The sequence below is a fragment of the Salinibacter ruber DSM 13855 genome (assembly GCF_000013045.1).
GTDB classification, from domain to species: domain Bacteria; phylum Bacteroidota; class Rhodothermia; order Rhodothermales; family Salinibacteraceae; genus Salinibacter; species Salinibacter ruber.
In genome coordinates this window covers 1722459-1953144 of record NC_007677.1, presented here as the reverse complement: position 1 = coordinate 1953144, position 230686 = coordinate 1722459, and the positions used below count along the sequence as shown (strand labels likewise).

Below are 230686 nucleotides of genomic sequence, written 5' to 3'. Positions count from 1 at the left end.
GAGGCCCGCCAGGGTGTAAAAGACGAGCTGCGCCCCGTGGGTGAGGAAGGCGTAGGTGAGGGCCTCCGCCGACGGGACCCCGTAGAGGTGGACCAGTGCCTGTTCGGTGATGTAGTGGTACGACCCGATGCCGCCGGGGGAGGGCACCAGGATGCCGATCGCGCCGATCGCCATGAGCGCCCACGCGTCCAAAATCCCAATGCCGTAGGGCTCGGCGAGGTGGAGCATCCGGAAGGGGAGATAGGCCATCAACAGGTATCCGGCCCACATGCCGACCGTGGAGAGGACAATGGCCCCGCGGCGGGGGGAGGCCACCAGTGTGGCCATCCCTTTCTGGAACGACATCGCGGCGGGCTTGAGGGTGGTCCTCCAGACGCGACCGAGCCACGAGTCTTCGCGCTGAAGGAGCCAACGGGCCCCCCCGATGGCGAGGACGAGCAGCAGGAGCAGGCCGAGCGTGCCCCCGGCAAGCCAGTCGAGCGAGATGGACTGGAGGCGGGCCCACGCCGGGGCCACGAACTGCTCGCGCAGCACGTCGAGGCGATTGAAGAGCAGCCCGACGGCACTCAGCAGGGCCGCCCCCAGCACGGCCGTATCGAAGATGCGCTCGGAGACGACGGTCCCGAAAATGCTGCTAAACCGGTAGGGGGTGCGGGCCGAAAGGTTTGCGGTCCGCGCCACCTCGCCCATCCGAGGGGCGACGTAGTTCACCATGTAGCCGATCATAACGGAGGAGAAAGAGGCCTCCAGCATTCGGGGGCGGGCCGTGTGGTCGGCCCGCTCCTCGGGGGGCGGCAGCGCCTCCACCAGGATCTGCCAGCGCCAGGCGCGAAACAGGTTGCTCCCCAGGACGAGCACGACCAGGGGGAGCAGCCACCGGTAGTCGGCCTCCCGGAAGGCCGTCCAGATGTTGCCCATGTCCACGCCGTACACGGCGAGGGCCAGAAGGCCGCCCGCCAGGACGAAGCTTCCGATTTGAAACCACCGCCGTCGATTCAGCACGCGTCGTGGGATTCGTTCCAGAGCCGTTCAGTTCCCCCGAAGTGCCCTGTGTGGTTCGCTAGTCGGTGGGGCGAAGATCCACCACCTCCGCGTTCGCGGGGGGCGAGAACGAGAAGGGATTCCCGTTGATGGGCGGGTCGACCCGGATGTCGCGCAGCCGTAGGTCCAGAATCGACCCGTTGCGGTCGACGGCCCGGAGGCGCGTGACGATGCGGTCGGGGCGCCGGACCCACAGCGTCGCCTCCTCGAACCGGGCCGACGAATCCGCCGCGGTCAGGGACAGCATTTCGTGTGCCGTTCCGGCTCGGGTCACGGTACGGCGGGCCGTGCGGTCGTATTTGTCCGCCGCGGTCGTGAGGAAGGCCTGGGGGGTCAGGGTGGAGGCCTCCGCGTCGGCCGTATTCACCACGACCTGACTGTCGGCAGGGGAGTAAATCCACGTCGTCGCGCCGTCCGTCACGACCGTCTGCGCGGGGGTCTCGACCCGGTATCGGTTCCCGGCGAGAAGCACCGTCCCGTCAATCCGGGTGGAGTCGTCCGCAAACTCGGAGGCGGTCACCTGCGTGAAGGCGGCCCGGAGGCCCTGCAGGGCACTGTAGCGCGACTGGAGGGCTTGAAGGGTCGGGCCGCCGTCCTGGGCGCCCGCCGGGAGGGCGACTGCGCACAACAGGACGCCGAGCAGTAGGAGGCGTCGTAACATGGTTGGGGAGAGAAACGCAAAACAGCATGCGGGTTCAACCTAACGACCGATCGTCCCAATTATCGTGGGCCCGCCGCCCGATCACGAAAAATTGATGGCCGGGACGCGGGCCTATCCGTTGAGCGGGTAAATCGCTCGTGGATCGTAAACGGCCCCGTCCGAGGTGAGGGTACTTTCGTATAGCACAAACCGGTCGGCCTGGAAGGCCGGAAAAGAGGGCACGTCCGCGGTTCGCAGAAACGCGTGCACCGTCTCCGGGGCGGTGTCCCCCACCCGGGCGAGCGTGACGTGAGGGGTGTAGTCGCGATCGTCTGGCGACAGGCCTTCCCGTTCGAGGGCATCGCCGACGGCCGTGTGGAGGGCCAGGAGGGACTCGGTGCGTTCCAGGCCGAGCACCAGGACGCGAGGAGAGCGCCGGGACGGCAACACGTCCAGGCCGTAGGGCTCGCAGCGGGCGGCCGGGGCGGTCAGGTCCGCGAGGGCCTGCTCGTAGCGCGCCGCCCGCTCGGGGCTGGCATCGCCAATGAAGCGGAGCGTCACGTGAAACTGGGCCGGATCGGTCCAGCGGGTGTCCAGCGCGGACGGTGCCTGCAGGTCGGCCACTTCGTTTCGGAATCCGTCGGGGAGATCAATCGCCGTGAAGAGTCGCATGCGAGGGCGGATTTGGGCGGGTGGCAATGCGCTTCGAAGCAAAGGCCCCTGACGAAACCGGATGACGGGCGGAGGGTTCGGGTGCCCAAGATCCTCTCTGACAAGCTCCCGCGGCCGCGTGCAGTTTCGCAAAATCATATCCGGTGGACAGACCGGCGTTGACCGGGCGGCGCTGGACGCGGCGCGGACCCACGACGTGGCGGTTGGGGGGTGGTGCCCACAGGGGCGACGGGCGGAGGACGGGCCGATTGCCCCGCGCTACCCGCTCCGGGAGACGCCGACGGACGCGTATGCGGAGCGGACGGCGTGGAACGTGCGGGACAGCGACGGGACCCTCATCGTTGCGCCCGGCCCCTTGGAGGGCGGGACGGCGCTCACGCAACGGGAGGCTGAGGCGCGCAAGAAACCGCTTCTCCATGTTCGCCTGACGGATCCCGCGCCGGTGCCAATGATCCATGCGTGGGCGGCAGAACACGATGTGCGGGTCCTGAACGTGGCGGGGCCGCGGGCGAGCGAGGGGGACGGCATCTACCGCCAGGCCCGGTCCATTCTCGAGGCCCTGCTGGCATCGGCGTAGCGGCTACTCCGACTCCGGCGGGGGCGGCGGGTCGGAGCGGCGGCGACGGTGGCGCTGTGCGAAGAGGTCCTCGCCGTCCTCGACGCGCCCGGCCGCGATCCAGAGAAGCCGGACCCCCACGGCCGTGGCGGCGAGCACGAACAGGGTAAAGGCGGGCCAGAGCGGGGCCTCGAACCCGAACTGGCTCGCGCGGGCCTCGGGGTAGCGCACCCACTTGTCGACGCCCCAGGCCGCCATCCCGCCCCCGAGCATGGAAAACACAAGGGCCGCTCCTTTCAGCAGGCGAGCGGCCGTGGTGGGGGAGGAGGAATCAGTCCGTTGGGGCATATCGGTCGGTCCAGTTGTTCAGGGCAGGCCGAACCGGCAGGCCGGCGTCGCGGAGATGGTCTTTGGCCTCCTCCACGGTGTGCTCGCGAAAGTGAAAGATCGAGGCGGCCAGCACCGCGCTGGCCCCGCCGTCGACGAGGCCCTCCCGCAGGTGCTCGAGGGTGCCGGCCCCGCCGGAGGCGATGACCGGAATCTGGGTCCGCTCCGTGACGGCGCGGAGGAGGGCCAGGTCGTACCCGTCCTTCGTGCCGTCCCGGTCCATCGAGGTGAGCAGAATCTCGCCGGCCCCGCGGGCCTCCGCCTCGGCGGCCCACTCCACGGCGTCCCGCCCGGTCGGCTTGCGGCCGCCGTGGACGACCACCTCCCATGCGGGCCCGTCGCCGTCCCGCCGCTTCGCGTCGATGGCCACCACGATGCACTGGTCCCCGAACGCGTCGGCGCCGCGGGCGATCAGGTCCGGGTCCTTCACGGCCGCGGAGTTGATGGCCACCTTGTCGGCCCCGGCCTGGAGCATCGCCCGCATGTCGTCGACCGAGCGGAGCCCGCCGCCCACGGTCAGGGGAATGAACACCTGATCGGCGGTGCGCCGCACCACGTCGTGCATGATGTCGCGGTCCTCGTGCGTGGCGGTGATATCGAGAAACACCAGCTCGTCGGCCCCGGCGGCGTCGTAGGTGCGGGCCTGTTCCACCGGGTCGCCGGCGTCACGGATGTCGACGAAGTTGATGCCCTTCACGACGCGGCCTTCGTCCACGTCGAGGCAGGGAATGATGCGTTTCGCGAGGGGCATACAGGGGCGAAAGGAGACGAGGGGACAAACGAAGAGGGGCTTATCGGAGGGACGCCGTCGAGAACGTGTCCAGGTCCACCGCGTCCTTGTCCTGCCAGGCCCAAAATTGCTGACACGGAAAGCGGTTTTCGTAGAGCGCCGTGCCCACGATCACCGAATCGACGCCGTAGGGCTGGAGCGTTTGAATGTCGAGCAGGTCGTCGTGCTCGCCCACGCCGCCGGACGCCGTAACCTTGGCGTGGGCGAGCTGGCGGCCGAGCGTGCGGTACGCCTGAATGTTGGGGCCGTCCATCGTTCCGTCCCGGCTGATGTCGGTGTAGACGAGACGGCGCACGCCCCGCTGCTCCATGTCCTTCGCGAACGCGACGGCGTCGAGCCCGGATCCCTCCGTCCAGCCCTGCACGCGCACCTCCCCGTCGCGGGCGTCGATGCTCACGACCACCCGCCGGGCCGAAAACTGCTCCACGGCCCGCTCCACGAAGTCGGGATTGCGGACGGCCGCGGTGCCCAGGATGACGCGGTACACGCCCCGGTCCAGGGCGGCCTCAATCTGATCCATGGAGCGGATGCCGCCCCCGAGCTGGATCGGGATGTCGAGCGCGTCGCACATCTTCCCGATCACGTCCCGGTTGTGTTCCCCCTCCCCCCGGGCGGCATCGAGGTCGACCACGTGGAGCGTCTGCGCATTCTGCACGCGCCACAGCTTGGCCATCTTGACGGGGTCCTCGAAGTACACGGTCTCGTTGTCGTAGTCGCCCTGGTGCAGGCGCACACACCGGCCGTCGCGGATGTCGATGGCGGGAATGACGAGGGGCATGAACTGGGAGACGTGAGGAGGAGACTCGCGCGAGAACCGTTACTTCCATTCACGAGGCGACGCAATGTTCGTGGGGCCCCCCATTCTTCCGCCGCCCAGTCCGGCCCGGAAAACGGGAACTGGGTGAAGAAAGCGCCCAGGCGGGACCGATCCGGAACTGTGAAGACGACCGCGAATGGGACCTACAACTCAATATTACATTTGCGTCTCCTTCGCTGCCTCGCCGTCCCGAGCACCCCGGATGCGTGCGTTGCACCGGCGGAGCGCACCAACAAACACAACGACGGTTACAGTATGCAACGCGGAACGATTAAGTGGTTTGACACCGAGAAGGGATTTGGCTTCATCGAGCCCGAGGAGGGCGGTGAGGACGTCTTCCTGCACGTAAGCAACATCACCGGTTCGACGGGCGGCGACGACCTGCGCGAAGGCCAGACCGTTGCGTTCGAGACCGAGCGAACGGAGAAGGGGCTGAGCGCCCTCAACGCCTCGCCGGTCGGATAACGACGGCGCACCCGATGCGAGAAGACCCGAGCCCGTCCCTTCCGGGGCGGGCTTTTTTTGTTGGGGGCCGCAAGAACGCCTCCGCGACGGACCGGCGGCTCGTAAGAGTTACGAGCCTGACTCCCTGAACGGCTGCTGAGAATCCTGAATGGGGGCGGATCCGCGCACTGTGCGCGTTGGCACCCTTTTTGGGCATTCGTCACCCCCACGAAGCATTGGGTGCACCGAACGTCCCGCGTTGGTGAATTCAGCCTCATGGAGAATTCCGTCGACACCGCAATCCGATTTCTGACCGTCGCTGCGGGCGGGGTGGGCTTTCTCGTCCTCCTGTTGATTCAGCTGCTTTAGGCCCGGACAGGATGGAGTAGCGTGCAGGGCGGTCTCGTCCTACGTAGAGACTGTCCGGCCGGCCTCCTCGGTCGTCGGAAGCGCGGCAAAATTGTCGAGCAGCCCGAGGCCGGCGGCCTGCGACTTTTCGGGGTGGAACTGCACGCCGAACACGTTGTCGCGCTGCACCACGGAGGGGAAGGTGTGCCCGTAGGACGTGGTGGTGAGCACGTCGTCGGCGTCTTCCGCCACGGGGTGGTAGGAGTGCACGAAATACACGTACGGCGTGGCCCCCAGTTCGTCGAGCAGCGGGTGGTCGCGGGTCGGCTCGATTGCGTTCCATCCCATGTGCGGAACCGTCAGCTCGTCGGGCATGCCCGCATCGGTCTCCCGAAAATGGGCGACATGCCCGGGCAGGACGCCGAGCCCCTCGTGTTCACCCTTCTCGTAGCCGGTCTCGAAGAGCAGCTGCATGCCCACGCAGACCCCCAGAAACGGGACCCCGCGGCCGATGGCGTCGTGGATCGGCCCCTCCAGGTCGCGCCGTCGAATCTCGTCGATGCAGGCCCGAAACGCCCCCACCCCCGGCAGCACGAGCCGCTCGGCCTCCGCGATGGCCGCCGGGTCGTCGGTGCGGTGCACCGTCGCCCCCACGGTCTCGAAGGCCTTCTCGATCGAGCGAAGGTTGCCGATGCCGTAGTCGATGATGGTCGTCATGGGGAGGAAGGGGCAGAACAATCAGTTCAGGCGGGAGGGACGGGGCGCTGACCCCTGGTGGGCGCCGAGGCTGGGGGGGACTGCTATTCGTCGTTGAGCTCCTCGGAGCGCTGGGTGGCGGTGCCGACGGCGTTGATCAGCATGGTGCGGAGCCCGTGCTCTTCGAGCGACGACACCGCGGCGATGGCGGTCCCGCCGGGAGTGGTGACCTCATCGCGCAGGATCGCAGGGTGCTTGTCCGTGTCGATGGCCAGCTTGGCGGCGCCGTACACCGTTTGCCGGGCCAGCGTCGAGGCGTCTTCGCGGGACATGCCCTGCTTCACGCCCGCATCGGTCAGCGCCTCGATGAACATGTATACGTACGCCGGGCCGCTCCCCGACAGCCCCGTGACGGCGTCCATGTGGTCCTCGGGTACGACCACGGCGTTTCCCACGGCCTCGAAAATCGCCCGGGCCTTCTCCAGGTGGGCGTCGGTCGCGTACGTGCCGGGGGAGAGCGCCGTCGCGCCGGCGTCCACGAGGGCCGGTGTGTTCGGCATGGCACGGATTACGGGCTGGTCCTGCCCAAACCCGAGCTGGAGCCGCTCGCTGGTGATGCCGGCCAGCACGCTGATGACGAGCACGTCGCGGTCCACGTGGTCGCGGATGTTGGTAATGACTTCGGCCCGGCTCTGGGGCTTGATGGTCAGCAGAATGATGGAGGCGTCCTGGACGGCCTCCACGTTGTCGGTCGTGGTGCGCAGGCCGGGAAACTCTTCGGCCAGCGCGTCGAGGGCCGAGCCGGTCCGGCGGGTCGCGATCACGTCCTCGGTCTCGATCAGGTTGCCGCCGATCATGCCGCCGATGAGGGAGTGGCCGATGTTGCCGGCGCCGATGACCGCGACCGTATCGTTTGAGAGCATGGGGGAGCGGGCGTATTTCGTAGAAGGGCTCGCGTCGAGAATGGGACCGTGCACAGGCGTGAGGACCGAGCGAAGGGCGCAGAACAGCCCCTAGACCGGCTCGCTCCCAGCCCGCCGTCGTTTGGGTTAGGCCAGGGTCCCCTTCGTGGAGGCCACCTCGGCGTGGTCGGCCCGGCGGCGCACGGCCGTGCGAAGGGCACGGGCGGCGGCCTTGAAGAGGGCCTCAATCTTGTGGTGGGCGTTGTGCCCGCGGAGGACGGTCAGGTGCAGGTTGCAGCGGGCGTGATCGGCCACGGAGCGCCACACGTGTTCGACCAGTTCCGTCGACAGGCCGCCGACCTGGTTCCGCTCGAAGGAGGCCTCCAGGTGGCAGTAGCTTCGCCCCGAGAGGTCCACCACGGCCCGGGCCAGTGCGTCGTCCATCGGCACGTAGGCGTGGCCGTAGCGGGCGATGTGGGCCTTGTCCCCGAGGGCGTCGTCGAGGGCGCGGCCGAGGCCGATGGCCACGTCCTCGACCGTGTGGTGGTCGTCCACCTCCAGATCGCCGTCGCACCGGACCTCGAGGTCGAGCGCGCCGTGCTTGGCGAAGAGGGACAGCATGTGGTCGAAGAACCCGACGCCGGTGTCGACGTCGTAGCTCCCGTCGCCGTCGAGGGTGAGGGCGACGGACACATCCGTCTCGGCGGTGGTGCGCTCGACGGTCGCCGTGCGGGGGGAGAAGCTGGGGGTGGACATGAGGCGGCCGGAGTGTGAGCGAAGAAACGAGTCGTCCCTGTTTTCACGAGGGGCTCACGCGTCGTGAACACGCAGAAGCACCCGCTGATTCATATACTTGGATCTGGTGGAAGTGCCCACCGGTTGGTATGACTGCTCCAATCTCCCGCGAAGAATCGCAACGACCCGTGGCAACCTACAGCGAGGCCGACTTCGAGGACAGCCGATTCGACTACGGCGAGCGGGTTCGCATCCTGCTGCGCCACCCCAAGCTGGGGGGCGTGTACGGCGAGGCCGAGGGAACGTGTGCCGCCCGGGAAGAAGACATCGAGTTCGAGGCGAAAGACGGCACGATGCGGACCAAGACGCTCGTCTGGCTCAAAGACATCGAGGGCTACGAAAAGCCCCACGAGGACCTTCCGGACACGACCCAGGAGGTGGAGGAGGCCTGGTTCGCGGAGGAGGCCCTCCGAAAGAAGGAGGGAGACCCGCTCGACGGGGTGAGCTTTAACTGAGACGTCCCGCTGTTTCCCGGAACGGGCCAGGCCCTTCGGGACAGATCGCCCGTTTCCGATTCGTATTGCGTGATGCGGATTGCGTACTTCTCCCCGAGCTGTGGGCTCACGCAATATGAAATACGCAATCCCAGGCATGCCGTAACGATTACGTACTTGCGACTTTGGTTTGATGGCCGATCCGACTTCTTCCGAGCGTCTCCTCGTCACCGCGGCCCTTCCGTACGCCAACGGCCCCATCCACATCGGCCACCTGGCGGGGGCGTACCTCCCGGCGGACCTCTTTGTGCGCTACCAGCGGCTGAAGGGGGAAGACGTGGCTTTTATTTGCGGCTCCGACGAAATGGGCGTTGCCATCCTCATGCGGGCCATTCGGGAGGACCGAACCCCGGAGGACATCATCGACACCTATCACCCCCAAATCCGCGACAACTTCGAGCGGTTTGGGATGAGCTTCGACTACTACGGGCGCACCTCCAGCGAGACCCACACGGAGACGACGCAGGACTTCTTCCGGGTGCTCGACGAGAACGGGGGCTTCGACCTCAAAACCGACGAGCAGCTCTATGACCCGGAGGCCGAGATGTTTTTGGCCGACCGGTTCGTGATCGGGACGTGTCCGGTCTGCGGCTTCGAGGAGGCCTACGGCGACCAGTGCGAGCAGTGCGGCTCGTCTCTCAGCCCGACGGAGTTGGAGAACCCGCAGAGCACGCTCACCGACGCGACGCCGGAGTTCAAAGAGACCACCCACTGGTACCTGCCCCTCGGGGAGCTCCAGCCCCAACTCGAAGAATGGATTGGCTCGCATCCGGAGTGGAAAAACAATGTCGTCGGGCAGATACAGAGCTGGTTCGACGAGGGGCTCAAGGGCCGCGCCATCACCCGCGACGTGCTCTGGGGCGTGCCGGTTCCCGACGACGTGGCGGAGCGGCACGGGCTGGAGGCAGAAGGCAAAGTCATCTACGTGTGGTTCGACGCCCCGATCGGCTACATCTCGGCCACGAAGGAGTGGGCCGCGGAGCAGGGCGAGCCCGACGCGTGGACCGACTACTGGCAGGATGAAGACACCCGCCTCGTCCACTTCATCGGCAAGGACAACATTGTCTTCCACTGCCTCATGTTTCCGTCCATGCTCATGGAGCATGGCGACTACGTCCTGCCGGACAACGTGCCCGCCAACGAGTTCTTGAACCTGGAGGGGGAGAAGCTGTCCACGAGCCGCGGCTGGGCGGTCTGGCTCCACGAGTACCTCGACGACTTTGCGGACGAGCGGCACGCGCCCGATCTGCTCCGCTACGCCCTCGCCACGACCCTTCCCGAGACGAAGGACGCGGATTTCAGCTGGGAGGGATTTCAGCAGCGCGTGAACGGGGAGCTCGCCAACGTCTTCGGCAACTTCGTGCACCGGACGCTCACCTTTGCGCAGCGCTACTTCGACGGCACGGTCCCGCCGCTGGAGGATCCCTCCGAGGCCGACCGGGTCATGCTCGACCGGATGGCCGAGGTGCCCGATACTGTGGGCGCGGCCTACGAGGAGCACCGCACGCGGGACGCGGTCTTCGAGACGATGGCGCTGGCGCGTCGCGGCAACAAATACTTCAACGACACGGAGCCGTGGCACACCCACGAGAGCGACCCGCAGGCCTGCGCCAACACAATCCACGTCAGCCTGCAGGTGTGCGCCGCGCTGTCCATTCTGTTCGAGCCGGTGCTGCCCAGTGCCGCGGCGACGCTTCGGGAGCGCATCGGGCTCGAGAATGTGCGGACCAGCACCCCCGACGACGATCCCGCCGGCGCCGTAGGCTGGGAAGACGCCGGGGCGCCCCTTCTGCCCGCCGGACACCCGATCCCGAGCGGCCCCGACCCGGAGCCGCTCTTCCAGAAAATCGACGACGACACCATCGAAGCCCAGATCGAGAAGCTCCGCGATCGGGCCGCTGAACGAGATACGGACCCATCATCCACCACCGACATGGACTACGAAGCCCTCAGCGACAACATTTCGTTCGACGACTTTACGCAGCTCGACCTGCGCGCCGGGACCGTAACGACCGCCGAGCCGGTGCCCGACGCCGACAAGCTGCTTCGATTGGAGGTCGACCTCGGCTTCGAGGAGCGGCAGATCCTCGCGGGGGTGGCCGAGCAAATGGCCCCCGACGACGTGGTGGGGCTGGAGGTGGTCGTCGTCGCCAACATGGCGCCGAAGGAGATGTTTGGGTTCGAGAGCCAGGGCATGGTGCTCATGGCCGAGGAGCCGGATGGTACGTTCGTGCCGGTCACCACGGAGGCGGAGGACGGGTCGGTCGTGCGGTAGGCCTGATCCGCTGGGAGACTTCGAGTGTTACTTGAAGGGTGATCCAGGCGGCCCAGTGGGGCGAAGCGGACTGGAGCACAACGCCCCTCTCTGATGCGCTGTTGCTGCTATTGTCTCCTTCTCGTCCTCTTGGTCCCAACTCTGACCGGCTGTGCGGGTAGCTCTGAGATTGCCCAGCCCCCCACCAGACTTTCTGAAATCAATCGGGTCCTCGAATCGTCCGACGCGACCATCGTCTGGGATTCAGGGAATCGGGACAAGGATGCCGAATACGTTCGCCTGTCCCGAGACTCCATTCGCTATCGGCTCCACACGGATCCGGGCGGGGCGAGTCGTTGGGAATCATCCCGTCTGCCAGAATCCGAGAAGACGCGCTCTCGCCCAATTGAGGACGTACAGCAGATTGAGGCACTCGTAGGCGGTGGTGGTGTTGTATCTGAATCTGCCATCAGTGCAATTCCTGGCGGCATTGTCATTGGCACTTCGCTTGTGTCGGGAAGTGAACTAGGCGTGCGCTATGGCACCATCATCGCCCTCGCATGTGGTGCCATTGGGGCGGTATTCGGGCTGGTCGCCGACATGGAACGTCGCGTCGTCTACCGTCGCCCTGTAAGCCGGTATTTAAAGTAATAGTTGAGGTGTGCGTCCGTATGCCGTTGGCCATCATGTCTGCGATGGACGTCGAAATGGAGCTGTATCTCGACCGCTGCGAGATCCTGCGCTCGACGCAGCGGGCGGGACTTGCCTTTCATGAGGCGTCGTGGCACGGGCACGATCTTGTCCTTGTCCGGGCGGGCGTTGGGAAGGTGAATGCCGCCCTCTGCACACAAATTCTGATCGATACGTTCGACGCCGAGGCCGTGATCTGTACCGGCTCGGCCGGGGCGGTGAATCCGGCGCTCGATATCGGTGACGTCGTCGTGGCGACCGACTGTGTGCAGCACGACGTGGTGGTCAAGTTCCTCGGGCTGCCGCGCGGACAGGTTCCGTTCACCGACTTTCGCTTCTTTAAGACGGATGCTGCATTGCGTCGCCGTGCACTGGCGGTTGACCTGCCCGATCACCGGATTACCCCTGGGCGCGTGCTGACGGGGGATCGGTTCATTGAGGACGAAGCCGACCGTCATCAGCTCCGCGAGGAGCTTGAAGGGGACTGTGTGGAAATGGAGGGCGCCGCCGTGGGGCAGGTCTGCGCGATGAACGACGTGCCGTACCTCGTGGTGCGGGCCATCTCGGACCATGCGGACGGCACGTCCGACGTCGACTTCGAGGCGTTCATGCAGGAGGCCGCCCGGTCCTCCTCCGAAATCGTCTTGTCCCTCCTCACTGCCCCGGATGGGGACGGCCCCCTGTCCGCATCCGGGCGTTGACGCCTTATTCAACCCTGGTTGCGAACAGCGCCCCTTGCCTCGTGTAACAGGTTTGCATCGAACGCTTGTGTCTTTCAACGGGCTCTATGAGGTTCTACGCAGTCGGGCTTAATCACGAGTGCACCTCGCTGGAGCAGACCGAAACGTTCGCGCTTAGTGCAGAAGAACAAGAGGCCCTGTACGCAAACCTGAGCCTGAGTGCCGACGCGGAGGTCGTGGTCCTGTCGACCTGCAACCGCACGGAGGCCTACCTCTACGGCACCGAGGCGGACTTGCGCCAGGTGAAGGCCCTGATCGGGCAGGGGGGCGGCACCCGGTGGCCCGAAGAAACGGCCTTTCAGGAGCGGGACGAGGCCGCGGTCCGGCACCTGCTGCAGGTAACGAGTGGCCTCCGCTCCGTGGTGCTCGGCGAGCGCCAAATCTTCGCTCAGGTCAAGGCGGCCTACGAGCGGGCGGTGGACGCTGGCGGGATTCACTCGGTGATGCACCGGCTCTTCCACACCGCATTCCGGGCCGCCAAGCGCGTCTCCTCGGAGACGGGACTGGGCCGCGGGGCCGCGTCGGTCTCGACCGCGGCCGTGGAGATGGCACGCCAAGACCTTTCGGAGGCCGGCGGCGAAGGGCTTCGAAACACGGAGATTGTGCTCGTGGGGGCGGGCAAGATGGGACGTCTCGCCCTGGAAGCCCTCGCGGACGAATCCCTTGCGTCGCTGACCGTCGTGAACCGGTCGCCCGACCGGGCCCGTGAAGTGGCCTCGCCGTTCGGGGGCGACACCGAGCCGTGGGCCGACCGCCACCGGGCCGTGGCCACCGCGGATCTCGCGCTGGTTGCTACGGGCGCGTCCGACCCCGTCCTGCACGCCCCCGCGCTGCCGGCCCCCGACGAGGCGACCCTCGTCGTGGACGTGGCGATGCCCCGCAACGTGGATCCGGCGGTGGACGAGCGCCCCGGGTACCGCCTCTACGACCTGGACGACCTGGAGGCCTGGACCGCGGAGGTCCGCGAGCGGCGGGCCGACGCCGTTCCCGAGGCGGAGTCCATCTGTGAGGAGCTCCTTGAGGACTTTGTGACCTGGGTGTTCCACCAGCAGGCCCTCCAGCCCGCCATCCAGGCCATCCGCAGCACGTTCGACACGATTCGGGAACAGGAGGTCGACCGCCACGCCCACCGCACGGGCATGGACCGCGAAGAGGTCGACCGCCTCACGGAGTCGATCATGCAGAAGCTGCTGGCGGTCCCCATCGTGCGGCTCAAAAACGTCGACCCGGAGAGCATCGACTTCGTCCAGGGCATTGAGCTGCTCCACGCGCTGTTTGCACCGTCCGACGAGAGCGATGCCGGCCGGTCCCTGGCGGAGGCGCCCGACGCCGATACGCCCGATTTGGGCGAGGCCCCGTCCCGCTGTCCCTACATGACCCACGACCCTGGAGGCGACGGAACGGAAACGGAGGAGGTGCAAAAGGCCCTTCGCCTGTCGGCCGCGCATCAGGCCGCGTCTCATTCCGAAGAGGTCCGCGGCGGGTAGGAGGGCCCGTTGGCCGTCGTCTCAACCGTGCCCCGCACGGCTGGAGGGGAACTGTGCCGTAGACGTGCGGAGTGCCGATCGCATTCTCTTTGAGTTTCCCTGGACTGGGCATGTCGATTTCCGACCCGCTTGTTCTCGGCACCCGAGGTAGTGAACTTGCCCTTCGGCAGGCCAACGTCGTGCGGTCGAGACTCGAAGCGGCTGGGCACCGCGTCGAGCTGGAGACCATCACGACGCGCGGCGACGAGGCGACGGACACGCCCATCTCGGAGATCGGGGACGAGGCGGTCTTCACCAAGGAGCTGGACCGTGCCTTGCTCCAGGGAGGTGTAGATCTGGCCGTCCACTCCCTCAAAGACATCCCGTCGACGGTCCCGTCGGGGCTCGCACTAGCCGCGATCGGGGAGCGCGAAGACCCGCGGGATGCGTTCGTCGCGCACCCGTCCTTCGACGGGCACCTCCACGACCTGCCGGAGGGGGCCACGGTGGCGACCGCCTCGCTCCGCCGCACGGCCCAGCTGCTCACCTGGCGGTCCGACCTTGAGGTCGTGCCGGTTCGGGGCAACGTGGACACCCGCCTCGAGAAACTGGGCGAGAGCGACTGGACGGGAATGGTGCTGGCGGTGGCGGGCCTCGTGCGGCTCGGGCTGTCGCTTCACATTCGCGACCGGATCGATCCGTCGCTCATTGTGCCGGCGGTGGGGCAGGGGGCGCTCGGCATCGCGTGCCGGGAGGATCAGGATGCGCTCCGCGACCTGCTTCGGGAGACCCTCCACCACGCCCCCAGTGGGCATGCCGCGAACGCGGAGCGGGCCTTTTTGAAAAAGGTGGGCGGGGGGTGTCAGGTGCCGCTCGGGGCGTGGGCCCACATCGACGACGGCACGCTGGTGCTGGACGCCTGCATTGCCGCCCTCGACGGCAGCGAGCACTACCGCGACGAGCGGCGCTGCGCGCCGGAGGACGGGGCGGCCGTCGGGCGGAAGCTGGCTGCCGACCTGCTGGCGATGGGGGGCGACCACATCCTCGACGACGTGCTCGGCGAAAGCCGGGAGGGGACGTCGAACTCTCCCTTCCGGCCCTGATTGAGACCCCGTCTCGCGTGGCCCTGCGGGCATCTGGCATCGACCATGAGCGCCGCTCCCGACGTCATCCTTCTCCGGTCGGCGGACGATGAAGCCCCGGACCGGTACCGGGCCGCCTTGCGCGAGGCGGGGCTGCGGGCGGTCTGCGAGCCTGTACTCGCCTTCACGTTCCCCCGACAGGCACAGCTCCGCGACCGGCTGGCCGCACCCGACCCGTACGCGGGGCTCCTCGCCACCAGTCCGCGGGCCACTGTCGCCCTCGAACAGGTGTTTGCGTCCCACGAAGCACTCGCGGACGGATGGGCGGACCGCCTGGCGTACGCGGTGGGGCCGAAAACCGCGGCCCGCCTGCGGGCGCTGGGACTCCGTGCCCGCGGGGACGATACAGGCACTGCGGACGCCCTGGCCGCGCGCATCGTCAAGGACGATCCGGACGCGCCCCTGCTCTTCCTGTCCGGGAATCGACGGCGTGAGACGTTGCCGGAGGCCCTGCGGGCCGCGGAGGTCCGTTTCGACGAGCTGGTGGTGTACGAGACGCACGCCCGCACTGATCTCGACGTGCCGGCGCGGGGGAGGGCGTCCTGGCTCGTCTTTTTCAGCCCGTCCGGCTTGGAAGCGGTGACCCGCGCGGAGGGGGTAGACGTGCAGGCCCATCGGCTCGCGGCCATCGGGCCGACCACGGCGGAGGCCCTAGAGGGCGACGGGCACGCCGTGGAGGCGGTGGCGGACGAGCCGTCTCCGGATGGGCTCGTGGCGGCCCTTCAGCGGGCAGGCGCGCGTTCCTCCTGAGTCACGAGTCCGCCTCGCGAAGCACGCCGTCGATGGCGGCCCGGAAGCGGGCGGTCGCCTGCTCGGGGTTGCGGGCCGTGTCGACAGCGGACAAGACGGCGACGCCGTGGGCGCCCGCCTCCAGAACGCTCCGCACCCGATCGTGGGTGATGCCCCCGATTGCGATGACCGGGATGGGAACGGCCTCACACGCGTCGGCCAGGCCGTCGGGGCCCTTCACGGACTTTGGGTTGCGCTTCGAGGTCGTGGGAAAGACCGGCCCGAAGCCGATGTAGTCGGCCCCTTGTTCGTAGGCCTCCGCTGCCTCGTGGGGCTTGCTGGCCGTGCCGCCGATGATGGGGGAGGGGCCCAGCACCGAGCGGGCCGCGTCGATCGGAAAGTCGTCCTGCCCAAGGTGCACCCCGTCGGCATCGGTGGCCTGCGCGATGTCGAGATGGTCGTCGATCAGGAGCGGCGTGGAGGCGTCGGCACACACCGTGGCGACCTTGCGCGCCTCCAGGAGCTTGTTCTGGATGCCGCCGTGCTTCTGCCGAAACTGAATGGTGTCGGCCCCGCCCCGAATGGCGAGGCGGGCCAGCTCGGCGTGGGAGCGATCCTGCTGAAGGTGGAAGTCGGTCAGCACGTGCAGGCGGCCGATCGATTTTTCGGCGCGGGCGGGCTCCCCGTTGGTGGACGTATTCTCCATGACTGAGGTGGGTGCATCTCGACGATAACGTACGGCGCCTTCACTTCTTAGCTTCGCCGCAGTTCCGGACGGCACCGGACGCCCGTTCCCTGCGAGGCGATGAGCGGGAGGCGCTAGGCCGAGTGCCCCCCGTGCCGGTAGCGAGCATAGAGTTCAAAGGCTCCATGCACGAGAAGAAGAACGGCCGCGAATGCCACCGCTACGATAACCCCACCAGGTCCGCTCCCAGAGTAGGCGTCCGGATACGCCCAGAGCAGCCATTCGGCGTATCCTGCGAGGCCCACAATTGACACCGGAGCGGCCTCAGTGTATCCCCATGCCAATCCGAGGCTTCCCTTGATTCCGTTCCACACGCTTGCCCCAAAGCATCCGTACGTAAGAACACCCGGATAGACGAAGAGAAGCGCCTGGGATCCCCAATCGAACGCAGTCGAGAGTCGAGCCCCGAGCGCTCCGTGGTGCACGAGGAGTTCGAGGATGCAGTCGGCACACTGGTAGAGGATGACCGCGTGGGCGGTGGCGTACGTCCCGACGGCGAAGGCTTCGGCCGGAACGTTCGTGTCTCGGCGAAACAAAGCCCAGTAAAGGAGCCCAACGAGCCCCGCGATCAGCACGAGCGCCAGAGCAGGATACGCGCCGAGCTGCTCGAGATCCTGAACGGCCGCGCCCCACGCGGTTCCTTCGAGAGAGGCGGCCGCTGCTTCCCCTGAATCCTCGGCCGCGCCCTTCGTAAAGCCCTGTGCGACGTGTACAGCGAATCGTCCAATGTTGTGGTCTGGGGCACCAATTCCCTGCAACGCTGCAGAAGCGACTGTAGTGACGATGGCGCCGACCAGCAGGTAGCGCCCCGGGTTCGTGAACGGTTGTCGTGCCCCCGCCAGGTAGGCCCGCACGGCCGTACCGGGGTGGAGCGTGAGGTCCCTGAAGGTTCGCCAGAGCCCGCGTTCCGTGTCAATAAGCTCGCGGACGAACCCGCCGAGAATGCTGATGATGGAAAGCTCCGGCTCCGCCCGCTGTCCACAGGCCGGACAGTAGTCTCCCACGAAGGTCTGCCCGCAGTTGGCGCAGGTCTCGGGCACCGCGGGCGGCTGCGCCGCGCCTGAGGGGGCTGAGCTGCTTGTGCCGGTGCTGGCGTCGCCATCCGGAATTGAGGACATGAGAGACCCTCTCCAGTCGATCCAGTGCACGCTGCGCCAACGCCGCGCGTGAGGCCTGACTTGATGCTCTGTACCCCAGAGCCGCGATTGAGATTCCTGTGCGCGATGTGGTCCGGATCGAACCGTGGAGCGGGCCCCAACCCACGGCCGATCTTTCGCCGCCGGGACCCGTGCGGGACACTTCCCGGCGACAACGACGTGTACGAAATTGCGATCTTCCTCCTCAAAGCGAGCAGTCGACCGTGTCAACCCCGGATCTTCTCGACACCACCGCCGCGGACGCGAAGGCCATTTTCCGTGCGGCCGTCCGCCGCGTACAGGCCGACCGCCTGCTCAATTCGACCGACCCGGACGCGTGGGCGCCGCAACCGTTAGGCCACTACGAGGGAATCCGCGTCGTCGGGCTCGGAAAGGCCGCCATGGCGATGATGGGGACCGTCGAGCAGGTGCTCGGCGATGCCATGACCGACGGGTACGCCATCGTGCCGGAGGGGTACCCGGAGCACCTTCCGGCGTCGTGTCCGGCCCCCACGATGGGGACCGTGGTGGAAGGCGGCCACCCCCTCCCGACGGAGGCGGGGGTGCGTGGGGCCCGACGCATCGTGGAGCAGGCCGAAGCCGCGGGGGCCGACGAGCTGCTTCTCGTGTTGGTGTCGGGGGGCGGGACGGCCCTCGGCACGCTGCCGGCCGACGGCATGGCCCTCGCGGACCTGAAGCGCACCTACCACCTTCTGCTGCGCAGCGGGGTGAACATCCAGCAGATGAACGCGGTGCGCAAGCACCTGACGCAGACGGGCGGGGGCCAGCTTGCCCGGGCGGCGGCCCCGGCGGACGTGGGCAGCCTCATCGTCTCCGACGTCGTCGGGAACGATATGTCTGTTATTGCAAGTGGGCCTACCGTTCCCGATCCCACCACGTACGAGGATGCTATGCGCGTGCTCTACACGCGGGACCTGTGGACCGAGGTGTCGGGCCCAGTGCGCACGCGTCTCAGTACGGGTGCACGCGGGCGTCGTCCAGAGACGCCCGGCCCGGAGGCGGACTGTTTCGAGCGCACGTCGAACACGCTGGTGGGAACCAACCGGACGGCCCTCGCGGCGGCCCGGGAGGCGGCCGAGGCGCGTGGGTATGCGGTGCGACAGGAGGCGGAAGAGGTAGAAGGGGAGGCGCGGTCGGTGGGCAAGGCACACGTTCAGGCCATGCTCCAGGCAGCCCCCGATTCCCCGACCTGCTGGCTGTGGGGGGGAGAGACAACGGTCACGGTGACGGGCGATGGCAAGGGAGGGCGCAACCAGGAGGTGGCTCTGGGCGCTGCCCTGGCGATGGAGGATGCGTCCCGGCCGACGGTGCTCTTGAGTGGGGGTACCGACGGCATCGACGGCCCGACGGACGCGGCGGGGGCCTGGGCGACCCCCATGACGACCGAAAAGGCCCGCGCCGTCGATTGCGATCCCAAAGATCACCTTCGGCAGAACGATGCGTACCCGTTCTTTGACGCCATCGATCACCTCCTGCGCCCGGGGCCGACCCATACAAATGTGATGGACGTGCACGTGGGGCTCAGCCTCCCCGAAGACCCTCAGCCCTGAGTGCATTCCCGAGCGCGGCTCTCTTTTCACGAGGCTGTCATTTCACCTGCCGTAGTGAATCGGTATACTACATCTGTCTTCAGCTTCCTTCGTTCTGCCTTCGCATTCGACGCACCCTGCGCACTCATGTCTCCTCGATCGTCTCTCCGGCGCCTCGCGGCTCTCGGGGCAATTCTCGTCGGCCTCTGTCTCACAGCGGCGCCGGCGTCCGGCCAGGACCTCCCGCTCGCCATGGACACCCCGCTCCCGGGGACCGACAGCTATGACGACGCCATCCCCACCCCCACGGAGGTCATCGGCCACGAGATCGGCACGCGCCACACCCGTCCGGCCCAGGTCGTGCGCTACTTTGAGGCGGTGGCGGCGGCCAGCGACCGGGTGCAACTTCGGGAGCACGGCCGCACCTACGAGGGGCGGCGGCTCATCCACGCCGTCGTGACGAGCACGGACAATCAGGAAAACCTCGACCAGATCCAACGCGCCAACCGGCGCGCCGCCACCGCGCCGACCCAGGTGTCGGACGAGGACCTGCAGGACCGCCCGGCCGTCGTCCTCATGGGGTACAGCATCCACGGCGACGAGGCGAGCGGCACGGAGGCCGCGATTCTGCTCCTGTACCACCTGGCGGCCGGCAGCGGGCCGGACGTCGAGGCGGCCCTCGAAAACGCGGTCACCCTCATCGACCCGATGTTCAATCCCGACGGGCGCGACCGCTTCGTGGACTGGGTCAATGGCAACCGGGGGGGCACGCCCACGGCCGACCCGCAGGACCGCGAGCACAACCAGCCGTGGCCGGGAGGGCGCACCAACCACTACTGGTTTGACCTGAACCGGGACTGGCTGCCCGCACAGCACCCGTCCTCGCAGGGACGGCTCGACTACTTCCACAACTGGAAGCCGCAGGTGCTCACGGACTTCCACGAGATGGGATCGGAGGCGACCTACTTCTTCCAGCCGGGCGTGCAGAGCCGCACCAACCCCAACACCCCGGAGATGAATCAGGAGCTGACCGGCCGCATCGCGGAGCGCCACGGCGAGTACCTCGACCAGATCGGGTCCCTCTACTACACCCGGGAGACGTTCGACGACTTCTACTACGGAAAGGGATCGACGTACCCGGACATCAACGGCTCGATTGGGATTCTCTTCGAGCAGGCCTCCTCGCGGGCGCTGCGGAAGGAGACGAGCAAGGGCGAGCTGACTTATCCCTTCACGGTGCGCAATCAGTTCATGACCTCGCTCTCGACGATGCGGGCCGTCGTGGAACTGCGGACCGATCTGCTGGAGTATCAGCGCGACTTCTTTGCCAACCGGGACGAGGCGCTGCAGGACACCGAGACCGAGGCCTTCCTCGTCGACCGGTCGGCGCAGCCCACCCGGGCCCGCGCCCTGGCGCAGGTGCTCGACCGTCACGAGGTCCGGATGTTTGACCTCGACGAGTCGGTTCAGGCCAACGGAACCACCTTTCGGCCGGGCGACGCCTACATGGTTCCGCTCGACCAGCCGCAGGGCCGCTTCGTGAAGGCGGCGATGGAGCGCACCTCCACGTACCCCGATTCGATCTTCTACGACGTGTCGACCTGGAGCCTCCCGCTGGCCTTCGGGGTCGAGCACGCGGCCGTCTCCGACGCGCCGGCGCAGGGGCAGCGGCTTCAGGATCCGAGCTACGAAAGTGGCGAGGTCGTCGGGGGACGCTCCGAATACACCTACGTGCTGCCCTGGGGCAAGTACTACGCCCCGCGGGCCGTACAGCGCCTCCACAACAACGACATCCGTCCCCGCGTGATGACCGAGCCGTTCACGGCGCGCGTCAACGGATCGTCCCAGTCCTTCGACCGGGGCGCCATCGTCGTGCAGGTCCAACAGCGCGGCGTGGCCGCCGACAGCATCCACCAGGTCGTCCAACGCATCGCCGAGGACGACTACGTGGACGTCTACGCCGTGGACCAGGGGATGACCCCGCAGGGCCCGGATCTCGGCAGCGCGGGCTCCGACATTCTCGACCCGCCGAAGGTCGCGATCATTACGGGGACCGGCGGCGGCTCCCGCTACAGCGGCACGAGCGCCTACAACGCGGGAGAGGTGTGGCACCTCCTGAGCGAGCGCATGAACGTGCCGGTGTCGCTGGTCGACCTGTCCGACGTGCAGTACGCGGACCTCGACCGCTACAACACCATGGTGCTGGCCGGCGGCAGCTTCAACGACCTGCCCACCGACGACATCGAGAACTGGGTCCGGAACGGCGGCACGCTCATTGGCGTGGAGGACGCCGTGGAGTGGCCGATCGAACAGGGCATGGTGGACCTGGAGGAGCGCGAGCTGGACGTGGACTCGCTGGTTCAGGACCAGTCGTACGCGGACCTTGACAATGCCTATGGGGCACAGGGCATTGGCGGCTCCATCTTCGAAACGAACCTCGACCCCACCCACCCGGTCGCCTACGGCTACGACGAGAGCGTGCCCGTTTTCCGTGTGGGGACGGGCTTCTACGACCCGAGCGATGAGCCGGGGGCGAGCGTGGGCACCTACGACGCCACGCCGCGCCTGAGCGGCTACCTCTCCGACGAGCAGACCGAACAAGCCCGGGGCGCCGCGTCCATTGAGGCCCACGAGGTGGGCGGTGGGCAGGTCATCCTCTTCATGGACAACCCCAACTTCCGGGCCTTCTGGTACGGCACCAACGGCCTCTTCCTGAACGCCGTCCACTTCGGCCAAATCCTGTAGGGCCCAGGGAGCGTGTCCGCGTGCTCAGGTTCACCAACACACTGACGACGCCATGCCCAATCGCCTCGCCGACGAGCAAAGCCCGTACCTGCGCCAGCACAAGGACAACCCCGTCGACTGGCGCCCGTGGGGCGACGCGGCGTTCGCGAAAGCGCGCGAGGAGGACAAGCCCATCTTCTTGTCCATCGGGTACTCGACGTGCCACTGGTGCCACGTCATGGAGCGGGAGTCCTTCGAGGACGACGACGTGGCCGCGCTCCTCAACGACGGCTTCGTGCCGATCAAGGTGGACCGCGAGGAGCGCCCCGATGTCGACAGCATCTACATGGACGTCTGCCAGATGATGCGGGGGCAGGGCGGGTGGCCGTTGACCGTGCTCCTCACCCCGGACCGGAAGCCCTTTTTCGCGGCGACGTACCTGCCGAAAGAAGGGCGGTTTCAGCAGACGGGCCTCATGGACCTGCTGCCGCGGGTCAAGCAGCTCTGGAACAGCGACGACCGGGCGAAGCTTCTCGACGACGCCGAGCAGGTCACCGACCGGCTCCAACGCATCGGGGACGACCAGACGGACGGGGACGCGCCCGGGCCGACGCTCCTCGACGACGCGGCGCGGCAGCTCGCCCAGCAGTTCGATCGGACGCACGGGGGGTTCGGGTCGGCCCCGAAGTTTCCGGCGCCGCACAACCTGCTCTTTCTGCTGCGCCACTGGCACCGTACGGGCGAGCAGGCGGCCCTCAACCAGGTTACCACGACGCTCGACCGGATGCGGTGGGGCGGCCTCTTCGATCAGGTGGGATACGGCTTCCACCGGTATTCGACCGATCAGCAGTGGAAGCTTCCCCACTTCGAAAAGATGCTGTACGACCAGGCCATGCATGTCCTGGCGTACACGGAGGCGTACCAGGCGACCGGCACCGACCGGTACGAGCGCACGGCCCGCGAGGTGCTTACGTACGTCCGCCGCGACCTTCAGGCCCCGGACGGCGGGTTCTTCTCCGCCGAGGACGCCGATAGTTTGAACGCGGAAGGGGACATGGAAGAGGGGGCGTTTTACGTCTGGTCGATCGAGGACATTCGAGAGCACCTGGAGCCCGCCCTGGCGGACCTCGTGATTGACGTCTACAACATGTCGCCGGCGGGGAACTATCAGGAGGAGCGCACGGGCGAGCGGACCGGCAAAAACGTGCTGCACCGCGACCAGTCCCTCGCCGCGGCGGCCGAGCAGCGAGGAATGGAGGTAGATGTGCTCCGAGACCATCTCGAAACGGCCCGCCGTGTCCTGCTCGACGCGCGGTCCGAGCGTCCGCGTCCCGGCCTCGACGACAAGGTGTTGACGGACTGGAACGGCCTTATGACGGCGGCGCTCGCGAAGGCCGCCCGCGTTTTTGACGATGCCCAGTTCGAGGAGGCCGCCGTCCAGACGGGCCGGTTTGTGCTCGACACGATGCACGACGCGGACGGGCGCCTGCTCCACCGGTACCGGGAGGGCGAGGCCGGCATCCAGGCCACCCTCGACGACTACGCGTTTCTGATCTGGGGACTCCTCGAACTGTACGAGACGACGTTCGACGCCGACTGGCTCCGGGCGGCGGTCGAGCACATGGAGGCGGCCCTGGATCGCTTCTGGGACGCCGAGGGCGGCGGCTTCTACATGACCCCCGAGGATGGAGAGGCCCTCATCGTGCGCCCGAAGGAGGCGAACGACGGTGCCCTGCCGTCCGGCAACTCGGTGCAGCTGATGAACCTGTTGCGGCTGGCCCGCTTCACCGGTCGCACCGAGTTTGAGGAGCGGGCGGCGGCGTTGAGCCGGTGGGCCGGGGCGACCGCCCGGCGCCGCCCGACCGGGTTTACGGCGATGCTCTCGGGGCTGCACTGGGCGCTGGGCACCCCGCGGGAGGTCGTGGTGGCGGGCGAGCCCGATTCGGACGACACCAATGCCCTGATCGACGTGCTTCGGGACGACTACACCCCGACCACGGTGACGCTGCAACGTCCTCCGGGCGACGCGGACATCACGGCCCTCGCCCCGTTTACGGAATCGCAAACGCCCGTGGACGGCCGGGCCGCCGCGTACGTCTGCGAGGCGTTCCGGTGTGAGGCGCCGGTCACGGACCCGGCCGCGCTCCGGGAGCAACTCCGGACCGATCGGGAGGACTGACGCGCCCGTTTCTCTGTCACCCCGTTTCTGCTTTCTCACCAACTCCCCTGCTTCGCTATGCGTGATGTTTATATTGCCGCGGCTGCCCGAACCCCGATGGGGCGCCTCGGCGGGGCCCTCAAAACCCACTCACCTGTCGACCTCGCCGCGCCGGTCATGCGGGCGGCGCTCGACCGTGCCGAGGTCGATGGCGGCGGGCTCGACCTCTACATCTTCGGCAATGTGCTTCGGGCAGGGCAGGGGCAGTTGGTGCCGCGTCAGGCGGCGCTCCAGGCGGGCATCCCCGAGAGCGTCGACGGGTACGCCGTAGACATGGTGTGTGCCTCCAGCATGATGTCGATTATGAACGGGGCGACGATGATCAAGGCCGGGGAGGCCGATCTCATTCTAGCGGGGGGCACCGAGGCGATGTCCGACGCGGGCTTCTACCTGGATTCCGGGGCACGATGGGGCTACACGTTTTCGCCCGGGGGCGAGCAGTTGCAGGACATCATGCACCGCGACGGCCTGAGTGACCCGGAGACCGGCACCGCCATGGGCGAGCAGACCGAACGGCTCTGTGCGGAGCACGACATCGGGCGGGCGGCGCTCGACGAGGTTGCGGCCGCCTCCCAGCAACGGGCCGCCGAGGCCACAGACGAAGGCCGGTTCGATGATGAGATTGCCCCGGTGGAGTACGACACGCGCTCGGGGCCCGAGACGCTGGAGACGGACGAGGGCATCCGCCCGGACACGACGGCGGAGGGGCTCGCGAACTTGGGGCCGGCCTTCGCGGAGGACGGCGTGTTGACGGCGGGCAACAGCAGCCAAATCTCTGACGGGGCCGCGGCGGTGCTTCTCGCCAGCGCCGACGCGGTGGATGCGCACGGCCTCACGCCGCTCGCGAAGGTGCACCGCGGGGGGTGGTCGGCGCGCGAGTCGTGGCGCTTTCCGGAGGCCCCCATTCCGGCGGTCCACAACGTGCTCGACGCGACCAACACGACGCTGGACGACTACGACCTCTTTGAAAACAACGAGGCCTTTGCGATCAACAACATCCTCTTCCACCGCGAACTCGATGTGCCGTACGACCGGTTGAACGTGCACGGCGGCGCGATTGCGCTCGGCCACCCCATCGGGGCGTCGGGGACGCGGATTACGGTGACGCTCCTCCACGCCCTCCGGCAGCACGACGGCACGATGGGCATGGCCTCCATCTGCCACGGGACGGGCGGCGGCGTGGCGCTGGCGATCGAGCGGACCACTTGAGGGAGAAGGCCCGCGCCCAACTACGCCCCGGACAATGCGCGGCACTGCGCCGCTCCCTGAACGGCCCGCCCCTCGAACGCGACTCCGCCCCCGTTGAGCCGGCCCTCGATGCGGTGGGCCGTTCGTTCCCCCTCGAACGCAAAGTCGTCGCCGAGGGCCACCTGCGAGCCTGTAAGAAGCAGGCCCGCGGCGTGGTCGTGCGGAAGGTGCGTGTGGAGGGCGCCGCCGACCGCCCGAAGGATGGTATTCTCAGTGGGGGCGCCCCGGTAGGTGAGCGCCCCGCCCCGGACCTGGGCCTTGCAGGGGCCGGTCAGGTGCCAGAGGGTCAGCGCCGCGCCGTGGACGGACAGGTCGGCGGATCCGTTCAGGTCCTCAACGGTGGTGGGACTGGACCGTGCCTGCAGGGTGACGGACGTGTTCTGGAGGCGTTCGAGGCGGACGGTGCCCGCCGCCCACTGGGCGGTAAGGGCGGCATCGGTGCTGTCCTGGACCGTGAGGTCGCCGCCGCTTCCCCGAACCCGGAGCGGCCCCGTCAGCCCGGTGGCGCACACCGAGCCGCCCGGGGCAGTCAGGTCGACACTGCCGGCCAGGTTGGAGGACTCGACCGTCCCACCGAAGGCGTGGGCAGTGACGTCCAGGCTGGGAGGGAGGAAGACGTCGAGCCGAACGGCGGTGGGGCGGCTTAGGCGCTTGCGCCAATCCGATATGCCCTCGGAGACGCGACGCCCGAAGACGTGCAACCGGTCGCCCGACTGATGTGTGGAAATCTCCTTCCGGTCGAACAATCGGCGGGCGGTGTCCGCATCGGCGCCGGGCACCGCGCCACGGACCTGGATGCGATCGGCCTCGTCGTGGGGCTGAAGGCGGAGGTGCGCCTCGGGGACGTCGAGGAGGAGCGTCTCCAACGCGCCGGCTTTGAACGCCGCGTCCATGACGGTCGCCGTCGAGGAGGGAGGGGGCATAACACCAATCGGGCAACAAGTGCGCAGATACCTGTGCCGCCCGGATCTACCGACCACCCTGCCAACTGTTCACCCTGACATGGAGCCTCTTCCCGCATCCTTCTTCAACCGGCCTACGGTCTCCGTTGCCCGGGACCTGCTGGGCGCCCGTCTCGTCCACGAGGCCCCGACGGGCACCCGCCTCGTCGGGCGGATCGTGGAGACGGAGGCCTATACGGAGGACGACCCGGCCTGCCACGCCTCGCACCTCTCGCGTGATCCGGAGACCGGTGAGGTGGTCGGTCAGGGGCGGGGCCAAGACCTGTTCGCCGCGCCGGGCACCGCGTACGTGTACCTCATCTACGGCGTCCACTGGCTCCTCAACGTGGTGACGGAACCGGAGGGGACGGCGGGCGCGGTGCTGGTCCGGGCGGTGGAGCCCGAGGAGGGCCTCCAGGACATGCGGACGGAGCGGGGCGTCGACCGCAGGGTGGATTTGACGAACGGGCCCGGGAAGCTGGCCGAGGCGTTCGGCATTGACGGCGAGTTTCACCAGACGCGCCTGACGGCCCGTCCGCTGTTTTTTGCCGACGGGGACTCCGTGGACGACGAACAGGTGGCCCGGTCCTCACGCATCGGCATCTCCAAGGGGGTGGAGCGCTCCTGGCGGTGGTACGTGGCGGCGAACCGGTTTGTCTCACCGGCCAGCCCGAGTGGATAAGCCCACTTGTGCATCCGAGAGGGACGATCTCAATCGGGAATCCTCGGCGACTTCAGCCGTACATACGGGCCCCTGAGATTCACACTCATGCGCGCTCTCGAAACTCGCCCCCCACAGGCGTCCGTGACGGTGTGTGACCGTCGCTCCACGCGAGTGTTGCGAGTTTCAACACCGGCTTTAACTTCGACAATCACTTGAAGTGCTCGAGCATACGTCGCTGACCCCGACTTCTGTACGACTCTTCCACTCAGCCAAGACCGAATGTCCCACGACCCGATGAATCCGCACCTCCAGTCGTCCGCCGACCCGTCCCGCTCCTCCGAAGAGATCCGCCAGGACTTTCTGCAGTTCTTTCAGGCGAAGGGTCACGAGGTTGTCCCCAGTGCGTCCCTCGTACCGGACGGGGATGGGACCCTGCTCTTCACGAACGCCGGCATGAATCAATTCAAGGATGTCTTTCTGGGGACCGGTCAGCGGCCGTACTCCCGGGCCGTCGACACGCAGAAGTGCCTGCGGGTCTCCGGCAAGCACAACGACCTGGAGGAGGTGGGGCACGACACGTACCACCACACCTTCTTCGAGATGCTGGGCAACTGGAGCTTCGGCGACTACTTCAAGGCCGAGGCCATCCGGTGGGCGTGGGAGCTCCTCGTGGAGCGGTGGGGGCTGGCGCCGGACCGACTGTACGCCACGGTGCACGAGGGCGACGATGACTTTGGCCTGTCGGCCGACGCGGAGGCGTACGACCTGTGGCTTTCGGAGACGCCCCTCCCGGAAGAGCGGGTCCTCTACGAACCGTCCAAGGAAAACTTCTGGATGATGGGCGACACTGGCCCCTGCGGTCCGTGCTCGGAACTTCACGTGGACCTCCGCCCCCCCGAGGCCCGACAAGAGACGCCGGGGCGGGAGCTGGTGAACGTCGACCACCCACAGGTGATGGAGCTGTGGAATCTCGTCTTTATCCAGTACAACGCACAGACCGACGGCAGCCTGGAGCCGCTCGACGACCAGCACGTGGATACGGGGATGGGCTTTGAGCGGATGGTGGCCGTGCTGCAGGGCAAGGAATCGACGTACGACACGGACCTCTTCGCGCCGCTCCTGCAGGCCATGGCCGACCGTTCCCCGCGCGAGGAGATTCGGGGCTACGACGATCTGCACATCGAAGACGATGACGAGCACGAGCAGGTGCGAATTGCCCTCCGCGTGGTGGCCGATCACATCCGCGCCATCGCCTTCGCCATCTCCGACGGCGTCATGCCGAGCAACGAGGGGCGGGGATACGTCATCCGCCGCATCCTGCGCCGCGCCGTCCGCTACGGCTACCAGACCCTCGAGCTGGAGGAGCCGTTCCTGCATCGCCTCGTCGACCCGCTGATTGAGAAAATGGGCGGCCCGTTCGACGGGCTCGCCGAGCAGCAGGAGTTCATCGAGCAGGCGATCCGGTCCGAAGAGGAGAGCTTCCTGGAGACCCTGGGCACGGGCATCGAATTCTTCGAGCGCGTGGTGCCCCACGTCACTGGTTTCCAAGACACGGACGGGGAGGAGAGCGATCGTCTTCTCGGCGCGCTTCGAGAGGACGCCCAGGCGATGGATCTGCTGGAGAAGGCCTACGTCGACACCGACGACGAGAACGACATCCTGCACAGCTTCGCCCGTACGGCCCGCGGGGGGACGCTGCCGGGACAGATCGCGTTTCTCCTCCACGACACGTACGGATTCCCGATTGACCTCACGCGGCTCATGGCCCGCGAGCGCGACCTGGACGTGGACATGGAGGGGTACGAAACGCTGATGGACCGGCAGCAGGAGCGTGCACGCGCCGCCTCCGACTTTGCGGTCGATCAGAGCGACGTACAGGCCTGGCAGTCGGTGTCGCCGGGAGAGGCGTCTGTCTTCGTCGGGTACGATCGGGCCGTCGTCCCTGACGCCGAGGTGCGTGCGGTGCGGGTGGTGGAGACCGGTGACACACAGCAGTACGAGGTCGAGCTGAGCCGCACGCCCTTTTACGCCGAGGCGGGGGGACAGGTCGGGGATACCGGCACGCTTCGATTTGGGGACGAGTCGGTGCAGGTGCTCGACACCCAGCGCGAGGGCGAGCGCATCGCGCACACGGTGGACACCCTGCCGGAGCCTCTGGACGGGCCGGTGGAGGCGGCAGTAGATGCGGAGCGCCGCAATCACATTCGTGCCCACCACACGGCCACTCACCTGATGCACGCCGTCCTGCGCGAGACACTGGGGGATCACGTGCAGCAGAAAGGGTCGCTCGTGGCCCCGGACCGACTCCGATTCGACTTTAGCCACTTCGATGCGGTCGACGAGGATACCCTGCGTCACATCGAGCGTCGGGTGAACACCGCGATCCAACAAAACATCCCGAAGCAGGAGGCGCGCGACGTGCCCATCGACGAGGCGCTGGACCGCGGCGCGACGGCCCTGTTCGACGAGCAGTACGGGGACCGGGTGCGCGTCATCACCTTCGACCCGGACTTCTCCATGGAGTTGTGCGGGGGGACCCACGTCGACGCCACCGGTGAGATTGGGCTCTTCCGCTTTCTGTCTGAGGGATCGGTGGCGTCGGGCGTGCGTCGCGTGGAGGCCGTGGCCGGGAAGGCGGCGCTGGAGCACGTGGAGTCTGAGCTGGAGACGCTGACGCGGGCGCGTCGGCAGTTTCGGTCGCTGCATACGTCCCTGCCGGAGGCCATCGCGGAGGTGCAGGAGGAGCGCGACCGCCTGGCGGGCGAGGTCGACCAGCTGCGCCGCGGCCAGCTCTCGGACCAGTTGGACACCTTTATCGCCGAGAACGCAGCCTCAGTGGACGGGATCACGGTGGTCACCGGCCGGCTCGACCGGGCAAGCATGGACGACCTACAGGAACTGGGCCAGCAGTTCCGCGACAAGCTGGGGGAGGGGGCTGTTGGGGTTCTCGGCAGTGTGGGGGAGGACGGAGAGAAGGCGTACGTGGTGGCCACGGTGGCCGATGACCTCGTCGACGACGGGGCGTTGCGGGCCGGAGATCTCGTCGGGACGCTGGGCGACCGACTCGGTGGCGGCGGCGGCGGGCGCCCGTCCCTGGCGTCGGCCGGCGGGCGCGACCCTGAGGCCCTCGACACGGTGCTGGATGGCGTTCCGGCCCTCGTCCGCGATCGCTTGGAGTAGCTTCCGTTTTGGCGCTGTGGGGCGGCCCCCCGGTCCGGTTCACAGTGATTTAGCTGCGAGCGGCGCACGACCAGCGGAACGTGGCCCACGGCACGATGTACGGCATTATCGACATTCACGGTGGGGTGGCAGAGCCTGGTTGAATGCACCGGTCTCGAAAACCGGAGGGCCCTCACGGGTCCCGGGGGTTCAAATCCCTCCCCCACCGCCGACCTACACTTCGAACATCGCCCTTCAGCGTCGCCTGAGGGGCTTTTTAGTTGTGGGGGGCTCGGCCGTCAGGGGACCCCTTTGAACCGGGAAGGACTGCTCCAATGTGATCTATAGTTGAGCAGTCGCCCCATTCTAATGGTTGTTCGCATCCTCCAGTGCGGGCATGACTGTGTGCAGTTCTACGATAAGACCGATCCCCGACCTGCAAAAAGGACCCTGAAAACGAAGAAAAAGCGTGTGGCGTCTCCTGAGCCGAGCGGATCATGTATCACGGGGCCCGTACTGTCCTGTGGGTCGACCTCAGAGCAAATGAGCTCTTCGTGTGGGAGGCCGAGCCGTAGCGGGATGTGCCCACCCCCTCGATGGTGGAGAAAGCGTTTTTAAAATACCGTTCCATCTGCGGTCGAGAAGCCTTCAAGCGTGCGACGAGGTCGTGCGGCTCTTCGTGGACATCCTCAAAGGAAAGGTCCTCAACACCGTACCCGGGCTTGTGTGTCGCGCTTCGATGGGTCACGAATTGGCCCGTTGCGACAGGCACGGTGACTGGGTGTTTTGGCAGGGACGTTAGGCCTGCAGAGCTGACGTGTCTCCGTACATCCCGAGCCCCTCTCGGGCCTTGCCTCAGAAGGACGCTTGGTGTTCGGGTCGGATCTGCCATGCCCTGTGCCATCACGATCTCCAAGCCCATGACCTACACGTCCGCTTCCCACCCTGCAGTCCGTGACGCGAAAACTGCAGCGAGCATCTCTGTACTGCTTGTTGCCGCCCTCTGTCTCGTCCTTGGCGCCTGCAACCCGCAGGAAATGGCCCTTCTCGGGAGTGAGGGCACAAACGAGGTGACAGCCTTCGAGCCTGGTACAGGTACCATCAAAGGAAATGTTGCTATCCCGAACGTAAGTGGGGGGGTTAGTGAAATTCTACTTCGCCGAGATGGTCAGATGGGGTACGTGCGAGGCGAGGTTACGCAGGGACAGACCACCATCCACGTGGTAGACATTGAGTCGCCGCCTGTACTGGAGGGAACGCCCACAACGGTCTCCTACATTGCCACCGACATGGCGGAGGTGAATGCCCTGACGATTGTGAGTGCAGGCCGGGACGCATTAGGATCAAGTGACATCCTGGTCTCGAGCGCAGTGCCTGCGGCTCAGTCGGAGGAGGATGTGCTCAATCTCGGACCGGGGTCTGACGCGACAGTGGACGTGTGCGACGATGAGTCAACGGTGCTTGTCGCGATGAACGGCACAGGAAGCCAGCGGGCAGTGCGCAAGCTCAAGATTGACGACCAGCAGCAGCTCACCGACACGGGGGACTCGTTCCAGACATCTGCTCCCCCTCAAAACGTTCATTGTGCCCCGGGGAGTCAAGCCGGGATCGTTGTCAATGCGCTCGCGAAGGCACAGACGTTCACCACGGCAAACATGAACGTCGTGGACACGCAGAACCTCGCGGCACATGGCGGAGGGACGGCTTCTCTGGGCCATTCTGCCGACTTCAGCTCCGGCGGCAGCGCTGTGTACGTGGTGAGCAGCGTCGGGGACTTTACGGGGAGGGGCCATCTGGAGCGGTTTTCGTTTAATCCGTCGACCGGCGCGCTCGGATCAAGCACGCAAACGATGATCGAACCGGTCACCCGGACGACGGTAGGTCTTGAATTGGTGGGCGTTGGCCCGAACGACAAAACGGTGTACGTGACCGAATGGCCCGACGACCGTGTCCTCGTTCTGGACGCAACCACCCTGTCTCAGCAGAACGTCATCTCCGGTTCTGCCATCAATGCGCCCTTGTCGGTCAACGTCGTAGGCAAGTAGGACGCCTCAGGCATCTGCGACCTGACCAATCAGTAATCGACTCGGAGCATCTCTTCGGCGGCGATTGGTAGGTGACAGAATCGCTCGCGCGCCCTTCCCGAAGTGACGACCGCCGTTGTCGACGATGTTCGAGGCGCCGCACTCTCTGCACCTGCGGGCCCCCTGGGTCATCGGACAGTCCGGACCGGCCGGGCGTGACGCAGTTCAGACAGAGACTGTCACTGCTCTTGAATCGCTGCTGAGAAGAGACTAGATCTTCTGGTACTCCACGCCGGGAGCGATGCAGCTCGTTGTTTGGATTCAGGGGGCCCTCCTCGCCCTTGGCTTAGTGTGAGGGTGGGAACGGAAGATCGGGTGGGGGGGAGCGGTGCACATCGTACGATGAGACGCATGTTAATGACCCCCCCGCTGTAGCGTTTGGCAAGTACGTTCGCCTTCCGTTGGTTAACTGCGCGCACTACGGTCACCACCCTGCATCGTCCCCTTCCAGTCCGGTTGAGAAGGGCCCGGACGGCCTTCTTGTCGTCATGCGGCTTGAAGAACGAGGCGGTGTCCACCTTCACGAAGTACGTCTCAACCTCGTAATCTACTGAATCAGACCCCGTCGCCAGCGTGTCGAGCACCTGCGCCTCGGCGGCCAGTGGCAGGAGCGCCACGGTGAGCACCACGACCGCGGTGCGTGCGCACGTCGGGGGGGCATTCAGTGGGAAGAGTGCAGGAAGCAGCACAGGGGAAAAATGGGCGGGTCTTTTGCTCGAGAGACGGTTTGGCAGTGAGCAACGTGCCTCTTCTGACTGGTCGAGGGAACAGCAAGCCCGTGAGCAACACGACGACTGACCAGTCGTGTCGCCTCCTTGAGGGCCACCCATCACACCGGGAGCTCGATGCTCTCGATGAGCCGGAGTGGGACGTCCCTCTTTTCGCCGGTGGAACCAATCACACGCACCGTCGGCACGGAGGCGGAGCGGTCGTCAACGCGCTGAATCGTCTTCGCGGCGATGACAGTCTCTGGGAGAACCAAAAGGCAGGGACGGGCCTGCCGTTCGAGCTCAAGAAGCTGCTGATACACCTTTGCGTTGGGCTTATTCACGGCGCCTACGGGCTCCGGATGCTTTGACCGACCGACTGTAGATGGACCGACTGTAGATGGCATGCACGCCCCGAGGCGAGTGATCCCGGGTGTTTCTTCTGACGTGTATTCTGTTCACTGGGGGGCACCATTGCGGCAATCGTGTGGCGTGCACTGGACTCGTCGCTACCAGGGGATGACGAGAGTGCCCCCGATTCGGCTCACGACAGCACGTGTGTGACGACGTTTTCCGAACCGGGGTGCCGTTATTGCAAAGTGTAGTTTGGTACTGTAGTTTTTTTCTAAATACACCCCGAGGGCCAGATAAACCTATGTTCGTTATGGGCGCGCCGCCCCCTCTAAGCGCCCGGGTAAAACACAGGGGCCGTTGTTTCTTGTGACTCCGAAATCCGTGGCTTCTTTTCGCGTATGACAACTGGCCCGGGTAGCCGATCACGAAGGGAGTGGCCGTCCCCGGTGGGCCTGTGAAGCTCAATCGACTGTGTCGTCGCCTGCGCACGCACCTGTGTCCAGGTGAACCATCGACCTTCGCTTTCAGCCCACGGAATGCTTCCTGCCCGTTCCCCCGATGAGAACCAAGGGACTGAACGAGAAGTGAATGGGACGGATTCTTGACGGGGCCATTTGCCTGCCGTTGCATTTAACCGCCTGATCTGCTCGCCTCCCATGGATGACGCTCGTCCAAAGACTGTCCAGATCTTTCTTCCCGACGGGAATGCCCAAAGCCTCCGGGTTGCCGAAATCACCAGTCGAACCGTCCAGGCGGTGCAGATTCCCCGCCAGAAGCTCGACGCGGCCGAACGACGCGACGAGGTGCATCGGGTTGGGGTGTACTTTCTGTTTGGGGAGGTGGGGGACGATGCGAGCAAGCCCCCAGCGTACATTGGAGAGGCGGAGAACTGCCTACAGCGGGTCGCTGGGCATCACCGGCGCAAAGACTTCTGGACGACGGCCGTCACCATCACGTCGAAGACCCGCAGTTTCACAAAGGCCCACGCCCGGCGCCTGGAATACGACTGCATCCGGACGGCGCAGAAGGCCCAGCGCTTCCGGCTCCAAAACAGCCAGACGCCCGCGGAGCCGCACATTCCCGAGGCGATGCTCGCAGAGCTTCGGGACAACTTCGGCACCATCGAGACGCTTCTTTCGATGCTTGGCTTTCCGATTCTCAACCCGCTTCCGACCGAGAAGGATACCGGTAGCGGACAGCCCAAATTGTACTGTCAAGGGAACGGCGCGAAGGCCACGGGGGAGTACACCGAAGACGGCCTCGTGGTCTTTGAAGGATCGGCGGCCCGTTTGGAAACGACTCCGTCGGCGCCGGAGGCGATCGAGCAACGGCGAAAGAACCTCCGGGCAGATGGGGTTCTGCAACGCCAGGACGACCGGCTCGTCTTTCGGGAGAATCATGCCTTTAACTCCCCGAGCGCCGCCTCTGGCGTCGTCCTCGGCCGCTCGAGCAATGGATGGAGCGAGTGGACGGACGACGCCGGACGCACGCTCGACCAGCTGGAACGGTAGTCAGAATCGCGGCTCCCGTCGGGCACAGACGGACTCTCAAAGGGGAGACCGTGATAAATGGAAGACCGTGAGGGCGTCACGCTGCGATGGAAGGCGTTCTCAGACCCGTGAGCCACGGACGAATTTGAGGGCCCCCGAAATGACCTACAGGATGCGATCCGTCGTAAGAACCGGCAGTGTCTAAGATAAATCAATTTATCACGCATCAACGGATCGCTTCGTGGATGAAAGGCATCGGTCCGCCGCAGCACTCCCCGCCGTCTCGTTGCAAAAAACGTCTCAGTGGTCCTGAAACGAGGCACGCGTGGTGGAGTGAGAAACCAGGGACAGAGACAGACCAAGCCCCCATTCGCTGGCCCAAGCGAGGGGGCTGAATCCATCGGTCCCGTGATGGACGACCCGTCGGAGAGGTGAGACCCCCGCCGAGCCAGAAGCGGAGCCCGCCGTACATGGCGTCAAACACAGTCCCACCCGAGAGCGCCTTCGGCTGCGCACCCTCCCTCGCTTCCGAATTGATCAACGATGAGCGGCTACGACCCCGACGGCACGTCTGGCAATGACACGGAGAAAGACGCCCGTCGAATCGTCCACGTGGACATGGACGCGTTCTACGCCCAGATCGAGCAACGCGACTTTCCCGACCGGTACGCCGGAAAACCGATTGCGGTCGGGGGCGACCCTCCGAGAGGTGTCGTCCAGACGGCGAGCTACGAGGCCCGGCCCTACGGCGTGCACTCGGCGCAGCCGGCGGTGGAGGCCGACCGGAAGTGCCCCGACCTTATTTTCGTGTCCCCCCGCATGGACGTGTACCAGGAGGAGTCGAAGCGCATTCGAAAGATCCTTCGGCGGTATACCGATCTGGTCGAGCCGCTTTCGCTGGACGAGGCGTACCTGGACGTGACGGAGCCCAAGACGGGGCGCCCGTCGGGCACCTTGATTGCTCGCCGCCTCCGGGCCGAAATCTACGAGGAGACGGGGCTCACCGCCTCTGCGGGGGTGGGGCCCGGCAAGTTTGTCGCGAAAGTAGCCTCCGACCTGGACAAACCGGACGGGCTCACCGTGGTTCGTCCCGACGAGCAGATGGAGTTCATTGCCCAACTGCCGATTGAGAAGTTTCACGGGATCGGGCCGGTCACCGCGGCGAAGATGCAGGAGCTGGGCATTCAGACCGGGGCCGACCTGCAAGAGACCCCGGAGCGAACACTCATCCATCACTTTGGCAAGCGGGGGCGCCACTTTAAGACGCTCGCGGTGGGAACCGATGACCGGCCCGTTCAGCCCGATCGGGACCGCAAGTCCGTGGGGGCCGAACGAACCTTCCCGGAAGACATTGCCCGGGCGGAAACGATGCTGGACCGGCTGTCTCCAATCGCCGAGAGGGTGGCCCAACGTCTTCGACAAGCGAACCGGAAGGGACGAACCGTGACCCTCAAGCTCAAGAGCCACGACCACCAGGTGTCTACCCGACAGACGACGGTAGACCGCCCCCTTCGTGCGGAGGACGCGCTCATGACCATCACGGAACGTCTTCTGCGTCGCCCCCACCCTCCGGACGAGCCGGTTCGGCTTCTGGGGATTAGCGTTTCCTCGCTCACCGACGAGGAGAGGGCGGGCGGGCAGCTGGAATTTGACTTCCGTCCGTAAGGGACAGCCCGGTTCAGTTGGATGTCTGGAGGTCGTAGGTGGCGGCCGCCTGGCTGGCAAGGGCGGTTTCGTCGGTAGAGATCACGTCGACCCCCCGATCAAACAGGCGGTGGTACACGATGAGTCCCTGGCTGCGTGCCTGCTGGTCGGTTTCCCCGAAGGTCCCGACGGAGATTGGAACCTCGTTCTTCGAAAACACCTCGGCGGGGCCGTCGGCAACCGCTCCGATCCCAACCCACCCGAGCAGGCGCGAGGGGTCGACTGCCCGAACCAGGGCGTTGGCCTCCTCGCTGGTTTCCGCCGAGACCGAGAGGATGAGGTTCGGCAGACGCTGGTGATACCACCGGGCGTCCTCCAACGTATAGGTGATGACCAGCGCCTGATCGAGGGCATCGTGTTGTCGGAGGGACGCTGCAACCCGAGAACGGGGCACGTTGTCTTTCACGTCCAGCTGGAGAGCAGTTCGTCCGTCCGCCCAGGCCAGCGCCTCCGGGAGCGTTGGAATCTCGAAATGAGTTGGGGTGCCGCTGTTGGTAACCAGTTGGAGGGAGCGGAGCTCCTCCAGCGTGTGAGCCCGGACGGAGTCCCGTCCCGTCGTTGTCCGGTCGAGGGTCGCGTCGTGCATCAACACGAGCACGCTATCCCTGGTCATCCGCACGTCGGTCTCCAGGAGAGCCGGCCCGTGGGTTAACGCGTGACGGAAGGTTGAGAGCGCATTCTCGGGGAAGCCCGTGTCCGGCCCGCCCCGGTGGGCACTCACCAGGGGATCCGGAGAAGAACGGAGGTGGGCCGCCAGGCTGTCGGCGTGTTGAAAGTCCCGGTAGTTCTCTGGTGCGGGCTCGGCGACCGTTCGTCCGGCTGTCTCCTGCCCAGAGCTTTGGCATCCGCCGAGGGCAAAGGCGCCGAGGAAGCACGTGCAAAGGAGGAGCCACGCCGAGGGGCGTGGCCGAGGAGAATCTCTCACGGTGTAGAGTGGAGTCGCATTTGCGGTACAGAGCCCCCCATTTTCTCAAAAACATGCGTGGTCGCGGCCTCCAACGCGAATCGTGGTGGCATCGGTGCGCGCCAGGACCGGATGGCCGATGGGGCTTGCCCCTTTCACTTCTAGCACTGCGTAGGGACACAGGTCCCTCCCAGAGGCTGTCGTCAACGATTCTTCGGAGAACCGACAGACGGTGTGCGTGGGGGGCTTTGCTTTGTAGGAAGCTCCGCAGTGGAGTTGCCCCTAGGAGCCCGTTCTGATTTTGAACCGACCCGCGAGGACGAGCCCCGATGGGCCGAAAATCGGGCCACGGTCGAGGTGCAGCCTCGGGGCACGAATTACGACAGGTTCTACGCCTCTCGATGGGCCGGATCGCCCACTCTGCCTCGGGTGCGCCCCACGCAGTGGGGGTGGGGCAGGTGGCCCCCCTGTAGAGGAGGGCGATCCCCCGGCGTTCCGAAGAAGGATGCCCGGCTAGTTGCGGGGAATTTGGACACCGGAGGCGGGGCGTGTCGTAACGGAGGGGCGCTGCTGCAGCCAGCGTACGTACCCAAACGACTGGTTGGGGGCAAGGGCGACCGGCAGCGTCTCGTCCAATACGGCGGGGCCGGCCGCCGTGAGCGTGTCCACGAGGCTTGCCACAGGCCCCTCAGCCTCTAGGCAGAAGGTCCAGGCGGTGTCCGTGGCGGCCTCCACGGTCGTCAGTTCGGCGTCAAGGGTCGCTGCGGGGGTGGTGGGCAGGCGTTCCGAGAGGGCAGACTGCTCCTCCGGGGCAAACGACAGTTGGTGGCGCGTCTTCTCCACGGCCACCCACAGGTCTGTGGGATCGTCGTCCCAAACAGCGACCGGCGGGTCGGCCAGATCCAAGGTCCACTTTCCCCACTGTTCGCAGCGTCCACTCGCCGCGTCGCTGAAGGCAGTACTGAGGGGGCCGGCGAGCCGGCGCTTGATCTGGAGCTGTCCGTCTCGCATCTTCAGGTTGAACGCAGGATCCTCTGCGGGGAGGTACAGGTCGGTCTGGGTAGAGGTCTCCACCGCCCCCAGTGCGGCGAACCATTGTCGGAGGGCATCGGGGAGGGGGGCGGAGCCGAACCAGCGGGCTTCGAGGGTGAATGTCATTGGTCAGAACGGACACTGAGTAGAGCGGGAGTGCGGCCGTAGCCGGGGGGGCATTGCAGAGAAGGCCCGAGAGGCACCCATTTTGGTGCCTCGTTTTCGAGTCGGGACAACGCCCTCCGCGCACTGGGGTTCAGACGTCCGAGGGCCGACAATCGATGGATCCCGAATGCATCGTCTTGTCTGGTTCTGGACCGTTGGGTCTTCGACGGCATCTCTCTGGTGGGCCCTCACGGGAGCATCGTTGTGCGGCGTCTGTCTGGCATCGGGCGCGCGTCCCGCGGCGGCGCAATTCGTGGCGAACGGTCCCGGCGACGCGTAAGTGGGGGCAACCGGCCCGAACGAACTTGTGCGGGGTGGGGACGTTCGGGCTACTCCATTGGCTGTTCATCAGTCTACTCCGCCTGTATGGAAACGCTCCGCTGCAAGACGTGTGGATGTGAAAGTCTGCGTCCAATGCAGGTCGTCTTTGAAGAGGAGGATCAGTTCGACAACCCGCTTGGCGAGGAGCAAGAGTCTCGCTTTTATAGCTGCCAGGTTTGTGGTGACAACTGGCTGTCAGTGAAGGAAAAGACGGCCGACGGCGAGTGCACCATTACGTTTGTTCACCAGATGGAGACCGCTCCCGTTCTCAAGCGTGTGGCTCACATGTCGAACGCGGTCGTCATCTCCGACGAGAGCGTCGACGAGTGGGAGTACTTCAAGGGAGACAAGCCGGTCGACGAAGCCGAGTGGGAGGCCCTGCTCTCGGACCGACGCGATACGCTCAAGGCCACGTGCGTGAATTAGAACTGTCGACGCTCATCGGGATGTATGTTCGGGCCGCCCAGTCGAGCCCAGGGCTTCTGGCCCTGGGCTTTTTCTGTACCCCGGATGAGAACTACGCCGGATTTAGGGTGCTTTCGATCGCTTCCGTAAGGTCGTCTCGGGTGAAGGGCTTGCTGACGTACTCGTCGAAGCCTTTTTCGAGAAAGTCCTCGCGGTCGCCCGGCATGGCGTAGGCCGTAAGCGCGATTGCGGGAACCTGGCCCATGCCGTCACGCTCCCGGATGAGGTGAAGCAGATCCGTCCCGGTCTGGTCCTCACTGAGGTTGATGTCGAGGAGCAGGACCTCAAAGGGCGTTTCTTCTACGGCAGCAAGGGCCGCCTCGACGCCGGCTACTACTTCGGTTTCGTAGGATCCCTTGAGCAGGTGCTCCAACAAGAGTTGGGTCTCTGAGTTGTCCTCTACGGCCAGAATGCGGGGAGTCTCCGATGAAGTCATAGATCGAAGGGTGGGGGGTGAGAACTGAGAAAAACGACGAGGGCTTGGGGACGCCGTCTGCGGGCTCAAGCCGATACTGATACGGGCGAGGTGGTTGCCAAAATCACGAAGCAAATGCGTGCGTAGGGGCATTGGATCCATGCAATTCCCTTCCACATCAATCACCATGCCAGGCTTCAAACAAGTTTCGGTAATTCCCGACGCGTTACGGGGTCCAATGAACTTGAAGTCGGACTTCGCGACGCCGGGATCCCTCGGTCTGGTTCAGGCCAGAGCCAATCGTCGTTCGATTGTCGTAGCGGGTAACCCCGTATTTCGCCTCAAGGGCCAATGAGGAGAACGGTTCGTACCGCACGAGGGCGTAGGCCCGTCGGCCTCGGTCAAAGAAAACGGGGGCCGAAAAGCTGTATCTCAGATCATGTTCGTAGGCGTAAATGCGAGCCGGAAACCCGTCCGTATCGAAGAATGCGATTCGCACATCGGCGGTGAGGGTGGGATGGGGGCTCCAACGAAGGCCCTGAGACAAAAAGAACCCGTTCGAACGTGCGTCCGGGGTTGTGTGCAGGGACAGCTCGAGGCGTGTCCGGACGGTCAGGGCGTCGCTGAACAGGTATTCGGTATGCCACCGTGTCGAGTACCGGCGTTTTCGCTGCAGGCCTTCGAGGGACCGACCGGCACGGCGGTACTCCGTCCCCTCGTCCTCGTCTTGTACGCGAACCTGAACGTAACTGGAAAGCCAGGGACGGGGGGCATAGTCAAGAACCACACGCGCCTCCCATCCGGTGGAGGGACGGGGCACATTGAACTGGAGCCAGGGAGCACGGTACTGATCGAGGTACGCCCCGACGCTCCACTTTGGGGCCAGCTGGAGTTGCAGGCCCGTGTAGACGCCCATTTCGTTCTGGGGCCGGCTTCCGTCCCCGAAGGCGTTGCCGTAGAACGACGCAAAGTCGGGCGGGTACCGACGCCCCACCACGACCGCCTCGGCGTAGTCCCCGTCCAGTGCGGCGCCCAGCAGGCCGCCGAACGAGCCGCGGGGCGAACGCGCAACGTCCCCGAACACGGTGTAGTCCCCGAGGAAAACAGTGCCGTACCCCCCAAGCATCGACGTTCCGTCGCCCGTCACTCGGAACCGCCGATAGGGCCGGTCCCCGGGCCGGAGCGGTCGTGAAAAGCGGGCCCGATAGCCCGTGACCCCGAGGTGGAGCCCGGCCCGTCGGTACGCCAGTGCGCCGCCGAGGGTCGTTTCGCCGAAGGTGCCCTTGCGCGCAAGCTCACTGGGGGTGCGGTGTTGCCCGCCGCCGGACACGGTGCGGACCGGAAGCGGGCCGGTGCCCCCGGCAGAGGAGGAGTCGACCGACGCGTCCCGGCGTCGACGAGAGGCGAACGCAGTGAGGGACAGTTCGCCGGGCAGCCCGATGGTGGCCGCCGCGCCACGAAAGAACGAGGTCTCCGAGGCCGAGTGGTAGGGGCGGACGCCGCGGCCGCGCTTGTGGGCCGGAGCGATTGGGTCGCGTCCCTTTCCGAACCGAAGCCCCTGCCAGAGGGCGACGCCCTGCCCAAACTGGGCCGTGAAGTCGCCGAGAACGAGCGTTTCGAGGCGGCCGAGGTCGCGGAGGGCAAGACTTCCGGTGATGTGGTCGAACCCATAGGTTTGGGTCTGGGGGGACCACCGGAGCGGCTCACCGGGATCCTTGTCGAGCGTCAGTGCAAGCTGAAGGCGACGCTCGTGGGCCAGCTGGAGACGGGTCGTAAGACGCCCAGGCGGTCCGAGAAATCGATCCTCACGAAACCCGCGTCCCAGATCGAGGCGCCGCGTATATCGCTGGGTGAGACGGACGCGAAGATTTGACGTGATTGTGCGGATCGGAGGAAAGATCGACCGGGAGGCCGTCTCCTCGAGTTGCAGGAAGGGCCGAACGGACTGAACCGCTGCGGGTCCGATGCCGTCGACGGCCCGCAGGTCTTCCACCGCGGTGAAGGGGCCGTTGTCGGTTCGGTACTGCACGATGCGGTGGGCGTCTCTCGACGTTAGGCGGGGCAGCATCGAGAGATCGGCGACGGAGGCCCGGTTCAGTGCGAGGGGCTGTGCCTTCAGATTGGCGAGTTGCTCGGCCGCCAGGGTGGCCGTGCGGTCCGTGGTGCTGAGTGCGTCCAGGATGGGCTCCAGGCGTGGGCCGAGGTTCGTGGTGTCGGTGTGTAGTGTGTCCGGGCGCGTCTGGGCGGTTGTAGGGAGCGGCCCCGTAAAGACGGCGAGCAGACCGATCAGGACGGGCAGGGCACGTTGAGGGACGAGGCGTATCGGAGACATGGAAACACCGCTACCAATGAACGTCGAGCGACGCGGAGGGCGTCCAGCCGAGCTCGGCGTGCTGCTCGGCGGCAACGTGTGCCTGCAGCCAGCCGAGGTGGAGTCCAATGCCTCCGGTAAATCGGGTGGGAGCGGTCGTGACGCCCGCGCGAAGTGCGATCAACGAGAGGGGGCGAACTTCGAGGCCGCCCCGGAGGGCGGCGGGAAAGGCGCGGTCCTTAAATACGTCCACGAGGACCCGAAGAGCGTCGCCCGCACGATACTGAAGGCCCACCGATAGGGTCTGGGGCAGGGGTTCTCCCTCCACCAGCGAGGGGCCGTTGACGTTCGTGGCGTGGGCCCCCAGGTCCAGCGACGACAAGAGAGGGAGGAGAAGGCCGAGGTGCAGCCCCACGGCGCCGGTGCTCCCGTATCCGTCGATGCGTGTATGGTAGTACCGCCCCGTGAGCCCAAGGTGCACGTGCCGACTGGTCCCGAATGAGAGCCCACGCGCATACCCCAGGCTGTAATGAACCTCCCGATAGCCGTCGCCCCCGAAGGTGCTGGCGCCGCCGGACACGCTCCCCCACGCGGCGGGCCAGGTGCCCGCCACCGACCCGTACCGAAGTGCCGAAAGCCCAAAGGCTTCCCGGGCGAAAAACGAGACCACCCGGTGAGAGCGCCGGGCGGCCGCGGCCGGATTGCCGTGCACGCCGGAGGCCGTCGTGAGGGCGGTCGAGGCGTATCCGAGGGCCGATGCCCGGGCCCCGCCGAACAAGTCGTACGTGGATTGCCCGTGCGCCGGGGACGAGCCGGCCATCAAGCACCCAGCGACAAGAAGCCCCAAGAGATGACGCATGGCAGAGGGCGACCGGTGCCATGACTTTCGATACTAATCGTATCCAATCATTTGAAAAGAATCAAATATTAAAAATTAAAGGTGAGAGCGAGGAGTGGGACGAGTGGACCGTACGAACGCCCGAGAGAACCGAGTCAGAAACCTCACGGCGAGGGGAGAGGTAGCACCATTCCGCTGCCAATTGGTCATTCGCCTCCTCCGAAGCTGTGGTTCGAATTCCGGCGGCTGTGTGGGGACTTGCCGTCCTGGGGACGCTTCTGCTCGCGTCTCCGGCTGACGGACAGGAATTGCGCTGCCGCGTCCAGATTGACGACTCGCAGATTAGCGGGGCCGAATCGGAGTTTGACTTTCTCGACGATCTTGAACGCCAAATCCGGGAGTACATGAACCAACGCTCCTGGACCGACGATGCGTTTCTGCCCCACGAGCGCATTTCCTGCTCGATGCAAATTGTCCTTCAAGAGTCGATTAGTCTGTCCGAGTTTCGGGCCCGGCTCGTCGTCACGACCCGGCGCCCCATTTACGGGACCTCGCAGTCTTCGGTCGTCGCCCGTGTGAACGACCCAGAGTGGCGCTTCGAGTACAGTCGGGGCTCGTCCCTCAACCACGATCTCGACCGGTACGACCCGCTGACGTCGGTGCTCGACTTCTACGCCTATCTGATCCTCGGGTACGACTACGATACGTTCAGTCCGCTCGGCGGAACGCCCTTCTTCGACCGGGCACAGACCGTGGCCGATCAGGCCGAGGGAAGTGGAGACCCGGGCTGGTCCTCGGTGGGGACCCAACAGACCCGTGTGCAGCTTCTTTCGAACCTGCGCGCCCAGCGCCACGAGCCCCTGCGTCGGGTGTACTACAAGTACCACCGAAAGGGCCTGGATCGGTTCGTGCAGGAGACCGAAGCGGCCCGAAAAACCCTGATGGAGGTGCTCCGGACGCTCCGGACGCTCCGCGACCGTCTGTCGCAATCCTATGCCCTGAACCTCTTTTTTGCGACGAAAAACCAGGAGTTAACCGCAATCTTCGAGGAGAGTGATCTTGAAGGGCAGGCGCAGGGGCTACTCGTCCAAATGGACCCCTCCCACTCCTCGCAGTACAACCGTCTTGCGGAGTGAACCGCCCCGTTTCCGTCGGGTGCTGCGGAATATGTTCGAATCATGTGTTCAGATTTTTGGGCCGGGGACCATCCGGTGGGCTGCTTCGTTCATACCCGTTGAGTCTATACCCCCCAGGCACGTTAGATCTGTGTCGTCCTCGTGTCTACGAAGCCACGAATCGGTCGGGGGCGCCTTGCACCGAAACCCGCTCTTTTGATCGAGTCGCGTCAGGTACGATATGTCAGACAAGGACGGAGAAGCAAAAGAAAAGGCCCTCGACCTCGCCGTTGAGCAAATTCAACGGGACCACGGCGAGGGGGCAATCATGCGTCTCAGCGACGATCCCAACCAGGAGGTGGAGGCGATTCCGACGGGCTCCCTCGCGCTCGACGACGCGTTGGGGATCGGGGGGGTCCCCCGTGGGCGCATCACCGAAATCTTCGGGCCCGAGTCCTCCGGCAAGACGACCCTCGCAGCCCACGTTGTTGCGGAGGCCCAGAAGCTTGGCGGGACGTGCGCGTTCGTGGACGCCGAGCACGCGTTCGATCCGAACTACGCCGAGCAGCTCGGGGTGGACACGGACGAGCTTCTGATTTCGCAGCCGGACACCGGCGAGCAGGCCCTCAACATCACGGACACGCTGGTGCGCAGTGGGGCGCTCGACGTGATTGTCATCGACTCTGTGTCGGCGCTCGTGCCGCAGGCAGAACTGGAGGGGGACATGGGCGACACCCATGTCGGCCTGCAGGCCCGCCTCATGAGCCAAGCCCTCCGCAAGCTGGCGGGCACCATCAACCGCACGAAGACGGCCTTGATTTTCATCAACCAGATCCGAATGAAGATCGGGGTGATGTTCGGGAACCCGGAGACGACCTCCGGCGGCCGCGCGCTGAAGTTCTACTCGTCGGTCCGCATGGACATTCGCCGGATTGGGGCCGTCAAGGACGGGCAGGATGTCGTGGGCAATCGCACGCGCGTGAAGGTGAAGAAGAATAAGGTGGCGCCTCCGTTCAAGGAGGCGGAGTTTGACCTGATCTACGGGGAGGGCATCTCGTCGCTCGGAGAGATTATTGACCTGGGCACGGAGTACGACATTCTCCAGAAGCGTGGGTCCTGGTACTCGTACCAGGACGAAACCATCGCCCAGGGACGTGAAAACACGAAAGAGTGGCTGGAGGAAAACGACGAGCAGCGTGACGAGATCAAGTCGGCTCTGCGTGGGGAAATTGGGCTTGCAACGGTCGACGAGGACTCCGAGGAGGACGAAGAAGAGGCCGAAGCCGCCGCCGAGGAAGCGTAGAGGCTCATGGCCGTCCGACGGTGCCTGCACGGATCGATCTGGCCGCTGCTCGTCATCCTGATGCACGTGGGGGGGCACGAGGCGGCCCGGGCACAGCCCTCGCACCCCTCGCCGGAATCTGCTAGCGCCCGCTTCTGTGGGGCGGCTCCCGACCGCCCCCTCGATGTACGCGGCCTTGCGCTTCTCTACTGCACGACGCAGCCGGCGCTCACGGGCGGGTTGTGGGGGGCGCACCGATCGGCCCGTCCCGTGTTCTACGGGGCCGTCCCGTTTGCCTGGGGGGGCGCGGTGCTCACTGAATCCCCCGCCGCGCGGGCTGCCGCCTACCGGTTGACCCTCACCCAAGGGCTCACGTATGGGGTTGTGGTTGGGGCCAAGCACGTGGTGGGGCGCCCCCGCCCGTACGTCCATCGGCCGTTGAAGGCGCGCGCCGATCGTCACCGACCGCCGGCCCCCGGAGATGCATACCTCTCGTTCCCGTCCGGGCATGCGTCCCTCTCGGCGGCCCTCGTGACCTCCTGGGGGCTGTCGTATCCGCGATGGTACGTCGTGGGCCCCGGTGCGCTCTGGGCGGCGGGCGTGGCGCTAAGCCGGGTGCATCTTGGGGTGCACTATCCCAGCGACGTACTGGTCGGAACTGTTTTGGGGACGGGAATTGCCCTGCTCGTTCATCAACTCCGCCGCGCGGTGACACCTGCCCCGCTCCGGGCCTCTTCCGACTTGTCGTTCGGCCCTCCTCTGGTCCTGCGGGTCACCTTTTGAGTGATGCGAAATGTCAGGAGGGGCCTCGGCCGAGGGCTGACACCCGTGCCCCGCGCCGACCACTGAGCTCTGTTCCGGCGCTCGGTACTCGGGGGCAGAACGGCGCGTGCTGTCTTCGGGCGTGCCCAGTGGGCTGAAGGCAATCTGTGCTGATGGCCCCCACACGGAGGAGGCGGGACCGGTCGCAGTCCAGGCGGGCGGGGCGACACGGGCCGGCTGCGCCACCCGCGCAAGTGCCGCCGCGGTTCGGGGGGCGGGTCGGGCAGACGCGCGCCGCCGTTCGTCCTCCATGCGCCCCTGCGCTTGGGCACCCGGACGGCCGCCAGGGCATTGGCCCGTGCGCGAGCCCCCTTGCATCGGGGGAGAACCCATGCTCCCATCGGCGAGCGGCCGTAGATTCTGTAATGAAAACCCCTTCTGAAAAAACGAGGGACAGGTATGCGTCTTCACACGCTGGCCTGTATACTGGCATCGTGTTCGTCCATCTCCCTCATCAAGGTCGCAATGTCCATGGCCACTGTGCATCCGTTTCGGGCCGTGCGCCCCCGTCCTCAACACTTCGAAGAAATTGCGTCGGTGCCGTACGACGTCGTCGATACGTCCGAGGCGCGCGACCGGGCCGAAGGGAAGCCGCGGAGCTTTCTGCACGTGGCCCGGCCCGAGATTGACCTGGCCCCGGAGCGGGATCTCTACGATGACGCCGTGTACGAACAGGGGGCCGTCAATTTGCGCCGGTTTGTGGAGGCGGACTACACGGTGCGGGAGGAGGCCCCCACCGTCTACGTGTACCGCCTCGTGATGGACGGCCGCGAGCAGACGGGCGTGTTCGGGGGCGTGTCGGTCGCCGAATACGACGAGGGCACCATCGTGAAGCATGAAGAGACGCGCCCCGCCAAAGAAGATGACCGGACCCGGCACATCCTCGCGCAGCAGGCCCACGCCGAGCCCGTCATGCTGACGTACCGCGACGACGAGACGATTCATTCGCTCGTGTCGGACGTGCAGGCACAGGACCCGCTGTACGATTTTGAGGCGGAGGATGGCGTACGGCACACGGTGTGGAAGGCCCCGGCGCCGAGCCCGCTCGTCGAGGCGTTTCAGAACGTCGAGCACCTCTACATCGCAGACGGACACCATCGGTGCAAGGCGGCCAGCCGGGCCGCGGCGACACTGCGCCAATCAGAGGAGGCCGAGGCGGACGTCCCCGGGTACGAGATGTTCACCGCGGTCCTCTTTCCCATGAGTCACATGCACATCATGGCCTACAACCGGATCGTCCACGAGCTGCCCACTTCTCCCCGTGACTTTTTGGAGCAGCTGGCCCGCGACTTCGAGGTGACCCGCAACGTGGACGACCCGGTGCCGGCCCAGAAGGGGCTCGTGTGCCTGTATCTGGACGGGGCCTGGCACCGATTGGCCCTGCCGGAGCCGGAAGGCGACCGGGTGGTCGACCGGCTGGACGTGTCGCGCCTGAGCGAGCACCTGCTGGAGCCTCGGCTCGGCATCAGCGATCAGCGGCGGGACCCCAACATCGACTTCGTCGGCGGCATTCGGGGGACGGATGCGCTGGAGGCCCGGGTGGAGAGTGGGGCGGCCCAGCTGGCCATCAGCATGTACCCGACCCACATTGAGGAGTTGGTGGCGGTCTCGGACGAGGGGAGCTTGATGCCCCCGAAGTCCACCTGGTTCGAGCCCAAGCTTCGGAGCGGGCTGCTGGTGCACGACTTCGCCGAAGACGTGCCCGACGACGCGTCGGGGGCGCCCGCGGCCTAGGCGGGGGCGCGGCCCGGAGCACCGGTCGACGGTCCCCCGGGTGATGCCCACAAGGCGGGGCGGCCCTACTCCACGAACAGGAGGTCGATCTCGCGGTCCTCGACGCTGGCGCTCGCCACCTCCACACGGACCGAATCGCCGGGCCGGTAGGAGGTGCCGTTGTTTTCGCCCCGAAGCGTGTACGTCGACTCGTCGTACACGTAGTAGTCGTTCATTTCGCGGACGTGGACCAGTCCCTCCACGAGCAGGTCGGTGATCTCGACGAAGACCCCAAACTTCGTCACGCCGCTGACGACCCCGTCGAATTCTTCGCCGACGTGGTTTTTCACGTACTCGACCTGCTTGAGCTTCACGGACTCCCGCTCGGCCTCCTCCGCATTTCGCTCCTGTTCGGAGCAGTGCTCGCACCGAGCCGCGAGGTCTTCGATGTCGGCGGGGGAGCCGCCCTTGGCGTACCGCTTTAGGAGCCGGTGTACCATGAGGTCGGGGTACCGCCGGATGGGGCTCGTGAAGTGGGAGTAGTAGTCGAAGCCGAGGCCGTAGTGGCCGATGTTGCCGACGGCGTACTCGGCCTTCGACATGGCGCGGAGCGCCGCCCGCACGATGACCTGCTCCTCGGGCTGGCCCTGGACCTCGTCGATGAGGGCCCCGAGGTCCGAGGAACGTGCGTTGCCGTCGGTCAGGGGCAGTTCGTGGTCGAAGACGCGAACGTATTCGGCGAGCTGCTGAATCTCTTCGCTGTCTGGGCTGTCGTGCACCCGGTACACGAACGGAAGCGGCTCGTCGGTGCCGTTCGAGCGGTGGCGGTCCACGTGCTCCGGCGCGGCGATGTGCTTCGCAACGGTCCGGTTGGCGAGCAGCATGAACTCTTCAATGAGGCGGTTGGCCTGGAGCCGTTCCTTCCGCACAATGTTCGTGGGGGTGCCGTCGTCGTCCAGGATCACGTTTACCTCGTCGGAGCCGAAGTCGATGGCGCCCTCCTGCATCCGGCGCCGGGTGATGGTTTTGGCAAGCCGGTTGGCCTGCACCACGTCCGCCGCCATCTTGTCGTCGGGGTAGCCGCCCTCGATGTAGTCTTGAGCACGGTCGTAGGTGAGGCGCTCCTTCGAGTGGATGACCGTTTCGCAAATCTCGTAGTCCACCACGTCGCCCTCCGTCGTCAGCTCCATCAAGATGGAGAAGGCGAGCTTGTCCTCGTGGGGCCGCAGGGAGCAGACCTTGTTCGAGAGCTTCTCGGGAAGCATGGGGATGGTGCGGTCCACGAGGTACACGCTCGTGCCGCGCTCCAGCGCCTCCGCGTCGATGGCCGTGTCGGGCTCGACGTAGTGGCTCACGTCCGCGATGTGGACGCCCACCTCGTAGTTGCCGTTGTCGAGCTCCTCGACGTGGACGGCGTCGTCGAAGTCCTTGGCGTCGACCGGGTCGATCGTAAAGACCGGCTTGTCGCGCAGGTCGCGACGGCGCTCAATCTCATCCTCGGGAATCTTCACGGGAATGCTCTCGGCCTCGGCCTCCACCTCGTCGGGGAAGTCGGCCTTCACGTCCATGCTCATGGCGAGGGACAGAACCCGCACGTTCGGGTCGTCCGACGGGCCGATGACCCGGAGAATGCGCCCTTCGGGGGAGGCCTTCCGGTCGTCGAACCGGTCGATGGACACCATGACCTTTTCGCCGTCCTTCGCGCCGCTGAACGCATCCGGCGCGACGTAGACGTCCTGCAGGATGCGCTGGTCGTCCGGCTCCACGAAGGCGAAGTCGCTGCGGTGGTGAAAGGTGCCGACCACCTCGGTGCAGCGCCGCTCGACCACCTCAAGGACTTCACACTCGCGCTTTTTGTCTTCCGGCGCCCGGGCGGCCACGGCCACGCGAACGAGATCCCCGTGGAGGGCTTCTCCCATGTTCGCCTCCCGGATGAAGAACTCTTCGTCCTGATCCGTGGCCTGGACGAAGCCAAAGCCCTTGTCGTGACACTGGAGGACACCGGTGTGCTGGCGCGTGGTGGCCTTGGTCTTGTATTTTCGGCCGTCGCGCTCCACGAGCTGCTGGGCGGTCATCTCTGCGAGCACGTCGCAGAACTGGAGGTAGGTTTCATTGTCCTCAATGCCGAGCCCGTTCGCGATCTCGTGGGAGCGGTGGGCGTCGTTGGGATGTTCTTGCAGAAAGGCGAGGATGTCCTGTCGAAGGCTGTCAACTTGCGTCTCCGTAATGGCAGTAGGGTTCTGTGCTGAAAAAAGGAATCAGTATGAATCTCGTGTATCGCAACGACCGCCTGCCCGTCGGCGTTCGAACCGCACGAAAAAGTCATACGGGGTCGTTCTGTTCGAAGGGGGGCTGCGCCTCGGGGGAGGCCGTCGAATCGGACGGGGGACGGGCGCTTTGCGCGACCGGATCGGGGGCGGGGTTGTCCTCGTCGTCCGGTGCAGGGTCGGTCGGCAACATCCAGCCAAAGATGCTGTGGAAGAGCGTTCGCCAGGTCGAGAACTGGGTCTGATACGAGACGCCGGCCCCGCGGCTGCTTGTAAGGGCGCGGCTCGGGGTCAGCTCGTCCCCGGTGCGCCGGTAGAAGACCTTCGCACTGACGCTGGGGCTGAGCCGCACCTCCACCACGAATTCCCCCTGCGGCCCGCCGGCGCGCTGGGCGTCCGAGTCGGCCGGGTCGTCGTTGGTATAGACCCCTTCGCCCCGGATGATGAGGCGTTCGTTGAGCAGGCGCAGGGCCACGCCATAGATCAGGTCCAGGTTGCTTGGGTCTTCGCCCTGCACGCCAAAGTTGAGGTCTACGTTCGGGAGGGCCTCCCCGAGATACCGATTGAGCTGGCTCGACACGAGCTGGGACACGCTGTTGAACGCCAGCTGGTTGCCCGCCGTCGTCAACTGATTGCCTTCGCCGTCGGACCGGGCCGTACCGCTTTGGGTGATCGACTCGGTGGTGAGGAGAAATGTGTTCGTCAGCAGCACGCTCGTGGCGTACTCCGTGGTCCGGGCGGGCTGGTTGAGAACAGCGTCGAGGGTCTCGGAGCCAATCAGGTTTCGCTCTTCACTCCGCGTCATGGACAGGCTCAGGTCCACCTGGGGCGAGGCCACCCGGCCACTGATGGCCAGTTGAACCGTGACGGGGATGCGTCCGCTGTAGCCGTCAAAGCCCGGCAGCCCGGAGGGGGAGGCCCGGGTACGGTACTCGGCATCCAGGTCCAGCTGGGCGTTGGTGGGGCTTCCGTCCCAGGTAATCGTCCCCTGGCTGATGGCGAAGCGCCGCACGAAGACCTCTCCGGCCGTGAACAAATAGGTGCCGCTGGTCGCGTCGAAGCTCCCGTAGACCGAAAAATCGCCCTCTTCCCGCTGCAACTGGACCCGGCCGGAGCCGACGACCGTCACCACGTCCCCCACCAGTGGATCGAAGACGAGGTTGACCGTCGACTCGTCCGGGGCGATGACGTTGAGGTCCAGGTTGAGGCCCTCAACGAAGGAGGGCACACCGGCGGGGCGGTCGGCCAGAATATTGGGCCGGCGCGTCAACTGCGACACGGAGGGCGTCCGGCCCGTGGAGTCGGCAAAGACGATGAAGCCCGCGTCCTCCTCCACCGTCCGTCCGGAGACGGGGATGTACAGTTCACTGTCCGGCGTCGTCCGGGCCGCGTTTGATTCGAGGGTGGCGTCGGGAAGCGGGCCGTTGAGGTGGAGGGGGCCCGACCCCCGAATGCGGCCGTAGAAGGGAAGGTCCTCGGCCTGCGATACGTCGATCACCGTGATGCCGTCCAGCGAGGCCGATAGGTCGAAAGAGAAGTACTGGTAGTCGTTGAACAGGATGCTCCCGTCCACGGTGGCCGTGCCCTCCTCGTCCTGAACCCGGAGCGTGCGGGCGTGGATGCCGCGCTTGTCCACCTCCACGGGGCCCTCCACCTCGTAGGCCAGGCCGAAGACGGGCAGCCGGACGGCCCCGTTCACGATGTCGAAGTCCGCCTCAAACCGAGGATCTAGGACCCGGCCCCCGATATGAAGCGGGCCGCTCACGAACCCACGCACCCCGGCCACGCGCTCCTCGAAGATGTACCGAAAGAAAAAGAGGTCCGCGCGCTCGACATCCACCGAAAGGTCGAGGGTTTCTCCCGGCGGCAGGGCCGACGCCCGTTCGGGGGGCGCTGCGCGTGCCCATTCCGGGAGGCGCACCCGGCCCGACACGGAAATGTCATTGGGCTCCACGGTTCGTGCGCCCGATGGAACCAGCGCCGGGCCCGTCAGCTGTTTCATGGTCTGGGCCTTTGAGCGGAGCCGCCCCTCCACACGGAGATCGGGGGACCGGGCGGCGTAGGTCATACGGAGGCGGGCAGAGCCCAGGACGCGGCGGTCGAAGGACAGGCGTTGCACGGCCAGGTCACTGGCCAGCTCGGGTTGGCCCAGCGCGCTCCGCAGACGAACCGTGCCGTCCAGGTTGCCACCGATGAGCTGCGGCAGTCCCAGTGCTCGCGAGAGGGGAGGAAGGTAGACGTTCCGGGCCTTCACGGCCAACGTATCTGAGGGGCGTGCCGAGACGGTGCCGCCAATCCGGATCGTCTGTAGGGACGGGGTGTCGGGATGGGGCTGTTGAATCGTAAGGGGGGCGACGACGAAGGCATCCGAGTAGGCCCGTAGAGACGCAGGTGCGGCATTGGTCCACTCGTTGCCGCCGATGCTCGCCGATACCTTCCGGAGGCGCAACTCATTGGCCCGTGGCGTAACGCGAAGCCCCCCGGACAGGCGAACCGAATCGGCGATCCCGACGCTGTCCGCCCGTGCCTGAATTCGTCCGGTGCGGCCCCCGTAGGCGAGCGAAACAGCGGTGTTCTTGAGGGCGGGCCCCCCCAGCGTCGCCCGTCCGGCCGAGACGGTTGCCGTCGCCAGGGTCGACTGCGCGAGAGGGGCATCGACGTGGCTGGACACGTCGTACTCGGCCCGCAGGTCCGTTACGGTATTCGGGCCGGCCCGAACCAAATCGGCCGAAACGTGCCCGGCAGTGTAGAGGCTATCGGGGCCGACAGAGAGCCGAGCCTCGGCGGTGAGGTTTTCGGTCCCCTCCGGAAAGGTGGGCCACCAGGCACTCACGATTTTCGGCTGGAGAATCCGCATCTCAGCCCGAGCCTCAAGGGGACCCCGAGACTGGAGGGAGGCTCGCGATGAGGCATCTATTGGCAGGTAGAGGGAGGGCTGGGCGGAGGACTGTTGGCGGGAGGGCACAGGCTTGTCGCGCTCGCGCCGAACTGCGTTTCGGAGCTTCGTGCCCCAGGTTTGGGCGGCCGTCCAGAGGGGCGGGCCGAGCGAGGTGCCGTCGGCGGTGAGACGAAGCACGGAGCCGCTCAACTCCACACGCGGGCGCCCGGCGGTGCGGTCGGCCAGCCGGAGGGCGACGGAGTGCGGGGGCAAGGTCATCGTGCTGTCCCCGCGATTCACCCGAGAACTGTCCACCTGTAGTACGGCCGTCCCGGCGAGGGAGCGCCACTGGACCCCGCGCCCCCCGACCGTCAGGCGCGCATTCAACTGGGTGGAGGGGGCGGTCGGGCCCACGATGGATCCCAGATCGAGGTCGGAGCCGGTCACGGTGGCCGTATAGGACGGCCGGCGATCGAGGTCCTGGGCCGCCCCGTTCACGTAAAGCCGTCCGCCGTTGTCCTGCCGAACACTGAGGGTGCCATTCGTGCTGTCCCCGTCGATCGAGAGCGTGCCGTCGGCGGAGGCAAAGGAGCGCCCGGCAACCCGAGAGCCTGCGAGGGACACCTCGACTGAGCCCTGCAGGCTGCCGAGTTGGATGCCCGTTCCGCTGCCCTCGACTCGGCCCGACAGTTGACTCGTCAGGGCCGGGCGGCCGGTCAGGGGCGCAAGGTTGAGGCTGTCCGCTTCGAGCGTGCCGTTGTACGAGAGGCCGGAAGCCGACGACCGGGCCACTGCCAGCGACCCCCGGACCGCTCCGTGCGGGCTTTCCATGGCGAGACGGGTCGTGAGGTCGAACGTGCGGGGGCCGGCCGGAGCGTCGGCGGTGGTGCCCTGCAGCGAGCCAGTGAGGTTGAACGGAGTGCCATCGACGGAGGGCACGGGAGGGGCGGACGGCCACACGTCGCGAACATCCTTCGGGACGAGCCGGCCCTCCGTGAGGCGAAGATCCATCGCAAGCCCCCCGCGGGCCTGGCGGAGGGTTCCGCTCAGGGTCGCGACGGAAGCATCGTGGGTAATCGTAACGTCGTCCGCGCGGAGTCGGCGTGCGGTCCCTTCCAGCGTGCCTTCGAGCGTCACCACGTCCGCGAGCGGAAGCCGGGGAACGATGCGTCGGAGCTCGCCCTGATCGATTCGACTCCGGTCCAGGCGCACCGAGACCTGGGGCGACGCTCCGTCGGCCCCGCCGGTTTGAATCGAGGCTTTCCCCCGAATGCGGGTCGTATCCAGGGACAAATCCAGCCCTCTAATCGACCAGCCATCCGGTGTCTGTTGGATCTGGCCCTCAAGGAAGGAGACACGGAGGTCCTCGCCCGGCATGGAAAACGACCCGTTGCTGAGGTCGACGAAGCGCCTGGTTCCCGTCCGTTGGGCAACGGCGCTGAACGAGAGGTCTCGGACGGTCGTTCGCGTGTAGTCGAACAGCCAGCCCTGCCGGACCAGGTTGGGGGCGGAGCCGCCGCGGGTCGTGGTCACACGCCCCCGTTGGACCTCAATGTCCGCAAATGTTAAATCCAGGGCGCTTCCCGACGTGGAGGGAGACACCCGCCGAACGGCGTTCGCGGCGTTCCAGCCCCCTGAAGAGTCGCGCCGAAGTACGAGGTGGGGCCGAATCAGGGCAAGAGACTGGATGGACAGTTCTGCGGTCAAGAGGTTGGCCCACTGGGGGGTTGCCTGGATCTCGTCAACCGTCCCAACAAGCGTGCCCGAGGGAGCTCGCAGCTGCACTCCGCTTGCTTCGATGTCGGTGAGAAGGGACCCACTCAGAGAGTCGATCGAGAGGGTCCCCTGGAATTGCTGATTGAATTGCGCCTCGACGTGTCGTCGGATCCGATCGCGGCCCACCTCCGTCCGTGTGAGCCCGACGAAGAAGACGACCCCGACCATCACCGCTGCGAATGCGACGCGGAAGGCCCGCCACAGCGGTTGGGTGAGGGACCGGCGATTGGACGAGTCGGGCACGATTGCGGGCCGAAGGCGGAGGGGGATGGAGGGCGTTATCGAGGCAACCGCCTCCTATCGGCGTGTTGACACGACTGAAGGAGGGGCGGCGTTTCAGTTCGAACACGCAAACTGCCAGGCATGACGGGCGTCGGCCTCCGTGACATCGCCGGTCACGTACGCCTGGCCCAACTGTTCGAGGAGCACGAAGCGGATGGTGCCCCCCTCATTTTTCTTGTCCGCCGCCATCGCTGCGTAGAGGTCGGGAAAGGGCACCTCGGCGGGGTCGGATTCAATCGGCACGGCACGGATCACATGATCGAGTCGCTCGCGAGGCACCGCCTCGGGATGGCGCTGATGGGAAAGGTAGAGCCCCGCCCGCATTCCGATGGCGACGGCCTCGCCGTGGGTAAACGCCCCGTACCCCGCCACGCGTTCGAGGGCGTGGGCGAAGGTGTGACCGAAGTTAAGAATGGCGCGCCGGCCCTCCTCCCGTTCGTCGGCACTGACGACGTCGGCCTTCACGCCCACGGCGTCCTCAATCACCGACGAGACAATCTCCCGATCTTTGCGGGCCATGACGGGGACCAGGTGGTCTTCCAAGGCCTCGAAGAGATCGGGGGCGCGGATGAGGGCGTGTTTAATCACCTCCGCCATGCCGCTTGTGTACTCCCGCATCGGCAGGGTATCGAGCGTCTGCGGGTCGGCGCAGACGAGCTCCGGCTGGTAGAAGGCGCCGATCAGGTTCTTGCCGGTGTCATGGTTGATGGCCGTTTTGCCCCCCACCGACGCGTCGACCTGGGCGAGAAGGGAGGTTGGCAGTTGCACGAGGGGCAGCCCGCGCAGGAGGGTGGCCGCGGCGAACCCGGCCAGGTCGCCGACGACGCCGCCCCCGAGGGCGAGCACCGGGGTCTGCCGATCGATGCCCCAGGCGAGGGCGTCGTCGTAGATGCGGTGAAGGCACGAGGCCGATTTGGTCTGCTCGCCAGGGGGGAGGACGAGGGAACGCACCGTCCAGCCTGCGTTGGAAAGGCCCTCGATGAGTGGTGTCTTGTAGTGGCGGGCCACGTTCTCGTCGGTGACGAGGAGACACCGTCCGGCCGCGAGCCCAACGTCTTCTAGCAGAGACGGGACCGTGGCGAGGGAATCGAAATGAACGGTGTAACTTCGCTCGTCAAGGTCAACGAAAACGGCCATGGGGGCGAGTGGGCTCGGCATAAGTCTTTCTCTGCCTCACGGACTGGCGGGGCGTGAGATTCCTCGCCCTTTCGGAATTTGAGGAGTTTGGTCGCGCGTTTCCGGAGCGTCCTCGCCCCCTGATCAACCGCACACGCTGCCCCGCAACAGCCCTGATCCCGTCCACATGGTGATTCCGTCGATCCTGGAGCAGGCGCACGCCCTCGCCGGCCGGGCGGTCGGAGAGGGCGGGATTGCGGTCGACGCCACGGTCGGCAACGGACACGACACCGCGTTCCTGGCCCAAGCGGTCGGGGCGGGCGGGGCCGTCGTGGGATTCGACGTGCAGGAGGAGGCCCTGGTCGAGACGCGACACCGCCTCGAGCGGGAAGCCCTCAGTGCCCCCGTTCGGCTGGTGCATGCGGGGCATCAGACCCTCGCCCGGCACCTAGAAGAGGCGGAGCGGGGGCGGGTCGGCGCCATCATGTTTAACCTGGGCTACCTGCCCGGCGGAGATCACTCGGTTGTGACTCGCCCCGAGACGACCCGTCAGGCCCTCGATGCCGGTACGGAGGCGCTCCGCCCGGGCGGCGTCATCACGGTGGTCGCCTATACGGGCCATGAGGGGGGAGACGAAGAGGCCGACGCCGTGGAGGCCTGGGCGTCGGCCCTCCCGCAGGCGCAGTTTCGGGCCTTGTCCTATCGGTTTCCGAATTGGAGCAACGACCCGCCGCGCCTGTTTGCAGTCGAGAAGCGTGACGCCTAAGCGCGGGCCGAGCCCGCCGTGTTGGGGCCTGTCCCTCTCTCCTTGCTCATATCCTGGACGCGCCATGTGTCTGATTCTTTTCGCAAAGGACGTGCATCCGGAGTATCCCCTCATTTTTGCGGGGAACCGGGATGAATTTTACGACCGGCCGACGGCTCCTGCCGCCTTCTGGGACGACGCACCGCATGTGCTGGGCGGGCGCGACCTGAAAGCAGGAGGGACGTGGCTCGGCATCACTCGGAAGGGGCACTGGGCGACGGTGACCAACGTGCGTGACGAGCGCCCCCGTCGGGACGACGCGCCGTCGCGGGGGCGTCTCGTGGCGGACTACTTGCGGGAGGAGCTCGCGCCGGAGGCGTATCTCGACGGCCTGGAAACGGAGGCGGATCAGTACAACGGGTTCAATGTGCTCGTCGGAACGCCCGAGAAGACGTTCTACTACTCGAACCGAGACGGCACCCCGCGGCCCGTACGGTCCGGGATCCACGGCATGAGCAACGCGCAGCTCGACGATTCGTGGCCCAAAGTGGAGCGGGGCACCTCCGGGTTGGATGCACTCTGCGAAGACAAGGACCTGTCCATTGAGGCCCTTTTCGATATCCTCGACGACCGCCAGCCGGCCCCGGACGGTCAACTTCCCCAGACGGGGGTGGGGCGCGAGACCGAACGAATGCTCTCGCCGCCGTTCATCGACGGCGACGAGGCGTACGGGACCCGTGCCTCCACCGTGTTTCTCGTTCATCGCAGTGGGCGGGTCACGTTTGCCGAGCGGAGTTTCGACGGCGGCACCGCCACGGAGACCCGCGACTTTTCGTTCAATTTGGCGTCCCCTGTGGCGTCCTAACTCTCATCTCTGACGCTCATTCGAAGACAACCCCTTGTCTATGCCCGAAAAAATCCGATTCGAGAACGCCGACGGAAACGCCCTGGCCGCTCGGCTTGACCGTCCCGACGGCGAATCGCCCTGTGCGTTTGCGCTCTTCGCGCACTGCTTCACGTGCTCCAAGGATTTGCGGGCCGCGGGGGCCATCAGCCGAGCACTAACCCGTCACGGGATTGCCGTACTCCGGTTCGACTTTACCGGGCTTGGGGAAAGCGAGGGCGAGTTCGCGGACACCAACTTCTCGTCCAACGTCGAGGATCTGATCGCGGCGGCCGATTATCTCAGTGAGCACCACGAGGCGCCCCGCATTCTGGTGGGCCACTCGCTGGGGGGCGCCGCGGTGCTGCAAGCCGCGCAGCGGCTCGATTCCGTACAGGCGGTGTCCACCATCGGGGCGCCGTACGACCCGGAGCACGTCACCCAGCACCTCCAAGACGCGGTCGAAGACATCGAAGAAAAGGGGGAAGCGCGCGTCCAACTGGCCGGACGCACCTTCACGATCCGGAAGCAATTCCTCGATGACCTTGCGGCGACGAAGATGGAAACCACCATCCGGACGCTCGGCCGGGCGCTCTTGATCTTCCATTCGCCGGTGGATCAGACCGTCGGGGCAAACAACGCCGCCAAGATCTTCCAGGCCGCCAAGCACCCGAAGAGCTTCGTTTCGCTCGACGACGCCGACCACCTCCTTACGGATCGGTCAGACGCCGAATACCTGGGGGTGGTCCTGGGGGCCTGGGCCGAAAAGTACGTTGACCGGTCGGTCTCGGTGCCCGACACGCCCGACGAAGACGTGGTGACGCGTACCGAAGGCACATACCGCACGGCGATTCAGGCGGGGCAGCACGCACTGGTTGGGGACGAGCCCGAGAGCGTGGGGGGCGACGACGACGGGCCTACGCCATACGGCTTTTTGCTGTCGGCACTCGGCAGTTGTACGGGAATGACCCTCCGCATGTACGCGGATCGCAAAGAGTGGCCCCTCGACGAAACCATCGTCCGCCTGTCCCACGAAAAAGTGCACGCGGAGGACTGCGAAAATTGCGACACGGAGCAGGGCCAGGTGGACCGGATTACCCGGGAAATTGAAATCCGGGGCCGCCTCAGCGACGACCAACGCGAGCGGCTCTTTGAGATCGCCAACAAGTGCCCCGTCCACCGCACCCTGCTCGGTGACGTCGACGTCCGTTCGTCTCTCCGATCCCGAGACGACGCGCAGTAGGCATCCCCGCACTGCCGCCGACAGTGGGGCTTCGTCGAGAACTCACAGGGATCGAGCCCGGATTGGGCCCTGCCACTCCGAACCCGCGGTGGTTTGCGTCATATGAGCCGATGCATTCAAAAACGGGACGTGGCGCAGCTCGGTAGCGCACATGTATGGGGTACATGAGGTCGCCGGTTCAAATCCGGCCGTCCCGACTTCCAGGTATCTGAGGCCGTTCCCCCGGATTTTGCCGGCGGAACGGCCTTTTCTTTTGCAGGTTTGCCGACTGGCCCTGCCGGTGGGCCTCGGTTTGTTGAGCGCACCGCCGGGCTCGGGATCTCCCACCGACTTCTCTCGTCGCCATGCCCGATGATTTGGACACTCCCGCCCTGCGGCGGTTCGCGCGTGACCTGCGCCGGATCCGCGAGGATCGAAGCGTGTCCCGCACGGCCATCCAGGAGGAAACCCAAGTCCATGCCTCGCACCTGAAGTCCTTCGAGGCGGGCGTCCTCCACGAAGAGGAGAGAATGAACGGCGTTTACCTGAAGGCATTCGTCCGCGCCTACGCCGAAGCGATCGGGCTTTCTGCGGAGACGGTCGTGGAGCACCTGGAGTCTGCGCTCTCCGGCACCTACGACGATCAGCTCGCCGTCACATTTCTGAACGCCCCGTCAACGGAGGCGGAGGCGGATGTTTCAGAGGCTGCCGCGGCATCCCCATCCGCGGAAGGAGAACAGGACGCGGCCGACTCGCCGTCGGGTCCGAGCGATAAGCCCGAAGAGAAGACGTCCGAAGATAAGTTGGGCCCCGCAGAGGAGTCCCCTCAAGAGACGAAGACGGATCCGACCCAGGCCGTCTCCTCCGACGCTCAGTCCTCAGCGGGGCAGTCCCCGTCCTCCCCCCGTTCGGGGGCGTCTGCGTCCGAAGCAGCCGGCGAGCGTCCGTCCCCGGACGTGCAGGAGGAGCCGCACTTCTCGGATTTGTCCGGGGAGGAGGAACGGGCGGGGCGTGCTCCGTCCTCGGCGCATGGGCGGGCGCCGCGTCAGGGCACTCCTCAGGGAGACTCATTTTCCAGCACCGTCCAGGGGATTCTCGCGGCCCACCGCGACAAAGTCCTGACCACCATCGGGATTGCCCTCCTGGTTGGACTGGTCGGGGGACTGGGATTCTACCTTACGAGGGGCGGCGCGACGTCTGAGCCCCCGTCGGGGGGGGAGACGCTGGGCGCTTCCCCCGCTGCCGATGCCGGCCCCTCGGCCGCAGAAGCCACCGGCGACACCAGTGCACCGGCGCCGCGGTCCGCCCGGCGGCCTCCGGCCGACATCACGCTCGGCGATACCCTCCACGTTACGGTCCGGGCAACCGAAGACGTGCGGGAGCTTCGGGTTCAGCAGGACGACAACCTCCGGCGGCCCTACTGGATCGAGGCGGGCGAGGCCCGGGTTTTCCCGTTCGTCGAACGCGTGACGCTCCAGAATCAGCTCGAGAACCTAGAGCTTCTTCTCGAAGGGTACCGGTATCCCATCACCTCGACCGACGAGCAGGGGCGTGTCATCATTCGTCGGGACACGGCCGAGCAGTTTGCCGATACGCTTCGGGGGGCTCCGGCCTCCATCTCAGAATCTCCGGATACCATCCGGGGCCAGGGCTCGTTTCCAGACCCGGATACCACGTCTTCAGAATCGCCTGACTCGGAATCCTAAGCGGTTAGGAAAACACACGGAAGGATCCTCTCCCTCCCTGTATGCATTCAGGCTGTCCTTGGCATCACGTCACGGGCCGTCTCTCCGAGCCGCGAGGGAGGACGGTCCCCGTCATTGGTTGCATGGTCCACTATGGGACTTCTTGAGTTGCTCGGTTGGAGCCGGCGGTCGCCTCAACCCGTGGGGCATGATCTCGAAACTAACGACGAGTCCGAGGCCCCCGAGGCGTGGAAGCAGTGGGCCCTGCGCGGCGGTCTTTTTCTGGGCCTTGTGGCCCTTACCGTCGGGGCGTTCCCGCGGGGGGACTTCTACGAGTATACAGTAGAGGTGGGCGACACGTGGCGCCAGTCCACGCTCAGTGCCCCATTCAATTTTCCCGTATACCTCGACCAGGAGCGTGTAGAGGCCCGGCGCGACACGGTCCGAGCGAATACATCTCCCTATTTTCGAGAGGTGCAAGGGGCGTCGCAGAAGCTGACGGAAAACCGGGACACTCTGCGTCGCCAACTGAACCGCATCCTGGAGGCCTACGCGAGCTACCGCTACCATCGACAGCAGGGGGAACGGGAGGCCGCGCGCCAAGACTCGCTCGACTACGTTCGGCGCCGCCGGAATGCCCAGGTCACGCTCAGTGCGTCACAGTGGGAGTACCTAGCGTCCGAGTATGCGGAGGAGGTACAGGACCTTCGTTCCCCCTCCCGCCAGTCCGCGGGCCAGATGTCGTCCCGTCTGCATGGCCGCCTGCTTGAGGCGGCCTTTGAGGTGGGCGGACAGCTTCTCAGTCTCGGGGTCATGAACCGGCCGCGCGATTCGGTAGTGACCGACGAGATCATCGTCCGGAATCAGCAGGACCAGACCCAGCGCAGGGTCGAAAAGGACAACCTTTACGGGCTCAACGAGTCGTTCGAGTACGCCGAGCGCCAACTCCGTGAGCGATTTTCGGAAAACCGGGAGCACTCCCGCATTGCGGCCTCCTTCTTCCGGGCGATCTTCGTGCCTTCGCTCCAGTATCTCCGCGAAGACACGATGGAGGAGCGCGATCAGCGTGCCCAGAAAGTGACCGCCATTCAGGGCGGGGTGGAAGAAGGGGAGCCCATCGTACGGACGGGGCAACGGGTCACCCGAGAAATCAAACGCAAGCTCACGTCTCTCGAACGGGCGAAGAGTGATCGGCTTGGGTCCAACATTGTAGCGAAACAGCTGAGCGGAGAGGTCCTCTTTACCCTGCTCGGCTTTGGGTTCTTCTTCTTCTACCTCTATCTCCTCCGGCCCGAGATCTGGTCCAAGAACCGGGATCTTGTACTGGTATCGGTGGTCCTCGCGTTCATTATTCTCCTCTACGGGATTGCCATTCGGGCGCCTTGGTCCCTGTACGTCGTGCCCGTGCCGCTCGCGTCGGTACTGCTCACCATCGTTTTCAACTCCCGCATTGCCCTCATCGGGACGCTGGTGCTGGCCCTGACCGGGGGACAAATGCTGGGCCTCGAGCTCGAGTATACCGTCGCCACCTTTTTTGCCGGTGCCTTCGGGATTTTTAGCGTCCGGGACATAAAAAATCGCGGGCAGTTTTTTGTGAGTGGGGGGCTGGCGTTCGCGGGGTACGCGCTCGTGCTCTTCGCCACCTGGCTGTATCTCGACCTTCCCTTCGGACGGGTGGCCCCCGACCTGGCCTACGCGGCGATCGCCTCCGCCATCACGATCACGTCGTCGCTGTTTCTGTGGGCCCTGGAGCGCATTTTCGACATCACCACGGACCTGACCCTGCTGGAGCTCTCGGACACGAACCGTCCGTTGCTGAAAGAGCTGAGCCTACGGGCGCCCGGCTCGTTCAACCACACGCTCCAGGTTGCCAATCTTGCCGAGGCGGCCGCCGACCGGATTGGGGCCCACGCGCTGCTGACCCGGGTCGGCGCCCTCTATCACGACATCGGCAAAATGAAGAAGCCGGAGTACTTCGTCGAGAATCAGCGTACGATGTCGAACCCCCACGATGAACTGAAGCCCCGGATGAGTGCGCTCATCATTGCGAGCCACGTCAAAGAGGGCCTCGAAATGGGGAAGGACGACGGACTCCCGGAGCAGGTGCACAAGTTCATTCCCATGCACCACGGGACGGCCCGGATCGAGTACTTCTACCAAAAGGCCCTCAGCCGGACCGAGAATACGGACCGATCCGTGCCGGAGTCGGAGTTTCGCTACCCGGGGCCCAAGCCCGACTCGAAGGAAACCGGCATTCTGATGCTGGCCGATTCGGTGGAGGCCGCGAGTCGGAGTCTCGATGAACCGTCGCCCCGCCGCCTGGAGAACCTCATCGATCTGCTCTTCAGCGAGCGGATTGACGATGGGCAACTCGACAACACGAACCTCACGTTCCGCGACCTCCGGCTAATCAAGGACACGTTCCTGAAGATGCTGCTTGGCATCTACCACGTGCGGGTCAAGTACCCGGATCAGGAGGAAGAATCCGCCGAGCCAGACTTTGAGGTGGTGTCGCTCCGGGCGGACCGGCCGTACGTCAACGTGTCCGTGGCGTACGGCCAGGACGCGTGGGGGGCCTGGGTGGAGCCCGAACCGGCCTCGCCGGCACGGTCGCGGAAGGAGCCGCGGCCCCAGCTTGCAGACGCGTCCCCTCACTCCTCCGCCTACCCGGACGCGGAGGAGATCCGGGCCGACCAGAATGGAAGGGAGGAGGCCCCGGCGACGGAGAGCGCGTCCGGGTCGGAGTCCGGGGGCGAGGAGGCGTCGCCACAAGGGCGGTAGGGGACAGTCAAGCCGGCACGGCATTCGCGATGGCCTCAATTGAATCCTTGCCGACCAGCAGCTTCAGCTCTTCGACATCGTGGAGGGAGTCGTCCAGGTAGGGCCGGAGGCGACGCTGACTCGCCGGGGTGGCGAGCAACAGGTCCGTCTCCTGGACGAAGCTCTGAAGGTGGTCTGCCTCACGATCAATTGACGCGGCAATGACCTGTCCATCGTAGGCTGTTTGGGACCGAAGCTCTTCAGACAGAGGGGGGATGGTGTCCTGGTAGCGTGTCACCAGCCCGAGTGTCTCACGGTCGCGGAGCCGGGCCACCGTTTCGAGGACGGCGGGAGGAAGGTGGGTCGAAAATCCCATGGTGTCGGTTCGGGAGAGCGTCTCCAGCACCTGCGCAAGGTACGGATACGGTGAGAATGCGTAGTCCGCGTCCTTGTGACGCTCGATTCGGGAGAGGGAGACCGGTAGCACGGTTTTTTGGAGGGCGGTGCTCAGTTGGTCCGCACATAGGCGGTTCAATTCGTCGTGGGGGCCGAGGACGATGAGCTTGCGCTCCAGTCCCGCGTGGTCGAGCAGGGTGGCCTGCTCCTGAAAGAGGGATTCGATCTCTGCGTCGCTGAGCCCCAGCCCGACCAGCTGCTGCAGCGTGTCGTTGACCACTTTCGCCCCGCGCTCCATCCGCTCGCTTTTGGCCAGGGGACTCCGCTCTTTGACGGTGTATCCACTTCCAACCTGAGAGCTGAGAAGCCCCTCGTCTTCCAGTTCCTGATACGCCTTTCGGACCGTGTGGAAGGAAACGTCGAGCTGGTCGCCCAGCGTTCGGGTGGACGGAAGCGTGTCGTTGACATTGTAGTGCCCAGACGCGATGAGGTAGCGGAGCTGGTTGACGAGCTGCTCCCGCACGGACACGTTCGCGTCAGGATCGATGTCCAAGGTGGACATGGCCGCTAATTCCGTTATTGCAAATGGAGTGATAAGACCAACACATGACACCAGGTAGGAGAGCGAGCACTGCCCTTCTACGCACGAGACGATGCTTCTTGGGGCCGGAACGACTCGCGTGCAGCGTCGCGAAGCGCCCCAAACCTTGGCCACTGGGTCGGTTGCAGGAGGTACGTTGTCCGCCCCACCGCGAGTTCGACGTCGAACGATGTCGTGCGCACATTAAAGATGGGCTTCCAGTCTCGGGGGCGATCGAGGAGCACGTCGTAGACGCTCCGGACGGCCGCCTGGCCGGGGCGAAAGCTGATTTCAGCAGGGGTCCGGCTCAAGGAAAAGTGCGTCCACACCGTCGCCAGGATGAGGGCGACGGGGAGCCCCCAGACGAGGTATGCCCAAATGGGCTGCTTGAGGAGGGCCGAGGTGGTGGCGCCCACCATCAACGGGACGGTACACACCCCGAGGGGACGGCCCAGAAACCGTGTATAGACCAGTCCCCATGCGTCTTCGTCGGGATGGTGAGTGCTCTCGAAAACGGTGGGCACGTCCATCGGGGCGGTACCATGAGGGATGAATCGTCGGTCCCTGGTTTTCCCGTCAATCTGCTGGCTCCGTCACGACGCGACCGCACCGTCCCCGGCCTCCTGGGGCGCGTCCGTCGCCTTCGTGGCGTCGGGTTGATTCCAGGCGTACCCGTGGTGGGTCGGCGGGTTCAGGTTTTCCTTGATGGCACGAGGAGAGACCCAGCGCATGAGGTTGTAGGCAGACCCCGCCTTGTCGTTGGTTCCCGACCGCCGGGCCCCGCCGAAGGGCTGTTCCCCAACCACCGCGCCGGTGGGCTTGTCATTGATGTAGAAGTTCCCCGCGGCCTGTTCGAGAACATCGCTCGCCAGCTTGATCGCCGCACGGTCGCGCGCGAAAATCGACCCGGTGAGGCCGTACGGGGAGGTTTCGTCGACGAGGGGGAGGGTGGATGCAAATTCCTCGTCGGGATACACGTAGACCGTCGTCACGGGCCCGAAGATCTCCTCGCACATGGTCGTTTCCTTCGGGGCGTGGGCGCGGATGATCGTGGGTTCGATGAAGTACCCGGTGGAGTCGTCGTAGTCTCCGCCGTACACAATCTCGGCGTCGTCGGCTTCACGGGCCCGCTCGATGTAGCCCACAATTTTGTCGAACGCCCGCTGGTCGATGACTGCATTTAGGAAGTTGGTAAAGTCCTCTGGCGGCCCGACGGTGACCTCGTCCAGCTGACTTGTGATTTCGCGCCGAACGTCCGGCCAGATTGACTCGGGCATGTAGAGCCGGGAGGCGGCGGAGCACTTCTGCCCCTGGTATTCGAACGAGCCGCGCACAACAGCGGTCGCCAATTGCTCGACGTGGGCCGACGGGTGCGCAACGATGAAGTCTTTGCCTCCCGTCTCTCCGACAATGGTCGGGTAGGTGCGGTAGGTGTCCAGGTTGTCGCCGATCGTGGACCAGAGGTGGTCAAACGTCCCGACCGACCCTGTGAAGTGGAGGCCCGCGAAATGTTCGGACTGCAGCGCAGGCGTGCCCACGGCTGCGCCGTCGTCGGCGGGCAGCATATTAATGACGCCGGGGGGAAGGCCCGCCTCTTCCAGAATCTTGTAGAAGAAAAACGCGGAGTACACGGATCGAGAGGCCGGCTTCCACAACACCGTATTGCCCATCAGGGCCGGGGCCGTCGGGAGATTGCCCTGGATGGCGGTGAAGTTGAAGGGCGTGACGGCCAGCACAAAGCCTTCGAGCGGCCGGTACTGCATCTGATTCCAGATCCCCTGCGAGTCGTTCGGTTGGTCGCGGTAAATCTGCTCCGCGTAATGGACGTTGAACCGGAGGAAGTCGATGAGCTCGCAGGCCGCGTCGATCTCGGCCTGGTGGATACTCTTCCCTTGTCCCAGCATGGTCGCCGCGTTGAGGGTGTCCCGGTACGGCCCAGCAATCAGGTCGGCGGCACGGAGAAAGATGGCGGCCCGATCCGAAAAGTCCATCGCGGCCCACTCGGCCTTGGCCTCCATCGCCGCGTCGATTGCGTCGTCCACGGTGGCCTTCCCGGACTGGTGTACCTCCCCGAGCGTGTGCTGGTGGTCGTGGGGCGGGACAACCTCGGAGGTTGAGCCCGGGTACACGGGGGTGCCCCCCACGAAGGCTGGGATTTCAACGGTCTGGTTTCTCAGTTCCCTGAGTCGCTCCTGAACGGACCGACGGTCTTCGGACCCGGGGGCGTAGGCACGAACCGGTTCGTTCTCGGGAGGAGGGGTCTCGGGATATGCGTTGTTCATGGGAGGGGGCGTCGAAGCGACGGATTGTGCGGAAAATGTAATCTGCTTCTAGGTACGGGAAGGAGACTGGGCATGTTCGACCGAAGGATGCGGTCGGATCTTCTTCCTGGCAGTCTTGTAGCGGAAACGGATTTCAATTTGCGCTTCGTCCTTGCTGCCCACACCGCTTTCTCCTGGTCCGTGCCCGTTCGCTTCGAGCGCTTTATGTCCTTTCGGTACCTCTGGGGGGCCGAGGGACGAGAACAAGGCCGGAGCTTCCTGCGCTTCATTATTTACGTAGCCGTGGGGGGCGTAACGCTAGGGGTCGCTGCGCTGCTCCTCGCCCTCGCGATCGTTCGGGGCTTTAGCGAAGAGATCGAAGAAAAAATCGTGGGGTTCGGGGCACACATTCAAGTGTCCAGTTACGTTCAGGACGAGCCGCTGGATCGGGGCGCGTCGCTCCGACGCCAGCTTCATGAAATGAAGGGCGTCTCCGGCGTTTCTCCGGTGGTCGAGCAGCCGGTGCTGCTTCGCTACTCGGAGGACGCGATCGACGGGGTGGTGTTGCTGGGCATGGACCGGCTTCCCTCGTACCTGGGGAAACGGGTGGAGGCCGGCGGGGGTGCCGTGGACGGCGAGAAGGGAGGAGAGCCGGGCCTCGTCGTGGGGCGGGAGATGGCCACTCGGCTCGGCCTGGCGGTTGGGGACCGTGTAACTGCGTTTGCCCTACAGCAGGGAGAATCCGGGATGTCGATGGGGGGACAGCGGCCTCGTGTCGAGCAGTTTCGGATCCACGGCATTTACGATACGTCGCTCCAGGACATCGACGATGTGTATGTCTTCAGTAGCACCGCAGTCGCCCGGGAACTGGGATCCCTGGCTGCTCCGTCCGTGAGTCGGTTCAACGTGACGGTGTCGGACCCATCCCGGATTGATTCGTTGGCGGCGCAGATCGAGAACCGGTTCGGGTTTCCGGTATCCGCCCGTACCGTCTACCAGCAGTACGCAGGGCTCTTTGCCTGGGTGGACCTGCAACAGAGCATCATTCCGCTCGTGATAGGGGTCATTGTCATCGTCGCCGCCTTCAACATCATCGGGACGCTCCTGATGCTGATTCTCGAAAAAACCCGTGAGATTGGCATTCTCAAGGGGCTGGGCACCTCGGGCCGCACACTGAAGCGACTATTTCTCGTCCTGGGGGTCCTGATCGGCGTCGTCGGGACGAGCCTCGGGGCGGCCCTGGCGCTCACCTTTGCGCTCCTGCAGCAGCAGTTCGGATTGGTCTCACTCCCCGCAGAGGCCTACTACATGACCACGGCCCCGATTGCACTGAACCCGCTCGACTTCTTGCTCGTGGCGGTCGTGACCGTTTTCCTGTGTGGGGCGGCCGCCTACATCCCTGCCCGAGTGGCGGCGCGGGTTGAACCCGTGAAGGCCATCCGATTCGAATAACCAACCGCAACTGGACTTCTCTCCACTCCTACACTACGACCCCATCCTCCTCATGAGTACGACCCATTCGCTTTCAAAAGGAGACCGCGCCCCCCGTTTCACGCTCTACACGGACGAGGCACAGCCCTGGGCGCTGTCCGATCATCTCGATCAGCCCGTCGTCCTTCTGTTCTTCCCCGGCGCGTTTACCAGCGTGTGCACGACGGAGCTGAATGCCGTGAACAACGACCTCGGTTCGTTCGAGCCCGCCCACGTCGTCGGCATCTCAACGGACGCCCCGGCCGTTCTGTCAGAGTTCCGATCCACGCAGCAGTTTGAGTTTCCGCTCCTGAGCGATCACGACGCGACCGTCTGCGCGGAGTACGGGGCAAAATACGACCAGAACTTCACCGCCATGGGCCTGGACCGCATTGCCAAACGGGCGGCCTTCGTCGTCGACCCGGCGGGCACGATTCAGTACGCCGAGGTCCTCGACGACGCGGGTCAACAGCCGGACTTCGATGCTTTGAAAGAAACGGTGCAGCAGCTAAAGGGGGACCGGCACGAGCACTGAGCATCTGTTGTTGCAATTTGCCTTGTTAACCATCCGGCCGCTTCGGGCCTTGATCTCGCCTGCCTGATCCCCTACACTAAGCATTATCCGTTCTCTCCTCACTGCTCATGAGGGAGCCGGAACGTCGGTGTCCATCCGCGGCCTGCGCCGTCGAAACGGGCTGGAGGGTCCATGGCGCAGGCCCGATGGGGCATCGGTCCGAATGTCCCCACGCTCCAGTGTTGAGTGCCCGTGAGAGCTGCCTATCTCCAGTTTGCCCCCGCGTACCTTGAGGTCGATCAAAACCTCGCCGCGGTCGAATCGCTTCTTCGTTCCGTTGAGGCGGACCTGATCGTCCTGCCCGAGCTGTTTACGTCCGGGTACTTTTTTCAGTCGAAGGACGATCTGGAACGCGTCGCCGAACCGATCCCCAACGGCAAATCCGTGGCGGCACTGCGGGGCTGGGCCGACTCGCTGGGGGCGACACTCGTAGCGGGGCTGGCCGAGCGGGATGGGGATCACTTCTACAACAGCGCGGTGGTGGTGCGGCCCGACGGCCGGGTGGACACGTACCGCAAGGTTCACCTCTTCTACGAGGAGACGATCCTGTTTGAGGCGGGCGACCTGGGCTTTCGGGTCTTTGAGGAGCACACCGCGGCAGGGACCTCGTACCGCCTCGGGGTCATGGTGTGCTTCGACTGGTATTTTCCCGAGGCAGCCCGCACGCTTGCGTTGAGAGGGGCGGACGTGATCGCTCATCCCTCCAACCTTGTCCTCCCACACTGCCCTGATTCCATGCCGGTCCGTGCTCGTGAGAATCACGTCTTCACCATCACGGCCAACCGGCACGGACGAGAGGAGAAGGAGGGGGAATCCCTGCGATTCATCGGGATGAGTGAGGTGTGCGCCCCCTCGGGGACCATCTTGACGCGGGCCGACGAGTCGGCGGACGTGGTGGAGGTCGTTGAGCTCAATCCGCGTGAGGCGCGCGACCGCAACATCAATGCCCACAACGATGTCCTGCGAGACCGACGTCCCGCCACGTACGCCGCGACGTCGGAAGAGGGGACGGCCCTGGAGTCGGGCTCCTAGTGCGACTCCTGAACGACGTAATCGCCTAGGGCCGAGTGGATACGGGCTTCAGGGTTGGGGTGCGTATCCGGTTCGAACGTTTGTCCCGTCACTTTTTCGAAGAGCTCCACGTAGCGCTTCGTAACTTTTGCTCGGAACGCATCCGGAAGCGTGGGCATCTCGTCGCCGGCTCGTCCTTGGAAGCCATGGTCCATGAGCCACTCCCGAACGAACTCCTTCGAGAGCTGCCTCTGGGGACGGCCCTCGGCAAGGCGATCCTCGTACCCGTCTGCGTAGTAGTACCGCGATGAGTCGGGGGTGTGCACCTCATCGATTAACACGAGATCCCCGTCGGGCGTGCGGCCAAATTCATACTTCGTATCGACGAGGAGGAGGCCCTGCTCCGTTGCCATCTTGTGGCCGCGTCGGTACAACGCGAGGGCCCACTCTGCGAGTTGGTCGTAGGTGGCGGGGGCCAGGCCGGTATTTGCAAGCGCCTCCTTTCGGCTCACGTCCTGGTCGTGCCCCTCTTCGGCCTTGGTGGTAGGAGTGAGGATCGGCTCGGGCAGCTGCTCGCTCTCTCGGAGTCCGTCCGGTAGGCTCTTCCCGCAGAGGGTCCGTGTCCCCCGGTCGTATTCCCGCCAGGCGTGCCCGGCCAAATAGCCCCGCACCACAAACTCGATGGGAATGGGGGTGCACTCCTTCGCGATAGTCACATTGGGGTCCGGAACGGAGAGGACGTGGTTCGGGACAAGATCTTCTGTGGCGTCGAAGAAGTAGGCGGCCGTCTGATTCAGAATTTGTCCCTTGAATGGAATGGTCTGTGGGAGGACGTGGTCAAAGGCAGAGATCCGATCGGTCGTGACCAGAATGCGCCGATCGCCTTGTCGGTAATTGTCGCGAACCTTTCCATGGTAGATCTCTCCCAGGTCGTCAAAACCGGTCTGCTCGATGGTGTGGTCCAGCTGGTCTTCAATGAGTTGCTTGTCCATAAAACGGGGCTCCGCCGCAGTTGAGGGGTGAAAGGGAGGCGAGGACTGAAGGGGCGTGCTCCGTCCCGAAATTGGGGTGGGCGCGTCGACAGGTGAGGCGCCTGGAGGGACTCAGGGACGTTGGCTCGATTTTCGAATGTGGAGTTCCGGCTCCACCAAGCGGGAGGTGTACTTCTCGGGTCCCCGCTTCTCCAATCGGTCCAGGAGAAGATCGGTGCCTTCGTTCCCGACGTTGTGCATGTTCTGGGCCACGCTGCTCAGTCCAATGAAGCGACTTACCTTAATGTCGTCGTACCCAACAAAGGCAAAGTCGTCGGGCACCTCAAATCCTTCTTCCCGGAGTGCCTGCCAGGCCCCGATGGCCTGTACGTCGCTGCTCGCAAAGGCGGCCTCTACAGGGTCGTCGAGGGCCAGGAGGTCCTGCATCGCCTCGTACCCGGACTCTTCGCTGAACCCATCGTGCTTGCTAGTGTGGCCGTGCACCACGAGGTCGGAATTGAACTCAATGCCCGCGTCTTCCAGCGCCTGGCGATACCCCGCGATCCGCTCGTTGCGGACACGGTTGTCGTGGGGCGTCGTGATGGCCCCGATCCGGGTGTAGTCCTGGTCGATGAGGTGATTGACTGCGAGTTCCGCACCGGGCTGGTCCTCCCAGTAGAATGAATCGAAGCCGGCCAGCTCGGCCCCGACGAGCACGACCGGCCCCCCGAGCATCCGCAGTTCGTCGGCGAGGTCCTCGTCCGGGGTCACGCCCACGAGCAGGAGCCCGTCCATGGCGCCGCCCTCCAGAAAGCTGCGGAGGGAGTGCTTCGGCGCTTCCCATTCCAGGTCGCAGAGCAACAGATCCACGTCCTCGTCGTCGAGCCGGTCACGCACCCCCTTCAACAGTTCGTTGTGAAAGGGCGTCGTGAACGTGGGAAGCGCCACGGCAATGGTCCGCGTGGAGCGTTGAGCGAGCGACTTTGCGGTCCGGTTCGGGCGGAACTGGAGTTCCTGAATGGCCCGCACTACCTTGTCTCGGGTTTGGTCGGCCACGTCCTCCGAATCGTTCAGCACCCGCGAGACGGTCGAAATAGCAACGCCTGCGTGATCGGCCACATCGTAGATGGTGGCCTTGGACTGGTTCGAGTTCTCCTTCGCATCGTTGGGCATGAGGCAACACGTATTTGAGAGGGGGAAGAGGCTGGGAGCGGCTACTCTTGAACCTCAGCCATGGTCGGTTCCTCTTCGAGGGTCTCGAAGAAGGTAGCGTCTGGATTGTCTCCCTCGTCCTGTTGAAGGGCCCGGAGGGCTTCGGAGACCCGGCCCTTGGCCTTTTGGAGTGCGGGTTCGAGTTCCATCCCGGTCTGGAGGTGATGGAGCAAGGGAAGCAAAAGGCCACTCGATGCGCCATGGTGCGACTGGAGGCCGTCAAGATGTGGGGCCTCGAAGAGGGCAAAGTCGTCCCCGTCGAAAAAGAGATCCAGGGCGTAATCCGGTGGAGACCCTTCCTGGTCGTAGAAGTGAGTTGGAAGCTTTCCGCAACGGATCAGAACGTGCTCGGCCCCCTGCTGGGCAATCCGTTGGGCGGCCACCTGGGCATCGTCCAGACTGGGGATTTCCATGCCGGCTACCAGGGCGGCATCTGTGCGCCGGATTGTGACGAGGTCCGGCTCACTGAGGCGTTCGACAATCGCCTCCAATCCTTCCTGTTCGACAACGTCCTCGCCACTCGGACCGCTCACGGTGAGGTCGTAGACGACGGGGCCGTCCAGCGAGTGAAGGTGGTCGAACACTCGGTCCACGGTTGGTGTGGCCCCGATGATGCCCACTTTGGCACTGGTCGGGGTCCGGGTCTCAAACAAATGTTCGAGCTGCGCGGCCACGGTGTCCGTCGGGACATTGAGGACGTCCGTCACGACGCCGTCTCCGGCAACGACGTGAGAGGTGCAAACTGGATACCCCGTCCCCGAAAGAGCCTGGGTGGCGAGAAGGTCGGCACTTAGGCCGCGTGTGATGCCGGGGTACAAGGCCCCAACAACAATTGGACGAAAGCGCATGGGAGCTGCGTCTGAAGGTGCGACTCAGGGCGGTATTCTATCACAAAGAGGATACTCTCTCTACCACTACGGGGCCTGAACGTTTGCTAGTTCGGTGGTGGAATACGAAAAGCTCCTCGTAAGGACGATGCCTTCTACTATAATTCAAGGGACGGACTGGAGGAGTATCTGTAACTTCTGTTATTGCAAAGTAAGCAATCGTGTGGTGGCTTTCTTCGAGTCGGCTCCGTAACAGTTTTCCCAAAACCCTACGCAACGGAACTGGTTGATCCAAAGTCGAATTTGATTGGCCCTTGTAAGCAGCCATACGCTGGCCGTCCAACGGCCGGTGGTGGTTCCTTTTATTCCGATCTCGGCTCATGAACCCTGATATGGAGATTCCCTCCGTCGAACGGTTGACGAGTGCTCGAATTCCCACTGTAGACGGCGAGTTCTCGCTCTCTCTGTACGAAAACAGCAAGGACGACAAGGATCACCTGGCACTCGCGTGTGGGGATGTCGCGGATGGGGAGGATGTGCTGGTACGCGTTCACTCTGAGTGCTTTACCGGTGATGTCCTTGGGTCTTTGCGTTGTGACTGTGGGGAGCAACTCGACGCTTCGATGCGACGGATTGCAAAAAACGGCCGGGGGATCCTTCTTTATCTGCGTCAGGAGGGGCGTGGGATCGGCCTTCTCAGTAAGCTCCGTGCCTACAACCTCCAAGACGACGGGTACGACACCGTCGAGGCCAACCGGATTCTTGGGCACGGAGCCGACGAGCGAGACTACGCCATCGCTGCACGAATCCTCGATGACCTGGGTGTGTCGTCCGCTCGCCTCCTGACCAACAACCCACAGAAGATTGAGAGCCTCGCCGAACATGGGGTTGAAATTACCGAGCGGATTTCGCTTGAGCCCCACGTGAACCGGCACAATGCGGAGTACCTCCGGACGAAGGTAAACCGGATGCGTCACATCTTGGATTTGGGACCCGCGAACGGGCACGCTCAGGGCAACGCCCATGGGACATCACTCCGTGACCTGAAGCAGCGGATTGACCGCTATTTTGCAGAGAAGGGACGGCCGTTCGTAACACTGACGTACGCCCAGAGCCTAGACGGCTCGATCGCTTCGACGTCGGGCACACCACTCCCCATCAGCAGTGAACAGGCCCTTCGGTTCACCCACCAACTCCGTGCGCTCCATGACGGCATTCTCGTCGGCATCGGAACCGTGTTGGCCGACGACCCGCGTCTCACGGTCCGACACAACGATGGAACGCACCCGGTCCCAATCGTGCTGGATTCGTCGCTGCGGTTCCCCTCCGACGCACAACTTCTTGCGGGGGACGGCCCGGATCCGCTCATCGTCACGAGCCCCAACGCGGACCCGGACCGCAAAGAGCGACTTGAAGCGCACGGGGGCACGGTCATTGAACTGTCTTGCGGGCCGGAGGGGGGAATTTGTGTCAAGACTCTCCTACGCACCCTCGGGGAGCGAGACTTTTCCAGCGTGATGGTGGAGGGGGGAACGAGCATTCTCACCTCTTTCCTGCGACGTCAGTGTGCCCAGCGTGTGATCGTCACTGTCGCCCCCATGTTCGTAGGCGGAACGGCGGCGCTCTCTTCGCTCGCCCCTGAAGATCAGGACACGCACGCTCGGTCAGACTTTCCCCGGTTGGACAACATCCAGCAGCGGTGGTACGGAGAAGACCTGGTCCTGGAAGGAGATCCTGTATGGCCCGTCGCCTCCGAGTGAGGCCGTCCTCGATGCTTTCCACACGCAGTTCGAACGAGACCCAACCCACATGACAAGTGCGTCTCGCCGGCGGGTACAGTTTACGGGGCCTGGTGAAGTGGAAGTGGTGACCGAGCCGGTGCCGGACCCGGCCCCAGACGAGGTGGTGGTCCAGACGGAATGCTCGGCCGTAAGTCCGGGCACGGAGCGGCTCGTGTACGAGGGGCACGTTCCCGAAACCCTGGCGGCCGATACCACGATCGAGGCCCTCGAGGACGACGATTTTTCTTACCCCATCTCTTACGGCTACGCATGCGTGGGAACGGTCGAGACGACGGGCAGCAATGTCGACGCTGAGTGGGAGGGACGCACCGTCTTTTCGTTTCAGCCTCACGTGTCCCGGTTTGTGACGTCGCCGTCCGCTCTTGTTCGCGTGCCCCCCGCCGTGTCTGCTGTAGACGCCGCCCTGATCCCGTCCGTAGAGACGGCCGTAAACTTCGTTATGGACGGACGCCCCATGGTTGGGGAGCAGGTCGTTGTGCTCGGGCAGGGCGTTGTGGGGCTGCTCACGACTCAGCTCTTGTCTCGGCATCCGCTTCGTGGGCTTTGGACCGTCGAGCCGTCGCCCCACCGGCGGGCCATGTCGGAATCGCTGGGGGGAACGGCCGTGGCCTCTTCGTCCGACCTGGAGCTGGGCACGGGGCATGACGCCTCTGGGCCCGACGCTTCACGCGCCGATCTCGTGTTCGAGCTGACGGGGAAGCCGTCCGTACTCAACGACGCGGTGCAGCGTACGGCTTTCAGTGGACGGGTCGTGGTGGGATCCTGGTACGGCACGAAATCTGCCCCCATCGACCTCGGGCGTCACTTTCACCGCTCTCGAATGGAGATCATTTCCAGTCAGGTCAGTACCATCGATCCATCGCTTCGGGGCCGGTGGACAAAGGACCGGCGCATGTCCGTGGTGCTCGACCTGTTGCCCACGCTCACCCCGAGCGACCTCGTCTCCCAGACATTTTCCCTCGACGATGCTCCTGCAGCGTACGAACAGCTTTCGACCGATCCTTCGATGCTGCAGCCCGTATTCCAGCACAACTGAACCGGTACGACTGAACCGTTTTCTTCTCACCCCTACGGCACTGCCATGTACGAACTGATGGTTCGCCGCGACTTCGTGGCGCAGCACTATCTTACAGTCCCCGACTGTGGCCCTGAGAACGAGTGGCATTCGCACCACTTCGACGTCGAGGTCGCGTTGAAGGGAGACGAGCTCAACGAACACGGGTACCTCGTCGACATCGTGGAGGTGGAGGGGGCCCTTGAGGCCCTCGTGGACCGGTACGAAGACGCCACCCTGAACGACCTGCCCGAATTTGAGGGGCTGAATCCCAGTATCGAGCACTTCTCCCGAATCTTCTGCACGGCCCTGACGGAGCAGCTGAATACGGCACAGCTGGAGACCGTTACCGTCAAGATCTGGGAGGACGATACCGCCTGGGCCTCCTATACGGCGTAATTTTTCTATCCGACCCGCCCTCTTGTCTGTGAATGCTCCGGACGCGTACCGCCTGTCCCGGTACCTAACGGCCAAAAAGTCTATTGACGGCCGCGCCCTCAATCATCGGGTGTGGTCCCGTTTCGTCGAAGAGCTCGGTGGCGTTTCGTCGCTCCGCATCTTAGAGGTTGGGGCCGGCGTTGGCGCGACTGTGGAGCGCATCGTCACTGCCCTGGACGTTCGAACGGGCCCGTCGCTCCGGTATACGCTCGTAGACCGGAATCCGGCGGTGCTCGATACCGCGTCGTCCGAACTACGGACGTGGGCGGAGCAACAGGGGTTCGAGGTGACCGGCCGATCCCCGCAGGTCTGGTCGGCGGACGGCGAGTCCGTTGCCCTCGAGTTCGTGACGGCAGACCTGTACGACTTCGCCGCGGCGCACGATGGGGGCCGATTCGACGCAATTGTCGGACAAGCGCTGTTTGATCTGCTGCGGATCCCCGACGCGATTCAGGCGCTCCGGCCGCTGCTCCGTGACCGGGGCCTGTGGTACCTGCCGATTCATTTCGACGGCGTGACGGCCTTCGAGCCGCCGCACGACTCGGGGTTGGATGGGCGCGTCGAAACGTTGTACCACGAGAGCATGACGACCGACCACGACGACGGTCGGGCCGGTGACCAATCGGGGCGACGTCTCTTGACGCATCTCCGAGACGCGGGGAGTACCCTTCTCGAGGCCGGCGGATCGGACTGGATCGTCTGGCCACAGGACGGGGACTACCCGGCGGACGAGGCGTACTTTCTCTACCACATTCTGCACTTCATTGAAAACGAGCTTCGCGGCCACCCGGCCCTCGACGATGACGCGTTTGCGGACTGGCTGTCGGATCGCCGCCGCCAGATTCACGAAGGCCGGCTTACCTACATCGCCCATCAATTGGACGTGCTGGCCCGAACGGACTGAGCGCTTCTATCCGTTGAAGTCCGGCGCCTCGTCCACGTAGTAGGAAGAGGACTTTCCGGGTTGGGCGTGGAGGTAGGTCTTTGTCGTTTCGATGCTCTCGTGGCCCAGGGTTTCGCGGACGAGTTCCAGGTCGGCCCCCTTCTGCAGGGCATGAGACGCGTGGGCGTGCCGAAACCAATGCGGCGATACCTCGGATGTCATAATTGGTTCGCCCTCTTCGTCGCGTTTCACTGCGCCCTCCGAGCCGGTCTTCTCGGTGAGCTTGACCCCGGCCCGCACGGCCGCCTTCTTCACAACGCGCCAGATCTGGGATCGCGAGAGGCATCCGCCTTTCTGGGATCGAAAGACGGGATCGTCGGCGGCTCCGTGGCCTTCGGACTCTTCGTTCTCCCGCAGGCGGATAATCAGGCTCCACACCTTGCTGTACAGGGTAACGGCGCGGGTCTTGCCGCCCTTTCCGAAGAAGGTGACCTGGCCGCCGGGCCGCCCGTCCGGGCCGTTCAGGTCCGGGCGGTCCTTCAGGTCGCGCCAGCGAAGATCTTCGACGTCCGAGATCCGCCCGCCGGAGGCGTAGAACAGGCGGAGCAGCACGTGGTTGCGCAGGTCGCGCTCGTCGCGCAGGAGGGCCCACAGGTCCGCCTCCGACAAAATCCGCTCGGCGCGATCGTTGCGGACGGATGGGGTGGAGAGGGCCGCGCCGACGTTGTGGGCGAAGTATCGGAGCTTCGTCCCGAACGTGAACAGGCTCTTTACGGCCGACAGTTTTCGCTTTTGCGAAGACCGCGCGTACCCGTCTTTCAGGTGCTCGCGGTATTCCTGTAGGTGGCCGAGCGTGACGTACCGGAGCGGAAGGTCCACGAACTCAACGAATTGTTCGAAGTCGCGGGCGTACTCCTCCTGCGTCCGCGCGCTCTTCTCGGCGAGCCAGCGCCGCACGAGCACCTCGTCGGACTCGATTGAGCATTGGCCGTCGGAGGGGGCGTTGTACGGCCGATTCTCGTCGCCGCGTTGGGAGACATTCCGGAGCGACTGCTCCGCATTCGTGTCATGCATGGGCTGAGGGTCTGAGCTCGGGCTCGAATTGGACATGTTTCAGTCGGTGGGTCACAGAGGTAGGGATCGGGGGCGGCCGGTCATGCCTGAGAATTAGGAACTCGGGCCTAAATCCAGATCAGTGAACCGAGGCAGAAGCATCCGCCGAGAATGGTGAGCATGAGTCCGGAGACAAGATCCGGGACGGATGTCATCCGGACGCCTTCTTCGCTGGTTCTCGAGTCTCCAGTGAGCGCCTTTCTTAGCAGGTCGATCCCGAAGAAAAGCCAGACTCCGCCGATTTCGTTCATACATAGAAAGACGATTGGATGCTCCACGAATTCATCAACGCTGTCTTGACCGATGGACGCCCCGAAGCGAATAACGTACCGAATAACGTAGGGGGACGCAGTCGCATTTGCAGACTGCACCTTCGGCAACGCCTACAGGGCCCACATCATCCGCCAGCGCGACACAGGCAGCCGGCATGAGTGCGCGATTCTAAAAACGCAACATAACGCTTATTAGATCCCGTTCCTACGGAGGGCGAATTTAGGCGCTTCAGGGGCCGGTTACACGCCTCGCAGGACTTCCGAAACATCAAAATCGATATGCACGGCCGCACTGTCTTGGAGATTGCCCCCGGTCGTTTCGGGATCATGAACCTGTGCTGCCGCAGCAGAATTGCCGAACCGTCCATGGGCCTGAATCTGTGAGAGGCTCGCGCCGCCGTCGGCCGCAAGGCGCAGCCCGGTGCGGCGCAGCGTATCGATCGTAATTGAGCCCACCCCGGCGGCGGTCCCGGCCCGACGGACGATCGTATATATTGCGTCCGCCGAAAGGGGCTCGCCGCGATTTCGATTGCTCATCGAGCGCCATAGCGGCCCGGCGGTGAGCCCGAACTGATCTTTTACGTTGTCAATTACACTGACGACCTGATCGGGAATACGAACGTATTCCTCGCCTGTGCCCTCCGGATTCACCTCAAGAATCCAATACCGCCCGAGAGGCCGGACGTCTTCGACCGCCACGGCTGCGATTTCGCTCCGCCGCAGGGCCGCGTGGATCGTCGTCAGGATGATTGCCTGATCGCGAAGCCCAGTCTCGTCTGACGCGCCGGCCGCCTCTAGCGTGTCGCGCACCTCTAGCTTCGTAAGTGAGCGCACGGACGAAGATGCGTCGGCCGGAGGCATCGGCTTTACGTCAGGATGGCGCGCCGGGTTGCGGTCGTAAATGCGTTCCGTCATTGCCCAATCGAAAAATGAGCGGAGGGCCGCAAGGCGTCGGCGCTGGGTCCCCGCTGCCAAGTCGAGATCATGCATAGTCTCCACAAAGGCACGAATGTCCTCATGCGTGATTGCCTGCACGAGGTCAGCGGTTATGTCCTCCGCCTGCGAAAAAAACGCCTGCAGATCAGTCCGGTACGCCCGGCGCGTCTGGGACGAAGAGAGACTGCGTAGGAACGAGTCGAGAAGCTTCATGCGCCTGATTCGTATCTGCGATAAGTCATTTTATCACAGGTGCTTTTGTGCACAATAATTTTATTTATCATGTACACAGGTGGGTACGGCCCCTGTGGTGCAGGAGCCGCGTTGAGGGCTGATTCAGAGCGGGGTCAGTCGGTCTCGGTCGCGGTAACGTCCGCCTCGTACCGAAAGATGGCCGCGACGCTGCGGCCGCCCGGCATCTCCTCCGGCGACAGAACATGTACGGCGGCACCGCTCAAATAAGATTTGAGGGCGGCGTAGTTCAGAAGATCACCGTCTCCTGGCTCTTGCGAATCGTGCACCCTGACCGTGTTGCTGTCGGGGTCAAATCGTCCCCAGCGATACTGTCCCTGCGGAACGAAGAGGGTGTCGACGCGGCCGTACGCGCAGGCGGGGACAATTTCGTGGAAATCGCCCGAGGCGAGCTCGGCGTTTTCGTGATACAGGTCCTCGAAGCGGTCAAGCTCCTGCTGTTGCACCGTCTGCAGTACCGACTCGACGACCGACCATGCCTCTCGGTGGAGCTCTTTCAGTTCCAGCTGCTCAGGATTTCCTGCGATGATGTTGTCGTCTACGAGGTGGGGAAAGTTATTGACGCTCTTGTAGAGCGGCAGGTACTCGGACACCCCAGCCAGAACCAACGGCGCCTCCTCCCCGCCGATAAAGTCCGTCACACTCTCGTCGATGCGACGAAAGAAGCGTTTAAGCTGATCTTTGGGCTCGCGGCTCTGGTCTTCGGACGACCCGTGGCCGTGGCGCACCTGACCCGCCTCGCCCCCATCTGGCGAGGACGGGGCCGCCTGCGCATGCGACTGAAGGCCCTGCTCGGGGGGCTCCTCGTACTGCTGAATGGCCGTCACGATATCGGAGGGAATCTCGGCGGCCTCCACCTCACTGATGGCCTGATGCGTGCCCTGGTAGAGGCGGACATCATTTTGGCTCAGGGCGAGCAGGTAGTAGCGGTTGTTTGACGCAATCAGTGGGAAGAGCGGCTTCAGGTGGAACCGATCCTCCACAATTGCCACCTCGTCGAACGGAAGCGGGAGGCGATAGAACTCGGACGTGTCGGTCGTCAAAAATGCCGCGAGTCCTTCACTGAGACCGCGCCAGAAGCCGGGTCGGTCGAGGAGCTGGCGGGCCTCTCCCAGAATATCGTCGATGTCGGACTCCCGGTATTCCTGTTCGCGAAGCTGATCCCGGACGTCACGGAGAAGGTTTTTGAACCGGGTCGTGTTCTGGGACCAATCGGACCGAAACCGATGCGTGGGCATGTAGATCGAAATGCAGAGACCGTCGTCCGACTGGGCCAGACGCTTCAGCTCATCGCGGTTAAAGAGGTCCATAGGAGGAGACAGAAATGGTGAGTAGTAAATGAGGAGGACGAAGCTGTTTGGCGGGCGGTCAACAGCCTGTGACTTCGCGGGCCTTCACGGCCGGGGAACGACTCGGCCGCTGCGTTCCGGGCGCAGAACGAATTTAGAAGTCGCCCAGGAGTTCACCAGAGGCATGTGCCCTCGTTTCTGCGTGCCCCCGCTACAGGGCCCGCTCGGGCCATCCTCGTGAACGTTGCCCGCTGTGTCTTAGCTGAGCATCTGCTCACCAAACAACTTCCGAAGGGGTTCGCGGAGGCGCCCAGAGGCTACGGATCGGGGGCGTCTCGAAGCACAGCCCGGACGGGAGCCGCATCGCCCCCCACAATCTTCAGCGGGAGCGCAATCAACTCGTAGCGCCCCGGTGGGACGTTTGTCAAGACAAGTCCTTCGAGATTCACGATGCCAGTGTCCAGCAGCGCGTGATGGGCGGGCAGGTCTGTGCTATCGAGCGGATCAACGGACGGGGCGTCCGTCCCCACGAGACTGACGCCGGCGTCCGCGAGGGCATGGATGGTATCCGGTTGAATCGGGACCACGGCGTCCGGCCACTCGTCGTCCGGAGAGACCCCGCTAGACGTTTTGAACAGAACTCGTTCCGCACTGGCCCCGTCTAACTGACCGATGTGTTCCGGGCGGACCGATGGGGCGTTGGCATTCACGTCCACGACGCGGGCGGGCCCAACAAAAGAATCGAGCGGCAGATCGTCGGTCGCTTGCCCCTGCCGCTTAACGTGAAGGGGCGCGTCCACGTGAGTGCCGGTGTGGGTGCTCAGTCGGAGGGAGCCCAGGTTGACAGACGATTCGTCCTCGTTGCGGCGAGCCGTCCAGGTCCATTGCACCTCCTGGTCGCCGGGCCACACGGCCGTTGCTGGAGAGACGCTTCGGGAGATGTCGATGAGGGCCATTCGGCGGAGTGGGGTTACGCAGATTCGCGCTCCGGAAGATCAGGGGTCCGAACCGGCCGGTCGTGCTGGGGACGGCGGTCCCCGGAAAATGAGGGCGGCGGCGGCGCCGGATGCCAGCGCGGCCCCCCGGGCGGCCCGCCCGACGACCCGGAGTCGTCGCTCCAGATGAAGTGCCACAGGAGCGTCCCGAGGATAATCGGGCCGAAGGCAACAAAGAAACTGAGAACCTGGTAAATCCAGTTCATGGCCGGCGAGAGAACAGGTGCGGGGACAGAGCCGTGAGCGGGCGCCAGTCGTCACGTGGTATAAGAACTTCACTACGCCTTAATGTTCACGGATAAACGACACAACGGTTTCGGAAACTATCTTCTCGCACCGTGAAAATGACGTGTTTGATCGTTCTCTTGTAGTGCGGTTTCATTCTCCTTAGTGCGGCCATCTTTATGTCCACTGACTACGACTTGATTACCATTGGCGCGGGGCACAATGGGCTGATTGCGAGCGCCTACGTCGCCCAGGCAGGCTACCGGGTTGCGGTGTTTGAAGAGCGGGAGATGGTTGGGGGGGCGGTGTCCACCAAAGAGCTTTTTCCGGGATACCAGATCGACCTGGGGGGGAGCGCGCACATCCTGATACGGCAAACCCCCATCGTCGAAGAGCTTGAGCTGGAGCAGTATGGGCTCACGTACATTGAGCTCGACCCGATGTTCGTCGCGCCGTTCCCCGACGGCGACGTAATCTACTTCTACCGCGACCTAGACCGTACCGTTGACCACCTCGAACGGCTCTTTCCCGGAGAGGGCAAGGCCTACCGCGAGTTTGTGACGGACTGGATAGGATTTGCCCGCACCATGCGGGACATCTTTCTCACCTCCCCGAGTCCCTTGGAGTTGGGCAAGCAGTTGATTCGTGGGGCCAGCTCTCCACTTCCCTGGCAGGAGGAGCTTCGTCACATCCTCCGTCCGTATCAGGAGGTTCTGGGGTCCTATTTCGAGGAAGAGAAGCTGCGAACGGCCATTGCCTGGATGGCCGCTCAGTCGGGCCCCCCGCCGACCGATCCCCTCACTGGGCCTTTTGCGCTGTGGCACCCATTGTACCACGAAGGGGGCGTGGCGCGTCCCAAGGGCGGATCCGGCGAGCTCACGCAGGCACTCAAGCGCCACATTGAGGCACATGGAGGCGACATCTACACCGACGCGCCCGTCGAGAACATTCTGGTCAACCACGAACACGCCGAGGGCATTCGGGTCAACGGAACCTCTTACACGAGTCGAGCCGTGTGTTCGGCCACACACGCGAAGGAAACGTTCGACCACCTCCTCCCTGCTCGGCACCGGCCGGACGGGGCCGACGGGTTGCGGATTGGAAATGGGTTCGGGGCGATGATGCGCCTCGCGCTGGACGAGCCCGTCTCGTACACGGCGACCGCCGACGACCAAAAGGCCCGAACAGGCCTGCAGCTGCTGTGCCGGGACATGACGCAACTACGGGCGGCCTACGGAGACCACCTGGCCGGCCGGCCGGCACAGGACCCGCCCCTAATCGCAATGACATTCTCCGCGGCGGACGATACACTTGCTCCCCCCGGCGGAGAAGTGCTTTGGCTTTGGGGGCAGTACTTTCCCTACGAGCTGGCCAGCGGACGCACGTGGCCGGACATCGCTGAGGAGGTGGCCGACACGCTGCTCGCCCAATTTGAGCAGTATGCACCCGGAACGCGGCAGTCAATTGTCGGCCAGCTCTTCCAGCACCCCGAGTGGTTGGAGGAACACCTAGGGCTGTATCGGGGAAATGTGATGCATCTTGAGATGAGCATCGACCAAATGTTCTCGGCACGACCTCTTTTTGGGGCCTCGGATTACGAGGGGCCGGTAGACGACCTTTTCCTGACGGGGGCGAGCACACATCCAGGGGGAGGAATCATGGGGGCGTCCGGGCGAAATGCTGCCCGTGTGGTGCTGAAAAACGTGGCGTGATATTCCACTCAATAATAGCTGATAATGCCACTGAATGAGCTATCTATCTTTCCATCTGATCTTCCTAGTCCCTCCAATCCTCCTCATGGTGGCGTTTCACCGACGCCCGAGACGGATGGACGACGACATGCGGGTTGATTTGGCGATTCCGATTGTCTGCTTGATCGCATTTACGTACACGACTCCGTGGGACAATTACCTCGTCGCCCAGGAGGTGTGGTGGTACGGCGCCAATCGAGTCGTCGGGACCATCGGGTATGTGCCCGTCGAGGAATATATGTTCTTCGTGCTGCAGCCCATCCTGACTGGGCTCTTCCTTTATCAGTATCTGTACCGGGTTTCCCCAACCCCAAACACATACGCGTCGGCGGCGTCTTGGAGCGGAGCAGCACTGTTTGCCGGAATCACCGGGCTAGGGGCGTTTCTGCTAATGGACGGCCGTGCCTCAACGCTTTATTTGGCCCTCATTCTGGTGTGGGCCCCGCCCATCCTGGCGGGGATGTGGCTCTACGATGGGGAGACGCTCTGGGCCTTTCGGGACAGCGTCCTCGTGACAACGGCCCTCCCAACGGCGTACCTTTGGGCGGCCGATGCAGTGGCCATCCACTCCCGCATCTGGACGATCTCGCCCGAGTACACCGTCGGGGCATCGGTCCTCGGGTTGCCCCTGGAAGAAGCGTTGTTCTTCCTGTTCACAAACCTTCTGGTAGTGCAAGGCATTCTCCTGCTCCTGTACGGATCGCACAGGGCAGTTACACCGGACCAGGCGACGCGCCTGTCCGCGACCTAATATATAACTTTTCCCTCACAATTTGGGAAGACGCGCCGGATTTTCCCGTTGGCAGTCGCACGTCCTCGCAGTTATACTACCACAAGTGATTCCCAGTTTTTTACTCACTGCGAGGAGCATTCGCGACTTGAGTCTCGTCAGCAAACACAACTGGGACGGTTCCGAATCGGCCCTAGCGGCCCGACCGGACCTGCTCACACTATCACCCAAACAACCCGAACCTATCCATGCTACAAGAACTTCCCACCCTGACGCCGGGCCAGTATAGCCTGGTGTTCAACATGTTCTCTTTCACCGTTGCGACCATGACGGCTTCCTTTGTGTTCTTCGTCCTGGCGCGCAACAACGTAGCGCCGAAGTACCGGATTTCGATGATGGTCTCGGCGCTGGTGGTCTTCATTGCCGGCTACCACTACTTCCGCATTACCAGCAGTTGGGAAGCCGCGTATGCCCTGCAGAATGGGATGTACCAGCCCACCGGTGAGCTATTTAACGACGCATACCGCTATGTGGACTGGCTCCTTACGGTGCCGCTGCTGACCGTAGAGTTGGTGCTCGTCATGGGCCTTCCGAAGAACGAGCGCGGTCCGTTGGCCGCGAAGCTTGGATTCCTGGCGGCCCTCATGATCGTGCTCGGGTACCCCGGTGAGGTCAGTGAGAACGCGGCCCTCTTCGGAACCCGCGGTCTCTGGGGCTTCCTGAGCACCATTCCGTTCGTTTGGATCCTGTACATCCTCTTCACCCAGTTGGGTGATACGATTCAGCGGCAGAGCAGTCGCGTGTCGACGCTTCTCGGCAACGCCCGGCTGCTGCTGCTGGCCACCTGGGGCTTCTACCCGATTGCGTACATGATCCCGATGGCATTCCCTGAGGCGTTCCCGAGCAACACCCCGGGAACCATCGTGGCCCTTCAGGTCGGATACACGATCGCGGACGTTCTCGCGAAGGCCGGATACGGCGTGCTTATCTACAACATCGCCAAGGCCAAGTCCGAAGAGGAAGGCTTCAACGTCAGTGAGATGGTGGAGCCGGCCACGGCCAGTGCGTAAGGCACTAGCCTCCCCTTCTAGACTCCATTGAAGGGGGCTGGAACGACTCGCCCGCCGTCGGAATTCTCCGACGGCGGGTTTTTTATATGTGTCCCCTACGCACCTCCTCGGAAACCATCTATGAGAATCAGTAATTGGGAGAGCCCTTCCGTTGCCTATGGACCCGAACAACGACACCATGGAGCCTTTATCTGAGCCCGATGCGTCCGATCCCATCCTCACCATTACGGGCCCCACGGCGGTCGGCAAAACAGCGGTAAGCCTTGAGGCGGCCGAGCAGCTCAACGCCGAAATTGTCTCCGTCGACAGCCGACAGGTGTACGAGGAGCTGACGATCGGGACCGCGAAGCCATCCCCGAGCGAGCAGCGACGGGCTCCTCATCACTTCATCGGGGAGCGGTCCCTTCACGAGCCGTTCTCGGCCGGGGCGTACGCAAAGGCGGCCAACGACCGGATCCGAGCGGTCCTCGAGCGGGGACGCCGTCCGCTCGTCGTGGGGGGAGCGACACTGTACCTCCACGCCCTGCAGTACGGCCTGGCGGACATACCGGACGTGGACGATGAGGTGCGGGATGAGCTGAACCAACGGCTGGAGTCTGAGGGCCAGGACGCCCTCTACGAGGAGCTTCAGCAGGTGGACCCCAGGCAGGCCGCCGAAACCGACCCGACAAAGACCCAGAAGGTCATTCGGGCCCTTGAGGTGTACCACGGCACCGGAAAGCCCCTGTCCTACTACTACGAAAACCAACCGGAACCGCCATTTGACTACGTCACCGTGGTCCTCAACCGGGACCGAGAAAAGCTCTACGACCGCATCAACCAACGCGTCGACCGGATGCTCGACGCGGGCCTTCTAGACGAGGTTCGCGACGTCATGGACATCGACGGCGTGCAGCTGGACGAGCCGCCCCTCAGCACGATCGGCTATCGGGAACCGATCCAACACCTCAAGGGCGACATTGACTACGACGAAATGGTGCGACTCGTAAAGCGCAATACGCGCCGGTACGCCAAACGGCAGCTTACGTGGTTTCGGCGCTACGATGAGTACCACTGGCGGGCCGCTCCGGAGACCCGTGCAGAGGACCTAATCGAGGTGCTGAAGAACGCGTTAGACCCCACTCACTCCGCAGCGGAAGGCTCTGCTCGGTAGTCTCCCAGCACGTATCGTCGAAGGCCCGGGGCGTAGAGACGGAAGAGGGCAATTACCGTGGCCCCGCCCCACCCCGTCCAGATCCAGACCCAATACGGCCCGTCGACGTAGAAGAGATACGTCCCAATCGAGCAGAGGCCCAGCCACAACCAGGGCCATGACGGCCGCGGACCCGCGACCCCGAGCGCGATCACGGGCACCAAGTACCACGGGTGTACAGTTGTGCTAAGGACGAACAGCGTACCGATGAGCACGAGGCATGCGCGCCGAAACGACCACTTGTACCATGCATCCAGGCCGTACAGGACAGGAAGCGATGCCAGGAAAAGCCCCCGGAAGAGTGGACCGATCGTTTTGCTCCAGTCCGCTCCGGTCCAGACCCAAAGGACGTGCTTGACCGCGTAGTACGGGCCTGCGTTAAACTCAAACAGCTTGGCAAACAAATCGACCGATGCTTTGATGTGGGGCACAGCATACGGAGCCGCGTACGGAAGGCTGAGCCCCGCCACGAGCAGTGCCCCCGGCCACACGGCGCGCCATCCGAAGCGGCGAAGCAAGAATGGGCCCAGTGCGAACGGATAGATTTTGACGAGCCCCGCCCCGGCAATTGCCAACGACGCACAGGCCCCATATCGGCGTCGAACTGCCCAGACTGCAGTCAACAGCAAGAGTGCCAATAGGGCTTCCGTATGGCCCTGGCCGGCCGTCTCGATCAGCACCAGTGGATTCCACGCGTAGAGCAGAACGTTTCGGGTGCTTGTGAGGCGCGTGAGGACGACGACCCCGATACACTCAACCCCAACGAATAGCGTTTTGAGAACGTAGTACGACGTTGCCCAGTGTCCGTCGTAGGCCAGCCCCCCAAGGGCAAAGAAGAGCTGCGAGAGCGGGGGATAGATGCTATAGTACTCCTGTGAGTTGAGACTCTCGTAGAGCGATGTGTCCTGGTAAGACACAAGAGCGGAATCCGACGGGACAAATCGGTACGGGTTGATGCCCTCCCATTGAAGCCATCCGTCCCAGATGTACCGGTATAAATCGTCGGTCAGTCCTGGACCAACCGGCAAATACGCAATTCGAAGGAGCAGCGCGCCCCACAACACCGCCCGCACCGATAGAACATCACGACGCCAAAGGAGCAACAGGCCCGCGCCTCCCAGAAACGATGCCCCAACCAATACCGGCCACGTGGCCCGAAACGCAGCCCAGAGGGGCCCTGAGAGCAACACGATGCCGGTACAGACCAGAAGGGTCTGCGTGGAAAAACGGACCTGGCGACTGCCCGGCATGGTACTCGAAGCGAATCACAGAACAGGGGGAGAGGCCAACGCAATCAGTTAAGGAGACACTTGCCAGCAGATGTTACGGACCACGAGTTGCGTCGGCCGCAGTTCTCCATGTTTATTCAAAAATCGACAATGCAATAACAGAAGTAAAGTTGGCAGTTTATAAGACCATCAGCTCTTTCGGGCTGCGGGTCAGGTTCTCACACCCGTCTTCTCGGAGCACGATAATGTCTTCAATGCGAACCCCGTACTGCTTTTCTGGAAGGTACACCCCAGGCTCAATCGTTACACAGGCCCCCTCTGGCAGCTCGTCGTCGGCCGTGTGCGAGACCCGGGGCCATTCGTGCACCTGAAGCCCAAGCCCGTGACCCAGCCCGTGCGTGAAGTGCTCCGCCAGTCCAGCAGCCTCAAGCGACCCTCGGGCCACAGCATCCAACTCTCTCCCCGTCATGCCGGCCCGTGCGGCATCGAGCGCGGCGTGCTGGGCCTCCAGTACTGCTTCGTAGCCCCGCCGGGCCGTATCTTCGGGCTCGCCCAGCGCCACCGTCCTCGTCATATCGGACGCGTACCCGTCCCGAAAGCACCCCATGTCGATCACGATCATATCCCCGGCGTGCAGGGACCGATCTGTGGGACGGGCGTGGGGACGCGCGCCATTGGGGCCTGAGGCAACGATGGGGTCGAACGCCATCGACTCGGCCCCCTTCTTCAAGTGACGATACACAATTTCCGCCCCGATTTCCCGCTCCGTCATGCCCGGCTCGATGAGGTCGGTAATCTCGCGGAACACGTTTTCGGTAATCGACTGGGCCCTGCGAATCCGAGAGACCTCATCTTCGGTTTTGGATCCGGCAAGCTGGGTTAGCAGGCCGGTCTTCGGAATCCACTCTACCTCCCCGTGCTCGTCCACAAGAGCATCGCGGCGAGCGACGCTGACGTGGTCGGCCTGAAACGCCACTCGCGAGAACGACTCCAAGAGACCCACCTCCTTCACGCACGCCGAGAGTCCATCTCGGGCAATGTGGACGTCCGCCCCGTCTACTTCCGACCGGGCTTGGTCCGTGTAGCGCCCATCGGTGACGAAGGACGCCGAGTCGGGACCGACAATCAGGAGTCCACTGGATCCTGTAAAGCCACAGGCCCACCGGATCTTCGGCATCGAAGTGAGAAAAATGGCGTCGGCCTCGAGGTCGTTCAGGCGACCTCGAACACGGGACATGCGATCTGACATACGACAAGAAATCCGGGAAGCGACCAGCGACATGACCGAGGGTTCGCCTAGTCGCTGCGCTTGGACGGCCCCGAGTAGTAGTTCGGGGATTCCTTTGTAATCTCAACGTCGTGGGGGTGGCTTTCTCGGAGGCCCGCGGCGGTGGTGCGAACGAACTGGGCCGACTCGTAGAGGTCCCGAACCTCCTCGCTGCCGCAGTACCCCATCGCGGCCTGGAGCCCGCCCTTCATCTGGTGGATCACCTCGCTCAGGGTGCCACTATACGGCACACGTCCTTCAACCCCCTCCGGCACCAGTTTGCGAAGCTCGTCCTCCGCGTCCTGGAAGTACCGGTCCTTGCTTCCGTCCTGCATGGCCTCGACCGAGCCCATGCCCCGGTAGCTTTTGTACTTTCGCCCCTCGTAGATGATCGTCTCGCCGGGGCTTTCTTCGACGCTTGCGAAGAGGCTTCCGATCATGACCGCACTGGCACCGGCCGCCAGTGCCTTGGGGATGTCGCCGGTCTGTTTGATGCCGCCGTCGGCAATGACGGGGACGCCGTCGGGGCGGGCCTCCTCGGCACACTCCATGATGGCGGTCAACTGCGGGACCCCAACCCCGGCCACCACGCGTGTCGTGCAGATCGACCCGGGACCGATCCCGACCTTTATGCAGTCCACCCCAGCATCGATCAGCGCGCGGGCCCCGTCGGCCGTGCCTACATTCCCGGCTACAATTTCGACCTCGCTCTCAAATCGAGCGGCGACCTGCCGGACCGTTTCCAGTACGCCCTCGGCGTGGCCGTGAGCCGTATCGACGACCACGAAATCGACCCCCACTTCGACCAGGGCCGCCACCCGATCCATGACGTCGGGCGTCACGCCCACAGCCGCCCCGACACGGAGCCGCCCGTGTTCGTCCTTGCAGGCATTGGGGTGCTTGCGGCGCTTGCGTATGTCTTTGAAGGTGATAAGGCCCTTCAGGTAGCCCTCCTCGTCCACGACGGGAAGCTTTTCCACCTTATGCGCCTGCAGGATCTCGATGGCCTCGTCCAGGGTCGTGCCCACCGGCACTGTCACCAGATCGTCGGCGGTCATCATCTCCCGAATGGGCGTGTCGCCATCAAGCTCAAACCGGACGTCCCGGTTCGTCACGATCCCTACGAGCTTGTCCGACTCGTCCACCACCGGAATGCCCCCGATGGAGTAGTGCGCCATCATGTTTCGGGCATCGGCCACCGTGTCGTGGGGCGAAATCGTGATCGGGTCGAGAATCATCCCGTTCTCCGACCGCTTCACGCGTCGCACCTCGGCGGCCTGGTCTTCAATCGACATGCTTTTGTGGAGCACCCCGGCGCCCCCCTGGCGAGCCAGCGCAATGGCCATGTCCGCCTCCGTGACCGTATCCATGGCCGCGGACAGGACCGGAACGTTGAGCTTGATGTTTTGGGTCAACCAAGCGGAGGTATCCGTCTCGCGGGGCATCACCTCGGAATGGCCCGGCACGAGAAGAACATCATCGTAGGTCAGGCCTTCCGTCTTGATTTTGTCGTTGGCTGCGGTGTCGGGGGTGCCGTTCGTAACCGGTTGGGACATCGGTAGAAGGGATTATTGAAGATCAACACGTTGATAGAGCTCGCGAACTTCCTCCGGTTCTAGCCGGCGCCACTCGCCACGCTGGAGGCGGCCGGTGGTGAGCGTGGCGTACTTGGCCCGCTCCAGCTGCACGATGGTGTGCCCGAGCGCCTCCATCATGCGACGGATTTGCCGGTTGCGGCCCTCGTGCAGCTCGAGCGCAATGTCGGTTTTGCGTTGCGGGTCGAGGTACGCGACCTGATCGGCCGCCGCCGCCCCGTCGGACAGCTCCACGCCCCGCTTCAGCTGGTCGAGCTGATGGGGCTTGACGTCGTCCTGCACCCGGACGTAGTAGATCTTGGGAATCTCGTATCGGGGATGCATGAGGCGATGGGCGAGGTCCCCATCATTGCTGACCAGAAGCACCCCGGTCGTATTTCGATCGAGACGCCCCACCGGAAAGAGGCCGGACGGGTTGTCCTCCGGAACGCCGATCGCGTCAAGAACCGTTCGGCGGTCCTTCGGGTCGTCGGTGGTACTTATCGTGTCCTTCGGCTTGTTGAGAAGGAGATACTCAAATTCGAGCGGGTACACCTCCTCCCCGTCCACCGTCACGGTCTGTCCCTCCCGCACACAGGTGCCGTGCTGGTCCACCCGCTCCCCATCAATGTGCACCCGTCCCTGCTCCACCAGATCGTCCGCATCCCGACGCGAGCAGACCCCCGCGTGCGCAATGTATTTGTTGATCCGCATGCCTTCTCGGTCGGAGGACTCGGTGGCCATAGGGAACAGGCTGATTCGTACGGGGTGAAGGGACGGGCGTCGCGTCTACTCGGTCGGGCGTTGGTTTGGGGAGTCGCCATTTGGGGAATCGCCAGTTTCGGCGTCCAGCATGTCGACTGAAATGCCCTCCTCCCGATCGAGTTGGAGGAGTTTGGCCCGCTCGTCGTCGAAGGCCGGGTCGTCGAGCAGGTCTTCCACCTCTCGTAGGGTCGGCAGGTCGTCCAGGGCGTCCAGGCCGAACTGCTCGAGAAAGCGGTCGGTGGTGCCGTAGAGCAGGGGGCGCCCGACTGACTCCGCCCGGCCCTCGACGCTCGCCAGGTCCATCTCCAGCAGCTTCCGAATCGCGTAGTCCGAGTTGACGCCGCGCACAAAGTCGACCTCCGGCCGGGTGACCGGCTGACGGTAGGCAATCACCGCCAGGGTTTCCATCAAGGAACGCGAGAGGGTGGTCTCCTGCTCCTCGACGTAGAAGGTCTTGGCGTAGGGCGAGAGAGGCGCCCGGGTGACCATCCGATATCCACCCGCCCAGGATTTCACCTCAAAGGCCCGATCGTGCTCCTCGTACGTGGTGTTGAGCCGGTCGAGGGCCGCGGCGACGTCGTCCTCGGACGGCTCAGAGCGCCCCGTCACGTCGCCCACGATCGTCGCGATGCGGGAGGCCGACACGGGCTCATCGGCGGCGAACAGGATCGCCTCCGCGGCCTCCACGAGCGTATGATCGTTCGCCTTGGCCGGGCGGTCGGGGCTGTGCGCCGGGGCCTCCGGTGATTCTGGAGACGCATCGTCGGGCATAAGCTACGGCAAGTCGACCAGACAGAATGCGTTCTCGGTTCTCCCCAACCCGTATTTCCTACGTGATGGACTGAAAGGTAGACGGAAGTCCTTCTCCCGAACTTGAGGGGTCGGGACGCGAGGGGGCATCGGCAGGGGGCTCCTCATCGCCACAGTACGCCTCAAATGCCTCCACGAGATCCCGAGCGATCACGTCGGCATTCCGCCCCTCAATGTGCTTCCGTTCCACCACGTACACGGGCTGGCCGTCTCGGAAGAGGGCGAAGAAGGGCGAAGAAGGCGGGATGCCGGCAAGATACTCTCGGGTCCGCTCCGTGGCCTCGAGGTCCTGCCCGGCGAACACCGTGAGGTAACGGTCCGGATGGTGATCGGTCGCGTCTTTCGCCTTGGCTACGGCCGGGCGTGCATTGCCCGCGGCGCAGCCGCAAACCGAGTTGATCACGAGCAGCATCGTTTCGTCTTCCGCCTGATCGAAGGCGGCATCGACCTCGTCGGGCGTACGCAATTCCTCGACACCGAGCTGGGTCAATTCCTTGCGCATCGGCTCAACCATCTGCTTGGGGTACGGCATGGGGGAGCACTCATTCCTTGAAGAAGACACACGAGGCCTCCAGCGGTGGCCTGGAGGATATAGTGCTAACGTGCTACGACGAGTCCAGCTGGTTGATCCCTCCAGCCTCCTATACCAGCAGGCTTGACCCTGACTTAGTAGGCCAGCGGGACGACACAAAATGGAGCGCCCACGCGCACCCCGGCCTCGCCCTCCACACGACGCCCTTCACACCTGGACGTGCCCCCCACGCGTATCGCTAGGATATCTTCCCCGGTGATCCCGTAAGAGATCCCTGATGCCATTGCAGTTTCATTCACGCAGCCTCCCGATGACGTTGATCATCACGCACGCCCTTCCAGAAACCGGCTCCGGGTTCCACAAGCAGACGCTGTACCACGTCCCGGAAGAAACCGCCCGCCAGATCGCGAACGACTTTGAGTCGTTCGCGAACGCGTCGACCCCGGAAGCCGCCGAGGAGGCCGTCCCCTGCACAACCTACGAGTACGCTCTAAGCGACTCCTCGTCTGAGACCGCCGACCGAACAGACGGCGACGCTCAGGACCAACAGGCACGGGGCGCGGCGAACGACGCGCCCCCTCAACCCGAAGGCTTTGTTGCGGTCGACTTTCGATCGGTCGTCGCGGTTCAGGGATATGACGACCTCTCGTAACGGCCACCCCAGCGTGGGTTGATCGGTACGCCCTGCGCGACATCATGACTTCTCCCCTCACAGTTCCGATAGTATGGCAGACGAGCAGGACGCAACACACGCATGGCTTCTCGACATGGACGGCGTACTGGTACATGAGGAGGTCGTCCTCCCCGGGGCCCAAGAGTTTATCGAACGCCTTCGGGAAAAAGAGCTGCCCTTTCTCGTGCTCACCAACAATTCCATCTATACCCGGCGCGACCTATCGGCCCGGCTCGCCCGCGCCGGACTGGACGTCCCGGAGGCGAAGATCTGGACCTCGGCCGTGGCCACCGCGCAGTTTCTTTCCAACCAGGCCCCCGAGGCATCGGCGTACGCCGTCGGGGAGGCTGGGCTTACCACGGCGCTTCACGAGGTGGGCTACACGCTCACGGACGCCGACCCCGACTTCGTGGTCCTGGGCGAGACCCGTACGTATTCGTTCCAACACATCACGGCGGCCGTCCGGCTCATCGAACAAGGGGCCCGTTTTATCGCCACGAACCCGGATGTCACGGGCCCGTCGCCGGACGGGCCGCTCCCGGCCACCGGCTCCGTGGCGGCCCTCATCCGCGAGGCCACCGGCCAGAAGCCATACTTCGTTGGCAAACCCAACCCGATCATGATCCGGAGTGCGTTGAACCAAATCGAGGCGCACTCGGCAACCACGGCCATGGCGGGCGACCGCATGGACACGGACGTCATGGCCGGCATGGAGGCCGGCCTGACCACCCATCTTGTGCTGTCCGGCTCGACGCGGCGAGAGGAGATTTCGGACTTCGCCTACCGCCCGAACAATGTGGTCGAGTCGATATCAGAGCTAATTGAACGCGTGTGATCAACGGGACCGTAGCGGTCGGTGTGCGGCGCAGAGTGCGTGGCACAGGAGGAGCAGGCTGACATTCAGCTGTACTGGGCGCTCCTCGCTTCGTCTAGGCAGCGGCGATGGTACGCGAGATCTGAGCTGAAATTTACGGTTTACTTGCAATAACAGAAAATGGCGGGCAGATCCCGCACGGCATGATTGGGCAACCAAACGGGCAATTCCCGTTGACGACCACACAACGCCGATCCCGAACTACATTTCCTCCGGCGGCGCTTTGTCATCCTGAGCTGGCACCGGCTGTCGTGCCGCCACTCAGGGAGGTGGACCCTCACGTGAAATCCCCTCGCAGGAAGCGTTTACATGACTCTAGGGTCACAACTCGCCTCCGGATGCACCAATTGGTTGGGTCCGTGAAGGCACGGCATCCGCGATTCCTCCCCGCTATTTTGCCACGCATACGAACCACCGAAATGAAAGCGACTGACAAGAACGCCGCCATCGAGTCATCCCGATCCGCACGATCAGCCGCTCAAGAGAGCATCCAGCGCGCGCTCGATCAGGGCGCGGAGCAGGGCCAGATTCATCGCCTTCACCAGTGGGCTACGATGCTAAACGAACTCTACCACGAGGACGAACGGGATACGTGAGGCCGGGTCGGGACCGCACACAGCACCCAGTGCGAACAGCCTCGATTGATCAATCCGACAGCCCCCCCCTTACTGTACTTTCTCCGCCTCGCCTCTCGGACTCGAAACAAGAGTTAGGTTGATTCTGGCTCATTCCACGTCGGCGGACGGTGAGGTTGTACACCGTGATTGATCCTTCTGCAGACAGAAGAGGCCGTCACATTGGACGACGGTTCGAAGAATTAGAGCCTGACGGCATCGGAGCAGACAGACCAGAAAACTGCGTCTCGGGATTCCTCACGTCCTGTACCAGACGGGAATGGAGTTTCCGAAAGCCGATTGCGGTTCCTTTGTGACCGAGTAGAATTGGAGTCACGGGAATCACCGGGCGGTCGCAGGAATGTTGCGGCTCAGAATGGCGGCGGCTCGTCAACCAACTACTCAATTTTGGGCCCCGCCTCTCCCCTGGCCTGCGGGCGCCTCCCCCGGTCCCACAGCCCCCTGACTTCGATTGGTCATGCGCACCGCATCTCCAGCGGGGGAATCAATGAGCTCCTTCAAAGCACCGATTCCGAACTCTTCCCGTAGCCGACGCATCTGATCCGAGTTGTACTGGATGCTGGCGGTTCCTCTCATGTCGAGGGACCCACCATCATAGAAGGCCACGCTTCCACTGATGTTGGGCGTTCCCTTGCTGGCCTTGAAGCTCCCTTCCCCGGTCACGAAGACCATCCCCTTCCACTCGGAGTTCCCCGTCATGGTAAGGGCCCCCCCGTCCACGTAAATGATTCCCATTCCTCCCGAATTCCCAGACAGTCTGCAGTCGCCCTCTACGTTCACGACCGCGAGGCTTTCAGAACTCCCTACCGGGCCTCCGCCGGGCCCCTTTCGCTTCCCTTTCCGTCCCCTTCCCTTGCCGCCCCCGCAGAGGTCACTCTCTTTGTGGGTCGCTTCGTTTTGAACAAGATCTGAGAGCTCTGCGTCCAGCGGCTTGAGGTCGATGCCTGGATCATGAACGACATCACAGTCTCCTCCGATGCCCTGAACGTCCGACCCTGAGCGTCCGCAAAACTCATTTCTCATCGTTGCCCTGTCCCTGGACTCAGACAGGCTTACTCCATTTCGATCCTGCTTCCCGGCCGCATCGTTTCCGGAGATAACCGGCCCCTTTCCCCCACCTGAAAGGTTGACCGACGCGAGGGACCCGTCGAACGTGAGGGCACTGAACGACCCATTGGGTTCTAGCGTCGCTTCTCCGCTAATGGCGTACTGCGGGCACTCCGCACAACTGCACCCATCTCCCCCGTATCGGCCGACTGCACGGACCTGAACGGTGTCTCCCAACAGCGGACTCGTGGTGAGTTCAAAGGTTCCCCCCTCAAGCTGCTCGCACTGATTCAGGCTGACGTTAAGCTGTCGCTTCACCTCGCTCACCCCCGACGCGTACGCCGATCGTGCCATCTGGCGGGCGATGATGAGTTTCTGCCGTTCCGCCAGTTCACTTCTCGCATCAACCTGGGCACTCTGGAACTGGCCGGCATACATGCTCAGTGCTGCCGAGACGCTGAGCGTAATCAGTAGAATATACTTTCCCATGATCCTTCAGGGGATCTGACAAGGAGTTAGGCGTTGTAACAGGGCAATTCATATGCCAGCTACGAAGTCTTAGCCGTGCGGGAACTACATGTTACCTACATGACCCATTCCCCACGGAGTCGGTGACAGGTCGCTAAGCAAAATTTGGAGTCCTCCACGTGAGCGCAGCATTCGCACTTGGGCATGAGCAAGGCATTCTACCACCGAGCCGCAGCAGGGGGCATCGCTGCGACTCCGCTTTTTATTCTTTTTAACTAAGTAGCGGTGCGATGCGCACGGACGATGATTGTCACCGCACTCTGTCGGTCTTCGACTGATTTGTCCGATCGAGTGTCAAATTCCTGTACCTGCTTGTCAGCTTGTGCGCACCTCTGTGTACAAAGCAAAACAGCTCGGACTGCAGCGTCTTTAGCGAAAGATTCCAGCAGTCCGACGAGCCGACAAATGCTGACGGGAAGTCTCGCGACAGGCCCATGATCCCTGGTCAAAATGTACGTGCCCGGTAAAAATTATCAGACCGCTTCCCCACACACCCGGCCACAAGATCGCATTTTGGGCGGCACTTTTTTTGTGCCATCTTGAGTCACGTTGTTATTGCAGTAATTCGGTTTTCTCTTTCTATTGTATTGGTCATTCCAAATGAGAGATCAGATGAGTTCTTCGGTGTTTACGGGGTAGACCCCCTTCATCAAAAAATTCAGTCCCATGGGAAAGTACATAATCCTAATCGTATTTGCCGCGGCGGCCGGCCTCGCTGCATTGGGGGCCGAATCGAACAGCTCCGCCCAAGACTCCAGCGCCGAGCGGAGCGAACGGCAGGGCGTCGTCCTGGCCCGCCAGATTGCTCGCTCGGTGTTTAACGACGGCGTCAGTGAGGTACAGCGCACGTTCGACACGGTCGGGGACAAGGTAGAGGAGGGCACCCACGAACAGGGAACCTACCGGCTGCAACTTGACGCCGCCTCTGTTGCGGGCGGGAAGACCGTGGACCTCACCGCCGAGGGTACGTATGGGGAGCACACGTACCAAATTCAGGCGACCGTGCGCAAAGACACGACCGTCAGTTCGGTGCTCAACGCCGTGACTGCGAGCACCCCCGTGAACTTCTCCGTGCAAGGGGGAGGCTGCAGTGGAGGCCCGTGCGTATCGGGGCTCGACGCGGGGGGACGAACCAATCGGCACGGCATCACGCTGCCACACGGCGAGGATGCCGAAGCCGTCTGTGACGAGTTCCACGGGGGAGGCTACGACAGCAACACGGCCACCAACGTTGAGGGTACCAGTGGAGGGTGCGATGTCCAGGTCCGAACGTCGGCCCACGATGACTGGGTCGAGAACCAGATGGACCAGATGAGCCAGACCATCCAGGACGCCATTGCGGACGGAAACCCCGACGTGACCGAGTGTACTGGCTGCGATCTAAAGAACTTCAGTGATTCGCAAAACGACGGCATCCTCTACGTCACCAATGGGGAGTTCACGGTGAGCGGGGACCGACAGTGGAACGGACTTGTGTTTGTGGCCAACGGAGGGACAATCCGATTTAACGGAGGCGGAGACTCGCGCAATATCAACGGCGGGCTGGTGCTGCAGGATTGGGCCACGTACGAGCAGAAAAATAAAGACGACGAGTTCAGCATGAATGGCGGAAATGCCGTCCAATTCAATTCCGACCAACTGCTGAAGTACATCGATACCCTCCCCTCCATCGAATCCACGACGACTGTAGTCACCGATCGGACCAGCCGGCTGCTTCAGAAAGGGGAATAAGCCACACGATCGTTCTCTCTTTTGACTCGACGCTACTAGGCCATTATGCAACAGACGCTCCTTGCGCTTCTGGCGCTGTTGGTGTCCATGTTCTTGTCCTTTGGCCAGATGCAGTCGAGCCTCCGGTTTCAAGACCAGTCTGTTCGGGGGGAAATCGAGCAGATGGCCCTGGGCGTTGGAATGCAGACAATCGAGGTGGTGCGGGCCCGGGCATTCGACAGTGCGGTCATAGGAACCGGTGAGGACGTTGTTCTCGATCCCTCTTCCTTCTCGGACATTCCCACTGGCTTGAGCAAGGACTGCCGGCTCCATCCAAGCCAGGACAACGGAACCGTCCAGGATTGTCAGGCGATCGGAGAGTTTAACGAGACGACCGGGACGGTGCCCTTTCCCCTGGCGGACGATTCGCTAAAGTTTGAGGTGGAGGTGGAGGTACAGTACGTGTGCGCAGATCTTCAGCCATGCAGTGGGCCGACCGGTCGGAAAAAGGTCAGTGTATTCGTACAAGACGTGGCTCCGAGCGGCCAATCCGCAGCGCTTCCTGAGCCCATCCGGTACTCAGAGGTGCTTGCCTACCCGTAAAGGGAGACTGACACCTCACTCTCACCGCATCTACGGAAAATAGCGTGTTGCCATGGCGTTTCTCTACGACAACTTAACGGCAGTCGTGGTCGGGACGACAGTGCTACTCATCCTGGCAAGTCTTCAACTGCGAGCCATGGAGCTTAGTACAGCAGCCTCTGGCCAGGAAGCGGCCCTCACCCAGTCGGAGGAGATTGCGACCTGGATGGAGGAGGATCTGGAGAGCATGGGGCGTCACATCATGACGACCGACACCGTGTTCGGGGGACTGTCGCGGACAAAAAACGAGGCGTCCCCGACGGACTCGGTCTTAACGGGCCTCTCGTTCCAGTACAAAGAGAATGCCGGCGGCGCCGTCCAGACCGTTCAGTACGACGTGTCGGCGGTGAAAACTGACAGGGTTGAAGGGAAAGACCGCACCTTGTATCAACTGTCACGGACCAAGGGCGGGGCAAGCGCCGGTCGAACCCCGGAAATGCTCGGCTACATTGACGTTCAATTTCTGGATCGGACGGCCGCGGCCATTTCCGCCCCCCGGGCTAACACAGATCAAATCGAAGCGCTCCGGGTTCATTTTTCGGTCATCTCCCCCTACAGGAACAGCAAAAGCGGCGTCAAGGAGGTCCACCGCATGGTAGCGTTCCCCTACACCCCTGCTCAAAACTAGAGCTCGGTATTGGCGAAGCAAAATGCGGTGGATTAGAGAGGGGTTTTGGGAAATGACGCCCGAATCACGCACCCACACTTCTCCGCTCTCTAGTAGCGCAGGGAGGTTGGTAGCGCAGGAAGGATCTGCATGACAGGACCTCAGGCACCAATTTCCCAGTCGGCACAAGCCCTTCTAGCACGCCCGGTGAGCAATCCGTTCAGCGTCCACAGGGCGGACAGTACTGTGACCGCTAACACATGCTCATGGAATCACCCGCCGGTCAGGGACGGAGGCAAAACACATCACCGCACCCTTGCAGTGCACCCGAGGATCGTCGGACACGATCTGCTTCTGAACGCAGAGAAATCGTGTAGGGGCTCCATCGTCTCTCGTGAAGAGAAACGGGGTGGTCGACTTCTCGACATCGACCATGGGGATGCAGGGAATCTCCTCCTGAGGGGGATGCTACCCGATTCTCAGAGACACCAGTCTACTCGATGTTCACGTCGGCCCCGACCCGCTCCGCGAGGGCCTCGAACTGCTCCTTGGTAACGGCGATGAACACCCGATCCACGCCCGTCAGGTCGTGCTCGTCGGACTTGATTCGGTTCGTGCTGCCCCCAGGTGCATCGGTCCCTCTGTTGCCGTTGACCGAGATGAACGTCTCGACGGGGTCGGAGCCATCCACGGCTTCGACGATGGCGTCGCGGGAGGTCTCCAGCGCCCCGGCGAAGGTGGTCGCCATCCCGGTGTAGAACCCTCCGTATTCGCGGAGGGACTTGTCCTTACTGCTGCTGAATTTTTCGTCGGTGTGCGCTCGTGCAGACCTGTTTCGCATGTGGCTTGGGGATTGTGACAAGAACGCTGTATCTATCTCACGGGCCCGAGACGAAATTGGTCTCGTGGGCCCGTAACATTGATGGACAGAGTCGCGGCCCAGGCGTTATCAACGGGGGCTTTTCATCGTGGACCACGGACCACTCTGGCCTCGGCCTGTCCCGCGAAGGCGCGTGCCGTCGATGGATCGACGATGCCCTCCGGCAGGTCTTCACCGCCAGCAGTCAACACGAAAACCGCCTCGGGGCCTTCCGAGACGGCGACGACGCCATGCTGGGACCGATTCGATCTTCGCGCGAGTGGTAGGCCCGGGGGGATTCGAACCCCCAGCTCACGGATTAAGAGTCCGTTGCTCTACCAGGTTGAGCTACGAGCCTATCGGGAATTTCCGATGCGTGGATACTTCGTGCCACGCGGAAAGTTCGGCGGATCGTCCCGTGCAGGGGCGCCACACGCAACTTTCCACTGGGCTTCACAGCATCGCGCCGTCCGCGCGGGAGCGGCCAACCAGTCCGCCCTGCGCCCGCCCCACAGCGGGCCTCGGGGGCGCTACACGTCCAGCTCGTCCGCCTCGGCCGCGTGCTGCATGATGAACTTGAACCGGGCCGAGCTGTCGCGCCCCATCAATTCGGTGATCGTCTGCTCCGTCACCATCCGCTCGGTGTCGGGAATGCTGACTTCAAGCAGGCGACGCCCCTCGGGCGAAAGGGTCGTTTCGTTTAGCGTATCGGGCATCATCTCCCCCAATCCCTTGAACCGCTGGATGTCGACGTTGGGGTTGCGCCCGTCGCTCCGAATCTCGTCCAGAATCTGCTCCTTATCGGGCTCGTCGAGCGCCCAGTGGGTCTCCTTGCCCGCCTCGATGCGGTAGAGCGGCGGCTGGGCAATGTGCACAAATCCGCCCTCAATGAGCGGCCGCATGTACCGGTAGAAAAACGTAAGCAGGAGCGTGGCGATGTGGTGCCCGTCCGAGTCCGCATCCATCAGGAGAATGACCTTTCGGTAGCGGAGGTCGGATAGGTCAAGCGCATCGCCGATGCCACAGCCCAGCGCCTGCACGATGTTCGACAGCTCCTTGTTGTTCTGGACCCGATCGAGGGTGGCCTGCTCGGCGTTCAGCACCTTCCCGCGAAGGGGCAGAACCGCCTGTGTCTCCCGGTCCCGGGCCTGCTTGGCCGAGCCCCCGGCCGAGTCCCCCTCCACGATGAAAAGCTCGCACTCGCTCGGGGTGCTCGACGAGCAGTCCGCCAGCTTGCCGGGCAGCTGCAGGCGCGACTTTGAGCCCGAACGGCCACTGCTTCCGCCGGACGCGGAGCGGCGGGCCCGGCGGGCCTTCGCCGCCTGCACGACCCGGGACGCGATGGCCTCCCCCGTCGACGAGTGGTCGTTCAGGTACTGCTCCAGCTCGGTGCGGAGCGCCCCCGAGACCTGGGACCGGACCGAAGGGTTGTTGAGCTTGTCCTTCGTCTGCCCCTGAAACTGGGGGTCCACGTGAAACAGGTTCACGATGCCCACGAGGCCCTCTCGGGTGTCGTCGCCCTTAATCTCCAAGCGGTGGGGCACCAGGTCGTGCGTGTCCATGAACGACCGGATCACGGCCCGGATGCCGCTCTTGAGGCCCTGCTCGTGGGTCCCGCCGTCCTCCGTCGGGATGCCGTTGACGAACGTATGGAGCTGCTCCTTCGGCGCGTCGGTCCACTGAAGGGCAATCTCCAGGCGCCCGTCCCCGTCCAGGTCGTCGTCCTCCATCATGAAGACATCGTCGTGGATCGGGCTCACCTGAAGGTCCTCCACCAGGTAGTCCAGGTATTCCTGAATGCCCCCTTCGTGGTGCAGCTCGTACCGCTCGTTGCTCGTCTCGTCCCGGAAGATAATTTTTAGGTCCCGGTTCAGGTACGTCTTCACGTCCAGGTGCTCCCGGATCCAGGACGGGTCGAACTCGACGGACTCGAAGATGTCCGGATCGGGCCGAAAGTAAATGTCCGTCCCGGTCCCCCGCGCACTCTCCTTCGTGGTATCCAGGCCCGTCACCGGGGTGCCCTGCCGGAAGCGCTGCTGGTACTCCTGCCCATCGCGCTTGACGGTCGCGACGAGCTCCTCCGAGAGGGCGTTCACGACCGACACGCCCACCCCGTGGAGGCCGCCGGACGTGATGTAGTTGCTGCCGTCAAACTTGCCCCCGGAGTGAAGGGTCGTAAGAATCAGCTGGACCGTCGGGACGCCCTTTTCGGGGTGATCGTCCACTGGGATTCCACGCCCGTTGTCGGACACCGAGATGCTCTCTCCGTCCTCGTGCAGGACAACCTCGATCCGCGAGGCATACCCGTTCGTGGCCTCGTCGACGGCGTTGTCCACCACCTCCCAGAGAATGTGGTGCAGGCCAGGCCGCCCCGTCCCCCCGATGTACATGCCCGGCCGCTTGCGGACCGGTTCGAGGCCTTCGAGGACGTCAATGTCTTCGCCGGTGTACGTTGTGGGCATACTTCAGAAATCGTCGTTCTGCGTAAGTGGATGTCTCGCGATCGTAGGTCCTCCGACTACGCGGCTTCGTGCAGGGGCACTTCCACAGGCTCCGGGAAGACCTCCGCGAAGTAGCCCCGCTTGATCACGAGGGTGCCCTTCGCCCCCCGGTTCGTCGCGTCGAACTTCGTCGTGCGCACGATCTCTTCCCGTCCGTTGTTCGTCTCGACCGTGAGCCCGTCGCGGGCCCGAGTGCTTAGGGCAAAGTCGAGCACGCGGTCGTTGTCCTCAAGCCGGATGGCGCGCACGCCTTTGGCGGGCCCCTTATACACCGATACCTGATGCACGGGGAAGACCAACGCCCGCCCGTCGTGGGAGGCAAGGCAGATGTTTTCGTCGCCCCGGGCGAGGTGGACGCGTGCCACCTCGTCCCCGTCCTCCAGTCGCATGTACTTACGGCCCGTGCTGATCGAGGGCTCCAGGTAGCCGTCCAGGGTGAAGCGGGTGGCCTGCCCGCCCTTGCTGATGGCGACGACGTACGGCTGGTCCGGCGCGTCGGGATCGTCCGGGTCGAAGAGCTCGCCCTGCTCACTCGGCTCGGCCGGCACCGGGTCCGGAAGGGCGCGGTCGTCGAAGCTGACGACACCGACCACGTGCTCTCCGTCGTCGAACGAGAACAGCTTTTGCACCGGATCGCCGTACCCGGTCGTGCTGGGGATTTCCGTGATGCGGGTGGTGTAGCAGGTGCCGTAGTTCGTAAAAAAGCCGACGGTGGCGCGGGTCGACCCGGCCAGGGCCCACCCCACCTCGTCTCCGTCGCGCGTCCGGATGGCGTCGAGGTCCGAATACGTTCCCTGCCGCTTCACCCAACCGTCCCGCGTGACAATGACGTGGACGTCCTCGTCGACGATGTAATCCTCTTCGGTGTACTCCATGTCCGCCCCCGGCCCGACGAGCGTACTGCGGCGCTCGTCCGTGTACTCGTCGCGGATGTCCTGAAGCTCGTCCTTGACAATGCCCCAGCGCGCGTCCTCGTCGTCGAGCAGGCGACGGATTCCCTCCGCCCGGGCCCGCTTCTCCCCGAGTTCGTCCCGGATCGCCTCAATCTCCATCTGCGAGAGCTTGTAGAGCTGCGTCTCCAGAATCGCGTCGGTCTGCTCTTCGTCGAGCTGGAAGCGGTGCATGAGCCGCTGGGCGGCGTCGGCTTTGTTCTTCGAGGCCCGGATGATCTCGATGGCCTCGTCGAGGGCGTCGAAGATCGTCTCGAAGCCCTCTAAGATGTGAATCCGCGCCTCCAGCTCCGCCAGCTCGTTCTGCAGACGCCGGGTCACGACGTCCAGTCGGAAGTCGAGGAAGTACCGGAGAATGGTACGGAGATCCACCTGCTTCGGGGCCTTCACGTCCGTGCTCTCGGTCGGCACGAGGCAGGTGAGGTTGACGTGGAATCGTTTCTGGAGCTTCGTGTGCTTGAACAGGTAGGCCATCGCCGCCTCCGTGTCGGAGCCCCGCTTCAGCTCCAACACGATGCGCACGTCGTCGGTCGACTCGTCGCGCACGTTCGACAGCTGCGGGACGTTCTCTTCGGCGATGTGGTCGGCAATCTCCTCGACGATTTTGCTCTTGTCCACGCCGTAGGGCACCGACTCGATGATGGCACGGGTCTTCCCCTTCGTCCGGTACGCCCCGCGCATCTCGATCGTCCCGGAGCCCGTTTCGTAGATCTCCGCAAGTTCGTCCTGCGTGTTTAGGATGCGCCCCCCGGTCGGAAAGTCCGGGCCCTGAATGTGATCGCGGACGAGGGTCGAGGTGTCTACCTCGGGCTCTTCAATCATGTGGAGGGCCGCGTCGACCACCTCGCCGAGATTGTGCGGCGGGATGTTTGTCGCCATGCCGACGGCAATGCCGCTCGCCCCGTTCACCAGGAGATTGGGGACGCGGGCAGGGAGCACGACCGGCTCTTCCAGCGAGCCGTCAAAGTTGTCGCGGTAGTCGACCGTCTCGTCGCGGAGCCCCTCCAGCATCTCCATGGCCAGGGGCTGCAGCTTGGCCTCCGTGTAGCGCATCGCCGCCGCGCTGTCACCGTCGAGCGACCCGAAGTTGCCGTGTCCGTCGACCAGCGGCGCCCGCAACGAAAACGACTGCGCCATGCGCACCATGGCGTCGTAGATGGCCTTGTCGCCGTGGGGGTGGTACTTTCCCATCGTCTCCCCCACGACCGTCGCGCTCTTGCGGTGCCGCTTGGACGGGTACAGGTTCAGGCTGTCAAACATCGCAAAGAGGATGCGACGCTGCACCGGCTTCAGGCCGTCGCGGATGTCCGGAAGGGCCCGGCTGGTAATGACGGACAGGGCATAGTTCAGGTACCGCTCGCGGGCGGTCTCGTGAAGCGGGATCGTTTCGGTAACAGGCATCAGCGGCGTTCAATAACGGATGTTGACGGCGCACACATAGTTTACTCACACGTTTTCGGAGTTACAACTGTCACTGACTGGCGTTTCGGAAGATTTGACCGTTTTCCATTGGGCCGCCGCGGCTCACGCCCATCCCTGCGCGGGCGACGAGCACCTGGGCAGGCCTTCGCTTCCCCGATCGCTTTTTCAACCGACACGTGCTGAGGCGAACCAAGAGGGTCTTCTAGACGCGTGCAAAAATTATTATTTTATCTTGCAATAACAGAAACTAACACATGAGATCCGGCGGCGGGGCTTCATGTGCAGTGGCGCAAGGTCGGTTGCCGTCCCGATCAGTAGTTTAACGTAAAGTAATCGCCGTCCTCATCGGGATGGAGGTGCAGCAGGTCGGCCTCCGTAAGACGCAACAGCGTCTGGGACGCCCGCTCCGGCGGAATGTCGGCCAGCTGAGCCAGCTGTGAGACGGAGATGCGACCGTAGTCGTCCAGGTAGCGCATGAGCAACGACTCCGTCTCCCCGAATTCGAAGGTCACACCTGCATGGTCCTCCTGGTTGCGCAGCTCCTGGATGGTCTCGGGGCTGGCCTCAACGCTACTGGCCTCGACCCGAACGTACGTCTGGCCCTCGTCGTCGCGGGCCTCCTCGTCGGGCACGACGACGTGGGGCTTGGTGCTGCTCTCGGGGATCGTTACCACGAGCACGTCGCAGCGGGGCTCCACCACAATGCGCTCCGTTTGATACTCCACAACGGGCCGGGAGTGGGCGTTTACGGCCTGACGAAGGAGAAACTCTTGTTCGGACGTGTGCTCGACCCCCATGATGGTTCCGTCGTCGTTGACGCCGAGCACGATGCGCCCGCCGTTGGTGTTTGCCAGCGCAACCGCCTCCTTCGCGATGCGCTCGGGCCGGGGCGCCCGGCGCTTGAACTCCACACTGATTCCCTCCCCCAGGTCGACGAGCTGTTCTAGTTCTCGACGCGTCATACCGGTCGTGCAAGCGAACAATGAGTAGGTACAGCCGGGCCGGGGAGACAAAACCAATCAGCAGCCCTCGGCGACGGGGCGAATGGGAGACAGCAACCGAAGACGCGCCCGGGCATTAGGAAACGTTCCGGAGGCCCTGCGGCAGCCAGTGCTCCCGCTTGGCCGAGCGCGTCATAAGCTCGTCAACCATGTCTTCGGGGCGCCGGTTCTCGAACAGGACACGGTGCACCGCCTCCGTGACGGGCATCTCGATGTCATGGTGGCGCGCTAGGTCTTGAACCGACTGGGTCGTCCGAACGCCCTCCGCAACCATATCCATTTCCGACTCGATCTCTTCGAGCGTCATGCCGTTCCCAATCTGCTCCCCCAGGTATCGGTTGCGGCTGTGCGGACTCATGCAGGTCACGAGCAGGTCGCCGATGCCCGCGAGGCCGGCGAACGTTCGGGGCTTGGCGCCCATCGCGATCCCGAGGCGCCGAATCTCGGCAAGGCCACGGGTAACGAGGGCCGCCTTGGCGTTGTCTCCGTACCCCACGCCGTCCCCAATTCCCGCCGCAATCGCGAGGACATTCTTCGCGGAGCCCCCAATCTCCACGCCGACCACATCGGTGTTCACGTAGACACGGAGCCGCTCGGTCATGAAGGCGTCTTGGACCCACTCGGCCCGCGGCTCGGTGGGGGCGGCCGCGACCAGTGTGGTCGGCTGATTTTCGGCGACCTCCTCCGCGTGACTGGGCCCGTAAAGCACCCCGATCTGTTGCGCCTCCATCCCTCCCAGCTCATCGGCCAGCACCTGCGACATCGTCTGCAGGGTCTCGTTTTCGATTCCTTTCGCCAGCGACACCACGGTCGTCCCCGGGCGGGTGAGCGGCGCGATGCGGGTCGCCACGCTACGCAGGTTCTGCGAGGGCACCGCCACGGCCCAGAGGGACGAGGCCCCCGCAGCGGCCTCAAGGTCCGATGTCACGTGCACGGAGGGCGGGATCTCGATGTCCGAGAGGTACGTGGGGTTGCGGTGCGTTGTCCGCATCCGCTCGACCGCCTCGTCGCGGCGGGCCCAGAGGGTTACGTCGCGCCCCGCGGCGGCCAGGTGGACGGCAAGGGCCGTTCCCCAGCTTCCGGCTCCGAAGAGCGTAATCGATGTCGACATGAGAAATCGTCTGGATGCAAAGAATCGGGCGCCGGGCCGACGGCCCTCAGCCGCCGGGGGCGTCCCCCAGGCAGGGGCCCCACACGTGCGGCAGATCGTTCGCCAGGAAGGCCCCAGCATCTCCGTCAGAGTTCGCCACGCCCCAGCATGCCCTGGGCCGGCTCGAAGGAGCTAATCTGGCTTTCGGTGCCGTTTAGGAGGCGCTGAATGTTAGACCGGTGCGCCACCACGATAGACAGCGCGAGGAGCCCCCCGAAGACGAGCAGGCTCGGGTCGAGATCGGCCCCGAATCCGAAGCGGCGCAGGGCGACGATGGTGGGGAACGCCACGGCGGCGGTAATGGAAGACAGGGACACATACCGGGAGGACAGCAACACCGCCACGAAAACCGCGAGCGTGATCGCCATGGTGAGGGGCGTGAGTGCAAAGAGCATCCCGGCGGCGGTGTTTACGCCCTTTCCTCCCTCAAACCGCGCAAAAATCGGATACATGTGACCGATCACCGCCCCCACTCCAGCAAGAAGCCCCAGGACCACGAACGGGTCCCCCCCAAACAGTGAGAGGCCGGACGGAATGGGATCGATGCGAATCACCGACGCCACGACGCCCGCCGCGAGAAAGCCCTTCCCAAAATCAACGACCGTCGCCAGCGCGCCCGCCTGCCACCCCACGACCCGAAAGGCATTGGTGGCCCCACAGTTGTGACTTCCGTGATTGCGGATGTCGACCCCATGCAGGGCCTTGCTCGACCACAGCGCGCCGGGAATGGACCCGAGGAAATAGCTGATGAGCAGTATGACGGTCAGCGACCACATGTCGACACCCCAGCAGCGGTGAGTGAATTGAGAGCACGGCGCGAAGGCAAGACGAGGACACGTGAACGCGCCTTCAGAATTTGGTGCCTATCGTACCTCTTATTTGACGTCAAATGTTCCGGGGAGCCCTGCGCAGCCCCCGCCGTTCCCCCCTTCAAAACAGCTAGTGGGACGCCCCTGCGGCCTCGATCCGCCCCATCCGGATCGGGGATTCGCCAACAGCCTCCAGCTGGTCGACCGCCCGGGCGGCCTCCTCCGCCCGCACCACGGCCACCATCCCGATGCCGAGGTTAAAGGTCTGCCGCATGTCCTCTTCCGGCACGTCCCCCCGCTCCTGGATCAACGAGAAGATCGGCGGGCGGTCCCAAGCGTCGTAATCGACCGCCGCCGTACACCCCTCCGGCACCACCCGGCCGAGGTTGTTCGGAAGCCCCCCGCCGGTGATGTGGGCGAGCCCTCGGGCAAGATCGGCCTCTACGAGCGTTCGAATCGGGCGCAGGTACGACCGGTGAACCCGAAGCAGCGCCTCCCCCACCGATGCGCCCCCCAGTTCGGAGGGGCAATCGTCCACAGTGTACGCGTCGAAAAGGACGCTCCGGGCGAGGGTGTAGCCGTTGGTGTGGATGCCAGTCGAGGGCAGCCCGAGGAGCACGTCCCCGGGACGGACTTCGTCTCCCGTCACGATCGTGCCCTTGTCCACGAGCCCGACGACCGTGCCCACCAGGTCGAAATCGCCCTCCCCGTACACGTCCGGCATTTCTGCAATCTCGCCCCCGACCAGCGCACAGTCGTTGTCGTCGCAGGCGGTCGCGAAGCCCTCTACGACGGCCTCCGCCGTGTCGGGCTCAAGGGTGCCCACCCCGTAATAGTCGAGAAAGTACAGGGGCCGCGCCCCACACACGGCCACATCGGTTACGCAGTGGTTCACCAGGTCCTGCCCCACCGTGTCGTAGCGCTCGGCGCGGGACGCCACCTTCAACTTGGTGCCCACCCCATCGATGGACGACACGAGCACCGGCTCGTCCATGCCCTCCAGGTCCGGCTCGAAGAACGACCCGAAGGCCCCGATGTCGGCGAGTACGCCGGGCGTAAAGGTTTCCTGCACGTTCGACCGGATGCGGTCGACCGTTTCCTCCCCGGCTTCAACGTCAACGCCGGCTTCCTTGTAGGTTGTCATAATTGTACGCGCTGCAATTTAAAAGGACCGCGGGTGATCGGGCCTACCGGCGACCGAAGAGCATGAGCAAGTACACCTCCAGCCGGCGGAGTCGCGACAGTTCGATGGGGGCCGCCCAGAGGTCGTAGTCGCGCCGATCGAGTTCGTTTAGCAAGGCGAGGGCCCCGTGCCAGTACCGAAGCAGGGCGTAGCGCTTTCGGAGTCCAAGGTCGTCGGCCAGCGATCGGCCTCGCTGCAGGGCGTCGCGCGCCCGAACGCTCTGCTTCCAGAGCAGGCGGCGGGCCCCTTCTGTGGCCGGGCCCGTTCGAAGCTGCTTCGCCGAAACCTCGTACTGGCGAAGCTCGTCCAGCGGCACGAAGAGACGGCCCCGCGCCAGATCGGCAGGCAGCCGGAGCAGGTGCGCCAGGTGGAAGAAGCCGCGAGCCAGCTCGTCGACCCAGCCGATCTGAACGGAATTGGTCAGGCCCGCCAGGTGTGCGAGGAGACGGGCGTGGGGCACGGCCCAGAGCCGAACGAAGGTTTCCAACTGATCGGCATCTTCGAAGCGGGTTTCCCCCACGAATAGCCGTGCCGCTTCGACCTGCGTCCCGAGCCAGTCCAGGGTCAGGCCGTGGGTCTCGCACGCCTCGTAGGCGGCAGACGCAGTCTCTTCGGGCATCCCCCGGAGCGGTCGGCCCGACTCGGCCCGTGCCCGCTCCTCGTCGAAATACGCCGTCACGTCTTCGCCCTTCGGCACCGCCGGGCTCTTGAGGGCCGAGTGCCAGTGCCAGAGCGCCTGTGCCGCAGGGCGGCGGCGCCGGGACCAGTCGTCGTAAAACGGGCGGGGCAAGTCCGTTTTATGCTCGTCACCCATTCAAAACCAGAAAGCCCGTCAGATTAAAGTGCGCGATCGGAGCCCCCCAAATACGGAACGGGGAAGCCACTGCGGGCTCCCCCGTCCGTCTCACGGCTAAGTCAAAACGACGTTACGCCTCCACGCCGGCAAACTCTTTCTTCACCACGCTAATCTGGCTGCCCTCGAGCACCATCTTGAGCTCTCGGTCCGACAGGTCGTGCTCCACGACGTAGGTCTCGTCCTTGTCTGCGTTCGTGAGCTCCACGTCCGTTCCGGACTGCACCTGTTCGCGCAGGTTGCGGAACTGCAGGGTGTCGCCCTGGTCGATGCTGTCGTAGGACTCGTCGTCCTTGAACAGGAGCGGCAGGATGCCGAAGTTCGCCAGGTTTTGCCGGTGAATCCGGGCGTAACTCTTGGCGATCTTGACGCGGGTGCCGAGCCACCGCGGCGCGATGGCGGCGTGCTCCCGGCTCGATCCCTGCCCGTAGTTCGTGCCGCCGACGACGGCGAAGCCGTTGTCCTGATGCTCCATGGCGCGGTCGAAGAAGCTCTCGTCGACCTGCTCGAAGACGAACTCCGAGATCTTCGGGATGTTGGAGCGGTAGGGCAGAATGCGCGAGCCGGCCGGCATGATCTCGTCGGTGGAGATGTCGTCGCCCACCTTCAGGAGGACCGGCAGGTCGAACGAATTCTGGAGCGGCTCAAACTCAGGGAGCGAGACGACGTTCGGGCCCTTCTCAAGGTCGACGTTCTTCGCCTCCTCTGCGCTGAGCGGCTCCACGAGTTGGTCGGTGTTGACGCTGATCTGATCCGGCGTCTCCGCGTTCGGGTACTCCATGTCGTAGAGGTCCGCCAAGTCGCGCGGGTCGGTGATCTCGCCGGTGAGTGCCGAGGCGGCGGCCGTCTCGGGGCTAACGAGGTATACCGCGTCTTCCTTCGTGCCGGAGCGGCCCGGGAAGTTGCGGGGCACCGTGCGCACCGAAATCTGGCCGGTGGCGGGCGCCTGGCCCATGCCGATGCAGCCGTTGCAGCCGGCCTGGTGGATGCGAGCGCCGGCGCGGGTGAGCATCTGGAGGTGCCCGGAGTTCATCAGGTTCTCCAGGATCTGCCGCGAGGTCGGGTTCACGTCGAACGAGACGCGGTCGTGCACCTGGCGGCCGTCCACAATCTCGGCGGCGCTGGCGAAGTCGCGGAAGCCGGGGTTGGCCGAGGAGCCGACGTAGCTCTGGTAAATCTCCTGGCCCTCAACCTCCCGCACCGGCACGACGTTGCCCGGGCTGCTGGGCTTCGCGATCTTCGGCTCCAGCTCCGAAAGGTTGATCTCTTCGTACTCGTCGTAGTCGGCGTCCTCGTCGGCCTTGATCTCCTCAAAGACCTCTTCGCGGCCCTGACGGCGGAGGAACGCCCGCACTTCGTCGTCGCTCGGGAAGACGGTGCTGGTAGCGCCCAGCTCCGTGCCCATGTTGGCAATGACGTGGCGGTCCATGCAGCTGAGGCTGTCGAGGCCCGGGCCGTAGTACTCAATGATCTGGCCCACGCCCCCATCCACGTCGTGGCGCTCCAGCATGGTGAGGATGACGTCCTTCGCGCTCACCCAGTCGGGCAGCTCCCCGGTGAGCTTGACGCCCCACACCTCCGGCATATTAATCGTGTACGGCTTGCCGGCCATCGCCATGGCGACGTCGAGACCGCCGGCCCCGATGGCGAGCATGCCGATGGCGCCCGCAGCCGGCGAGTGGCTGTCGGACCCAATCAGCGTCTTGCCCGGCTCCCCGAACCGCTCCTGATGCACCGGGTGGCTCACGCCGTTCCCCGGCCGGCTGTACCACGCGCCAAACTTCTTGCAGGCGCTGCGCAGAAAGAGGTGGTCGTCCGGGTTCTTGAAGTCGGACTGAATCAGGTTGTGATCAACGTACTGCGCCGAGAGCTCAGTCTGGACGCGGGGAATGCCCATCGCCTCAAACTCCAGCATCACCATCGTACCGGTGGCGTCCTGGGTGAGGGTCTGGTCCATTTCGAGGTCGATCTCCTTCCCCACCTCCACGTCCTCGAAGCGTCCATCGGCGAGATGGCTGTCAATGAGTTTCTCTGCAACGTTTTTACCCATAAGTCTGAAAGTAGTGGTCAAGCAAAGTAGTCACGGATCAACGGGTCGACCCCTTCTTGTGCCCGAAGGTAATGCTTCCCTCCCAAAGTTCGTACCTCGGCACTTAAAAAAACTATGTGCCCGCCCCGAGATGCTTTCGAAGCTGGATGAATACGTACCTGTCGGCCGGTGGCCCGTTCCTCACCCGCGGGCGCCCTGTTTCCAGGGCGGATCCTCGTCGTTGAGGAAGGCGTCGATGCCCGCCTGACAATCCTCCGTACCCCGAGCAAAGGCGTTCATCTGCACCGCGTAGTCGAGTGCCTCGTCGAGCCCCATTCCCGGCACCCGCGCCAGCATCTGCTTCGTAAGCGCCACCGCCGAGCCGCTCGTCTCGCGCGCCAGTTCGCGGGCCAGGGCGTCCACCGCCTCGTCGAGGTCGTCCTCGGGGACGACGCGGGTCACGAGCCCCATCTCCGCGGCCCGGGATGCATCCACCAGACGCCCCCGAAGCAGTAGGTCTCGGGTCTGCGTCTCCCCCAGTTTGCGCCGCAGAAACACCATGACGATGGCGGGCACAAACCCGATGCGCACCTCCGTGAATCCGAGCTTGGCGCCGCCCGACACGTACGCAAAGTCACAGACGGACGCGAGGCCGCACCCGCCCCCAATTGCGTGGCCGTTTACCTTTGCAATAACGGGCATTGACGACTGGTAAATCCGGCGGAAGAGCTCCGCCAGGTGGCGAGAGTCCGTCTGGTTCTCCGTCGGCCCCGCCTCGCGCATGGCCCGAAGCGAGGATAGGTCCGCCCCGGCCGAAAAGGCCGAGCCGGTCCCTGTGAGAACAACGGCGCGAAGAGAGTCGTCGTCCTCCGCGGCATCGAGGGCCCCCTTCAGGGCCGTCACAAGGTCGGCGTTTAAAGCGTTGCGCTTGTCGGGGCGATTGAGGCGAAGAGTGCAGACCGAACCCTCGGTTGAGGTCTGGACGAGGTCAGACATTCGTACGAAGCGGCTGTTGTGGAGTGATGCGGCAGCGGGGGGAGATGCTCTGCCCAACACCTCTTCTGCCTAAAGAGAGACGTTGGGCTATGCGAACGCGTCGGCCAGGTAAAACCGGTAGATCGGCCACACGTCGAAGACCAGATCGAGCGCACGGTCAACCAGGTTCGCCCCAAGATTGAGCGTCTCCTCGCGACCGATGTAGTGGCGCACGTAGATTCCGTTCGCCCCCTCTACACAGTCCGGAATGTGGTCGAGAGGCACGTCAAACTCGGTTTTCGTCTTGCTGCCGCCCGACCTGCCGTGTGTGTAGAATCGCCAATTTTTTCTTTGCAATAACGGGTTTACAAGATCGAGGTAAGTGGCAGGGGCATCCTGGATCCGCGACTTCGCCTGGGCCAGCAGGTCCGTGGCGTGGGACCCGACGTAGATGCCGACCGCGAATCCGTCCGGGGACACGCGATGGGTGATTTGGACGTCTTCGAGGCGGCGTGTCTCCGGCCGGTAAAATGACATCCACAGGTTGTCGTTGCAGCCGCCGGCGCCAAAGTCGTTCTTGAGCAGGCGACTGAAAACGTACTTCTCGGTCTCGAACCCGAGCCGATTCGGAAGCACCCAGTTCACCACCAGATCATCGCGGTAGCGACGGAACGGGTCCTTCAGATACTCGGTGACCTCCGGCTTTTCTTTTTTGTACTGGTCGATGTGCGGCTCGGCCCGGAGCCGATCCAGCATTGCGAAGACCTCCTCGGACCAGCCCTCGAACGACCGGTCGAGGGCATCGGGGCGACGCATGGAATCGAGGGACTTCTGCGGCGGGTCGATTGCCGTGGTTGACGGCTCGTCGGGCATGCGGTGTGGGGCAGAGTCGTGGGGCAAAAACGTGGTGCTCCTACGCCCCGTGACGGCCAACGTTCAGGCCCCACCGACCGCCTCCGCCCCACGGCCCTGCAGGTACGCCTCCGCCGCCTTCACCAGCGGGGCGCTGCCAATAAACAGTGGCGTGCGTTCGTGCAGGCCCTCGGGCTGAAGGTCGAGAATGCGCTGGTGGCCCGTGGACGCCCGTCCGCCGGCCTGCTCCACGAGAAAGGCCATGGGATTGGCCTCGTACATCAGGCGCAGCTTTCCGTCCGGATGGTCCGAAGTGGCCGGGTACATGTACAATCCACCCGTTAGCAGATTTCGGTGGAAGTCGGAGACGAAGGAGCCGATGTAGCGGGCGCGGATGCGATGTCCCGTGTCCGGATCTTTGGTCTTGAGCCACTGCAGAAACGCGCGAAGCTCCGGCGAGAAGTCCTCAATGTCGGCCTCGTTGATCGAATACATCGCCGGCGCCTGGGGAATCTGGAGGTCGGGGTGCGTCAACAAAAACTCCCCGATCCCCGGATCCAAGGTGAAGCCGTTGACGCCGTTGCCGGTCGTAAAGACAAACATGGTGGACGAGCCGTAGGCCACGTACCCCGCCGCCACCTGCTCGGCCCCGGGCCGGAGGGCCACGTCCAGGGCGTCGCCCTCGTCCGCGCCCTCGGGCAGGGTGTAGACGCTGAAGATCGTGCCCACCGATGCGTTGACGTCCGTGTTGCTCGACCCGTCGAGCGGGTCGAAGAACACCGCAAAGCGCTCCTGAAAGTCCCCCCGCGGGGAGAGGGAGATCGTGTCCGCCTGCTCCTCCGAGCCGACCAGGCAACACTCCCCGCCCCGACGCAGGGCACGTTCGAGCTCCCGATCGGCAATCTCGTCGAGCTTCTTCTGCTTCTCGTCCTGCACGTTGACGGTTCCGCTCTCCCCCATCACGTCAAGGATGCCCGCCCGCCGGATGTTGTGGTTGATGATCTTCGCCGCTACGCTCACGTCGCGCAGGAGCCGCGAAAAGGCCCCGGTAGACTGCGGGAAGCGCCCGCGGCGGTCCAGGATGAACTGCTCGAGCGTCATGACCGACTCCAGGGCACCAGACGGGGCCGGGCCGTCGGACAGGGCATGCGACATGAGATGAACGATCTGTACCAGGAAGGACGTGGGCTCGGGAGCGGCCGCCGGGCCGGCGGCACGGGCCCCTACTGCTGCAGGGTGGTCGGAAGCCAGTTCTCGTGCTTGGCCGAACGGGTCATGAGGCGCTTGACCATCTTCCGGGGGCTCTTGTCGTCGAAGAGAATGGCGTGAACGGCCTCCGTGATGGGCATCTCCACCCCGTGGTGCTTCGCCAGGTTGTAGACGGAGCGGGTCGTGCGCACCCCCTCCGCAACCATCGCCATGTCATTGAGGACTTCGTCGAGGCTCTTGCCCGTACTGATCTGCTCCCCCAGGTACCGGTTGCGGCTGTGCGGACTCATGCAGGTCACCACGAGGTCGCCAATGCCCGCCAGGCCCGCAAAGGTTTGCGGGTCGGCCCCGAGGGCCTGTCCCAGGCGTCGGATCTCGGCCAGGCCGCGCGTGACGAGGGCGGCCTTGGCGTTGTCCCCGTAGCTCACCCCGTCGGCAATCCCCGCCGCGATGGCGAGGACGTTTTTGGCAGAGCCCCCGATTTCGACCCCGAGCACGTCTGTGTTCATGTAGACGCGCAGGCGCTCGGTCATGAACACCTTCTGGATGTGCCGGGCCTCCCCCTCATCGGGGGCCGCCGCCACGACGGCCGTGGGGCGCCCCTCGGCGACCTCCTCGGCGTGGCTCGGGCCGTACAGCGCCCCGATCTGGTCCGACGGCACCGACTCGAAAACATCGTCGAGGACCTGCGACATGGTGAGCAATGTCTCGTTCTCGATGCCCTTCGACAGGGCCACGAGCCGGACGCCCGAGTGGGCGTGCGGGCGGAGGTGCTCGGCCCGCCCCCGAAGCTGCTGGGACGGCACGGCCATGCCCCACAGGTCGGACGCCTCCGCGGCCTTCTCCAAGTCCGTCGTGATGTACACGGAAGACGGGATGAGCAGCTCCGGTAGGTACGTGGGGTTGTGGGAGGTGCGACGAATTTCGTCGGCCACCTCCGGACGGCGTGCCCACAGCACAACGTCCCGCCCCGCCGACGCGAGATGTACGGACATGGCTGTGCCCCAGCTTCCGGCACCGAACAGTGTAATGGAGGACATAGATCAGGAACGAACGGGTGATGTGGTCTGAACGCCCCCAGGTGAGGGACGACGGAAGCGCTTCCTAATGGACGCAACGCTAGTCCAGGAGGTCCATCTGATACTGCTTGGGCGTCACGCCCTCATGCTCTTTAAACATATCGATGAAATGACTGGTGCTACTGAAGCCCAGGGCGTGGCTCACGTTGGTGACGGTGTTGTCCGAATCCGCCAACAGCTCCCGCGCCCGGACGACCCGCTCCCGCGTGATGTACTCCAGTGGGGACATCTCGAATTCGTCGCTGAAGTGCCGGTAGAAGCTGGACTTGCTCATGCAGGCCTCCTCGACCAGTTCGTCGATCGAAATGTGACGGTCGAGGTTGTCCTGGATGTACTGCACGGCCGCGGCCAATCCGCCGGCGGAGGTGTTCCGGGGGAGCTCCCCGACGAGAAGGGGGCGCGACGCGGTCTGAAGCATCTGAATGAGCAGCTCCATCGCGTTGAGGTCGATCAGGCGGTCGCGGTTCGGGGGGTCCTCCCGAAACAGGTACGCGACCATGTTCAGCACGCGGGCGATCCCTTCATTTTCCGGCACGTGAAAGTAGGCGGGGTCGTCCCTCCCCCCGTCCTGTACCGCGGGGCCCGACGGCACGTCGCTCGCGACACGATCGAGAATGGAGCGAACCTGCGACCGGTCGATCCGCAGCACCACGTACCGGGCCGGGTCCTCGTGCGCCGCAGGGAAGTCGACCGTGATCGTCTGCAGCGGGGGCACGACCAGCGACTCGCCCGCCTCGACGGCAAGCCCTTCTTCGCCTTCCACGTCGACCCGTGCCGTGCCGTCGACCAGCCCGTAGTACGTCAGGTGCGGGGCCCGGAGGGACACGCCGCGGGCCGACTCCTCGACGGCATAGAAGGAAAGCCGTGCGTCGTCTCCGCCTACGCCCAGTCGGTAGTTGACGAGGGATTCGGACGCCTCTCCGTACGGGGTTGGCCGAAAGGATCGGGACATGAGCCTGGAGGTGCATGAGTACAGTCGCGAACACCAGTTCGTGGTGTGGAGCCCAAGTCGTTAATCAGCGCCTCGTCCGACCCGTCGGGTGAACAGTCCGATGGGGATGCCGATGTACGTCCGATGGAGAGTGGAAGATATATGGACCCGTCGGACAAAAACCAGAGGGGGCGAGGATTTGGGAAGATGGAAGCATTTTCTCGGAAGATCACACTACCGACTCAAAAAAGCGCTTCCTATACTTCGTTTGCGACGAAATGGTGGGGACGGCGCCAAGCATGTCCCGAATCGTAACAGTTCCCCCCATTCGGGGCCCTCTATGCCGAAAGCCCTTCCACCGTGCCGTCGGAGCCCGGCGCATGGCGCCAGCGCCGCAGCGCGCAGATTCTCCCGCACCGGGCTGACTTCCAAACGGGCTGACTTCCAAAGACGTCAATCCAACCAATGCAGTACATACTCGCGCTCGATCAGGGGACGACGAGCTCGCGGTCCATCCTTTTCGACACTCAGGGGCAGGTACAAGCCGTAGCCCAGAAGGAGTTCGAGCAGCATTATCCACAACCCGGATGGGTGGAGCACGACGCGAACGAAATCTGGTCGACCCAGATGGGGACCGCGTCGGAGGCCATGAGCCGGGCGAACGTCGAGGCGGAGGACTTGGCGGCCATCGGCATCACCAACCAGCGCGAGACGACGGTTGTCTGGGACCGCGCCACCGGTACCCCCATCCACAACGCCATTGTCTGGCAGGACCGACGGACCTCGGGGCTCTGCGACCGACTCAAGGACCGGGGGCACCTGGACCTCATCCAGGAGAAAACGGGGCTCATCATCGACGCCTACTTTTCCGGGACGAAGATCAAGTGGCTGCTGGACAACGTGGACGGGGCCCGCGAGCGCGCCGAGAATGGGGAGCTGGCCTTCGGCACGGTCGATAGCTGGCTCGTCTGGCGCATGACGAACGGCAAGCGCCACGTCACCGACGCCACCAACGCCTCCCGGACCCTCCTCTACAACATCCACGAGGGAGCGTGGGACCCAGAGCTGCTCGATATTCTCGACATCCCCCCGTCCATGCTGCCCGACGTGCGGGACAGCAGCGAAGTGTACGGCACGACGCAGGGCGGCCCGTTCGACGAGGAGGTGCCCATCGCGGGCATCGCGGGGGACCAGCAGGCCGCACTGTTTGGGCAGATGTGCACCACGCCCGGCCTCGGCAAAAACACCTACGGCACGGGCGCCTTTCTGCTCCAGAATACCGGCGAGACGGCGGTAACTTCCGAGCACAACCTGCTCACCACGATCGCCTACCAGATCGACGGCACGACCTACTACGCCCTGGAGGGCTCCATCTTCGTCGCTGGGGCGGTGGTGCAGTGGCTGCGCGACGAGCTCAAGATGATTCGGGAGGCCGCGGAGGTCGAGCGGCTCGCCCGCACCGTCGACGACAACGGCGGCGTCTATTTCGTGCCGGCCTTCACCGGCCTCGGCGCCCCGTACTGGGACCAGTACGCCCGCGGCACGATCAGCGGGCTCACGCGGGGGGCCAACCGCGGGCACCTCGCCCGGGCCGCCATCGAGAGCATGGCCTACCAGGTGGCCGACGTCATCGACGCGATGGAGGCCGACTCCGGCATCGAGACGACGGAGCTGGGGGCCGACGGCGGGGCCGCGGCCAACGACCTGCTGCTGCAGTTCCAGTCCGACATTCTCGACATTCCGGTGGTCCGTCCCAAGATCCTCGAAACCACCGCCCTGGGGGCGGCCTACCTCGCGGGCCTCGCCGTCGGCTACTGGGACAGCCAGTCCGAGATTCAGGACCAGTGGGAGCTGGACCAGATGTTTACCCCGTCGATGCCGCAAAACCGCGTCGAAACGCTCCGAACCGGCTGGTCGAAGGCCCTGGACCGCGCCCGGGCCTGGGAGTCGCCCGACTCCAGTGAGGCCGCGCCTCAGGCCGCCGACGTCTCGACCAACGCGACCTCCACCGCCCCCGCAGGCGAGGAATCCCCGGCCGCCTCGTAGCCCCTCCGCCGGTCCTTGCCGCCGCGGGCCTTCTCTCTCAGAATTCCGTTGATCCGCCCCATGGGCATTCGTGTCGAAAACCTCCACAAGTCGTTTGGGACCGAGCAGGTGCTGGACGGGATCACCCTGGACATCCCCGACCGGAGCTTCTTCAGCGTGGTGGCCCCCACGGGCGCCGGCAAGACCACCCTGCTCCGCATCATGGCCGGGATCGAGTCCGCCGACGCGGGCACCGTCCACTACGACGGCGAGGAGATGACCGACGTGGCCGTTCAGGACCGCAGCGTCGGCATGGTCTACCAGGAATTTATCAACTACCCCTCCCTCACCGTCCGCGAAAACCTCGCCTCGCCCCTCCAGGTCAGCGACGAGAATTACTCGGCAGAGGAGATCGAGCGGCGCGTGCAGGAAACTGCCGAAATGCTGAAAATCGACCACATTCTCAACAACCTGCCGGAGGAGGTCAGCGGCGGCGAGGCCCAGCGGACGGCCATTTCCCGGGCCCTCATCAAAGAGCCCGACTACCTCTTCATGGACGAGCCGCTGGCCAACCTCGACTACAAACTACGCGAGCAGCTGCGCAGTGACTTCGAGCGCCTGTTCTCCGAGGAGGACACGACAGTTATCTACGCGACCCCCCAGGCCGGGGACGCGCTCGCGATGTCGACGCACATCGGCTTTCTCCACGACGGCAACATCATCCAGAAGGCGCTGCGCGACGAGATTTACTACCGGCCGCGCTACCTCCCGGTGGCCGAGTACCTGGGCGAGCCCCCCATGAACATCGTGCCGGTCACGCTCGTCCAGGAGCCGACATCCACCGACCGCTACTTCGAGGTGGACGACGACACGCGCATCCCGGCCACGGGCTTCGACGCCCTCTCCCCCGGCGAAACCTATCATCTCGGCTTCCGCCCGCAGGACATGACCCTCACGGAGAACGGGGCCGAGGCCTCCATCACCCCCACCCTCTCGTTCGTGGAGACGGTCGGCTCCACCAGCACCCTCCACATGGACTTTCAGGGGCGGGAGATCTACGCGCTGCACCCCAACCCGCTGCACCTGGAGACCGGCGCGTCGATCTCGTTTGCGCTCGATCCCAAGAAGTTCTACGTCTACGATCCCGAGGCGGGCGACCTGATCGCCGCGGGCGACAAAATTCCCTCCTTCTCATAACGTCGACGCTGGTACATGGCTGAGATCGAAGTTCGTGACATACGACACGTCTACGATGCGGGCACCGCGGACGAGACGGTGGCCATCGACCACGTAGACCTGACCCTGCAGGACGGCACCGCCAACGCGCTGCTGGGCCCGTCGGGGTGCGGCAAGACCACCCTCCTTCAGATCATCTCCGGGCTCCTCCAGCCCACCGAGGGACAGGTGCTCATCGACGGCGAGGACGTGACCGAGAAGCCCCCGGCCGAGCGCGACATCGCACAGGTCTTTCAGTTTCCGGTCATCTACGACTCGATGGACGTCTACGGCAACCTCGCGTTTCCCCTGCGGAATGGCGGCACGCCGGAGAACGAAATCGAAGAGCGCGTCCAGAAGATTGCCGACCTGCTGGAGCTCAACGACATTCTGCACAGCAGCCCCTCGAACCTCGGGCCCGAGCTGAACCAGCTGGTCGCCCTGGGGCGCGGCATCATCCGCGCGGACACCTCCGCCATCCTCTTCGACGAGCCGATGACGGACGTGGAGCCCGCCCGGAAGCTCACCATCCGCCGGCGCGTGAAGGAGGCCCAGCAGGAGTTCGAAATCACGGCGCTCTACGTGACGCACGACCAGCACGAGGCGCTCACCTTCGCCGAGCAGGTGGCCATCATGCGGGACGGGCGTCTCGTGCAGTACGACAGCGGCGAGACCCTCTACGAGAACCCGGTCAACACCTTCATCGGCCACTTCATCGGGAGCCCCGGCATGAACCTGCTCGAGTGCGGCGTGACGGAAAACGACGCGGCGCCGCACGCGCAAATCGGGCCGCACACGATTTCCGTCTCCGCGGACATCCACGACGAAATCGACCTGAGTTGGACCGACTGCCAGATCGGCATCCGCCCCAGCTCCGTGACCGTCCAGGTGGCCGACCCGAAAGAGGACACGGACTACATTCCCGCGACCGTCGATCAGGTGGAGATGGTCGGCGGCTACCAGATCCTGACGACGCGCCTCGACGACACCGAGGTGGAGGTGAAGGCCCGCGTGGCCCACGACTTTATGATCGAAGAGGGCGCCTCGATCTGGCTCAACTTTCCCCCCGACACGGTCCAGTTTTTCCACGAGAAACAGGCCGTGCACGCCCAGTAGGCACGCCCCGCTCCCGCACTCCCCGTTAGGCCCTCTGTACTCCCATGAAACAACGTCCCTGGCTCTTTCTGCTGCCGGCACTGCTCCTGGTCTCGATCAGTGCCTTCATCCCGCTCATCACGGTGATGAACTACTCCCAACTGACCCTGCTTCCGGGCACCGAGCCCTACTTTTCAGGGTTGGAGAACTTCGTTGCCATCCTCGAGGACGAGGCGTTTCGGGGGGCGCTGGCCCGGCAATTCGTCTTCAGCTTCCTCGTGCTCATCACGGAAATCCCGCTCGGGCTGGGGCTGGCCCTCTGCATGCCCAAAGAGGGCCCCGGCGTCGGCGTCAGCCTCGTCCTCCTGGGCATCCCGCTGCTGATTCCCTGGAACGTCGTCGGCATCATCTGGCGCGTGTTCACCCGGTCGGACATCGGGGTCCTTCCCGCCGCCTTCAACTGGTTCGGGTACTCCTACGAGATTAGCAGCTCCACCTTTGACGCCTGGTGGACGGTATTGGCCATGGACATCTGGCACTGGACCCCCTTGGTGGTCCTCATCTGCTACGCCGGCATTCAGGCCATCCCCGAGGAATACTACATGGCCGCCAAGATCGACCGGGCCTCGCCCTGGAAGACGTTCCGGTACGTTACGCTGCCGAACCTGCGAGGCGTTCTCATCATCGCCGTCCTGCTGCGGCTGATGGACTCGTTTAAGATCTACGCCGAACCGTTCGTGCTCACGGGCGGCGGCCCGGGAAGCTCCACGACCTTCCTCAGCACGTACACCTCACGAATGGCCATTGGGGGATTTCAGATGGGAAGAGGCGCGGCGACGTCGCTGATCTACTTCTTCATCGTGATCCTTATCTCCTTCGTGATTTACATCGTCATGCTTAACCTCGGACAAGGTGCAGGTGGTGACCAATGAATAAAAAGTATTATCTCATCCTGTTTTTGGTATTCATCCTGATACCAATCTACTGGATGGTCAACATGTCGTTCAAGCCGAACTCCGAGATTCTGAGTCGGCTGACGCTGTATCCGCACGAGTTCACGCTCGCGAACTACGAGGAGATTCTGACCTCGGAGTTTTGGCGGGCCGGGTACATCAACTCCATCATCATGGCCTCCATGAACGTGGTGTTCGTGACCATCGCGGCCCTCCCCGCCGCCTACGCCTTTTCGCGCTGGGACTTTCGGGGCGACAAGCACCTGTTCTTCTGGTTCCTGACGAACCGGATGGCGCCCCCGGCGGCCTTCATGGTGCCGTTCTTCATCCTCTACTCGAACCTAAACCTGATCGACACCTACTGGGCGGTCGCGCTGGCACACTGCCTGTTCAACCTGCCGCTGGCCATCTGGATTCTGGAGGGGTTCATGTCCGGCATCCCGAAGGAGATCGACGAGATGGCCTTTATCGACGGGCACAGCTTCACCAGCTTCTGCTGGAACATCTTCCTCCCGTTGATCAAGCCCGGCATCGCGGTGACGGCGTTTCTGACGTTCATGTTCTCCTGGGTTGAGCTGCTTCTCGCCCGCACCCTCACCAACGAGGCCGCACAGCCGATTACCGTTACCCTGACCCGGAGCCTCGGCGCCGGCGGCTGGGACTGGGGCGTGCTGGCCGCGGCGGGTGTGATCGCCATGATTCCCGGGGCCATCATCGTGTACCTCGTCCGCGACCTCCTGGCCACGGGCTTCTCCATGGGCCGCGTGTAGCGGCGTTGCCGCCCCTCCCGCCCCCTGCCTCACTCCACCCCACTGGTCCCCATGCTCTCTCTTCCCCCCGACTGGATGAACTGGACGTCCCCCACCCTCATCTTCCTCGGGTCGATCATTCTGCTGCTCATCAGCCTGACGATCTGGGACATGAAGGAGCCCGGATGGGCACGCCAGGGGCTCCTCCCCATCGAGACCACCCGGGGCGATCGCTTCTTCATGGGCCTGCTGATGACGGGCGCCCTCTTTTGCCTGTGGCTCTACCTGGTGGGGCCGACGGCCGTGTGGGCGGTGCTCCTCCTCGGGGCGCTGTCCATTATCGGCACCATCAACTTTTTCTAGGCCGGCGCCGGGCGGATTGGTGATTCCTCCCCCGGACATCCGGCCCCTGGGGCCCGCCGGGGGGACGGCGCTAATGGCCTAGCCCTCACGGTCGTGCCCCGCATGGCCCGAAGACGCACGGCTTCCCTCACGGCCGCAATTCCCATCGCGGGCAAACAGGGCCGTCGGGCCGCGCGGTCGACACTGCGTCGGCCAACCGGCCGTCCCCTCGTGCCTCGTTAGACGGCGGCGCCACTTTGGGAAGATGGAATCATTTTCTCGGAAGATTAGACTATCGATGAAGAAAAGCGCTTTCTATACTGCCCTCTAGACTAATGAAGGCAGCCGCGACCGTCCCTCCAGGGCTACGGAAGCGCTTACGGGGCCCTCGAGACGGGTCGTGTCCACTGGGGCGCTCCTTTGTTCTTCGACGCCTGATCGTCCTCAACGACTTCTTTCATTACCAACGGTGGCTTTGCTATGAGCACCTCTTACCAACCCCATGCGCCGCGCCGCGGCTGGCTGATGCCAGTCGCCCTCTGCGTCGCGGCCCTCCTCCTCCAACCCCTCGCGTCCGCGCAGGCGCAGGACTTTCCCGATGAGCCCAACTATCCCGACATCACGCGGGAGGAAGCCCGGGAGTACGCCCAGAACGAGTACGGCCCCATGAACGACCGCAAGCGGGCCGCCGTCAAGTACGCGATGGAGTTTCAGCCGTCGGTCCTCACGCTGAAGGAGCAGATCGACGAGCTGATGTGGTTCGCGGAAAATGCCGAGCAGCTCCGCGGCACCGACGTCGAGTCGGTGGCCGAGACGATTAAGACCCACACGTGGGAATCGGAGACGCTCGCCCAAGCCTTTACCGAGATCACGGGCATTAACGTGACCCACAACATTATCGGTGAGGGCGACCTGGTCGAGAAGCTCCAGACGCAGCTCGCGTCCGGCCGGAGCGTCTACGACATCTACGTCAACGACGCCGACCTCATCGGCACCCACATCCGCCTTCAGAGCGCGGTCAACCTGACCGACTACATGAACGGGGCGGGCAGCGAGTTTACAAACCCGACGCTCGACCTGGACGACTGGATGAACCCGGAGTTCGGCCAGAATTTTGAGGGCGAGCAGCTTCAGCTGCCGGACCAGCAGTTCGCGAACCTCTATTGGTTTCGGTACGACTGGTTCAACGACCCGGAGATCAAGGAGCAGTTTCGGAACGAGTACGGCTATGAGCTGGGCGTGCCCCGCAACTGGGCCGCCTACGAAGACATCGCCGAGTTCTTCACCGAGTCGGTGTCCCCCTCCGACGTGGGCGCCGAGACGGACGGTGTGTACGGCCACATGGACTACGGGCGCCGAGGCCCCTCGCTGGGATGGCGCTTCACGGACGCCTGGCTCTCGATTGCGGGCGCCGGCGACAAGGGCCTTCCGAACGGCCGTCCCGTCGACGAGTGGGGCATCCGCGTGGAGGACCGCATCCCGGTTGGCTCCTCGGTGGACCGTGGCGGTGCGACAAACAGCCCCGCGGCCTACTACGCCACCCGCAAGTACGTGAATTGGCTGAACGACTACGCCCCGCCCTACGCCCCGTCCATGAGTTGGTCGGAGGCGGGCCCCGTGCCCTCTCGCGGCAGCGTGGCGCAGCGCGTCTTCCAGTACATCACCTTCCTCTCGGCCGAGCCCTTTACCTCGCCGGAGTCGGCCGTGACGGACGACGAGGGCAACCCCAAGTGGCGCGTGGCCCCCACGCCCCACGGCCGGTACTGGGACGAAGGCATGAAGGTCGGCTACCAGGACGCCGGGAGCTGGACCATCCCGAAGCAGACCACCGGCGACAAGCGGCACGCCGCCTGGATGTGGGCCCAGTTTGCCTCCTCCAAGACGGTCTCGCTCAACAAGTTTAACGTGGGCCGGACGCCCGTCCGAAGCTCCACGGTCAACTCCGAGTACTGGCAGGAGCGCGAGGGCGACCTCGGCGGCCTGATCTCCTTCTACACCTCCCCGGTGGAGGACCAGTGGACGGACTCAGGCAAGAACGTCCCCCACTACCCCCTCCTGGCCGAGCAGTGGTGGAAGCAGGTGGCCAGCGCCGTGACCGGCGAGAAGACCGTCAAGCAGGCGATGAACGACCTGGCGAGCATTCAGAACTCGCTCATGGACCGCCTGCGGATGGCACAGTACTCCCCCGAGCTCAACGAAGAGCGCACCCGGGAGTACTGGCTCAACCAGCCGGGCGCCCCGAAGGCTGAGCGGTCCCCGGAAGAGCCGGAGACGGTGCCGTACGATGAACTCCTGAAGCAGTGGGAGGGGGAGTAGCCCTTTCCGGCCGGACCAGACTCCGGCCGCAGTGCGCCTCCCGAGCCCTCGGGCTCGCGCTGCGGCCGGGGACCTTCCGGCATTACGACGAGCATTTCGACGCGCCTCTCCGGGCGTCGGTATCGGTTCTTTTTGGAGAGGCCAACAGCAGGGTCGGGCGACTGGAGTTCCCTTCGATGGGGACTTTGTCTACGCCCGTTTTCACGAACAACGACCAACCCACAACACCTCTTATGTCTCAATTTACGATTTCAGAGCCCTCAAACGCCTTTTTTCAATGGCTGACCGCTAGCGTCTTTGCCCTTCTGCTCCTCATGGCGACGGCGGTGCCGGCGCAGGCGCAGATGGAGGATGGCGAGCTGCCGGAGATTGACTTCGCCGTCAACCTCATGCAGTCCGCTCAGTCCATTTCTGTGGACGGCTTCCCCGGAGCGGTGACCGGCTTCCATCGTGCTCGCGCCGGCCTGAATGCCAGCGTCCAGTTCTCCGAAAACGTGAGCGGGCTACTCATGCTGGAACAAGAGCCGAACGACTTTGGCGGTCAGTTTGGACTCGGGCCATCGGTCGACTTCATGGTGATGAATATGCAGGTCAGTGAGGGGCTGACGGTCCAGGCAGGAACGCCCGTCACCGGCCTCATGCACTTCCGCGGATTCTCGGATGGCCCCGTGGTTCAGGGAAACCCTCTCATCGGAAACTCACCGGCCGACATCATCACTGCCGGTCAGGGCGTGAAGTTGATTGGATCGTACGGAGGATTTGGATTCGACCTGACCGCGGCGAAGACCTTCGGAGAGAACCTGACCACGTTGGGTGAAGGCTCCACCGGAGTGTGGTTGATTGGAAATGCCACATACGCTGTCTCCGACGTGCTCCAGGTCGGGGCTGGACTTGCGGGCGCAACGGGCCAAGAGACCATGGACTTTGCCCGGGGGGACCGCGAAAACATCAACCTGAACCCCGAGCAGCAAAACCCAAATGGTGGGTTTGCTGACCAGTCCAAAAACACCCACGCGGCCCTTCCGAACGGCGGATGGATCACGCAGGTGGACGCCAAGATCACCCCGAGCCCCCTGGACATTGACCTTTGGGGCGGCTACGCACAAGACAGCGAGGTGGACGGCACGAATGATGCTGCCGCGGCCTTCGGTGGTCTCGGTGCGAAAGTCGACATCACGGAAAGCTTCTACCTCGCTGGTCGCTTTGTGATCGTCAGTGACCAGGGCGACGCCATCGACAATGCCTCCGGCGATCCGGACGGCAACCTTACCCGTTTCGAGGGAGGAATTGGGGTGGAGCTTTACGACCACGCTCTCCTGAAGGTGTCCGGTGTCACGCAGAGCCACGGGGATAGCTTCAACTCTGCTCAGGGGACCCCCGTTACCCGTCCGGCGCCCGCCGACAGCTTTTCCGGGGTCCTGACGGAGCTCTCCTTCAGCTTTTAACAGCGTGCGGTAGGTACATCAGTGAGCGTGCTGAGTACGATGTAAGAGCTCAGTCGGCCTGGGGCCGCCACCTGCCGGTGGGGGCCCCAGCGCGTTCACGCCCTCGTTCGGCTCGGGTGCGCCCGGGCCCTTCCCCGTCGCGGGGCCGTTCCGCCGCACTGCGTCCAGGAGGCGGCGGCCGCCGGGAACGGACTCGTTTACTCTGTTGGTTTTGCAATTGATCTCATGGACCGCACACAAGGCATCGAGGCACTTCAATCCCGCCAGACGCCCTGGGACTTCGTCATCATCGGCGGTGGGGCCACCGGGCTCGGCTGTGCCGTGGACGCCGCGGCCCGGGGCTACGATACGCTCCTGCTCGAGATGCACGACTTCGCGAAGGCGACCTCCAGCCGCTCGACGAAGCTCGTGCACGGCGGCGTCCGGTACCTGGAGCAGGGCAACGTGTCCCTCGTCTTCGAGGCGCTGAAGGAACGGGAGCGGCTTCAGGACAATGCCCCCCACCTCGTGAGCAACCTCCCCTTCGTGGTGCCGAGCTACAAGTGGTGGGAGGCGCCCTACTACGGAATCGGGATGAAGGTGTACGACCTGCTCGCAGGCAGCCAAAACTTTGGCCGGTCGCAGTACCTCGATCGAAACCAGACGATTGAGCGCCTTCCCACCGTGGAGACCGACGGCCTGCGCGGCGGCATTCTGTACTTCGACGGGCAGTTCGACGACACCCGGCTGGCCGTCAACATGGCCCAGACGGCCGACGAGCAGGGCGGCGTGCTGCTCAACTACATGAAGGCGACGGACCTCAAAAAGACGAATGGGGCCGTGGACGGCGTGGTCGCCGAGTGCCAGGAAACCGGCGCCACGTTCGACATCGAGGCCCGGTCGGTGATCAACGCCACCGGCATCTTCACCGACACCATCCGCCAGATGGACGACCCGTCGGCCGGCACCACGCTGCGCCCCAGCCGCGGGACCCACATCGTCCTGGACAAGTCGTTCCTGCCGGGCGACAGCGCGATCATGGTGCCAAAGACGGACGACGGCCGCGTCCTCTTCGCCATCCCGTGGCACGACCGGGTCGTCGTCGGCACGACCGAGGCGGAGGTCGACGAGGTGAGCATGGAGCCCACACCCGGGCACGAGGAGCTGGACTTCCTCCTCACCCACGCCCAGCGGTACCTCGCGAAGGACCCGGGCCCGGAGGATGTGCGAAGCGTGTATGCCGGCATTCGTCCCCTGGTGGCCCCCCCTGGAAGCAACGGGGACACCTCGGACATCTCCCGCGAGCACCAGCTCAACGTGTCCGACAGCGGCCTCGTCACCATTTCGGGGGGCAAGTGGACCACCTACCGCAAGATGGCGGAGGACACCATCGACCGGGCGGCCCGCCACGCAGAGCTTGCCCGCCGGCCGTCCCAAACGGACGACCTCCGCCTGCACGGCTGGCACCAAAACCCGGAGCAGTTTGGCGACCTCGCCCTCTATGGCGCCGACGCCGAAGCGCTGGGCGGCCTGATGGAGGAGCACCCCCACCTCCAGACCCCTCTCGACGAGCGGCTTCCCATCCGGGCCGGACAGGTGGTGTGGGCCGCCCGGCATGAGATGGCCCGTACGGTAGAGGACGTCCTGGCCCGCCGCACCCGATGCCTGCTGCTCGACGCCCAGGCGAGCATCGACGTGGCGCCCCGGGTCGCCGAGTTGATGGCCGAAGAACGGGACCTGCCCCCCTCCTGGGTCGACGATCAGGTCGAGGCCTTTACCGAGGTGGCCCGCAACTACCTGATGCCGTCCATCCCCGCGTAGGGAACCGGCGTCACGTACGGGACGGGACCAGAGGCGGTCGACCTCGTGCGCGGGGCAGTTCGCCGGGCCAGTCCCCCCTATCCCGTCATGGCTCCGTCCCCCGCCACCTCAGGATTTCCCGGTCCGCCCGGACTCTGGGCCGAGCGGCCGTTGGTCCGGTCGGGGTCTGGGGCCCCCTCCCCCGCGGGGGAGGCCGTCTCGGCCGCTGCGGGGCGGGTCTGTTCCAGGGCAAACTGACGGAGCCGGGTTTCCAGGTTTTCGGTGACGCGGTCCAGGGTCGTCGCGATGTCGGACACCTCCGTCACGCCCGCCGCCGACTCCTGGGCGGCCGTCGAGATCGACTGCACGCTCCGGGCGATCTCTTGGCTGGTGGTGGACTGCTCCTCGGAGGCCGCCGCAATCTCGTCGGCCTTCGCCTCCACCTCCTCGATCGAGGCGACGATCTGGCGAAGCGCCTCGCTCGCCTTCTCCGACAGCTCGATGCCCTCCTCGGCGTTGCGACTGCTCCGCTGGGCCGCCTCCACGGCCTGGTCGATCTCCGACTGCACCTCGCCGATGATGTCGGCGATCTCGGAGGTCGCCTGGTCGGTCTCGTCGGCAAGCTCCCGCACCTCCTCGGCCACCACGGCGAACCCCTGGCCCGTCTCGGAACCGGTGCCGTCCCCGCCGGCTCGGGCCGCCTCAATCGCCGCGTTCAGCGCCAACAGATTGGTCTGGTTCGCAATCTCGTCGATGGTCTCGACGACCTGGCTGATTTCTTCACTGGAGGCCTGGAGGCGGTCAATGGTGTCGGCGGTGCCCTGCACTTCCCGGGCGATGTCCTTCATCTTGCCGGTCGCCTCCGAGACCACCTCCTGCCCCTCGCGCGCCTCCCGGCCCCCGTCCTGGGCGGACTGGGCCACGGACTGGACGCTGCGCGCATTTTCGTTGATCGTCTGGTTCAACTCCTCCACCGCCGCGGCCACCTCCTCGGCCTGCGCGGACTGCTCCTCGGCACTGGCGGCCATCTGGTCGGACGACGTGCTAATCTCGTCGGCGGACCTGTTGGCCCTGCTCGTCGCGCTCATCACCTCCTGCAGGGTCGACCGGATCGACGCGACCGCGCCCTCCAGTTTCGTGCGGAGTTGGCCGGTCATTTCGGCGGCCTGCTCCGTGTTCTCGTTCGGGGTCGTCGGGGCCTCGCCGGCGAACGACACGGTCAGGTCGCCGTCTTCGAGCCGTTCGAGGCGGCCGTCCAGGTCCTCAATCTCCAGGCGAAGGAAGCTGTTCACCTCTTCGGCAGACTCCGCGAGACGCGTCGCCTCTTCTTTCTTCTCTTGGGCCTCCTCCTGCGCCTCCTCGAGGTCGGCGAGGAGCGTCTCGAGCTCCTCGTTCTGCGCCTCGTTTTCGAGCTCGGTCCGGGCCCGGTTTCGCTGTGCCCGGATCGCCTGCAGGCACCCGAGCGTCAGGAAGCCGACCTCGAAGATGACCCAGGCGGTATGCTCCGCCGCCATCCAGGGGGCCGAATAGGTCACCCCAAACATCGACATCGGAGCAACAATGCCACGGACAAAGTGGTCGATGGCCGTCACGACGCTTGCAGTGACCAATACCTTCCAGTCGTAGTAGAGCCCCAGGAAGGCCAAGGACACGAAAATGTGGAAGTGCATCGCGATGCGCCCGGCCACCAGGTAAATCAAAAGGCCGGACATCAAAAGTTGGGCGGCACCTATGAGGTTACGAGTGACCCCCGAGGAGGGCCGGACCCAGCCCATGATAGCTGGAGGAATGGAAATTAGCCCACCAAGCAACAAGGCGGTCAGCACGTACCCACCGACCGCACTCTCCGCCCCGGCCCACGCCTCCGCGGAGGCCACACTGGCCAAGACAATCGACAGGATCCATTGCGCCACCAAAAGCCCGGCAAATTTCCGGCTGGTGGCCCTCCAGCCTGCGCGGAGGTACTGCAGCATTCGCTCCTGGAGGGCCTGCTCGTCGATGGTCGGACTCGTTTCTTTCTTTTCTTTCTGTGCGGCTCGGCGTTGCATAGCGGTTGGGACGCCTGGACACTGTCCGTCCTCCCTGTAGCCTCAAGGACTCGGCGGGACAATCCGGGACGTCGTTGCTTGGCGGGGAGTGCGTGCGGCAGAGTGGTCTTTATGACTTCACTGTTTATTATCGGCAGCTCACTTCATATTTATTTCGGCAAAGCCGCGCATTACAAGAGTGTCACTTCCACCCATGTGCGCGTCTTCGGCCGCACTGGTACACAGGGCCCCATCACGTCTCTCATCTACAGGCGGCCCCGGGAGCCAGCACCGGGTCCCGTCGTGAGCCGCCGTCAATGCCCCCCAGGTTCTCTCTCCCGCCTCCGCCAAAATAAAAAACGCCCGCTCCCGAGATGGAACGGGCGTTGACCAAGTCCACGTCGCATGGTTGCACGAGGTTAGCGGAGGGAGTGCCCTCCGGGGGCACTGCCCTTCGGGGACGGCTTGCCTCCGCTACGTGCGCGACCGGGCGGCCTCGAAGACGAGCAGGCCCGTCGCCACGGAGACATTGAGCGACTCGGCCGGCCCGCGCATGGGAATGGAAAGGAGCTCGTCGCACGCCTCCGCCACCTCGGGCGCCAGGCCCTGTCCTTCGCTTCCGAGCACCACCGCCACGGGCCGGTCCCAGTCGGCGTCCCAGAGCGGAGTCTCGGCGGTGCCCTCCGCGCCGTAGACAAAGTAGCCCCGTTCCTTGAGCTGGGTCAACACGCGGGGCAGGTCGTCGGTCCGTGCGATGGGGATCCGGGGCGCCGTGCCGGCGCTCGCTTTGATCGCGGCGGCGTTCAACGGGGCCATCTCGCGGGTCGGCACAATGACGCCGTCGGTCCCGGCCGCCACCGCGCTCCGCAGCATCGCGCCAAAGTTGCGGGGGTCCGTTACCCGATCGACGACGAGGAGCATCGGCTGGGCGGTCTGCACCGCGTCCCAGGTGGGCGCGATGTCGGAGAGCATTGCGTCCACCTCCCGGTACCGGATGGGGGCCGTAATGGCCACGACGCCCTGATGCGTGGCCCCGTCGGACTCGTGCCGCAGCCGGGCCTCGGGGACGTACTGGACCGGGGTCCCGCGGTCGTCGGCGATCGACCGAATGGCCCCGATCTGGGCGCCGCTCACGTCCTGCTTCAGCATCACCTTTTCGATGCCGAGGTCGTCCCGCTTCAGGGCTTCCAGGACCGGGCCGCGGCCGATGAGGGTAGAGGTGTCTGACGTGCTCATGTTCGGGTCGGGAACGGTTGGTGCGGGAAGACAGGTGAAAAGAGACGAGCCCCCCGCCAGGCCCTACTCCCCGACACGCAACAGCGGACACAGGACGTAGTTCGGGCTCTGCTCGACTCTTTGGGGTGTTTTCGCGTCGGGCCGAACGGGTCTCCCGGCTGCACGTATGGCTATTCTCTTCTTTCCCAACACCTCAGCTCAATGCCTGTCTCCTCCCCCGGCCGCACCGCGGTCTTCGTCGACGGCTGTCGGCTTCCGTTCCAACGGGCCGGCACCGGGTACGCCGACCTGATGGCCTACGACATGGGCCGCATGGTCCTTCGGCACCTTCTCACCCGGACCGGCCTGCCCCCCGACCGGGTGGAGCGCGTCGTGATGGGCACGGTGGTGCAGGACGTCAACACGAGCAACGTGGCTCGGGAGTCGGCCCTCGCCGCCGGCATTCCGAACCACGTGCCCGCCTTCACGGTGACGATGGCCTGCATCTCCAGCAACCAGGCCGTCACCAGTGGCGTCGACCTCCTGCGCACCGGACAGGCGGACGTCATGATCGCGGGCGGCACCGAAACCCTGAGCGACCCGCCCGTCCGGCTGAAGCGCCCCGTCCGGAAGCGGCTCTTTCAGGCCCGCAAGGCCAAGAGCACGGGCGACTACCTGGACCTGCTGGACGGCCTCAGCCCCGGCGACCTCCTGCCCGAGACGCCGGCCATCGCCGAGTTCTCGACCGGCGAGGTGATGGGCGAGAGCGCCGACCGGCTCGCCGCAATGTTCGGCATCTCGCGCGAGGACCAGGACCGGTACGCCCTCCGCTCGCACGAGAAGGCCGCCGCGGCCCGGGACGACGGGCGCCTCGACGAGGAGCTCGCCCCCGCAACCGTTCCGCCGGCATTCGATCCGATCACGACCGACAACGTGATCCGGGACGACACTTCATTGGAGCAGCTCCGCGACCTGCCGCCCGCGTTCGTCGAGCCCTTCGGGACCATCACCGCCGGCAGCTCGTCGGCCCTCACGGACGGCGCTTCGGCGACGCTTCTGATGGCGGAGGAGGTGGCCGAAGCCGAGGGCGTTGCGCCGCGCGCCGCCCTCCGCACCTATACCTACGTCGCGCAGGACCCCGAAATGGAATTGCTCCTGGGGCCGGCGTACGCCATCCCCGAGGTGCTCGACGAGGCCGGCCTCACGCTCGACGACATCGACGTGATCGAGCTCCACGAGGCCTTTGCCGGCCAGGTGCTGGCGGTCCTCGAAGCGCTCCGCTCCGACACGTTCGCCGCGGAGCACCTGAACCGAACCGAGGCGGTCGGCGCGGTCGAGATGGATCGCCTCAACACCCGGGGCGGCTCCCTGTCGCTGGGGCACCCGTTCGGGGCAACCGGGGCGCGCCTCGTGATGAGCGCGGTGAACCGGCTTCACGACGAGGACGGCCGCTGGGCCCTCGTCTCGGCCTGCGCCGCCGGCGGCCAGGGCCACGCCCTCCTCCTCGAGCGGCGGCCCTCGTAGTCCGTCCCCAGCGTTCCCCTCCTTCTGTCTTCAACGCCCCTCCCCCCATGCCGAACGCCCTCTCTGTGCCCACGGACCTCCTGACCCTGACGGTCGACGAGACCGGAGTGGCCACGCTCGCGCTGGATGCCCCCGACGCGTCGGTCAACAAGATCTCTTGGGACACCCTGAACGCGTTTTCCGACGCCCTGGATGTGGTTGAGACCCACGCCGACCTGTCCGGGCTGGTGATCGCCAGCGGCAAGCCGGACTCGTTCATCGTCGGGGCCGACCTGGCGATGCTGCAAACGTTCGAGATCCCGGCGGAGGCGCGGCGCCTGAGCCGCGAGGCCCACGCCCTCGGGGAGCGGGTCCGAAGCCTCCCGGTCCCGACCGTGGCCGCCCTCCACGGCCCGGTGATGGGGGGCGGCCTGGAGCTGGCGCTCAACTGCGACTACCGCGTCGCCTCCACCGCCGACGCGACCAAGATGGCCCTACCCGAGGTGCAGCTCGGCCTTCTGCCCGGCGGGGGCGGCACCCAGCTGCTGCCGCGCCTCGTGGGCGTGCAGCAGGCCCTCAGGCTCATGCTGACCGGAAAAAACACGTACCCGGACAAGGCGCGGCGCATCGGCCTGGTCGACGCCCTCATCCACCCGCCCGGCCTCCGCCATGCGGCGCGGCGGGCGGCCCGTGAGCTGGCGGCGGGCACCCGCACCGTCGAGCGTGCCGAGCAGTCGCTCGGGGACCGCCTGCTGGAGGGCAACCCCGTCAGTCGGCGCGTCATCTACCGGCAGGCCCGCACACGGACCGAGCGCCGCACCCGGGGCAACTACCCCGCCCCGCCCCGCATCATCGACGCGGTGCGCACGGGGATGGAGGAGGGCCTGGAGGCGGGGCTCGACACGGAGCGGCAGCACTTCGGCGAGCTCGTGTTCACGCCCGAGTCGCAGGCCCTCGTGTCGATCTTCTTTGCCAAGCGGGACGCGGAGACGAACCCGCAGCCCGAACAGGCGCGCCCGGTCGACACCGTGGGCGTGCTCGGGGCGGGCCTCATGGGCAGTGGCATCGCGCAGGTGTCGGCCCAGAACGGGCTCGACGTCGTGCTTACGGACCAGTCACTGGCGCTCGCGGCCGAGGGGAAGAAGGCCATCTGGTCCGCGGTGACCGAGCAGGAGGACAAGGGCATCATCAACACGTTTACGCGAGACCAGATTGTAGAGCGGGTCGCCCCCACCGCCGACTATGCGCCCCTCCAGGCGGCCGACGTCGTGATTGAAGCCGTGCCGGAGGACCTGTCGATCAAGCACGCGGTGCTGTCGGAGGTAGAGACGGTCGTCGACGCGGACACGGTGCTGGCCTCCAACACCTCCGCCCTCCCCATCTCGACGATCGCCGAGGGCGTGGACGACCCGTCCCGCGTGCTCGGGATGCACTACTTCTCCCCCGTCCCCGACATCCCACTGCTGGAGATCGTCGTCACCGAGGAGACCTCCGACGAGGCACTGGCCACCGCCTACGCCGCCGGCCTCGCGCAGGACAAGACCGTCATCGTGGTGAACGACGGCCCGGGCTTTTACACCACTCGCATCCTCGCCCTCTACATGAACGAGGCCCTGCTGCTCTTCGAGGCCGGGGCCGAGATCGAGGCGGTCGACGAGGCGATGATGGACGCCGGGTTCCCGATGGGCCCGTTCGAGCTGTTCGACCTGGTGGGCCTGGACGTGGCGGCCAAAATTACGGACGTGATGGGCGAGGCCCTCTCGCCGGAACGCGTCGACATCAGCGACCGGGCCGGCCGGCTCGCGGAGGCCGACCTGCTGGGCCAAAAGACCAACCGCGGCTTCTACGAGTACGACGCGGACGACGACGCCGACGACAAGGACCCGCAGGGCGTCAACGACGCCGTGTACCGGCACCGCGATGCCTCGTCCCGATCGACCCCGCCCGCCGGCGCGATCCAGGACCGCCTGCTTCTCATGATGGTCAACGAGGCCGTCCGGTGCCTCGAAGACGAGGTGCTCCGCGCCCCCATCGACGGCGACCTCGGGGCCGTGTTTGGGCTCGGCTTTCCGCCGTTCCTCGGCGGGCCCTTCCGCCATGCCGACCGTGCAGGGGCCGCCTCCATCGTGGACACCCTCCAGCGCCTGGCCGATCGGCACGGCCCTCGCTTTGCCCCGGCCGACCGCCTCCAGACCCACGCCGCTCAGGACACCACCTTTCACTCGTAAGCGCATGGCGCCTTCCATCTCCGACCTCAAGGACGCCCTCTCTGCTCCCGCCGCCTACCCGCACGACCCGGATCGGATTGATTTCGAGCAGACCCACATCTCCCTGGTCGCCCTCGTCCCGCCCCGGGTGTACAAGATCAAGAAGCCGGTCTCGCTTAAGTACCTCGATTTTTCGACCCTGGAGCGGCGGCGGCACTTCTGCGAGCAGGAGGTCCGCCTGAACCGCCGCCTCGCCCCCGACACGTACGAGGGCGTGGTGCCCATCGTCGATACCGACGACGGCCTCCGCGTAGACGGCGCCCCGGACGCAGGGCCCGTCGTGGAGGTGGCCGTGGCGATGCGCTACCTGGACCCGGATCAGTTTCTCGAGGCGCGATTGGCCCGCGGGGCGGCCTCGGCGGCCGAGATCGACCGGGTTGCGCGGACGCTTTGCGCCTTCTACGAGTCACGCCCCTCGACGCCCGAGGTAGCCGAGGCGGGGCGGATCGACCGCTTGCGGGCGGTGACCGAGGGGAATTTCGCGGAGGCGGAGGGGCACGTCGGCCACCTGCTCTCGCGCCCAGCGCACGAGGCGCTCCGCTTCTACGCCGACCGCTTCTACGATCAGCACGCCACCCGCCTCCACCGACGCCGGGCCGGGGGATGCATCGTGGAGGGCCACGGCGACCTGCGGCTGGAGCACGTCCACCTCACCGACGACCGCGTCGCCATCTTCGACTGCGTGGAGTTCAACGACGAGTTTCGGCACCTCGACGTGGCGAACGACGTGGCCTTCCTGGCCATGGACCTCGACCGGAAGGGGCGCCCGGGCCTGGCCCGCCGCTTCGTGGACCGGATGGCAGAGGGGTTGGACGATCCGGGCCTCCATGCGGTGATTCCCTTCTACAAGAGCCAGCGCGCTCAGGTGCGAGGGAAGGTGCACGGGCTGCGGGCCGCTGCGGAAGAGATCTCCGCCGCCGAGCAGGATCGCAGCCGCGCCCAGGCCCGGCACTACTACCAGCTGGCCCTCCACTACGCCGTGGCGGGGGCCGGGCCGCTCGTGGTGGTGGTCATGGGGCGCCCCGGCACCGGCAAGAGCACGCAGGCCGAGGCGGTGGCCCGCGCCCTCGGGTGGCCCCACCTCGCCTCCGACCGCATCCGCAAGACCCACGCGGGCATTCCGCTCCACGAACGGCCCGACGCCGCCACCCGCAAGCGCCTCTACGCCGACCGCACGACGGAGGCCACCTACGCCACGCTCCGTACCCGCGCCCTAGAGCGGGCCCGCCGCCACCAAAGCACGGTGCTCGACGCCACGTTCAGCCGCGAGGCGCAGCGCGATAGGCTCCGGGCCGCCCTCCGCGCGGCGGACGTGCCGTACGTGTTCGTGGAGGTGACCGCCGGGGACGCAGCCCTCAAGAAGCGGCTGCGCGAGCGCTCCGCCGAGGACGCCACGGCTTCTGATGCCCGGGCCACCGACTTCGAGATGCTCACGGACCGCTACGAGGCGCCCAACGCCCTGGAGGACCCGCGCCACGTGCGAATCGGGACCGAGGGCGCCCCCGAGCAGACCACGCTCGACATCCTGAAGACGCTAATTCGGCTGGCGGACTGAGGCAATCCGCAGCTGCTCGAAGGACTCGGCCGCAGTCACGCTGCGGCCAGGTCGAGCGCGGCTTCCGAGGAAATGACCTGGACGCCCGCCTCGTTCATCTCGTCCCAGGCCTGCGCCAGCGAGCCGTCCTGGTCGATGCCACGGGTCGCGTCTTCGATCACGTACACGTCGAACCCCTCTTCGCGCCCGTCGACGGCCGACCACTTCACGCAGAAGTCCGTGGCGAGGCCGCACAAGTAGAGCGTGTCGATGCCCCGCTCCCGCAGGTAGCCCGTCAGTCCGGTCGGCGTTGTGCCGTCGTTTTCGTAGAAGGCGGAGTAGGAGTCGATTCCGGGCCGGAACCCCTTGCGGAGGATCAGCTCCGACGGGGCGGTGTCGAGGTCCGGGTGAAACTCGGCCCCCTCGGTGCCCTGGACGCAGTGGTCCGGCCACAGCACCTGCTCGCCGTAGTCCACCTCAATCACGTCCATCGGGGCGTGGTCCGGGTGCGACGAGGCGAACGACTGGTGGCCGGCCGGGTGCCAGTCCTGGGTCTGGATGACGTGGTCGAACCGGGCGGCCATCGCATTCACGGTCGGGACGATGGTGTCCCCCTCCGGCACCGCCAGGGCGCCGCCGGGACAAAAGTCGTTTTGAAGGTCGACGATGAGGAGTGCGTCCATGGAGAACGGAGCCGTATCAATTCGAGAGTGTCCGCCTGTAGGTGGTGGGAGCGGTAGGTTCCTAGCGGGGCCCACTCAAATCCCAGCCGGACTGCATTGTTGCCGGCCCGGCCGCGGATCATGGCCCTCGGGAGACAGGTTCGACCCCTCCTCCCTCGAACGACGCCCGGTTCCCACGATGCCCGATTCCCTTTCTCCGCCTCCGGCCCCCGCCAGTGCCGACGAGATCGAACGCGTGTTTGCCGCCCAGCAGGCCCACGCCCCGGCGGTCCGGGCCGCGTCGGTCGACCGGCGCCGGGACAAGCTGCGGCGGCTCTGCGACGGCCTCCGGGCGCACCGGACCGACTTTCAGGACGCCATCCACGCCGACTTCCGGAAGGCACCGGCGGAGGTGGACCTGACAGAGATGAAGCCCCTACTGGACGAGGCCCAGTTCGCGATCAGCCACCTCGACGACTGGATGGCCCCGGACCGGCGCAGCCACCCCGCCTTCTTTGCGGGCACCCGCTCGGAGATCCACTACGAGCCGAAGGGGGTCGCGCTGATTCTCGCCCCCTGGAACTACCCCCTCACGCTCACGCTCGGCCCGCTGATCGGCGCCCTCGCGGCGGGCAACTGCGTGACACTGAAGCCTTCCGAGAAGACGCCCCACACGAACATCGTCCTCAAAAAGCTGATCGGCGACTTGTACGAGGAGCGGGAGGTCGCCCTGCTGACCGGCGCGAAGGAGGTGGCGCAGGGCCTCCTGGAGCAGCCGTACGACCACGTGTACTTCACCGGCAGCCCGCGGGTCGGCCGGCTCGTGATGAAGGACGCGGCGGACCACCTGGCGTCCGTAACACTGGAGCTCGGGGGCAAGTCGCCGGCGATCGTCGACGAGACCGCCGACCTCGACCTCGCGGCGGAGCGCATCGCCTGGTCGAAGTTCACAAACGCGGGGCAGACCTGCATCGCCCCGGACTACGTGCTCGTCGACGCCCCGGTGCACGACGCCCTGGTCGCCCGCCTCATCGACACCATAGAACACTTCTACGGCGCGACGGCGGCGATGCGACGGGGCAGCGACGACTACGCCCGCCTCATCGACGACGGCCACTGGGACCGTGTCGTGGGGCTCCTGGAGGAGGCCGTCGCGGACGGGGCCACCGTGGCCTTCGGCGGGCAGACCAACGCCGAGACCCGGTACGTGAGTCCCACGATCCTGACGGACGTGCCCCTGGACACCGCCGTCATGCAGGCCGAAATCTTCGGCCCCCTGCTGCCCATCATTCCGATCTCGTCGCTGAACCAGGCGGTGGGCATCGTCAACGATCGGCCCAACCCGCTGTCGATGTACCTCTTTAGCGAACGCGACGCGATGGTCGACACCGTTCTGGGGCGCACCACGGCCGGAAGCACGTGCATCAACGAGGGCTTTTTCCACTACGCCAACCCCGACCTTCCCTTCGGCGGGGCCGGGCACAGCGGCATCGGGCGGGGGCACGGCGAGGCCGGCTTTCGGGCCTTCTCGAACGAGCGTTCGGTCTTGCGGCGCCGGTACGGGGCGTCGCTCGTGCAGGCCGTCCTTCCCCCCTTCACGGATCGCAAAGAGAGCTTCTTGGCGGCCCTGCTCCGGTACTTCTCCGGGCCCTAAAGGGCCTTCCGCTCAGCGGGGAAGCGGCGATCGATTCTCCCGTGGGGCCGTATGGATGAGTGTCTCTCGATCCCTTCTCTCTTCACGTCTTCATGCCCGACGCCGGCGACATCCTGGATGGCTACCGCCTGGACGCGGTCATTGGCCGGGGCGGCATGGGCACCGTGTACCGGGCCACAGACCAGGCCCTCGAAAAAACCGTCGCCCTCAAGGTCATCGCGCCCCACCTGGCCGACGACGACACCTTCGTGCGCCGGTTCCGGGAGGAGGCCAAGGCACTGGCCCGCCTGGATGCGGACGGAATTGTCGACGTGTACACCCTCCGCGAGACGGAGGAGGCCCTGTTTTTTGTAATGGAGCACGTCGAGGGCCCTTCACTGGAGACCGTGTTGCGGCGGCGGGGCCAACTGGAGCCCCCACAGGCCCTGTCGCTCCTCCGACAGGTGCTCACCGCCGTGGGGCACGCCCACGCCTCGGGGGTGCTGCACCGCGACCTGAAGCCCAGCAACATCCTCATTGACGCCGACGGGCAGGCGGTGATCACAGACTTCGGGCTGGCCAAAATTCTGGCGTCCGACGCCGACCTGACGGCGACGCACGACCAGCTCGGCACCGTCGCGTACATGTCGCCGGAGCAGGTGAAGGGCCTCCAGAACGTGGATGCGGCCAGCGACCTCTTCGCCGTCGGCCTCCTCGCCTACGAGGTGCTGACCGGACGGCTCCCCTTCGACCGGTCCGGGAGTGACTTCGTCGTCCAACGGGCGATCGTGGACGCCTCGTTTCCGCCCCCGTCCACCCACGCGCCGGAGGTGCCCCCGGCGGTGGAACAGGTGGTGCTCGACTTGTTGTCGAAAGACCCGGCCGCTCGCCCGCCCGATGCCCGGGCCGCCCTGGACCGGCTTCCCGCCCCGGAGGCCGCAGACGAGGAGCCGCTCCTCACGCCGGATGCCCCAGTCTCCCCCGACGCTGGCTTCACGCCCTGGCAGTGGGCCGGCCTGGCGGCAGGGACCCTCCTGGTGCTGATGGGCACCTACGCCGGGGTGCGGGCCACCCTCGGCCTGCCGGTTCTCTCCGCCGCGGGCCCGGCGCCCCCAGAAACGACCCGGACGGCGGCGGCCCCAGCCGGCCCTTCCGCACAAGAGCAGACGAGCCCGCCGGTGGCGGACGACGCAGGGCTCTCTTCTCGCGAGGAGAAAGGGTCCCCGGCAGAAGCGTCACCGCCCGCCGATGCATCGCCCGGCGACGAAGCCCCGTCGGATGAGCCGCCCCCCAGCGCGGACGCTTCATCGGAGGACTCCCCGCCCCCGGCCGCTTCGTCCGACGGCACGTCCAGAACAGCATCTTCCGCAGCGTCCGCCCCCGACGAGCCGTCCCCCTCGTCCGAACCGGCGACGGGGGCTGTTACGGTCCGGTCGGACCCGGGCGGGGCGACCGTACGCCTCAACGAGCGGCCCATCGGGCGCACGCCGCTGACGATTGGGGACCTGAAGCCCGGCACGTATCGGCTCCTTCTGGACCGGGACGACCACCGCGCCCGGGAGGCGACCGTGTCCGTGGCGGGGGCCGACACCGCCGTCGTCTCGCCGACGCTTCTGCCGCGGCCCGCCGTGGTGCGGCTGGGCGCCCGTCCCGACGGCGAGGTGCACATCGATGGGGCCTCACGCTCCCCCACAGCGGACGGGCTCGTCGTCGACTCGCTGTCCCCGGGCTCGCACACGGTCGTATTCACGTCCGCCCTTGGCCGCTGGGAAATGGAGATGACACTCGACCCAGGAGAGACGTACGAGCGCACGATCGACTTCACCGAGCGCGTCGAGAGCGCGGTCACGGCCCGCGCGCCGGACGGCACTCCGCTCCCCAACGCCACCGTCACGGTGGACGACGACACGGTCGGGTATACCCCGCAGCGCCTGACGCTACAGGTGGGGGAGCGCACCATCCGCGTCGCGAAGGAGGACCACGCCCCGGCCGAACGCACGGTCCGGGTGGAACCGGGCATGGACACGCCGCTCGTGTTTGAGCTCGCCCCGGAGCCCGACTGAGTCGCCCCTTTCCCCGCGGCTACTGCATGATGACGAGGCGGCGGGTCCGCGTGACGTCCCCGGCCTGCAGGCGAAGCAGGTAGGCCCCACTGGAAAGGGTGCCTCCGGTGTTCTGGCGGGTCCAGGCGTAGGTGTGGGTGCCGGGGCCGACGGACTCGTCGTCGACGAGCGTAGCCACGCGCCGGCCCAGCAGGTCGTACAACTCCAGGGTGGCTCGGGTGCGCTCGGGGACCCGGTACCGGAAGGTGGCGTGGCTGCGCACCGGGTTGGGCACGCTGGGCAGGAGCTCAACGCGCTCCGGCCGATCCGCATCTCGACCCAGTCGGCGCTGGACCGCCGCGGAGGGCCCGACGAGGATTCGCAGAGAGCGGGCGTCGGTCGCCTCGGACGCCGGGAACTGGTACGTCGGCGTCTCCCGCAAATTTTGCGTCTGGTCCAGGACCGGGTCTACGAGCCATACCGACTGGTCGTCGGGCACCGACGAGATGTCCGATGCATTTACGGTGACCAGTCCGGACACGTTGGTCCGCACCTCGGCCGTCCAGGTGCGGAGGCCGCCGCCCGTCGAGCGCATGTCGCGCCAGAGCCCCCTGTCCTGCGAGGGGGCACGGAAGCTGAGGGAGACGTAATCGCCGATGGGCGGGGGCTCTCGGCCGTCCGCCGCCTCTACGCCGTCCGTGGCGTTCGGGGCCGTCCCGAGCGTGTTCATCGGATCGCGCGCCTGCCCCACCCGGGCCGACAGGTCGACCGCCCACCGGGCATCCGGGGCGCGGGCCGACGAGGTGGTGGCGGACGCTTCCTCCGGGCTCGGGTCAACGACAAGCGTTCCGTTCTGCCCACCGGAGAGGTAGACAAGGTAGCCCCGGTAGGGCTCAAGCGCGCCGCCCGCCTGATTGACGAAACTGCCGTTGTAGCCAAACACGTCCTGCAGGGAGCCGGCCGTGTTCTCCACCCGAACTTGGCTCAGCGGCACGTCGAACGCAAACGGGTTGCCGATGAGGTTCCACCCCTCGTCCAGTTGTATCTCGTAGGGCTGGTCTACGGGAATCGACGTGCCCTCTACCGGGTCCAGTGCCCCGCCATTCCGGCGGATAAACCACAACGCCCGGCCGGCACTCAGGGACGCCCCCTCCAACTCGTTTTGCTCCACGTACCCCCCATCCGCCGTGAGTCCACTGGGACCGATCGAAAAGAGCCGCCACTCCAACGAGTCGTATGAGCCAAGCGGCTCGAATATGTTCGACAGTTCCGGATCGTCAAGTTCAGTAGGGAAGGACACGATTCGGTACGTATCGCCCGGCTGCCGGGGAGGACTCACCGGCCCCTCCGTCCGAATCGACGCCGTGCCGTCGGACGGGGCCTGTGCCAGGGTCTCGTCTTCGTCCCGAACCTCAACGACGTATTCGACGCCACGAAGGGTAACGCGGGCGCCCGGAATGGTCTTGCGAAGCTCTCCCCCGCCGTCCCCCTCCTCCTCTTCAAACGTCGACTCTCCCCCCTCTCGATACCGAAGCAGCACCTCCGCCCCGGGCGGGAGGCTTCTTACGTCGGCCGTCACGTCGACGGCCGTTCCTACATCGACCGGGTCAGGCGACGGAGGTGACGGCTCGGTAATTTTGAGGAACAGCGGGGTGGCCGATACTGGCTTCGAGAGCGACGAAACCTGCGTACCCGCATCCCCGCACGAAGCGGGAAGATCTTCCGTCTCGGCAACCTCGGCCCCCACCCGATAATAGTACGTTTCGCCGGCGGATAGGTCACGGTCGGTATACACGGGGGCCGTTCCCTCGGCGGCTTCGACCCCTTCGATCCGCTTCTCAGACTGATCCTCAGGATCGTTCGACCCGATTGCTTCGGTGTCCCGGTACACCCCATAACACACCACCGTCTTATCGTCGTCTACCGTCGGGGCGTCCCAGGTCAACGTGTTCTCCTGGTTCCCGGGAACGGCATCGAGGTTCTGGGGCTCCTGCGCCACAGCCCCGAGCGGAAGAAGGAGCCCAAGAAGGAGGAGCAACCGACTCGTCATCGACGATTTAGAACTTGGCCCTAGGGCGTGCGACTCAATTGGCGGACCTACTCCGGTTGGGGCGACGGCGGACGTGGAAGCTCAGCCCCATCGCCGGAGTCGCCCCCTCCGAGCAGGAGCACCGCGGCCGTGCCAAGGGCGGCGGCGGCCGCCCCGAGCGTCCACCGGAGCCAGTGGCGTCCCTCGTCCTCTTCGGCCTCGGCCCGGGCCCGCCGCTGCGTCTTCGCCTTCTCCACGAGGGCAACAAAATCGGGGCGGTCTTCCGATGGGTCCGGCATGAAGTCCGGGCGCAGGTCGAGCAGGCTTTCGACGGCCCGGCGGGCCGCCGCCTCGTCGTTCTGGCCGAGGCGGACGAAACTAAGCAGCCGGTACATGCGGGCCCGAACCGAGTCCGGGAGCGTCGGCTCCTGTGCACAGGGGCGCAACTGGTCCACGGCCATCTCGAAGTCCGCGGCGTAGTAGGCCTTCTGCGCCTGCGCGAAACTCGTCTCGCAAGAGGTTGGCGTCTGGGCGTGGACCACAGACGCACTGCCCAGAAACAGCCCCCCTCCCACGATCAGCCAACCCAAGGCAGGGAGCAAACCGATCCAGCGCATGCATTCAGTTGAGAAAGCCGGAAAGCACTTCGAGCGAACCATGGGCCTATACAGGACACCGCGGGGGCGGGTTGCACCCCCGCAGTGCGGATCTGTGAAGCGGCCCGAGGGCCTCCTCCCTGCCAGAAGCCCCTTTTCGGGAGGAGGCCCAGTCCTTGATGCCTGGTCCGCCTACTCGTCCCGATCGCCCGTGGTCGGCAGGGTCGCCTCCAGGTACGGGGTGCCGTCCCGTTGCACCGCGACGGGCTGACCACGCGGGTCGAAGTCGAGCGGGGGATGGCCCTCCTCCGACGGTCGGCGGAACCCGATCTCCGCCTCGCCCTCGTCGCCCGTCACGTCGAGCTCGCCGCGCGCCGTGTCGGCAACCACGACCTCGTAGGTCCCCATCGTCAGGTCTTCAACCTCCACCGCGAAGACCGCCTTGTCGGCCTCCTTCTCGAACTCCACTTCGCCGGTGGCATCCGAGTCCGGACCGGTGTTGTTAAGGTCAATTTCGATCTCGACCTCTTCTTCGTCCTCCTCTTCATCCTCCTCGTTTTCGTTTCCGGAGGTCGGGACGTCTGTTTCCAGATACGAGGTGCCCCCCTGCTGCACCTCCACGCGCTGGCTCCGCGGGTCGAAGTCGAGCAGCGGATGGCCCTCCTCCGATGGTCGGCGGAACTCGATCTCCGCCTCGCCCTCGTCGCCCGTCACGTCGAGCTCCCCGCGCGTCGTATCGGCGATGACGACGTCGTAGGTGCCTGCCGCCAGGTCTTCAACCGCCACCTTGAACTCCGTCTCGTCGGCTTCCTTTTCAAATTCCACTTCGCCGGAAGCGTCCGAGTCCGGACCGACGTTCTCCAGGGCCTTCTCAATTTCAATCTCATTTTCGTCTTCCTCGTCTTCCTCTTCCTCGTCTTCTTCTTCCTCATCGTCCCTCCCGTCTCGGTCATCGTCCTCGAAGCCCTCGATGGAGGACTCGATGTTCTCCTCGACACGGTCTTCGAAGGCGCCCCCCTCCGTCACCCGGGCCGGGTTCACAAGGGTACTATCGGCGCGTCGAAACCAGGCGTCGACGTTGACCGAAAACGTGACGTTGTTGGTGTTGTCCGCAGTCACCTCCAAGGGCGGCTCAAACTCAATTTCGCGCTCGGCGTTGAGATCGCTCGTGTATGTAAAGTCTTGGGCCGCCCCGCCGGCCGGCGTATAGCGTCCCTGAACCCGGATGCTCGTCGCCAGCGGAAAGTCCGTCGCCTCCAGAAAATCGGGCGTGGAAGACTCGGCCTCGGGCTTGTGCACCTCAAACTCGACCTCGTCCCAGCGTCCGGTGGGCAGCGTCGTATCGACAACCACGGCGGGCGCATCTCCGTCCAACGGAAGCGAGACGAGGACGGGACCGGACTCGACTTCGGCGCAGTCGTCTTCCTCCGCGTCGGGCCTATCCTCCGGCGAGCAGTTCTCGTCGCCGGTGGCGCGGTCCAGCTCAATCTCACGGACGACCATCTGCACCCGGTCGAGCCGAAGCTGATTCCCGTCCGGATCGATAAGGGTGCGCGGGCCCGATGCGGCCTTGCTGGTGGACGCGGTGCCCCCAGACGCAGTGCCTTCAGGCGCAGACGCGGCCGAGAAAGCCATTGAGACGGGCGCGTCGGCCTCGGCCCCGTCCGGCCCCGCCACGGTGCTTCCGTCGCAGGCCGTGAGGCCCAGCACGAGCCCACCAAGGACCAGAAGTCCACCGAGGGGGCGCAGCACATCGAAAAGGGACTCGTTGGAATACAAGCAACGCAGAGACATAGGCAAGACCTTAACGTGATTGGCTGAATCGTGGAGCGCGCTTTTGCAAGCGCGTTCTATAGCAAGATCAAGTCTCGCGCCACTTTGCTCTTTCTTTATTTTTGTTCATGAAAACCCTACAGAAAGAGTGATTGGGGCCGATGTAGCGCAGGTGAGGTCGTGAATTTGTTCGGCATGGAGAGCGAATGTGTGTCGGCGGCGGGCGGGTTGTATTTCACCGGTGTGTCTCGTGAGACACCTCGCTCGGGTGTATGGACGGTGCGTCCATTTCTCCTGTCCCGGGTGCCGCTCGACCAGGATGCGGGCGGACCAACTGTGCTGCAGATTGAATAGAATCGTCGCCGTTCAATCCAACTCATTCCCCGACATGTCGCTCCGGCGCAAGATTTTACTGGTGGTGTTTGGACTCGCCCTCGGGGCCGTCGTCACGGGGGGCGTCGCGGGGCTGACCCTCTGGTATGTGCGGGTCGGGGCCGCCCCCTTCCTGGCGGAGGCGCCTCAGCTCGACGCCCTGCTCTACCGGGGCCTCTGGCTCGTCGGCGCCGTCACGGGCGCCCTCGCGCTCGGGGCCGCACTCGCCGGGCGGTGGCTGCTCGTGTCGTTCCGGCAGTCCCTCCAGGTGCTCCAGGACGCCGTGGAGCAGGTCCGCACCGGTCGCCTCGACGCCCAGGTCTCAGTAAACCCAGACGATGAGCTCCGGCGACTGGCCCAGGCCCTGAACCGGATGACCACCACGCTCAGTCAGCAGACCGTCTCGCGGAGCTACCTCCAGGCCGTGCTCGACTCCATGGCGGAGCTGCTGTTCGTGGTCGACGCCGACGGGCGCGTCCGCCGGGCCAACGCGGCGGCTGCACAGGCCCTTGGCCGCTCGGCATCGGCCCTGCGCGGAACGGCGCTCGACGATCACTTCGACGCCGACCCGTTGGCCTCTTCGGGGGAGGGGACGGTCGAATGCACCCTCACCCCCACGGACGGCCCCGAGCGGCCCGTGCTCGTCTCGCGGTCGGCGCTGGAGCGGGCCGACGCCACGCAGGGCACGCTCGTGTGCGTGGCGCAGGACATCTCGGAGCGGAAGGCCGCCGAGGAGAAGCTGCGGCGCTCCCTGGAGGAAAAAGAGGTTCTCCTCCGCGAGATCCACCACCGCGTCAAGAACAACCTGCAGGTCATTTCGAGCCTGCTGAACGCCCAGGCCCGCGACGTAGAGAGTCCTGCAGTCGAGGATCGATTCACGGAGACGCAGGACCGCATCCGCTCCATGGCGTCCATCCACGAGCAGCTCTACCAGACCGACGACCTGTCGCGAATCGAATTCGACGCGTACCTGGAGGGCCTCCTGGATGACCTCTTCCGGTCGCACCGAACCGCCCACATCGGCCGAACCTTGGAGGCGGACGCCCAGCCGCTCTCCGTGGATCAGGCCATCCCCGCGGGCCTCATCGTGAACGAACTCGTCACGAACGCCCTCGAACACGCCTTTCCGGAGGGCCGGTCCGGCACCGTCGCCGTTACGTTCCATGCCGACGAGGGGACCGCACGCCTCACCGTGGCGGACGATGGCCGCGGCGCGGACGGGCTCGGCGGGAACGGAAGCCTCGGGCTTCGGCTGGTCCGGGGGCTGACGCGCCAGCTTCGGGGCACCTTCTCCACCGACCTCGACGACGGGGTGACCGTCACGATCGCGTTCCCCACGAACCCATCCAGCTAGTCCATGTCGCGCCCACCCCGCATCTTGATCGTGGAGGACGAGTTTGCCGTCGCCATGGAGCTGGAGGATCACCTGGGGGCACTCGGCTACACCGTGGTGGACCACGTGATGACCGGCGCCGCGGCAATCGACCGGGCGGCAGGGGCCGATCTCGACCTGGTGCTAATGGACGTGCATCTCGACGGCCCGATGGACGGGGTGGAGGCGGCCCGCACCATTCGGGAGGATCATCCCCTCCCCGTCGTCTTCGTGACCGCCTACAGCGACGACGAGACGCTGCAGCGGGCGACCGACACGACGCCGTTCGGCTACGTCGTGAAGCCGTTCAACGAGCGGGAGATCTACGCCGCGGTGGAGGTGGCGCTGCAGACCCACGCCCTGCAGCGCCGCGTGGAGCGGGCCCGCGACGACCTCCGGCAGCTCCTGAATGGGCTCCGCCAGGGCACGGCCCTCACCGACGGGACCGGGCGCCTGCGCTTCCTAAGCGACCCGGCCGCCCGCCTGCTCGACGTCGCGTCCGAGGCCGCCACCGGCACGCCGTGGGCCGACCTCCTCCCCGTCGACGACGAGGCTCTCGAGGCGCTCCAGTCCCGAATGGACGGCACGACCGACGCCGACGGGCCCGTCACCGCCACCCTCGCCCACGACGACGGCCCGTCGTACCGCGTCGAGATTGAAGTTCGCGACGACCCGCGCGACAGCGAGCGTCACATCCTGGTCTTCTACGACGTGACGGAGGTCCACGAGCTCCGGCGCATGCTCGACGACCGGTCCCGGTTCCACGACCTCGTGGGCAAGAGCGCCCCGATGCAGGACGCCTACGAGCAGATTCGGTCCGTCGCCGAGGTCAAAACCACGGTACTCATCCAGGGCGAGACGGGTAGCGGGAAGGAACTCGCCGCCCGGGCCATCCACGACGAGAGCCCGCGGTCGGAGGGCTCGTTCGTCACCGTCAACTGCGCCGCCCTCAACCCCGACCTCGCCGGCAGCCGACTCTTCGGGCACCGGGCGGGCGCCTTTACGGGAGCGACCGAGGACCGGGAGGGGTACTTCGAGGCGGCCGACGGGGGCACGCTTTTCCTCGACGAGATCGGCGACGTCCCGCTCGACGTGCAGCGGCAGCTCCTGCGGGTGCTCGAAGAGGAGGCCGTCACGCGGCTCGGGGAGACGGAGGCCCGCCCGGTCGACGTCCGCATCGTGGCCGCCACCCACCGAAGCCTGGACGAAGAGGTGGCGGCCGACCGGTTTCGTCAAGACCTGCTGTACCGGATTCGGATCGCCCGCGTGGCCCTCCCGCCCCTCCGCGAGCGCCGGTCGGACCTGCCGCTCCTGGTGCGCACCTTCCTTCGCGAAATCCGGGCCCGCACCGGGGCGGACGTCGACCGCGTCGGCGACGAGGCCCTCCGCCGCCTGCTCAACTACGACTGGCCGGGCAACGTGCGCGAGCTGAAAAATGCACTGGAGGCGGCCCTCATCCGCGCGTCCGGCGATGTGCTCCGGGCAGACGACCTTCCGCCCGAGATTCGGGAGGCGTCCGCCTCCGCATCGTCGGCCCCCGAAGAGGCCGAGCGCATCCGGGCGGCCCTCGAACAGACCGACGGCAACCGCACCGAGGCCGCCGAGCTGCTCGGCATCAGTCGGGCCACCCTGTACCGCCGCCTCGACGAGTACAACATCGAGTAGTCGAGACCGAGCAGGGCGTCCCGCCCGGGTTAGTCCTTGAGCGTCTCCAGGAGGCGCTCGAAGTCCGCCTCCGTCAGCTTCTGCTCGGCCCGCAGGCGCTCCAAGGCGTCCCGCACGGCCGCGACGTCCGTCGTGTCCGGCTCCGCCGCCGGCGCGAAGTCGATGTCCCGCACCATCGCCGCGTCCAGAAAATCGGCGACGTAGGAGGCCGCCTTCGGCGTGCCCGAAAAGTCCATCGTCAGCTCGAAGGTGGCCCGCCCGCGGTTGACCGTGAGGGCCACTTCCTTGCCGCCCAGGCCGAACCAGCGGCTGTGCGCCTCAACCCCCACGAGGTCCGGGTAGCGCACCGTCTGGGTCGCCTGCAGGTCGTTGTTCTGAAAGACAAACCGATCGGGGGCAAAGACGGCCCCGTCGCCCCCTGTGCCGCTCAGGGTCGCGTCGTACAGCGCCAGCACCTCGCCCCGCCCCACCTCGGTCGCGTAGTCGGAGAGCGCGTTGTCGAGGCGCCCCGACGGCAGGTCCGGCGTCACGAAGAGCCCCATCTGCGGGGCATGAGGGAGCCGGTCGCGGAGCAGCGCTTCCATCCGCAGGGCATGTGGATTGGAGAAGTGCGAGCGGGTCGGGCCGGGGGACGCGGTCGTTCAGGGCGCCGTCGCCATCGCGGTGGTCTCGAAGAAGCCCAGCGTGGTCTCGAGGACGCCGCCGAAGAAGACCCCGAGCACGACGAGCGCCACCGCACACACCACGAGCGTGCCCGTCGCCGCCACCGTGGCGCGGGGGAACGCGGCCGCCCGCACCGGATCGGTCGCCGCCACCTCGTCGGCCGACTGCATCCAGAAGACGTACACGACGCGCAGGTAGTAGTAGGCACTCAGGGCGCTCATGAGCACGCCGATCACCACGAGCCAGGTGAGCCCGGCGTCGACGGCCGGGGCGAACACGAGGTACTTGCCGATGAAGCCCCCGAGCGGCGGAAACCCGATCAGGCTCAGCATGAAGACGCCCATCGTGCTGCCGAGGACGGGGCGGTCATTGGCGATGCCCGCCAGGGAGGACAGCGTCTGTTCGCGCCCCTCCTTGCCGTCCCACTCCAGCATCGACATCACGCCGAAGGCCCCGATGTTCATCACCGCGTAGACCAGCAGGTAGAAGAGGGCGCCGGCGTATCCGGCCGACGTTCCCGCCGAGAGCCCGACGAGCAGGTACCCGGCGTGCGCGATGGACGAGTACGCGAGCAGGCGCTTGACGTTGGTCTGGGCCAGCGCCATCACGTTTCCAATCACCATCGTCAGAACCGCCACCGCGGCCACGGACAGCTGCCACTCCCCGCCCGGCACCGCGTGGACGAGGACCAGGATGAGGGCGGCGAACGCGGCGGCCTTCGTCGCCGTCGACATGTACCCGGTGAGGGGCGTGGGCGCCCCCTGATACACGTCCGGGGTCCACATGTGGAAGGGCGCCGCGCTCACCTTGAAGAAGAAGCCCACCAGGAAGAGCGCGAACCCGCCCCAGAAGAGGAGCCGCGTCGAGAGCGTTCCAAGCTCCGCCGCCGCCATCGCCGGCAGGGCCATCGTCCCCGTGGCGCCGTACATGAGCGCGATGCCGTACAGGAAGAAGCCGGTCGAGAACGCCCCGAGCAGAAAATACTTGAGCGCGCTCTCCACCGCCCCTTCATCCTCCCGGATGAACCCGGTCAGGACGTAGAGGCACACCGACATCGTTTCGAGCCCGAGGAAAATGCTGACCATGTTGTTGGCCGAGCCGAGCATGATCATGCCGACCGTGCAGAACATGATCAGCGCGTACACCTCCCCGTAGTCGTACCGCAGCTGGTTCAGGTAGGGCACCGACAGGAGGATCGTGGCCAGGCCCGTCAGCAGGATGATCAGGTTGATGAACGCCACGAAGCCCCCGGTTCGGAGGGTTTCGAAGAACACCGTGCTTGGAGGGGCCCCGAGATGCGTGATCTCCCAGACCGCAGACACGCCGAGCGCCGCCACGCCGAGCCAGGGAATGGCCGGGTGGTCGTTGCGGAACGCATCGAGGACAATCATCGCAAGCCCGACCCCCCCCACGACCGACATCGAAAAGGCGGCCGGCAGGTCGGTCACGAGCGTCGGGAATGCAGTCGACAAATCCATAACCCAAATCGAATCGTTGGTTACGCAAAAATAGCCCGCCGCCCCCACGCGGCGATCTTTTCGCCCCGCGCCGATGCCGCTCCGTCTACGCGAGCTCCTCGATCTGCGAGGCGAGCTCCACGTCCATCTCCGTCACTTTGCCCCCCGCATCGTGGGTCGTGAGGGCGATGGAGACGGTGTTGTAGACGTTTTCCAGCTCGGGGTGGTGCATCATCTCCTCGGCGTAGAACGAGAGGCGCACGACGAAACTGATGGCCTCCCGAAAGTCGGAGAACTCGTACGTCTTGTGGAGTTTGTCGTCGGCGTGAGACCATCCGTCCAGGTCCGCCAGGGCGTCGTCGATTGCGTCGTCGGAAAGGGGCTCGCGTGAAGGCATATGTTCAGGCTGATGCTCCGAAAGGAAATTAGAAAAGCCGGATTCCAAAATGGGCGCGTCGGGTCGTAAACGGGACGACCGCCGCGACCGGTTCAAGGGGAAATCGACGGGACGTCGATGGACACGTCTTCGGCCTCGGGCGGGGCGGTCGGCACCGGGGTGGGCTCGTCCGCCGTGGCGGCGGCCTCGTTCTCCATCCGCTCCACCGCGGCCCGTTTTTCCTCGACCGTCTCCAGGAGAAATTCGGTGGTCGGGGCCGTCTGTCGCAGGAACGGGCCCGGGTAGAAGCCCAGGACGAACATGAGCACGATGAGCGGCACCATCAGCCCGAACTCGCGGGCGTTCAGGTCCGCCATCTGCGCGTTCGCCGCGTCGGTGAGCTCGCCGAAGAAGGTGCGGTAGACCATGTGGAGCAGGTACATCGCCGCCAGGATGACGCCGGTCGTCGCGAAGGCGATGAGCACCGGACTGTCGATCACGGTGCTTTTGAAGGACCCGAGTAGGATCAGAAACTCGCCCACGAATCCGTTCAGGCCCGGCAGCCCGGCCGAGGCGAGCACGCTAATCACCATGAGGGTGGTGAGCACCGGGACGGACGTCGCCAGCCCCCCGTAGTCGTCCATCAGGCGAGTGTGGCGCCGCTCGTAGAGCATGCCCACCAGCAAGAAGAGGGCCCCGGTCGAGAGGCCGTGGTTGACCATCTGAATCATGGCCCCCTGCATCGCCTCTGTCGTGAAGGCGAACAGCCCGAGCACGACGAACCCGAGGTGGCTGATGGACGAGTACGCCACGAGGCTCTTCGCGTCGTCCTGGACGCGGGCCACCAGCGCGCCGTAGATGATGCCGATGATGGCGATCACCGCGAAGAGGCCGGCGTAGCTCTGCGCCACGTTCGGGAAAAGCGGCAGGCAGAAGCGCAGCAGGCCGTACGTTCCCATCTTTAGCAGCACCCCGGCCAGGATCACCGAGCCCCCTGTGGGGGCCTGCACGTGGGCGTCCGGCAGCCAGGTGTGCAGCGGAAAGAGCGGCACCTTGATCGCGAACGAGAAGGCGAAGACGGCGAAGAGCCAGCCCTGCACCGCCAGCGGAATGTTGTACTCCAGCAGCGTGTACCAGTCGGTCGTAAACACGCCGTTGTTGACAGCGTCCCCCGCCGCGTACCCCAGGTACAGAATGCCGACGAGCATCAGGAGCGACCCCACGAGCGTGTAGATGACGAACTTCACCGCCGCGTAGATGCGCTCCTTCCCGCCCCAGATCCCGATGATGAAGTACATCGGAATGAGGGTGAGCTCAAAGAAAATGTAGAAGAGGAGGAGGTCGAAGCTCGTGAAGACCCCCGTGATGCCCGTCTGCAGCAGGAGGAGCAGCGCGTAGTAGCCCTTGTGCTTCTCGCCGATGTAGGTCCAGGACGAAAGCACGACGATGGGCCCCAGGAGCGTCGTCAGCATCACGAGCAACAGGCTCAGCCCGTCGACGCCCACGAAGTACTTGACGTCATAGCCGTCGGGCAGCCACCCGGCCCATACGTCCGCCAGCTGCGGGCCCAGGGCCGTGCTCACCGATGGATCGTAGCCCACGAAGAGCCCGATCGAGAGCACAAACGTGACGGTCGTGGTCGCCAGGGCCGTCCACCGAATGGCGGAGGCGCGCCGCAGGAAGAGCGTCAGCAACGCGCCGGCGGCCGGCAGGAAGACGACGAGGGATGTGAGGTAGGGAATGTTCATCAATTGTAGCAGTGCCTAATCGGCAAACAAGGAATCACCAGGGATCTCTGCACTCACGTGACGATCGCCACAGTTGGATCGTAAGGCCCGGCCCGAGGCAACCGTTCTACATCACAGTGCCCGCTCAAACCCCATACATCAGCAGCCCGACCAGGAGCGCGGCCCCAAGGGTCAGCGCCAGGGCGTAGTTCTGGACCAGGCCCGTCTGGACCCGGCGCAGCAGGCCACTCGCGTTCTGAGCTGCGCCGGCCACCCCGTTGACGGCCCCGTCCACCACGGTCGTATCGAAGGCCGCGAGGCCCTTGCGGGCAATGCCGTTGATGAGGGAGTCCACGACCACTTCGTCGTAGAATTCGTCCCAGTAGTACTTGTCCGACCAGGTCTGGTAAACGCCCCGAAGCTGCCGTTGGAGAGCGGCGTCGTACTCCAGCCCCTGCGTCCCGTAGACGCGCCAGGCGTAGTAGACCGTGCCAAGGGCGATAACCGAGCTGAGCAGGATGAGCCCCCACTCCAGCGCCAGCGGCACGTGGCCGTGGACCGACGCCTCCGCCACCGGCCCCCCGTACTTCGCGCCGAGGTAGTGGTGGATCCAGTTGAGGTCGCCCCCCTGGATGACCGCGGGCAGCCCAATGAAGCCGCCGACCAGGGAGAGAATGCCGAGCGTCCAGAGCGGCCCCGTCATCGTGGACGGCGACTCGTGGGGGCTCAGTTGATCCGGCAGCGGCCACCGGGGCTCCCCCTCAAAGGTAAGCATGTAAGAGCGCATCATGTAGAACGCCGTGAGCACGGCCGTCACGACCCCGACAATCCACACCGCCATGGCGTAGGTGGACCCGTCGTAGCCGTACTCGAACGCCTTGAACAAGATCTCGTCCTTTGAGAAGAACCCGGCGGTCAGCGGAATTCCCGAGATCGCCAGGGTCGCCAAGAGGTACGTCGTGCGCGTGGCGGGCATGTACTCCCCGACCCCGCCCATCGTGCGCATGTCCTGCGGATCGAAGTCGCTGGTGTCCCGCCCCTGCTCCTCCAGGCCGTGCTCCACCTCTTCCATCCCGTGAATGACGCTGCCGGAGCCGAGGAAGAGGCAGGCCTTGAAGAAGGCGTGGGTGATCACGTGGAAGATCGACACGAAGAACGCCCCCACGCCCGCCGCCATGAACATGTAGCCCAGCTGCGACACCGTGGAGTAGGCCAGGACCCGCTTGATGTCGTCCTGCGCGATGGCGATCGTGGCCGCCATGAGGGCCGTGGCCGCCCCCACGATGGCGATAATCATCATGACGACCGGCGCGCCCAACACCAGCGCCGAGAGGCGAGCCAGGAGGTAGAGCCCGCTCGTCACCATCGTGGCGGCGTGGATGAGGGCGGACACCGGCGTGGGGCCGGCCATCGCGTCTGGCAGCCACACGAAGAGCGGGATCTGCGCGCTCTTGCCGGTCGCTCCCACGAACAGCAGGAAGACGATCCAGTTGAGCGTCGCCTCCGGAAGATTGGGCCCTTCCGTGAGCAGCACGTCAAAGCTCAGCGAGCCGAGCTGCTGAAAGACCAGAAACATGGCCACCAGGAAGGCAAAGTCGCCCACCCGGTTCACGATGAACGCCTTGTTGGCGGCGGCGCTGTTGCTGAGGTCCGTGTACCAGAACCCGATCAGCAGGTACGAGCACAGGCCCACCCCTTCCCACCCCAGAAACAGCACGGGCAGGTTGTTCGCCAGCACGAGGTTGAGCATGGCGAAGATGAAGAGGTTGAGGTAGGCAAAGAACCGCCAGTACCCCGCGTCCCCGTGCATGTACCCGATCGAGTAGAGGTGAATGACGCCCCCCACCCCCGTCACGACCCCCGTCATCAGGAGCGAGAGCTGGTCAATCCGGTAGGCAAACGACAGGTCCAGGTCGCCCGCCGCCATCCAGGTGAAATAGTCCGCCACGATCGGATCGCCGCCGAAGGTGACGAACAGATAGACCGTCAGGACGAACGGAATTGCGACGACCGCCGTGCCCACCGTCCCCACGAGCGTCTCCCGGGTGCGAAGGTGCTTCAGAAAGAGCGGCGCCACGCCATTCAGGACCGCCCCGGCGAGCGGCAGGAGAAGAACGAGACGAAGCAGATCGGCAGAGGTCATCAACGCGACAAGGTCCGATGGTCAAAACGGGCGCAACAAAGACGTGGCGCGGCGACTAGTGCTTGAAGAGGTTGATCTCCGTGATGTCCACCGTCACCTGGCTTCGGAAGATGGCAATCACGATCGCGAGCCCCACGGCGGCCTCGGCGGCCGCCACCGCAATCGAGAAGAAGACGAGCAACTGGCCGCTGGGATCGCCCATCGACTGGCTAAACGTCACCAGCGTGAGGTTGACCGCATTCAGCATCAGCTCGACCGACATCAACACCACAATCGCGTTGCGACGGAAGAGCACCCCGAACGTACCGATGGTGAAGAGCACGGCGCTCAGGGCGAGATACCAGTTGGGAGCAACGTCCATGGTGGAAGAATCAGTGCTGGGTTACGGAATGTCGCGTGCGGATGTCGCGTGCGGCGGTTCATGCGCGGCCGGGCGGAGGTGCCTCCTCCCCTCCCCCGCCTCGAAACGACCGCGGCTACTGAAAGCGGCGCTGGGCAAGCAGGACCGCCCCGACGGTTGCGGCCAGCAACAGAATGCCCGCCACCTGCAGGTGCAGCGCGTAGCGGGTGAACAGGATTTCGCCCAGGCTCGCCGCGCTTCCCGCCTCCGCCGCGGCCTCCGCCCCAATCGGATCGACCCCCAGTTCAAACTGCAGGGCCACCACGTACAACAGCTGGCTCAACAGGACGAGCCCGACCGCAAACCCCCCGATGCTGGCCCACTCGATTTCCTCCAGCTCGGGCAGGGCCGAGAGGTTGAGCAGCATGATCACGAACAGAAAGAGGACCATGATGGCGCCGGCGTAGACGAGAATCTGGATGACGCCGATAAAGGACGCGTTCAGCGTCAGATACAGGCCGGCGATGCAAAACAGGTTGAGCACCAGCCAGAGGGCACTCGACACCGGATTGCGGGCGATGATCATTCCGAGCGCGGCGGCCACCGCGACGGTCGCCAGCAAAAAAAACATGGAGGGTGCGGCCATAAGCCCGAGTGTCCTAGCGGGGAAAATCGTCCTGTGCGAAACGGCCCGGGGTGCGTGTCCGGGCGGAATGGAACGAATCCGTGATTGTCCACCGGGCGCAAAGTAACGCGCCACCGACGTAGGGGCAAGATACGGGGCGGTTAATCATGCATGAATTGAAATCGGGCCCGCCCGACAGCCACGACGGCGCGTGCGGCCCTACGACTGCAGGGATGGCTCCGGAACCCAGGTGGGGTCGGACTCGCCGGGGGCGTGGGTTGGAATTTCGGTGGGGGTGACGTGCAGGGCCCGCCCGAACGCGTCTTCGAAGAGCCCCCCATTCGTTTCGGCCGCCCACACCTCCAGCTGGGGGTCCGCCTTGGTGGCCACCAGCACGTGCAGGGCCGCGTCGGTGAGGGACGTGCGTAGCGCCACCACGTTCTGGAAGTGACTCCGATCCAGGTTCTCCGCGACGCGCAACAGGGCCGCAAGCTGGCGGGCCCGCCGCCGACGCCCCGGCGACAGGCGACCGAAGCGCTCATGCGACGCTTCCGGTACGGCCCCACGATGATACCGCGCCACCAGGGCCATCATCGCCACCTCGTCGGCCCGAAAGCCCTGGAGGTCGGCGTGCTCGATGAGGTACCGGGAGTGTTCGTGGTGTTCGTCGTGCGTCACGAGGTGGCCGATGTCGTGCAGTAGGGCCGCGTACTCCAGAAGCTCCGCGTCGCTCGCCGGCCCATCGTAGAGGGGGCGACAGACGTCGAATAAAAAGGTCGCCGTGGCGGCGACATGCTGGGCGTGCTCCTCTTCCCACTGAAACCGGTAGGCCATCTCGTGCACGCTGCGCCGCCGCGGATCCCGGAACCGGGCCATGCGCTGAAGGCGGTCACTGTTCGCGTTCAGAAAGTGCACCACCATCCCCTCCCGCAGGGCATTCTGCGACACCCCAAAGCGACGCGCCAGGGGCAGGCCCGTACAGACCGTATCGAGGAGCACAGCCCCCGCTCCGATTTGGTCGACCCGTCGCGGCTCAATGGCCGGATGGGCCGTTCGCTCGTCGGCCGTGGCCTGCATGACCCACCGGAGGGCCGACCGCACGTTCTCGATGGGAAACGCCCGCTGAAACGGCGACCGGGCCGGCGTCTCCTCCCTCTCCAGCGTCACGCGCGCCAGGCTTTTCATGGTCCCCGACGCCCCGACGACGCGGGCCACGCCGTGCTTCCGGCAGGCCGCCAGCACCCCCTCGAGCGCGCCCTTGTAGTGGGCCCGCAGCCGTGCTTGCTCGTCCTCCGACATCGGATCCGTCGTCACGAACTGCTCGGTCATGCGGGCGGCCCCGAGCTTCAGGCTCGTGCTGAAGACCGGCGCGTCGTCGACCACGACGATACACTCGACCGACCCGCCGCCGATGTCCATGACCAGCGTGGGGTCAGCAAACTCTTTCGTCCGGCTGACGCCCTGAAAGATGAGGTGGGCTTCCTGTTCTCCACTGATGGGGCGAATGCGAAGCCCCAACTCCTCGTGCGCCCGTTCGATAAAGTCGCCCCCGTTGCTCGCCTCCCGGATCGCGCTCGTGGCGAAGGACAGGTATTCGCGCGTGTCCCACCCGTCGGCCAACAACTTGATGCGGGTGAGGGCCTGCAGGCCGCGCTCCATCGCGTCCTCCGGCAGGCGATTGGCGTCCAGCCCGTGCTCGCCGAGGCGCACCATCTCTTTCAGGCGGTCGACCACCTGATAGCTGCCGTTCGGGTGGACGTCCACGATGATGGCGTGGAAGGAGTTAGTCCCGAGGTCGATCACGCACACCCGGATTGGCGAGGCCACCCCATTGGCCCCGTAGGTGGTCTCCGGAATAAGGGTGCAGGCGGCACGCTCGTGGGGGATAGGCATTGGCAGTTCGGGGTGGTGCGGACTGACGAAGGGAGGGGGCGGCCGCGGCGGGCGCAGCGGGCACGCCCAATATACCAATCCACAGGATGAAAGCAAGAGAGTGGTACCCGCGTGCGTCCTCTCTGGTTCGGGATTTCCCGCTGTCCCCCCTGTGGCCCGTCCCTCGGGGGCAGCTTACGCCGATTGTTGTGGCTGCCCCTGGACCCGCCCCGCGATGGCGTCGGCCAAGTCGGCCGGCGAGGTGCGAGGGGTCCACCGCACCGCCGTTAGCTCGTCCCGGTGCGCGTAGACCCAGTGCGAGAGCAGCCGAATTTCGGTCGCGTCCCGCTTGGAAAACGTCTCGGGCGGATCGGCCTCCACGTCGAAGACCGACCGGCAGCGCTCCAAAAGAGAGTCCCGCTCCTCCGGCGACGGCGGCGCCGCACACGCAATCGATTCCTCGAACCGCCCGAACCGCACCAGCATCACGTCCACGCGGCCCGCCCGGTCGGGGGCCTGGTGGACGAGGGCGGCGTTGTGCTGCCGCACCGGCGCCGCCGCCACGCGCTGCTTTTCCAGAATGCGCTCCAGTTGCTCCAGCGTGTCCCGCAGCTCGGCGGCCTTCTCGAAATTGAGGTTATCGGAGGCCCGTTGCATGCGGTCCCGCATCGTGCCGAGCACGCTCTGGTCCTGTCCGGTGAGGAAGGCCCGCACGCGCTCCACGACCGTGGCGTACGCCTCCGCGTCCTTCGTCTCGCACGGCACGGTACACCGGTCCATGTCGGCGTAGAGGCACCGCTGGCCCAGGTGCAGGCGCTCATCGTCGCACTCGCGGAGCTGAAAGAACCGGCCGACCACGTCCACCACCATCTCCGCCTGCTCGGTGTTGCGCACCGGGCCGTAGTACTCGGCCCCGTCCGCCTCCAGCCGACGGGTCCACGACACCGTCGGGTACTCGTGGGCCGTGTCCAGCCGGATGAAGGGCCGGTTGTAGTAGCGGCGCTGCGCCCGGTTGTACCGGGGCTTCTCCGCCTTGATGCGCCGCGACTCCAGAAGGATGGCCTCCAGCTCAGTCGCGGTCGTCGTCCAGTCCACCGACCGCACCTTCTGGAGCATCTTCCGCTTGCGGGCGCCGCTCGACTCGACCGCCGTGAAGTGGCTGCGGAGGCGGTCGGGCAGGCGCTTGGCCTTGCCGATGTACAGGGGGGTGCCCGAACGGTTCTTCATCACGTAGACCCCCGGCTCGTCCGGCACGTCCGGCAGGACCTCGTCCCGGATGGACTCGATGTGCCCCGGCACCTCCCGCACCGTCTGGTAGCTCTGGTGCTGAAAGCGCAGCAGGGCCTCGACGGTCTCGACCTCGTGCTCGAAGGCCAGCTGGCTGACGAACCGGCGCAGCACCACGCTCGTCGCCTCCGCGTCCCCGAGCGCCCGGTGTCGTCCCTCCACGTCGATGTCGTAGAACTGCGCGAGCCGACTGAGGCCCTTCGAGTCGAGCCCCGGCAGCAGCCGCCGTGCCAACCGGACCGTGCAGAGCGTCTCGTTGGGAAGCGTCTCGTCTCCCATCCGTTGCAACTCAGCGTCCAGGAAGGACCCGTCGAACGACACGTTGTGCGCCACGAGAATGCCATCCCCCAGGAAGGCGCGGTAGTCCGGCAGGACCTCGTCGGCCGGCGGCGCCTCGAAGACCATGCCCGTCGTGATCCCGGTCATCTTGGTGATGCGCCCCGGGACGGACTGCTGGGGATTGACGAGCTGCTGGAAGCGGTCGACCACCGACCCGTCCCGTACCTTCACCGCCCCGATCTCCATGATCCGATCGTCGTCCGGCGTGGTGCCGGTTGTCTCCAGGTCGGTCACCACGAACGTTGCGTCGGCAATGTCCATGCTATTGGGGACGCTTCGGCGTCAGGTGTTCGTGCTTGGCCTCAAGACGGGAACGAGGCGGTAGGCCGTACTCAAAATCGTACAGCGCTGCCTCCCAGGATCCATATTGCGGATTGGGGAGGACGATCCAGCGGGTGCCCCAATATTTTCGGAAAGACCGGGCCTTCACACGGCGGGCCGACACGCTCGTGTCCGCCGCCGCCACAAAGTCCCCAAAGTTATCGCCCACGAGCAGAAGAATGCGGTATCGTTCGGCGACCCACCGGCGGCGGGCTGCCTTCGGGGTCCAGCCCTCCCGTTCGCCCTGGGTGAGCACGGCGTCCGGGGCGTCGTCCACCGGGAAGCCGAGATTTCGCAGGTTGGTGCGGGTGGCCGCCTCCAAAGACGCGTCTCGGTTGGTCAGGTAAATCACCTGCACGCCCTGGGCCGTGGCCGCCTGCGTGAAGGCGCGGGCCCCCGGCACCGGGGCGGCCTGCTCCTCCCGAACCCAGTTTGCCCAGCTCTCCGCGCTGTACGCGGCGTCGTCACGAACGAGGCGGGCCTGGTAGGGGCTGTTGTCGAGCACCGTCTCGTCGACGTCGAGGACCACAGCGGGGGGCTTGTCACTGTACGTGTCGCTTCCCCGGTTTGCCTGCTCGAGTGAGGCGGTCCACAGGCTGTCGGCCAGCGCGCGCCGCATCATGATCTCCGCCATCCGGTACGCCTGTCGGGTCGTTCCCTCGTACTCGACCGCAGTCTGGGTCCAGAGCGTGCTGTTCAGGAGCGGGTTGCGGAGGGTCGCCGTCCGGGCGAGGCGGTCGGCCCGCGCCTCCAGCGAATCGATACGGGCCCGGAGTGCAGACGGGTCCTCGGTGGGGGAGCCGGACCGAAGGGTCTGACAACCGGTCAGGGCGAGCACGAATGCGAACGCAAACCACGCGGCGCGTCGAGACACGGGGCGACAGAATCAATTCCGAAGGCGGTGCGGCGATTTTGCCGTGCGCATCGAAAAAATAGCCATGCACAACATATCTGGAGTCTCCCTCAGGGGCAACCCCGCCCCGACTTCTTCCGGTGAGATTACACCATGGAGGCGCAGAGCCGCCCGCCAAAGGAACGATATGGCCGTTAGGAGGTGCACAATGTCGCGAGGTTCTCCCTGATCTTCCCGACGCCTTCTATGCCTGACCCCGACGACTTTCTGCAGTTTAGCAAAAGCATGACGTCGCTGCCCAGTAGCATTTTTCAGGGCGGCCTCGGCGACCAGCCGCAATCCGGGCTCGTCCCCAAGGTCGTGGAGCAGACCACTCGCGGTGAGCGGGCCTACGACATCTTCAGCCGCCTACTGAAGGAGCGGATCGTGTTCATTGGCACGCCGATCAACGATCAGATTGCCAATCTCACGGTGGCCCAGCTCCTCTACCTGGAGAGCGAAGGGTCCAGTCAGCCGATCAACATTTACATCAACTCCCCGGGCGGTGTCATCTACAGCGGCCTGGGCGTGTACGACACCATGCAGTACGTGGAGGCGCCCATCTCCACGACGTGCGTCGGCCTGGCCGCGTCGATGGGCTCGGTGCTGCTTGCCGGCGGCGAAGACGGCCAGCGGGCCTGCCTCCCCAACTCCCGTGTGATGATGCACCAGCCGATGGGCGGAACCGAAGGACAGGCCTCCGACATCGAGATTCAGGCCAAGGAGATGGCCTGGCTCAAGAAGCGCCTGTACCAGATCCTTTCCTTCCACACCGGCAAGGACATCGACCAGATTGAGGAGGACGCGGATCGGAACCACTGGTTGAGCGCCGAGGAGGCGCAGGAATACGGGCTCGTCGACCAGGTCATGAACGAGGGCAACCTCGACGCCCTCAAGTCCATCCACGCCAACGGCGAGGCCAGCGACGCCGACTCCGACGAAGAGTAGCCGCCCTTCCGTCTTCGGATTCAGTGCCCATCTCCGGTCGCCCCCGGGGATGGGCTTTTCGTTTGGCCTTCCGGGGGACCCTGCCCACGCCCCGTCATGGCTTTTCGGTCTCCGTAAAGACCGATACGTTTTCGTCGTTGATGTACCGCTGGTTGGCCTCCAAGAAGTCCATTTGGGAGCCTCGTCGCGACCGTGTGGCGGAGTAAATCGCCCCCCCGAACGCCCCGGCTGCCAGTCCCGCGCTGTAGGCGGTCGTCCAGAGCCCCCAGAGGTACTGCATGAGATACGCGCCCAGGCCGCCCATCAGGAGGCCCAGGGCGGTGTACTTCAGTACAGGAATGAGACTTGTCAGCGCGTCTCGTCGCCACAAGTGCCAGGCCCGGGGCGCACGCTGCCCCAAACACCGGAAGGCCTCCCGTCCCGTGACGAGCCAGGCAAGCATGCCAACGCCACTGCCGATGGCAAAGACGCCGGCGGCCTCGGCGTTATTCAGCACCACAGTCCGGTCGAGGGGCAGCCAGTCCAATATCCCGATGAGGACGATCGCCACCTCGCTGTTCGAGGCACCGAGCCACAGCGTGAGGGCGAGGGCCGCGGCTCCCCCCATCACTCCGTATGCGATCCGAGTGCCGTATTTCATTCCGGGGACTGAGCGGCAGTGTTAGAAGTCGGTGTCCTGGGCGCCTCACGGACAGTGCCTTCTCTTTTTCGGACAAAAACCAGGCCAGTTTGCACCAGCAGGCGCATTGTGCCCGGGCCCCATCATCAGGATGACGGCCGCCCCGTCCTCGCGCCTCCTGCAGACTGGGACGGCCCCCGCTTCTCCACTCACCCCCGAGAGGCAGCGGTCTCGGCGTCGGCCACATCCCCGTTCACCTGCAACTGGTACGAGGCCCCTGCCCGGTCGAGGGCCGGCGCGTCGCAGAGAAGAGTGTAGGGGCCGTCCCGTTCCAGCAGCCGCACCCGCAGCACGACGGGGATGTCGTCCGACTCCAGATCGCTAAACCGATTGGACAGGAACTGATCGTTGAACCGAGCCTGAGCCTGGACGCCGCCGCCCTCGGCGACGAGATGACCCGTGGTGAATCCGTGGAGGGGACGGAAGGCCCCGTCTCGATCCTGCCGTCGCCACTGGACGTTCGTGAGAAGGTATTCGCCGTCGGGGAGCGCGCTCATGGTCGAAAAAACGTTGCTGGAAGGACGAAAAAGTGCAGCTCCGGGTCCGTCCCCCCACGGCCCCCGGAGAGCATTGCTATCTTGGATGGTCATTGGCACGTTTGAGCGATCCTACGTCGGGCGCTTTTGGAAGTTGCGAGGCCCGCCACGGATCCAGGCGCCGAGCAGCCCATTGCCGGATCGGTCGCGACTTGTATTCTTCGCGCCGTCCCTCCACCTCCTCGTGTCTTCAAGGCCCTTTCTCCTCCCGTGCCCAGTCTTCCCCCGTGGTTCGAGCAGCTCTCGCCCGTCCTTCAATCGCTGCTGGCCGGGGGGTTCACCTGGGGGGTCACCGCACTCGGGGCGTCCGTCGTCTTTTTCACCCGGCGCGTGAACCAGCGCCTCCTCGATGCGATGATGGGGTTCGCGGCCGGCGTCATGATCGCCGCCAGTTTCTGGTCGCTGCTCGCCCCGTCCATCGACATGGCCGCGGCACAGGGCATCACCGAATGGGTGCCCCCAACGATTGGATTTCTTCTGGGCGGTGTGTTTCTCCGCCTGTCTGACGCCCTCCTCCCGCACCTCCACCCTGGAGCGCGGCGGGCCGACGCCGAAGGCCCCACTACGTCCTGGCGTCGGGCCACGCTCTTGGTCCTCGCCATTACCCTGCACAACATTCCCGAGGGGCTCGCCGTGGGCGTGACCTTCGGGGCCGCCGCCATCGAACTGGAGGTGGCAACCGGGGCAACACTCGCGGGGGCCCTCGCCCTGGCCCTCGGAATCGGGCTACAGAATTTTCCCGAGGGCATCGCCGTCGCCATGCCCCTGCGGGGAGAGGGCCTCTCGCGGGGCCGGAGCTTCTGGTACGGGCAGCTGTCCGGCATCGTCGAACCGCTCTCCGCCGTGGCGGGGGCCCTCGCGGTCGTAGGTGTGCGCCCGCTTCTGCCCTACGCCCTCTCCTTCGCCGCCGGCGCCATGATCTACGTGGTGGTCGAGGAGCTCATTCCCGAATCACAACGCCACGGCAACACCGACCTCGCCACACTCGGGGTCATGGGCGGCTTTGCGGTCATGATGGTGCTCGACGTGGCCCTCGGCTAGCGAAATATTCGGGATCCCCCCACGGACCACCGGCTTCACTGCTTTTCAAAAGGATCAGTTTTTTCACAGCGATCGATTTTTCCATGTCGCCTCGCCTGCCCTCCGGCATTCTCGCCGCCGGCCTCACTCCCTTTCATGCGGACCTGTCCCTCGCCCACGATGCGTGTGCCGCCCACACGCAGTGGCTTCTCAATCACGGCTGCGACGCGGTGCTGCTCTTCGGCACCACGGGCGAGGGGCTCTCGCTGTCGGTCCCCGAGCGGCTGGCGGGCCTCGACGCGGTCTTGTCCGCCGACATTCCGGCCCGCCGCGTGCTGGTCGGGACGGGGGCCTCGGCCCTCCCCGACGCCGTCGAGCTGACCCGCACAGCGACACAGGACGGGGTCGGGGGCGTCCTCGTGCTTCCGCCCGCCCACTTTCGGCAGGTGTCGCCGGAAGGCCTTTTCCGGTTCTACGACCGTCTCATTCAAGCCGTCGGCGATCCCGACCTCCGGCTCTACTTCTACCACTATCCGGCGCTCTCGGGCGTCCCGATTCCGTTCTCCGTCATCGAAGAGCTGCGGGGCACCTACCCCGACCAGATTGCCGGCATCAAGGATTCGAGCGGCGAGTGGGACCACACGGAGGCCCTCTGCCACCACTTCCCGGACCTGCAGGTCTTTTCCGGGACCGAGCGCCTGCTGCTGCAGGTCTTGGGGGCCGGCGGCGCCGGATGCATTTCCGCCACGGCCAACGTGACGGCCCCCCTGGCCGCTCAAGTGCTCCAGCGATGGCGCGCGGACGAGGCGCCCGAGTCCATCCAGGACACGCTGAGCGCGTTTCGGGGCGCGTTTGCCCCGCTCCCCACCATTCCGGCCCTCAAGTTTCTGCTGTCCCGGCGGCTCGAGGCGCCCGACTGGGCCACGGTGCGACCGCCGCTCGCCCCGCTCGCCGACGCGGAGAAAGAAACCGTGGGGGAAATTGCCGACCGGCTCGAAGACGAGGAGGTCCGCCTGCCGGGCCCGAACGCACAGCCCACGTGATCTACGGCGCTCGGTCCCCCTCCTTACGAGACACGACCTGTCCGTCCGGCGTAATTCGCTCGTCGGCGTCCGGCTTTTGAGTCGGAAACCGGCTGACCGATACGTCCGGGTTTCGGTCCCTCGGGACGTAATGCACGTGGTCCCCGTGCGGGATTTTTTCGAAACGCTGTCCCCGGTACGGGTTGACGACCTCCCGCATGACCACCACGAAGAACACGAGGAAGAGCCCTGCCGCCACCCATCTGCGCCAGGAGCGCGAAGACGATGCGGAGTCGGACGGATCGTCGGTCATGAGGGTCGAGAACAATCGTTCGTAGACACTGGGAGGCACTTCACGTGCTACTCGAGTCGGGGGAGCGTAATGCCCTGTTGGCTTTGGTATTTGCCTTGCTTTTCTTCATACGACACTTCCGGGGTCTCGCCTCGCAGGAAGACCACCTGCGCAATGCCTTCCTCCGCGTACACCTTGGCGGGGAGGGGCGTCCCGTTTCCGATTTCGATGGTCACGTGCCCCTCCCAGCCGGGCTCCAGCGGGGTTACGTTGACGATAATGCCGGACCGCGCGTAGGTGGATTTCCCCAGCACCAGTCCGAGCGTATCCGACGGCATCCGGAAGTACTCTATTGAGCGGCCGAGAACGTAGGAGTTGGGCGGGATCAGGATGTGATCGTCCGCCTCGTGCTCGACCAGGGCCCGCTCGTCGATCCGCTTCGGGTCCACCACGCTGTTGTGGACGTTCGGGGTGAAGACGCGAAATTCCCCGGCCACCCGCATGTCGTAGCCGAAGGAGCTGAGCCCGTAGCTCACCACGTCCTCCCGAACCTGCTCGTCGACGAACGGGTCGATCATGTCGTGCTCGGTCGCCAGGGTGCGAATGCGGTGGTCGGGGAGAATCATGGACGCGACGGGTCGTGAGAAGAATGGAAAAGGAACACAGGCCAAAGGTACTCGGAACGGGCATCGAAGGTCAACCGGGACGCGGACGCGGGCTGTCGTTACGCCGACGGGGAGCCGTCCGGATGCGCGGTGCGGCCCTTCGCGAGAATGCGCCGGGCCTCCGGGCCGTAATTGAACACGAGGTCCGCCGCGGACATCCCGGACTCGAAGCCCTCGAAGTTCTGTCGGTAGGTGGGGTGGTCGTACTCAACCACGTGCGGGGTGACACCCTCGGGCAGAGACTCGGGGTCCCCCCCGGGCGTCGTGAGCAGCGTTTCTGCGCCCAGCGCCCGGGCCACGCCGGCAACCGTCCCGGGAGCGCCGTCGAGGGCTGACGCCCGCGTGAGGGTGGTCTGCAGACCAAACAGCTCCGCCAGTAGCTCGACGGACCGGCTGGCGCACGGGCTGAGACGCGCCCAGCCCCGCTCGAAGAAGGGACGAAACGATGCCTCAAAGTAGTCGAAGTACATCGTCGTGCGGTAGTTGTAGAGGAATGACCGCCAGTGTTTTTCGCGCCACCGGCCGCCGGTTTCAATTTCAACCTCCCGCACGGGCGCCCCGTCCCGGTTGCCGAAGACGGGAACCGTGATCCAGTGCCAGCCCTGGGGACTTCGAAGTTTGCTACGGTTCTGGAACGATTGGCGCCGGTACGGGAACGTGTTGCCGAGAACAAAGTGATCCACCTGTTGAATTGAAGCCATGTACTCCAGGCGGGGAAAGTATTCCGGCGGTTGTACGGCGATCATGACCCGCGGCGTCGTGACTAGCTTTTGACGTGCCAATTCTGACGCGCCGTTTGGGAGGGATGGTCCCCGATCCCTGCGGACTTCGTCGGCCTTTCTGCTTCCCGACGGATGACCTCGCAGGGGGTAACATTGTGCCCGCCACCACGTGTGTGCTCGTCCCTGTCGTCCCACCAACTTGCCCACCCGCTTCTCCATGTCGAACTCGGACCCCTCCCCCACCCTGGAGGGCAACTACGACCTCCTCTTCCGATTCGCGTTTTGGTTGTTTGTCGGTGCCATCTCGTTTAGCGTGGCGGGCATGTTGCTGCTTCGCCTCGTGCCGTCTTCGATGGCCATCTTTGGGCCCATCTACACGAAGCTCGTGAAGACGCCCACCTGGACGTTCATGACGCTGCTGGCGTTGCTTCCGCTGTTGATGTACGGTCCCACCCTGGGCTGGAAGAAGATCAGCCTGATCGCCGCTTGGGGGTGTATCATCGGCGGGGCGAGTGAACTGATCGGCACCACCGGGTGGCTGAACGTCGGGGGCATTGCCCTTCCGTTCGGGGAGTATGAGTACACGCAATGGCTCGGCCCCAAGATTGCCGGGCACGTGCCGTATTTCATCCCCCCGTCGTGGTTCGCGATGTCGATCGTCTCGCTCGACCTTGCCCGCCGGGTCACCACGCAACGGGTCGGGTCCCTCCTGCTGGGCACCCTCTTCATGGTGCTCTGGGACGTGTCGTTGGACCCGGCGATGAACCAGGCGTTTCCCTTTTGGGAATACGGGGTTGATGGGGTGTTCTTTGGCATGCCCCTCTCCAACTGGGCCGGGTGGGCCGGGGTCACATTCGTGATTCTCCTCGGCTACGAGTACATTGGCAAAGGCGCTCCCATCCAGAACGAATGGGCGCCATGGGTCTACGCCCTGAACTGCATTTTTCCTCTCTCAATCTGCCTGCTCCGGGACGTGTACCTGCCGGCCCTGATCGGCGGTCTCGCAACCCTGGTGCCCTTCCTGCTGCTGTGGCGCTACAATCCGGATTCGCTGAAGCGGTCCGTATCGCTCTTCCGGGGATAGAGCCCCTCCCGCTCTCGTCTCCTCACCCAGGCCCTCTTCATGTCAACCCTCTCCCTCGACACCCGCGCCGACGAAGATGAGTGGATTTGGGAGTCGTTCCGGTACCACTCCCGGACCTTCTCCCTGGCGGCGTACCTCCTGCCGCGCTCCGTGCAGATGTCCGTCGCCACCCTCTACCTCTACTGCCGGCGGGTCGACTCGATTGCCGACCAGCGCGTGTTGGAGGTGGGGCGCGAGCGGGCCCTGCAGGAAGTAAGGCAGGTGCGGGACCGGTTGGACGAAACGCTGGCGGGCCGCCCGCCCGCCGAGACGGTGCTGTGGCGTCGCCTCGCGGAGGTGCATGAACAGTCGTCCCTTCCCCGGGGCCCGATGTACGAGCTCATCGAAGGGGCCCTTTGGGACCTGGAGGGGCGTCCGGTCGTCTCGAAGGCCGACCTGATCGAGTACTCGAACCTCGTGGGGGGGAGCGTCGGGGCCATGATGCTGCCCTTCCTTGCCGACCCGGAGCGCCACGACGAACTAGAGCCGGCGGCCCGGAAGCTCGGCATTGCGATGCAGATCACAAACATCGTACGGGACGTCGGGGAGGACATCGACGAGCTGGACCGGGTGTATCTTCCCGAGCACTGGCTCGACGAGCACAACGTGTCGGTGGAGGCCCTCCAACAGGGCCGGGTCGCCGACGGATACCCCGCCCTGTTGGAGGCGGCCATGGAGGCGGCCGAGCAACGCTACGTGGACAGCTTCGAGGGCGTGGCGGCACTTCCGTTCCGCAGCCGGTACGGCATCCGGGCCGCGGCCCGGATGTACCGGGAAATCATGAACGAGGTGCGTGCCAATGACTACGATAACCTCGGTCGGCGTGCGTACGTGTCGTTTCGTCGGAAGCTCTTCCTCCTCCTCTATGACGGCTACGAACGCCGCAAGCACCGCCTGACCTCGGACGCTCTGAGTGGCCCCTGAACTGCTCTCTTTCCCGTGGCTCCTGTTCGTCGGCTCGTAGCGGCCCTCCTGCGGTGGGACCTTCACCGAGCGTTCCGGCGCGTGCAGTGGGTCGGCCCCGAGCCGGCCGCCCTGCCCGACGGCCCCGTCATCGCGTACGCCAACCACCATCACTTCTACGACGGGCACCTCGCATGGCTGCTTTTCCGACAGCACCTGGACCGTCCCCCGACGCTCTGGATGGCCGAATGGGATCGATTTCCCTTCTTCGCCGCCGTCGGCGCGCAGCCGTTCCCGCCCGATGATCCCGCACGCCGCGCCGCGACGGTCCGCCGCACCGCCCGCCGGTTTCGGGCCCGCCCCCGTACCGTTCTTGTGTACTATCCTGCGGGCACGCTCCATCGGCCCGAGGACGGAATTCAGGCGTTTAGCGCCGACGCGGTGGCCCGCCTGGCCCGGCTCTACCCGACGGCCACGTGGTGGCCCTATGCCGTGCACGTGACCTGGCGGAACGAAGCGACCCCGACAGCCCTTCTCACCGGCGGTTCCCCCCACGAGGCCGACGGGCAGGAGCACGCCCGGCTTCGGCGGCTGTGGCACCGCCTCCAGGCGCCGCAGGACCGCCCCACGACGACGCTCCTGCGCGGGCACCGAAGCATGGAGGAGTGGTGGGACTTCTCATTTGCGTCCTCCTTCTTCGAGCGCTACCTGTAGCGTCGCCATGGTCGTTTTCTTCGTACTCGCCATGCTCTCGACCCCGTTTGCCGAGGCAACCCAAACGGCCTACGCCCAGCAGGATGCCGACCGCCTCCGTGCCCTGTTCGACCGGGCGTCCTCTCGGGCCGACAGCCTTCTCGTGCGGTACCGGCTGTACCCCCTCACCGAGGACGCGTCCGTGCTAGACGGGCTGCCTTCCTCCCTCTCGGACGGGACCGCGCGGGAGTACGCGTTGCTCTCGGGGCTCTGGGCGTACCGCGCCGGGGAGGCGTCGATCTTCTCCGCAGTAACGTACGGCCGGCGGTCCACGAACCTGTTGGAGGAGGCCAAGGCCCAGGCCCCCAATGCGCCCTTCGTGCTGCTGGTCGAGGGCCAGTCCCTGCTCTTCCGACCGTCCATTGCCGGCAAAGACCCGGACGGCGCCGCCCGCCGGTTCGGCCGCCTGGCCGAGGTCGTCGCGGCGGAACAGGGGAGCGCCATCACCGAAACCGAGGCCCACATGTGGCGGTGGCTCGCCCTCCGGGAGGCGGACCGGCCGGACGACGCCCAGCCCCTCCACGACCGGCTGACCGGCCAGGACCTCCCCCCGCTCTACCGACAGTTTTTGGAGTCGCCGCCCGACGTGTAGCCGATCCGCCCCCCCGTCTCCCCCACCCTCATGACGACTGAGCTCAGTCTCCTGGTTTTGGTTCTGCCCCTCGCGTTCGTTCACGCCGGGCTCTGGGGCATTGCAGTGCTGAACCTCGTGTACCTGTGGCGCCAATCCCCGAGTGCGACCGACCCGCCCCCGTCGCTCTCGGTCTGCATTCCGGCCCGCAACGAGGCTGACAACCTGCGGCGACTGCTGCCCACCCTGGCGAACCAGGAGTACCCCGACCTTGAGGTTCTCGTCTGGGATGATGGGTCGGAAGACGACACGTGGGCGGTGCTCTCGGCCGCCGAGAGCCCTCGTCTCACGCCGCTCCGCGGGGACGATCCGCCGCCCGGATGGGTCGGCAAGGTGCACGCCCTGCACCAGTGCACGCGCCGGGCCTCGGGGGAGTGTTACCTGTTCCTCGACGCCGACGCGGAGCTGCGTCGCCCCGATGCCCTCCGCCGGTTGGTGGCCCGGCACCGGGGCAGCCAAACGCAGGTGTCGTCCGGGTTCCCGCAACTACAGGGGGCCGCCCTGCTTCTCGTCAGCCTCGTCCCCCACGCGCTTCTTACCAGCCTGCCCTGGCCCCTCGTGCCCCGGACCCAACTGCCGGCGCTGAGCGCCCTCAACGGACAGTGCTGGCTGGTAGACCGTGACGTGTACCATCGTCACGAGCCCCATGCGCAGGTGAAGGATGCAGTGCTCGAAGACGTCGCCATCGGCCGCTATCTGAAGCAGCAGGGCCACCCCCCCACGCTGCTCGACGTGCAGGACCTCGTGGCCGTTCACATGTACGACGGTCTGGCGGAGGCCTGGCGTGGATTTCGGAAAAACGCGTACCTGTTGCTCGGCGGCACCCCGGGGCGCTTCGCGGTCATGTACGGGGGATTTCTCCTAAGCTGGCTGGTCGCCCCGCTCCTCTCGATCTGGTTTCTCGTGTCCCTGTACGGGCTCAAATTGGTCACCGACCGGTCCAGCGGCATGCCCCTCCTCGTCACCATACTCGCCCCCCTCTCCTACCTTCTCGGATTGATCCTGCAGTTCGACTCGGCGGTGCACCACTGGAGCGACGAGGTGCGGTGGAAGGGCCGCTCCGTTCCGAGCTCTGCCCGGGATGAGGCATAGGCCCCCTCGGCCTCGCCAAACCGGTAGACAGGCAGCCACGTGAGCGTTACGTTCTTGGTGCGATCGGCCTCTCTTCTCAATTCTGCTTCCGCCATGCGTCTCGGCCTCCTCTTTTCACTGATTCTCGCCATCTTTGCGGTGGTTTTTGCACTGCAGAACCCGCAGACGATGGACGTCAATCTCCTCTTCTTCCAGACCCAGGGATCCACCGCCCTCATCCTGATCCTGACCTTCGGGTTCGGCGTGCTGGTTGGCCTGCTGAGCACCCTTCCCAAGCAGCTGCGCACCCGCCGCAAGCTGAAGGAGCTCCAGAAAGAACAGGAACGCTCGACGTCCAGCTCGTCGGCGAAAACGCCCCCCTCCTCCCCCACGAGCTCGCGGTCGAGCGGGACAGGATCTGACTCCGAGTAGCGCCGCGGATCGCCCGTCGCTCGTCGCCCAACCCGCCTCGCCCCGTGTTGCGTCGCCCCCCACCGCTTTCGCCCGGTGCCCCCATTGCGGTCGTGGCACCGGCCAGCCCGCCGCGCTCCGCGGAGACCTACCAGGCCGGCCTGGACCGTCTCCGCACCAGCTACGACGTCCGGCAGGCCTGGACGGCCGGCCCGGAACGGGGCTACCTCGCCGCTCCGGATGCCGAGCGCGTCGCCGCACTCCACCGCGCCATCGAAGCCCCGGACATTCGTGCAATTGTTTGCGTCCGGGGCGGGTACGGGTGCCTCCGCCTTCTGCCCGAGATCGACTGGGCCCTCGCCCGCCAACACCCCACCCTGCTGGTGGGCTACAGCGACGTGACGGCCCTTCACCTCGCGTTCTACACGAAGGCAAACTGGGCGGGGCTCTCCGCCCCCGTGGTCACCGAGTGGCCCCAGGCCGACGACGCCACCCTCGCCTCGTTTCGGGGCTGGGCCGCAGGCCAAACGCCGGGCTTCGTGGAGGCGTTCGACGCCTCCCCGACCGCCCTCGCGCCCGGAACGGCGGTCGGGCCGCTGCTCGGCGGCAATGTGGCGGTCCTGACGCGCCTTCTGGGCACCCCGTTCGCCCCCGACTTTGAGGGGGCCATCCTCGTGCTTGAAGAGGTGGCGGAGGCCCCGTATCGGGTCGACCGCATGCTCACGCACCTCCAGCAGGCCGGCGTCCTGGACGCCGTGGCCGGCGTCGCCCTCGGCACCTTTACGACGGGGTCCCTAGATTCCGACACGCCCACACAGTCCCTCGAAGAGGTGTTTCAGGACCACCTGGCCGGCCGCCCCTACCCCGTCGTACAGGGCCTGCCCTACGGCCACCACCTGCCCCGCTGCTCCCTCCCGATTGGCGTTCCGGTACGGCTGCACGCCACGTCAGCCCACGTTTCGCTCGCCGCCCAGGCCCCCCTCGTGGATCTGTAACCTGCAGGGAACGAGGGCGGGACATGAGGGCGTGAGATCGGAACTTCCGTCGTGCCCGCCCGAACAATGGAAACCATATTAGAAAAGTGTCACCCGAAACGCCGCTGCCGCTTCCGGCCGTGGCGTTCCTTTTTTGGCAGGGGTGGCGCTTTTGCATTCGCGTATCCCCGTACCAATGGACCCCAGCAGCATGGCTGACGACGAGACCGTTTACATGACCGAGGAGGGCCTCGAGGAACTGAAGGAGGAGCTCCACCAGCTCAAGACGGAGGAGCGCTCCCGCATCGCCGACGAAATCGCCGAGGCCCGGGCCAAGGGCGACCTGTCCGAAAACGCCGAGTACGACGCCGCGAAGGAGGAGCAGGGAAAGCTCGAGGCCCGCATCAAGCAAATCGAAGACACCATCGCTCGGGCCCGCATCGTGGACGAGTCCACCGTCGACGACAGCAAAGCCTACATCCTGTCCGACGTGACCGTCGAGAACCTGGACACCGGTGACGAACAGACGTTCACGCTCGTCTCGGAGGAGGAGGCCAACATTTCCGAAAACAAGATCTCCGTGGACAGTCCCATCGGCGAGGGCCTGCTGGCCCAGGAAGAGGGCGACGAGGTTTCCATCGACGTGCCGGCCGGCACTGTACACTTCAAGATCAAAGACATTTCTCGATAGGTCCCCCGTCGGCTCTCCCGAGTGCCGATTCCCGCCCCATGTCCCCCATCGATCTTCGGAGCGACACCGTCACGCGCCCCTCGGAGGGCATGCGCACTGCCATGTACGAGGCCGAGGTCGGCGACGATGTCTACGGCGAGGACCCAACCGTGAACCGACTCCAGGAGCGGGTGGCGGATCGGTTGGGAAAAGAGGCGGCGCTGTTTGTCCCGTCCGGCACGATGGCGAACCAGATCTGCCTCCACGTTCTCACCACCCCGGGCGAGGAGGTAATTCTCGAGCGTGGAAGCCACGTCTTCAACTACGAGACCGGAGCGGCCGGGCTCCTCTCGGGCGTCCAGCTGCACCCGCTCTCGGGCACCCGCGGCCGACTCAAGCCCTCTCAGGTAGAGGCTGCCGTGCGCCCGGAAGCGGACGTGATGCCCCGAACCCGGGTCCTGTCGATCGAGAATACCGCCAACAAGGCGGGCGGGGTGGTGTACTCGCTGGACCGGGTCCAGGCCCTCGCGGCCGTTGCCCGTGAGCACGACCTTGCGGTCCACCTGGACGGGGCTCGGCTCTGGAACGCGGCCGCCGCCCTCGACGTGACGGAGGAGCGGCTGGCCGCCCCTGCCGACATCACCTGGGTCGCCCTGTCGAAGGGACTGGGCGCACCGGTGGGCTCGGTCGTGGCCGGGTCGGCGCCGCTCATCGACGAGGCCCGCCGGACGCGGAAGCAGTTCGGGGGCGGCATGCGGCAGGCCGGCCTCCTCGCCGCGGCCGGGCTCTACGCCCTCGACCATCACCGTCCCGACCTGGCCCGGGACCACGAAAAGGCCCGGCGGCTCGCGAACGGGATCGCCGAGTGCCCGCCGTTCTCCATCGACCCCGCGATGGTGGACACCAACATCGTGATGTTCGGGGTCCCCGACGACACCGCCGACGAGGTCGTGCCGCACCTTCGCGACCAGGGCGTTCTGGTGAAGGCCTTCGGGCCGTCCACCATTCGCGCAACCACCCACCGCGATGTCTCGATGGAGGGCATTGAGCAGGCGGTGGACGTGCTCCACGCCTACGCCGACCGGGCCCCCGCGCCCACGTCATGATCACATGACTTGTAAGAAGCCCTCGTTCTAGGGCACGACCCAGGTCGCCTCCCCCTCGTCCGACGCGTACTCGAATCGGGCGCGGTAGTGACCGTCCGGATGGAGGTGCAGCCACTCCACGCGATCAATCACCGTTCGGATGGCGACAAAGTACTGCCGGCCGCCTGCCACGTCGTCGTCGGTGATCGGGTCGCTCTTCACTGCCGGGTCGAGCTTGTCGTCCGGCTCGTCGATGGGCGTACCTGGCGCCGTGGGGCGCGGATACACCGACAGGGACCCGGGAGACTGCGACTCCCACAAGGCCGCCGCCACGTCGTCGTCCACGTGAACGGTGGCCGTCCCGTAGAGGCGAATCTGCTCCAGGGACTCCGTGTCCCATGCGTGCCACGCGATACGGTCGTTCTCGCGGAGGGCCGCCACCTTTCGCGACCGGCGGTCCGAATGGAACTGGAGCGCACGCGCACCGGCGTCCGCCGTGCGGAGCACCACCGTGCGGAGGTCCGGCGTCTCTTCGTGGACCGTGCCGAACGTAAGCTGGCGGTACGGGTGCCCCGGGTCCTCGGCGGCGGTCTCGAGGGCGTCCCAGACGTGGTCGTGAACGGTGTCGAGGTCGGTGTATCGGGGGATGGACATAGGAGGAACCTAGGGGTGTATCGAGACAGATGTGAAGGGGGCGTCGGACGGCAGGCCTCACGCTCATCCGGACCGCCCGACCGACACGCTCAGGGGGTCGAGCCCCGTCGCGGAGGCGTGCAGCCGATCGCCGTCCTGCACGGGCCCTACCCCGGACGGGGTGCCGGTGTATAGCAGGTCCCCCGGCGACAGGGTAAAAATGTGGGAGCAGTAGTGGACGAGGTCCCGTACCGGAAAGATCTGGTGTCGGGTACTGGCCTCCTGACGCGTCTCGTCGTTCACCGTCAGTCGGAGGGTCAGGTCCTGCACATCGTCCACGGCCTCCGCGGGCTGGATGGGTCCTAGGGGCGCGAACGTGTCAAACCCCTTCGCCACCGACCAGGGATGGCGCCGCTCTTTGGCCTCGGCCTGCAGGTCACGCGCCGTCATGTCGAGCCCCACGGCATAACCGGCGACATGGTCGAGCGCCGCGGACCGGGGGATGTTTTTGCCCTCCGTCCCCACAACTGCCACCAATTCGACCTCATGGTGGACGTCCTGAGACTGTGGGGGCAACCGCACTGCTCCTCCCGACCGGACGAGGGCCGACGCCGGCTTCAGAAACACCATCGGCTCGTCGGGAACGGCCCGGTCCATCTCGGCGGCGTGGTCGGCGTAGTTGCGGCCGATGCAGAGAAGCTTGCCGACGGATACCGGCGGGGAACGGTCGGGCAGGGAGATCTTCATGCGAAACGGAAGGGGTCGTGAATGATGATCGGGAACGGATGGGCGGGCATTGCGTGGCTAAGCCTCGGCATTCACTCGAAATCCGGTCACTCTCGCGTCGGTAGCCAACCCGGCGCTCCAAAGCAGAGACGCCTTATGTACGCAGTTGTTGACGTTAAAGACAAACAGTTCAAGGTCCAGGAGGGCGACACCTTGTATGTCCCCTACCATTCGGACGCGACCGCCGGCCAGGAGTTGACCCTGGATCGGGTGCTTCTCGTGTCCGACGGCGATGGGGATGTCACCCTCGGGACGCCAACCGTTGAGGACGCCACCGCCACCGCCCGCGTGCTGGAGCACGTAAAGGGCGATAAGGTCATCGTGTTCAAGAAGAAACGGCGCAAACGGTATCGCGTTAAGCGGGGACACCGACAGCAGTACACCCAGATTGAAATCGAGTCCCTGAACGCAAACGGCCCCGCGTCCTCCGACGACGAAGAGGCTGCCGAAACGTCGGACGCGGAGCCCGATGAGGACCCGGAGGCCGAACCGGCCGAGGCGTAACCCTTCTCCCCTTGCATCCCTTTGTTGAACCAACCCCCACGAGGTTGTTATGGCACACAAAAAAGCCATGGGGTCAACGGAAAACACCCGTGACTCCAATCCCAGCTATCTTGGCGTAAAGTCGTACGGTGGCGAGCACGTGCACGCGGGCAGCATCATCGTCCGCCAGCGCGGCACCAAGTTCCACCCCGGCCACAATGTGGGCCGCGGCAGCGACGATACGCTTTTCGCGAAGGACCACGGCGTCGTCAAGTTCGCCCGGAGTGGCGGCGACCGCAAGTACGTTCACGTGGTTCCGGAGGAGGCGTAGGCCCTCTTCTCCCATTCTGCCCCGCAAGAAGCTCCTCTCGCCCCGGTGCGGCAGGGGCTTTTTGCATATGTGGCTCCTTTGCGTCTAGTGCTCTCGCCCTATCATGTCGACTCCGCCCATTCCCTCCGCGTACCGCTTCCCGGACAAGCCCGACGCGGTGGAATTTCGGTCCTTTACTCACGGCCTGCAGCCCGAGCGGGTGCCCCACATGATGGAGCAGTTTACGGAGGACTGGCGCCAGCGTGGGGTGGACGCCTGGAACGAGGTCCCCAACCACTGGCGCCCCGACGCGGACGAGACGGTTGGCTGGTGGACCCTGCCGACCTACCTCGGCGACGAATTCGTCGCTCCCCTGCTGGGCGCGCCCCCGGAAACCTGCATTCTGCAGCCGAGCGTGCACTGGACGGTCCAGTGCCTCCTCTCCAGTCCCGAGGTGGCCGCCCGCGGGACCGAAGTGGTCGTTCCCGAGACCGCCTTTCCCTCCGTTCTGCACAGCGTGCAGCGGTGGAGTGACCTCCGCGACCTCACCCCACACGTCGTTGCTCCCACCGGCGACCACCGCGTCGACCGCTCGGCTCTGCTCGACGCCATCGGCCCCGACACCGCCCTCGTGGCCCTCAGCCACGTCGGGTTCACGACCGGGGCCTGCCTCCCGGATTCGTTTCTGCAATCGGTCGCGGAGCGTGCCCGTCGCCACGACGCGCTGTTCCTGCTGGACGGCTACCACGCCGCCGCCACCCGCCCAATCGACGTGACGCAGCTCGGCTGTGACCTCTACGTCGGGGGCCTGCTGAAGGAGGCGTCCGGCTCGGCCGGAAACACGTTTCTGTACCTGCGGGACGGACTGGAGCTTGCCCCGCGGCTCACCGGCTGGTTCGGGAACGCGGCGCCCTTCGAGTTTCGAACCGAGCCGAGCCCACACCCCGACGTGCGCCGTCGGTTTTTGGGCGGGACGACCCCCGTGGCCCCCATGTATCACGCCGTCGAGGGCGTTCGGCTGCTGCTCGACGTGGGGCTGGAGGCCGTCCGTGACCACTCGCTTGCGCTGACCGACCGTGCCATCGAGCGGGCCGACGCCCTCGACATCCCGCTGCGCTCCCCTCGCGCCCCCAGCGAGCGGAGCGCGATGGTGCTTTTGGAAGTGTCGGAGGCCGAGCGCCTCGCGGCCCACCTCAAGCAGCAGCACGTCTACACCGACAGTCGTCGCAACGAGGTTCTCCGCATGGCCCCGTTCGTCTGGAACACACGAGAGGAGGTTGACCATGCCTTCAACCTAATCGGCGACGCCCTCGACACGGGCGCCTACCGCTCCCGCTCCGTAGACGCGGCCGGCCCCGTCACGTAGGGTCCGGCTGCATCTCCGCCCCCACCGCCGCGTCGCCCGTTGTGCCAGTGCGGGGATCAATGCGAAAGAACGAGACCAGGGCGCGGAAGAGCTCGCCGTGCTGGCGGGCCATCGGGGCCGGCTGCTCGAAGAAATGCTCCACCGCCACGGCAAAGAACTCCGAGGGGGCCTCCGCCCCGTACGGCCGCAGCAAGGACCGCCCCTGCCGGATCCGTCGCATCTCCTCCCGCACCAGCGCCTGCCAGTCGGGGACCGACCCCGGATCGACGAGGGAGGGCACCCCGTCCGCCCCCTCGTTGTCAAAGTCGAAGAGGTGGGCCAGCTCGTGAAGGACCACGTTGTTTCCATCGCCCGGGTGCTCCCAGCTGCGCCGCACCGCGGCAACCGTGAGAATGACGGGGCCCTGCTGATGGGCCATGCCGTCGTAGCGGGCCGTGATGTTTCCGTGGTAGGTCTCGTCGAACCGATCCGGGTAGAACAGCACCGATCGGCTCCCCGGGAGCTCCCAGGCGGGCCGCCCGTGCAGCAGCGTGGCGATGCCCGCGGCGACGCTGAGCCGCAGCGCATCGGTCACCGTCACCCCCTGGACCCCTTCGAAGGAATACTCGTCGAGGACAAACTGCACATCGCGCCCAAACCGGGCCCGGCCCGCCGCGTCCAGTTTTTGGTAGAGGGGAACTCGGTCGCGAAGCCATCGGCCGTGCTCGGGGACGAGGTCCGCCTGGGCCACCCGCCAGCGCCGCCAGGGACGACGGAGCCCCACCGCCAGCACCACGATCGCCGGGAGGAGGCCCAGCGCAGGCCCCACCGGGGTGGCCTCGTGCCCGACCACCGCCCCTCCACCGCCGAGGAGCAGGGCCAGAAGCCCCGTCGTGAGTATGGAGGAGCGTCGGACGATGCGCATGGGGCAAGAAGAGCGCTTGCGGGCAGTGAGCGCCCGTTGAGGCATCGGCGTATGCGAAGAATTGTTGCAACGCACAGCACCAGTTGGTGTGCCTGCGACCCGCAGGCCGCCCCTCGTTCTTTGCCGTGGCCATCCGGTCCACAACGCGAACAATCTGTTACGGAGCAAGGTACAGTGCAGGAGTCTCCGGTCTCCTGATCAAAACCGCCTCGCGGAACACTTCTTCCTCACCAACCTCCTCACGTCTCCATGGGCGCGATGAACACGCTCCGGCAGAACACCGGAGTGATTCTCTGGATTCTCGTTCTTTCATTCGGGATTATCTGGACCCTCCAGGACTCCGATGTCTTTTCGGCCATGAACCAGACAAACCGGAACGTGGCCACGGTCAACGGCAATCCGATTCAGAATGAGGATTACCAGCGCATCCTGAAACGTCAGCGCCAGCGGTTTCAACAACAGATGGGCGGCGACATGAACCCCCAGATGGAGAGCCGCGTGCGGGAGCGGGCCTACAACCAGGTCGTCAACCAGGAGCTCCTGCAGCAGGAAATGAAGCGGTTGGGGATTTCGGTGACCGATTCGGAAGTGGAGGCAATGGTGTTCGGCGAGAACCCACACCCCGTCATCCGCCGTCAGTTCGCGGACTCGACCGGGCAAATCAACTATCAGTTGCTGCAAAACATGGCCTCCAACCCCGAGGCCCGCACCCAGTGGATCAAGCTTGAGGAGTTCCTCCGGCGGCAGCGGCGACAGCAGAAAATGAGCTCCCTCGTCCAATCGACGATCCAGGTATCGGAGGCGGACATCAAAGACTACTACCGCCGCCAGAATTCGTCTGCCTCGGCCCAGTACGTCGCCCTTCGCTACGCTCGTGTCTCGGACGACTCGATCACGGTCACCGAGTCGGACCTCCGTGACTACTACGACAACAACCGCGAAGCGTACAAGCGCGAAAAGACGGTCACCCTGCAGTACGCGACGACCTCCAAGGAGGCCACGGCGGAGGACTCCTCCGGGATTGCCGGCGATCTGGCCGGCCTGCGGGCAGACTTCGCCACGACCGAAAACGACTCCCTCTTTCTCCTCAACAACGCGTCGGACCAGGACTTTTCGAGCGCGTACCGCACCCCGGACCAGATGAATGCCCGCGTCGCCGACTCGGTGTACGCGTCCCCCGAGCCCGGACGGATCGTCGGCCCTGTCTTCGGGGGCGGCCAGGCCCACCTCCTCAAGGTTCGGGACACGCGCCCCGCCGAGAACGACTTCCTCCACGCCCGCCACATCCTGTTGAAGACCGACCAGGCAGACTCCGAGGTGGCCGGTCGATTGCGGGCAATTCGGGACAGCCTCGAGGCGGGGGCCGCTTCCTTTGCGGAAATGGCCCGCCGGTACTCCGACGACGGCTCGGCGTCGGACGGGGGCGACCTCGGCTGGTTTGCCCGCGGCAGCATGGTGGACGCCTTTGAGGACGCCGCATTTGGGGCCGAGCCCGGGACGCTCGTCGGCCCCGTCCGGTCCGAATTTGGCTACCACCTCATTCGGGTCGAGGCCCGTGCCTCCCAAGCCGTTCAGGTGGCTGACCTGGCCTACAACTTGAGCCCAAGCCGGGCGACCCTCTCCGACAAGGAGAGCCAGCTGGGCGATCTCGCCTACTTCGCCGAGGAGGAGGGCGCCTTCGAAGAAGAGGCGCAGCGCCTGGGCCTGTCGGTGCAGGAGGTTCAGGTGGAAACCGACCAGTCCTCCGTTCCCGGCATCGGCCAGAGTGCCGCCCTCTCTCAGTTCCTGGAGTCCGCCTCCAACGGCACGATCAGCGACGTCATCGAGCTGAGCGACAAGTTCGTGGTCGCCGAGGTAACGAACGTCACCCCGGAGGGCTACCGCTCGTTCAGCGAGGTCAAGTCGCAGATCCGGCCGCAGGTGGAGCTTCAGAAGAAGCGCGCGGTGCAGACGCGGCGCATGGAACGGGCCCTGGCCCAGAACACCTTCGAGGCCCTGCCGGAGGCCCTCGGCACGGAGCTCCGCACGCAGTCGGACCTCACCTACTCCACCAGCACCGTCCCCGGGCTCGGCCAGGAGCCGCAGTTCGTCGGCACCGTCTTTGGGCTCGACGAGGGCGAAACCTCCGGGGTGGTGGCGGGCAACAACGCGGCCTTCATCGTAAAGACCACCCAGAAAACCACGCCGCCCCCGCTGACGGATCAGAAGCGCAAGCAACTGCGCCAGCGGCTGCTCAAGCAACGCCGCCAGCAGGTGTCGTCCAATTGGATCGCCGCCTTGAAGGAGGACGCCACAATCAAAGACAACCGCAGCCAGCTGCGGTAGGCACTGCGCAGTACGCCGGGGAGCGGAGTGGCTACCGCTCGTCTCTCGGGCGCTCGACGCGTCCGTCAAACACCGATACGGCCGGGCCCTGAAGATACAAGGTTCCCCCTTCGGCCCGGCCCACGGCGAGCTTACCGCCCGGCGTACGCACCCGCAGGGTCGTCTCGGGATCGGCTCCCGTGAGGCGGCCGGCGGTCTCCGCCGCGGCCAGCACCCCGGTGCCACAGGACGGCGTCTCGGCCTCCACGCCCTTTTCGTAGGTGCGGAGTCGGAGGCCGTCCTCGCCTCCTAGCTCCACGAAGTTGACGTTGGCCCCGGCGGGGGCCAGGCTGGGATCGCGACGAAGACGGCGTCCCCACTTCTGAACCGGCACGGCATCGAGGTCGTCGACCACGGCCACAAGGTGCTCGGTGCCCGCGTGGGCGAAGCAGAGGCGCCGAACGGCCTGGGGCACCGATCGGTCAAGCGCCACGTCCGCACGGACCTCCGTGATGTCCGGCACGAAGAGGCGCACCCCCGACGGATTGTTTTCCGGCGCCGTGGTGGCCCGGTACAGTCCCGCGTCGGTGTCGAACGCCAGCGGATCGTTCTGAAATCCGGCCCGTCGGGCGAACCGAAAGAGGCATCGTGCGCCGTTTCCACACATGGTCGCGCGTGATCCGTCGGCATTCACGTAGTGCATGCGGTAGTCGGCCGCCGACGTCTTCGGGGCGTCGAGGGCCAGAAGCCCGTCCGCCCCCACTCCGTAGCGGCGCGGGCACCAGGCGGCCGCACAGGCCGACAGCTCGTCCGGACTGAGCTGAGCGGATCGGTTGTCGAGGACGACAAAGTCGTTCCCCGTCCCCTGCATCTTGGTAAACGAAACCATTCGGCTGCGCGTCTCGATCATACGTAGCTCGTGACCTCCGATTTTCCCTCGGCACGATTGGGGCTGCCCCCCGTAAGCCCCCGTAAACGTACTCGTACTCTGCGCTCATCAGGCCCCGAATCCCGTTGCCCGAAAAACAACTGAGCATTGACGGTGCCGATCCGCTTCTGCTGTTCGGCTTCAACGACATTCACCTCCGAAAGATCGAGGATGCATTCCCGGACACCCAGATCACGGCCCGGGGCTCGGAGATTCACCTCGAAGGCGAGCCGGAGGCGCTGGAAAAGGTCGAGCGGGTCTTCAGCGAGATGATGACCCTTCTCGAGCGCAACGAGCACCTCACCGAGGAGGACGTCGACACGGTTTTGGCCCTGTTCGATTCGAACGACACGAGCGCCTCGGCCCCAGCGACGGATCCCGGCCCGCGCGACCTGATCCTCACCACCCCCGACGGGGAGATCATCAAGCCCCGCTCCGCCAACCAGGAGCGCCTCGTCCAGTCGGCCGCGGCCAACGATGTGGTGTTCGCCATCGGGCCCGCCGGCACCGGGAAGACGTACGTGGCCGTGGCGCTGGCCGTCGCCGCCCTCAACAACCACGAGGTGGACAAGATTGTCCTCTCCCGCCCCGCTGTGGAGGCCGGGGAAGAGCTCGGGTTTTTGCCGGGCGACTTCTACGAAAAGGTGGCGCCGTACCTCCGCCCTCTCTACGACGCCCTCGGGGAGATGATGCCCCGCGACGAGCTGGCCGAGTCCCTGGAGCAGGACCGGGTGGAGGTGGTCCCCCTCGCCTACATGCGGGGCCGGACGCTCAAGTCCTCGTTCGTCATTCTCGACGAGGCACAGAATGCCACCACGAGTCAGATGAAGATGTTTCTGACCCGGCTTGGCCCCCACAGCCGGGCCGTCGTGACGGGCGACATTACGCAGACCGACCTGCAAGACCGAAACGCCAGCGGCCTGATTCAGGTGCAGCACATCCTCAAGGGCATCGACGGGATTGAGTTCGTGTACCTGGAGCGCGAGGACGTGGCCCGCCACCGCCTGGTGCGCGACATCATCGCCGCCTATGAGGAGCACGACGAGTGAAGCATGAGGCGGGAGGGGCTTTCGAGCCCATATCGTGGGCCAAAATCACGTGTCACCAGTCCTCCGTCACGGGAGGACCGGAAACGTCCCTGCGTTTCGCTACGAGACGCTGGTCACTCATAGTTGAAAAATCCCTCCCCGGTCTTCCGACCCAACTGACCGGCCGTCACCTTGCGGCGGAGGAGCGGACACGGGCGGTACTTGTCGTCCCCGAGCTCGTCGTGGAGCACCTCCAGGATGTGCAGGCACACGTCCAGCCCGATAAAGTCCGCCAGCGTGAGGGGGCCCATCGGGTGGTTCATCCCCAGCTCCATGACAGTATCGATGTCTTCGGGCTCGGCCACGCCCTCCATGACGCAAAAGACGGCTTCGTTGATCATGGGCATGAGGATGCGGTTCGACACGAAGCCCGGGTAGTCCTCCACCTCCACGGGGTTCTTCTCAAGGTCGTCCGCAACGCCGGCTACCGTCTCGAATGTATCGTCGCTCGTGCGCTGTCCCCGCACCACCTCCACGAGCGTCATAACCGGCACGGGGTTGAAGAAGTGCATCCCGATGACCTGGTCGGGCCGCTCGGTCTGGTCGGCAATCCAGGTGATCGAGATCGACGACGTGTTGGAGGCAAGAATCGCGTCGGCAGGGGCGTGCGCGTCCAGTGTCCCGAAGACCTCCGACTTGACCTCTTGCGCCTCCGGCACGGCCTCGACGACCAGATCGGCGGACGCTACGCCCTCCGGGGTGTTGGACGTGAAGGCGAGGCGGTCGAGGGCCGCGGCCTTGTCCGCCGGCGTGATCACGTCGTTGTCGACCTGGCGCGATAGATTCCCCTCGATCGTCGACCGGGCGTCGTCGAGGAGCGACTCGTCGAGGTCAATGAGGGTGGCGTCGTAGCCGTGAAGGGCGAAGACGTGGGCAATGCCGTTGCCCATCGTGCCGGCCCCCACGACCGCGGTGGTATGCACGGACATGCTGAGGCGAGGGATTTGTGAGTGATTCAGTGCGCGGGGGTAATCTAGGCCTGCAGCCCCACTGTGTCGAGCCCGTCGGGACGAATTTCAGGTGGGAATCCGACCGTTCCGCAGGTTCGCAGCGACAGCCGCGGTCTTCCTGCAAAGCGAGCGGAACGCTTGAATTGCAATAACGGATATTGACGGCTTCAAAAAATGAGGACCTTGGGGGTCAAAGGAGAACCGGGCACTACCGGGGGGCGAGTGGGCCGGCCCGACGCGGGGTCCTACGAGTAGTTCATCATGACTGCGGCCCCTCGGCAATGAGGACGTCTTCCATGCCGTCCGGCGCGAGGTTTTCGTCCGTTTCCTTCGCGACGTCGAGGGTTCGTGTCTTCGTCACGTCGTTGTTCTCGTCGACGTGCACCACGCGTGGGTGATGCTCGCGGGCCTCAGAAGGGGTAAGTTCGGCGTACGCGATCACGATGACTTCGTCTCCCGGGGCCGCCAGCCGGGCCGCCGGGCCGTTTAGACACACTGTGCGCTCCCCCGCCTCCCCCGGAATCGTGTAGGTTTCGAGCCGACTGCCATTGTTCACGTTCACCACCTGCACCTTCTCGTAGGGCAGCAGACCGGCGGCGTCCAACAGCTCCTCGTCGATGGTAATCGACCCCTCATAATACAGGTCGGCCTCGGTGACGCGAAGCCGGTGGAGCTTTGCCCTGAGCATCGAAAGGTCCATGGGGGAGAAGGGAATTGCACAAGAAGCATGGCGCCCGGCCCCTACGCCTGAGCCGGCGGCACCTGCACGAAGGTGTTGTCGATAAGACGCGTCTCGCCAAAGAAAACCGCTACGGCGGCCAGCACCTCCTGCCCGGGCACGAGGTGGTCGACGGGCTGAAGGGTGTGGGCGTCCACGACCTCCGCGTACTGCACATCCGCGTCGGGGGCCGCCGCGAGTTCATTTTCCATCGCTCCAACAACACCTTCCGCCGCCTGTTCCCCCCCTTCGATCGCCTCTTCGGCGGCGGTGACGGCCGCGTACAGCACCGTCGCCTGCTCCCGCTCTTCGGGGTCGAGGTACTCGTTCCGGGACGACTGCGCGAGGCCGTCGGGCTCCCGCACGGTCGGCACGCCCACAATTTCAATGTCGAAGAGCAGGTCTTCCACGAGGCGCTGGAGGATGACGTACTGCTGGGCGTCCTTGCGGCCGAAGACCGCCACGTCGGGCTTGCAGGCGTGGAAGAGCTTAGTCACGACGGTGGTGACCCCCCGAAAGTGCCCCTCGCGGTACGCGCCACAGAGATGCTCGTCGAGCCGCTCCACGTCGACCCACGCGAGAGGGCCGGGCAGGGCCTCGTCGTCGGCATAGGGATACATCTCTTCAACCGACGGCGCAAACATTGCGTCCACGTCGAGCGCCTCCAGCGTCTCCCGGTCGCCCTCCAGATCGCGCGGGTAGTCGTCGTAGTCTTCGCCCGGCCCAAACTGAGTGGGATTCACAAAGACAGAGACGGTCACATGGTCGGCCTCGTTCAAGGCCCGGCGCACGAGCGCCAGGTGTCCCTCGTGCAGGGCCCCCAAGGTCGGCACGAGGGCGAGCGTTTGTCCCTCGGCCCGGGCCGCGTCGGCCTGGGCCTGCATGGCGTCAACGGTGCGAAGCAGTTCCATCGGCGGGCGCGTCGGATCGATGTACGAGACTGCAAACAGATGCCGCACGGGGCTACGGAGCCACGCCCATCTAGTTCGTGCCCCACGGTGTGGCCACCAGGAGCGTCTTCCCCTACACGGAGCCCCTCCCCCTGTACGCCCTTCACGCCTTCCGGTCTAACGCACGGCACCCTCGGCCGTGCCCCAACTGATCGACGTTGTTCACGAGGCGCGCAACAACGCGTGGGATCTTCCCTCCCCCTGGCGGCACTCGACGCCGAGGTGCAGGCCTGTGCAATCGAGACCAGAGGCAAAGAAACGGCCCGGCGCACAGCACACATTCTCCGGGCGGCCCGGGGATTGTCTCCGTCCTTCTGGGGGAGCGGCTGTGGGAGACCGAGTCTCAGCGGGCCTCTCGACCCTGTCCCGCACGCGCCCGATGGTGTAGAACAGGCCCGCACGCCGCGAGGGTTGGCGTGGAGGCCCGGCGAAAATCGCCGGGGCAGTGGCAGGCCCACGTGCCTGTTCTCGGGGAAGCAAACGCCGGTACCGGGGGTGGGACTCGAACCCACACGGGCCACAAGGCCCAACGGATTTTCGTACCACTCCAATTTTCATTGGTGGGGCGTGGTCTGGACTTTCTCTTCACCGTATCCGGCCGGACGTAGGTGCTGCCCGTCAAGTCTCTGCACCTTCCCAAAGTCGGGCTTGGCTCAGGATTACCAGTCAAAAGGCTTCCCTGACTTTGAGCAGATCTACGTGAGGCGTTTCCGCCCCAGCACTCATTTGTCTAAGTCCGTTGCGTCTACCAATTCCGCCACCCCGGCAATTTGGAGCTTCTAGTATAAGCACTCGACGGGATCTGGTTCGCGCCCTCCGGTACGGCCCGCCCGCGGCTCCCGCCCAACACGTTCGGGCGCTCAGTCGCGCCGACTCAGCGACAAAATAACGGATGGGCCAGGCCCTGTGCCCAAGGAGGAATGTCTCGCGGCAGTGAGCGCATCGGCGAGCCGGGCCCCGTGGCCGCACGCCCCCAAGGATCCGGCCCCGCGCGGAGGACAGACGCCCAACCAGGCCCCGGCACCTTACGATACCGTCACGTCCCGGCCGTTACGTCATTTTTTCAGATCAATTTGATAGAGCGTCGATAGTATCGCTGTTCCAAAAGGCAACTTATGTCAATGTGCCCTGCCCCAGCCTCACAGCCCAGCCCGATGCCGAAACGCGGTGATGGAGTCCTCAGCGACCAGTCGAAAACAGTCTCTCAGGCCGGGGCGGCCTCTGCGGATCCATCGCTGACCGAACAGGCTGTCGAGGCGTTTGGCGTCGTCCAGCGGCGCGTGGACCGGGACGTGAGCCCCGAGCGCCTCCGCGGGTTCTTGCAGGTGAAGACGGTCACCCCGGACACCATCCTCGGCCTTCTGGCCGACTACGGCCGCGCTCGCGGATTGGTGATGAAGCCTCAGTCCCTGTCGCCCTCCGATGTGCTGAAGGAAGCAGCCCCCGGCGATGTGGTACTCATGTCGGACCGGAGTCTGGGGGTGGTTGAGGAGACCCGCGCCAGCGTCCTGTCCGTCCGCAGCTTTGGGCAGGACGAGGTGCAACGCGTGGGCCCAGACGCCCTGGCTGGGCCCGACGGAACGGTGTCTTTTCTCCACATCGAAGGGGAAACGCCTCATTTTCTCGACAGCGAACGGCAGTCCTCGTCGGGCTCGGGCATCCGGTCGGCGGAATACATCCACGACCCGCACGACCACCGCGAGAACATCCAGGAGACCTTCGCCAGTCTCCTCAGCCTACTCAGCGACGAGGGCAAGGACCTCGTCACGGTGGCGGTCTACGCCGCCATGGTGGCCATCTTTTCGCTCACGGTGCCCCTCGCGTCGCAGGGCATCATCGACTCGGTGTCGCTGGGGACGTTCACCAATCAGATCGTGGTGCTGTGTGTCGCAATCACCGTGGGGCTCCTGCTGTACGGGGGCTTCGACATCCTGAAATACTACACGGTGGACATGCTGCAGCGTCGCCTCTTTGCCTCCACCTCCATGGAGATGGCCTACCGGCTGCCTCTCATGAAACGGTCGGAACTGGAAGGGGAGTACGGCCCGGCCCTGGTCAACCGGTTCTTCGACGTGGTCTCGATGCAGAAGAGCCTGTCGAAAATTCTCCTCGACGGGATGGTGTACGCGCTCATCGCGCTGGTGAGCCTCATTCTACTCACGGTCTACAGTTCGTTTTTCCTGATTGTCGGCCTGATGGCCGTCCTGTTCACCCCGGTGCTCATCTGGGGCCTGGGACGACGCGGCCTGCGGACGAGCATCGAACAGTCGAGCTTCAAGTACGCCACCGCCCACTGGTTGGAAGACCTCGCCCGGTGCCAGCAAAGCTTCAAGCTGAACGGGTCGCCGTCGTACGTGCACGCCCGCACCGACCGGCTGGCCTCCGACTACGTTCGGGCGCGCGGCAACCACTTCCGCATTTTTGGGCGTCAGCTCGCGGCCGCGGCGGCCTTCCGGGCCATCATCGTCGGGCTCGCCCTCGGAATCGGCGGGTACCTAGTCACGCAGGGCGACATCACGCTCGGCCAGTTCGTCGCCGCGGAGCTCCTGATCGTGTACCTCACCAACAACGGCTTCAACCTGGTACAGCTGTTCGCGTCCGGCTACGACCTGCTGACGGCAATCAGCAAGATCCTGCACGTGACCGAGAAGCCCTTGGAGGAGGTCGGCGGGGAGGAGGTGCCCTCCGGCTCCGGCCCCGCCCCGCTTAGGGTGCGCAACGTGACCATCGGGTACGAGGACGCCTCGCCGGCACTCAGTGGCGTTTCGTTCGACGTCGCGCCGGGCGACCACCTGTGCATCGTCGGGGACAGCGGGGCCGGAAAGACGACCCTCACGCAGGCCCTCGTGCGGATGCACACCCCCGATCAGGGACAGATCACGTTCGACGGACACGACATCGCCCGCCTCGACCCGCAGGCGTACCGGAGCGTCGTGGGCCTAGCCCTGTCCAACGACGAGCTGTTTAAGGGCACGGTGGAGGAGAACATCACCATGGGCCGCTCGCTGAGCTACGCCGACGTGGAGCAGGCCCTCCACCTGGCCTGCCTCGAAGACGCCATCCTGGAACTTCCCGACGGACTACAGACCCCCATCACGTCCGCGGGCCTCGGGCTGCCGCAGGGCATGGTCCGGCGCATCATGATCGCGCGGGCAGTGATCGGGGAGCCCCGACTGCTAATTCTAGACGAGCCGTTCAACGGCATCGAGGACCCGGTGAAGCAGACCCTTGCCGACCGCCTGTACGGGCACGACGCGTGGACCATCGTCTCCGCGGCCGACGACAACCCGACGGCCGTGCGCCGGGCCGATCAGGTGCTCGTGCTGGAGCAGGGCGAAATCGTGTGGCGGGGCGCAGCGGATCAGTTGAACGGCGAGTCCGACGACTTCCTGCGCCGCCACTTTCCGCGCCTCGTCTCGGCGGTACAGGGAGACGGGGTCCCGTCCTAGCCGGCGCGCCCTGGTGTTTCCCGCCTCCTCGTGGCCCGATTGGGCGCCCCCCCATCGTTCATCTGTTTTTCTCGGCCCACACGTTTGCCCGACATGAGCGCTGACCGGCCCGATTCGGACTCCTCCGCCCCCGACGCACGCCCCCCTTCCCAGGAGCGGCAATGGCTGCAGCCGACGGCGGAGATGGACGCGCCCACGGATCTGGGACGCACGAGTGCCCTCCAGGCCGCACAGTCCCCTGCAATCACGCGCTCGATTCTCGTCGTCTCGGCACTTTTTCTCGTCGTCCTGGGCGTGGCGCTGGCGTTCGTCCCGTGGCGCCAGACGGTCTCCGGCAGCGGTGAGGTTACGGCCTACGCCCCGGAGGCCCGCCCCCGGACCGTCGAATCCCGAATCTCGGCCCGCGTCGCCGACTGGCACGTCGTCGAGGGGGACGAGGTGGCAAAGGGCGACACCGTCGCGGTCCTGGAGGATCTGGGCTCCTCCTACCTGGACGACCAGTTTGCGGATCGGGTGGCCGCCCAACGGACCAATACGCTCAACGGGCTGCGCCTGGAGGTAGAGCGGGCCCGCCAGAAGCTTGCCCAGGCCCGCCAGAAACGCCGGTCCGCCGACGAGAAGGTCAGCAACGCCACCCTGGGCGTCTCGACGGCCCGCACCCGGCTGGCCCGCATCGAGGACCTGCAGGACGACGGCATCTCGTCCGTCCGGGACCTGGAGACCGCCCGCCTCAAATTCCAAAAGGCACGGACCGACTCGGTCGCCGCCGCCGCGGACCTGGCCGCGGCGCGCCGGGCGGTCGAGTCGGCCCGCCTCAACGTGGAGCGCAAGGAGCAGAAGCTGGAGGCCAAGCAGGCGGCGCTCAGCCGCAAGGTCGGCAATGCCCGCGAACGCGCATCCAATGCCATCGTGCGCGCCCCCATCAGCGGAACGGTGTCCAGCATCAACCGCGTGGGACCGGGCCAGATCGTGAAGAAGGGGACCACGCTCGCGACAGTGGCCCCTAAGACGGACGACCGGGCCGCGGAGCTCTTCGTGAGCAGCATCGGCGCCTCCCTCATTGAACCGGGCCGGCAGGTCCAGCTCCAATTTTCCGGATTTCCCGCCCTCCAGTTTTCGGGGCTCCCCGACGCCTCCACCGGCACCTTCACGGGAACGGTTCGCTTCATCGACCCCGTCGGGGACGGCTCCGGCCGCTTCCGAATGCTGGTCGTGCCGGATACGTCCGACACCACCAGCTGGCCCAGTCCCGAATACCTTCGCCAGGGCGCGCCGGCGAAGGGCTCCGTGCTACTGTCCAGCGTGTCGCTCGGGTACGAAATTTGGCGCCGCATGAACGGCCTTCCCCCCCAGCTCTCTACGCAACAGGGCACGGCCCCGGCGAAGTAGCCGACCGGGAGTGCCGCGACGATTCAACACGTCTCACCCCCCGATACGGATGACCGCCCGCGTTTTTGTCGTTATCCTCGCAGTCGCCCTGATGGGGACGGCGGCCCAGGCACAAGAGTTTGGGACGCCGGAGCGAAGCGGCGCCCCGAATGCCGCTATCCCCTGCTCGTCGTCGGACGACTGCCCGGTGCTCACCCTGGATGACGTTCGTCGCCGGGTGCTGGCGACCAGTCCGTCCGCCCGGGCCAACCGATTGGAGGACGACCGGGCTGCGGCCCGGGTCCTAAACGCCCGAGGCGGCTTCGAACCGGCACTCGTATCCGGATACGAGTACAAGACGCAGGATGATGCGGACAAGCTGAACGTCCTGCGGAGTGGGGTCAGCTGGCCCCTGAATCTGCCGGCGAGCCCCACCCTCAAGTTCGACTATCGCCGTGGGCTCGGCTCCAGCATCGACCCGTCGGTGAAGACCTCCCGGGTGGGGGAAACGCGCTTGGGCCTCTCGTTCGCGCCGCTCGGGGGGTTCCGGACCGACAAGTCCCGCGCCGCGCTCGATAAGGCCCGGCTGGCGCCCCGTCGGGCCGACGCCCTGCAGGCCAGAAAACGAAATCGGTTGCTGCTGAAGGCTTCTCGGGCCTTCTGGGACTGGGTAAAGGCCCGGCAGACCCTGGAGGTGAGCCGCGGGCTCCTCCGGTTGGCGGAGCGGCGCCAGGCCCTGGTCACGAAAAAGGCGCGGGCCGGCCAAATTCCGGCGGTCGACAGCGTCGATGCGGCCCGGACGACCGCCAGCCGACAGGCGACGCTGGAGAAAGCGCGACGGACCGCCCGCGAGAAGCGCATCAAGCTCGCCACGTTTCTGTGGGAGGAAGACGGCTCCCCCGCGACGTTCCGCTACGCGCCCCCGGACCTGGACATGCCCGCCCCTGTAGATACCACCCGACGGGCGGATGCCGTGGAGACCGCCCTCGCGCGCCGCCCTATGCTGCGGGTGATGGATCTCAAGCGCCAGAAGACTGAGATCGAGCAGCGGCTGGCGCAGGAGCAGCTCCGCCCCAAGGTTAAACTTGAGGCCCAGGCCGTGTCGTACACGGACAGTCCGCTGAACATTTCGGACGTCAAGGTGGGCTTCGAGGTCGACCAGCCGTTCTTTTCCCGGAGCCGCCGCAGCGAGGTGGAGAAAACCGAAATTGCGCTGCGCGACCTCAAACTAAAACAAGACATCGCTAGGCGAACAGTGCGGGCGGACGTGAAGTCCGCCCTCGCCGCCCTGTCCCAGGCCCACCGCCGGGCCCAATCGGCCCAGCGCAACGAGCGGCTCGCTGAACAACTTCGGCGACTGGAGCAGCGGCGCTTCGAGCAAGGACAGGGCACGCTGTTCGTGCTCAACAAGCGGGAGCAGTCCCTGGCGAAGGCCCGAAAGCAGTTCATCGCCGCCCAAATTAGCACCTTGAAGGCCCACGCGACCTTTCAGTGGGCCACGGGCACCATTGCCGACCCGTACGTCGACGGCGGACGTCGCACCGGGTCGGATTCCCCAAGAGAGTAGCTTCTTTCTGCCTCACTCCCGGAAGCGCATCCGTCGACCACGAACGGAGGGCCCTCACACAACCGACGCAAGGACTTTCTCCCTGACACAACCAATGCCATGACGCTGGCCTTTGTCAGTCTCGTCGCCATCACACTCGGAATTGTGCTCGTCTTCGGCCTCGGCTTCGGGGCCATGTACGTCCTGTGGACGCTGCTTCAGCCCCCCGAGACCCCGGACGACTCCGAAGAGGGTTGAGACGACGGGGGGCTCGTGCTCGTGTGGGGACCCGGTAAGGACGTTCGGCGCAACCGCGACCCGGAGGGCCGATCCCGGCGCGGTCCATCCCTCGGCGTGCCCGCTGTGGATGCGCGGCGTCACGGGGCATCGCATCAGGTTTCGTCGCCGGAGCCCCCGTCGGTGGCGTTGCAGAGGACGGCAGGGTCGCGCTGGGTCTCCTGGTAGGTGATGGTCCGACCCTCCGGAAACGTGATGTCCATTGTCTCCTCGTCGATCCGGTTCACCCTCCACTCGGTTCCCTGCCGAAAACGAATTTTGTCGTTCTCATACTGGACCGAGGACGGGTACATCATGCAGTCCCCCTGCTCCCCCACACGCCACGTCTCGATCCACTGATCCTCAATGCGGAGGTAGACCGTATACTCCTCCCCATCGCGCTGAAAGTCGTGCTTCAGCGTCTGCGCCTCGACGGCGGGCGCTGCGATAAGGAGGGACAGGACGGCAAGGAAGAGGCTTCGGGGAAATCGGCTCACGGCGACGAGGTATTTGGCAGGCCGCTGGAATCAGCACACCGTCGCGCCGTGCCGATGCGAGGTCCATCCACGGCAGGACACGGCAGCACGCATCATGCAGGAGAATCCCAGTCAACCCGGATTAAAAGGAATTGGACTGACGGAAGCTCAGACGCAGTGTCATATGCGAGTACCCGAGACACGACACGTCAGCAGAATTGCTCCGGGATCATGGTAGCAAAACGTAATAGAGTCGAAAGCCTTAACCTACACCGGAAAATCCGAAAATGTAGAGTGCTTTTTAAACTTGTATACCGGTAACGTCTCCCCGCCATTTCTGAATCCGGACGGGGAAATGCGCGACCGGGTCCTGGTAACGGCCACGACACCCTCCCGTCGATATCGCAGTTCATTCCAGGCGATTCGTCCTCCTTTGCCACAGCCCACCCCCTGCATGCGTCAGACGATCCAACTGGTTACGGTGGGACTAATCGTCGTGATGTGCCTCTTTCCGCCCTACACGGCCACCCGCACGGCGTTGAATGACGAGGCCGAGGCGACAGAGGTGCGCGTCACCAAGTATCGCTACTTTGCCGCGGAGCCCCGGTGGAGCACGCCGCGGTACCGCTACGAAGGTCGCCTCGCGTCGTCCCGCCTTCTTCTCCAGATTCTTCTCGTCGCGATGCTTGGAGGGGGCGCGTACGTGATTGCGGAGGAGTGAGTCTCAAGGGCCCCTGACTGGACGCTCGTGTCCCCGCCGCGATGGGCCTTCGCCCGCGGTGCGCTGAAGGGGTCGCAGGGGGACGCGCTGCCGGTGGGTGAGGCGGGAGCAGGCCCGCACCACGATCAGGCATCGTCGGACTGAACATGAAGCTCGCGCCGGTCCGTGTCCACTTCAATGCCGGGCTCCTCAACCGACGCAAGGGCCGATTGCAGATCCAGGTCGGGCCGGGGAAGCCCCTCCACCACGAGCGTCCAAAAGTCGGCGTCGTAGCTCCGGGGGTCGATGGCCGCGGAGCCGGTCGTGATGTCCACCTGCAGGGCCAGACGGAGGGTGCCGGTCTCGGCGTCTCGGTAGGTCGTCGTGAAGAGATGCTCTTCGCTACGAGTCGTCTCGACCCGGAGGTCGTCTCCCTCCTCGGAGGTCACAAAGCTCTCGCCTACGGCAAGTTCGGTCGGCTCATCGGGCATACGGCGGCGTGGGGTTGCGGCAAGAATGATTTGGATCCAAATCTAAGCACCAGCCGGTTCGACCGAAAGGTTGCCCCGCGTTTGTCTCTCGTCCAAACCGGAACCTCCTCCCGTTTTCACCGATTCCCACCGGCCCAATTTGTCAATTTCGGATCCCCCCCGCGGCTTATGCCCCCGTCCGACTCCGCCCTTGACCCGCCTCGTCGCCGGGCGCGCGACCTTCTGCCCCGCGCCCACGTGCCGTTTTCCGACGCGCCGACGGCGGCCGTGCTCCTGTTGGACGACGGCCGCTGGGTCCCCGGGGTGCGCCTGGAGAGCGCCTCCTACTCCCTTACCATTCCGGCCCTGCTCAACGCCTACACCACGGCCGTCGCCCTCGGGCACGAGTCGTCGATCGTGGCCTTCGTCCTCTCACGCCCCTTCCGACGGGAGGAGGCCCTTTATGTCGAAGACCTGCCCCAGGGTCCCTTTGAGCCGGCCGCCGACGACGCCTGGGTTCGGGGCGCGGGCGGGAACGGTGCGCTGCCCGCCATGCAGGCCGTGCTGCCTCCGGGCCTCGACGTGTCCATCGACGGGACGGAGGACGGCCTGCAGGCGGTCCGCCGCGTGTCCCGGCGGGCCCATGTGCCGTCTTCCGGGTATCCCGTCGGGGCCATTCTCGAGACCCAAGAGGGGCCGTTCGTGCCGGGCGTCAACGTCGAGCACCCGGACTGGGCCCGGATCCTCTGCGCCGAGCGCAACGTCCTGGGCACGATGCACTCGTATGCACTCCCGTCGCCGCGTCGCCTCTACCTCACGTGCGATGAGGACCCCGAGGGCACCCCGTGCGGGGCGTGCCGGCAGCTTCTCGCGGAACTCGCGCCCGAAACGACGCTTTGGATGGATCGGCACGACGCCGCCCCTGAGCGCTCCAGTGCATCGGCCCTGCTACCGGGCTCGTTTCGGGGGCGTGCCCTGCTCGACGCCTCGTAAGCCCTCGCAGAGCGTCGACTCAGCCCGAATGCCCCCGCCACCATGCCAGGACCGCAACCGGGACGTTCCCACTCCCCATTGATCGGGCCGACGAATGCCGCTCCTCAGCGCATCGTCTCCGACACCCAACCGGTTGCGCCCCCATCCGCTCACCGGTCCTTCGGCAAAATCCCCGCCCCGGTCGGCGATCCACCCGAGTAGCCCTGCATGATCCTATACGTTTTTCTCTTCTTCGTCGGCCTGCTGCTGCTCTACCTGGGCGCCGAAGGCCTCATCCAGGGCGCCTCCAGCATCGCCCTACAGTACGGAATTCGCCCCGTCATCTTGGGCCTGACGGTGGTCGCCCTCGGAACGTCGATGCCGGAGTATCTGGTCAACGTATTTGCGTTGATCTCGGGGGAGTCCCCGCTCGCCATCGGCAACATCATCGGCTCCAACATCAGCAACGTGGCCCTCATCCTTGGGGCGTGTGCCGTGGTGTTGCCCCTCGCCGTCACGCCGGAGGTGCTGCGACGTGAGTACCCCGTCATGCTCGGCGTGATGGTCCTCTTTTACCTCTGTGCCCTCGACGGTGTGATTGGGGCCCGAGACGGCGTCTTGATGGTGGTCCTCCTCTCGGGACTCGCGGCCTACGTGTTCTACGACGCCCACCGGACCACGAGAGGCACTGTTCTGGAGAGCATGGAGGGCGAACTGGACGCCGCCGATCCTGATCTCTCAACCCTGGCCAAGGCCGTCTACGTGATTGGCGGCATGGGGGGGCTCACGCTCGGGGCCCATCTGATGGTCGACAACGCCCTTGCGATCTCGGATGTCCTGAACATCGACCACGTCGTGATCGGCCTGACGGTGGTGGCCATTGGCACCAGCCTGCCCGAGCTGGCGGCCTCCATGGTGGGGACGCTGAAGCAGGAGGTCGATATGACCGTGGGCAACGTGATTGGGAGCAACCTCTTAAACGTACTGTTCGTAGTGGGGACGCTGGCCATTGCCGAGCCCATCACGGTCGATCCGGAAACGATCCGCCTGCACTTTCCCGTGATGCTGGGCTTTTGTGCCCTGCTGGTGCCCCTGACGTGGTGGGACCAAAAAATTACTCGGGTGGAAGGGGCATTCATGGTGATTGCCTTTCTGGGGTTCATGGTGTTTCTGTATGTGTGAGTCACGTGCGTCCGCCCTCGCAGACATTCTTCCTCTGGGCTCCCTGTCTCGACCCCTGACGCGAGCGGCCCGGCCCCTCTCCCTCTTGGCTCTCACGGTCTGCCTGGGCGCGTTCTGCACCGTGCAGCTGGCTGCGGCCCGCCCCTCCGACAGCACGTCGACGGACAAATACTGGATCCTCCTTGCGGATCGTCCCTCCGAGACTGCCCCCACCAGCGGTGCGTCCGCGGCCCGACCGGTTGCGCCGGCGTTCCTAAACCGCCTCCGGTCCGTCGGCGTGCGGCCCCTCGTCCGGAGTCGCTGGCTCCACGCCGTTTCTGCGCGGCTTGCCCCTGACACCCGCGCCACAGTGGCGGCGCTGCCCTTCGTTCGGGGCACACGCCCGGTGGCCTCGCTTCGTCCCCTCGGTCCATTCTCCGAACCGACCGACCCGTCCCCCCCCGCGTTGGGGGCGGCGGCCGGGCCCTTGTCTCGTATCAACGCCCGGTCTCCGTTGGCCCGGGGCCTGAACGGACGTGGGGTGGACGTGGGCTTCCTGGACGCAAACTACGCCGGCCTTCGTCATCCCGTGTTTTCACACCTGCGGGCCAACGATCGGCTCGGGGGGCTGCGAAACATGACGACCGGACGGCAAGGGGGCACTCATGGGGCCGGCGTCGTGTCCGTGGCCGCCGGCTACGAGCCCGGCTCGCTCGTGGGGCCGGCCTACGGGGCCAACATCTGGGGGGCAACGACGGAATTTACCCAGTACGAGCGCAACGTGGAGGAGGACAACTTCGTGGCGGGCCTGGAGTGGCTCACCCGCCGCGGGGTGGACGTGGTCAACGCCTCGATCGGGTACACCCGCTTCGACGACGGCCAACGCAGCTACGGGCCCGACGACCTGGACGGGGACACGGCCCTCACCACCCGAGCGGTCGACCAGGCCGCCCGGCGCGGCGTGACGGTGGTGGTGAGTGCCGGCAACAGCGGCTGCGACGCGCCCGACAACTGCTGGTTCTACGTCAACACGCCCGCCGATGCCGACTCGGCCATTGCGGTGGGCGCCGTCGCCCCCGACTCGTCGGTGGCGTCCTTCAGTGCCCGTGGCCCCACGGCGGACGGTCGCCGCAAGCCGGACGTGGTCGTACAGGGGGAGAAGGTGCCCGCCGCCTGGAAGAACGACCAGTACGCCCGGGTTAGTGGCACCTCCTTTGCCAGCCCGCAGGTAACCGGCATTGTCGCCCAGATGCTGCAGGTAAACCCTGCGCTGGGCCCAATCGACGTCCGGCGGCTCCTGCGACAGACGGCCTCGCAGGCCCACGCCCCCGACACCACCCGCGGCTGGGGCATCGTGGACGCCGAGGCGGCCGTGCGATACGCCGAATGGCAGGCGCGCCGGACGGCGTCACCCGCCCTCCACGTATCGGCGCCGTACACGGCCCTGGACGCCCCGTCCCTCATCGTTCCGGTCTCCGCTCCGCCCCACACGACGCGCCTTCGGGTCACCCTCCACACCGCGCTCGGGCACAGGGTGCGCCGCGTCGAACGGGCGGGACACCCCGGCCCCAACCGGCTTCCAGTCGACGTGAACGGCCTTCCGCCCGGCCTGTACCGGTACGTAGTCACGACGGACCGGGGCCACCACGCCACGGGGCGCGTCACACTCTCCAAGTAACCTCTCCGCGGCATGGCGTTCTCGTTCGGGTACTCCCCCTGGCTGCTTCTCCTCTGCGTGGCCGTGGCGGGGGGGCTTACGTACTGGACCTACCGCGCGACCGTCCCTTCGCTCAGTGCAGGGTGGCGCCTGCTCCTGGGCGGTCTTCGCTTTCTCGCCCTCGCCCTCATCTGCTTCCTGCTGTTCGAGCCGGTCCTGCAACAGTTTCGGTCGACCGAGCGTCCCCCGGTCCTGGCCGTCCTCGTGGACGACAGCCAGAGCATGCAGGTGGTGACGGCCGAGGACACCTCCGCCGCCCGCCCCAACGCGGCTCGAACCTCCGTTCGACCCGTCCTCGATGCGCTCCAAGACGAGGCGATGCCGGGAACGGCACGCTTCTTCCGCGTTGGGGAGGCGTCGCGGGCCCTCTCCGGGGGGATTATCGACTCGCTCCGCTTCGACGGCGCGCGCACCGACCTTGCAAGCGGCCTCCAGGCGGCCCCTGAGGAGCTGCGGGACGAGAACCTGGGCGGCATCGTGCTCGTCTCCGACGGCCAGTACAACACGGGGCAAAACCCTCTGCGCGTGGCCGACCGGTCTCCGGTTCCGGTGCACACCGTTACCGTTGGCGACACCGCCCGACAGCGCGACCTCCGCGTTCAGGACGTCTCGACGAACGACCGGGCCTACCTCAACTCGTCGGTGCCCGTCCGCGTCACCCTCAGCGTCACGGAGGGGCCCGGCCAGCCGGTGCCCGTCACCCTCGAACAGTCCGGCCGCACGCTCGACCAACGCCCGGTGCGTCTCCCGGATGGCACCGGCGAGGTGTCGGTGGATCTGACCTTCGAGCCCGAGCAGGCCGGCCTCCAGCAGGTGACCGTACGGGTCCCCGAACTCGCCGGCGAAGTGACGACCCGCAACAACGCGCAGTCGACATCGCTACGGGTTCTCGAAAGCAAGCGGCAGGTGCTCCTCCTCGGCGCGGCGCCCGCTCCCGACGTGAGCGCCCTCCGTCGCGTTTACGAGCGAACCGCCGACACGGAGGTCACGGCCCGCATCCCGACCCCCGACGGGACGTTTCTGGAGGGCCCCCTTCCGGACGACTTGTCGGCCTTCGACGTGGTCGTCCTCGCCGGCTTTCCGAGCCCCTCCGTGCCCGACGACGTCGTGCAGCGCGTCGCCACGCTCGTCAACGACGGCACCCCGGCCCTCTTCTTTCTCGACCGCCAGACGGACCTGGCCGCCTGGACCGAGCACTTCGAGGCGTCGTTGCCCGCCCGTCCGGACGCGTCGACCTCATCGTTTGCGGAGGCCTCCTTCCGGATTGTGGAGAGTGCCCGGCAGCACCCCGTCTTTCGCATTGAGGGCGCCGAAGGGGCGTTGTTCGAGCGGCTCCCGCCCCTCCAGGTGCCCGCGTCCGCGTGGACACCCACGCCAGACGCTCAGGTGCTCGGGACCGCCGCCACGACGTCCGCCGCCCCCCTCCTGGTTCTCCGACGCCGCGCGGGCCTGCGGACCGCCGCGTTTCTCGGGAGTGGGGTGTGGCGGTGGGCCCTTCTGCCGTCGGAGCTTCGGGCGGCCGATCCGCTCTGGCCCGGCCTTGCTTCCAACCTGCTTCGGTGGGCCGGCACCGAGGCGGACGACTCGCCGGTGCGCGTCCGTCCCACTGCTTCCACCTTCGGGGGCACGGACGCCGTCTCCTTTACCGGTCAGGTGTACGACCAGAGCCGGCAGCCGGTGTCGGACGCCACGGTGAAGGTGACGGTTACGGATTCCACCGGCACCGAGTACCCCTACACCATGGACCCGACCGGGCAAGGCCGGTACACGCTCGATGTCGGGACGCTGCCGGAGGGCACGTACCAGTACGAGGCGCAGGCCCAGCTCGGCGAGACCGATTTGGGCACGGACCGGGGCGAGTTCTCCGTCGCCCCCCTCCGAATCGAGTACCAGTCGCCCCGAGCCGACGCCGTGCTCATGCGCCAACTGGCGAGCCGAGCGGGCGGGACGGCCTACACGCCCGAGACGATTGACCGGTTGCCGGCAGAGCTGGCCGGCCAGGCCTCCTTTTCCAGCGACGTCGTCCAGCGGTCCTCGGAGGCCGAGCTGTGGCGCACGTCGCTCTTCCTGATCGCCATTCTTGCCCTTCTGGCCAGCGAATGGACGCTTCGAAAATTCCTCGGACTCACGTGACAACCGGCATCCGCCGAATCTCTTGGGGGACCGACGCGTAGCTTCACTATAGCTCTTCTGTATTTACAGAACGGGCAGGTCGTCGGCGTCGCACACGAGTCTTCCAGTCCCGAATGCTCTCCTCCGTCTCCCCCGTTGATCGCTCTCACCTCCCCGATCCGGTCGCCAACATGGCCGACGAAGCCCAGTCCCTTGCGCAGGTGCTGGTGGGCGTGCGCCGATACCTTCACCGGCATCCGGAGGTGGGAATGGAGGAGCACAACACGTCCCGTTTCATTCGGGAGACCCTGGAAGGATACGGACTCGACGTCTACGGGCCGATCGCCGGCACTGGGCTGTACGTCGATATCGAAGGAAGCGCCCCCGGTGGGGCTGTGGGCTACCGGGCCGACATCGACGCCCTGCCCACGCAGGACCAGAAGCAGGTCCCCTACCGCTCACAGACCCCCAATGTCGCCCACCTCTGTGGGCACGACGCCCACACAGCCATCGCCATCGGGGTCGCCCTGGTGCTCCACAACAACCGTGACCAACTGCAGGGGCGGGCCCGCGTCTTTTTTCAGCCCAACGAGGAGGGCCTCCCCAGCGGCGCCCCCCTCATGATTCGGGGGGGCGTCCTGGAGGGGCTCGACGCCGTGTACGCGGTGCACGTCGACCCGACCCTGGAGGTGGGCCGCTACGGCCTCATCACCGGCCCCGCAACGGCCTCGTCCGACCGGTTCGAGGTGCGCATTCGGCAGGAAGGAACCGGCCACTCGGCCCGGCCCCACGAGGGCGCCGACACCGTGTGGATCGCCTCGCAGCTGATGAACCAGTTTTACCAGCTGTCCGGACGCATCACCGACCCCCGCACCCCGAGCGTCCTGACCGTCACCATGCTCGACGGCAGTGAGGCCCACAACGTGATCCCCGAGCAGGCCGCCCTCGGCGGCACCCTGCGGACCGTATCGCCGGACGACCGCGAGACAATCCGCACCCACATGCGCGAGATTGCCAACCGGATGGAGTCCCTCCACAAGGCACACGTGGAGTTGGACTTCGAGGACGGATCCCCTCCTGTGATCAACGACGAGGCCGCCATCGCGAACGTGGAAGCCACCATCCGGGATACATTCGGGGAGGAGGCGATCCACCAGATCTCGGAGTCAAGCATGGGCGGAGAAGACTTTGCCCACTACCTGAAGCACGTCTCCGGCGGCTTCGTTCGGGTCGGCACGGCGTCCGGGCCGGAAACCAGCTACCCCCTTCATCACCACCGGTTCGACCTCGACGAGACGCCCCTCGCCCCGACCTCACGCCTGATGGCGCGGGTGCTTCTGAACCACCTCGACCGGGCGGGCCCGGAGACTCCCTCTACCAGTCCCAACCTCACGTCGACGGACAACGGAACCCCCGAAGCAACCCACTGACGCCGCAGGACGCGTGCGCCTGTCATGGGCGGCTCGTCCGGCCCGATCCCCAAATTCCCGTGTCCTGACGGCTGGGACGCAAGACAGCACCCTCGTTCGTCATCACGACCGGACGTGCGGATTTTCGACCACACGGCGGCCATGGCCGTTGGTCCACGCTTCCCTGATAGGTCCCCTCCGACTCTGTGGACGGGCCCCTCACATGGACCCCACGTCAGCAGTACGTCGAGGTCAAATGTAGGGGTGGGGCCCCTCTTCCATTCGAAGGCCTTCTCTAGGACTTGACCAAGCCCGACGCTTTTGTTATTTTTTATTCAAATGTTTCAATGGAAAGCCCTCCGTCTCTTGCTCGGACCTCCACGGATCCATGCGTTCACTTCTGTGGGGCAGCATTCTCCTCTTGGGGCTTGGGGGGGCCCTCTCCCCCCGCCCCGGCACCGCACAACCGGAACCCGGAGCCGTGGTCATCAACGAGGTCCTCTACGCCCCGTCGCCCTCGACAAATGGGTAGCGGATAGATGTTAAGTGATGGCTTCGTTGTACCACTCCACGAACAGTTTCGTCGTCAGATGGAGCATCCGTTCTGACTCGGAGGCCGCTCGCGTCCGGCGGACATACCGGGCCAGCTTCTGGCGCAGTCGCCCGAAGAATCTTTCCACGTGGGCCATCTCACCACTGGACTTTCCGACCTGCCGGTGGCTGGGGTCGCCCGCAAACACTGGGCGATAGGACTTCCAGAAGTCGCTGAAGCTTCTGCCCTGACGGTATTCCTCCGGAATCCGGCTCCAGAGCCGAGCACAGGTTCTGGCCGAACGGTCTCCGATCACAAATGCCACGACCTGCCGGGTTCTCCGGCACAGAGCAACCCACAGCCACCGTTTATTCGCCCGCTCTCGGACATACGTCCAGCATTCATCGAGTTCAAGGACATCGCCTTCCTCAGCAGGCCGGAGCCCTTCGGCTACTGAATCGGATTCTCGTCCCTTTTTTTGAGCCACCGGGTCAATGTATTGCGGCTGATGCCGAATATCCGGCTGATTGCCCGCTTTGACCCGCGCTCGCGGTAAGCACGGAGGATTTTCTCTTTCTCCTCCTCGGAGTAGCCTCGCGGCTCTGGATCGAGAACCTTGTGCGCTCCACAGTCCTTGCAGTGATACTGCTGAGAGCCGCTAGCGCTGTGTCCGTTTTTGACGATGTTCGAGGAGCCACACTCTCTACACTCGTAAGTCTCTTTGATCATCGGATAGACCAGGCTGGTGGGCCAGACGCGACGCAGTTCAAACAGAAAGACTCACTACTTGTTGAGCCGCTACCGACAAATGAATTCATCGAGCTCTACAACCGGTCCGGGGGGCCTATCGCGCTCGACGAGCTTGCGTTCGCGGACGCCAACCGATCGTACGAACCGGTGGCGAGGACCGACACAACGGTGCGTGATGGCACTCACGTTGTCCTAGTACGCGATCCGAAGGCCTTCACCGCCGCGTTCCCGAGCACAACGTTCTTGACGCCGGACGACTGGCCGGCGCTCAACAACGGCGGGGATACGGTCTACCTCCGTCACGCCCCCTCCGATACGCCCCTCGACTCGGTGCCGTACGATCCTTCGTGGGGCGGGGGGGACGGCCGCTCCCTGGAACGGATCGACCCGGGCGGGCCGTCCGATACCGACGCGAACTTTGCATCGTCGGAAGCGGCGTCCGGGGCCACCCCCGGCACGCAAAACAGCGTCTACGCCCCGGACGAGACGCCTCCCTCCCTCGCCCGCGCCGTCCCGTCGCAGAACGGCGATTCGATAACGGTTGTCTTTTCCGAGCCGGTCGCCCCCGCCAGCATCTCTCCCGAGGCGTTCCGGTTGGACTCGGTCGACGCCCCCGCCATCGTGACGGCTCAGATCGACGACGGCCGCCCGGCACAGGTCCGTTGTGCACTGGGAAGCCCGCTCTCCACCGGAGAATACCGCCTCGTCGCCACGGGGGTGGCCGACCGTCGAGGCAACGTACGAGACGAAGACAGCGCCCCGCTGTCCTACGTTGTCGCCGACACGCCCGCCCCCGCCGACGTGGTCGTGTCCGAAATCATGTACGCCCCCTCCGTGGCCTCGAACGAGTTTATCGAGGTGTACAACCGGTCGGACAAAACCCTCGACCTGGGCGCGCTCCAATACGCCGACGACGCCCGCAGCTTCGCGCCGGCCGCCCCTCCGCTCACGCCCTTCCGCCCCGGCCAGTACGCCGTACTGGTGCGTGATGAGGAGGCATTTGCGGAAACGTATCCGTCCGTGGAGTTTGTGGCCCCGAGGGGCTGGGACGCCCTCAACAACGGCGGAGACACGGTCGTCCTGCGCCACGCGCCGTCCGGCACCCCGTTGGATGCGGTGCCGTTTGCCGCCTCCTGGGGCGGCAGCGACGGTCGGTCGCTGGAACGGATCGACCCGCGCGGGCCCTCCGACGAGGCGTCAAACTTTGCGTCGTCGACGGCCCCGGACGGGGCGACGCCCGGCGCTCAAAACAGCCGCTTCGCCCCCGACACCGCGCCGCCACGCCCCACCTTCGCCGAGCAAGTGGACTCTCTGACTGCCGCGGTCGTCTTCAACGAGCCAATCCGCGGCGAGAGCGTCCGCCCGGCGCGCTTTCAGTTTGAAGACGTGGCGGTCACGCAGACGCAGGTCCGGGCCGACAGCATCGTGCGCCTGTCCCTCTCGGATCGCCCGACCGGCGAGGCCGTGCTCGTCGCCGAGGTGCAGGACCGCGTGGGCAATCGCCTGGATCGGGCCTCTGTGCCATTCGCCCGGCGCCCGACCCCTGGCACCCTGGTTCTGAACGAACTCCTGTTCGACCCGCGGGCCGATGACTTCGACGACCGGCCCAACCAGGTGGAGTACGTGGAGCTTCGCAACCTGACCGACCACACCCTGACGCTCACCGGACTCACGTTGACCGACCGCCCCACCGAAACGGGCACGGCGGACACACTCCGGGTCGGGCGGCGTCGCGGCCTTGCCCCCGGCGGGTTTGCCGTGGTGGCCGCCGCTCCGAAGGGGGCCTTCACGCCCCAGTCGTCCCAGCTCGCCGCCGCGTTTCCCGATGCGCCCCTGGACTCCGACTCCGTGGCCTACCTTCCCGTACAGGCCCCCACCCTCGGCCTCCGCAACGACGGGGACCGAGTTCGGGTGCACCGTCGCGACACCGCGGTCGTCGCGGACGTGGCGTACTCCCCAGACTGGCACACCGCCGGCCTCGCCGACCCGAAGGGCACCGCGCTCGAACGGATCAGCACGACCGCCGGGGCTGAGGCCGCCGACAACTGGACGAGCAGCACGGCATCCGCAGGCGGCACGCCCGGCGCCCCAAACGACGCGTCGCTGGCCCCGCCCGACGATGCCCCGAGCGCCCCGGGCCTTGCCATCCGCCCCAGCCCGTTCTCGATCGAGCAGGACGGGGCGACGCGCATCCAGTACACCCTGTCGGCCCGCCCGAGCCTCATCCGCGTGCGCATCTACGATGCCCGGGGCCGCCGCGTGCGCACCCTCGAAGAGGCCCGCCTCGCCGGCCGGAGCGGCGAGCTGGTCTGGAACGGCCGCGATGACGACGGCAATCGGGTTCGCATCGGTCCCTACGTGGTGCTGCTCGAGGCCGTGCAGGCCGACGGCGGCACCACCACCGAACTCAAGGAAACGGTCGTGGTGGCCCGTCCCCTGAACTGATCCACCACGGTGGGCCCGTTCCCCGAGGGCACTACGCCCGCTCAAAGAGCGCCCCCTCGATCGTAAGGCCGGGCCCGAAGGCCATGGCCACGCCCCGCTCCGGAGGGGCCCCGTCGCCCCGCGCCGCCTGCTCGAAGATGCGCTTCAGGACAAACAAAACGGTCGGCGAGCTCATGTTGCCGTAGCGCCGCAGCACCTCCAGGCTGGGCTGCACGTCGCTAGGCGCGAGGCCGAGCACGTCCTGGGCCCGCTCCACCACGGCCCGCCCGCCCGGATGGACGGCCCAGAAGTCCATCTCGTCGGGGGTCCGGTCGTTGGCCCCGAGGAGCCCATCGACGTATCCCGGTAGGTGGTCGGCGATCACATCCGGCACCCGCGAGGAGAGCCCCATCAGAAATCCCGTGTTGCCGATTGCCCAGGTCATGTCTTCCATCGAGTCGTCGTCGAGGCGGCTCCGGCCGTCGACGTACGTCATCCGGCCGCGCGCCTCGCGGTCCGACCGCGCCGAGAGGACCGTGGCCGCCGCGCCGTCGGAGAAAAGCGAGTTGACGACTACGCTTTCCAGGGTGTCGTCGATTTGGAAGTGAAGGGTGCAGAGCTCCGTGCAGACCACCAGCACCCGGGCGTCCGGCTGGCTCTGGCAGAAGCTGTGGGCCACCCGAAGGGCATTGAACGCCGCGTAGCACCCCATGAATCCGATGAAGGTGCGCTCCGTGTCGGCGGGCAGGTCGAGCCGCTTGACGAGTTCAATGTCGAGCCCCGGGGCGAAAAAGCCGGTGCAGCTGACGGCCACCACGTGCGTGATCTCGTCCGCCTCCGTGTCGGCCCCGTCGAGGGCCCGACCGGCAACGTCTTCCGCCAGCGGAATGGCGGCCTCCTTGTACTTCTCGTTCCGCTCCCGGGTGGACGGGGCCGGGTCGAGCGACCAGTTCTCCGGAAAGAAGGTAAAAGCCTCCGGGTCGTCTTCCCCGTAGTCGTCCACACACGAGTACCGGTAGTCGATCGCCGATTGCTCGTAGAGCGACGGCAGACGCGCCCGCAGGGCCTCCGGCAGGCGCTCGATCTGCTGCATAAACTCGGCCGTTTCCGGTTGGGGCTTGCGGAAGGAAGGGTTGCCCGTAGCAATCGACTCGACGACGGTGTGCATGCGGAACCTGGCGCTTTGGAGAAAAGAAGGAGCCCTGTGCACTTCCGCCAAACGCGCAACTCGCACGGGAGTTGGGCACGGTCCGGCACGACTGCCCCTCCTGCCCCGTGCGGAGGGGCAAGGCCACGGCCGCACGTCTGAATCAGCACCGGGGCCTGCGCGACGAGGGGTCAAACTCGGGGCCGCTGCTTCGAACGTCGCTTCCGCGACCCGATTGGCCCCAGCCCGGCCCGTCGCAGACGCCGCTCCACGAGGCGAAAAAATGCCTCACGCTCCGACGCCCGCACCACCGCCTGCTCGTGCGCCTCCGACAGCGCGAGCGGATACCCCTCGCCTTTCTCGCACTCTTGGAGGACCGTGGCGTGCACGTGCTCCAGAAGCATCGGCTGTTCGGCGACCCAGCGCGGCACCTCCACGCGCCCGATCTCACCCCCACCCGCCCCCGGCACGTTCACGTAGAAAAACGAGATGTCCGTCCCGGTCGGGTATTCGCCCTGAATGTGCGAGGCCGACCCGAAGACGGCCGATCGCTCCCCAGAATCGAGCACCATGTCCAGAACATGGCGGTCGAGCACGCCGTCCAGGCGGGGCTCGGTCGAGACCTCCGTCCCCACCGGCGGCTCGGGTTCCAGGTCGCCCCCCACGAACCGGAGCAGGTTCACGACCTCGGTGCTCGCCGGCATGCTCACGTAGGACGCCAGGGCGAGGCCCGCGTCCCGGAAGCCCTCCAGGTGCTCCGTATACCGGGCGATCAGCTCGTCTTCGAGGGCGTCGTGGTCCATGCCCCGAACCATCCACCGAATGAGGGTGCCGTCGGCCAGGGCCACGAGGGGGCGGTCCGCCACGCGGGCCGTGGTCGCGGCGTCGAGAAGGGACCCCAGTTCCAGTTCGTCGCGGAGCGCCGAGACCAGTTCGGTGGTGATCGTCTCGATGCGCGCCTCGAAGCGGCCATCCACCCCCTCCCGAAACTGCAGGCTCGGAACCGCGTCGAGGTGCGCGTCTTCAGTCGTGCCGTACTGGAATGCGACCTGACTTACATTTAACAGAAAGAAGGGCGGCTCCACGTGGCGGTCCGGATAGATTTGCGACCCGTCGGTCGCTACGACCGTGATGGGCGACGGGCGCTCCGGAGGCGCGTGCACGGCGGCGGGCGGCTCTCGCATCTGGGCCACGAGACGACGGGGCTGCGCCGTGGCCACCGCCTCCCGCACCGCCCGCCAGTGGTCGTGGCAGACCCGGAGCAGGGCCTCGGCCCGGTCCCGCTGTGCCGCCCGCCGGCTCGTCCGGTCGGTCTGGTGCTGCGCAAAATCGTCGAGCTGGTCCCGGAGCTGTCGAAGATCAAGCATGTCGGTGGGGGATCCAGTACGAACACTTCGAGATTCTCCCGGACGTGCCGGATATTGCGGACGCCTCCTGCGGGGCGCTCGACATCACTCTTTCGATGCAAGCCTTTTTCGCCACCATGGCCGATCGAACCGCGCGCGAAACGCTGGGCCTTGTCGTGGACGTGGTGATGATGGCCCTCATCGTCGCCAACCTCGCCCTTCTCATTGTGGACTGGGGCTTCGCCAGCCCGATCGTCCAGACGCAAATGGAGAACTACGTCCCGGCGCTATACACCTGGTACGACCAGACGATCCACCAGCACTTTCTGCTCTACGACCTCGCGTTCGTCTCAATCTTCGTGGTCGAGATTCTCGTGCGCTGGGGGCTTGCCATCTATCGGCAGCGCTATCACCGCTGGTTCTTTTACCCGTTCGTGCACTGGTACGACGTGCTCGGCTGCATTCCGGTCGGGTCGCTCCGCTCGCTGCGGCTGCTGCGGCTCGTCGCCATGATTCCGAAGCTGCAGCGGACCGGCCTGGTCGACCTCCGAGAGACCTATTTCTACCGGACGTTCGAGAAGTACCGCGACATCGTCCTGGAAGAAATTAGCGACCGCGTGACGGTCCGCATTATCGAGGGCCTACAGGAGGAAATCCGGACGAGCCAGGAGGTGACCACCCGCATCGGGCGCGAGGTGATTGCCCCCCAGCGGGAGGCCCTGATCGAAGCGGTGACCCACCGCCTGCAGGAGGCCACGGCGGTTGCCTACGACCACCAGCAGGACGACTTCCACGAGTACCTCGACGGCGTCATCGAGGATGCCGTACAGCGGAACCGCGAGATTGGCACCCTCGCCGCCCTGCCCGGGGTGGGGCGGCCCGTGGCCTCCCTCCTCGAAAATGCCATCAGCGACATCGTGTTCAACGTGGTGGACCGGATGGTGACCGACGTGTGCTCGTTCGACAACGACCAGGCCATCACACAGGTCACCTCCATCTCGGCGGACGCGCTGATGAGCCCGAAGTACGACCGCCGCCTGAACCAACTCGCCCAGTCCGTCGTGCTTCAGTCCCTGGACGTCATCAAGGACCACGTGCAAATCCGACGCTGGAAAGAAGTGGAGCCGCTCGCCAACTCCCCCGAATGACCCGTCCGCCGTGGCTGGCCTCTACGTTCACGTGCCGTTCCGGGCAGCCCCCCGGCCCTACGACGACGCGTACACCGTCGTCAGCCCGACACCCGATGCTTCTGCCCTGGCAGCTGCGCTCGCCCGCGAGATCGACCGGCACGCCAACTCGCTTCTGGAAGGCGTGCCGATCCGGAGTTTTTACGTGGGCGGGGGCCGCCCCTCGCTCTGCCGCCCCGGGGCCCTGCGCCCCCTCGTTCGGGCGCTCGGTCGAGTCGTGGAGCCGACGGCGCTCGACGAGGTGACCGTGGAGCTGCACCCGGCCGACGCCTCCTCGGGGTATCTGTCTCACCTTCGCCGCCTGGGCGTTACGCGGTTGAGCATCGAAGGGCTGTCGTTCGTCGGGGAGGACCTGACCGCTGTGGGGGCCCCCCACAGTGCCGACGACCTCGCCCGCAGCATTCGGCGGGTGCGTCGGGCCGGATTCCGGCAGTTTTCCGTGGATCTCGTGTTCGGCGGCGCGGGCCAGTCGCGAGCCGGCTGGAAGGCAAGCCTGCACCGGGCCGTCTCGCTGGGCGTCCCGCACCTCACGCTCCACGAGCTGGACACGGGCGACGCGGAGAAGCGCGCCGACCAGTTGGCCTTCGCCCTCACCTTTCTCCGGGCCAAGGGCTACGTCCCCTACGAGCTGACCCACTTCGCCCGGCCGGGTCACCGGTCCCTCCACCAGGAGCACGTCTACGCCCACGGGTCCATCCTGGGGCTCGGCCCCGGCGCGGAGAGCTTCTGGGCGCCCGATCTTCCCCCGTCTCCGGCAGCACGGCGGTGGTCGAACGTCGCGGACCTGACGGCGTACGTGGAGGGACTTCAGGCCGACGCCCCCCCTGTGGCCCACGACGAGACGCTGTCGACATCGGCCCTCGCCCGCGAGTACATGCTCCTCCGTCTCCGCACCCAGGCGGGGCTGGACCTGAACGCCCTGGCCGACCGGTACGACCTTCGGCTCCGGGACCGGAAGGCCGACACGCTTCGCCGCCTCCGGCGACGCGGGCTCATCCACGAGGATCCGGACCGCGTGGCCCTGACGGACCGCGGCCGCCTTCTCACCGACGCCATCACGCGCCGGCTGCTTCGCGAGCTGGGGCCGGCGTAGTGTGAACCGCACACGGCCGACAGGCCAAGGACGCCCCCCTGGAGCGCCGTCGCACAATCGTAGCATTGCCCCTTCAGTCGTCTCTATGCCCGAGGTTCGCCCCGCGAGGACGGACGCCGACCTGGACGCTGCCCGTCGCTTGTTTCGGGCGTACGTCGACGGGCTGGACTTCGCCCTCGACTTCCAGGATTTTGAGGCGGAGATGGAGGCCCTTCCCGGGCCGTACGCCCCGCCGGACGGCGCCATTCTGCTGGCGGACGTGCACGGGGAGCCCGTGGGGGTGGTGGCCGTCCGGCCGCTGGGTGAGGAGGACGTCTGCGAGATGAAACGCCTGTACGTGATGCCGGCACACCGGGGGCGGGGGATCGGGCGGGCGCTGGCGTCGGCAATCATTGAAAAGGCCCGGACGCTGGGCTACGACGCGATGCGACTCGACACGGTGGCCTCGATGACCGCCGCACGGCGCCTCTACCGGTCCCTTGCGTTCGAGGAACGAGACGCGTACTATCACAACCCGCTCCCAAATGCCGTCTACATGGAACGCGCCCTCTGATTTCCATTTTGCCGCTTCTGGACATGCGACTCGCGTCCCTCTTCGTTCTCCTCGCCTTCGGTCCACTCATTCTCGTCGGCTGTGCGAGCGACAGTCACGCCCCCTCCACGGAAGAGGGATTCGAGGTGGAGGGCTCCCTAGCATTTCTCACCCCCGGCGGCGACACCCTTCGGACCATCGACGTGGACATTGCCGACACTGACGCCGAACGTAGGCGCGGGCTGATGCGGCAGCGCTCGCTCGGGTACGACCGGGGCATGCTGTTCATCTTCGACTCGGTGGACGAGGGAGGGATGTGGATGAAGAACACCCCCCTTCCCCTCGACATCGTGTTCGTGGCCCCCGACTCGCAGGTCATCAACATCGCCCGCCGCACCACGCCCTTTTCGGAGAAATCCATCGAGCCGGCCGCCCCCCGGAACTTCGTGGTGGAGGTCCGCGCCGGCTTTGCCGACCGCTTCGACCTCACCGACAGCACTCGCGTCCGGTGGACCCGGTCCGAATGACCGTTCAATTCTCGTCCCACGTGCTACTTCCCGCCTCCATGACCCGCGCACTCGGATTTACACTTCTGGTTCTCCCCCTACTCCTGGTCGGGCTCGCCTGCCAGAGCCCCGACGATGCCGGCTCGGCGGCGGCCGACACGACCGACGCCATTCCCTTCACGAAGGAGGGGCGCCTCACCTTTCTGCAGGATGGCGACTCCACGGTGACGATCGATCTGGAGATTGCCGACACGGACTCGGCGCGAGAGCGGGGCATGATGCAGCGCACGGGCTTTCCCAACGACCGGAGTGGAATGCTTTTCCCCTTTGACGAGGAGCAGCCCCAGAGCTTTTGGATGGCGAACACGCCCGTCGCGCTCGACATCATCTTCGCCGACGCGGACTCGCAGATCGTCAACATTGCCAAATACACCACGCCGTTCTCCAACGAGCGCTACGGGTCCGACGCCCCGGCCCAGTACGTCGTGGAGGTTCCGGCCGGGTTTGCCGACTCCCACGGCCTGCTGGAGGGCGACCGCATTCGGTGGCGACGAGTGGAGTAGGGCCGGACGACGTGCTGCCCGGATCGGCAAGAGCGTCGCGGGCCGTCCGGGCATGGCGGGTCAATCCGGACGCACGTACAGCGATTCGGCCCTGTCCCGGTACGCACGGCTGATCGCGAAGGTGTCTGCCCTGACGCCCCACTGCGCACCGTCTAGGTACTCGTCGTAGGTCGCCTCCCGCTTGAGCCTCCCGTTGCGGTATACCTCGACGGTGTCGCGAGCCGTGAAGATGACCGTCTCGGTCTCCCCTGTGGAACTCGGGGTTGATACGTCACGGTCCCCGAAACAGCAGACCGTGCGCCTCCACGCCCATTCCCCGCGCAGGGCCGTGGTGTCCGGCGTAAACCGGGAGAACTTCACCCGCTCGGGGGTCAAGGATGGCTCTTCAGTCCCGACGACCGAACAGCCCAGCCCCAGCACGAGCGTACACACCAACACGGAGACGGCAGAGACGCGTCGCATACCAATCAGGGCACCTTCGACTCGAAGACACGGGCATTGGGCGCGGATTCTCCGTAAATCCGCTCACCTTACGTACACGTGCCCCGATGCCGTACAACCACCCTGAATCGCTCAGCTTCAGTCAGGCCGTTGCCGCTCCCCCCCAGCTACACCCCAAACGACTCGCCGCACGCACACTCCCGGGAGGCCTGAGGGTTGGAGAAGTGGAAGCCATCCCCGTTCAGCCCATGCGTAAAGTCGAGCTCCGACCCGTCAAGATAGAGCCGGGTTTTCTTGTCGAAGACCACCGGCACCCCGTCGTGCTCTTCCACCTCGTCGTCGTCTTTCACGGTCGTCTCCCACCCGAGGTCGTACGTCAGCCCGGAACAGCCGCCCGGCACCACCGCCACGCGGAGAAGGGTCTCGCCCAAATCCACCTCCTCGTTCGACGCGACCGACTCAATCTGATCGAGCGCCCGGTCCGTAATCGAAATGGTCATATCGAGAGCAAAACGAGTTCAAGTACAACGGGTCCTCGCGTACTGCAGGCCCAAATTGAAAGTTTCTCCCGCCCCGGTCCCACTCCCGGCCGCCCGTCGCATCGTGCCCGTGCTGCGGCCCGTGTCCCCGCCCCCAACGCCCGCCGAGCCAACTTCTCATAAAGATGTAACGGCCCGCACGCCCGGAGGAACGACCCGGCAGCCCCCCTGTTGTAATCGCACGTTGACACGGTGATGACAGCGTAAACATCGGTTTACACTCGGGTCCGGCGCCCCGCCCGAGGGAATCGGTGCCACCACCCGCATCGGATCACGCACGACACGCCAAGGGACAGCTTATGAGCACGTCTGAGACTGAATATCTAAAGGGCAAGGCCAGCGAGGACTACAAGCATGGCTTCTATACCGACATTGAGGCAGAAACGGCACCTGAGGGCTTCACGGAGGACGTCGTCCGCTACATCTCGGAGCGCAAGGACGAGCCGCAGTGGCTCCGAGACTGGCGGCTGAAGGCCTTCCGCCACGCCCGCAATCGCCTCGACAGCGGCGAAACCATCGACTGGGCCCACCTCGACTACGAGGCGCCCAAGTTCGACGAGATTAGCTACTTCTCCGCCCCGAAGGAGACGGCCAGCTACGAAAGCCTCGACGAGGTGCCAGACGAGATTCTGGAGACGTTTGAGCGACTCGGCATTCCGCTGGAGGAGCAGAAGGCCCTCACCGGCGTGGCCGTCGACGCCGTGATGGACAGCGTCTCCGTGGCCACCACCTTCAAGGACAAGCTGGAGGAGAAGGGCGTTATCTTTAAGTCCTTCGGCGAGGCGGCCAAGGAGCACCCCGAGATCGTGCGGGAGTACATGGGCACGGTCATTCCGTACACCGACAATCTGTACGCCGCGATCAACTCGGCGGTCTTCAGCGACGGATCGTTCGTGTACGTGCCGGAGGGCGTGACCTGCCCGATGGAGCTGTCCACCTACTTCCGCATCAACGAGGCCGGCACCGGCCAGTTCGAGCGCACGCTCATCGTCGCCGAGCCCGGCGCGTACGTGAGCTACCTGGAGGGCTGCACCGCCCCGATGCGCAAGGAGAATCAGCTCCACGCCGCGGTCGTCGAGCTCGTCGCCCACGAGGACGCCGAGATCAAGTACTCCACGATCCAGAACTGGTACCCGGGCGACCCGGACACCGGTGAGGGCGGCGTCTACAACCTCGTCACGAAGCGGGGCCTCTGCAAGGGCGACAACTCCAAGATCAGCTGGACGCAGCTGGAGACCGGTTCGGCCGTGACGCAGAAGTACCCGTCCGTCATTCTGGCCGGGGACGACTCGGTCGGCGAGTTCTACTCGGTCGCCTTCACCAAGGGGCACCAGCAGGCCGACACGGGCACGAAGATGCAGCACATCGGCAAGGACACCAAGAGTACCATCATCTCGAAGGGCATCTCGGCCGACGTGGCGGACAACAGCTACCGCGGCCAGGTGAAGGTGAGCAAGAACGCCGACAATGCCCGCAACTTCTCGCAGTGCGACTCGATGCTGCTCGGGCCGGACTGCGGTGCGCACACCTACCCGTACATCGAGAGCAACAACCCCTCGGCGCAGATTGAGCACGAGGCGACCACCTCGAAGGTAGGTGAGGACCAGATGTTCTACTGCCACCAGCGTGGCCTCGGCGAAGAGGAGGCGTTGAAGCTGATCGTCAACGGCTTCTGTCAGGAGGTCCTTCAGGAGCTTCCCATGGAGTTCGCCGTGGAGGCGAAGGAGCTTCTCGACATTGAACTGGAAGGCAGCGTTGGATAGCACATTGAGCAGAAGCCCACGGGGGCGTGCGACGGATACTTCCGTCCACGCTCCCGTTTGTCTTCTGCCCCGGCCTCGGAGATGAGGCCTCTCGCCCCGAGAACGACTCTCGTTTCGCACTGCACCACTCACACACGAATACGACATGGCACTTCTAGAAATTGAAAACCTGCACGTCGGCGTCGAAGACGAGGACATTCACATTCTGAAGGGCGTCGACTTGACCCTTGATACCGGCGACCTGCACGCCATCATGGGCCCCAACGGCTCCGGCAAGAGCACGCTCGCCTCGGTTCTCGCCGGGCGCGAGGAGTACGAGGTGCTGGAGGGAAGCATTCGCTACGACGGCGACGACCTTCTGGAACTGGAGCCTGAAGAGCGGGCCGAGGAGGGCATCTTCCTCGCCTTTCAGTACCCGGTGGAGCTCCCCGGCGTGAGCATGACCAACTTCTTGAAGGAGGCCGTCAATTCGGTCCGTGAGGCGCGCGGCGAAGACGAGCTTTCCTCTACCGAGTTTCTTCAGCAGATGCGCGAGCGGGCCGACATGCTCGGCCTCGACGCCGACCTCACGAAGCGCTCGGTCAACGAGGGCTTCTCGGGGGGCGAGAAGAAGCGAAACGAGATCTTCCAGCTCGCGATGCTGGAGCCGCGCCTCGCCATTCTCGACGAGACGGACTCGGGGCTCGACATTGACGCGCTTCAGAGCGTGGCCAACGGCGTCAATAAGCTCCGCGACGGGGACCGCGGCTTTCTGGTGATTACCCACTACGAGCGCATCCTGCAGTACATCGTGCCCGACCGCATTCACGTCATGATGGACGGTCAGATTGCACGCTCCGGCGACAAAGACCTCGCCGAGACGCTGGAGGAGCACGGCTACGAGTGGATCCGCGAAGAGGTGGCCGCTGCCGCGTAGCGGCCCCGGCGCCCCGAGTGCAGCGACGCCCTCGGGGCCCCCCGGCCACTTGCCCCTCCCCGATTTTGCTCTCCAACCGACCGCTCCACCATGACCACTGCTCTCGACACCGACGTTCGTCCCGAAGACCGGTTCATCTCGGCCTTCGAGGTGAATCACGGCCAGGCCCTCAACGGAACGAACGCCTCGATCGCCCAGCAGCGCGAAGACGCAATTGAGCGCTTCGCCCAGCTCGGCATCCCGACCAACGACCTGGAGGCCTGGAAGTACACGAACATCTCCAAAACCATTGACCGGCCCTACACCCTCTCGCTGTCGCCGGAGGGCCCGTCGCTCGACCCGAGCGACATCGCGCCGTTTACGATTGACGAGATGGACGCCCACCGCGTCGTGCTCGTGAACGGCCACGTCGACGAGTCGCTCTCCGACATCGGCGACCTGCCGTCGGGCGTCGTGCTCAGCAGCCTCGCCCAGGCCGGCGAGGAGCACCCCGACATCGTAGAGGAGCACTACGGCCAGTACGCCGACTTCGAAGACGAGGCGCTCACGGCCCTCAACACCGCGTTCGTCCAGGACGGGGCGTTCATCTACGTTCCCTCCGGCACGATCGTGGAGAAGCCCATCTTCTTCCTCCACGTCACGGCCGGCTCGGAGCCCCTCTTTTTGCAGCCCCGCCACCTGTTCGTGGTCGAGGACGGGGCCATCGCCAAGGTCGTCGAGGCCCAGCACTCCGTCACCGAGGCCCAGACGTTCACCAACACGGTGAGTGAGGCCTTCGTCGGCGAACGGGCCAACCTGGAGCACTACCTTGTGCAGGACGAAGGGGCGAACGCCTCGCAGGTCCACACCCGCGCCGGACAACAGGAGGACGACAGCGTCTATTCGACCAACACGATCACCTTCAGTGGTGAGGTGGTCCGCAACAACGCCACGATCGAGGTCAACGGCTCCTTCTGCGAGTCAAACCTCTACGGCCTCTGCATCGGCAAGGACGAGATGCACGTGGACAACCACACGCAGATGAACCACGTGCAGCCGGACTGCAGCAGCAACGAGCTGTACAAGCACGTGCTCAACGACGAGTCAACCGCCGTCTTCAACGGCAAGGTGCTGGTGACCCGCGGCTCGCAGCGCATCGACGCCTACCAGCAGAACGACACGATCGTCCTGACCACCGACGCGAACATTTACACGAAGCCGGAGCTTGAAATCTACGCGGACGATGTGGTATGCAGCCACGGCGCGACCACCGGCCAAGTCGACGAAGAGGGCGTCTTTTACCTCCGTTCGCGCGGCCTCTCCGAACGCCGGGCCCACATCTTGATGCTGCAGGCCTTCACCGACGAGGTGCTGAGCGAATACAAGATCGACGGCCTGCGCAACTACATCACGGACAAGATCCGTCGCCGCTTCGGCAGCTACTTCGAGTAGCCCTGCGGAGGGAAAACGTGTGAGGGCATCCCTCATCACACGCCCACACGTTACTCCTACACCTTCCCCCAACCCATCATGCCCGCCACGACGCACCCGACTTCCGAGACGGCCTCGTTCGACGCAGAGGCGCTCCGTGCGGATTTTCCCGCGCTCGAGCAGGACGTGTACGAGGACACGCCCCTTGCCTATCTCGACAACGCGGCCTCCTCGCAGAAGCCGACCCCGGTAATCGAGCGGCTGGATACGTTCTACCGCGAGGAGAACAGCAACGTGCACCGGGGCGTCCATCGGCTCAGCCAGGACGCCACCGAGTCGTACGAGGCGGCCCGCGAGTCGGTGGCGCGCTTCCTCAACGCGCCGGACCCCGATCAGATCGTCTTCACACGGGGCACGACGGAGGGGCTCAATCTCGTCTCCTCCACCTTCGGCCGCATGGTCGCCGAGGAGGGCGACGAGATTCTGCTCACGGAGATGGAGCACCACTCCAACATTGTCCCCTGGCAGATGCTGGCCGAGCAGGTGGGGGCCTCGATCGAGGTGCTTCCCGTCACGGACCGCGGCGAACTCCGGATGGACCTGCTCCCGGAGATGCTCACCGACGACACGGCGCTCGTCGCCATCAGCCACGTCTCCAATACCCTCGGCACCATCAACCCGATGGAGGACGTCATCGACGCGGCCCACGCCGACGGGGTGCCCGTCGTCGTGGACGGGGCGCAGTCGGCCCCGCACATGCCGGTCGACGTGCAGGCGCTCGACGCCGACTTCTTCGTGTTCTCGGGACACAAGGTGTTCGGCCCCACGGGCATCGGCGTTCTGTACGGGAAGCGGGAGCTCCTCGAAGCGATGCCCCCTTACCAGGGCGGCGGGGACATGATCGATCAGGTTTCGTTTGAGGAGTCGACCTACGACGGACTGCCCCACAAGTTTGAGGCGGGCACCCCCAACATCGCCGACGCCGTGGGGCTGGGCACCGCCGTCGAGTACATCATGGACATGGACTGGAACGCGGTGCGGGCCCACGAGGACGATGTGCTCCGCTACGCCACCGAGCAGGTGGGCGGCATCGAAGGCACACAGATTGTAGGCACTGCGCCCGACAAGACGAGCGTCCTCTCGTTCGTCTTCGACGACATTCACCCGTACGACGCCGGAACGGTCCTCGACCGTGAGGGTGTCGCCGTCCGCACGGGCCACCACTGTACCCAACCGCTCCTCAAGCGGTACGGCCTCCCCGGCACCATCCGCGCCTCCTTCGCGGCCTACAACACCCACGAGGACGTGGATCGGCTGGTCGACGGCCTCCACAAGGTGCGCCACATGTTCGGGTAGGCCGCCCGGCAACTCCATCGCCGGACCCAACGTACGTACACACGACGCAGCACGACTTCCACCAACCCTGCTCGCCCTCATGCCCGCTACGGACACAGTTTCGGACCGCGCGCAGCAGATCGTCGACGAGTTTTCGCTTTTCGACGACTGGATGAGCCGGTACGAGTACCTCATCGAGCTTGGCGACGACATTCCGCTGCTCGAAGAGGAGAAAAAGACCGACGAGAACTACGTGCACGGCTGCCAGTCGGACGTCTGGATCGAGACAGATCTCGACGAGGAGGAACGGGCCTTGTGCGTGCAGGGGGACAGCAACGCGAAGATCACCAAGGGGTTGGCCGCGCTCATCATCCGCGTGATTGACGAACAGCCCCCTGAGGCCGTCGCGAACGCCGACTTCGACTTTCTCGATGACATTGGTCTCCACGAGCACTTGAGCTCGCAGCGCAACAATGGCCTCAAGGCCATGATAGAGACCGTGCAGGAGCGCGCCCGTGAGACATAACTCCGGCACCGGAGCCGCTCACGTCCTCGCTCCCTGTCCTGTGCTTTGCGAACGTAGATACGTCACCGACTCTTTCCAACATCCCATAGAACCATGAGTCCTTCAGGTGCAATGCCCGGCGGGATGGGCGGAATGGGCGGTATGCCCGGCGGCGGGGGCGGCGGGGCCGCCGACATTCCCGAGGAAAAAGAGCAGTCCGAGATCGAACTTCCGGAAACCATCCCGGATCACGTCCAGGACACCCCGGACGACGACCTGTACCAGCGGGTGGTGGAATCGCTCCGTGAGATTTACGACCCGGAGATTCCGGTGAACATCTACGACCTTGGGCTCATCTACCACCTGGATGTGGGTGAGGACAGCCACGTGGACGTGCTGATGACCCTTACGGCACCGAACTGCCCGGCCGCGGGCGTTCTGCCCGGCCAGGCCGAGGACGCCGTGCGCGAGACGGAAGGCGTCGAGAGCGTCAACCTCGAGATGACCTTCGAGCCCCCCTTCTCTCCGCAGATGATGTCCGAAGAGGCCCGCCTCGAACTCGGCTTCATGTAATTCCCGCTGAGCGTCGGCCGTTCATCCCCGGATCCGAACCGGTCTTCGATTCGACGCTCACAACTCGTCCCGACCGATGAATCACGCACGCACCATTGCAATGGCCACCACCCTCCTCGCCGACGGGCGGGTGGAAGACGTGGCCGCGATGGTGGAGCCGCTGCTCGATCCGGTCACGGCCCCGGCCGCCAGCACGGGACAGATTCTGCTCCGCGGGCTGTTGGCCCGTGTCGAGGTGACCCACCGTGACCGCTCGGGCCGCGCCCTCGAGCTGTTGCCGACGGCCGAAGCCGTGTCGGACTCGTGCACGTGTGTGCGGGCCGATGTGGCGCTCTGGCGCGGCTGGGCCCATGTGCGCCGTTCCGAATCGGTGAATGAGGCCACCCGGGGCCTGCACCTGCTGAAGGAGGGCCGCGAGCTGTTCGCATCGATCTGTGATCCCGTCGGTCGGTGCTGGGCGCTTCTGGGGCAGGCCACGGCCTACAGTGCCCTCGACGAGCACGGCCTCCGGCACCGCGTGCTCGATGACGCCTCGGGCCTCCTGGACCGCCTTCAGGACGCCCAGGCGGAGCAGTGGCTCCAGCAGCTTCGTCGGCGAGCTCCGTCGGCGAGCTCCGGGCACGACGAGCCGCCGTCGGGGCCGCCGGCAGACCCGACCACGACGGTGGACGGGTTCGTGGCGGAAAGCCGCGAGATGCAGGCCGTGGCCGCAACGATCCGAAAAATCCAACCAAGCAGGAGTCCGGTCCTTATTACGGGAGAGAGCGGCGCCGGGAAGCGCCTCGTGGCGCGCACGATCCACGCCACGAGCCCCCGAGCCGACGGGCCCCTGGAGCACGTCTCGTGTGCCCCGACGCAGGCCGGTGCGTCCCTCGAAGCGCAGCTGTTCGGGGCCCAGACGGATGACTCGTCCCACACCGGCGCCGTGCAGGCCGCCGACGGAGGAACGCTCGTCCTTGAGGACGTCGATGCCCTTCCCCCTCCCCTGCAGTCGTCACTGCTCGATCTCCTCAACGGGGCGGCCCCTCCCGCGACGGAGGCCGCGGACGACGCGTCGTTGGACGTTCGCGTCCTCGCCACGACGACCGCCGACCTCGACGCCCGTGTGGAGGAGGGGCGCTTCCGGCCGGCGCTGCGCAATCGGCTGCGCGTGATCTCACTCCACGTCCCGCCCCTCCGTGAGCGACGCCCCGACATCCCCCTGCTCGCCCGCCACTTCTTGGACCGGATGCGCCCGGAGGGCTCGGCCCTCGTCTCCATTACGCAACCGGCGATGGAAGCCCTGCTCCGCTACAACTGGCCGGGCAACGTGCGGCAGCTCCGCAACGAGATTGAACGGGCGCTGGTGCACGTGCAGAGCGAACCGGCCCCCACGATCACGCTCGACATGCTCCTCGATGCCATCGTCGAAAACGCACGGGAGCGAACGTCGCCGGACACGTCCCCGGACGCCTCAGACGCAATTCTAGAGCCCGATCAGACCCTCAACGACGTGCTCTCCCGCACCGAGAAATCCGTTATCGAACGGGTGCTCCAGGCCTGTGACGGGCAGGTGACCGCCTCGGCGGACGTGCTGGGCCTAACCCGGCAGGGGCTCTACAAGAAGATGAAGCGGCTCGGCATCGACGCCTCCGCCTTCCAGCCGACCTCGGAGCCGACCCCCGCGTCCTGATCGCCTCCTCCCTCTCGCAACTTCCCTCGCGCCATGCCTGCCGACTCTCCTTCTTCCGACGTGGACGCCCCGACCGCAGTGGACGTCCAGCTCGATCATGCTTCGGTCATGACGACGGACCTCGACGCGGCTGTCTCGTTCTACGTCGACCTGATCGGGCTCTCGCTGCGAACTGTAGAGGACGACCCCGTGCGTGACGGCCGGCGCCGTGCCCTGCTCACCGACGACCACGGACAAGACGTTGTGGAGCTGATCGAGATGGAAGAGATGAAGCATCCATCGGTGCCGGGCCGAGGCGGCATTCACCACCTCGGCTTCTCCCTTCCATCCCGCGAGTGGCACTCGCTTCGCTCTCGCCTCGACGCGGCCGACCATGCCTACGAGGAGGTAAAGGGCCGGCTCTTCGTGCGGGACGCCGACGGACTGGTGCTCGAAATCGAGGAGGGATAACGCAGCCCTCAGGGCCCTTGCTTCACTCGTCTGCTTCACTCGTCGTCCGCCTCTCGTCCCGGCGTCCGGACGCTGTCTGTGAGTTCGTTCTCGTCGTCCGGCCGGATGTCCACGCCCTTTCGTTCCAGGAGGCCTCCGCACATCTCTACGGCCTCCACGAGCCCGTCTGTTAGGTTGTTGTTCTGAATTCCACGCTGGATGCGGGCGACTACATTCGCCCAGTCGTCGGGCTCCACCTGCCGATTGATGCCCGCGTCGCCGAGCACCTCGATCCGGTGCTCCCGGAGGGAGACGAAGAGCAAAATGCCGGTTCGGTCCCGCGTGTCGAACACCTCTTCCTCCACGAAGGCCTGCATGGCCCGGCGGTGCACGATCTCGTCGAGGCGGTCGCTCTCCACCAACAGTCGCTGCAGGGGATAGACGTACCGCGCGAGAACGCCCCCCACTGTTCCGGCCACGAGGACCGACAACGCCACGCCCCACGGGGCGAAAAGCCACCCCAGGCCCCACCCGTCGTAGAACTGAAGCGTGAGCAGCACCCCCGTGAGGACGACCAGCGTGGCCGCGCCAACCCCCCGCCACACGGCCACCTCGTAGTCGTCACTCCGCGGCACGACCACCGGCACAATCTCGCCGGCCGTCCGCTCCTCCGCGCGCCCCACGGCGTCCCGAATGCGGTCCTGGTCGAGGCCGTCAATCATCGTGTCCATGGTCCATCATGGGATTTAGGAAGGGACAAACGCAAGTTGGGCGCGGGACGCGAAGGGCAGGCCCTCAAGCCTCCATCGCGTTCCGGAGCCTCCCCACCCCTACGGCCCGGCTTCCGATCCGGACGCCCCCCCAGAAGACGACTGTCGCCGCTGTTTCTCGATGATCTTGAGGGCCTGATCGGCCTGACGCGTGAAGGGGGATCCCTCCTCGGCAAACTCTTTTACCTGCTCGAACTCCGTCGTCGCCTGGTCCAGGCGGTTGATCTGCAGGAGCGCGAGTCCCTTCTGGAACCGGGCCGGGACGAACGTCGAGTCGTCGTCGAGCACCGCGTTAATGGCTTTGATGCCCCGCATCGGGCGGTTCGTCAGGAGGTACGCCTCTCCCATTCGTGTTCGGGCATCGAGGTCATCGGGACGCTGGTCCACGACCGTCCGGTAGGCCCGCGCCGCGTGCCGGGCCACTTTCAGAACCTGCTGCCGCTGCTCCTCTCCCTGGAGCTGCTGCATCCAGCGGTACAAGAGATCGGCGGCGCGGCGCTGGGCGTCCGCGGCGCCGGTGGCGTCCGCGATGTCGTTCTGAACCACGGCCGCCCGGCCCGGCTGCCCCACCCCGATCAGGAGATTGACCAACTCCGCCTGGGCCGCTCGCTTGTCCGACCCGGAGGCTTGTTCGATCGCGGTCTCCAGTGAGTCGATCTGTCCCGCCATCGCCCCCCCGATCGACGACGTGCCCGCTTCTTCCAGGAGGGTCTGGAGGTCCGTCAGCTCGTCTCCCCCAGTCGTCCCGCCGGACTGCATGGGCGGGGTCCCGCCGGCCGTGCCGGACGCAGCCGCCTCGTTCCCGGCGGAGCTCGACGATGCCGTGCCGGCCTCGCCCCCGCCCCACTCGTACTGCGCGCTCCACTGCGTCGCAAAGAAAAGCCCAACCACGAGCACGAGGGCCCCCCCGACGAGCATGGCAATTTGCCGCCCCATCGCCCGCTCTTCCTCATCCGGAGCGGAGGACGCGTCCGGCTCGGAAGGTTCGTCACTCGTCTCGGCGGAGGCGCTGGTGGGGAGGTCCGCCGTGACCGGCCGCGTTCCGTCAGGGGCAGAGGCCCCGGAAAGGTCTTGAAGCGCCTCGCCACACTGGCTGCAGTACCGGGCCCCGGGCGGGTTTTCCCACCCGCACTGGTTGCAGAAAACGGACGGTTCGTCTTGCCCATCGGCCGCTTGGGACCCCGACGGGGCCTCTTCCCCCGACGGGACCTCTTCGGGGCGACTGGCCTCGGGCTCAGACGACTCTGCCTCCGTGTCTTCCGCGGTGCCCGCCGGGTCCAGGTCGTCGACGACGGTCCCGCACAGGTCGCAGCGATCGGACGAGGCCGGCACGCGCGCACCGCACGACGGACAGGGTCGAGTAGAATCGGACATAATCGACAAAAGCAATGGAACAGGACAAGCGGTGTCGCAACTACTCCTCGTCGGCCTTGTGCGCCGCGTCCACCGCCTCGCTCAACTTGTCCGACGGGCGAAACACCGGCTTGTACCGGTCCTCAATCTCGACCGGCTCATTGGTTTGGGGATTGCGCCCCGTCCGGGGCGCTCGATGCTGCACCTCGAACACCCCAAACTCACGGAGTTCGATGCGCCGGCCCTCTTTCATCGCCCCGCGCACCGCCGTCATGAATCCCTCCACGACCGCCCGCGTCTCGATTTTTGTGAGGCCGGTCCCGTCGGCAATCTGGTCGATGAGGTCTGCTTTGGTCATGGACATGGGAAAGCCAAAGGCGGATTAACAGAGGACGTGCGTGTGGACCCATCCGAACGCCCCCGCCGAATTCGTGATTCGGAAAGCCCCGAGAATCTCGTCCCCCTCCGCTCGTCCGTCGAGAAACATTCAGCAGGTTGGGGCGAACGATAGTGCCGACGCCCAAAGTCTTCATCTTCTTCGGACCGACGTCCTCCTCCGATGCGCGCCCGTCTCTCTCTCCTGCTCCTGCTTCTTCTGTGCAGCCCCGCCCTGGCCGTCGCCCAGTCCCCGAGCCAGTGGCAGCAGCACGTCGACTACGAGATGGACATTCGTTTAAATCCCGAGACCCATCAGGTCGACGGCCACCAGCGGCTGACCTACACCAACAACTCGCCGGACACACTCCGCACGGTCTACTACCACCTGTACTTCAATGCCTTTCAGCCACAGTCGATGATGGCGGAGCGCAACCGCCACCTCCCCGACCCGGACGGGCGCACGGTACCACGCATTTTCAACCTGACACCGGACGAGCAGGGCCGGCAGACGGTGACCTCGCTCACGCAGGACGGCACGCCCGTCTCCTACGAAGTGTATGATACGGTTCTGCGGGTGGATCTTGCCGAGCCCATACCGCCCGGCACCTCCACCACCTTCGTCATGGACTACCGCTCGCAGGTGCCGCTTCAGACCCGTCGGAGCGGGCGCAACAGCCGTGGGGACGACATCGACTACACCATGACCCAGTGGTACCCCAAGATGGCGGAGTACGACGAGCGGGGCTGGCACGCCAACTACTACATCAACCGCGAATACTACGCGCCGTACGGCGAGTTCGACGTGGAGATCACCCTTCCCGCCGAATATACAATTGGCGCCACCGGCGTTTTACAGAACCCCGACGAGGTCGGGCACGGCTACGACATTGACGGCAGCGGCACGTGGCGCCCGTCGGACGGCCTGCCGGACGCGGACACGCTCACCTGGCACTTTCGGGCCGAGGACGTGCACAACTTCGCCTGGTCGGCCGATCCCGACTACATTCACGATAAGGTGACCGCGGACGGCACCACCCACCACATCCTCTACAAGCCCGAGGTCGCCGAGCAGTGGCGCCCGCTGCGAAACAACATGCCCGACCTCACGGCGTTTTTCAGCGACGAGTACGGCGACTACCCGTACCCGCAGATGACCGTGGCGCAGGGCGGAGACGGCGGCATGGAGTACCCGATGTTCACGGTCGTGAGTAGCTACGACGGCCCCGAATTTGAAGAGAAAAGCAGCTACCGGTCGATCCTCGGCACCACGGTCCACGAGTTTGCACACATGTGGTTCTACTCCGCCCTCGGCAGCAACGAGGCCGACTACGCCTGGATGGACGAGGGCTTTACGAGCTACGCCACGACGGAGGGGATGGCCCACCTCGCAGGGCAGCCCGCGGACCACACCGGCGCCCGCCAGAGCGTCGTGACGATGCACAAGCTCGGAATCGCCGAGCCGTTTAGCACCCCGGCCGACTGGTTCTCTACCAATACCGCCTACGGCATCACCTCGTACCCGGGGGGGCAAATGCTCGTGGACATGCTGGGCTACGTCATGGGCGACGCGCAGCGCGACCAGTGGCTGAGGCGCTACTTCCGCGAGCGGGCCGGCATGCACCCCGACCCGTTCGACCTGGAGCTGTTCGCGGAGCAGGAAAGCGGTCTCATGCTCGACTGGTACTTTCAGCAGGTAACCGAGTCGACCCGCACCGTTGACGATGCGATCGCGGACCTCGACCAGAGGCGAACGGGCGACGGCGTGGCAGTGGACCTGACGCTGAAGCGAAAGGGCACCCTCCGCCTGCCACAAGACGTGAAGCTCACGCTGGCCGACGGTACAACCCAGTGGCTCAACGTGCCCCTGGCGTCGATGCACGGCCATAAGCCGGTCCCGGACGACTGGATCGTCACCGAGCCGTGGCCCTGGGTCGCGCCGGAGAAGACTGTGTCGGTGACGGTCGACAGTCGGGTCGAGAAGGCGATGATCGACCCGAACGGCGAGACGCCCGACGTAAACCGCCTCAACAACTCCACGACCCTACCGCTGCGGACGCGTGTCCTCCGGGCCCCGCAGCCGAGCTGGTCGCACTACGAACTGGGCGTGCGGCCGTTGGCCGGCTACGCCGACGACTTCGGGTTTGGGGGCGGCCTGCAGGTCCGCGGGCAGTACTTTCGGGGCGAGCGACAACTCCGCGGCACGGTCACCCTCTGGCCCGAAGTGCTGTTTTCCGGGGGCGACGATCCGACGCTGGTAGACGTCTCCGGTCCCCAGCTTGGTTTCGATGCGGGATCGTGGTTTAGCGGGCTTGACTACGAGCTTCGCTACGAGCGTCCGTTCACTCCGTTCGGCGCCCGCGCCACAGTCGAACTCTCGGCCGCGAAGCATCTCGGCGTACTCGAAAATCGGCTCTCTTTTCAGACGCCGCTCCGATCACCGCTTGCGGACACAGACGAGCGCCTCCGGGTTTCATTGCTCCAGCAGTTGAACCCGACTGACCGAGCATTTGGCCTCCGAAATGCGGGCCTCCTCTGCTCGACGCGTCGACGTGTCGGCTCTTGCGTTCCCGTCCGGAGCAATCCGTGGGGGGAATCCCACACCGTTTCGGCCCGCCTCGACTACACACTCGTAAATGGGGGTGACCGACTGAACGCCTCCGCCGAGCTTGGCGGGACGCTCCTCGGGTTTACCGGCAATCGGGGAGGAACGGAACGCTTTAGCCCCTTCGACCAGGCCTCCCGCGTTTCGCTGACTGCCCAGAAGACAGCGGACTTGAGCGCCCTGACGGGCCGGGCGAACCTTCAGTTCGGCCTCGGGGCCGACGGCCTGCTCCCCCACAAGCGCTTCGTCCTGGGTGGACGCTCGCTGGAGGCGCAGTGGCGCAACGACACGTACCGGCAGGCGAGCGCAGCCTTCGAGCAGCCCGTGTCGGACGCCCATCTCGTCGGGTTCGGGCCAGCGGGGCCGGTTGCGTACCTTCGGGCCGCCAACGGGCGCCTCGGCCTCAGTGGCGAAAACATCACGGCCGGTCGCCTCTCGCTTGGCGGCACCCCGTTCCCCACCGTGAACGCCCTCTCGCCCCTGCGCCTGTCCGCCTTCTCGGGCATCGGCACGACGTGGAACGAGGGCGCGTTCCTCTCCGGGTTTGCCGCGGACAATCTAAAGGCCGACGCCGGCATCGGCGCCCGCTACAGCATCTCCGAGATTCCCCACCTCGAGCGTTGGACGGCCCAGTCGGATTTCCTGCAGGGGCTCGACGTGGTGGCCAAGTTTCCGCTCTGGGCCAGCGACCCGGGCCGCATCGAGGGCAGCACCGACGAATTCGACTTCCGCTGGCGGATTGGCATTGAGTTGTAGCGCTACTCACCGCCGCCGTCCTGCTCCCGCATCTCGCGCTGGCGCATCGGCATCGCGTCGATGGTATCGAAGACGGAGCGGGCGGAGACCGGCTCGGCCTCGCGGCGCTTCTCGGTGCCGTCTTTGCCGACGAGCACGACCCGGAACGCGTCGTCCGGCACGTCGAACCGGTCGCGCAGCCGCCGGGCCGCTGCCGCCGTGAGGGGCTGCGGTTCGGCTCCGGGGGCGGCCCGCTGCGTGCCTCGGTTCTGGCCCGTCACAGTCAGCACCAGAAGGTCCCGCTCCCGAAATCCCGGGTCCCGGCCCTCAAACGCGGCTTCCTGCCCGGCCCGCATCACATTGGAGTCGGTCGGCGCAAACACGAGCAGCAGCCGGTGCTCCCACTGATGGTGCTCGGGCCGGAAGTCGACGGAGTCGGCAGGGGTGCCCATGACCGTGAGGGGCAGCGCTAGGACGATGCAGGCGACGAGGAGGGTTCGCATGGTTCGAAGGGGCCGTCGTTGGGGGGCGCTACTTCCTCTCGTCCCACGAGACCAACACCCGAACGTCGGCATGGAGGCATGAGAGGGGCCGGTCAGGAATCAGTAGGACGGGATCGGTCCGGGGCCGCTCCTGCCTGCTTTGCGTCCGGGTCCTCGAAGCGGGAGGCGGCAAACAGATCAAGGGCCTCCGGCGTCTCGTTCGCCGACACCAAGTCTGCCAGCAGGCGCCCCATCCGGAAGCCGTACCCCATGCCGTGCCCCGTAAACCCGGTGGCAAAGACGCCTTCCGGGTGCTCTGGCACCCGCCCCACCACGGGCCGCCCGTCGGGCGAGAAGCCCATCGTCCCGCTCCAGCGCTGCTCGATGCCGAGCGACGGGCTCCACGGGAAATGGGTGTGGAGGTACCGCTCAATCGTGGCCTGCACCGCCGGGGTCGTCGCGTCGCGGCTCGTCTCCTCGGCCGCACGATGCGCGTGCCGGCCGCCCCCGACGAGCAGGCGCCGATCCTCTCGCTGTCGCACATAAAACCCCCCGCGGTGGGAGTAGACCGGCACCGGAATGCGCACCGCATCGGCGGGGGCCGTCGCCAGCATCTGCGCCCGCACCGACCGGACGACGGACGACACGGCGGGAACCAGCTCTGGCAGCGCAGGGCCGAGGGCGAAGACGACCCTGGGCGCCCGAAAGTGCCGATCGGGGGTCCCCAGCACGGCTCCGGTTTCCCCCCAGCGCACGTGCTCGACCGGGTGCTGCGTGTGCACGTCGGCGCCGCTCTTCGCGGCCACGTGCTGGACGAGGTGAAGCGGGTTCACGGCGGCGCCCGTAGTGACGAAGAGGCTGCCGTGGAAGCCCGAGGCCCCAATCCGGTCGTTGGTCTCCTCCGCGTCGAGGTGGACGGCCGGGGCGCCCGCGGCGCGGAGGTGGGGCAGGCTGGTCCGCAACCGCTCGTCCTCCTCCGCAGTACCGGCCGCGACGAGGGCGCCGTCGGCCCGCCACGAAAACGCGCTTCCCCGCAACTCCGCCGCGAGAAGGTCGCGGTTCTCCCGCGTGAACTGCCACAGGCGACGGGCCGTCCGCTTGCCGTAGCGCTCCACATCGGTGCGGTAGTCGGCGTGCGTGCCCTGCAAGACGAAACCCGCGTTCCGGCCGCTCGCCTCGGCCCCGAGCGTCCGGGCCTCCAGCAGGGCGACGTCCAGCGATGGGGCGCGGCGGCCGAGCCAATAGGCCGTCGAACACCCGACGATGCCCCCGCCCACCACGATGACGTCGTAGGCCGCTTCCCGCTTCTGGTGCGCCTGCTGCCAGATGGAGACCGTCATGCAGATTGGTATTGGGCTGCTACCGAAGAGGAGAATCTACGACGCCGTATTTTTTTGGGGCTCGCTCTTACGTACGGGAAAAACGCCCACTCGATTCAGACCGTCCCTCATGCCGCCCCGTTCCCCTGCACGTCGACGAGAATGCGCCCCTGCACCTCGCCCGCCAGGAGGGCCCGGCTGGCCTCCGGAATGTCGGCAAGCGAAATCGTCCGGGCGTGGATGCGGTCAAAATGCGCTTCGGTGAGCAGCTGCGCGAGCCGGCCCCAGGCCGTGCGACGACGGTCGTTCGGGCAGGTGTTCGAGTCGATGCCGAGGAGATTCACCCCCCGCAGGATAAACGGGAGGACCGTCGTGCGCAGTTCGTGCCCCCCCGCGTTTCCGAATGAGGCCACGCTGCCGTGCCGTTTTAACTGCGCGATGAGCGTCGCGAGGGTATCGCCCCCCACCGCATCGATCGCACCCGCCCACCGGCCCGACTCCATGGGGCGGTCCGGGCCCTCCCCCAACGTGCGACGGTGCACAATCCGGTCGGCCCCCAAGGCGCGAAGGTACGCGTGCGCGGTCTCGCTCCCGGTGGAGGCGACCACCTCGTGCCCGAGGGCGTCCAGCAGCGCGACGGCAATGCTTCCCGCTCCCCCCGACGCCCCCGTGACAACCACCTCACCGGCCCCTGGGGAGACATCGTGTTCGCCGAGTGCCATCACCGAAAGCATCGCGGTGAAACCGGCCGTGCCAATAATCATGGCCTGGGCCGGGGACAGCCCATCGGGAAGCGGGACGAGTTTGCGACCGGCCACGCGGGCTTCC

At 65.5% G+C, this 230686-nt stretch carries 198 protein-coding genes and 3 tRNA genes (2 of these 201 only partly in view); 106 read left to right on the top strand and 95 right to left on the bottom strand.

From position 1 onward, the window contains the following. The 3 genes from SRU_RS08280 to thpR form a co-directional block, all read right to left on the bottom strand. Nucleotides 1-1002, bottom strand: the 5' portion of a protein-coding gene (locus SRU_RS08280) for a lysylphosphatidylglycerol synthase transmembrane domain-containing protein (protein ID WP_011404317.1). It extends 189 nt beyond the left edge of the window; 1002 of the gene's 1191 nt are visible here — the first part of the coding sequence; it begins with the start codon at nt 1000-1002; the stop codon falls past the left edge of the window. A 58-nt stretch (nt 1003-1060) separates the two neighbouring features. Next, nucleotides 1061-1702 carry a LolA family protein gene (locus tag SRU_RS08275; RefSeq protein ID WP_011404316.1) on the bottom strand — a complete coding sequence of 214 codons (642 nt, stop codon included), beginning with the start codon at nt 1700-1702 and terminating at the stop codon, nt 1061-1063. Nucleotides 1703-1813: 111 nt separating this feature from the next. Beyond that, nucleotides 1814-2353, bottom strand: a complete 540-nt coding sequence (gene thpR / locus SRU_RS08270) for an RNA 2',3'-cyclic phosphodiesterase (RefSeq protein WP_011404315.1) — start codon at nt 2351-2353, stop codon at nt 1814-1816. 118 nt (nt 2354-2471) lie between these two features. On the opposite strand from thpR, the gene SRU_RS08265 reads away from it, so the two are divergent. Beyond that, on the top strand, nt 2472-2930 hold the full coding sequence (locus SRU_RS08265) for a putative molybdenum carrier protein (protein WP_112905222.1): 459 nt from the start codon (nt 2472-2474) through the stop codon (nt 2928-2930). A 3-nt stretch (nt 2931-2933) separates the two neighbouring features. Here SRU_RS08265 and SRU_RS08260 read toward each other — a convergent pair whose 3' ends face one another. Genes SRU_RS08260 through hisA form a run of 3 tightly spaced genes read right to left on the bottom strand, consistent with a single transcriptional unit; the run spans nt 2934 to nt 4864 of the window. Further along, nucleotides 2934-3257, bottom strand: a complete 324-nt coding sequence (locus SRU_RS08260; RefSeq protein ID WP_013062050.1) for a hypothetical protein — start codon at nt 3255-3257, stop codon at nt 2934-2936. Further along, nucleotides 3241-4047, bottom strand: coding sequence for an imidazole glycerol phosphate synthase subunit HisF (gene hisF, locus SRU_RS08255; protein WP_011404312.1), 807 nt, complete (start codon nt 4045-4047; stop codon nt 3241-3243). Before hisF ends, SRU_RS08260 begins: the two co-directional genes overlap by 17 nt. A gap of 40 nt (nt 4048-4087) precedes the next feature. After that, nucleotides 4088-4864: a 1-(5-phosphoribosyl)-5-[(5-phosphoribosylamino)methylideneamino]imidazole-4-carboxamide isomerase gene (gene hisA / locus SRU_RS08250; protein WP_011404311.1), complete on the bottom strand. Its 777-nt coding sequence runs from the start codon at nt 4862-4864 to the stop codon at nt 4088-4090. A 294-nt stretch (nt 4865-5158) separates the two neighbouring features. Between hisA and SRU_RS08245 the strand changes: the two genes are divergently transcribed. Beyond that, nucleotides 5159-5368: a cold-shock protein gene (locus SRU_RS08245; RefSeq protein ID WP_043552331.1), complete on the top strand. Its 210-nt coding sequence runs from the start codon at nt 5159-5161 to the stop codon at nt 5366-5368. Between the two features lie 387 nt (nt 5369-5755). On the opposite strand, the gene hisH is transcribed toward SRU_RS08245, so the two are convergent. From hisH to hisB, 3 genes are all read right to left on the bottom strand, one after another. Further along, on the bottom strand, nt 5756-6412 hold the full coding sequence (gene hisH, locus SRU_RS08240; RefSeq protein WP_011404308.1) for an imidazole glycerol phosphate synthase subunit HisH: 657 nt from the start codon (nt 6410-6412) through the stop codon (nt 5756-5758). Between the two features lie 83 nt (nt 6413-6495). Continuing rightward, nucleotides 6496-7314, bottom strand: coding sequence for a pyrroline-5-carboxylate reductase (gene proC, locus SRU_RS08235; protein ID WP_011404307.1), 819 nt, complete (start codon nt 7312-7314; stop codon nt 6496-6498). A 126-nt stretch (nt 7315-7440) separates the two neighbouring features. Continuing rightward, entirely contained in the window at nt 7441-8049 is a 609-nt protein-coding gene (gene hisB / locus SRU_RS08230; protein ID WP_011404306.1) for an imidazoleglycerol-phosphate dehydratase HisB, read from the bottom strand. 167 nt (nt 8050-8216) lie between these two features. Here hisB and SRU_RS08225 point away from each other — a divergent pair, with 167 nt between their 5' ends. From SRU_RS08225 to SRU_RS08200, 6 genes are all read left to right on the top strand, one after another. Continuing rightward, nucleotides 8217-8543, top strand: coding sequence for a hypothetical protein (locus SRU_RS08225; protein WP_112904067.1), 327 nt, complete (start codon nt 8217-8219; stop codon nt 8541-8543). 172 nt (nt 8544-8715) lie between these two features. Then, nucleotides 8716-10857 (top strand): methionine--tRNA ligase, encoded by a 2142-nt coding sequence (metG, locus tag SRU_RS08220; RefSeq protein ID WP_011404304.1) that lies wholly within the window; start codon nt 8716-8718, stop codon nt 10855-10857. 650 nt (nt 10858-11507) lie between these two features. Further along, entirely contained in the window at nt 11508-12227 is a 720-nt protein-coding gene (locus SRU_RS08215) for a 5'-methylthioadenosine/adenosylhomocysteine nucleosidase (protein ID WP_221231473.1), read from the top strand. An 86-nt stretch (nt 12228-12313) separates the two neighbouring features. Next, on the top strand, nt 12314-13753 hold the full coding sequence (hemA, locus tag SRU_RS08210) for a glutamyl-tRNA reductase (RefSeq protein WP_103015525.1): 1440 nt from the start codon (nt 12314-12316) through the stop codon (nt 13751-13753). A gap of 110 nt (nt 13754-13863) precedes the next feature. Beyond that, nucleotides 13864-14835, top strand: a complete 972-nt coding sequence (hemC, locus tag SRU_RS08205) for a hydroxymethylbilane synthase (protein WP_011404301.1) — start codon at nt 13864-13866, stop codon at nt 14833-14835. Between the two features lie 45 nt (nt 14836-14880). Then, nucleotides 14881-15624, top strand: a complete 744-nt coding sequence (locus tag SRU_RS08200; RefSeq protein WP_112904061.1) for a uroporphyrinogen-III synthase — start codon at nt 14881-14883, stop codon at nt 15622-15624. A 1-nt stretch (nt 15625) separates the two neighbouring features. Here SRU_RS08200 and thiE read toward each other — a convergent pair whose 3' ends face one another. Both thiE and SRU_RS08190 read right to left on the bottom strand, forming a co-directional pair. Further along, nucleotides 15626-16309 (bottom strand): thiamine phosphate synthase, encoded by a 684-nt coding sequence (thiE, locus tag SRU_RS08195; RefSeq protein WP_011404299.1) that lies wholly within the window; start codon nt 16307-16309, stop codon nt 15626-15628. A 113-nt stretch (nt 16310-16422) separates the two neighbouring features. Beyond that, on the bottom strand, nt 16423-17466 hold the full coding sequence (locus tag SRU_RS08190) for a DUF3667 domain-containing protein (protein ID WP_112904059.1): 1044 nt from the start codon (nt 17464-17466) through the stop codon (nt 16423-16425). Nucleotides 17467-17708: 242 nt separating this feature from the next. Here SRU_RS08190 and SRU_RS08185 point away from each other — a divergent pair, with 242 nt between their 5' ends. The 4 genes from SRU_RS08185 to SRU_RS08170 all read left to right on the top strand — a co-directional run bounded on the left by SRU_RS08185 (nt 17709) and on the right by SRU_RS08170 (nt 25185). Beyond that, entirely contained in the window at nt 17709-19055 is a 1347-nt protein-coding gene (locus SRU_RS08185; RefSeq protein WP_237701679.1) for a glycerate kinase type-2 family protein, read from the top strand. Nucleotides 19056-19286: 231 nt separating this feature from the next. Then, nucleotides 19287-21779, top strand: coding sequence for a M14 family metallopeptidase (locus tag SRU_RS08180; protein ID WP_237701678.1), 2493 nt, complete (start codon nt 19287-19289; stop codon nt 21777-21779). Nucleotides 21780-21831: 52 nt separating this feature from the next. Next, nucleotides 21832-23937 carry a thioredoxin domain-containing protein gene (locus SRU_RS08175; protein ID WP_011404295.1) on the top strand — a complete coding sequence of 702 codons (2106 nt, stop codon included), beginning with the start codon at nt 21832-21834 and terminating at the stop codon, nt 23935-23937. A 57-nt stretch (nt 23938-23994) separates the two neighbouring features. Beyond that, nucleotides 23995-25185 (top strand): thiolase family protein, encoded by a 1191-nt coding sequence (locus SRU_RS08170; protein WP_011404294.1) that lies wholly within the window; start codon nt 23995-23997, stop codon nt 25183-25185. A 20-nt stretch (nt 25186-25205) separates the two neighbouring features. Here the strand turns inward: SRU_RS08170 and SRU_RS08165 are convergent, their stop codons facing one another. Beyond that, nucleotides 25206-26147, bottom strand: a complete 942-nt coding sequence (locus SRU_RS08165) for a hypothetical protein (protein WP_011404293.1) — start codon at nt 26145-26147, stop codon at nt 25206-25208. A gap of 79 nt (nt 26148-26226) precedes the next feature. On the opposite strand from SRU_RS08165, the gene SRU_RS08160 reads away from it, so the two are divergent. The 7 genes from SRU_RS08160 (at nt 26227) to dinB (ending at nt 36288) form a co-directional block, all read left to right on the top strand. Beyond that, nucleotides 26227-26847: a DNA-3-methyladenine glycosylase gene (locus tag SRU_RS08160; RefSeq protein ID WP_011404292.1), complete on the top strand. Its 621-nt coding sequence runs from the start codon at nt 26227-26229 to the stop codon at nt 26845-26847. Between the two features lie 261 nt (nt 26848-27108). Then, nucleotides 27109-30009 (top strand): alanine--tRNA ligase, encoded by a 2901-nt coding sequence (alaS, locus tag SRU_RS08155; RefSeq protein ID WP_011404291.1) that lies wholly within the window; start codon nt 27109-27111, stop codon nt 30007-30009. Between the two features lie 119 nt (nt 30010-30128). Next, nucleotides 30129-30217 (top strand) — tRNA-Ser (locus SRU_RS08150). Nucleotides 30218-30908: 691 nt separating this feature from the next. Next, nucleotides 30909-32033: a hypothetical protein gene (locus SRU_RS08145; protein WP_237701677.1), complete on the top strand. Its 1125-nt coding sequence runs from the start codon at nt 30909-30911 to the stop codon at nt 32031-32033. 772 nt (nt 32034-32805) lie between these two features. Next, a complete protein-coding gene (locus SRU_RS15500) occupies nt 32806-33150 on the top strand; it encodes a hypothetical protein (protein ID WP_237701676.1) in 345 nt (114 codons plus the stop codon). Between the two features lie 639 nt (nt 33151-33789). After that, nucleotides 33790-34644, top strand: a complete 855-nt coding sequence (locus tag SRU_RS08135; protein ID WP_112904049.1) for a GIY-YIG nuclease family protein — start codon at nt 33790-33792, stop codon at nt 34642-34644. A 522-nt stretch (nt 34645-35166) separates the two neighbouring features. Further along, the gene (gene dinB / locus SRU_RS08130; protein WP_011404287.1) at nt 35167-36288 is read left to right on the top strand and encodes a DNA polymerase IV; all 1122 of its coding nucleotides are present in this window, start codon (nt 35167-35169) and stop codon (nt 36286-36288) included. A gap of 13 nt (nt 36289-36301) precedes the next feature. Here dinB and SRU_RS08125 read toward each other — a convergent pair whose 3' ends face one another. Both SRU_RS08125 and SRU_RS08120 read right to left on the bottom strand, forming a co-directional pair. Further along, nucleotides 36302-37048: a glycerophosphodiester phosphodiesterase family protein gene (locus tag SRU_RS08125; protein WP_237702054.1), complete on the bottom strand. Its 747-nt coding sequence runs from the start codon at nt 37046-37048 to the stop codon at nt 36302-36304. Between the two features lie 696 nt (nt 37049-37744). Beyond that, nucleotides 37745-38389 carry a hypothetical protein gene (locus SRU_RS08120; protein ID WP_013062027.1) on the bottom strand — a complete coding sequence of 215 codons (645 nt, stop codon included), beginning with the start codon at nt 38387-38389 and terminating at the stop codon, nt 37745-37747. Nucleotides 38390-38842: 453 nt separating this feature from the next. Between SRU_RS08120 and SRU_RS08115 the strand changes: the two genes are divergently transcribed. After that, nucleotides 38843-39175, top strand: a complete 333-nt coding sequence (locus SRU_RS08115; RefSeq protein ID WP_112904047.1) for a hypothetical protein — start codon at nt 38843-38845, stop codon at nt 39173-39175. Nucleotides 39176-39266: 91 nt separating this feature from the next. Here the strand turns inward: SRU_RS08115 and SRU_RS08110 are convergent, their stop codons facing one another. The 3 genes from SRU_RS08110 to SRU_RS08100 form a co-directional block, all read right to left on the bottom strand. After that, a complete protein-coding gene (locus tag SRU_RS08110) occupies nt 39267-39650 on the bottom strand; it encodes a response regulator (RefSeq protein WP_043552317.1) in 384 nt (127 codons plus the stop codon). Nucleotides 39651-39855: 205 nt separating this feature from the next. Continuing rightward, on the bottom strand, nt 39856-41961 hold the full coding sequence (locus SRU_RS08105) for a helix-hairpin-helix domain-containing protein (RefSeq protein WP_112904045.1): 2106 nt from the start codon (nt 41959-41961) through the stop codon (nt 39856-39858). Nucleotides 41962-41971: 10 nt separating this feature from the next. Next, nucleotides 41972-42760: a hypothetical protein gene (locus SRU_RS08100; protein WP_237701675.1), complete on the bottom strand. Its 789-nt coding sequence runs from the start codon at nt 42758-42760 to the stop codon at nt 41972-41974. Between the two features lie 245 nt (nt 42761-43005). On the opposite strand from SRU_RS08100, the gene SRU_RS08095 reads away from it, so the two are divergent. The 4 genes from SRU_RS08095 to SRU_RS08080 all read left to right on the top strand — a co-directional run bounded on the left by SRU_RS08095 (nt 43006) and on the right by SRU_RS08080 (nt 47731). Beyond that, the gene (locus SRU_RS08095; RefSeq protein WP_103015543.1) at nt 43006-43914 is read left to right on the top strand and encodes a DUF4835 family protein; all 909 of its coding nucleotides are present in this window, start codon (nt 43006-43008) and stop codon (nt 43912-43914) included. Nucleotides 43915-44134: 220 nt separating this feature from the next. After that, nucleotides 44135-45196, top strand: coding sequence for a recombinase RecA (recA, locus tag SRU_RS08090; protein WP_011404279.1), 1062 nt, complete (start codon nt 44135-44137; stop codon nt 45194-45196). Between the two features lie 6 nt (nt 45197-45202). Then, nucleotides 45203-45958 carry a phosphatase PAP2 family protein gene (locus SRU_RS08085; protein WP_011404278.1) on the top strand — a complete coding sequence of 252 codons (756 nt, stop codon included), beginning with the start codon at nt 45203-45205 and terminating at the stop codon, nt 45956-45958. A 510-nt stretch (nt 45959-46468) separates the two neighbouring features. Then, a complete protein-coding gene (locus tag SRU_RS08080; RefSeq protein ID WP_112905220.1) occupies nt 46469-47731 on the top strand; it encodes a DUF1015 domain-containing protein in 1263 nt (420 codons plus the stop codon). A 65-nt stretch (nt 47732-47796) separates the two neighbouring features. Here SRU_RS08080 and rnr read toward each other — a convergent pair whose 3' ends face one another. From rnr to aroB, 3 genes are all read right to left on the bottom strand, one after another. Further along, nucleotides 47797-49902: a ribonuclease R gene (gene rnr, locus SRU_RS08075; RefSeq protein WP_103015545.1), complete on the bottom strand. Its 2106-nt coding sequence runs from the start codon at nt 49900-49902 to the stop codon at nt 47797-47799. 130 nt (nt 49903-50032) lie between these two features. Continuing rightward, complete coding sequence (locus SRU_RS08070; RefSeq protein ID WP_112904041.1) at nt 50033-54874, bottom strand: translocation/assembly module TamB domain-containing protein; 4842 nt, start codon at nt 54872-54874, stop codon at nt 50033-50035. A gap of 93 nt (nt 54875-54967) precedes the next feature. Beyond that, nucleotides 54968-56071, bottom strand: coding sequence for a 3-dehydroquinate synthase (aroB, locus tag SRU_RS08065; RefSeq protein ID WP_011404274.1), 1104 nt, complete (start codon nt 56069-56071; stop codon nt 54968-54970). Nucleotides 56072-56216: 145 nt separating this feature from the next. On the opposite strand from aroB, the gene SRU_RS08060 reads away from it, so the two are divergent. The 6 genes from SRU_RS08060 (at nt 56217) to SRU_RS08035 (ending at nt 63345) form a co-directional block, all read left to right on the top strand. Then, on the top strand, nt 56217-56795 hold the full coding sequence (locus SRU_RS08060) for a tRNA (mnm(5)s(2)U34)-methyltransferase (protein WP_011404273.1): 579 nt from the start codon (nt 56217-56219) through the stop codon (nt 56793-56795). Nucleotides 56796-56859: 64 nt separating this feature from the next. After that, nucleotides 56860-57639 (top strand): NRDE family protein, encoded by a 780-nt coding sequence (locus tag SRU_RS08055; protein WP_011404272.1) that lies wholly within the window; start codon nt 56860-56862, stop codon nt 57637-57639. 40 nt (nt 57640-57679) lie between these two features. After that, on the top strand, nt 57680-58900 hold the full coding sequence (locus SRU_RS08050) for a bifunctional alpha/beta hydrolase/OsmC family protein (RefSeq protein ID WP_112904039.1): 1221 nt from the start codon (nt 57680-57682) through the stop codon (nt 58898-58900). 123 nt (nt 58901-59023) lie between these two features. Beyond that, a tRNA-Pro gene (locus SRU_RS08045) sits at nt 59024-59097 on the top strand. Nucleotides 59098-59244: 147 nt separating this feature from the next. Further along, nucleotides 59245-60585: a helix-turn-helix domain-containing protein gene (locus tag SRU_RS08040; RefSeq protein ID WP_013062013.1), complete on the top strand. Its 1341-nt coding sequence runs from the start codon at nt 59245-59247 to the stop codon at nt 60583-60585. Nucleotides 60586-60717: 132 nt separating this feature from the next. Further along, nucleotides 60718-63345: an HD family phosphohydrolase gene (locus SRU_RS08035; protein ID WP_011404269.1), complete on the top strand. Its 2628-nt coding sequence runs from the start codon at nt 60718-60720 to the stop codon at nt 63343-63345. A 7-nt stretch (nt 63346-63352) separates the two neighbouring features. On the opposite strand, the gene SRU_RS08030 is transcribed toward SRU_RS08035, so the two are convergent. From SRU_RS08030 to pruA, 3 genes are all read right to left on the bottom strand, one after another. Continuing rightward, entirely contained in the window at nt 63353-64282 is a 930-nt protein-coding gene (locus SRU_RS08030; RefSeq protein ID WP_013062011.1) for a GntR family transcriptional regulator, read from the bottom strand. Between the two features lie 77 nt (nt 64283-64359). Continuing rightward, nucleotides 64360-64830 carry a hypothetical protein gene (locus SRU_RS08025; protein WP_011404267.1) on the bottom strand — a complete coding sequence of 157 codons (471 nt, stop codon included), beginning with the start codon at nt 64828-64830 and terminating at the stop codon, nt 64360-64362. A gap of 63 nt (nt 64831-64893) precedes the next feature. Further along, the gene (gene pruA / locus SRU_RS08020; RefSeq protein ID WP_011404266.1) at nt 64894-66582 is read right to left on the bottom strand and encodes an L-glutamate gamma-semialdehyde dehydrogenase; all 1689 of its coding nucleotides are present in this window, start codon (nt 66580-66582) and stop codon (nt 64894-64896) included. 180 nt (nt 66583-66762) lie between these two features. Between pruA and SRU_RS08015 the strand changes: the two genes are divergently transcribed. The 3 genes from SRU_RS08015 (at nt 66763) to SRU_RS08005 (ending at nt 69637) form a co-directional block, all read left to right on the top strand. Beyond that, nucleotides 66763-68013: an ABC transporter permease gene (locus SRU_RS08015; protein ID WP_237701674.1), complete on the top strand. Its 1251-nt coding sequence runs from the start codon at nt 66763-66765 to the stop codon at nt 68011-68013. A 52-nt stretch (nt 68014-68065) separates the two neighbouring features. Further along, entirely contained in the window at nt 68066-68566 is a 501-nt protein-coding gene (locus SRU_RS08010) for a redoxin domain-containing protein (protein WP_011404264.1), read from the top strand. A 225-nt stretch (nt 68567-68791) separates the two neighbouring features. Beyond that, nucleotides 68792-69637 carry a nitrilase-related carbon-nitrogen hydrolase gene (locus SRU_RS08005; protein ID WP_011404263.1) on the top strand — a complete coding sequence of 282 codons (846 nt, stop codon included), beginning with the start codon at nt 68792-68794 and terminating at the stop codon, nt 69635-69637. On the opposite strand, the gene SRU_RS08000 is transcribed toward SRU_RS08005, so the two are convergent. The 3 genes from SRU_RS08000 to thiD form a co-directional block, all read right to left on the bottom strand. Further along, nucleotides 69634-70608 (bottom strand): phosphoribosylaminoimidazolesuccinocarboxamide synthase, encoded by a 975-nt coding sequence (locus SRU_RS08000; RefSeq protein WP_011404262.1) that lies wholly within the window; start codon nt 70606-70608, stop codon nt 69634-69636. The genes SRU_RS08005 and SRU_RS08000 overlap by 4 nt on opposite strands. Nucleotides 70609-70719: 111 nt before the next feature. Further along, on the bottom strand, nt 70720-71760 hold the full coding sequence (locus SRU_RS07995) for a LacI family DNA-binding transcriptional regulator (protein WP_011404261.1): 1041 nt from the start codon (nt 71758-71760) through the stop codon (nt 70720-70722). A gap of 41 nt (nt 71761-71801) precedes the next feature. Then, nucleotides 71802-72647: a bifunctional hydroxymethylpyrimidine kinase/phosphomethylpyrimidine kinase gene (gene thiD / locus SRU_RS07990; protein ID WP_013062004.1), complete on the bottom strand. Its 846-nt coding sequence runs from the start codon at nt 72645-72647 to the stop codon at nt 71802-71804. A 359-nt stretch (nt 72648-73006) separates the two neighbouring features. On the opposite strand from thiD, the gene ribA reads away from it, so the two are divergent. From ribA to SRU_RS07970, 4 genes are read left to right on the top strand one after another with little or no spacing between them, the layout of a single operon-like run. Further along, on the top strand, nt 73007-74386 hold the full coding sequence (gene ribA / locus SRU_RS07985; RefSeq protein WP_164923588.1) for a GTP cyclohydrolase II: 1380 nt from the start codon (nt 73007-73009) through the stop codon (nt 74384-74386). A gap of 49 nt (nt 74387-74435) precedes the next feature. Further along, the gene (locus tag SRU_RS07980; protein WP_011404258.1) at nt 74436-75464 is read left to right on the top strand and encodes a zinc-dependent alcohol dehydrogenase; all 1029 of its coding nucleotides are present in this window, start codon (nt 74436-74438) and stop codon (nt 75462-75464) included. A gap of 45 nt (nt 75465-75509) precedes the next feature. After that, on the top strand, nt 75510-75881 hold the full coding sequence (locus tag SRU_RS07975; protein WP_011404257.1) for a 6-pyruvoyl trahydropterin synthase family protein: 372 nt from the start codon (nt 75510-75512) through the stop codon (nt 75879-75881). Nucleotides 75882-75909: 28 nt separating this feature from the next. Continuing rightward, nucleotides 75910-76824 carry a class I SAM-dependent methyltransferase gene (locus tag SRU_RS07970; protein ID WP_011404256.1) on the top strand — a complete coding sequence of 305 codons (915 nt, stop codon included), beginning with the start codon at nt 75910-75912 and terminating at the stop codon, nt 76822-76824. A 6-nt stretch (nt 76825-76830) separates the two neighbouring features. Here SRU_RS07970 and SRU_RS16035 read toward each other — a convergent pair whose 3' ends face one another. The 6 genes from SRU_RS16035 to SRU_RS07940 all read right to left on the bottom strand — a co-directional run bounded on the left by SRU_RS16035 (nt 76831) and on the right by SRU_RS07940 (nt 81866). Continuing rightward, complete coding sequence (locus SRU_RS16035) at nt 76831-77877, bottom strand: tyrosine-type recombinase/integrase (protein ID WP_374982322.1); 1047 nt, start codon at nt 77875-77877, stop codon at nt 76831-76833. Between the two features lie 107 nt (nt 77878-77984). Beyond that, nucleotides 77985-78167, bottom strand: a complete 183-nt coding sequence (locus SRU_RS07960; RefSeq protein ID WP_164923586.1) for a hypothetical protein — start codon at nt 78165-78167, stop codon at nt 77985-77987. A gap of 261 nt (nt 78168-78428) precedes the next feature. Continuing rightward, nucleotides 78429-79337 (bottom strand): tyrosine-type recombinase/integrase, encoded by a 909-nt coding sequence (locus tag SRU_RS07955; RefSeq protein ID WP_011404254.1) that lies wholly within the window; start codon nt 79335-79337, stop codon nt 78429-78431. Nucleotides 79338-79471: 134 nt separating this feature from the next. Beyond that, a complete protein-coding gene (locus tag SRU_RS07950) occupies nt 79472-80686 on the bottom strand; it encodes a hypothetical protein (RefSeq protein ID WP_011404253.1) in 1215 nt (404 codons plus the stop codon). Between the two features lie 296 nt (nt 80687-80982). Next, a complete protein-coding gene (locus tag SRU_RS07945; RefSeq protein ID WP_011404252.1) occupies nt 80983-81621 on the bottom strand; it encodes a cyclase family protein in 639 nt (212 codons plus the stop codon). Nucleotides 81622-81635: 14 nt separating this feature from the next. After that, complete coding sequence (locus SRU_RS07940) at nt 81636-81866, bottom strand: hypothetical protein (protein WP_103015565.1); 231 nt, start codon at nt 81864-81866, stop codon at nt 81636-81638. A 198-nt stretch (nt 81867-82064) separates the two neighbouring features. Here SRU_RS07940 and SRU_RS07935 point away from each other — a divergent pair, with 198 nt between their 5' ends. From SRU_RS07935 to miaA, 4 genes are all read left to right on the top strand, one after another. Continuing rightward, on the top strand, nt 82065-83597 hold the full coding sequence (locus SRU_RS07935) for a phytoene desaturase family protein (RefSeq protein WP_011404251.1): 1533 nt from the start codon (nt 82065-82067) through the stop codon (nt 83595-83597). Nucleotides 83598-83631: 34 nt separating this feature from the next. Next, nucleotides 83632-84387 carry a lycopene cyclase domain-containing protein gene (locus SRU_RS07930; protein WP_011404250.1) on the top strand — a complete coding sequence of 252 codons (756 nt, stop codon included), beginning with the start codon at nt 83632-83634 and terminating at the stop codon, nt 84385-84387. Nucleotides 84388-84614: 227 nt separating this feature from the next. Continuing rightward, on the top strand, nt 84615-85436 hold the full coding sequence (locus SRU_RS07925; protein ID WP_011404249.1) for a bacteriorhodopsin-like: 822 nt from the start codon (nt 84615-84617) through the stop codon (nt 85434-85436). 178 nt (nt 85437-85614) lie between these two features. After that, entirely contained in the window at nt 85615-86589 is a 975-nt protein-coding gene (miaA, locus tag SRU_RS07920) for a tRNA (adenosine(37)-N6)-dimethylallyltransferase MiaA (protein WP_011404248.1), read from the top strand. On the opposite strand, the gene SRU_RS07915 is transcribed toward miaA, so the two are convergent. The 6 genes from SRU_RS07915 to SRU_RS07890 all read right to left on the bottom strand — a co-directional run bounded on the left by SRU_RS07915 (nt 86559) and on the right by SRU_RS07890 (nt 92805). After that, complete coding sequence (locus SRU_RS07915) at nt 86559-87878, bottom strand: hypothetical protein (RefSeq protein ID WP_164923585.1); 1320 nt, start codon at nt 87876-87878, stop codon at nt 86559-86561. The genes miaA and SRU_RS07915 overlap by 31 nt on opposite strands. A gap of 157 nt (nt 87879-88035) precedes the next feature. Beyond that, complete coding sequence (locus SRU_RS07910; protein WP_237701672.1) at nt 88036-89094, bottom strand: aminopeptidase P family protein; 1059 nt, start codon at nt 89092-89094, stop codon at nt 88036-88038. Nucleotides 89095-89153: 59 nt separating this feature from the next. Then, nucleotides 89154-90680 carry an IMP dehydrogenase gene (gene guaB / locus SRU_RS07905; protein ID WP_011404245.1) on the bottom strand — a complete coding sequence of 509 codons (1527 nt, stop codon included), beginning with the start codon at nt 90678-90680 and terminating at the stop codon, nt 89154-89156. A gap of 12 nt (nt 90681-90692) precedes the next feature. Continuing rightward, entirely contained in the window at nt 90693-91442 is a 750-nt protein-coding gene (locus SRU_RS07900) for a pseudouridine synthase (RefSeq protein ID WP_011404244.1), read from the bottom strand. Nucleotides 91443-91487: 45 nt separating this feature from the next. Continuing rightward, the gene (gene scpB, locus SRU_RS07895) at nt 91488-92234 is read right to left on the bottom strand and encodes an SMC-Scp complex subunit ScpB (protein ID WP_011404243.1); all 747 of its coding nucleotides are present in this window, start codon (nt 92232-92234) and stop codon (nt 91488-91490) included. Between the two features lie 58 nt (nt 92235-92292). Further along, on the bottom strand, nt 92293-92805 hold the full coding sequence (locus tag SRU_RS07890) for a BrxA/BrxB family bacilliredoxin (RefSeq protein WP_164923583.1): 513 nt from the start codon (nt 92803-92805) through the stop codon (nt 92293-92295). A gap of 310 nt (nt 92806-93115) precedes the next feature. On the opposite strand from SRU_RS07890, the gene SRU_RS07885 reads away from it, so the two are divergent. The 3 genes from SRU_RS07885 to SRU_RS07875 all read left to right on the top strand — a co-directional run bounded on the left by SRU_RS07885 (nt 93116) and on the right by SRU_RS07875 (nt 94948). Continuing rightward, nucleotides 93116-93457, top strand: a complete 342-nt coding sequence (locus SRU_RS07885; RefSeq protein WP_237701671.1) for a hypothetical protein — start codon at nt 93116-93118, stop codon at nt 93455-93457. A gap of 73 nt (nt 93458-93530) precedes the next feature. Continuing rightward, nucleotides 93531-94313 carry an HAD-IIA family hydrolase gene (locus SRU_RS07880; protein ID WP_011404240.1) on the top strand — a complete coding sequence of 261 codons (783 nt, stop codon included), beginning with the start codon at nt 93531-93533 and terminating at the stop codon, nt 94311-94313. Between the two features lie 458 nt (nt 94314-94771). Continuing rightward, on the top strand, nt 94772-94948 hold the full coding sequence (locus tag SRU_RS07875) for a hypothetical protein (RefSeq protein ID WP_162899650.1): 177 nt from the start codon (nt 94772-94774) through the stop codon (nt 94946-94948). 420 nt (nt 94949-95368) lie between these two features. On the opposite strand, the gene SRU_RS07870 is transcribed toward SRU_RS07875, so the two are convergent. Beyond that, nucleotides 95369-96523: a hypothetical protein gene (locus SRU_RS07870; protein ID WP_011404239.1), complete on the bottom strand. Its 1155-nt coding sequence runs from the start codon at nt 96521-96523 to the stop codon at nt 95369-95371. A gap of 705 nt (nt 96524-97228) precedes the next feature. Between SRU_RS07870 and SRU_RS07865 the strand changes: the two genes are divergently transcribed. Genes SRU_RS07865 through SRU_RS07855 form a run of 3 tightly spaced genes read left to right on the top strand, consistent with a single transcriptional unit; the run spans nt 97229 to nt 99542 of the window. Continuing rightward, entirely contained in the window at nt 97229-98293 is a 1065-nt protein-coding gene (locus SRU_RS07865) for a hypothetical protein (RefSeq protein WP_011404238.1), read from the top strand. A gap of 45 nt (nt 98294-98338) precedes the next feature. Further along, nucleotides 98339-98875 carry a hypothetical protein gene (locus SRU_RS07860; protein WP_013061978.1) on the top strand — a complete coding sequence of 179 codons (537 nt, stop codon included), beginning with the start codon at nt 98339-98341 and terminating at the stop codon, nt 98873-98875. Between the two features lie 52 nt (nt 98876-98927). Beyond that, nucleotides 98928-99542 (top strand): hypothetical protein, encoded by a 615-nt coding sequence (locus SRU_RS07855; RefSeq protein ID WP_118828896.1) that lies wholly within the window; start codon nt 98928-98930, stop codon nt 99540-99542. Nucleotides 99543-100014: 472 nt separating this feature from the next. Here the strand turns inward: SRU_RS07855 and SRU_RS07850 are convergent, their stop codons facing one another. The 15 genes from SRU_RS07850 to SRU_RS07780 form a co-directional block, all read right to left on the bottom strand. Continuing rightward, complete coding sequence (locus SRU_RS07850) at nt 100015-100362, bottom strand: hypothetical protein (protein WP_013061975.1); 348 nt, start codon at nt 100360-100362, stop codon at nt 100015-100017. Nucleotides 100363-100661: 299 nt separating this feature from the next. Next, nucleotides 100662-100738, bottom strand: a tRNA-Lys gene (locus SRU_RS07845). Between the two features lie 172 nt (nt 100739-100910). After that, nucleotides 100911-102842: a DNA gyrase/topoisomerase IV subunit B gene (locus SRU_RS07840; protein WP_011404234.1), complete on the bottom strand. Its 1932-nt coding sequence runs from the start codon at nt 102840-102842 to the stop codon at nt 100911-100913. A gap of 56 nt (nt 102843-102898) precedes the next feature. Continuing rightward, on the bottom strand, nt 102899-105232 hold the full coding sequence (locus SRU_RS07835) for a DNA gyrase/topoisomerase IV subunit A (protein ID WP_011404233.1): 2334 nt from the start codon (nt 105230-105232) through the stop codon (nt 102899-102901). Nucleotides 105233-105564: 332 nt separating this feature from the next. After that, nucleotides 105565-106215 (bottom strand): AlbA family DNA-binding domain-containing protein, encoded by a 651-nt coding sequence (locus SRU_RS07830; protein ID WP_013061971.1) that lies wholly within the window; start codon nt 106213-106215, stop codon nt 105565-105567. A gap of 115 nt (nt 106216-106330) precedes the next feature. Further along, a complete protein-coding gene (locus SRU_RS07825; protein WP_231847058.1) occupies nt 106331-107365 on the bottom strand; it encodes an NAD(P)H-dependent glycerol-3-phosphate dehydrogenase in 1035 nt (344 codons plus the stop codon). Between the two features lie 125 nt (nt 107366-107490). After that, entirely contained in the window at nt 107491-108180 is a 690-nt protein-coding gene (gene plsY / locus SRU_RS07820; RefSeq protein ID WP_011404230.1) for a glycerol-3-phosphate 1-O-acyltransferase PlsY, read from the bottom strand. A gap of 163 nt (nt 108181-108343) precedes the next feature. Then, entirely contained in the window at nt 108344-109357 is a 1014-nt protein-coding gene (gene purM, locus SRU_RS07815) for a phosphoribosylformylglycinamidine cyclo-ligase (protein WP_011404229.1), read from the bottom strand. Nucleotides 109358-109400: 43 nt separating this feature from the next. Beyond that, nucleotides 109401-110186, bottom strand: a complete 786-nt coding sequence (locus SRU_RS07810) for a phytoene/squalene synthase family protein (protein WP_237701670.1) — start codon at nt 110184-110186, stop codon at nt 109401-109403. Between the two features lie 136 nt (nt 110187-110322). Further along, the gene (locus SRU_RS07805) at nt 110323-112299 is read right to left on the bottom strand and encodes an aconitate hydratase (RefSeq protein WP_011404227.1); all 1977 of its coding nucleotides are present in this window, start codon (nt 112297-112299) and stop codon (nt 110323-110325) included. A 180-nt stretch (nt 112300-112479) separates the two neighbouring features. Further along, on the bottom strand, nt 112480-113274 hold the full coding sequence (locus SRU_RS07800; protein WP_237701669.1) for an enoyl-CoA hydratase/isomerase family protein: 795 nt from the start codon (nt 113272-113274) through the stop codon (nt 112480-112482). Nucleotides 113275-113361: 87 nt separating this feature from the next. After that, entirely contained in the window at nt 113362-114126 is a 765-nt protein-coding gene (locus SRU_RS07795; RefSeq protein WP_011404225.1) for a hypothetical protein, read from the bottom strand. Between the two features lie 63 nt (nt 114127-114189). After that, nucleotides 114190-115260: a class 1 fructose-bisphosphatase gene (gene fbp, locus SRU_RS07790; protein WP_011404224.1), complete on the bottom strand. Its 1071-nt coding sequence runs from the start codon at nt 115258-115260 to the stop codon at nt 114190-114192. A 68-nt stretch (nt 115261-115328) separates the two neighbouring features. Next, entirely contained in the window at nt 115329-116354 is a 1026-nt protein-coding gene (locus SRU_RS07785; protein ID WP_011404223.1) for an NAD(P)H-dependent glycerol-3-phosphate dehydrogenase, read from the bottom strand. 79 nt (nt 116355-116433) lie between these two features. Further along, on the bottom strand, nt 116434-117345 hold the full coding sequence (locus tag SRU_RS07780) for a helix-turn-helix transcriptional regulator (protein WP_112904003.1): 912 nt from the start codon (nt 117343-117345) through the stop codon (nt 116434-116436). A 444-nt stretch (nt 117346-117789) separates the two neighbouring features. Between SRU_RS07780 and glpK the strand changes: the two genes are divergently transcribed. The 9 genes from glpK (at nt 117790) to SRU_RS07735 (ending at nt 129264) form a co-directional block, all read left to right on the top strand. Further along, nucleotides 117790-119370, top strand: coding sequence for a glycerol kinase GlpK (glpK, locus tag SRU_RS07775; RefSeq protein WP_011404221.1), 1581 nt, complete (start codon nt 117790-117792; stop codon nt 119368-119370). A gap of 60 nt (nt 119371-119430) precedes the next feature. Further along, nucleotides 119431-120546: an ABC transporter ATP-binding protein gene (locus SRU_RS07770; RefSeq protein WP_011404220.1), complete on the top strand. Its 1116-nt coding sequence runs from the start codon at nt 119431-119433 to the stop codon at nt 120544-120546. 15 nt (nt 120547-120561) lie between these two features. Then, complete coding sequence (locus SRU_RS07765) at nt 120562-121680, top strand: ABC transporter ATP-binding protein (RefSeq protein ID WP_011404219.1); 1119 nt, start codon at nt 120562-120564, stop codon at nt 121678-121680. A gap of 44 nt (nt 121681-121724) precedes the next feature. Next, complete coding sequence (locus tag SRU_RS07760) at nt 121725-122591, top strand: carbohydrate ABC transporter permease (RefSeq protein ID WP_011404218.1); 867 nt, start codon at nt 121725-121727, stop codon at nt 122589-122591. After that, a complete protein-coding gene (locus SRU_RS07755) occupies nt 122588-123382 on the top strand; it encodes a carbohydrate ABC transporter permease (RefSeq protein ID WP_011404217.1) in 795 nt (264 codons plus the stop codon). Before SRU_RS07760 ends, SRU_RS07755 begins: the two co-directional genes overlap by 4 nt. A 51-nt stretch (nt 123383-123433) precedes the next feature. Continuing rightward, entirely contained in the window at nt 123434-123724 is a 291-nt protein-coding gene (locus SRU_RS07750; protein ID WP_011404216.1) for a DUF2160 family membrane protein, read from the top strand. A gap of 459 nt (nt 123725-124183) precedes the next feature. After that, a complete protein-coding gene (locus SRU_RS07745) occupies nt 124184-126019 on the top strand; it encodes an ABC transporter substrate-binding protein (protein WP_118830809.1) in 1836 nt (611 codons plus the stop codon). Between the two features lie 233 nt (nt 126020-126252). After that, on the top strand, nt 126253-127464 hold the full coding sequence (locus SRU_RS07740) for a hypothetical protein (RefSeq protein ID WP_164923581.1): 1212 nt from the start codon (nt 126253-126255) through the stop codon (nt 127462-127464). Nucleotides 127465-127689: 225 nt separating this feature from the next. Further along, a complete protein-coding gene (locus SRU_RS07735; RefSeq protein WP_011404213.1) occupies nt 127690-129264 on the top strand; it encodes a glycerol-3-phosphate dehydrogenase/oxidase in 1575 nt (524 codons plus the stop codon). Nucleotides 129265-129341: 77 nt separating this feature from the next. Here the strand turns inward: SRU_RS07735 and SRU_RS07730 are convergent, their stop codons facing one another. Together SRU_RS07730 and rlmB are read right to left on the bottom strand one after the other, a co-directional pair. Continuing rightward, nucleotides 129342-131291: a methyl-accepting chemotaxis protein gene (locus SRU_RS07730; RefSeq protein WP_011404212.1), complete on the bottom strand. Its 1950-nt coding sequence runs from the start codon at nt 131289-131291 to the stop codon at nt 129342-129344. A gap of 453 nt (nt 131292-131744) precedes the next feature. Beyond that, nucleotides 131745-132506, bottom strand: coding sequence for a 23S rRNA (guanosine(2251)-2'-O)-methyltransferase RlmB (rlmB, locus tag SRU_RS07725; RefSeq protein ID WP_011404211.1), 762 nt, complete (start codon nt 132504-132506; stop codon nt 131745-131747). A 201-nt stretch (nt 132507-132707) separates the two neighbouring features. Between rlmB and SRU_RS07720 the strand changes: the two genes are divergently transcribed. The 3 genes from SRU_RS07720 to SRU_RS07710 are packed head-to-tail and all read left to right on the top strand — an operon-like array spanning nt 132708 to nt 137810. Continuing rightward, nucleotides 132708-134009 carry an acetyl-CoA C-acyltransferase gene (locus SRU_RS07720; RefSeq protein ID WP_164923580.1) on the top strand — a complete coding sequence of 434 codons (1302 nt, stop codon included), beginning with the start codon at nt 132708-132710 and terminating at the stop codon, nt 134007-134009. A gap of 47 nt (nt 134010-134056) precedes the next feature. Continuing rightward, entirely contained in the window at nt 134057-136216 is a 2160-nt protein-coding gene (locus SRU_RS07715; protein ID WP_011404209.1) for a 3-hydroxyacyl-CoA dehydrogenase NAD-binding domain-containing protein, read from the top strand. A 4-nt stretch (nt 136217-136220) separates the two neighbouring features. Next, nucleotides 136221-137810: an AAA family ATPase gene (locus SRU_RS07710; RefSeq protein ID WP_011404208.1), complete on the top strand. Its 1590-nt coding sequence runs from the start codon at nt 136221-136223 to the stop codon at nt 137808-137810. A gap of 35 nt (nt 137811-137845) precedes the next feature. Here the strand turns inward: SRU_RS07710 and pncA are convergent, their stop codons facing one another. Then, nucleotides 137846-138472, bottom strand: coding sequence for a bifunctional nicotinamidase/pyrazinamidase (pncA, locus tag SRU_RS07705; protein WP_011404207.1), 627 nt, complete (start codon nt 138470-138472; stop codon nt 137846-137848). A 178-nt stretch (nt 138473-138650) separates the two neighbouring features. Here pncA and SRU_RS07700 point away from each other — a divergent pair, with 178 nt between their 5' ends. Beyond that, nucleotides 138651-140105: an aldehyde dehydrogenase family protein gene (locus SRU_RS07700; protein ID WP_011404206.1), complete on the top strand. Its 1455-nt coding sequence runs from the start codon at nt 138651-138653 to the stop codon at nt 140103-140105. Between the two features lie 92 nt (nt 140106-140197). Next, complete coding sequence (locus tag SRU_RS07695) at nt 140198-142147, top strand: serine/threonine-protein kinase (protein WP_011404205.1); 1950 nt, start codon at nt 140198-140200, stop codon at nt 142145-142147. A 19-nt stretch (nt 142148-142166) separates the two neighbouring features. Here the strand turns inward: SRU_RS07695 and SRU_RS07690 are convergent, their stop codons facing one another. The 3 genes from SRU_RS07690 to SRU_RS07680 form a co-directional block, all read right to left on the bottom strand. Beyond that, nucleotides 142167-144176: a T9SS type A sorting domain-containing protein gene (locus tag SRU_RS07690; RefSeq protein WP_164923577.1), complete on the bottom strand. Its 2010-nt coding sequence runs from the start codon at nt 144174-144176 to the stop codon at nt 142167-142169. 47 nt (nt 144177-144223) lie between these two features. Further along, the gene (locus SRU_RS07685) at nt 144224-144772 is read right to left on the bottom strand and encodes a hypothetical protein (protein ID WP_237701667.1); all 549 of its coding nucleotides are present in this window, start codon (nt 144770-144772) and stop codon (nt 144224-144226) included. A gap of 171 nt (nt 144773-144943) precedes the next feature. Beyond that, entirely contained in the window at nt 144944-146503 is a 1560-nt protein-coding gene (locus tag SRU_RS07680) for a hypothetical protein (protein ID WP_237701666.1), read from the bottom strand. A 409-nt stretch (nt 146504-146912) separates the two neighbouring features. On the opposite strand from SRU_RS07680, the gene SRU_RS07675 reads away from it, so the two are divergent. After that, nucleotides 146913-148250 (top strand): sensor histidine kinase, encoded by a 1338-nt coding sequence (locus SRU_RS07675; RefSeq protein ID WP_237701665.1) that lies wholly within the window; start codon nt 146913-146915, stop codon nt 148248-148250. Between the two features lie 3 nt (nt 148251-148253). Further along, nucleotides 148254-149933, top strand: coding sequence for a sigma-54-dependent Fis family transcriptional regulator (locus SRU_RS07670; protein ID WP_011404200.1), 1680 nt, complete (start codon nt 148254-148256; stop codon nt 149931-149933). A 29-nt stretch (nt 149934-149962) separates the two neighbouring features. Here SRU_RS07670 and SRU_RS07665 read toward each other — a convergent pair whose 3' ends face one another. From SRU_RS07665 to SRU_RS07620, 10 genes are all read right to left on the bottom strand, one after another. After that, nucleotides 149963-150517, bottom strand: coding sequence for a hypothetical protein (locus SRU_RS07665; RefSeq protein ID WP_011404199.1), 555 nt, complete (start codon nt 150515-150517; stop codon nt 149963-149965). 57 nt (nt 150518-150574) lie between these two features. Then, nucleotides 150575-152074 carry an NADH-quinone oxidoreductase subunit N gene (locus SRU_RS07660; protein ID WP_011404198.1) on the bottom strand — a complete coding sequence of 500 codons (1500 nt, stop codon included), beginning with the start codon at nt 152072-152074 and terminating at the stop codon, nt 150575-150577. 85 nt (nt 152075-152159) lie between these two features. Further along, entirely contained in the window at nt 152160-152450 is a 291-nt protein-coding gene (locus SRU_RS07655; RefSeq protein ID WP_013061940.1) for a 4a-hydroxytetrahydrobiopterin dehydratase, read from the bottom strand. A 92-nt stretch (nt 152451-152542) separates the two neighbouring features. Next, nucleotides 152543-154177 (bottom strand): complex I subunit 4 family protein, encoded by a 1635-nt coding sequence (locus SRU_RS07650; protein WP_164923574.1) that lies wholly within the window; start codon nt 154175-154177, stop codon nt 152543-152545. Between the two features lie 124 nt (nt 154178-154301). Continuing rightward, entirely contained in the window at nt 154302-156299 is a 1998-nt protein-coding gene (nuoL, locus tag SRU_RS07645; RefSeq protein WP_011404195.1) for an NADH-quinone oxidoreductase subunit L, read from the bottom strand. A gap of 55 nt (nt 156300-156354) precedes the next feature. Further along, nucleotides 156355-156660 (bottom strand): NADH-quinone oxidoreductase subunit NuoK, encoded by a 306-nt coding sequence (gene nuoK, locus SRU_RS07640; protein WP_011404194.1) that lies wholly within the window; start codon nt 156658-156660, stop codon nt 156355-156357. A 115-nt stretch (nt 156661-156775) separates the two neighbouring features. Next, nucleotides 156776-157285: an NADH-quinone oxidoreductase subunit J gene (locus tag SRU_RS07635; RefSeq protein WP_013061937.1), complete on the bottom strand. Its 510-nt coding sequence runs from the start codon at nt 157283-157285 to the stop codon at nt 156776-156778. Nucleotides 157286-157483: 198 nt separating this feature from the next. Continuing rightward, nucleotides 157484-159157: a Ppx/GppA phosphatase family protein gene (locus tag SRU_RS07630; RefSeq protein WP_164923573.1), complete on the bottom strand. Its 1674-nt coding sequence runs from the start codon at nt 159155-159157 to the stop codon at nt 157484-157486. Between the two features lie 174 nt (nt 159158-159331). Continuing rightward, on the bottom strand, nt 159332-161023 hold the full coding sequence (locus tag SRU_RS07625) for a DEDD exonuclease domain-containing protein (protein WP_011404191.1): 1692 nt from the start codon (nt 161021-161023) through the stop codon (nt 159332-159334). A gap of 1 nt (nt 161024) precedes the next feature. Next, complete coding sequence (locus SRU_RS07620; protein WP_011404190.1) at nt 161025-161957, bottom strand: 5'-nucleotidase, lipoprotein e(P4) family; 933 nt, start codon at nt 161955-161957, stop codon at nt 161025-161027. A 225-nt stretch (nt 161958-162182) separates the two neighbouring features. Between SRU_RS07620 and SRU_RS07615 the strand changes: the two genes are divergently transcribed. After that, nucleotides 162183-162923, top strand: coding sequence for an ATP-dependent Clp protease proteolytic subunit (locus tag SRU_RS07615; RefSeq protein ID WP_011404189.1), 741 nt, complete (start codon nt 162183-162185; stop codon nt 162921-162923). A 94-nt stretch (nt 162924-163017) separates the two neighbouring features. Here SRU_RS07615 and SRU_RS07610 read toward each other — a convergent pair whose 3' ends face one another. Together SRU_RS07610 and SRU_RS07605 are read right to left on the bottom strand one after the other, a co-directional pair. After that, nucleotides 163018-163563, bottom strand: a complete 546-nt coding sequence (locus SRU_RS07610) for a hypothetical protein (RefSeq protein WP_011404188.1) — start codon at nt 163561-163563, stop codon at nt 163018-163020. Between the two features lie 188 nt (nt 163564-163751). Further along, nucleotides 163752-164099, bottom strand: a complete 348-nt coding sequence (locus SRU_RS07605) for a hypothetical protein (RefSeq protein WP_118828884.1) — start codon at nt 164097-164099, stop codon at nt 163752-163754. Between the two features lie 249 nt (nt 164100-164348). On the opposite strand from SRU_RS07605, the gene SRU_RS07600 reads away from it, so the two are divergent. Together SRU_RS07600 and SRU_RS07595 are read left to right on the top strand one after the other, a co-directional pair. After that, nucleotides 164349-165179 (top strand): ZIP family metal transporter, encoded by an 831-nt coding sequence (locus SRU_RS07600; RefSeq protein WP_011404186.1) that lies wholly within the window; start codon nt 164349-164351, stop codon nt 165177-165179. 83 nt (nt 165180-165262) lie between these two features. Then, complete coding sequence (locus SRU_RS07595) at nt 165263-166201, top strand: dihydrodipicolinate synthase family protein (protein ID WP_011404185.1); 939 nt, start codon at nt 165263-165265, stop codon at nt 166199-166201. Nucleotide 166202: 1 nt separating this feature from the next. On the opposite strand, the gene SRU_RS07590 is transcribed toward SRU_RS07595, so the two are convergent. The 3 genes from SRU_RS07590 to SRU_RS07580 form a co-directional block, all read right to left on the bottom strand. Then, a complete protein-coding gene (locus SRU_RS07590) occupies nt 166203-166493 on the bottom strand; it encodes a hypothetical protein (RefSeq protein WP_013061930.1) in 291 nt (96 codons plus the stop codon). 47 nt (nt 166494-166540) lie between these two features. Beyond that, complete coding sequence (gene dcd / locus SRU_RS07585; protein WP_011404183.1) at nt 166541-167098, bottom strand: dCTP deaminase; 558 nt, start codon at nt 167096-167098, stop codon at nt 166541-166543. Nucleotides 167099-167196: 98 nt separating this feature from the next. Next, complete coding sequence (locus SRU_RS07580) at nt 167197-167883, bottom strand: WbqC family protein (protein WP_158442691.1); 687 nt, start codon at nt 167881-167883, stop codon at nt 167197-167199. A 193-nt stretch (nt 167884-168076) separates the two neighbouring features. Between SRU_RS07580 and cruF the strand changes: the two genes are divergently transcribed. The 9 genes from cruF (at nt 168077) to SRU_RS07535 (ending at nt 175501) form a co-directional block, all read left to right on the top strand. Continuing rightward, nucleotides 168077-168943, top strand: a complete 867-nt coding sequence (gene cruF / locus SRU_RS07575) for a bisanhydrobacterioruberin hydratase CruF (protein ID WP_013061928.1) — start codon at nt 168077-168079, stop codon at nt 168941-168943. Between the two features lie 39 nt (nt 168944-168982). Beyond that, on the top strand, nt 168983-169906 hold the full coding sequence (locus tag SRU_RS07570; RefSeq protein WP_011404180.1) for a phytoene/squalene synthase family protein: 924 nt from the start codon (nt 168983-168985) through the stop codon (nt 169904-169906). 15 nt (nt 169907-169921) lie between these two features. Beyond that, nucleotides 169922-170599: an acyltransferase gene (locus tag SRU_RS07565; protein WP_011404179.1), complete on the top strand. Its 678-nt coding sequence runs from the start codon at nt 169922-169924 to the stop codon at nt 170597-170599. Between the two features lie 7 nt (nt 170600-170606). Then, the gene (locus SRU_RS07560) at nt 170607-171230 is read left to right on the top strand and encodes a hypothetical protein (RefSeq protein WP_231847051.1); all 624 of its coding nucleotides are present in this window, start codon (nt 170607-170609) and stop codon (nt 171228-171230) included. 30 nt (nt 171231-171260) lie between these two features. Continuing rightward, a complete protein-coding gene (locus SRU_RS07555) occupies nt 171261-172361 on the top strand; it encodes a glycosyltransferase (protein ID WP_011404177.1) in 1101 nt (366 codons plus the stop codon). A 93-nt stretch (nt 172362-172454) separates the two neighbouring features. Then, nucleotides 172455-172772, top strand: coding sequence for a LapA family protein (locus SRU_RS07550; RefSeq protein ID WP_013061926.1), 318 nt, complete (start codon nt 172455-172457; stop codon nt 172770-172772). Between the two features lie 44 nt (nt 172773-172816). Beyond that, nucleotides 172817-173746, top strand: a complete 930-nt coding sequence (locus tag SRU_RS07545; protein WP_011404175.1) for a S66 peptidase family protein — start codon at nt 172817-172819, stop codon at nt 173744-173746. Between the two features lie 190 nt (nt 173747-173936). Next, nucleotides 173937-174416 (top strand): transcription elongation factor GreA, encoded by a 480-nt coding sequence (gene greA / locus SRU_RS07540; protein ID WP_043552291.1) that lies wholly within the window; start codon nt 173937-173939, stop codon nt 174414-174416. Nucleotides 174417-174454: 38 nt separating this feature from the next. After that, complete coding sequence (locus tag SRU_RS07535; RefSeq protein ID WP_011404173.1) at nt 174455-175501, top strand: threonine aldolase family protein; 1047 nt, start codon at nt 174455-174457, stop codon at nt 175499-175501. A 27-nt stretch (nt 175502-175528) separates the two neighbouring features. Here the strand turns inward: SRU_RS07535 and SRU_RS07530 are convergent, their stop codons facing one another. Beyond that, the gene (locus SRU_RS07530) at nt 175529-176134 is read right to left on the bottom strand and encodes a pyridoxamine 5'-phosphate oxidase family protein (RefSeq protein WP_011404172.1); all 606 of its coding nucleotides are present in this window, start codon (nt 176132-176134) and stop codon (nt 175529-175531) included. A 63-nt stretch (nt 176135-176197) separates the two neighbouring features. Next, the gene (locus SRU_RS07525; RefSeq protein ID WP_011404171.1) at nt 176198-176860 is read right to left on the bottom strand and encodes a fumarylacetoacetate hydrolase family protein; all 663 of its coding nucleotides are present in this window, start codon (nt 176858-176860) and stop codon (nt 176198-176200) included. A gap of 135 nt (nt 176861-176995) precedes the next feature. On the opposite strand from SRU_RS07525, the gene rplU reads away from it, so the two are divergent. The 3 genes from rplU (at nt 176996) to SRU_RS07510 (ending at nt 179058) form a co-directional block, all read left to right on the top strand. Beyond that, nucleotides 176996-177403, top strand: coding sequence for a 50S ribosomal protein L21 (rplU, locus tag SRU_RS07520; RefSeq protein ID WP_237702044.1), 408 nt, complete (start codon nt 176996-176998; stop codon nt 177401-177403). Nucleotides 177404-177452: 49 nt separating this feature from the next. Then, entirely contained in the window at nt 177453-177713 is a 261-nt protein-coding gene (gene rpmA / locus SRU_RS07515; protein ID WP_011404169.1) for a 50S ribosomal protein L27, read from the top strand. A gap of 103 nt (nt 177714-177816) precedes the next feature. Further along, complete coding sequence (locus tag SRU_RS07510; RefSeq protein WP_011404168.1) at nt 177817-179058, top strand: aminotransferase class V-fold PLP-dependent enzyme; 1242 nt, start codon at nt 177817-177819, stop codon at nt 179056-179058. Here the strand turns inward: SRU_RS07510 and SRU_RS07505 are convergent. Next, nucleotides 179051-179962, bottom strand: a complete 912-nt coding sequence (locus SRU_RS07505) for a M90 family metallopeptidase (RefSeq protein WP_237702043.1) — start codon at nt 179960-179962, stop codon at nt 179051-179053. The genes SRU_RS07510 and SRU_RS07505 overlap by 8 nt on opposite strands. Before the next feature lie 249 nt (nt 179963-180211). Between SRU_RS07505 and SRU_RS07500 the strand changes: the two genes are divergently transcribed. Next, the gene (locus SRU_RS07500) at nt 180212-182287 is read left to right on the top strand and encodes a peptidylprolyl isomerase (protein ID WP_011404166.1); all 2076 of its coding nucleotides are present in this window, start codon (nt 180212-180214) and stop codon (nt 182285-182287) included. Between the two features lie 31 nt (nt 182288-182318). Here SRU_RS07500 and dapF read toward each other — a convergent pair whose 3' ends face one another. After that, nucleotides 182319-183155 carry a diaminopimelate epimerase gene (gene dapF / locus SRU_RS07495; protein ID WP_237702042.1) on the bottom strand — a complete coding sequence of 279 codons (837 nt, stop codon included), beginning with the start codon at nt 183153-183155 and terminating at the stop codon, nt 182319-182321. Between the two features lie 125 nt (nt 183156-183280). Here dapF and SRU_RS07490 point away from each other — a divergent pair, with 125 nt between their 5' ends. After that, complete coding sequence (locus tag SRU_RS07490) at nt 183281-184243, top strand: PhoH family protein (protein ID WP_011404164.1); 963 nt, start codon at nt 183281-183283, stop codon at nt 184241-184243. A gap of 113 nt (nt 184244-184356) precedes the next feature. Here the strand turns inward: SRU_RS07490 and SRU_RS07485 are convergent, their stop codons facing one another. From SRU_RS07485 to panC, 3 genes are all read right to left on the bottom strand, one after another. Further along, nucleotides 184357-185211 (bottom strand): 3-hydroxyacyl-CoA dehydrogenase family protein, encoded by an 855-nt coding sequence (locus tag SRU_RS07485; protein WP_011404163.1) that lies wholly within the window; start codon nt 185209-185211, stop codon nt 184357-184359. Nucleotides 185212-185491: 280 nt separating this feature from the next. Next, nucleotides 185492-185932, bottom strand: coding sequence for an aspartate 1-decarboxylase (gene panD, locus SRU_RS07480; protein WP_011404162.1), 441 nt, complete (start codon nt 185930-185932; stop codon nt 185492-185494). 41 nt (nt 185933-185973) lie between these two features. Then, on the bottom strand, nt 185974-186861 hold the full coding sequence (gene panC / locus SRU_RS07475; RefSeq protein WP_011404161.1) for a pantoate--beta-alanine ligase: 888 nt from the start codon (nt 186859-186861) through the stop codon (nt 185974-185976). Between the two features lie 1193 nt (nt 186862-188054). Here panC and SRU_RS07470 point away from each other — a divergent pair. The 4 genes from SRU_RS07470 to SRU_RS07455 all read left to right on the top strand — a co-directional run bounded on the left by SRU_RS07470 (nt 188055) and on the right by SRU_RS07455 (nt 193521). After that, on the top strand, nt 188055-190349 hold the full coding sequence (locus SRU_RS07470; protein ID WP_118828882.1) for a peptidase domain-containing ABC transporter: 2295 nt from the start codon (nt 188055-188057) through the stop codon (nt 190347-190349). Nucleotides 190350-190442: 93 nt separating this feature from the next. Then, nucleotides 190443-191738 (top strand): HlyD family secretion protein, encoded by a 1296-nt coding sequence (locus SRU_RS07465; RefSeq protein WP_112903959.1) that lies wholly within the window; start codon nt 190443-190445, stop codon nt 191736-191738. Nucleotides 191739-191787: 49 nt separating this feature from the next. Beyond that, entirely contained in the window at nt 191788-193284 is a 1497-nt protein-coding gene (locus tag SRU_RS07460; RefSeq protein ID WP_011404157.1) for a TolC family protein, read from the top strand. A gap of 99 nt (nt 193285-193383) precedes the next feature. After that, entirely contained in the window at nt 193384-193521 is a 138-nt protein-coding gene (locus SRU_RS07455; protein ID WP_011404156.1) for a hypothetical protein, read from the top strand. Between the two features lie 134 nt (nt 193522-193655). On the opposite strand, the gene SRU_RS07450 is transcribed toward SRU_RS07455, so the two are convergent. Continuing rightward, a complete protein-coding gene (locus SRU_RS07450; protein ID WP_011404155.1) occupies nt 193656-194036 on the bottom strand; it encodes a hypothetical protein in 381 nt (126 codons plus the stop codon). A gap of 433 nt (nt 194037-194469) precedes the next feature. Between SRU_RS07450 and SRU_RS15485 the strand changes: the two genes are divergently transcribed. Next, a complete protein-coding gene (locus SRU_RS15485) occupies nt 194470-194736 on the top strand; it encodes a hypothetical protein (RefSeq protein ID WP_237702041.1) in 267 nt (88 codons plus the stop codon). 125 nt (nt 194737-194861) lie between these two features. Here the strand turns inward: SRU_RS15485 and SRU_RS07440 are convergent, their stop codons facing one another. Continuing rightward, complete coding sequence (locus SRU_RS07440; RefSeq protein ID WP_162713314.1) at nt 194862-195206, bottom strand: hypothetical protein; 345 nt, start codon at nt 195204-195206, stop codon at nt 194862-194864. A gap of 168 nt (nt 195207-195374) precedes the next feature. Here SRU_RS07440 and SRU_RS07435 point away from each other — a divergent pair, with 168 nt between their 5' ends. From SRU_RS07435 to SRU_RS07410, 6 genes are all read left to right on the top strand, one after another. Continuing rightward, entirely contained in the window at nt 195375-196178 is an 804-nt protein-coding gene (locus SRU_RS07435) for a cytidine deaminase (protein WP_237702040.1), read from the top strand. 207 nt (nt 196179-196385) lie between these two features. After that, the gene (locus tag SRU_RS07430) at nt 196386-197339 is read left to right on the top strand and encodes a calcium/sodium antiporter (RefSeq protein WP_011404152.1); all 954 of its coding nucleotides are present in this window, start codon (nt 196386-196388) and stop codon (nt 197337-197339) included. A 121-nt stretch (nt 197340-197460) separates the two neighbouring features. Continuing rightward, nucleotides 197461-198996 carry a S8 family serine peptidase gene (locus SRU_RS07425; protein WP_237702039.1) on the top strand — a complete coding sequence of 512 codons (1536 nt, stop codon included), beginning with the start codon at nt 197461-197463 and terminating at the stop codon, nt 198994-198996. 12 nt (nt 198997-199008) lie between these two features. Then, entirely contained in the window at nt 199009-201168 is a 2160-nt protein-coding gene (locus tag SRU_RS07420) for a hypothetical protein (RefSeq protein ID WP_011404150.1), read from the top strand. A 170-nt stretch (nt 201169-201338) separates the two neighbouring features. Continuing rightward, entirely contained in the window at nt 201339-202577 is a 1239-nt protein-coding gene (locus SRU_RS07415) for a M20 family metallopeptidase (RefSeq protein ID WP_011404149.1), read from the top strand. Between the two features lie 367 nt (nt 202578-202944). Continuing rightward, nucleotides 202945-203088 carry a hypothetical protein gene (locus SRU_RS07410; RefSeq protein WP_162892280.1) on the top strand — a complete coding sequence of 48 codons (144 nt, stop codon included), beginning with the start codon at nt 202945-202947 and terminating at the stop codon, nt 203086-203088. 10 nt (nt 203089-203098) lie between these two features. Here the strand turns inward: SRU_RS07410 and SRU_RS07405 are convergent. After that, a protein-coding gene (locus SRU_RS07405) for an IS1-like element ISSru3 family transposase (RefSeq protein ID WP_076611408.1) occupies nt 203099-203817 on the bottom strand; the annotation gives its coding sequence in 2 pieces (ribosomal slippage) (nt 203099-203566 and nt 203569-203817; 717 coding nt in all). Between the two features lie 189 nt (nt 203818-204006). Between SRU_RS07405 and SRU_RS07400 the strand changes: the two genes are divergently transcribed. After that, on the top strand, nt 204007-206283 hold the full coding sequence (locus SRU_RS07400; RefSeq protein WP_237702038.1) for a lamin tail domain-containing protein: 2277 nt from the start codon (nt 204007-204009) through the stop codon (nt 206281-206283). A gap of 31 nt (nt 206284-206314) precedes the next feature. Here SRU_RS07400 and SRU_RS07395 read toward each other — a convergent pair whose 3' ends face one another. Next, the gene (locus SRU_RS07395) at nt 206315-207430 is read right to left on the bottom strand and encodes a type III polyketide synthase (protein ID WP_112903949.1); all 1116 of its coding nucleotides are present in this window, start codon (nt 207428-207430) and stop codon (nt 206315-206317) included. A 170-nt stretch (nt 207431-207600) separates the two neighbouring features. Beyond that, the gene (locus tag SRU_RS07390; RefSeq protein WP_011404146.1) at nt 207601-208776 is read right to left on the bottom strand and encodes a DNA double-strand break repair nuclease NurA; all 1176 of its coding nucleotides are present in this window, start codon (nt 208774-208776) and stop codon (nt 207601-207603) included. 116 nt (nt 208777-208892) lie between these two features. Between SRU_RS07390 and SRU_RS07385 the strand changes: the two genes are divergently transcribed. The 5 genes from SRU_RS07385 (at nt 208893) to SRU_RS07365 (ending at nt 212636) form a co-directional block, all read left to right on the top strand. After that, nucleotides 208893-209903, top strand: coding sequence for a hypothetical protein (locus SRU_RS07385; RefSeq protein WP_231847437.1), 1011 nt, complete (start codon nt 208893-208895; stop codon nt 209901-209903). A 10-nt stretch (nt 209904-209913) separates the two neighbouring features. Further along, a complete protein-coding gene (locus SRU_RS07380) occupies nt 209914-211035 on the top strand; it encodes a coproporphyrinogen III oxidase (RefSeq protein WP_011404144.1) in 1122 nt (373 codons plus the stop codon). Between the two features lie 85 nt (nt 211036-211120). Continuing rightward, entirely contained in the window at nt 211121-211588 is a 468-nt protein-coding gene (locus SRU_RS07375; RefSeq protein ID WP_013061901.1) for a GNAT family N-acetyltransferase, read from the top strand. Between the two features lie 23 nt (nt 211589-211611). Next, a complete protein-coding gene (locus SRU_RS07370; RefSeq protein ID WP_103016083.1) occupies nt 211612-212094 on the top strand; it encodes a DUF192 domain-containing protein in 483 nt (160 codons plus the stop codon). Nucleotides 212095-212132: 38 nt separating this feature from the next. Next, complete coding sequence (locus SRU_RS07365; protein WP_237702037.1) at nt 212133-212636, top strand: DUF192 domain-containing protein; 504 nt, start codon at nt 212133-212135, stop codon at nt 212634-212636. Nucleotides 212637-212696: 60 nt separating this feature from the next. On the opposite strand, the gene SRU_RS07360 is transcribed toward SRU_RS07365, so the two are convergent. Next, nucleotides 212697-213098, bottom strand: a complete 402-nt coding sequence (locus SRU_RS07360; RefSeq protein WP_118828881.1) for a hypothetical protein — start codon at nt 213096-213098, stop codon at nt 212697-212699. Nucleotides 213099-213244: 146 nt separating this feature from the next. After that, nucleotides 213245-213577 carry a HesB/IscA family protein gene (locus tag SRU_RS07355; RefSeq protein WP_011404140.1) on the bottom strand — a complete coding sequence of 111 codons (333 nt, stop codon included), beginning with the start codon at nt 213575-213577 and terminating at the stop codon, nt 213245-213247. 338 nt (nt 213578-213915) lie between these two features. On the opposite strand from SRU_RS07355, the gene sufB reads away from it, so the two are divergent. From sufB to SRU_RS07315, 8 genes are all read left to right on the top strand, one after another. Then, the gene (gene sufB / locus SRU_RS07350) at nt 213916-215379 is read left to right on the top strand and encodes a Fe-S cluster assembly protein SufB (protein ID WP_112903941.1); all 1464 of its coding nucleotides are present in this window, start codon (nt 213916-213918) and stop codon (nt 215377-215379) included. 145 nt (nt 215380-215524) lie between these two features. Continuing rightward, the gene (sufC, locus tag SRU_RS07345; protein ID WP_011404138.1) at nt 215525-216295 is read left to right on the top strand and encodes a Fe-S cluster assembly ATPase SufC; all 771 of its coding nucleotides are present in this window, start codon (nt 215525-215527) and stop codon (nt 216293-216295) included. Nucleotides 216296-216385: 90 nt separating this feature from the next. Continuing rightward, on the top strand, nt 216386-217726 hold the full coding sequence (gene sufD, locus SRU_RS07340; protein WP_011404137.1) for a Fe-S cluster assembly protein SufD: 1341 nt from the start codon (nt 216386-216388) through the stop codon (nt 217724-217726). 78 nt (nt 217727-217804) lie between these two features. Next, on the top strand, nt 217805-219061 hold the full coding sequence (locus SRU_RS07335; RefSeq protein ID WP_011404136.1) for a cysteine desulfurase: 1257 nt from the start codon (nt 217805-217807) through the stop codon (nt 219059-219061). Between the two features lie 79 nt (nt 219062-219140). Beyond that, nucleotides 219141-219566 carry a SufE family protein gene (locus SRU_RS07330; RefSeq protein ID WP_011404135.1) on the top strand — a complete coding sequence of 142 codons (426 nt, stop codon included), beginning with the start codon at nt 219141-219143 and terminating at the stop codon, nt 219564-219566. Between the two features lie 141 nt (nt 219567-219707). Continuing rightward, a complete protein-coding gene (locus SRU_RS07325) occupies nt 219708-220118 on the top strand; it encodes an SUF system Fe-S cluster assembly protein (protein WP_011404134.1) in 411 nt (136 codons plus the stop codon). A gap of 76 nt (nt 220119-220194) precedes the next feature. After that, nucleotides 220195-221790 (top strand): sigma 54-interacting transcriptional regulator, encoded by a 1596-nt coding sequence (locus SRU_RS07320; protein ID WP_112903935.1) that lies wholly within the window; start codon nt 220195-220197, stop codon nt 221788-221790. Between the two features lie 33 nt (nt 221791-221823). After that, complete coding sequence (locus tag SRU_RS07315; RefSeq protein ID WP_011404132.1) at nt 221824-222240, top strand: VOC family protein; 417 nt, start codon at nt 221824-221826, stop codon at nt 222238-222240. A gap of 35 nt (nt 222241-222275) precedes the next feature. On the opposite strand, the gene SRU_RS07310 is transcribed toward SRU_RS07315, so the two are convergent. From SRU_RS07310 to SRU_RS07300, 3 genes are all read right to left on the bottom strand, one after another. Continuing rightward, nucleotides 222276-222950: a TPM domain-containing protein gene (locus SRU_RS07310; protein WP_118828880.1), complete on the bottom strand. Its 675-nt coding sequence runs from the start codon at nt 222948-222950 to the stop codon at nt 222276-222278. Nucleotides 222951-223049: 99 nt separating this feature from the next. After that, nucleotides 223050-224363, bottom strand: coding sequence for a zinc-ribbon domain-containing protein (locus SRU_RS07305; protein ID WP_011404130.1), 1314 nt, complete (start codon nt 224361-224363; stop codon nt 223050-223052). 40 nt (nt 224364-224403) lie between these two features. Continuing rightward, nucleotides 224404-224706 (bottom strand): HU family DNA-binding protein, encoded by a 303-nt coding sequence (locus tag SRU_RS07300; RefSeq protein ID WP_011404129.1) that lies wholly within the window; start codon nt 224704-224706, stop codon nt 224404-224406. Between the two features lie 195 nt (nt 224707-224901). On the opposite strand from SRU_RS07300, the gene SRU_RS07295 reads away from it, so the two are divergent. Further along, nucleotides 224902-228078: a M1 family metallopeptidase gene (locus SRU_RS07295; RefSeq protein WP_011404127.1), complete on the top strand. Its 3177-nt coding sequence runs from the start codon at nt 224902-224904 to the stop codon at nt 228076-228078. Between the two features lie 2 nt (nt 228079-228080). Here the strand turns inward: SRU_RS07295 and SRU_RS07290 are convergent, their stop codons facing one another. From SRU_RS07290 to SRU_RS07280, 3 genes are all read right to left on the bottom strand, one after another. Further along, complete coding sequence (locus SRU_RS07290) at nt 228081-228560, bottom strand: DUF4174 domain-containing protein (RefSeq protein WP_237702036.1); 480 nt, start codon at nt 228558-228560, stop codon at nt 228081-228083. Between the two features lie 92 nt (nt 228561-228652). Continuing rightward, nucleotides 228653-229879: an NAD(P)/FAD-dependent oxidoreductase gene (locus SRU_RS07285; RefSeq protein WP_011404125.1), complete on the bottom strand. Its 1227-nt coding sequence runs from the start codon at nt 229877-229879 to the stop codon at nt 228653-228655. Nucleotides 229880-229986: 107 nt separating this feature from the next. Next, on the bottom strand, nt 229987-230686 hold the 3' portion of the coding sequence (locus tag SRU_RS07280) for an MDR family oxidoreductase (protein WP_011404124.1). It continues 314 nt past the right edge of the window; the window shows 700 of its 1014 coding nt (coding positions 315-1014); its start codon lies off the right edge, out of view; it ends in the stop codon at nt 229987-229989.

Bases quoted from the DNA above. Each gene is read 5' to 3' on its own strand.
- SRU_RS08275 (WP_011404316.1), bottom strand. From the start codon at position 1,702: ATGTTACGACGCCTCCTACTGCTCGGCGTCCTGTTGTGCGCAGTCGCC.
- thpR (WP_011404315.1), bottom strand. From the start codon at position 2,353: ATGCGACTCTTCACGGCGATTGATCTCCCCGACGGATTCCGAAACGAA.
- SRU_RS08260 (WP_013062050.1), bottom strand. From the start codon at position 3,257: ATGCCCCAACGGACTGATTCCTCCTCCCCCACCACGGCCGCTCGCCTG.
- hisF (WP_011404312.1), bottom strand. From the start codon at position 4,047: ATGCCCCTCGCGAAACGCATCATTCCCTGCCTCGACGTGGACGAAGGC.
- hisA (WP_011404311.1), bottom strand. From the start codon at position 4,864: ATGCCCCTCGTCATTCCCGCCATCGACATCCGCGACGGCCGGTGTGTG.
- SRU_RS08245 (WP_043552331.1), top strand. From the start codon at position 5,159: ATGCAACGCGGAACGATTAAGTGGTTTGACACCGAGAAGGGATTTGGC.
- hisH (WP_011404308.1), bottom strand. From the start codon at position 6,412: ATGACGACCATCATCGACTACGGCATCGGCAACCTTCGCTCGATCGAG.
- proC (WP_011404307.1), bottom strand. From the start codon at position 7,314: ATGCTCTCAAACGATACGGTCGCGGTCATCGGCGCCGGCAACATCGGC.
- hisB (WP_011404306.1), bottom strand. From the start codon at position 8,049: ATGTCCACCCCCAGCTTCTCCCCCCGCACGGCGACCGTCGAGCGCACC.
- metG (WP_011404304.1), top strand. From the start codon at position 8,716: ATGGCCGATCCGACTTCTTCCGAGCGTCTCCTCGTCACCGCGGCCCTT.
- SRU_RS08215 (WP_221231473.1), top strand. From the start codon at position 11,508: ATGCCGTTGGCCATCATGTCTGCGATGGACGTCGAAATGGAGCTGTAT.
- hemA (WP_103015525.1), top strand. From the start codon at position 12,314: ATGAGGTTCTACGCAGTCGGGCTTAATCACGAGTGCACCTCGCTGGAG.
- hemC (WP_011404301.1), top strand. From the start codon at position 13,864: ATGTCGATTTCCGACCCGCTTGTTCTCGGCACCCGAGGTAGTGAACTT.
- SRU_RS08200 (WP_112904061.1), top strand. From the start codon at position 14,881: ATGAGCGCCGCTCCCGACGTCATCCTTCTCCGGTCGGCGGACGATGAA.
- thiE (WP_011404299.1), bottom strand. From the start codon at position 16,309: ATGGAGAATACGTCCACCAACGGGGAGCCCGCCCGCGCCGAAAAATCG.
- SRU_RS08190 (WP_112904059.1), bottom strand. From the start codon at position 17,466: ATGTCCTCAATTCCGGATGGCGACGCCAGCACCGGCACAAGCAGCTCA.
- SRU_RS08180 (WP_237701678.1), top strand. From the start codon at position 19,287: ATGGACACCCCGCTCCCGGGGACCGACAGCTATGACGACGCCATCCCC.
- SRU_RS08175 (WP_011404295.1), top strand. From the start codon at position 21,832: ATGCCCAATCGCCTCGCCGACGAGCAAAGCCCGTACCTGCGCCAGCAC.
- SRU_RS08170 (WP_011404294.1), top strand. From the start codon at position 23,995: ATGCGTGATGTTTATATTGCCGCGGCTGCCCGAACCCCGATGGGGCGC.
- SRU_RS08165 (WP_011404293.1), bottom strand. From the start codon at position 26,147: ATGCCCCCTCCCTCCTCGACGGCGACCGTCATGGACGCGGCGTTCAAA.
- SRU_RS08160 (WP_011404292.1), top strand. From the start codon at position 26,227: ATGGAGCCTCTTCCCGCATCCTTCTTCAACCGGCCTACGGTCTCCGTT.
- alaS (WP_011404291.1), top strand. From the start codon at position 27,109: ATGTCCCACGACCCGATGAATCCGCACCTCCAGTCGTCCGCCGACCCG.
- SRU_RS08145 (WP_237701677.1), top strand. From the start codon at position 30,909: ATGACCTACACGTCCGCTTCCCACCCTGCAGTCCGTGACGCGAAAACT.
- SRU_RS08135 (WP_112904049.1), top strand. From the start codon at position 33,790: ATGGATGACGCTCGTCCAAAGACTGTCCAGATCTTTCTTCCCGACGGG.
- dinB (WP_011404287.1), top strand. From the start codon at position 35,167: ATGAGCGGCTACGACCCCGACGGCACGTCTGGCAATGACACGGAGAAA.
- SRU_RS08120 (WP_013062027.1), bottom strand. From the start codon at position 38,389: ATGACATTCACCCTCGAAGCCCGCTGGTTCGGCTCCGCCCCCCTCCCC.
- SRU_RS08115 (WP_112904047.1), top strand. From the start codon at position 38,843: ATGCAGGTCGTCTTTGAAGAGGAGGATCAGTTCGACAACCCGCTTGGC.
- SRU_RS08110 (WP_043552317.1), bottom strand. From the start codon at position 39,650: ATGACTTCATCGGAGACTCCCCGCATTCTGGCCGTAGAGGACAACTCA.
- SRU_RS08105 (WP_112904045.1), bottom strand. From the start codon at position 41,961: ATGTCTCCGATACGCCTCGTCCCTCAACGTGCCCTGCCCGTCCTGATC.
- SRU_RS08100 (WP_237701675.1), bottom strand. From the start codon at position 42,760: ATGGCCGGCTCGTCCCCGGCGCACGGGCAATCCACGTACGACTTGTTC.
- recA (WP_011404279.1), top strand. From the start codon at position 44,135: ATGTCAGACAAGGACGGAGAAGCAAAAGAAAAGGCCCTCGACCTCGCC.
- SRU_RS08085 (WP_011404278.1), top strand. From the start codon at position 45,203: ATGGCCGTCCGACGGTGCCTGCACGGATCGATCTGGCCGCTGCTCGTC.
- SRU_RS08080 (WP_112905220.1), top strand. From the start codon at position 46,469: ATGGCCACTGTGCATCCGTTTCGGGCCGTGCGCCCCCGTCCTCAACAC.
- aroB (WP_011404274.1), bottom strand. From the start codon at position 56,071: ATGCCGAGCCCACTCGCCCCCATGGCCGTTTTCGTTGACCTTGACGAG.
- SRU_RS08060 (WP_011404273.1), top strand. From the start codon at position 56,217: ATGGTGATTCCGTCGATCCTGGAGCAGGCGCACGCCCTCGCCGGCCGG.
- SRU_RS08055 (WP_011404272.1), top strand. From the start codon at position 56,860: ATGTGTCTGATTCTTTTCGCAAAGGACGTGCATCCGGAGTATCCCCTC.
- SRU_RS08050 (WP_112904039.1), top strand. From the start codon at position 57,680: ATGCCCGAAAAAATCCGATTCGAGAACGCCGACGGAAACGCCCTGGCC.
- SRU_RS08040 (WP_013062013.1), top strand. From the start codon at position 59,245: ATGCCCGATGATTTGGACACTCCCGCCCTGCGGCGGTTCGCGCGTGAC.
- SRU_RS08035 (WP_011404269.1), top strand. From the start codon at position 60,718: ATGGGACTTCTTGAGTTGCTCGGTTGGAGCCGGCGGTCGCCTCAACCC.
- SRU_RS08030 (WP_013062011.1), bottom strand. From the start codon at position 64,282: ATGTCCACCTTGGACATCGATCCTGACGCGAACGTGTCCGTGCGGGAG.
- SRU_RS08025 (WP_011404267.1), bottom strand. From the start codon at position 64,830: ATGGACGTGCCCACCGTTTTCGAGAGCACTCACCATCCCGACGAAGAC.
- pruA (WP_011404266.1), bottom strand. From the start codon at position 66,582: ATGAACAACGCATATCCCGAGACCCCTCCTCCCGAGAACGAACCGGTT.
- SRU_RS08010 (WP_011404264.1), top strand. From the start codon at position 68,066: ATGAGTACGACCCATTCGCTTTCAAAAGGAGACCGCGCCCCCCGTTTC.
- SRU_RS08000 (WP_011404262.1), bottom strand. From the start codon at position 70,608: ATGGACAAGCAACTCATTGAAGACCAGCTGGACCACACCATCGAGCAG.
- SRU_RS07995 (WP_011404261.1), bottom strand. From the start codon at position 71,760: ATGCCCAACGATGCGAAGGAGAACTCGAACCAGTCCAAGGCCACCATC.
- thiD (WP_013062004.1), bottom strand. From the start codon at position 72,647: ATGCGCTTTCGTCCAATTGTTGTTGGGGCCTTGTACCCCGGCATCACA.
- ribA (WP_164923588.1), top strand. From the start codon at position 73,007: ATGAACCCTGATATGGAGATTCCCTCCGTCGAACGGTTGACGAGTGCT.
- SRU_RS07980 (WP_011404258.1), top strand. From the start codon at position 74,436: ATGACAAGTGCGTCTCGCCGGCGGGTACAGTTTACGGGGCCTGGTGAA.
- SRU_RS07975 (WP_011404257.1), top strand. From the start codon at position 75,510: ATGTACGAACTGATGGTTCGCCGCGACTTCGTGGCGCAGCACTATCTT.
- SRU_RS16035 (WP_374982322.1), bottom strand. From the start codon at position 77,877: ATGCATGACACGAATGCGGAGCAGTCGCTCCGGAATGTCTCCCAACGC.
- SRU_RS07960 (WP_164923586.1), bottom strand. From the start codon at position 78,167: ATGAACGAAATCGGCGGAGTCTGGCTTTTCTTCGGGATCGACCTGCTA.
- SRU_RS07955 (WP_011404254.1), bottom strand. From the start codon at position 79,337: ATGAAGCTTCTCGACTCGTTCCTACGCAGTCTCTCTTCGTCCCAGACG.
- SRU_RS07950 (WP_011404253.1), bottom strand. From the start codon at position 80,686: ATGGACCTCTTTAACCGCGATGAGCTGAAGCGTCTGGCCCAGTCGGAC.
- SRU_RS07945 (WP_011404252.1), bottom strand. From the start codon at position 81,621: ATGGCCCTCATCGACATCTCCCGAAGCGTCTCTCCAGCAACGGCCGTG.
- SRU_RS07940 (WP_103015565.1), bottom strand. From the start codon at position 81,866: ATGAACTGGATTTACCAGGTTCTCAGTTTCTTTGTTGCCTTCGGCCCG.
- SRU_RS07935 (WP_011404251.1), top strand. From the start codon at position 82,065: ATGTCCACTGACTACGACTTGATTACCATTGGCGCGGGGCACAATGGG.
- SRU_RS07930 (WP_011404250.1), top strand. From the start codon at position 83,632: ATGAGCTATCTATCTTTCCATCTGATCTTCCTAGTCCCTCCAATCCTC.
- SRU_RS07925 (WP_011404249.1), top strand. From the start codon at position 84,615: ATGCTACAAGAACTTCCCACCCTGACGCCGGGCCAGTATAGCCTGGTG.
- miaA (WP_011404248.1), top strand. From the start codon at position 85,615: ATGGAGCCTTTATCTGAGCCCGATGCGTCCGATCCCATCCTCACCATT.
- SRU_RS07915 (WP_164923585.1), bottom strand. From the start codon at position 87,878: ATGCCGGGCAGTCGCCAGGTCCGTTTTTCCACGCAGACCCTTCTGGTC.
- SRU_RS07910 (WP_237701672.1), bottom strand. From the start codon at position 89,094: ATGTCCCGTGTTCGAGGTCGCCTGAACGACCTCGAGGCCGACGCCATT.
- guaB (WP_011404245.1), bottom strand. From the start codon at position 90,680: ATGTCCCAACCGGTTACGAACGGCACCCCCGACACCGCAGCCAACGAC.
- SRU_RS07900 (WP_011404244.1), bottom strand. From the start codon at position 91,442: ATGGCCACCGAGTCCTCCGACCGAGAAGGCATGCGGATCAACAAATAC.
- scpB (WP_011404243.1), bottom strand. From the start codon at position 92,234: ATGCCCGACGATGCGTCTCCAGAATCACCGGAGGCCCCGGCGCACAGC.
- SRU_RS07890 (WP_164923583.1), bottom strand. From the start codon at position 92,805: ATGCCGTACCCCAAGCAGATGGTTGAGCCGATGCGCAAGGAATTGACC.
- SRU_RS07885 (WP_237701671.1), top strand. From the start codon at position 93,116: ATGACGTTGATCATCACGCACGCCCTTCCAGAAACCGGCTCCGGGTTC.
- SRU_RS07880 (WP_011404240.1), top strand. From the start codon at position 93,531: ATGGCAGACGAGCAGGACGCAACACACGCATGGCTTCTCGACATGGAC.
- SRU_RS07875 (WP_162899650.1), top strand. From the start codon at position 94,772: ATGAAAGCGACTGACAAGAACGCCGCCATCGAGTCATCCCGATCCGCA.
- SRU_RS07870 (WP_011404239.1), bottom strand. From the start codon at position 96,523: ATGGGAAAGTATATTCTACTGATTACGCTCAGCGTCTCGGCAGCACTG.
- SRU_RS07865 (WP_011404238.1), top strand. From the start codon at position 97,229: ATGGGAAAGTACATAATCCTAATCGTATTTGCCGCGGCGGCCGGCCTC.
- SRU_RS07860 (WP_013061978.1), top strand. From the start codon at position 98,339: ATGCAACAGACGCTCCTTGCGCTTCTGGCGCTGTTGGTGTCCATGTTC.
- SRU_RS07855 (WP_118828896.1), top strand. From the start codon at position 98,928: ATGGCGTTTCTCTACGACAACTTAACGGCAGTCGTGGTCGGGACGACA.
- SRU_RS07850 (WP_013061975.1), bottom strand. From the start codon at position 100,362: ATGCGAAACAGGTCTGCACGAGCGCACACCGACGAAAAATTCAGCAGC.
- SRU_RS07840 (WP_011404234.1), bottom strand. From the start codon at position 102,842: ATGCCCACAACGTACACCGGCGAAGACATTGACGTCCTCGAAGGCCTC.
- SRU_RS07835 (WP_011404233.1), bottom strand. From the start codon at position 105,232: ATGCCTGTTACCGAAACGATCCCGCTTCACGAGACCGCCCGCGAGCGG.
- SRU_RS07830 (WP_013061971.1), bottom strand. From the start codon at position 106,215: ATGACGCGTCGAGAACTAGAACAGCTCGTCGACCTGGGGGAGGGAATC.
- SRU_RS07825 (WP_231847058.1), bottom strand. From the start codon at position 107,365: ATGTCGACATCGATTACGCTCTTCGGAGCCGGAAGCTGGGGAACGGCC.
- plsY (WP_011404230.1), bottom strand. From the start codon at position 108,180: ATGTGGTCGCTGACCGTCATACTGCTCATCAGCTATTTCCTCGGGTCC.
- purM (WP_011404229.1), bottom strand. From the start codon at position 109,357: ATGACAACCTACAAGGAAGCCGGCGTTGACGTTGAAGCCGGGGAGGAA.
- SRU_RS07805 (WP_011404227.1), bottom strand. From the start codon at position 112,299: ATGGGTAAAAACGTTGCAGAGAAACTCATTGACAGCCATCTCGCCGAT.
- SRU_RS07800 (WP_237701669.1), bottom strand. From the start codon at position 113,274: ATGTCTGACCTCGTCCAGACCTCAACCGAGGGTTCGGTCTGCACTCTT.
- SRU_RS07795 (WP_011404225.1), bottom strand. From the start codon at position 114,126: ATGCCCGACGAGCCGTCAACCACGGCAATCGACCCGCCGCAGAAGTCC.
- fbp (WP_011404224.1), bottom strand. From the start codon at position 115,260: ATGTCGCATGCCCTGTCCGACGGCCCGGCCCCGTCTGGTGCCCTGGAG.
- SRU_RS07785 (WP_011404223.1), bottom strand. From the start codon at position 116,354: ATGTCCTCCATTACACTGTTCGGTGCCGGAAGCTGGGGCACAGCCATG.
- SRU_RS07780 (WP_112904003.1), bottom strand. From the start codon at position 117,345: ATGTCCCGATCCTTTCGGCCAACCCCGTACGGAGAGGCGTCCGAATCC.
- glpK (WP_011404221.1), top strand. From the start codon at position 117,790: ATGCAGTACATACTCGCGCTCGATCAGGGGACGACGAGCTCGCGGTCC.
- SRU_RS07770 (WP_011404220.1), top strand. From the start codon at position 119,431: ATGGGCATTCGTGTCGAAAACCTCCACAAGTCGTTTGGGACCGAGCAG.
- SRU_RS07765 (WP_011404219.1), top strand. From the start codon at position 120,562: ATGGCTGAGATCGAAGTTCGTGACATACGACACGTCTACGATGCGGGC.
- SRU_RS07760 (WP_011404218.1), top strand. From the start codon at position 121,725: ATGAAACAACGTCCCTGGCTCTTTCTGCTGCCGGCACTGCTCCTGGTC.
- SRU_RS07755 (WP_011404217.1), top strand. From the start codon at position 122,588: ATGAATAAAAAGTATTATCTCATCCTGTTTTTGGTATTCATCCTGATA.
- SRU_RS07750 (WP_011404216.1), top strand. From the start codon at position 123,434: ATGCTCTCTCTTCCCCCCGACTGGATGAACTGGACGTCCCCCACCCTC.
- SRU_RS07745 (WP_118830809.1), top strand. From the start codon at position 124,184: ATGAGCACCTCTTACCAACCCCATGCGCCGCGCCGCGGCTGGCTGATG.
- SRU_RS07740 (WP_164923581.1), top strand. From the start codon at position 126,253: ATGTCTCAATTTACGATTTCAGAGCCCTCAAACGCCTTTTTTCAATGG.
- SRU_RS07735 (WP_011404213.1), top strand. From the start codon at position 127,690: ATGGACCGCACACAAGGCATCGAGGCACTTCAATCCCGCCAGACGCCC.
- SRU_RS07730 (WP_011404212.1), bottom strand. From the start codon at position 131,291: ATGCAACGCCGAGCCGCACAGAAAGAAAAGAAAGAAACGAGTCCGACC.
- rlmB (WP_011404211.1), bottom strand. From the start codon at position 132,506: ATGAGCACGTCAGACACCTCTACCCTCATCGGCCGCGGCCCGGTCCTG.
- SRU_RS07720 (WP_164923580.1), top strand. From the start codon at position 132,708: ATGCCTGTCTCCTCCCCCGGCCGCACCGCGGTCTTCGTCGACGGCTGT.
- SRU_RS07715 (WP_011404209.1), top strand. From the start codon at position 134,057: ATGCCGAACGCCCTCTCTGTGCCCACGGACCTCCTGACCCTGACGGTC.
- SRU_RS07710 (WP_011404208.1), top strand. From the start codon at position 136,221: ATGGCGCCTTCCATCTCCGACCTCAAGGACGCCCTCTCTGCTCCCGCC.
- pncA (WP_011404207.1), bottom strand. From the start codon at position 138,472: ATGGACGCACTCCTCATCGTCGACCTTCAAAACGACTTTTGTCCCGGC.
- SRU_RS07700 (WP_011404206.1), top strand. From the start codon at position 138,651: ATGCCCGATTCCCTTTCTCCGCCTCCGGCCCCCGCCAGTGCCGACGAG.
- SRU_RS07695 (WP_011404205.1), top strand. From the start codon at position 140,198: ATGCCCGACGCCGGCGACATCCTGGATGGCTACCGCCTGGACGCGGTC.
- SRU_RS07690 (WP_164923577.1), bottom strand. From the start codon at position 144,176: ATGACGAGTCGGTTGCTCCTCCTTCTTGGGCTCCTTCTTCCGCTCGGG.
- SRU_RS07685 (WP_237701667.1), bottom strand. From the start codon at position 144,772: ATGCGCTGGATCGGTTTGCTCCCTGCCTTGGGTTGGCTGATCGTGGGA.
- SRU_RS07675 (WP_237701665.1), top strand. From the start codon at position 146,913: ATGTCGCTCCGGCGCAAGATTTTACTGGTGGTGTTTGGACTCGCCCTC.
- SRU_RS07670 (WP_011404200.1), top strand. From the start codon at position 148,254: ATGTCGCGCCCACCCCGCATCTTGATCGTGGAGGACGAGTTTGCCGTC.
- SRU_RS07665 (WP_011404199.1), bottom strand. From the start codon at position 150,517: ATGGAAGCGCTGCTCCGCGACCGGCTCCCTCATGCCCCGCAGATGGGG.
- SRU_RS07660 (WP_011404198.1), bottom strand. From the start codon at position 152,074: ATGGATTTGTCGACTGCATTCCCGACGCTCGTGACCGACCTGCCGGCC.
- SRU_RS07655 (WP_013061940.1), bottom strand. From the start codon at position 152,450: ATGCCTTCACGCGAGCCCCTTTCCGACGACGCAATCGACGACGCCCTG.
- SRU_RS07650 (WP_164923574.1), bottom strand. From the start codon at position 154,177: ATGAACATTCCCTACCTCACATCCCTCGTCGTCTTCCTGCCGGCCGCC.
- nuoL (WP_011404195.1), bottom strand. From the start codon at position 156,299: ATGACCTCTGCCGATCTGCTTCGTCTCGTTCTTCTCCTGCCGCTCGCC.
- nuoK (WP_011404194.1), bottom strand. From the start codon at position 156,660: ATGGACGTTGCTCCCAACTGGTATCTCGCCCTGAGCGCCGTGCTCTTC.
- SRU_RS07635 (WP_013061937.1), bottom strand. From the start codon at position 157,285: ATGGCCGCACCCTCCATGTTTTTTTTGCTGGCGACCGTCGCGGTGGCC.
- SRU_RS07630 (WP_164923573.1), bottom strand. From the start codon at position 159,157: ATGCCTATCCCCCACGAGCGTGCCGCCTGCACCCTTATTCCGGAGACC.
- SRU_RS07625 (WP_011404191.1), bottom strand. From the start codon at position 161,023: ATGGACATTGCCGACGCAACGTTCGTGGTGACCGACCTGGAGACAACC.
- SRU_RS07615 (WP_011404189.1), top strand. From the start codon at position 162,183: ATGCCTGACCCCGACGACTTTCTGCAGTTTAGCAAAAGCATGACGTCG.
- SRU_RS07610 (WP_011404188.1), bottom strand. From the start codon at position 163,563: ATGAAATACGGCACTCGGATCGCATACGGAGTGATGGGGGGAGCCGCG.
- SRU_RS07605 (WP_118828884.1), bottom strand. From the start codon at position 164,099: ATGAGCGCGCTCCCCGACGGCGAATACCTTCTCACGAACGTCCAGTGG.
- SRU_RS07595 (WP_011404185.1), top strand. From the start codon at position 165,263: ATGTCGCCTCGCCTGCCCTCCGGCATTCTCGCCGCCGGCCTCACTCCC.
- SRU_RS07590 (WP_013061930.1), bottom strand. From the start codon at position 166,493: ATGACCGACGATCCGTCCGACTCCGCATCGTCTTCGCGCTCCTGGCGC.
- dcd (WP_011404183.1), bottom strand. From the start codon at position 167,098: ATGATTCTCCCCGACCACCGCATTCGCACCCTGGCGACCGAGCACGAC.
- SRU_RS07580 (WP_158442691.1), bottom strand. From the start codon at position 167,883: ATGATCGCCGTACAACCGCCGGAATACTTTCCCCGCCTGGAGTACATG.
- cruF (WP_013061928.1), top strand. From the start codon at position 168,077: ATGTCGAACTCGGACCCCTCCCCCACCCTGGAGGGCAACTACGACCTC.
- SRU_RS07570 (WP_011404180.1), top strand. From the start codon at position 168,983: ATGTCAACCCTCTCCCTCGACACCCGCGCCGACGAAGATGAGTGGATT.
- SRU_RS07560 (WP_231847051.1), top strand. From the start codon at position 170,607: ATGGTCGTTTTCTTCGTACTCGCCATGCTCTCGACCCCGTTTGCCGAG.
- SRU_RS07555 (WP_011404177.1), top strand. From the start codon at position 171,261: ATGACGACTGAGCTCAGTCTCCTGGTTTTGGTTCTGCCCCTCGCGTTC.
- SRU_RS07550 (WP_013061926.1), top strand. From the start codon at position 172,455: ATGCGTCTCGGCCTCCTCTTTTCACTGATTCTCGCCATCTTTGCGGTG.
- greA (WP_043552291.1), top strand. From the start codon at position 173,937: ATGGCTGACGACGAGACCGTTTACATGACCGAGGAGGGCCTCGAGGAA.
- SRU_RS07535 (WP_011404173.1), top strand. From the start codon at position 174,455: ATGTCCCCCATCGATCTTCGGAGCGACACCGTCACGCGCCCCTCGGAG.
- SRU_RS07530 (WP_011404172.1), bottom strand. From the start codon at position 176,134: ATGTCCATCCCCCGATACACCGACCTCGACACCGTTCACGACCACGTC.
- SRU_RS07525 (WP_011404171.1), bottom strand. From the start codon at position 176,860: ATGAAGATCTCCCTGCCCGACCGTTCCCCGCCGGTATCCGTCGGCAAG.
- rplU (WP_237702044.1), top strand. From the start codon at position 176,996: ATGTACGCAGTTGTTGACGTTAAAGACAAACAGTTCAAGGTCCAGGAG.
- rpmA (WP_011404169.1), top strand. From the start codon at position 177,453: ATGGCACACAAAAAAGCCATGGGGTCAACGGAAAACACCCGTGACTCC.
- SRU_RS07510 (WP_011404168.1), top strand. From the start codon at position 177,817: ATGTCGACTCCGCCCATTCCCTCCGCGTACCGCTTCCCGGACAAGCCC.
- SRU_RS07505 (WP_237702043.1), bottom strand. From the start codon at position 179,962: ATGCGCATCGTCCGACGCTCCTCCATACTCACGACGGGGCTTCTGGCC.
- SRU_RS07500 (WP_011404166.1), top strand. From the start codon at position 180,212: ATGGGCGCGATGAACACGCTCCGGCAGAACACCGGAGTGATTCTCTGG.
- dapF (WP_237702042.1), bottom strand. From the start codon at position 183,155: ATGGTTTCGTTTACCAAGATGCAGGGGACGGGGAACGACTTTGTCGTC.
- SRU_RS07485 (WP_011404163.1), bottom strand. From the start codon at position 185,211: ATGTCCGTGCATACCACCGCGGTCGTGGGGGCCGGCACGATGGGCAAC.
- panD (WP_011404162.1), bottom strand. From the start codon at position 185,932: ATGGACCTTTCGATGCTCAGGGCAAAGCTCCACCGGCTTCGCGTCACC.
- panC (WP_011404161.1), bottom strand. From the start codon at position 186,861: ATGGAACTGCTTCGCACCGTTGACGCCATGCAGGCCCAGGCCGACGCG.
- SRU_RS07470 (WP_118828882.1), top strand. From the start codon at position 188,055: ATGCCGAAACGCGGTGATGGAGTCCTCAGCGACCAGTCGAAAACAGTC.
- SRU_RS07465 (WP_112903959.1), top strand. From the start codon at position 190,443: ATGAGCGCTGACCGGCCCGATTCGGACTCCTCCGCCCCCGACGCACGC.
- SRU_RS07460 (WP_011404157.1), top strand. From the start codon at position 191,788: ATGACCGCCCGCGTTTTTGTCGTTATCCTCGCAGTCGCCCTGATGGGG.
- SRU_RS07455 (WP_011404156.1), top strand. From the start codon at position 193,384: ATGACGCTGGCCTTTGTCAGTCTCGTCGCCATCACACTCGGAATTGTG.
- SRU_RS15485 (WP_237702041.1), top strand. From the start codon at position 194,470: ATGCGTCAGACGATCCAACTGGTTACGGTGGGACTAATCGTCGTGATG.
- SRU_RS07440 (WP_162713314.1), bottom strand. From the start codon at position 195,206: ATGCCCGATGAGCCGACCGAACTTGCCGTAGGCGAGAGCTTTGTGACC.
- SRU_RS07435 (WP_237702040.1), top strand. From the start codon at position 195,375: ATGCCCCCGTCCGACTCCGCCCTTGACCCGCCTCGTCGCCGGGCGCGC.
- SRU_RS07430 (WP_011404152.1), top strand. From the start codon at position 196,386: ATGATCCTATACGTTTTTCTCTTCTTCGTCGGCCTGCTGCTGCTCTAC.
- SRU_RS07420 (WP_011404150.1), top strand. From the start codon at position 199,009: ATGGCGTTCTCGTTCGGGTACTCCCCCTGGCTGCTTCTCCTCTGCGTG.
- SRU_RS07415 (WP_011404149.1), top strand. From the start codon at position 201,339: ATGGCCGACGAAGCCCAGTCCCTTGCGCAGGTGCTGGTGGGCGTGCGC.
- SRU_RS07410 (WP_162892280.1), top strand. From the start codon at position 202,945: ATGCGTTCACTTCTGTGGGGCAGCATTCTCCTCTTGGGGCTTGGGGGG.
- SRU_RS07395 (WP_112903949.1), bottom strand. From the start codon at position 207,430: ATGCACACCGTCGTCGAGTCGATTGCTACGGGCAACCCTTCCTTCCGC.
- SRU_RS07390 (WP_011404146.1), bottom strand. From the start codon at position 208,776: ATGCTTGATCTTCGACAGCTCCGGGACCAGCTCGACGATTTTGCGCAG.
- SRU_RS07385 (WP_231847437.1), top strand. From the start codon at position 208,893: ATGGCCGATCGAACCGCGCGCGAAACGCTGGGCCTTGTCGTGGACGTG.
- SRU_RS07375 (WP_013061901.1), top strand. From the start codon at position 211,121: ATGCCCGAGGTTCGCCCCGCGAGGACGGACGCCGACCTGGACGCTGCC.
- SRU_RS07370 (WP_103016083.1), top strand. From the start codon at position 211,612: ATGCGACTCGCGTCCCTCTTCGTTCTCCTCGCCTTCGGTCCACTCATT.
- SRU_RS07365 (WP_237702037.1), top strand. From the start codon at position 212,133: ATGACCCGCGCACTCGGATTTACACTTCTGGTTCTCCCCCTACTCCTG.
- SRU_RS07360 (WP_118828881.1), bottom strand. From the start codon at position 213,098: ATGCGACGCGTCTCTGCCGTCTCCGTGTTGGTGTGTACGCTCGTGCTG.
- SRU_RS07355 (WP_011404140.1), bottom strand. From the start codon at position 213,577: ATGACCATTTCGATTACGGACCGGGCGCTCGATCAGATTGAGTCGGTC.
- sufB (WP_112903941.1), top strand. From the start codon at position 213,916: ATGAGCACGTCTGAGACTGAATATCTAAAGGGCAAGGCCAGCGAGGAC.
- sufC (WP_011404138.1), top strand. From the start codon at position 215,525: ATGGCACTTCTAGAAATTGAAAACCTGCACGTCGGCGTCGAAGACGAG.
- sufD (WP_011404137.1), top strand. From the start codon at position 216,386: ATGACCACTGCTCTCGACACCGACGTTCGTCCCGAAGACCGGTTCATC.
- SRU_RS07335 (WP_011404136.1), top strand. From the start codon at position 217,805: ATGCCCGCCACGACGCACCCGACTTCCGAGACGGCCTCGTTCGACGCA.
- SRU_RS07330 (WP_011404135.1), top strand. From the start codon at position 219,141: ATGCCCGCTACGGACACAGTTTCGGACCGCGCGCAGCAGATCGTCGAC.
- SRU_RS07325 (WP_011404134.1), top strand. From the start codon at position 219,708: ATGCCCGGCGGCGGGGGCGGCGGGGCCGCCGACATTCCCGAGGAAAAA.
- SRU_RS07320 (WP_112903935.1), top strand. From the start codon at position 220,195: ATGAATCACGCACGCACCATTGCAATGGCCACCACCCTCCTCGCCGAC.
- SRU_RS07315 (WP_011404132.1), top strand. From the start codon at position 221,824: ATGCCTGCCGACTCTCCTTCTTCCGACGTGGACGCCCCGACCGCAGTG.
- SRU_RS07310 (WP_118828880.1), bottom strand. From the start codon at position 222,950: ATGGACACGATGATTGACGGCCTCGACCAGGACCGCATTCGGGACGCC.
- SRU_RS07305 (WP_011404130.1), bottom strand. From the start codon at position 224,363: ATGTCCGATTCTACTCGACCCTGTCCGTCGTGCGGTGCGCGCGTGCCG.
- SRU_RS07300 (WP_011404129.1), bottom strand. From the start codon at position 224,706: ATGTCCATGACCAAAGCAGACCTCATCGACCAGATTGCCGACGGGACC.
- SRU_RS07295 (WP_011404127.1), top strand. From the start codon at position 224,902: ATGCGCGCCCGTCTCTCTCTCCTGCTCCTGCTTCTTCTGTGCAGCCCC.
- SRU_RS07290 (WP_237702036.1), bottom strand. From the start codon at position 228,560: ATGCGAACCCTCCTCGTCGCCTGCATCGTCCTAGCGCTGCCCCTCACG.
- SRU_RS07285 (WP_011404125.1), bottom strand. From the start codon at position 229,879: ATGACGGTCTCCATCTGGCAGCAGGCGCACCAGAAGCGGGAAGCGGCC.